General features: G+C 62.9%; 213 protein-coding genes and 7 tRNA genes (2 of these 220 running past the window's edge). 120 read left to right on the plus strand and 100 right to left on the minus strand.

Going from position 1 to position 228810, the window contains the following annotated elements:
* On the minus strand, window positions 1–995 hold the 5' portion of the coding sequence (locus tag AC1TPF_RS22130; RefSeq protein ID WP_482140788.1) for a 3-ketosteroid-9-alpha-monooxygenase, oxygenase component. It extends 190 nt beyond the left edge of the window; 995 of the gene's 1185 nt are visible here — the first part of the coding sequence; its start codon is at window positions 993–995; its stop codon lies beyond the left edge, outside the window.
* A gap of 229 nt (window positions 996–1224) precedes the next feature.
* On the opposite strand from AC1TPF_RS22130, the gene hsaA reads away from it, so the two are divergent.
* From hsaA to AC1TPF_RS22170, 8 genes are all read left to right on the plus strand, one after another.
* Window positions 1225–2406, plus strand: coding sequence for a 3-hydroxy-9,10-secoandrosta-1,3,5(10)-triene-9,17-dione monooxygenase oxygenase subunit (gene hsaA, locus AC1TPF_RS22135; RefSeq protein WP_482145323.1), 1182 nt, complete (start codon window positions 1225–1227; stop codon window positions 2404–2406).
* A 46-nt stretch (window positions 2407–2452) separates the two neighbouring features.
* Window positions 2453–3373 (plus strand): iron-dependent extradiol dioxygenase HsaC, encoded by a 921-nt coding sequence (gene hsaC / locus AC1TPF_RS22140; RefSeq protein ID WP_482145324.1) that lies wholly within the window; start codon window positions 2453–2455, stop codon window positions 3371–3373.
* A 1-nt stretch (window position 3374) separates the two neighbouring features.
* Entirely contained in the window at window positions 3375–4019 is a 645-nt protein-coding gene (gene hsaB, locus AC1TPF_RS22145; protein WP_482145325.1) for a 3-hydroxy-9,10-secoandrosta-1,3,5(10)-triene-9,17-dione monooxygenase reductase subunit, read from the plus strand.
* 27 nt (window positions 4020–4046) lie between these two features.
* Entirely contained in the window at window positions 4047–5234 is a 1188-nt protein-coding gene (locus tag AC1TPF_RS22150; RefSeq protein ID WP_482140781.1) for a hypothetical protein, read from the plus strand.
* A complete protein-coding gene (locus AC1TPF_RS22155) occupies window positions 5231–6040 on the plus strand; it encodes an SDR family oxidoreductase (protein WP_482145326.1) in 810 nt (269 codons plus the stop codon). Before AC1TPF_RS22150 ends, AC1TPF_RS22155 begins: the two co-directional genes overlap by 4 nt.
* A gap of 9 nt (window positions 6041–6049) precedes the next feature.
* Complete coding sequence (locus AC1TPF_RS22160) at window positions 6050–7183, plus strand: sulfotransferase family protein (RefSeq protein ID WP_482145327.1); 1134 nt, start codon at window positions 6050–6052, stop codon at window positions 7181–7183.
* A gap of 150 nt (window positions 7184–7333) precedes the next feature.
* A complete protein-coding gene (locus AC1TPF_RS22165) occupies window positions 7334–8809 on the plus strand; it encodes an MFS transporter (protein WP_482145328.1) in 1476 nt (491 codons plus the stop codon).
* Window positions 8810–8817: 8 nt separating this feature from the next.
* Window positions 8818–9459 carry a TetR/AcrR family transcriptional regulator gene (locus tag AC1TPF_RS22170; RefSeq protein ID WP_482140773.1) on the plus strand — a complete coding sequence of 214 codons (642 nt, stop codon included), beginning with the start codon at window positions 8818–8820 and terminating at the stop codon, window positions 9457–9459.
* Between the two features lie 55 nt (window positions 9460–9514).
* On the opposite strand, the gene AC1TPF_RS22175 is transcribed toward AC1TPF_RS22170, so the two are convergent.
* From AC1TPF_RS22175 to AC1TPF_RS22200, 6 genes are all read right to left on the minus strand, one after another.
* Window positions 9515–10612, minus strand: coding sequence for an acyl-CoA dehydrogenase family protein (locus AC1TPF_RS22175; RefSeq protein ID WP_482145329.1), 1098 nt, complete (start codon window positions 10610–10612; stop codon window positions 9515–9517).
* Window positions 10609–11583: an acyl-CoA dehydrogenase family protein gene (locus tag AC1TPF_RS22180; protein ID WP_482145330.1), complete on the minus strand. Its 975-nt coding sequence runs from the start codon at window positions 11581–11583 to the stop codon at window positions 10609–10611. Before AC1TPF_RS22180 ends, AC1TPF_RS22175 begins: the two co-directional genes overlap by 4 nt.
* Before the next feature lies 1 nt (window position 11584).
* Window positions 11585–12760 carry an acyl-CoA dehydrogenase family protein gene (locus AC1TPF_RS22185; RefSeq protein ID WP_482140769.1) on the minus strand — a complete coding sequence of 392 codons (1176 nt, stop codon included), beginning with the start codon at window positions 12758–12760 and terminating at the stop codon, window positions 11585–11587.
* Window positions 12760–13662, minus strand: coding sequence for an enoyl-CoA hydratase (locus AC1TPF_RS22190; RefSeq protein ID WP_482140767.1), 903 nt, complete (start codon window positions 13660–13662; stop codon window positions 12760–12762). Before AC1TPF_RS22190 ends, AC1TPF_RS22185 begins: the two co-directional genes overlap by 1 nt.
* Window positions 13663–13983: 321 nt before the next feature.
* A complete protein-coding gene (locus tag AC1TPF_RS22195) occupies window positions 13984–14601 on the minus strand; it encodes a response regulator (RefSeq protein WP_482140765.1) in 618 nt (205 codons plus the stop codon).
* The gene (locus tag AC1TPF_RS22200; protein WP_482145331.1) at window positions 14598–15767 is read right to left on the minus strand and encodes a sensor histidine kinase; all 1170 of its coding nucleotides are present in this window, start codon (window positions 15765–15767) and stop codon (window positions 14598–14600) included. The genes AC1TPF_RS22195 and AC1TPF_RS22200 overlap by 4 nt, the downstream gene beginning before the upstream one ends.
* Window positions 15768–15929: 162 nt before the next feature.
* Between AC1TPF_RS22200 and AC1TPF_RS22205 the strand changes: the two genes are divergently transcribed.
* Together AC1TPF_RS22205 and AC1TPF_RS22210 are read left to right on the plus strand one after the other, a co-directional pair.
* On the plus strand, window positions 15930–16979 hold the full coding sequence (locus AC1TPF_RS22205) for an ABC transporter permease (RefSeq protein WP_482145559.1): 1050 nt from the start codon (window positions 15930–15932) through the stop codon (window positions 16977–16979).
* Window positions 16976–17737, plus strand: coding sequence for an ABC transporter ATP-binding protein (locus AC1TPF_RS22210; protein WP_482140761.1), 762 nt, complete (start codon window positions 16976–16978; stop codon window positions 17735–17737). The genes AC1TPF_RS22205 and AC1TPF_RS22210 overlap by 4 nt, the downstream gene beginning before the upstream one ends.
* Here the strand turns inward: AC1TPF_RS22210 and AC1TPF_RS22215 are convergent.
* Window positions 17724–18620, minus strand: coding sequence for an IclR family transcriptional regulator (locus tag AC1TPF_RS22215; RefSeq protein ID WP_482140759.1), 897 nt, complete (start codon window positions 18618–18620; stop codon window positions 17724–17726). The two genes, AC1TPF_RS22210 and AC1TPF_RS22215, sit on opposite strands and share 14 nt — an antisense overlap.
* Before the next feature lie 70 nt (window positions 18621–18690).
* Between AC1TPF_RS22215 and cysD the strand changes: the two genes are divergently transcribed.
* The 3 genes from cysD to AC1TPF_RS22230 are packed head-to-tail and all read left to right on the plus strand — an operon-like array spanning window position 18691 to window position 22321.
* Entirely contained in the window at window positions 18691–19605 is a 915-nt protein-coding gene (cysD, locus tag AC1TPF_RS22220) for a sulfate adenylyltransferase subunit CysD (RefSeq protein WP_482145332.1), read from the plus strand.
* The gene (cysC, locus tag AC1TPF_RS22225) at window positions 19605–21488 is read left to right on the plus strand and encodes an adenylyl-sulfate kinase (protein ID WP_482145333.1); all 1884 of its coding nucleotides are present in this window, start codon (window positions 19605–19607) and stop codon (window positions 21486–21488) included. The genes cysD and cysC (AC1TPF_RS22225) overlap by 1 nt, the downstream gene beginning before the upstream one ends.
* Window positions 21485–22321, plus strand: a complete 837-nt coding sequence (locus tag AC1TPF_RS22230) for a 3'(2'),5'-bisphosphate nucleotidase CysQ (protein ID WP_482145334.1) — start codon at window positions 21485–21487, stop codon at window positions 22319–22321. Before cysC (AC1TPF_RS22225) ends, AC1TPF_RS22230 begins: the two co-directional genes overlap by 4 nt.
* Before the next feature lie 4 nt (window positions 22322–22325).
* Here the strand turns inward: AC1TPF_RS22230 and eccA are convergent, their stop codons facing one another.
* The gene (eccA, locus tag AC1TPF_RS22235) at window positions 22326–24143 is read right to left on the minus strand and encodes a type VII secretion AAA-ATPase EccA (protein WP_482145335.1); all 1818 of its coding nucleotides are present in this window, start codon (window positions 24141–24143) and stop codon (window positions 22326–22328) included.
* A 165-nt stretch (window positions 24144–24308) separates the two neighbouring features.
* Here eccA and purL point away from each other — a divergent pair, with 165 nt between their 5' ends.
* Together purL and AC1TPF_RS22245 are read left to right on the plus strand one after the other, a co-directional pair.
* The gene (purL, locus tag AC1TPF_RS22240) at window positions 24309–26588 is read left to right on the plus strand and encodes a phosphoribosylformylglycinamidine synthase subunit PurL (RefSeq protein ID WP_482140750.1); all 2280 of its coding nucleotides are present in this window, start codon (window positions 24309–24311) and stop codon (window positions 26586–26588) included.
* Window positions 26589–26708: 120 nt separating this feature from the next.
* Window positions 26709–27788, plus strand: coding sequence for an NAD(P)H-dependent amine dehydrogenase family protein (locus tag AC1TPF_RS22245; protein WP_482140748.1), 1080 nt, complete (start codon window positions 26709–26711; stop codon window positions 27786–27788).
* Window positions 27789–27876: 88 nt separating this feature from the next.
* On the opposite strand, the gene AC1TPF_RS22250 is transcribed toward AC1TPF_RS22245, so the two are convergent.
* Window positions 27877–28902 (minus strand): NAD-dependent epimerase/dehydratase family protein, encoded by a 1026-nt coding sequence (locus tag AC1TPF_RS22250; protein WP_482145336.1) that lies wholly within the window; start codon window positions 28900–28902, stop codon window positions 27877–27879.
* A gap of 109 nt (window positions 28903–29011) precedes the next feature.
* Between AC1TPF_RS22250 and AC1TPF_RS22255 the strand changes: the two genes are divergently transcribed.
* Together AC1TPF_RS22255 and AC1TPF_RS22260 are read left to right on the plus strand one after the other, a co-directional pair.
* Window positions 29012–29812: a nuclear transport factor 2 family protein gene (locus AC1TPF_RS22255; RefSeq protein ID WP_482145337.1), complete on the plus strand. Its 801-nt coding sequence runs from the start codon at window positions 29012–29014 to the stop codon at window positions 29810–29812.
* 51 nt (window positions 29813–29863) lie between these two features.
* A complete protein-coding gene (locus AC1TPF_RS22260; protein ID WP_482145338.1) occupies window positions 29864–30712 on the plus strand; it encodes a phytanoyl-CoA dioxygenase family protein in 849 nt (282 codons plus the stop codon).
* Window positions 30713–30728: 16 nt separating this feature from the next.
* On the opposite strand, the gene AC1TPF_RS22265 is transcribed toward AC1TPF_RS22260, so the two are convergent.
* Window positions 30729–32129: an FAD-binding oxidoreductase gene (locus tag AC1TPF_RS22265; RefSeq protein ID WP_482145339.1), complete on the minus strand. Its 1401-nt coding sequence runs from the start codon at window positions 32127–32129 to the stop codon at window positions 30729–30731.
* A 178-nt stretch (window positions 32130–32307) separates the two neighbouring features.
* Here AC1TPF_RS22265 and AC1TPF_RS22270 point away from each other — a divergent pair, with 178 nt between their 5' ends.
* Window positions 32308–33336, plus strand: a complete 1029-nt coding sequence (locus tag AC1TPF_RS22270) for an AraC family transcriptional regulator (protein ID WP_482140738.1) — start codon at window positions 32308–32310, stop codon at window positions 33334–33336.
* 558 nt (window positions 33337–33894) lie between these two features.
* The gene (locus tag AC1TPF_RS22275) at window positions 33895–35289 is read left to right on the plus strand and encodes an MFS transporter (RefSeq protein WP_482140737.1); all 1395 of its coding nucleotides are present in this window, start codon (window positions 33895–33897) and stop codon (window positions 35287–35289) included.
* Window positions 35290–35363: 74 nt separating this feature from the next.
* Here the strand turns inward: AC1TPF_RS22275 and AC1TPF_RS22280 are convergent, their stop codons facing one another.
* Genes AC1TPF_RS22280 through AC1TPF_RS22290 form a run of 3 tightly spaced genes read right to left on the minus strand, consistent with a single transcriptional unit; the run spans window position 35364 to window position 39109 of the window.
* The gene (locus tag AC1TPF_RS22280) at window positions 35364–36872 is read right to left on the minus strand and encodes a glutamate-cysteine ligase family protein (RefSeq protein ID WP_482145340.1); all 1509 of its coding nucleotides are present in this window, start codon (window positions 36870–36872) and stop codon (window positions 35364–35366) included.
* A 57-nt stretch (window positions 36873–36929) separates the two neighbouring features.
* A complete protein-coding gene (locus AC1TPF_RS22285) occupies window positions 36930–38000 on the minus strand; it encodes a phosphotransferase family protein (RefSeq protein ID WP_482145341.1) in 1071 nt (356 codons plus the stop codon).
* The gene (locus AC1TPF_RS22290) at window positions 37997–39109 is read right to left on the minus strand and encodes an Rv3169 family protein (RefSeq protein ID WP_482145342.1); all 1113 of its coding nucleotides are present in this window, start codon (window positions 39107–39109) and stop codon (window positions 37997–37999) included. The genes AC1TPF_RS22285 and AC1TPF_RS22290 overlap by 4 nt, the downstream gene beginning before the upstream one ends.
* A gap of 98 nt (window positions 39110–39207) precedes the next feature.
* On the opposite strand from AC1TPF_RS22290, the gene AC1TPF_RS22295 reads away from it, so the two are divergent.
* Window positions 39208–39834: a TetR/AcrR family transcriptional regulator gene (locus AC1TPF_RS22295; protein ID WP_482140729.1), complete on the plus strand. Its 627-nt coding sequence runs from the start codon at window positions 39208–39210 to the stop codon at window positions 39832–39834.
* Between the two features lie 22 nt (window positions 39835–39856).
* Here the strand turns inward: AC1TPF_RS22295 and AC1TPF_RS22300 are convergent, their stop codons facing one another.
* From AC1TPF_RS22300 to AC1TPF_RS22320, 5 genes are all read right to left on the minus strand, one after another.
* Complete coding sequence (locus AC1TPF_RS22300; RefSeq protein WP_482145560.1) at window positions 39857–41494, minus strand: ABC-F family ATP-binding cassette domain-containing protein; 1638 nt, start codon at window positions 41492–41494, stop codon at window positions 39857–39859.
* 163 nt (window positions 41495–41657) lie between these two features.
* Window positions 41658–42362 (minus strand): hypothetical protein, encoded by a 705-nt coding sequence (locus AC1TPF_RS22305; RefSeq protein ID WP_482140727.1) that lies wholly within the window; start codon window positions 42360–42362, stop codon window positions 41658–41660.
* A 25-nt stretch (window positions 42363–42387) separates the two neighbouring features.
* Window positions 42388–42984 carry a hypothetical protein gene (locus AC1TPF_RS22310; RefSeq protein ID WP_482140725.1) on the minus strand — a complete coding sequence of 199 codons (597 nt, stop codon included), beginning with the start codon at window positions 42982–42984 and terminating at the stop codon, window positions 42388–42390.
* Between the two features lie 86 nt (window positions 42985–43070).
* Window positions 43071–44741 carry a hypothetical protein gene (locus tag AC1TPF_RS22315; protein ID WP_482145343.1) on the minus strand — a complete coding sequence of 557 codons (1671 nt, stop codon included), beginning with the start codon at window positions 44739–44741 and terminating at the stop codon, window positions 43071–43073.
* Window positions 44738–45037 carry a hypothetical protein gene (locus tag AC1TPF_RS22320; RefSeq protein WP_482145344.1) on the minus strand — a complete coding sequence of 100 codons (300 nt, stop codon included), beginning with the start codon at window positions 45035–45037 and terminating at the stop codon, window positions 44738–44740. The genes AC1TPF_RS22315 and AC1TPF_RS22320 overlap by 4 nt, the downstream gene beginning before the upstream one ends.
* A 121-nt stretch (window positions 45038–45158) precedes the next feature.
* Between AC1TPF_RS22320 and AC1TPF_RS22325 the strand changes: the two genes are divergently transcribed.
* The 3 genes from AC1TPF_RS22325 to purM all read left to right on the plus strand — a co-directional run bounded on the left by AC1TPF_RS22325 (window position 45159) and on the right by purM (window position 48529).
* The gene (locus AC1TPF_RS22325) at window positions 45159–45545 is read left to right on the plus strand and encodes a sterol carrier family protein (RefSeq protein WP_482145345.1); all 387 of its coding nucleotides are present in this window, start codon (window positions 45159–45161) and stop codon (window positions 45543–45545) included.
* Window positions 45546–45658: 113 nt separating this feature from the next.
* Complete coding sequence (gene purF, locus AC1TPF_RS22330; protein WP_482140718.1) at window positions 45659–47212, plus strand: amidophosphoribosyltransferase; 1554 nt, start codon at window positions 45659–45661, stop codon at window positions 47210–47212.
* Between the two features lie 222 nt (window positions 47213–47434).
* Window positions 47435–48529 carry a phosphoribosylformylglycinamidine cyclo-ligase gene (gene purM, locus AC1TPF_RS22335; protein ID WP_482145346.1) on the plus strand — a complete coding sequence of 365 codons (1095 nt, stop codon included), beginning with the start codon at window positions 47435–47437 and terminating at the stop codon, window positions 48527–48529.
* Window positions 48530–48761: 232 nt separating this feature from the next.
* Here the strand turns inward: purM and AC1TPF_RS22340 are convergent, their stop codons facing one another.
* From AC1TPF_RS22340 to ygfZ, 3 genes are all read right to left on the minus strand, one after another.
* Complete coding sequence (locus AC1TPF_RS22340) at window positions 48762–48941, minus strand: DUF3073 domain-containing protein (RefSeq protein ID WP_331889125.1); 180 nt, start codon at window positions 48939–48941, stop codon at window positions 48762–48764.
* A gap of 193 nt (window positions 48942–49134) precedes the next feature.
* Window positions 49135–49773, minus strand: coding sequence for an MOSC domain-containing protein (locus AC1TPF_RS22345; protein WP_482141443.1), 639 nt, complete (start codon window positions 49771–49773; stop codon window positions 49135–49137).
* Between the two features lie 58 nt (window positions 49774–49831).
* Window positions 49832–50965 carry a CAF17-like 4Fe-4S cluster assembly/insertion protein YgfZ gene (ygfZ, locus tag AC1TPF_RS22350; protein WP_482141441.1) on the minus strand — a complete coding sequence of 378 codons (1134 nt, stop codon included), beginning with the start codon at window positions 50963–50965 and terminating at the stop codon, window positions 49832–49834.
* A gap of 30 nt (window positions 50966–50995) precedes the next feature.
* On the opposite strand from ygfZ, the gene AC1TPF_RS22355 reads away from it, so the two are divergent.
* The 5 genes from AC1TPF_RS22355 (at window position 50996) to cydC (ending at window position 58323) form a co-directional block, all read left to right on the plus strand.
* A complete protein-coding gene (locus AC1TPF_RS22355; RefSeq protein WP_482140714.1) occupies window positions 50996–51907 on the plus strand; it encodes an aminodeoxychorismate lyase in 912 nt (303 codons plus the stop codon).
* A 340-nt stretch (window positions 51908–52247) separates the two neighbouring features.
* Window positions 52248–53861, plus strand: coding sequence for a cytochrome ubiquinol oxidase subunit I (locus AC1TPF_RS22360; RefSeq protein ID WP_482145347.1), 1614 nt, complete (start codon window positions 52248–52250; stop codon window positions 53859–53861).
* 16 nt (window positions 53862–53877) lie between these two features.
* Entirely contained in the window at window positions 53878–54939 is a 1062-nt protein-coding gene (cydB, locus tag AC1TPF_RS22365) for a cytochrome d ubiquinol oxidase subunit II (protein ID WP_482140710.1), read from the plus strand.
* Window positions 54936–56627, plus strand: a complete 1692-nt coding sequence (gene cydD / locus AC1TPF_RS22370; protein ID WP_482140708.1) for a thiol reductant ABC exporter subunit CydD — start codon at window positions 54936–54938, stop codon at window positions 56625–56627. Before cydB ends, cydD begins: the two co-directional genes overlap by 4 nt.
* Window positions 56614–58323 carry a thiol reductant ABC exporter subunit CydC gene (cydC, locus tag AC1TPF_RS22375; RefSeq protein WP_482140706.1) on the plus strand — a complete coding sequence of 570 codons (1710 nt, stop codon included), beginning with the start codon at window positions 56614–56616 and terminating at the stop codon, window positions 58321–58323. Before cydD ends, cydC begins: the two co-directional genes overlap by 14 nt.
* A 244-nt stretch (window positions 58324–58567) precedes the next feature.
* Here the strand turns inward: cydC and AC1TPF_RS22380 are convergent, their stop codons facing one another.
* Window positions 58568–58885: a winged helix-turn-helix transcriptional regulator gene (locus AC1TPF_RS22380; protein WP_482145561.1), complete on the minus strand. Its 318-nt coding sequence runs from the start codon at window positions 58883–58885 to the stop codon at window positions 58568–58570.
* A 203-nt stretch (window positions 58886–59088) separates the two neighbouring features.
* Between AC1TPF_RS22380 and AC1TPF_RS22385 the strand changes: the two genes are divergently transcribed.
* Window positions 59089–59967, plus strand: coding sequence for an NAD(P)H-binding protein (locus tag AC1TPF_RS22385; protein ID WP_482145348.1), 879 nt, complete (start codon window positions 59089–59091; stop codon window positions 59965–59967).
* Here AC1TPF_RS22385 and AC1TPF_RS22390 read toward each other — a convergent pair.
* The 4 genes from AC1TPF_RS22390 to AC1TPF_RS22405 form a co-directional block, all read right to left on the minus strand.
* On the minus strand, window positions 59955–60569 hold the full coding sequence (locus AC1TPF_RS22390; protein ID WP_482145349.1) for a heme-binding beta-barrel domain-containing protein: 615 nt from the start codon (window positions 60567–60569) through the stop codon (window positions 59955–59957). The two genes, AC1TPF_RS22385 and AC1TPF_RS22390, sit on opposite strands and share 13 nt — an antisense overlap.
* Before the next feature lie 277 nt (window positions 60570–60846).
* Window positions 60847–61152, minus strand: a complete 306-nt coding sequence (locus tag AC1TPF_RS22395) for a DUF1416 domain-containing protein (protein ID WP_482140700.1) — start codon at window positions 61150–61152, stop codon at window positions 60847–60849.
* Window positions 61153–61154: 2 nt separating this feature from the next.
* The gene (locus AC1TPF_RS22400; RefSeq protein WP_482140698.1) at window positions 61155–61994 is read right to left on the minus strand and encodes a sulfurtransferase; all 840 of its coding nucleotides are present in this window, start codon (window positions 61992–61994) and stop codon (window positions 61155–61157) included.
* Between the two features lie 353 nt (window positions 61995–62347).
* The gene (locus AC1TPF_RS22405; protein WP_482145350.1) at window positions 62348–63160 is read right to left on the minus strand and encodes an LmeA family phospholipid-binding protein; all 813 of its coding nucleotides are present in this window, start codon (window positions 63158–63160) and stop codon (window positions 62348–62350) included.
* A gap of 180 nt (window positions 63161–63340) precedes the next feature.
* Between AC1TPF_RS22405 and AC1TPF_RS22410 the strand changes: the two genes are divergently transcribed.
* The 8 genes from AC1TPF_RS22410 to AC1TPF_RS22445 all read left to right on the plus strand — a co-directional run bounded on the left by AC1TPF_RS22410 (window position 63341) and on the right by AC1TPF_RS22445 (window position 71449).
* Window positions 63341–64132 (plus strand): winged helix-turn-helix transcriptional regulator, encoded by a 792-nt coding sequence (locus AC1TPF_RS22410; RefSeq protein ID WP_482145351.1) that lies wholly within the window; start codon window positions 63341–63343, stop codon window positions 64130–64132.
* The gene (gene mshD / locus AC1TPF_RS22415) at window positions 64122–64991 is read left to right on the plus strand and encodes a mycothiol synthase (RefSeq protein ID WP_482145352.1); all 870 of its coding nucleotides are present in this window, start codon (window positions 64122–64124) and stop codon (window positions 64989–64991) included. Before AC1TPF_RS22410 ends, mshD begins: the two co-directional genes overlap by 11 nt.
* A gap of 247 nt (window positions 64992–65238) precedes the next feature.
* Window positions 65239–66291, plus strand: a complete 1053-nt coding sequence (gene pstS / locus AC1TPF_RS22420) for a phosphate ABC transporter substrate-binding protein PstS (RefSeq protein WP_482140691.1) — start codon at window positions 65239–65241, stop codon at window positions 66289–66291.
* Window positions 66292–66374: 83 nt separating this feature from the next.
* Complete coding sequence (gene pstC / locus AC1TPF_RS22425) at window positions 66375–67391, plus strand: phosphate ABC transporter permease subunit PstC (RefSeq protein WP_482140689.1); 1017 nt, start codon at window positions 66375–66377, stop codon at window positions 67389–67391.
* A gap of 1 nt (window position 67392) precedes the next feature.
* Window positions 67393–68286, plus strand: a complete 894-nt coding sequence (pstA, locus tag AC1TPF_RS22430) for a phosphate ABC transporter permease PstA (RefSeq protein WP_482140687.1) — start codon at window positions 67393–67395, stop codon at window positions 68284–68286.
* A gap of 92 nt (window positions 68287–68378) precedes the next feature.
* Window positions 68379–69155: a phosphate ABC transporter ATP-binding protein PstB gene (pstB, locus tag AC1TPF_RS22435; protein ID WP_482140685.1), complete on the plus strand. Its 777-nt coding sequence runs from the start codon at window positions 68379–68381 to the stop codon at window positions 69153–69155.
* A gap of 46 nt (window positions 69156–69201) precedes the next feature.
* The gene (locus tag AC1TPF_RS22440) at window positions 69202–70605 is read left to right on the plus strand and encodes an FHA domain-containing protein (RefSeq protein ID WP_482145353.1); all 1404 of its coding nucleotides are present in this window, start codon (window positions 69202–69204) and stop codon (window positions 70603–70605) included.
* Entirely contained in the window at window positions 70595–71449 is an 855-nt protein-coding gene (locus tag AC1TPF_RS22445) for a serine/threonine protein kinase (protein WP_482140681.1), read from the plus strand. The genes AC1TPF_RS22440 and AC1TPF_RS22445 overlap by 11 nt, the downstream gene beginning before the upstream one ends.
* Window positions 71450–71459: 10 nt before the next feature.
* Here AC1TPF_RS22445 and phoU read toward each other — a convergent pair whose 3' ends face one another.
* The 6 genes from phoU to AC1TPF_RS22475 all read right to left on the minus strand — a co-directional run bounded on the left by phoU (window position 71460) and on the right by AC1TPF_RS22475 (window position 77890).
* Window positions 71460–72119 (minus strand): phosphate signaling complex protein PhoU, encoded by a 660-nt coding sequence (gene phoU, locus AC1TPF_RS22450; protein WP_482140680.1) that lies wholly within the window; start codon window positions 72117–72119, stop codon window positions 71460–71462.
* A 93-nt stretch (window positions 72120–72212) separates the two neighbouring features.
* Window positions 72213–74264: an LCP family protein gene (locus AC1TPF_RS22455; RefSeq protein ID WP_482145354.1), complete on the minus strand. Its 2052-nt coding sequence runs from the start codon at window positions 74262–74264 to the stop codon at window positions 72213–72215.
* Window positions 74265–74462: 198 nt separating this feature from the next.
* Window positions 74463–75596, minus strand: a complete 1134-nt coding sequence (dusB, locus tag AC1TPF_RS22460) for a tRNA dihydrouridine synthase DusB (RefSeq protein WP_482145562.1) — start codon at window positions 75594–75596, stop codon at window positions 74463–74465.
* 91 nt (window positions 75597–75687) lie between these two features.
* The gene (locus tag AC1TPF_RS22465) at window positions 75688–76680 is read right to left on the minus strand and encodes an acyl-ACP desaturase (protein WP_482140677.1); all 993 of its coding nucleotides are present in this window, start codon (window positions 76678–76680) and stop codon (window positions 75688–75690) included.
* A gap of 199 nt (window positions 76681–76879) precedes the next feature.
* Window positions 76880–77380, minus strand: a complete 501-nt coding sequence (locus AC1TPF_RS22470; protein WP_482140675.1) for a nuclear transport factor 2 family protein — start codon at window positions 77378–77380, stop codon at window positions 76880–76882.
* Between the two features lie 45 nt (window positions 77381–77425).
* Entirely contained in the window at window positions 77426–77890 is a 465-nt protein-coding gene (locus AC1TPF_RS22475; RefSeq protein WP_482140673.1) for a DUF8021 domain-containing protein, read from the minus strand.
* Window positions 77891–78047: 157 nt separating this feature from the next.
* Between AC1TPF_RS22475 and AC1TPF_RS22480 the strand changes: the two genes are divergently transcribed.
* The 4 genes from AC1TPF_RS22480 to AC1TPF_RS22495 all read left to right on the plus strand — a co-directional run bounded on the left by AC1TPF_RS22480 (window position 78048) and on the right by AC1TPF_RS22495 (window position 83187).
* On the plus strand, window positions 78048–80048 hold the full coding sequence (locus AC1TPF_RS22480; protein ID WP_482145355.1) for a serine/threonine-protein kinase: 2001 nt from the start codon (window positions 78048–78050) through the stop codon (window positions 80046–80048).
* Window positions 80045–80860: a hypothetical protein gene (locus tag AC1TPF_RS22485; RefSeq protein WP_482140669.1), complete on the plus strand. Its 816-nt coding sequence runs from the start codon at window positions 80045–80047 to the stop codon at window positions 80858–80860. Before AC1TPF_RS22480 ends, AC1TPF_RS22485 begins: the two co-directional genes overlap by 4 nt.
* A gap of 135 nt (window positions 80861–80995) precedes the next feature.
* On the plus strand, window positions 80996–82498 hold the full coding sequence (locus AC1TPF_RS22490; RefSeq protein WP_482141436.1) for an LVIVD repeat-containing protein: 1503 nt from the start codon (window positions 80996–80998) through the stop codon (window positions 82496–82498).
* Window positions 82495–83187 carry a DUF305 domain-containing protein gene (locus AC1TPF_RS22495; RefSeq protein ID WP_482145356.1) on the plus strand — a complete coding sequence of 231 codons (693 nt, stop codon included), beginning with the start codon at window positions 82495–82497 and terminating at the stop codon, window positions 83185–83187. The genes AC1TPF_RS22490 and AC1TPF_RS22495 overlap by 4 nt, the downstream gene beginning before the upstream one ends.
* 57 nt (window positions 83188–83244) lie before the next feature.
* On the opposite strand, the gene AC1TPF_RS22500 is transcribed toward AC1TPF_RS22495, so the two are convergent.
* The 4 genes from AC1TPF_RS22500 to AC1TPF_RS22515 all read right to left on the minus strand — a co-directional run bounded on the left by AC1TPF_RS22500 (window position 83245) and on the right by AC1TPF_RS22515 (window position 87318).
* On the minus strand, window positions 83245–83400 hold the full coding sequence (locus tag AC1TPF_RS22500; RefSeq protein ID WP_482140665.1) for a hypothetical protein: 156 nt from the start codon (window positions 83398–83400) through the stop codon (window positions 83245–83247).
* A gap of 80 nt (window positions 83401–83480) precedes the next feature.
* The gene (locus AC1TPF_RS22505) at window positions 83481–84401 is read right to left on the minus strand and encodes an alpha/beta fold hydrolase (RefSeq protein WP_482145357.1); all 921 of its coding nucleotides are present in this window, start codon (window positions 84399–84401) and stop codon (window positions 83481–83483) included.
* Window positions 84402–84467: 66 nt separating this feature from the next.
* Window positions 84468–85715: an MFS transporter gene (locus AC1TPF_RS22510; RefSeq protein WP_482145563.1), complete on the minus strand. Its 1248-nt coding sequence runs from the start codon at window positions 85713–85715 to the stop codon at window positions 84468–84470.
* Between the two features lie 130 nt (window positions 85716–85845).
* Window positions 85846–87318, minus strand: coding sequence for an NCS2 family permease (locus AC1TPF_RS22515; RefSeq protein ID WP_482145358.1), 1473 nt, complete (start codon window positions 87316–87318; stop codon window positions 85846–85848).
* A 243-nt stretch (window positions 87319–87561) separates the two neighbouring features.
* On the opposite strand from AC1TPF_RS22515, the gene AC1TPF_RS22520 reads away from it, so the two are divergent.
* Window positions 87562–88305 (plus strand): HemK2/MTQ2 family protein methyltransferase, encoded by a 744-nt coding sequence (locus tag AC1TPF_RS22520; protein WP_482145359.1) that lies wholly within the window; start codon window positions 87562–87564, stop codon window positions 88303–88305.
* Complete coding sequence (locus AC1TPF_RS22525; RefSeq protein ID WP_482145360.1) at window positions 88302–88511, plus strand: CDGSH iron-sulfur domain-containing protein; 210 nt, start codon at window positions 88302–88304, stop codon at window positions 88509–88511. Before AC1TPF_RS22520 ends, AC1TPF_RS22525 begins: the two co-directional genes overlap by 4 nt.
* 11 nt (window positions 88512–88522) lie before the next feature.
* Here the strand turns inward: AC1TPF_RS22525 and AC1TPF_RS22530 are convergent, their stop codons facing one another.
* Together AC1TPF_RS22530 and AC1TPF_RS22535 are read right to left on the minus strand one after the other, a co-directional pair.
* The gene (locus AC1TPF_RS22530) at window positions 88523–89533 is read right to left on the minus strand and encodes an iron-containing redox enzyme family protein (RefSeq protein WP_482145361.1); all 1011 of its coding nucleotides are present in this window, start codon (window positions 89531–89533) and stop codon (window positions 88523–88525) included.
* A gap of 71 nt (window positions 89534–89604) precedes the next feature.
* Window positions 89605–90258: an NUDIX hydrolase gene (locus AC1TPF_RS22535; protein WP_482140654.1), complete on the minus strand. Its 654-nt coding sequence runs from the start codon at window positions 90256–90258 to the stop codon at window positions 89605–89607.
* Window positions 90259–90359: 101 nt separating this feature from the next.
* On the opposite strand from AC1TPF_RS22535, the gene AC1TPF_RS22540 reads away from it, so the two are divergent.
* Both AC1TPF_RS22540 and AC1TPF_RS22545 read left to right on the plus strand, forming a co-directional pair.
* Window positions 90360–90827: an SRPBCC family protein gene (locus AC1TPF_RS22540; RefSeq protein ID WP_482145362.1), complete on the plus strand. Its 468-nt coding sequence runs from the start codon at window positions 90360–90362 to the stop codon at window positions 90825–90827.
* 253 nt (window positions 90828–91080) lie between these two features.
* Window positions 91081–91809, plus strand: coding sequence for a guanylate cyclase (locus AC1TPF_RS22545; RefSeq protein WP_482140650.1), 729 nt, complete (start codon window positions 91081–91083; stop codon window positions 91807–91809).
* A 339-nt stretch (window positions 91810–92148) separates the two neighbouring features.
* On the opposite strand, the gene AC1TPF_RS22550 is transcribed toward AC1TPF_RS22545, so the two are convergent.
* The 4 genes from AC1TPF_RS22550 to AC1TPF_RS22565 form a co-directional block, all read right to left on the minus strand.
* Window positions 92149–93204 (minus strand): PHP domain-containing protein, encoded by a 1056-nt coding sequence (locus AC1TPF_RS22550; RefSeq protein ID WP_482145363.1) that lies wholly within the window; start codon window positions 93202–93204, stop codon window positions 92149–92151.
* Window positions 93201–95420 (minus strand): MMPL family transporter, encoded by a 2220-nt coding sequence (locus AC1TPF_RS22555; protein ID WP_482145364.1) that lies wholly within the window; start codon window positions 95418–95420, stop codon window positions 93201–93203. The genes AC1TPF_RS22550 and AC1TPF_RS22555 overlap by 4 nt, the downstream gene beginning before the upstream one ends.
* Before the next feature lie 181 nt (window positions 95421–95601).
* On the minus strand, window positions 95602–96084 hold the full coding sequence (locus tag AC1TPF_RS22560) for a nuclear transport factor 2 family protein (protein ID WP_482140644.1): 483 nt from the start codon (window positions 96082–96084) through the stop codon (window positions 95602–95604).
* 89 nt (window positions 96085–96173) lie between these two features.
* Window positions 96174–96782, minus strand: coding sequence for a TetR/AcrR family transcriptional regulator (locus AC1TPF_RS22565; protein WP_482140643.1), 609 nt, complete (start codon window positions 96780–96782; stop codon window positions 96174–96176).
* Window positions 96783–96889: 107 nt separating this feature from the next.
* Here AC1TPF_RS22565 and AC1TPF_RS22570 point away from each other — a divergent pair, with 107 nt between their 5' ends.
* Entirely contained in the window at window positions 96890–97888 is a 999-nt protein-coding gene (locus tag AC1TPF_RS22570) for an oxygenase MpaB family protein (protein ID WP_482145365.1), read from the plus strand.
* 15 nt (window positions 97889–97903) lie between these two features.
* Here AC1TPF_RS22570 and AC1TPF_RS22575 read toward each other — a convergent pair whose 3' ends face one another.
* A complete protein-coding gene (locus tag AC1TPF_RS22575) occupies window positions 97904–98659 on the minus strand; it encodes a hypothetical protein (protein ID WP_482140639.1) in 756 nt (251 codons plus the stop codon).
* 271 nt (window positions 98660–98930) lie between these two features.
* On the opposite strand from AC1TPF_RS22575, the gene AC1TPF_RS22580 reads away from it, so the two are divergent.
* Window positions 98931–99006: transfer RNA gene (locus AC1TPF_RS22580), tRNA-Lys, on the plus strand.
* Window positions 99007–99009: 3 nt separating this feature from the next.
* On the opposite strand, the gene AC1TPF_RS22585 is transcribed toward AC1TPF_RS22580, so the two are convergent.
* The gene (locus AC1TPF_RS22585) at window positions 99010–99579 is read right to left on the minus strand and encodes a TetR/AcrR family transcriptional regulator (protein ID WP_482145366.1); all 570 of its coding nucleotides are present in this window, start codon (window positions 99577–99579) and stop codon (window positions 99010–99012) included.
* Window positions 99580–99683: 104 nt separating this feature from the next.
* Between AC1TPF_RS22585 and AC1TPF_RS22590 the strand changes: the two genes are divergently transcribed.
* A complete protein-coding gene (locus AC1TPF_RS22590) occupies window positions 99684–100160 on the plus strand; it encodes an NmrA family NAD(P)-binding protein (protein ID WP_482145367.1) in 477 nt (158 codons plus the stop codon).
* Window positions 100115–100600: an NmrA family NAD(P)-binding protein gene (locus AC1TPF_RS22595; protein WP_482145564.1), complete on the plus strand. Its 486-nt coding sequence runs from the start codon at window positions 100115–100117 to the stop codon at window positions 100598–100600. Before AC1TPF_RS22590 ends, AC1TPF_RS22595 begins: the two co-directional genes overlap by 46 nt.
* Window positions 100601–100650: 50 nt before the next feature.
* Here the strand turns inward: AC1TPF_RS22595 and AC1TPF_RS22600 are convergent, their stop codons facing one another.
* Both AC1TPF_RS22600 and AC1TPF_RS22605 read right to left on the minus strand, forming a co-directional pair.
* Window positions 100651–100872 (minus strand): hypothetical protein, encoded by a 222-nt coding sequence (locus AC1TPF_RS22600; RefSeq protein WP_482140633.1) that lies wholly within the window; start codon window positions 100870–100872, stop codon window positions 100651–100653.
* Window positions 100869–101297, minus strand: a complete 429-nt coding sequence (locus AC1TPF_RS22605) for a hypothetical protein (RefSeq protein ID WP_482145368.1) — start codon at window positions 101295–101297, stop codon at window positions 100869–100871. Before AC1TPF_RS22605 ends, AC1TPF_RS22600 begins: the two co-directional genes overlap by 4 nt.
* Before the next feature lie 198 nt (window positions 101298–101495).
* Between AC1TPF_RS22605 and AC1TPF_RS22610 the strand changes: the two genes are divergently transcribed.
* The 3 genes from AC1TPF_RS22610 to AC1TPF_RS22620 all read left to right on the plus strand — a co-directional run bounded on the left by AC1TPF_RS22610 (window position 101496) and on the right by AC1TPF_RS22620 (window position 101799).
* Window positions 101496–101568, plus strand: a tRNA-Glu gene (locus AC1TPF_RS22610).
* Between the two features lie 36 nt (window positions 101569–101604).
* A tRNA-Asp gene (locus AC1TPF_RS22615) sits at window positions 101605–101678 on the plus strand.
* Window positions 101679–101722: 44 nt separating this feature from the next.
* Window positions 101723–101799, plus strand: a tRNA-Phe gene (locus AC1TPF_RS22620).
* Between the two features lie 108 nt (window positions 101800–101907).
* On the opposite strand, the gene AC1TPF_RS22625 is transcribed toward AC1TPF_RS22620, so the two are convergent.
* Window positions 101908–102744: an SDR family NAD(P)-dependent oxidoreductase gene (locus tag AC1TPF_RS22625; protein ID WP_482145369.1), complete on the minus strand. Its 837-nt coding sequence runs from the start codon at window positions 102742–102744 to the stop codon at window positions 101908–101910.
* Between the two features lie 98 nt (window positions 102745–102842).
* Between AC1TPF_RS22625 and AC1TPF_RS22630 the strand changes: the two genes are divergently transcribed.
* Window positions 102843–103649 (plus strand): helix-turn-helix domain-containing protein, encoded by an 807-nt coding sequence (locus tag AC1TPF_RS22630; protein WP_482140627.1) that lies wholly within the window; start codon window positions 102843–102845, stop codon window positions 103647–103649.
* 65 nt (window positions 103650–103714) lie between these two features.
* Here AC1TPF_RS22630 and AC1TPF_RS22635 read toward each other — a convergent pair whose 3' ends face one another.
* The gene (locus AC1TPF_RS22635) at window positions 103715–104311 is read right to left on the minus strand and encodes a TetR/AcrR family transcriptional regulator (RefSeq protein WP_482140625.1); all 597 of its coding nucleotides are present in this window, start codon (window positions 104309–104311) and stop codon (window positions 103715–103717) included.
* A gap of 124 nt (window positions 104312–104435) precedes the next feature.
* Here AC1TPF_RS22635 and AC1TPF_RS22640 point away from each other — a divergent pair, with 124 nt between their 5' ends.
* The 3 genes from AC1TPF_RS22640 (at window position 104436) to AC1TPF_RS22650 (ending at window position 107346) form a co-directional block, all read left to right on the plus strand.
* On the plus strand, window positions 104436–105686 hold the full coding sequence (locus tag AC1TPF_RS22640) for an MFS transporter (protein ID WP_482140623.1): 1251 nt from the start codon (window positions 104436–104438) through the stop codon (window positions 105684–105686).
* Window positions 105683–106597, plus strand: coding sequence for an alpha/beta fold hydrolase (locus AC1TPF_RS22645; RefSeq protein ID WP_482145370.1), 915 nt, complete (start codon window positions 105683–105685; stop codon window positions 106595–106597). Before AC1TPF_RS22640 ends, AC1TPF_RS22645 begins: the two co-directional genes overlap by 4 nt.
* 164 nt (window positions 106598–106761) lie before the next feature.
* Window positions 106762–107346 carry a DUF1269 domain-containing protein gene (locus AC1TPF_RS22650; RefSeq protein WP_482140619.1) on the plus strand — a complete coding sequence of 195 codons (585 nt, stop codon included), beginning with the start codon at window positions 106762–106764 and terminating at the stop codon, window positions 107344–107346.
* A gap of 43 nt (window positions 107347–107389) precedes the next feature.
* Here the strand turns inward: AC1TPF_RS22650 and AC1TPF_RS22655 are convergent, their stop codons facing one another.
* Together AC1TPF_RS22655 and AC1TPF_RS22660 are read right to left on the minus strand one after the other, a co-directional pair.
* Window positions 107390–107899: a flavodoxin domain-containing protein gene (locus AC1TPF_RS22655; RefSeq protein WP_482140617.1), complete on the minus strand. Its 510-nt coding sequence runs from the start codon at window positions 107897–107899 to the stop codon at window positions 107390–107392.
* Between the two features lie 7 nt (window positions 107900–107906).
* Window positions 107907–108362 carry a nitroreductase/quinone reductase family protein gene (locus AC1TPF_RS22660; RefSeq protein WP_482145371.1) on the minus strand — a complete coding sequence of 152 codons (456 nt, stop codon included), beginning with the start codon at window positions 108360–108362 and terminating at the stop codon, window positions 107907–107909.
* Window positions 108363–108411: 49 nt separating this feature from the next.
* On the opposite strand from AC1TPF_RS22660, the gene AC1TPF_RS22665 reads away from it, so the two are divergent.
* Window positions 108412–109314, plus strand: a complete 903-nt coding sequence (locus AC1TPF_RS22665) for an alpha/beta fold hydrolase (RefSeq protein ID WP_482145372.1) — start codon at window positions 108412–108414, stop codon at window positions 109312–109314.
* Between the two features lie 22 nt (window positions 109315–109336).
* Here the strand turns inward: AC1TPF_RS22665 and AC1TPF_RS22670 are convergent, their stop codons facing one another.
* The 4 genes from AC1TPF_RS22670 to AC1TPF_RS22685 all read right to left on the minus strand — a co-directional run bounded on the left by AC1TPF_RS22670 (window position 109337) and on the right by AC1TPF_RS22685 (window position 114410).
* Window positions 109337–111439: an iron ABC transporter permease gene (locus AC1TPF_RS22670; protein WP_482145373.1), complete on the minus strand. Its 2103-nt coding sequence runs from the start codon at window positions 111437–111439 to the stop codon at window positions 109337–109339.
* Window positions 111436–112494, minus strand: coding sequence for an iron-siderophore ABC transporter substrate-binding protein (locus AC1TPF_RS22675; RefSeq protein WP_482145374.1), 1059 nt, complete (start codon window positions 112492–112494; stop codon window positions 111436–111438). The genes AC1TPF_RS22670 and AC1TPF_RS22675 overlap by 4 nt, the downstream gene beginning before the upstream one ends.
* Window positions 112491–113396, minus strand: a complete 906-nt coding sequence (locus AC1TPF_RS22680; RefSeq protein WP_482145375.1) for an ABC transporter ATP-binding protein — start codon at window positions 113394–113396, stop codon at window positions 112491–112493. The genes AC1TPF_RS22675 and AC1TPF_RS22680 overlap by 4 nt, the downstream gene beginning before the upstream one ends.
* Before the next feature lie 168 nt (window positions 113397–113564).
* A complete protein-coding gene (locus AC1TPF_RS22685; protein ID WP_482145376.1) occupies window positions 113565–114410 on the minus strand; it encodes a helix-turn-helix domain-containing protein in 846 nt (281 codons plus the stop codon).
* Window positions 114411–114575: 165 nt separating this feature from the next.
* Here AC1TPF_RS22685 and AC1TPF_RS22690 point away from each other — a divergent pair.
* The 3 genes from AC1TPF_RS22690 to AC1TPF_RS22700 all read left to right on the plus strand — a co-directional run bounded on the left by AC1TPF_RS22690 (window position 114576) and on the right by AC1TPF_RS22700 (window position 114905).
* A tRNA-Glu gene (locus tag AC1TPF_RS22690) sits at window positions 114576–114648 on the plus strand.
* Window positions 114649–114683: 35 nt separating this feature from the next.
* Window positions 114684–114757 (plus strand) — tRNA-Asp (locus tag AC1TPF_RS22695).
* 71 nt (window positions 114758–114828) lie between these two features.
* Window positions 114829–114905 (plus strand) — tRNA-Phe (locus AC1TPF_RS22700).
* A gap of 409 nt (window positions 114906–115314) precedes the next feature.
* Here the strand turns inward: AC1TPF_RS22700 and AC1TPF_RS22705 are convergent.
* The 6 genes from AC1TPF_RS22705 to AC1TPF_RS22730 all read right to left on the minus strand — a co-directional run bounded on the left by AC1TPF_RS22705 (window position 115315) and on the right by AC1TPF_RS22730 (window position 122818).
* On the minus strand, window positions 115315–116061 hold the full coding sequence (locus tag AC1TPF_RS22705; protein ID WP_482145377.1) for a M23 family metallopeptidase: 747 nt from the start codon (window positions 116059–116061) through the stop codon (window positions 115315–115317).
* A gap of 491 nt (window positions 116062–116552) precedes the next feature.
* Window positions 116553–118124: an ABC transporter substrate-binding protein gene (locus AC1TPF_RS22710; protein WP_482140602.1), complete on the minus strand. Its 1572-nt coding sequence runs from the start codon at window positions 118122–118124 to the stop codon at window positions 116553–116555.
* Between the two features lie 84 nt (window positions 118125–118208).
* Window positions 118209–118979 (minus strand): SDR family NAD(P)-dependent oxidoreductase, encoded by a 771-nt coding sequence (locus tag AC1TPF_RS22715; protein WP_482145378.1) that lies wholly within the window; start codon window positions 118977–118979, stop codon window positions 118209–118211.
* 108 nt (window positions 118980–119087) lie between these two features.
* Window positions 119088–119897 carry an SDR family NAD(P)-dependent oxidoreductase gene (locus AC1TPF_RS22720; protein WP_482140598.1) on the minus strand — a complete coding sequence of 270 codons (810 nt, stop codon included), beginning with the start codon at window positions 119895–119897 and terminating at the stop codon, window positions 119088–119090.
* 54 nt (window positions 119898–119951) lie between these two features.
* Window positions 119952–120776 (minus strand): SDR family NAD(P)-dependent oxidoreductase, encoded by an 825-nt coding sequence (locus AC1TPF_RS22725; protein WP_482140597.1) that lies wholly within the window; start codon window positions 120774–120776, stop codon window positions 119952–119954.
* Window positions 120777–120847: 71 nt separating this feature from the next.
* The gene (locus AC1TPF_RS22730) at window positions 120848–122818 is read right to left on the minus strand and encodes a flavin-containing monooxygenase (protein WP_482140595.1); all 1971 of its coding nucleotides are present in this window, start codon (window positions 122816–122818) and stop codon (window positions 120848–120850) included.
* A gap of 103 nt (window positions 122819–122921) precedes the next feature.
* On the opposite strand from AC1TPF_RS22730, the gene AC1TPF_RS22735 reads away from it, so the two are divergent.
* The 7 genes from AC1TPF_RS22735 to AC1TPF_RS22765 all read left to right on the plus strand — a co-directional run bounded on the left by AC1TPF_RS22735 (window position 122922) and on the right by AC1TPF_RS22765 (window position 130703).
* Window positions 122922–123818 carry an IclR family transcriptional regulator gene (locus AC1TPF_RS22735; RefSeq protein WP_482140593.1) on the plus strand — a complete coding sequence of 299 codons (897 nt, stop codon included), beginning with the start codon at window positions 122922–122924 and terminating at the stop codon, window positions 123816–123818.
* 10 nt (window positions 123819–123828) lie between these two features.
* Window positions 123829–124644 carry an alpha/beta hydrolase fold domain-containing protein gene (locus AC1TPF_RS22740; protein ID WP_482145379.1) on the plus strand — a complete coding sequence of 272 codons (816 nt, stop codon included), beginning with the start codon at window positions 123829–123831 and terminating at the stop codon, window positions 124642–124644.
* Between the two features lie 61 nt (window positions 124645–124705).
* Window positions 124706–126283: an AMP-binding protein gene (locus AC1TPF_RS22745; protein WP_482141432.1), complete on the plus strand. Its 1578-nt coding sequence runs from the start codon at window positions 124706–124708 to the stop codon at window positions 126281–126283.
* 437 nt (window positions 126284–126720) lie between these two features.
* Complete coding sequence (locus tag AC1TPF_RS22750) at window positions 126721–127677, plus strand: ABC transporter permease (RefSeq protein WP_482140589.1); 957 nt, start codon at window positions 126721–126723, stop codon at window positions 127675–127677.
* On the plus strand, window positions 127674–128576 hold the full coding sequence (locus AC1TPF_RS22755; RefSeq protein ID WP_482140587.1) for an ABC transporter permease: 903 nt from the start codon (window positions 127674–127676) through the stop codon (window positions 128574–128576). Before AC1TPF_RS22750 ends, AC1TPF_RS22755 begins: the two co-directional genes overlap by 4 nt.
* 28 nt (window positions 128577–128604) lie before the next feature.
* Window positions 128605–129669, plus strand: a complete 1065-nt coding sequence (locus AC1TPF_RS22760) for an ABC transporter ATP-binding protein (protein WP_482140585.1) — start codon at window positions 128605–128607, stop codon at window positions 129667–129669.
* Window positions 129670–129674: 5 nt separating this feature from the next.
* On the plus strand, window positions 129675–130703 hold the full coding sequence (locus AC1TPF_RS22765; RefSeq protein ID WP_482140583.1) for an ABC transporter ATP-binding protein: 1029 nt from the start codon (window positions 129675–129677) through the stop codon (window positions 130701–130703).
* A gap of 57 nt (window positions 130704–130760) precedes the next feature.
* Here AC1TPF_RS22765 and AC1TPF_RS22770 read toward each other — a convergent pair whose 3' ends face one another.
* A complete protein-coding gene (locus AC1TPF_RS22770) occupies window positions 130761–131876 on the minus strand; it encodes a glycosyltransferase (protein ID WP_482140581.1) in 1116 nt (371 codons plus the stop codon).
* Window positions 131877–132134: 258 nt separating this feature from the next.
* Here AC1TPF_RS22770 and AC1TPF_RS22775 point away from each other — a divergent pair, with 258 nt between their 5' ends.
* Both AC1TPF_RS22775 and AC1TPF_RS22780 read left to right on the plus strand, forming a co-directional pair.
* A complete protein-coding gene (locus AC1TPF_RS22775) occupies window positions 132135–133304 on the plus strand; it encodes a glycosyltransferase family 4 protein (protein ID WP_482140579.1) in 1170 nt (389 codons plus the stop codon).
* Complete coding sequence (locus tag AC1TPF_RS22780; RefSeq protein ID WP_482145380.1) at window positions 133297–134922, plus strand: glycosyl hydrolase family 28-related protein; 1626 nt, start codon at window positions 133297–133299, stop codon at window positions 134920–134922. Before AC1TPF_RS22775 ends, AC1TPF_RS22780 begins: the two co-directional genes overlap by 8 nt.
* A gap of 27 nt (window positions 134923–134949) precedes the next feature.
* On the opposite strand, the gene AC1TPF_RS22785 is transcribed toward AC1TPF_RS22780, so the two are convergent.
* Together AC1TPF_RS22785 and AC1TPF_RS22790 are read right to left on the minus strand one after the other, a co-directional pair.
* Window positions 134950–136467 carry a tyrosine-protein kinase domain-containing protein gene (locus tag AC1TPF_RS22785; RefSeq protein WP_482145381.1) on the minus strand — a complete coding sequence of 506 codons (1518 nt, stop codon included), beginning with the start codon at window positions 136465–136467 and terminating at the stop codon, window positions 134950–134952.
* Window positions 136460–137821, minus strand: coding sequence for a hypothetical protein (locus tag AC1TPF_RS22790; protein WP_482140574.1), 1362 nt, complete (start codon window positions 137819–137821; stop codon window positions 136460–136462). Before AC1TPF_RS22790 ends, AC1TPF_RS22785 begins: the two co-directional genes overlap by 8 nt.
* A 354-nt stretch (window positions 137822–138175) precedes the next feature.
* Between AC1TPF_RS22790 and AC1TPF_RS22795 the strand changes: the two genes are divergently transcribed.
* Window positions 138176–139354, plus strand: a complete 1179-nt coding sequence (locus tag AC1TPF_RS22795; RefSeq protein ID WP_482145382.1) for a polysaccharide biosynthesis protein — start codon at window positions 138176–138178, stop codon at window positions 139352–139354.
* Between the two features lie 16 nt (window positions 139355–139370).
* On the opposite strand, the gene AC1TPF_RS22800 is transcribed toward AC1TPF_RS22795, so the two are convergent.
* The 3 genes from AC1TPF_RS22800 to AC1TPF_RS22810 all read right to left on the minus strand — a co-directional run bounded on the left by AC1TPF_RS22800 (window position 139371) and on the right by AC1TPF_RS22810 (window position 144284).
* The gene (locus AC1TPF_RS22800) at window positions 139371–140867 is read right to left on the minus strand and encodes a sugar transferase (RefSeq protein WP_482140570.1); all 1497 of its coding nucleotides are present in this window, start codon (window positions 140865–140867) and stop codon (window positions 139371–139373) included.
* 140 nt (window positions 140868–141007) lie between these two features.
* Window positions 141008–141652, minus strand: coding sequence for a GAF domain-containing protein (locus AC1TPF_RS22805; protein ID WP_482140568.1), 645 nt, complete (start codon window positions 141650–141652; stop codon window positions 141008–141010).
* A 394-nt stretch (window positions 141653–142046) separates the two neighbouring features.
* Window positions 142047–144284, minus strand: a complete 2238-nt coding sequence (locus AC1TPF_RS22810; RefSeq protein WP_482140567.1) for an NADP-dependent isocitrate dehydrogenase — start codon at window positions 144282–144284, stop codon at window positions 142047–142049.
* Window positions 144285–144483: 199 nt separating this feature from the next.
* On the opposite strand from AC1TPF_RS22810, the gene AC1TPF_RS22815 reads away from it, so the two are divergent.
* Window positions 144484–145053 (plus strand): DinB family protein, encoded by a 570-nt coding sequence (locus AC1TPF_RS22815; RefSeq protein WP_482140565.1) that lies wholly within the window; start codon window positions 144484–144486, stop codon window positions 145051–145053.
* 7 nt (window positions 145054–145060) lie between these two features.
* Here AC1TPF_RS22815 and AC1TPF_RS22820 read toward each other — a convergent pair whose 3' ends face one another.
* On the minus strand, window positions 145061–145612 hold the full coding sequence (locus tag AC1TPF_RS22820; protein ID WP_482140563.1) for a flavin reductase family protein: 552 nt from the start codon (window positions 145610–145612) through the stop codon (window positions 145061–145063).
* Window positions 145613–145881: 269 nt separating this feature from the next.
* Window positions 145882–146673, minus strand: a complete 792-nt coding sequence (locus AC1TPF_RS22825) for a GntR family transcriptional regulator (protein WP_482140561.1) — start codon at window positions 146671–146673, stop codon at window positions 145882–145884.
* Between the two features lie 450 nt (window positions 146674–147123).
* Between AC1TPF_RS22825 and AC1TPF_RS22830 the strand changes: the two genes are divergently transcribed.
* Both AC1TPF_RS22830 and AC1TPF_RS22835 read left to right on the plus strand, forming a co-directional pair.
* Window positions 147124–147999, plus strand: coding sequence for an ABC transporter substrate-binding protein (locus tag AC1TPF_RS22830; RefSeq protein WP_482140559.1), 876 nt, complete (start codon window positions 147124–147126; stop codon window positions 147997–147999).
* A 277-nt stretch (window positions 148000–148276) separates the two neighbouring features.
* Window positions 148277–149512, plus strand: coding sequence for an MFS transporter (locus AC1TPF_RS22835; protein ID WP_482140557.1), 1236 nt, complete (start codon window positions 148277–148279; stop codon window positions 149510–149512).
* A 135-nt stretch (window positions 149513–149647) separates the two neighbouring features.
* Here the strand turns inward: AC1TPF_RS22835 and AC1TPF_RS22840 are convergent, their stop codons facing one another.
* Window positions 149648–150736: an acetamidase/formamidase family protein gene (locus AC1TPF_RS22840; protein WP_482140555.1), complete on the minus strand. Its 1089-nt coding sequence runs from the start codon at window positions 150734–150736 to the stop codon at window positions 149648–149650.
* A 252-nt stretch (window positions 150737–150988) separates the two neighbouring features.
* Here AC1TPF_RS22840 and AC1TPF_RS22845 point away from each other — a divergent pair, with 252 nt between their 5' ends.
* From AC1TPF_RS22845 to AC1TPF_RS22920, 16 genes are all read left to right on the plus strand, one after another.
* Complete coding sequence (locus AC1TPF_RS22845) at window positions 150989–151882, plus strand: VOC family protein (protein ID WP_482140553.1); 894 nt, start codon at window positions 150989–150991, stop codon at window positions 151880–151882.
* Window positions 151860–153149 carry a hypothetical protein gene (locus tag AC1TPF_RS22850; RefSeq protein WP_482145383.1) on the plus strand — a complete coding sequence of 430 codons (1290 nt, stop codon included), beginning with the start codon at window positions 151860–151862 and terminating at the stop codon, window positions 153147–153149. Before AC1TPF_RS22845 ends, AC1TPF_RS22850 begins: the two co-directional genes overlap by 23 nt.
* A 5-nt stretch (window positions 153150–153154) precedes the next feature.
* A complete protein-coding gene (locus AC1TPF_RS22855) occupies window positions 153155–153901 on the plus strand; it encodes an IclR family transcriptional regulator (protein WP_482140550.1) in 747 nt (248 codons plus the stop codon).
* A 221-nt stretch (window positions 153902–154122) separates the two neighbouring features.
* Window positions 154123–154962, plus strand: coding sequence for an IclR family transcriptional regulator (locus tag AC1TPF_RS22860; protein ID WP_482140549.1), 840 nt, complete (start codon window positions 154123–154125; stop codon window positions 154960–154962).
* 179 nt (window positions 154963–155141) lie between these two features.
* The gene (locus AC1TPF_RS22865; protein ID WP_482140547.1) at window positions 155142–155996 is read left to right on the plus strand and encodes an ABC transporter permease; all 855 of its coding nucleotides are present in this window, start codon (window positions 155142–155144) and stop codon (window positions 155994–155996) included.
* A 10-nt stretch (window positions 155997–156006) separates the two neighbouring features.
* Window positions 156007–156870 carry an ABC transporter permease gene (locus AC1TPF_RS22870; RefSeq protein ID WP_482140545.1) on the plus strand — a complete coding sequence of 288 codons (864 nt, stop codon included), beginning with the start codon at window positions 156007–156009 and terminating at the stop codon, window positions 156868–156870.
* Between the two features lie 29 nt (window positions 156871–156899).
* A complete protein-coding gene (locus AC1TPF_RS22875) occupies window positions 156900–157667 on the plus strand; it encodes an ABC transporter ATP-binding protein (RefSeq protein WP_482140544.1) in 768 nt (255 codons plus the stop codon).
* A gap of 152 nt (window positions 157668–157819) precedes the next feature.
* The gene (locus AC1TPF_RS22880; RefSeq protein ID WP_482145384.1) at window positions 157820–159505 is read left to right on the plus strand and encodes an asparaginase domain-containing protein; all 1686 of its coding nucleotides are present in this window, start codon (window positions 157820–157822) and stop codon (window positions 159503–159505) included.
* A gap of 31 nt (window positions 159506–159536) precedes the next feature.
* Window positions 159537–160634, plus strand: a complete 1098-nt coding sequence (locus tag AC1TPF_RS22885; RefSeq protein ID WP_482140540.1) for an LLM class flavin-dependent oxidoreductase — start codon at window positions 159537–159539, stop codon at window positions 160632–160634.
* Window positions 160635–160646: 12 nt separating this feature from the next.
* Window positions 160647–161993 (plus strand): NtaA/DmoA family FMN-dependent monooxygenase, encoded by a 1347-nt coding sequence (locus AC1TPF_RS22890; protein WP_482140538.1) that lies wholly within the window; start codon window positions 160647–160649, stop codon window positions 161991–161993.
* A gap of 85 nt (window positions 161994–162078) precedes the next feature.
* A complete protein-coding gene (locus AC1TPF_RS22895; RefSeq protein WP_482140536.1) occupies window positions 162079–162864 on the plus strand; it encodes a UTRA domain-containing protein in 786 nt (261 codons plus the stop codon).
* A gap of 180 nt (window positions 162865–163044) precedes the next feature.
* Window positions 163045–164055 carry an ABC transporter substrate-binding protein gene (locus AC1TPF_RS22900; protein WP_482140534.1) on the plus strand — a complete coding sequence of 337 codons (1011 nt, stop codon included), beginning with the start codon at window positions 163045–163047 and terminating at the stop codon, window positions 164053–164055.
* Between the two features lie 6 nt (window positions 164056–164061).
* Window positions 164062–164520: a (2Fe-2S)-binding protein gene (locus AC1TPF_RS22905; RefSeq protein WP_482145385.1), complete on the plus strand. Its 459-nt coding sequence runs from the start codon at window positions 164062–164064 to the stop codon at window positions 164518–164520.
* A complete protein-coding gene (locus AC1TPF_RS22910) occupies window positions 164517–167840 on the plus strand; it encodes a molybdopterin cofactor-binding domain-containing protein (protein ID WP_482145386.1) in 3324 nt (1107 codons plus the stop codon). Before AC1TPF_RS22905 ends, AC1TPF_RS22910 begins: the two co-directional genes overlap by 4 nt.
* Window positions 167837–168343 (plus strand): thiamine pyrophosphate-binding protein, encoded by a 507-nt coding sequence (locus AC1TPF_RS22915; protein ID WP_482145387.1) that lies wholly within the window; start codon window positions 167837–167839, stop codon window positions 168341–168343. The genes AC1TPF_RS22910 and AC1TPF_RS22915 overlap by 4 nt, the downstream gene beginning before the upstream one ends.
* A 3-nt stretch (window positions 168344–168346) precedes the next feature.
* On the plus strand, window positions 168347–168973 hold the full coding sequence (locus AC1TPF_RS22920; protein WP_482145388.1) for a thiamine pyrophosphate-dependent enzyme: 627 nt from the start codon (window positions 168347–168349) through the stop codon (window positions 168971–168973).
* Window positions 168974–169037: 64 nt separating this feature from the next.
* On the opposite strand, the gene AC1TPF_RS22925 is transcribed toward AC1TPF_RS22920, so the two are convergent.
* Window positions 169038–169886 carry a LysR family transcriptional regulator gene (locus tag AC1TPF_RS22925; RefSeq protein ID WP_482145389.1) on the minus strand — a complete coding sequence of 283 codons (849 nt, stop codon included), beginning with the start codon at window positions 169884–169886 and terminating at the stop codon, window positions 169038–169040.
* Window positions 169887–169990: 104 nt separating this feature from the next.
* Between AC1TPF_RS22925 and AC1TPF_RS22930 the strand changes: the two genes are divergently transcribed.
* Both AC1TPF_RS22930 and AC1TPF_RS22935 read left to right on the plus strand, forming a co-directional pair.
* The gene (locus AC1TPF_RS22930; RefSeq protein WP_482145390.1) at window positions 169991–170722 is read left to right on the plus strand and encodes an SDR family oxidoreductase; all 732 of its coding nucleotides are present in this window, start codon (window positions 169991–169993) and stop codon (window positions 170720–170722) included.
* 73 nt (window positions 170723–170795) lie between these two features.
* Window positions 170796–171395, plus strand: coding sequence for an NADPH-dependent F420 reductase (locus tag AC1TPF_RS22935; RefSeq protein WP_482145391.1), 600 nt, complete (start codon window positions 170796–170798; stop codon window positions 171393–171395).
* Between the two features lie 49 nt (window positions 171396–171444).
* On the opposite strand, the gene AC1TPF_RS22940 is transcribed toward AC1TPF_RS22935, so the two are convergent.
* Window positions 171445–172734, minus strand: a complete 1290-nt coding sequence (locus AC1TPF_RS22940) for a competence/damage-inducible protein A (RefSeq protein ID WP_482145392.1) — start codon at window positions 172732–172734, stop codon at window positions 171445–171447.
* A gap of 473 nt (window positions 172735–173207) precedes the next feature.
* On the opposite strand from AC1TPF_RS22940, the gene AC1TPF_RS22945 reads away from it, so the two are divergent.
* The 7 genes from AC1TPF_RS22945 (at window position 173208) to AC1TPF_RS22975 (ending at window position 181022) form a co-directional block, all read left to right on the plus strand.
* Window positions 173208–174521, plus strand: a complete 1314-nt coding sequence (locus tag AC1TPF_RS22945; RefSeq protein ID WP_482141431.1) for a lipase family protein — start codon at window positions 173208–173210, stop codon at window positions 174519–174521.
* 111 nt (window positions 174522–174632) lie between these two features.
* Window positions 174633–175454 carry an enoyl-CoA hydratase-related protein gene (locus tag AC1TPF_RS22950; protein WP_482145393.1) on the plus strand — a complete coding sequence of 274 codons (822 nt, stop codon included), beginning with the start codon at window positions 174633–174635 and terminating at the stop codon, window positions 175452–175454.
* A gap of 10 nt (window positions 175455–175464) precedes the next feature.
* Window positions 175465–176217, plus strand: coding sequence for an SDR family NAD(P)-dependent oxidoreductase (locus tag AC1TPF_RS22955; RefSeq protein ID WP_482145394.1), 753 nt, complete (start codon window positions 175465–175467; stop codon window positions 176215–176217).
* Between the two features lie 4 nt (window positions 176218–176221).
* Entirely contained in the window at window positions 176222–177910 is a 1689-nt protein-coding gene (locus AC1TPF_RS22960) for a class I adenylate-forming enzyme family protein (protein ID WP_482145395.1), read from the plus strand.
* Window positions 177907–179124: an acyl-CoA dehydrogenase family protein gene (locus tag AC1TPF_RS22965; protein WP_482145396.1), complete on the plus strand. Its 1218-nt coding sequence runs from the start codon at window positions 177907–177909 to the stop codon at window positions 179122–179124. Before AC1TPF_RS22960 ends, AC1TPF_RS22965 begins: the two co-directional genes overlap by 4 nt.
* A gap of 22 nt (window positions 179125–179146) precedes the next feature.
* Window positions 179147–180292 carry an acyl-CoA dehydrogenase family protein gene (locus AC1TPF_RS22970; protein ID WP_482145397.1) on the plus strand — a complete coding sequence of 382 codons (1146 nt, stop codon included), beginning with the start codon at window positions 179147–179149 and terminating at the stop codon, window positions 180290–180292.
* 52 nt (window positions 180293–180344) lie between these two features.
* Window positions 180345–181022 (plus strand): TetR/AcrR family transcriptional regulator, encoded by a 678-nt coding sequence (locus AC1TPF_RS22975; protein WP_482140509.1) that lies wholly within the window; start codon window positions 180345–180347, stop codon window positions 181020–181022.
* Window positions 181023–181052: 30 nt separating this feature from the next.
* Here AC1TPF_RS22975 and AC1TPF_RS22980 read toward each other — a convergent pair whose 3' ends face one another.
* The 3 genes from AC1TPF_RS22980 to AC1TPF_RS22990 all read right to left on the minus strand — a co-directional run bounded on the left by AC1TPF_RS22980 (window position 181053) and on the right by AC1TPF_RS22990 (window position 183158).
* The gene (locus AC1TPF_RS22980) at window positions 181053–181976 is read right to left on the minus strand and encodes a manganese catalase (protein WP_482140507.1); all 924 of its coding nucleotides are present in this window, start codon (window positions 181974–181976) and stop codon (window positions 181053–181055) included.
* A gap of 291 nt (window positions 181977–182267) precedes the next feature.
* Window positions 182268–182732 (minus strand): STAS domain-containing protein, encoded by a 465-nt coding sequence (locus AC1TPF_RS22985; protein ID WP_482140505.1) that lies wholly within the window; start codon window positions 182730–182732, stop codon window positions 182268–182270.
* A 297-nt stretch (window positions 182733–183029) separates the two neighbouring features.
* Window positions 183030–183158 carry a hypothetical protein gene (locus AC1TPF_RS22990; protein ID WP_482145398.1) on the minus strand — a complete coding sequence of 43 codons (129 nt, stop codon included), beginning with the start codon at window positions 183156–183158 and terminating at the stop codon, window positions 183030–183032.
* On the opposite strand from AC1TPF_RS22990, the gene AC1TPF_RS22995 reads away from it, so the two are divergent.
* On the plus strand, window positions 183159–184163 hold the full coding sequence (locus tag AC1TPF_RS22995; RefSeq protein ID WP_482145399.1) for an ANTAR domain-containing protein: 1005 nt from the start codon (window positions 183159–183161) through the stop codon (window positions 184161–184163).
* 26 nt (window positions 184164–184189) lie between these two features.
* Here AC1TPF_RS22995 and AC1TPF_RS23000 read toward each other — a convergent pair whose 3' ends face one another.
* Window positions 184190–185773, minus strand: coding sequence for a phytoene desaturase family protein (locus AC1TPF_RS23000; protein WP_482145400.1), 1584 nt, complete (start codon window positions 185771–185773; stop codon window positions 184190–184192).
* A gap of 194 nt (window positions 185774–185967) precedes the next feature.
* Window positions 185968–186210 carry a DUF6480 family protein gene (locus tag AC1TPF_RS23005; protein ID WP_482140498.1) on the minus strand — a complete coding sequence of 81 codons (243 nt, stop codon included), beginning with the start codon at window positions 186208–186210 and terminating at the stop codon, window positions 185968–185970.
* A gap of 370 nt (window positions 186211–186580) precedes the next feature.
* On the opposite strand from AC1TPF_RS23005, the gene AC1TPF_RS23010 reads away from it, so the two are divergent.
* The 5 genes from AC1TPF_RS23010 (at window position 186581) to sigJ (ending at window position 190241) form a co-directional block, all read left to right on the plus strand.
* A complete protein-coding gene (locus AC1TPF_RS23010; RefSeq protein ID WP_482140497.1) occupies window positions 186581–186832 on the plus strand; it encodes a hypothetical protein in 252 nt (83 codons plus the stop codon).
* Window positions 186833–187304: 472 nt separating this feature from the next.
* Entirely contained in the window at window positions 187305–187517 is a 213-nt protein-coding gene (locus AC1TPF_RS23015; RefSeq protein WP_482145401.1) for a hypothetical protein, read from the plus strand.
* A gap of 233 nt (window positions 187518–187750) precedes the next feature.
* Window positions 187751–188041, plus strand: coding sequence for a hypothetical protein (locus AC1TPF_RS23020; RefSeq protein WP_482145402.1), 291 nt, complete (start codon window positions 187751–187753; stop codon window positions 188039–188041).
* A gap of 107 nt (window positions 188042–188148) precedes the next feature.
* Window positions 188149–189321 (plus strand): NAD(P)/FAD-dependent oxidoreductase, encoded by a 1173-nt coding sequence (locus AC1TPF_RS23025; protein ID WP_482145403.1) that lies wholly within the window; start codon window positions 188149–188151, stop codon window positions 189319–189321.
* 8 nt (window positions 189322–189329) lie between these two features.
* Window positions 189330–190241 (plus strand): RNA polymerase sigma factor SigJ, encoded by a 912-nt coding sequence (sigJ, locus tag AC1TPF_RS23030; protein WP_482140492.1) that lies wholly within the window; start codon window positions 189330–189332, stop codon window positions 190239–190241.
* A gap of 69 nt (window positions 190242–190310) precedes the next feature.
* Here sigJ and AC1TPF_RS23035 read toward each other — a convergent pair whose 3' ends face one another.
* Window positions 190311–190946, minus strand: coding sequence for a TetR/AcrR family transcriptional regulator (locus AC1TPF_RS23035; protein ID WP_482145404.1), 636 nt, complete (start codon window positions 190944–190946; stop codon window positions 190311–190313).
* 188 nt (window positions 190947–191134) lie between these two features.
* Here AC1TPF_RS23035 and AC1TPF_RS23040 point away from each other — a divergent pair, with 188 nt between their 5' ends.
* The 7 genes from AC1TPF_RS23040 (at window position 191135) to AC1TPF_RS23070 (ending at window position 200561) form a co-directional block, all read left to right on the plus strand.
* Window positions 191135–191950, plus strand: coding sequence for a TauD/TfdA dioxygenase family protein (locus AC1TPF_RS23040; protein WP_482140488.1), 816 nt, complete (start codon window positions 191135–191137; stop codon window positions 191948–191950).
* Between the two features lie 72 nt (window positions 191951–192022).
* Complete coding sequence (locus AC1TPF_RS23045) at window positions 192023–193621, plus strand: ABC transporter substrate-binding protein (RefSeq protein ID WP_482145405.1); 1599 nt, start codon at window positions 192023–192025, stop codon at window positions 193619–193621.
* 15 nt (window positions 193622–193636) lie between these two features.
* Window positions 193637–194596, plus strand: a complete 960-nt coding sequence (locus tag AC1TPF_RS23050) for an ABC transporter permease (RefSeq protein WP_482140484.1) — start codon at window positions 193637–193639, stop codon at window positions 194594–194596.
* On the plus strand, window positions 194593–195474 hold the full coding sequence (locus AC1TPF_RS23055) for an ABC transporter permease (protein WP_482140482.1): 882 nt from the start codon (window positions 194593–194595) through the stop codon (window positions 195472–195474). Before AC1TPF_RS23050 ends, AC1TPF_RS23055 begins: the two co-directional genes overlap by 4 nt.
* A gap of 28 nt (window positions 195475–195502) precedes the next feature.
* Entirely contained in the window at window positions 195503–197182 is a 1680-nt protein-coding gene (locus tag AC1TPF_RS23060; protein WP_482145406.1) for a dipeptide ABC transporter ATP-binding protein, read from the plus strand.
* A 59-nt stretch (window positions 197183–197241) separates the two neighbouring features.
* Window positions 197242–198222 (plus strand): TauD/TfdA dioxygenase family protein, encoded by a 981-nt coding sequence (locus tag AC1TPF_RS23065; RefSeq protein ID WP_482140478.1) that lies wholly within the window; start codon window positions 197242–197244, stop codon window positions 198220–198222.
* A 209-nt stretch (window positions 198223–198431) separates the two neighbouring features.
* A complete protein-coding gene (locus tag AC1TPF_RS23070; RefSeq protein ID WP_482145407.1) occupies window positions 198432–200561 on the plus strand; it encodes a catalase in 2130 nt (709 codons plus the stop codon).
* Between the two features lie 11 nt (window positions 200562–200572).
* Here AC1TPF_RS23070 and AC1TPF_RS23075 read toward each other — a convergent pair whose 3' ends face one another.
* Complete coding sequence (locus tag AC1TPF_RS23075) at window positions 200573–200983, minus strand: ankyrin repeat domain-containing protein (RefSeq protein ID WP_482145408.1); 411 nt, start codon at window positions 200981–200983, stop codon at window positions 200573–200575.
* Window positions 200984–201050: 67 nt separating this feature from the next.
* Window positions 201051–201911: an LLM class F420-dependent oxidoreductase gene (locus AC1TPF_RS23080; protein WP_482145409.1), complete on the minus strand. Its 861-nt coding sequence runs from the start codon at window positions 201909–201911 to the stop codon at window positions 201051–201053.
* A gap of 129 nt (window positions 201912–202040) precedes the next feature.
* On the opposite strand from AC1TPF_RS23080, the gene AC1TPF_RS23085 reads away from it, so the two are divergent.
* Window positions 202041–202688 carry a hypothetical protein gene (locus AC1TPF_RS23085; RefSeq protein ID WP_482145410.1) on the plus strand — a complete coding sequence of 216 codons (648 nt, stop codon included), beginning with the start codon at window positions 202041–202043 and terminating at the stop codon, window positions 202686–202688.
* Between the two features lie 21 nt (window positions 202689–202709).
* Here the strand turns inward: AC1TPF_RS23085 and AC1TPF_RS23090 are convergent, their stop codons facing one another.
* Together AC1TPF_RS23090 and AC1TPF_RS23095 are read right to left on the minus strand one after the other, a co-directional pair.
* Window positions 202710–202988, minus strand: coding sequence for an SHOCT domain-containing protein (locus AC1TPF_RS23090; protein ID WP_482140468.1), 279 nt, complete (start codon window positions 202986–202988; stop codon window positions 202710–202712).
* Window positions 202989–203012: 24 nt separating this feature from the next.
* A complete protein-coding gene (locus AC1TPF_RS23095; protein ID WP_482145411.1) occupies window positions 203013–203456 on the minus strand; it encodes a DUF6325 family protein in 444 nt (147 codons plus the stop codon).
* 364 nt (window positions 203457–203820) lie between these two features.
* On the opposite strand from AC1TPF_RS23095, the gene AC1TPF_RS23100 reads away from it, so the two are divergent.
* From AC1TPF_RS23100 to AC1TPF_RS23110, 3 genes are all read left to right on the plus strand, one after another.
* Window positions 203821–204357, plus strand: a complete 537-nt coding sequence (locus tag AC1TPF_RS23100; RefSeq protein WP_482140464.1) for a hypothetical protein — start codon at window positions 203821–203823, stop codon at window positions 204355–204357.
* A 209-nt stretch (window positions 204358–204566) separates the two neighbouring features.
* Complete coding sequence (locus tag AC1TPF_RS23105; RefSeq protein WP_482145412.1) at window positions 204567–206279, plus strand: tyrosinase family protein; 1713 nt, start codon at window positions 204567–204569, stop codon at window positions 206277–206279.
* Window positions 206280–206295: 16 nt separating this feature from the next.
* Window positions 206296–207009: a copper chaperone gene (locus AC1TPF_RS23110; protein WP_482140460.1), complete on the plus strand. Its 714-nt coding sequence runs from the start codon at window positions 206296–206298 to the stop codon at window positions 207007–207009.
* Between the two features lie 16 nt (window positions 207010–207025).
* Here the strand turns inward: AC1TPF_RS23110 and AC1TPF_RS23115 are convergent, their stop codons facing one another.
* Window positions 207026–207610, minus strand: a complete 585-nt coding sequence (locus AC1TPF_RS23115) for a TetR/AcrR family transcriptional regulator (protein ID WP_482140459.1) — start codon at window positions 207608–207610, stop codon at window positions 207026–207028.
* Between the two features lie 487 nt (window positions 207611–208097).
* On the opposite strand from AC1TPF_RS23115, the gene AC1TPF_RS23120 reads away from it, so the two are divergent.
* The gene (locus AC1TPF_RS23120) at window positions 208098–208562 is read left to right on the plus strand and encodes a hypothetical protein (protein ID WP_482140458.1); all 465 of its coding nucleotides are present in this window, start codon (window positions 208098–208100) and stop codon (window positions 208560–208562) included.
* 225 nt (window positions 208563–208787) lie between these two features.
* Here AC1TPF_RS23120 and AC1TPF_RS23125 read toward each other — a convergent pair whose 3' ends face one another.
* The 5 genes from AC1TPF_RS23125 to AC1TPF_RS23145 all read right to left on the minus strand — a co-directional run bounded on the left by AC1TPF_RS23125 (window position 208788) and on the right by AC1TPF_RS23145 (window position 213604).
* Window positions 208788–210173, minus strand: coding sequence for an ABC transporter substrate-binding protein (locus AC1TPF_RS23125; protein WP_482145413.1), 1386 nt, complete (start codon window positions 210171–210173; stop codon window positions 208788–208790).
* Between the two features lie 39 nt (window positions 210174–210212).
* Window positions 210213–210416: a ferredoxin gene (locus tag AC1TPF_RS23130; protein ID WP_482141429.1), complete on the minus strand. Its 204-nt coding sequence runs from the start codon at window positions 210414–210416 to the stop codon at window positions 210213–210215.
* Window positions 210417–210427: 11 nt separating this feature from the next.
* Window positions 210428–211171, minus strand: coding sequence for an SDR family NAD(P)-dependent oxidoreductase (locus AC1TPF_RS23135; RefSeq protein WP_482140454.1), 744 nt, complete (start codon window positions 211169–211171; stop codon window positions 210428–210430).
* A 32-nt stretch (window positions 211172–211203) separates the two neighbouring features.
* The gene (locus tag AC1TPF_RS23140) at window positions 211204–212541 is read right to left on the minus strand and encodes a cytochrome P450 (protein WP_482140452.1); all 1338 of its coding nucleotides are present in this window, start codon (window positions 212539–212541) and stop codon (window positions 211204–211206) included.
* Between the two features lie 319 nt (window positions 212542–212860).
* A complete protein-coding gene (locus AC1TPF_RS23145; RefSeq protein WP_482145414.1) occupies window positions 212861–213604 on the minus strand; it encodes a TetR/AcrR family transcriptional regulator in 744 nt (247 codons plus the stop codon).
* Window positions 213605–213856: 252 nt separating this feature from the next.
* On the opposite strand from AC1TPF_RS23145, the gene AC1TPF_RS23150 reads away from it, so the two are divergent.
* Entirely contained in the window at window positions 213857–214462 is a 606-nt protein-coding gene (locus tag AC1TPF_RS23150) for a carboxymuconolactone decarboxylase family protein (RefSeq protein WP_482140448.1), read from the plus strand.
* A 164-nt stretch (window positions 214463–214626) separates the two neighbouring features.
* Here AC1TPF_RS23150 and AC1TPF_RS23155 read toward each other — a convergent pair whose 3' ends face one another.
* The 9 genes from AC1TPF_RS23155 to AC1TPF_RS23195 form a co-directional block, all read right to left on the minus strand.
* Window positions 214627–215046, minus strand: coding sequence for a hypothetical protein (locus AC1TPF_RS23155; RefSeq protein ID WP_482140446.1), 420 nt, complete (start codon window positions 215044–215046; stop codon window positions 214627–214629).
* 29 nt (window positions 215047–215075) lie between these two features.
* Window positions 215076–215795, minus strand: a complete 720-nt coding sequence (locus AC1TPF_RS23160; RefSeq protein WP_482140444.1) for a hypothetical protein — start codon at window positions 215793–215795, stop codon at window positions 215076–215078.
* 143 nt (window positions 215796–215938) lie between these two features.
* Window positions 215939–216745 carry an AAA family ATPase gene (locus AC1TPF_RS23165; protein ID WP_482140442.1) on the minus strand — a complete coding sequence of 269 codons (807 nt, stop codon included), beginning with the start codon at window positions 216743–216745 and terminating at the stop codon, window positions 215939–215941.
* Between the two features lie 20 nt (window positions 216746–216765).
* The gene (locus tag AC1TPF_RS23170; RefSeq protein WP_482140440.1) at window positions 216766–218298 is read right to left on the minus strand and encodes a nitric oxide reductase activation protein NorD; all 1533 of its coding nucleotides are present in this window, start codon (window positions 218296–218298) and stop codon (window positions 216766–216768) included.
* Window positions 218299–218635: 337 nt separating this feature from the next.
* Window positions 218636–220195, minus strand: coding sequence for an HNH endonuclease signature motif containing protein (locus tag AC1TPF_RS23175; RefSeq protein WP_482140438.1), 1560 nt, complete (start codon window positions 220193–220195; stop codon window positions 218636–218638).
* A 208-nt stretch (window positions 220196–220403) separates the two neighbouring features.
* Window positions 220404–221051 carry a TetR family transcriptional regulator gene (locus AC1TPF_RS23180; protein ID WP_482140436.1) on the minus strand — a complete coding sequence of 216 codons (648 nt, stop codon included), beginning with the start codon at window positions 221049–221051 and terminating at the stop codon, window positions 220404–220406.
* An 83-nt stretch (window positions 221052–221134) separates the two neighbouring features.
* Window positions 221135–221326, minus strand: a complete 192-nt coding sequence (locus AC1TPF_RS23185; protein ID WP_482140434.1) for a DivIVA domain-containing protein — start codon at window positions 221324–221326, stop codon at window positions 221135–221137.
* A 178-nt stretch (window positions 221327–221504) separates the two neighbouring features.
* Window positions 221505–222131 carry a vitamin K epoxide reductase family protein gene (locus AC1TPF_RS23190; RefSeq protein WP_482140432.1) on the minus strand — a complete coding sequence of 209 codons (627 nt, stop codon included), beginning with the start codon at window positions 222129–222131 and terminating at the stop codon, window positions 221505–221507.
* A 46-nt stretch (window positions 222132–222177) separates the two neighbouring features.
* Entirely contained in the window at window positions 222178–223011 is an 834-nt protein-coding gene (locus AC1TPF_RS23195; protein WP_482140430.1) for a TauD/TfdA dioxygenase family protein, read from the minus strand.
* A 93-nt stretch (window positions 223012–223104) separates the two neighbouring features.
* Between AC1TPF_RS23195 and AC1TPF_RS23200 the strand changes: the two genes are divergently transcribed.
* From AC1TPF_RS23200 to AC1TPF_RS23210, 3 genes are read left to right on the plus strand one after another with little or no spacing between them, the layout of a single operon-like run.
* Entirely contained in the window at window positions 223105–224025 is a 921-nt protein-coding gene (locus AC1TPF_RS23200) for a TIGR03564 family F420-dependent LLM class oxidoreductase (RefSeq protein WP_482140428.1), read from the plus strand.
* A gap of 48 nt (window positions 224026–224073) precedes the next feature.
* A complete protein-coding gene (locus tag AC1TPF_RS23205) occupies window positions 224074–224712 on the plus strand; it encodes a PaaI family thioesterase (RefSeq protein ID WP_482140426.1) in 639 nt (212 codons plus the stop codon).
* Complete coding sequence (locus tag AC1TPF_RS23210; protein ID WP_482140424.1) at window positions 224702–225271, plus strand: PaaI family thioesterase; 570 nt, start codon at window positions 224702–224704, stop codon at window positions 225269–225271. Before AC1TPF_RS23205 ends, AC1TPF_RS23210 begins: the two co-directional genes overlap by 11 nt.
* Here the strand turns inward: AC1TPF_RS23210 and AC1TPF_RS23215 are convergent.
* The 3 genes in view from AC1TPF_RS23215 to cysC (AC1TPF_RS23225) are tightly spaced (at most 19 nt apart) and all read right to left on the minus strand, a layout consistent with a single transcriptional unit that may run on beyond the window.
* A complete protein-coding gene (locus AC1TPF_RS23215) occupies window positions 225268–226233 on the minus strand; it encodes a LysR family transcriptional regulator (RefSeq protein ID WP_482140422.1) in 966 nt (321 codons plus the stop codon). The genes AC1TPF_RS23210 and AC1TPF_RS23215 overlap by 4 nt on opposite strands.
* 19 nt (window positions 226234–226252) lie before the next feature.
* Window positions 226253–227074 carry a 3'(2'),5'-bisphosphate nucleotidase CysQ gene (locus AC1TPF_RS23220; protein ID WP_482140420.1) on the minus strand — a complete coding sequence of 274 codons (822 nt, stop codon included), beginning with the start codon at window positions 227072–227074 and terminating at the stop codon, window positions 226253–226255.
* Window positions 227075–227077: 3 nt separating this feature from the next.
* On the minus strand, window positions 227078–228810 hold the 3' portion of the coding sequence (cysC, locus tag AC1TPF_RS23225; RefSeq protein WP_482145415.1) for an adenylyl-sulfate kinase. Its footprint extends 169 nt past the window's final position; 1733 of the gene's 1902 nt are visible here — the last part of the coding sequence; its start codon lies beyond the right edge, outside the window — the gene reads right to left on this strand; its stop codon occupies window positions 227078–227080.

The raw sequence follows: 228810 nt of genomic DNA on the forward strand, positions 1-228810 counted from the left end.
TGTTCGTACCAGCGGCGCAACTGGTAGACCGGACCGTCTTCTTCGACGAGCAAGGGATTGTCGATACGGCTCTTGTGTTTCCAGATCTCGACGTCCTGCAGAAAGCCGACCTCGATGCCCGCGGTGATCTTGGCAGCCATCTTGCTCGCCTGCTCGGAGGTGAGACCCTCGGGAATCTTGGCGATCACGCCGTACATCAGCACGAACGAATTGTTGTCGATCGGGTAGTGGCAGTTGGTCAGGATCGTCTCGATGGCGTAGCCGCCGTAGTACTGCACCATCGGATTCAACATGTAGGCCGGACCGTAGTACGCGGCAATGGATTCGAGCTTGGTGTCGCCGTACGCGGTCATGATGTCGACATCCGGACGGCCGTGCGAGTTCATGTACTGTGCTGCGGTCTCACCCTCGAAGACGTTCTTGAAGTAGTCCGGCAACGAGTAGTGCACGTAGAAGAAGTGCGCCATGTCGACGACGTTGTCGATGATCTCGCGGCAGTTCGAACCTTCGATGACCACCTTGTTCCAGGTCCAGCCGGTCCACTCGTCGCTGTTCAATTCGTCGAGTTCGGGAATGACGACGGCGTCTGGTGGCGGATTGCCCTCGGGGTCGTTGTAGACGAAAATCTGTCCGTTACGGATCATGCCCGGCCAGGAACGCGTCTTGGCGAGCTTGGGCGCGCGTTTTGCATAGGGCACGCCGGCGCAGCGGCCGTTGCCCTTCCATCGCCAGTCATGGAACGGGCAAGCGACATTGCCGTCCTTGATCGATCCCTGCGACAGGTCGCCGCCCATGTGCCTGCAGTATGCGTCGAGGATCTTCAGTTCACCCTCGGATACCCAGACCACCAGCTTGGTGCCGAAGACCTGAACCGAATGCGGGTTTCCGTCGTCGTAATCGGACAGCAGACCCAGGCAGTGCCAGCCCCTCGCAAAGCGGGTCGGTGGGGTTCCGGTGTCGATTTCGCGGATCGCGCCGCCATCGATGTCGGTCATCTGCTGCTCCCTCGTACTTTTGCTTGCCCACCCTGTCTGTACATCCACAGGCTTCTCGCGCTTAAGCGCAGGCGCTTAGTAGAACATGTTACAAAAAAGTGCGGTTCGATACCAGGGGAATTGGCGAAACGGTGCAGGAAAGCAAGGTAAACGCGCAGTACTCGACATAAATGAGAACGTGTTCTAGTCTCGTTTGAGTAGACGTGGAACGACAGCGAGGAGTTGCTCGATGAGTGACGGCAGGCAGGCAGGGGCAGAGGTACTGGAAAAGATCAGTGCCCTGCTACCCGAGATCGCGCAACGCGCACAAGAAGCAGAGGATCTGCGCCAGATCCCGGATGAGACGATCGCATCGCTGGTCGACATCGGCTTCTTCAAGCTGTTGCAGCCCGAACAGTGGGGTGGCTATCAGGCCGATCCTGTGACTTTCTACGAGGCTGTGCGCCGTCTCGGGTCCGCGTGTGGATCCACCGGATGGGTCGCGGGCATCATCGGAGTCCACAACTGGCATCTGGCTCTGTACCCGCAGCAGGCGCAAGAAGACGTCTGGGGTCAGGACCCTTCGGTCCGGATCTCGTCGTCGTATGCGCCGATGGGTATGGGCGAGGTCGTCGAGGGTGGCTACAAGGTCAACGGGTCCTGGGCGTGGTCGTCCGGATCGGGTCACGCCAGCTGGGTGGTGCTCGGTGGACCGGTGATCAAGAGTGGCAAGCCGGTCGACTTTGTCAGCTTCCTGATCCCGCGATCCGACTACGAGATCCGGGACGTCTGGAATGTGGTGGGACTCAAGGGCACCGGCTCGAACACGATCGACGTCAAGGATGTCTTCGTGCCGAACCACCGGATGCTCAGCTTCCGGGCGATGAGTACCGGAGCGGCCCCTGGCCTGGAGCAGAACACCGCGCCGGTCTACAAGATGCCTTGGGGAACAATCCATCCCAGTACCATTTCGGCCCCGATCGTCGGGATGGCCTACGGTGCCTATGAAGCGCACGTCGAACATCAGGGCAAGCGGGTCCGGGCCGCGTATGCAGGGGAGAAGGCCAAGGACGATCCGTTCGCCAAAGTCCGGATCGCCGAGGCGGCCAGTGATATCGACGCGGCGTGGACGCAGCTTTCGGGCAACCTTCAGGCCGAGTACAACCTACTGGTGGCCGGCGAAGATGTTCCGATGGAGTTGCGGCTGAAGGCCCGTCGCGATCAGGTGCGGGCCACCGGTCGGTCCATCGCCTCGATCGACAGGCTCTTCGAGAACTCGGGTGCGCACGCACTCGATCTCGGCACACCCATCCAGCGGTTCTGGCGCGATGCCCATGCCGGACGCGTGCACGCCGCCAACGATGCCGAAAGGGCCTATGTCGCGTTCGGAAACGGCGAGTTCGGCATCCCGATCGGCGACACGATGGTCTGATGAGCCACCCACATTCGGCAACTCTCGCACAAGGAGCAGATCGACGATGACGCAAGATTTCGGCCCCGTTCGTTCGCTGGGGTACATGCGTATCGAGGCCACGGACGTGGCCGCCTGGCGTGACTACGGACTCAAGGTCCTCGGCATGTCGGAGGGCAGCGGGCTCACCGAAGGTGCGGTGTACCTGCGGATGGACGACTTCCCGGCACGGCTGGTGATCGTACCGGGTGATCGCGACCACCTCGCCAGTTCCGGCTGGGAGTGCGCCAATGCTGCTGCATTGCAGGATGTTCGGGATCGGTTGTCGGCGGCGGGTGTGATATTCCGGGAGGCAAAGGACTTCGAACTCGCCGACCGTCAGGTGGTCGAGATGATCGTCTTCTCCGATCCGTCGGGCAACGTACTCGAAGCGTTTCATGGTGTGGCACTGCAACACCGCCGGATCGTGAGTCCGTACGGGCACAAGTTCGTCACCGGCGAACAGGGCCTGGGTCACGTGGTGCTCACCACCGACGACGACAACGCATCGCTCGAGTTCTATCGGGACGTACTCGGCTTCCGGCTGCGCGACTCGATGCGGTTGCCCGCAGAGATTGCAGGCCGTGAACCGGGTAGCCCGCCGGTGTGGCTGCGGTTCTTCGGCTGCAACCCGCGCCATCACAGCCTGGCGTTCTTGCCCTTCCCGAATGACACCGGGATCGTGCACCTGATGATCGAGGTGGAGAACACCGACGACGTGGGCTTGGCGCACGACCGGGCCCTTCGCAAGAAGGTGCCCATGTCGGCAACGCTCGGCCGTCATGTCAACGATCTGATGTACTCGTTCTACATGAAGACCCCGGGTGGTTTCGACATCGAATTCGGTTGTGAGGGGCGCCAGGTCGACGATCACGACTGGGTTGCCAGGGAGAGTACCGCCGTCAGTCTGTGGGGCCACGATTTCTCCATCGGATTCAAGAACGCCTGATATGGCTGGAGACGAAGCCGAAGGCGGAGCTCGACCTTTCGCTGGAGACGAAGCCGAAGGCGGAGCTCGATCCTTTTTGCGTCACCCGCGAGGTACCGACGATTTCGATGCGCGGCAGTTCCGGACCGCCATGGGGCAGTTCTGTACCGGCGTCACGGTGATCACCACGGTGACCGACGACGGCACACCGGTCGGTTTCGCGTGCCAGTCCTTTGCCGCGTTGTCGCTTGACCCGCCGCTGGTGCTGTTCTGTCCGATGAAGACGTCGCGCAGCTGGAAGGTCATCGAGCAGAGCAAGAAGTTCTGCGTCAATGTCCTCTCGAACAGTCAGCAGGCCGTCAGTGCCGCGTTCGGTGCGCCCGGCGACGACAAGTTCGCCGGCATCGAATGGGAGCCGTCGCCCCTGGGGCTACCGGTCATCAGGCATTCGTTGTCGTGGGTGGATTGCACACTCGACCGTGTCGACGACGGCGGCGACCACTACATCGCGATCGGGCGGGTGCAGACTTTGGGAGAAGTGCTGCAGGACAAGCCCTTGTTGTTCTACCGTGGCGGATACCTGTCCACGGAGCACCCGCGGGTCACGCCCGCGCAGGCCGAGCTGGAGAACTTCCTGACCTGGAACGGTGGCGACACCTGGTTGTAGGTGTCCGGGTTTTCTCAAAGGAGAGAGATGACACAACCTTTCGCCCCCGACGTGACGGGTCCCTTCAGGGAGGCGATCACCGAGGCCGAAAAGCTGATTGCCGGAGCCGAATTCATTCGGAATGAGCAGGATCTGGCCGAAGGGTTCGACTATCTGTCAGGCAGTATCAAGGCAAGCCTGCAGATGGCCTGGGCGCATGCGAAGAGTCATCCATTTCTGGTCACGTCCACCGGTCCCTACGCGAAGATGGGCCTCGACAATCCGGATACGCTGTACTACCACGCCAATGTGGTGCCTGATGCCGAGTATGTGATCACCGGAACGCGCGGTGACACAGTGGATCTGAGCTTCCAGGTCCTCAAGGGTGATTACACCTCGGCCAACGTTCCCGGCGGAGACGACGCTTTTGATGACCGGCGCCTGCAGATCGAGCCTGACGGTTCATTCGAATTGCGCTTCGGGCCACCGAAAGCCGATCCCGGCCCCAACTACTTTGTCCTCGGTGAGGGATCGTCGATGCTGGCGGTCCGTGAGGTGTACAACCGCTGGGATCAGCGCAAAGGGTCCATCCGGATCGAACGGGTCGACTCCGTCGGTACCGCACCGGACGAACCCGGACTGGCGCAGATCAAGCGCCGCTATGAGATCGCGGGCAAGATGTTGTTGTCGCGGATCAACACCTGGTTCAACTTTCCCAAGTGGTTTTACCTCGACCTCCCCGTCAACACGCTCACCGAGCCTCGGCTCACCCCTGGCGGACTGAGCACTCAGTTCTCATCGGTGGGACACTACGAACTCGCCGATGACGAGGCCATGCTCATCACCGTGCCGAAATCTGATGCGCCGTATCAAGGATTTCAGCTCGGCAGTATGTGGTACATCTCGCTCGACTATGTCAATCATCAGACCAGCCTGAATGCCGCGCAGGCGCAGGTCGACCCCGACGGCATGATCCGGCTTGTCGTGAGCGCGAAGAGTCCGGGTGTGGCGAATTGGATCGAGACGACCGGGCGGCAGCGGGGGATCGCGCAGTTCCGGTGGCAGCGGGTCAGCCGGACACTGACGGCTTCCGACGGTCCGTCGGTGGCGATCATCGACATCGCCGATGTGCCTGCGCATCTGCCGTATCACGAATCGAACGTCGTGACGGACGAGCAATGGCGAGAACGGATTGCAGAGCGCCAGCGAGGGTTTGGACAAAGGATGCTCGGATGACAATTTCTGGAATGGCCACTGCGGGAACCGGATTGCTGGACGGCAAGGTTGTTGTCGTGGGTGGTGTCGGACCGGGGTTGGGCCGATCGATCTGCCTGCAGGCGGCCGCGGCAGGCGCCAGGGTTGTCCTCGCAGCCCGCACGGCGTCGCGACTCGAGGAGATCGCGAACGAGATCACCGCGTCCGGTGGGGTCACCTTGCAGGTTCCGACGGACATCACCGATGATGACGCGGTCACCGGTCTCGTCGACGCGACCGTCTCCGAGTTCGGAAAAGTCGATGTGCTCGTCAACAACGCATTCGCGCTGCCATCGATGAAACCGTTGGCCCGCACCGACTTCGATCACATCCGGGCCAGCCTGGATCTGACGATCCTGGGCGGGCTGAGAATGACCAAGGCGTTCACCGACGAACTCGAGAAGACCTCGGGGTCGGTGGTGATGATCAACTCGATGGTCATCCGTCATTCCGAGCCCCGATACGGCAGCTACAAGCTGGCCAAATCGGCGCTGCTGGCGATGTCTCAGACGCTGGCCACGGAACTGGGTGACAAGGGCATCCGGGTCAACACCGTCGCACCGGGTTACATCTGGGACGACCAGCTGAAATGGTATTTCGGTGAGGTCGCGAAGAAGTACGGCATCACCCCGGAGCAGGTCTATGAGCAGACTGCGTCGAAGTCTGATCTCAAAAGGCTCCCTGAACCTGATGAGATCGCCCGGGCCGCAGTATTTTTGGCGTCCGATTGGGCCAGTGCGATCACCGGCCAGACGCTCGATGTCAATTGCGGCGAGTACCACGTGTAGGGAGTTGTTGTGACCACGAGAACTGATGTCGGAACTGTCGAAGATCTCAAGGCTTCGGCGACCAAGGCCTGTGGTCTCGATGACTTCGGTGAGGACGACTACACCGAGGCGCTCGGGGTGCTGCTCGAATCGTATGTCCGCGACGCCGGGCTGACCGAGCTCGGGAGCAAGATGAATCGGTTCTTCCTGCGCGGAGCACTGGTCGCCCGGCTGCTCAGTGAGGCATCGTGGAAGGCGAACCCGCAGTACAGCTCTGTCGTCGTGGACCGGCCGATCTTCGTGACCGGACTGCCGCGTACCGGCACCACCGCGCTGCATCGGATGCTGACCGCCGATCCGGGTCATCAGGGACTCGAGATGTGGCTCGCCGAGTTCCCGCAACCGCGACCCCCGCGCGAGGGCTGGGAGTCGAATCCGGTTTTCCAGCAGATCCAGTCGGGCCTCGAGCAGCACCACGTCGAGAATCCTGAGTTCATGGGCCTGCACTACATGAGCGCCTCCGACGTGGAGGAATGCTGGCAGTTGCTCCGGCAGACGATGAAGTCGATCTCGTATGAGTCGTTGGCATATCTGCCGACGTATTCACAATGGCTGCAGCAGCAGGACTGGATCAACGCCTACGCCAGGCACAAGAAGAACTTGCAGTTGGTCGGTGTGAACGAGCCCGAGCATCGATGGATCCTGAAGAATCCCAGCCACTTGTTCGCGCTCGACGAATTGATGGCGGTCTATCCCGACGCACTCATCATCCAGACGCACCGGCCGCCGGCGACGATCATCCCGTCGATGTGCAGTCTGGCCGACGCTGCCGGGGACGGCTGGTCGACCGTGTTCAAGGGCGAGTTGATCGGCAAGACCCAGTTGGAGTTGTGGTCGCGCGGGTTGCGCCAGTTCAACACTGCCCGCGCCAAATACGATCCGGCCCAATTCATCGATGTCGACTTCCGCGATTTCCGAACGGATCCGCTGGGAACGATGGAGAACATTTATCGGACATTCGGGCTGGACTTCAGCGATGAGGCGTCTGCAGCGATGCGAGCCCTTGACGAAGAAAGTCAGTCCGGTGACCGTCGGCCGGTGCACAAGTATTCGCTGGCGGACTACGGCCTGACCGAGGCCGAGGTCAACGCCGCTTTCGCCTGACCACACCCCTCGAACGGGCCCATTGATTCCTGAGGGTATCCATTTGTGATCCTTTGATTTGATGTTATGCGGAGCGACGTCTCCGCTTCGGGTGCTAGGTTCATTCCAGTATCCGGAGTGCCGTCTCCGCTTTTGTCTTCAGGAGAATGAATGGAAACCGCACCCGCCCGGGCGCATCATCAAGTGACTTTTGCCGTCCTCACCGTCGGAGTATCGGCTTTCGCCCTCCTGCAATCGCTGGTGATGCCGGTCCTGCCGACCGTCGAGGCGGCGTTGGGAACCAACCAGACCGATGTCACGTGGGTGCTGACGGCCTACCTGCTGTCGGCATCGATCTTCACACCGATCCTGGGTCGACTCGGTGACATGCACGGCAAGAAGCGCATGTTCGTGATCGCGATGGTCGCGTTGGCGCTCGGATCGCTCCTGGCCGCGATGGCCACTTCGTTGTCGATGATGATCCTTGCGCGGGCCATTCAGGGGATCGGCGGCGGAGTCCTGCCCCTGGCCTTCGGCATCATCCGTGACGAGTTCCCCAAAGAGAAGGTGCCCGGAGCGGTTGGTCTGATCGCTGCACTGGTGTCCGTCGGGGCCGGCATCGGTATCGTGCTGGCCGGTCCGATCGTCGACCTCCTCGGCTACCACTGGCTCTTCTGGATTCCACTGATCATCACCAGCCTCGCCGGTGTGGCGGCATTCTTCCTGATACCGGAATCGCCGATCCGGTCGGCCGGAAAGATCAACTGGTTCACCGCGTTTTTGTTGTCCGCATGGCTTGTTGCGCTTCTGCTCGCCGTGAGTCAGGCGCCCTCGTGGGGTTGGGGATCGGCGAAGGTGATCGGCATGCTGGTGGCCGCGGCCGCTGTGCTGGCCGGTTGGATCATCGCCGAATCCCGCTCATCGAATCCGCTGATCGACATGACGATGATGCGAATCCGCAGTGTGTGGGCTGCGAACCTGATTGCACTGCTGATGGGCATCGGGATGTACGCCGGACTCGGCTTCTTGCCGCAGTTCCTGCAGGCACCCAGCTCGGCAGGGTATGGATTCGGTGCGACCGTCACGGAATCGGGATTGATGTTGCTGCCCAACGCGGTTGGCATGTTTACCGTGGGGCTCTTCTCGGGCCGTCTGGCAGCTCGTTTCGGCTCCAAGAATCTTCTGATCGTCGGATCGCTGATCAGCGCGACGTCCTACTTCATGATCGCCTTTCTTCATTCGGCCGAAATCGACATCTACGTGGCGATGGCCGTCAACGGGATCGGGTTCGGGCTGGCCTTTGCGGCGATGTCGAATGTTGTTGTCGCCGCTGTGCCGCCGCACCAAACCGGCGTCGCCAGCGGAATGAATGCGAACATCCGCACCATCGGCGGATCGTTGGGCGCGGCATTCATGGCCAGCGTTGTCGCTGCGGGCGCATCGTCGGCGGGCGTCCCGACCGAATCCGGTTACACGAACGGATTTGTCATGCTGGGGATCGCAGGCGGTCTGGCGGCTGTTGCCGCGCTGTTCATCCCGGCGGTGAAGCGAAACAAGACGACCCATCTCGAAGACACTGCCGAACTCTCGCATCCCGAGCTTGCAATGGTTGCCGGCGGTACTCTGGCGGGCGACAAATCCGAGTGAGGTCCGATGTGAGTGTTCGTGAGGCATCCGGCGGTGACAAAGTGCTCAGGCGCGACGCTGCCGAGAACAGACAACGGTTGCTGGACGCGGCGGCAACCGTCTTCAGCGAACGCGGCCTCGACGCGAGCGTCGACGAGATCGCACGGGTTGCCGGAGTCGGAACCGGCACGCTATATCGCCGGTTTCCCACCAAGGATGCACTGATCAGCGAACTCGTTCGGCAGCTGTTGAGCGACCTGGTCGCGATCGCCACCAAGGCCCTCGACGTGACCGACGGCTCGGGTCTCGAACAGGTCATGTACGGGACCGGCGAGATCCAGGCATCGCACAGGGGTTGCATCTCGCGCATGTGGAACGACGACGAGACCACGGCGCTCAAGAACGAGTACCGGCGGATCGCATCGGAGCTCCTGGCATCGGCGAAAGAACACGGACGTATCCGCGAGGACGCCGCAGAGTCGGACGTGGACGTCATCTTCTGGGCGCTGCGTGGAGTCATCGAAACCACCAGGGGCGTCAGCGATACCGCGTGGCGGCGGCACCTTGCGCTTGCCATCGCCGGCCTACGTCCCGGCGCCGAGCAGATCGTCGAGCCGCCGATGGACGAGCAGCACGTTCAACGCGCCAAGGTGCGTCTACAGTCCCGCTGACCGGGCCCCTGACGACCGCTGGTCGCAAGAGCTCGGTCGGCGGTAACGGCAGAGTTCAGAGGCCGGCTGCGGTGGCCAAACGAGGTAGTGACTCATGCGGCAGACCGAAGAGTTGGGCACTGCCGTGTGCTCGCTTGAAGTAGAGATGTGCATCGTGTTCCCACGTGATGCCGATCCCGCCGTGTAGCTGGATGGTCTCGCCTGCGATGTGTGAGAACGCATCCGAGCAGTACACGCGCGCCGCGGCGGCCAGGTCGAGGGCTTCGTCGGAACCGGATGAGAGTGCATCGACAGCTGCGTATGAGATCGAATGTGCGATCTCGGTGAGCGCATACATGTCGGCCATCCGGTGCTTCAGCGCCTGGAACGATCCGATGACACGTCCGAACTGCTTGCGGGACTTGGTGTATTCCACCGTCAGATCGAGCGCTGCGCGTGAAGCACCGACCTGTTCGGCACTCAGTGCGACGTATGCGATCGCGCGCAGCCTGTCCACCAGATCAGCCGGTGTAGGAATGGCGGTCGAGTCGACGTCGTCAAAGGTGATGCTGGTCAACGGTCGAGTGGGATCCATCGTCGGGCGCGGCGAACGGCTGATGCCGTCCGCGGTGGCATCGACGACATGCAGGGTGACGACGCTGCCGCTGCGGGCCAAAACCACCAGTACGTCGGCTGTTTCACCGTCGAGTACATAGTGGGCAGTGCCGGACAAGATACCGGCGCTTGCCTCGACGCCCGGCCGATTCCATCCGTCGGCATCGGCCCAGCACAGTGCCGCGGTCTTCTCGCCGGACGCGAGGGCGGGGAGTGTGGCGGCGCAGGCGTCGGTGTCCGCACTGAGGAGCAGGGCCTGGGTGGCCAGAACCGCCGAGCCGAGCATCGGAACCGGAGACAGTGTGCGACCGAGTTCTTCGAGCACCACATGGGTCTCGGTCAGTGAGGCACCGATACCGTCGAACTCTTCGGGGATCGACAGTGCGGCGACGCCGATCTGCTCACAGAGTGTGGTCCACAGCGCCCGATCGGTTCGGCCTTCGGATTCCATCGCCGACCGTACCGCGGCGGAATCACCGCTTCGCCGGAGCAGGCTCGCTACCGAATCACGCAGTGCTGCCTGTTCTTCGGTGTCGACACCGGGGGAGTAGATGCTCATGCGGTGATCGCCTCCAGTACCCGCGCGCGATGAACGGCCGGAGTACCCCAGGCCGTGATCAGCGCTCGCGTTTTGGTGAGATACAACGACAGGTCGTGTTCCTGGGTGTAACCGATCGCGCCGAGGACCTGCAGTCCGATCCGCGAAGCGAGGTAGGCCGCTTGCCCGGCAGCAACTTTCGCCGCCGAGACATCCCGAGAGGCGAACTGCGGATCGGGAACCTGACCGTCCAGCGACAGCGCGGCACCGTGGATCAGCGGTCGGGCCATCTCCACTGCAACAGCGACATTGGCCAGGTGGTGTTTGACCGCCTGGAACGAGCCGATCTCCCGGCCGAACTGCTTGCGGGTCTTGGCATACTCGCCGGTGAGTTCGAGCATCGTATCGGCCAACCCGATCAGCTGGGCGGCAGTGGCCAGAGCGCCGAAGTCGAAGCCGCGACCGGGATCGACCGGACCGATTGCCGTATCGACGTCCACGGACGAGAGTGTGCGCGCGAGATCGACCGACGGCCTTGGGTTGCTGGCGACGCCGGTGCTGAGAATGCCGTCGCCGACCACGTAGACCTGCCCGGCGATCGCGGCATCGACCGCGTACGGCACCAGCGGAGGAAAGGCGACGGTGGCGAGTTCACCTTCGGCCAAGGCTGCCAATCGGTCGACGGCGCCGGCATCAGCCAGCAGAATCGGCACGGCAGCAATGGTTTCGGCAACGGGTCCGGGTACGGCATGGCGGCCGAGTTGCTGCGCCGCGACGACCATCTCGACGGCGCCTGCGCCGATACCACCGTGTTCGTCGCCGATGAGCAGGGCATTGACACCGGTCTCGGCCAGCTTGGACCACACGACCGCGCCGGGCTTGGTGTCGCCGTCATTCCACGAGCGGATGACGCCGGGAAGATCGGCCTTGGCCAGCATCGAGTCGATGGATGCGGCCAGGTCGTGGTGCTCTTCTTCGAGGAGGAACCTCATGTCAGCGATCTCCTCGTGGTAGTCCGAGTAAGCGTTCGGCGATCACATTGCGCTGGATCTCGTTGGTACCGGCGTAGATCGGTCCCGACAGTGAGAACAGGTATCCGTCCATCCAGGCCCCGGACGGCTGCCGCTGCGCGAGTTCGGCATCCGCGCCGAGCAGATCGAGTGCGGTCTCGTGCGTGGCGATGTCCCACTGCGACCAGAACACCTTGTTGATGGACGACTCGATCCCGAGCTGGCCACCTTCAGCGAGACGGCTCACCGTGGCGTACGTCGAGAGCTCATAGGCCCGGGCGCCGATCCAGGCATCGGCGACCTGATCGCCGTATCCGGTGCGGGCCTCGGCGTCGGTGTCGTTCCACAGAGCCAGGAGTCGGTCGGTGGTGGCAAGGAACCGGCCGGGGGAACGCAGCGACAGGCCGCGTTCGTTGGCGGCCGTGCTCATCGCCACTTTCCAGCCGTTGTTCACCGCTCCGATCACGCCGGACTCACCGGGTGATTCGGGATCATCGGGGACAAAGACGTTCTCCAGGAAGAGTTCTGCGAAACCGGGTTCACCGTCGAGCTGGTTGATCGGTCGTACCGTCACGCCCTCGGCCCGGAGGTCGAACATGAAATACGTGATCCCCTTGTGGCGCGACGAGTCCGGGTCGGACCGGAACAGCCCGAAGCCCCAGTCGGCAAAACTCGAGCGGGAACTCCAGGTCTTCTGACCGTTGAGAAGCCAGCCACCGTCGGTGCGGGTGGCAGTCGACCGTAGTGACGCGAGGTCGCTGCCGGCCTCGGGCTCACTCCAGGCCTGACCCCAGATGTCTTCGGATCGGGCCATCCGCGGCATGATCCGCGCCAGCTGATCGGGATGTGCATGCTCGAAAAGAGTTGGCGCAAGAAGGAATATGCCGTTCTGGCTGACCCGTCCGGGTGCGCCGCTGCGGTAATACTCCTCTTCGAAGATGATCCAGTGCAGCAGCGGTGCGTCGCGACCGCCGAACTCGACCGGCCAGCTCACGACTGACATCCGGGCGTCGGCCATCTGCCGTTCCCACTGCCGATGCTGCTCGAATCCTTCGGCACTGTCCATCGATGCGAGTGGTTCCGAAGGAACGTTGTCGTCGAGCCAGCCACGGACCTCGGCACGGAATTCGTCGGCTGCTGAATCGAAGAGTAGATCCATCAGGAGCTCTTCTTCTCGGCGCTGGACTTCATCGACTTGGCATCCATTCCGCCGAGCGAGTCGCCACCGGACCCTTCGGCATTGGCGCTGTGCGCGAAGTGGTGCCAGCCGAAGACCGAATCCATCGCATTGCGCAGACCCATCTGGTCTTCGCAGATGTTGACGGCCTTCTTGCTCAACGCGAGCCCGAGTTGAGGCATCTCCGAGATACGTCCGGCGATGTCGTCGACCTTGGCTTCGAGCTGATCGCGGGGGACCACGTGGTTGACCATGCCCCACTCGAGGGCTTCGGCTGCGCCGAATCGTTCCCCGGTGAACAGGATCTCCTTGGCGCGGCGCGGGCCGAGTACAAAGGCGTGGGCAAAGTACTCGACGCCGGGGATGCCCATCCGGGCCACCGGGTCGGAGAAGAAGGCGTCGTCGGAGGCGACGATGAAGTCGCAGATCCAGGCGAGCATCAACCCGCCTGCGATGCAGGCACCGTGGATCTGGGCGATCACCGGCTTGGGGATCTCCCGCCAGCGCCTGCACATCCCCATGTAGACCTCGGTCTCGCGGGCCAGTCGCTGGTCGCCACCGACGCGGTCGGTGTGGTCCCAGTAGAGGGATGCGGTGTTGGGGTATTTGACATGCACATCACGCTCGGGCGTACCGATGTCGTGGCCGGCGGAGAAGTGCTTGCCTGCTCCGCGTAGGACGATGACCTTGACGCTTGCGTCGTCGACCGCGCGCCCGAAGGCGGCGTCGAGTGAGTAGGTCATCACCGAGTTCTGGGAATTGCGGAACTCGGGTCGATTGAGGGTGATGTATGCCGTGGCGCCAACAACGTCGTAGGCCACCGGCGAGGTGTCGGGACCTAGTTCGGCGGCGCTCAGGGGGCTCGGGATCGTCACACCGGACACCCTACCTAGCAAGTGCTTGGTTGGTAAACCCCGGCTGGTGGTCATGGCCGGTTTTCACGTCCTGACCGGTGGTGATCGACGTATGCTTTGCCGACGCCTGAAGGGCTCGGGCGAGGGTCTTCGGTGGTGATGCGTTGGCAAGGTCGGAATCGTCGGACGTGAAGTGTGTTTGTGGCCATGACAAGGCTGCCCACGAGCACCTTCGATCGGGTACCGACTGTGCCCTCTGTGAGCCAGGAGGGTGTCACCGATTCAGGCGGCGCCGGTTCTGGCAGCGCAAAGAACGTCGCTGACCCGCTCCTTCGACGACTGCGCGTCGAGTCAGATGGCTCCCATTTCTCGGGCGCGCGCCACTGCTGAGGTCCGAGAATTGACGCCGAGTTTCGCGTAGATGTGGACCAGGTGCGTTTTGATGGTCGTCTCGCTGAGATACAGCGATTTGCCGATGGCCCGGTTCGACATCCCCGACTCGACGAGTCGGAGGACTTCGATCTCCCTTGGACTCAACGACGACTCGGGTTTGCGAACCCGCGTCATGAGTTTGGATGCGACGGCGGGCGACAAGACACTCTGGCCAACCGCAGCGGTCCGAACCGCAGCGAGTAGTTCAGCAGGCGGGGTGTCCTTGAGGAGATAGCCACAGGCGCCGGCTTCGATGGCGTTGAGGATGTCGCTGTCGGTGTCATAGTTGGTCACCACCAACACATGTGGCGCGTTCGGCAGCCCGCGCAGGGTTGCGGTGGCTTCGACGCCCGACGTGCCGGCACCGAATCTCAGATCCATCAGCACCAGATCGACGTCGGTGGTGGTGCAGTAGGCGATCGCGGCCTCTGCGGTGGCCACCTCACCCACGACGTCGATGTCTTCGCTGTCTTCGAGGATCGCGCGCAGACCTGCCCGCACGATCGCGTGGTCGTCGGCCAACAGCAATCGGATCATCGCGTCATCTTCACCGAGGCGATCGGAAACGAGACCGCCAGTGCGGTGTGCCCGGGCTCGGACTCCAGATCGAGTGAACCGTGAAGCTGTTCCACTCGACGCCGTATTGCATTGAGACCAAACGATTCTGACGGGTCCTGATCGAGTATCCGCACATCGAATCCGATCCCGTCGTCCACGACGTCGAGTGACACCACGTCGTCACTGTAGGTCAGCGTGACCTGGACGCGTGTCGCCTGCGCGTGCTGCACCACGTTTGCCATCGCGCTCTGAGTGATCCGCACCAGCGCCGCCTCGATCGGCATCGGTAATTGCACGGCCTCGCCTTCGACGAGGGTGTGCACGTCCAGGGTCTCCGACTGTGCTCCGGCGCAGATCCGCCGCACTGCCGACCCCAGTGACTGCCCCTCCAGCGCTGCCGGAGTGAGTTCGGCGATGAGCTGACGGGTTTCGGCGAGACTGTCGGCAGCGACCTCGCGAGCCATCTGGATTTTTTGAACCGCAGGGTGCTGCGGGTCGGCCCGTTCGGCGGCGTGTAGCAGCAATTGGATGCTGCTCAGCCCCTGCGCGACGGTGTCGTGGATGTCTTGGGCCAACCGCTCACGTTCTGCCAGCGTGCCGGAGGCGCGTTCCTGGGCGGCGAGAACTTCCCGAGTGGCGACGAGTTCGTCGATCAGTCGTTGCCGTTCCTTGGCCTCGCGATACAGCGTCCGGTAGGCCACTCCGATGACAACGGCGACGCAGGCCCCGATCACCGGACCGACCACACCGGCAACAGACCAGCCCCGATGCACCCCGGTGCTGACGATCGCGAGGGCAGTGGCCGCGGCGACCGCGAGCAGATTCCACCGCGGGGGCAGGACCCGCAGATACAGAAAGAACAGTCCGAACACGATGTAGGCGGCATCGGGTGTCAGCACGATCAGGACCAGCCACAACAGCGTCAGGATGGCGATCCACACCCCTCGTCCCCGTCGCTGCAACCGGACCACGACGCCGACGAGATACGTACCGAGGAACCCGAGCGTGAGGACGATCACCGCCACCGGATGCGGCTCGTCGAGGAGCAGCGCGCGCAGAACGACCACCATGCTCAGCGCGACGATCAGCGCATGCAGCGAGGTCTGCAGGCCCGCGAACACCGGGGTCAGGGACGAATGACGCACGTCTTCGAGCGTAAACAACCAGCACCCCTGCGCATCCATCAAAAGAAGTAGCCGCGGTCGATCGTTCGACCTGCGCGGACCGGCGCTTCCGTGCGATGGCGGCGGCGCCGACCACAGCCACGATGAGTTCAAGGCCGCAACAAGGTGGCGTCGATGAAAGGAATGCTCGTGTTCGTCGCTCTACGGGACCTGCGCGCCGCGCGCGGCAGGTTCGTGCTGATCACCCTCGTCGTCCTGATGGTGGCCGTGCTGACCAGTTTTCTCAGCGGCCTGACTGCCGGGCTACGCCATCAGAACGTATCGGCCATCGAGGCGATCACCGCTCAAACGGTGGTCTTCGCAGGCGGTGAAACGGACCCGTCTTTCGACGATTCCAGCGTGTCGACTGATCAGATCGCCGCCTGGGAACGGGCCGGTGGTGAGGTCGACCCGATCGGGATCAGTCGAGCCAAGGCAATATCTGACGGCGGATCGACGGCAACCGTGGCATTGATCGGGGCCGACGCCGGATTCACCGGCCGCACGCCGACCACACCCCACACTGTGGCTCTGAGCGAACCCGCAGCGTCAGACCTCGACGTCGGAGTCGGGGACACGGTCACGTTTGGCGGCGAGCACTTCGCCGTCGGCGCGGTCCGCGGCGACGACTGGTTCAGCCACAGCCCGGTGATCTGGATCGGTTTTGCCGAGTGGCAGGCGTTGAACCAAACCGCAGGCGCCACGGTTCTCGCGGTGTCGGGGATCTCGAACACCGACGCAGTGGACAGGGCCGCCGGAACGACATCGACAAGTGTGTCGGATTCGCTGCAGGCGATCGGTTCCTACAAATCCGAGAACATGTCCCTGACGTTGATGACCGTGATGCTTTTCGCGATCTCAGCGCTGGTGATCGGTGCGTTCTTCACGGTCTGGACCATTCAGCGGACCCCGGACATCGCGGTTCTCAAAGCCCTTGGGGCCGGCACCGGTTCACTCGTTCGCGATGCACTGGGCCAGGCGTTGATCGTCCTCGTCGTGGGGGTCGGCGCAGGACTGGCCATCACGGTGGCCGCCGGTCAGGTCATGGGCGACGCGGTCCCGTTTGTCGTCGACATGTCCACCACCGTCGTGCCGGCGGCGGCCCTCGTCGGACTCGGGTTGCTCGGCGCCGGGTTTGCGCTCCGTTTCGTGTCCACCACCGATCCACTCACTGCCCTTGGGAGTACCCGATGAACATCGCTCTCGACATCGAACATGTCACGCTCACCTTCGCTGACGGACAAAATCACCGCATCACCGCGCTCGACGACGTATCACTCCGTCTCGACCGCGGCGAGATAGCCGCCGTCACCGGTCCCTCGGGCTCAGGAAAATCGAGTCTGCTGGCTGTGGCCTCGACACTCATCCGCCCTGACCGTGGTCGCGTCTTCCTGTGCACCGACGAAAGCCGGACCGATATCACCGAGCTCTCCCCTCGAGATGCTGCGGTGGTGCGGCGCAACGAGATCGGATTCGTGTTCCAGCAGCCGAACCTGGTGTCGTCGCTGACCGCACTCGAACAGCTCGAGGTGACCGCTCATCTGGGACAGTCCCTGGTGGTACCGCGTGGTCGCCGACGGGAGACGCGGGATCGTGCGATGGAATTGCTGGACGCGGTCGGGCTGGCCGAACACCGAAACAAGAAGCCCGGGCAACTCTCCGGTGGCCAGCGTCAGCGCGTCAATCTCGCCCGAGCCCTGATGAACAACCCTGGGCTACTCGTGGTCGACGAACCCACCAGCGCCCTGGACCAAGAACGCGGCGCCGCCATCATCGACCTGATCGTGGGCGTGGTCCGCGACCACCAGGCGGCCACACTGCTGGTCACTCATGATCGAACCCACTTCGCGAAGATGGATTCGGTCTATCAGGTGGTCGACGGTGTGCTCACCGATGCATCGGTCGCGACGGATGCCGGTGCAAGTGGTGACACCCTGCTCAAGCCCTGTTGAGTCCGTGACGGATGTGCGCTTCCCCGACGTGGCCGGCGGCGCAGGTGACCGCTTTTCCGATCTGATGCAGTTCTTCGGCAGGCATCTCGCGGTCGGGCACGGCGACGATCGACGCGACCACGGCGCCGGACTCGTCGAAGATCGGGGCGCCGACGGTGACCACGGCAACCTGGCCGACCGTCTCATCTGCCAGGTAGTCGATGGTGGTCAGTTCGGTGAGAAGGCCGTCGACCCGTGACCGCAACGAGTCCGACACCGGCGAATTACGCAGAGATGCAAGGGTATCGACCATCTGTGCATGGTCGGGCGTCAATCGTTCGACCGCGTAGCCGCGATCGCGGATGGTGTCGAGGACGTCGCGTAGTCGGGCGCGGGCCTGTGCTGGTGCGGCGTCGAGCCAACGCTGGATCTCATCGGAGGGTGACCATGCGACGAACTCCCGGCAGACGGTGGGGCGCAGGGTGATGCGACGTCCGGGACGGATCCACTCAAGTCCGGGGGTGCCGACAACGTCGGTCACAGTGATCGATTCGCCGGTGCGCTCGGCCACGAAGGCCGGCATGTCGAGTGCGTCGGCCATGTCACGGGCCGCGGAGGCCGCGAGACGGCGCATCGGGAATCCGCGTTCGGCATGCCGGACAAGCGCGACGAATCCGGCACTGATGCTGAAGTTGCCGTCCTGGCGGGTCACCCAGCCGTCGTTGGTGAGCTGCGCGAGGACTGCATGGGAGGTGGCCCGCGAAAACCCCGTGCGCCGGACGATCTCGGCAAGCGGCAGGGGTGTGTCAATGCTGTCCGCCAGCACTTCGATGGTCCGCACCACACGCTGTGTCGGTGGAGAGGGTTGACCGGCGCCCTTGCCGTCACCTACCGTCAATGTCATATTGTCGGACGTTAGTGTCGAATATTCGACAAGTCAAGTTCTCGGAGCACCTTGACGAAGGGTCATCCTGATGGTGAGCACGAGGTACGAACTCTCACACCTGGCTGCGCTCGAAGCGGAGTCGGTCCACATCTTTCGCGAGGTCGCGGCCACCGCGCGGCGACCGGTGCTGCTGTTCTCCGCGGGCAAGGACTCGGTGGTGATGTTCCACCTCGCTCGCAAAGCCTTCTGGCCTGCACCGGTTCCGTTCCCGCTGATGCATGTCGACACCGGCCACAATTTCGACGAGGTGATCGACTACCGGGATCGGGTGGTCGAAGAAACCGGTGTCCGGCTGGTTGTTTCGCGCGTACAGGACGACATCGATTCCGGACGGGTGGTCGAAGCGACGGGCCCGGGCGCCAGTCGTAACCGGTTGCAGACCGCGGCGTTGCTGCGCGCCATCGGGGAGAACGCCTTCGACACGGTCTTCGGCGGGGCACGTCGTGACGAAGAGAAGGCCCGGGCCAAGGAACGGGTGTTCAGCTTCCGCGACGAATTCGGTGCCTGGGATCCGCGCGCCCAGCGGCCCGAGTTGTGGAACCTCTACAACGGTCGTCATCACAAAGGCGAGCACATCCGGATCTTTCCGCTGAGCAACTGGACCGAACTCGACATCTGGCAGTACATCGCCGCCGAGGAGATCGAGCTGCCGAGTATCTACTACTCGCATCGGCGCGACGTGGTGTCCCGAGATGGAATGCTCTTGGCCAGAACGCAATTCCTGGAATTGGGTCCGGGGGAACAAGTTCACACCGAGCAGGTGCGATTCCGGACCGTCGGCGATGCCACCTGTACCGGCTGCGTACTCAGCGATGCGGCAACGGTCCATCAGGTCATCGACGAGATCGCTGCGACCAGGCTGACCGAGCGCGGTGCGACCCGGGCCGATGACCGCATCTCTGAATCCGGCATGGAAGACCGCAAAAGGGAGGGTTATTTCTGATGACTGTCGACCATGAGGCACTCGCCGCCGGAACAGCAATCGGTGGTCGAAAGGCGTTGCTGCGCTTGGCTACCGCCGGTAGCGTCGATGACGGAAAGTCGACCCTCATCGGACGGTTGCTCTACGACTCCAAGAGCATTTTTACCGATCAGATGGAGTCCATCGAACGGACCAGCGCTGCGCGCGGTGACGAATACGCGGATCTGGCGCTACTCACCGACGGGCTGCGTGCCGAGCGTGAGCAGGGCATCACGATCGACGTCGCCTACCGCTACTTCGCAACGCCCAAGCGGAAATTCATCATCGCCGACACACCGGGACACGTGCAGTACACGCGGAACATGGTGACCGGGGCGTCCAACGCGGATGTGGCCTTGATCCTCATCGACGCTCGTAAGGGTGTTCTCGAACAGACCCGTCGCCACGCGTTCTTGTCATCGTTGCTCGGCGTTGCGCATGTGGTGCTGTGCGTGAACAAGATGGACCTGGTCGATTGGTCCGAAGACCGGTTCGCGACGATCCGCGATGAGTTCGCCGCGTTCGCCACCAAGCTCGACGTCAGCGATCTCAGTTTCATCCCGGTGTCGGCGCTCCGCGGTGACAACGTGGTCGATGCATCCACGAATATGCCCTGGTACCAGGGTGGTTCGTTGTTGTCGCACCTCGAGGACGTCCACGTCGCCTCTGACCACAACCTCATCGACGCGCGCTTTCCCGTGCAATATGTCATCCGGCCACAACTCGGCGACGGCACGGATCACCGCAGCTACGCGGGCACGATCGCCAGCGGTACTTTCAAACCCGGCGACGAGGTCGTGGCGCTGCCCGGTGGGTTCACCACCACGGTGTCGGAGATCTGGGGTCCGGGTGGTGCGAAGATCGATGAGGCATTTGCGCCGATGGCGGTCTCGATCTCGCTGGCCGACGACATCGACATCAGTCGAGGGGAGATGTTGGCCCGTCCGGGCAACCGGCCTCACGTCGGCCGCGACATCGACGCGATGGTCTGCTGGTTCTCCGAGGACACCACGTTGAAACCCGGTAACCGATACACGCTGCAGAGCGCCACACGTGAGACGAAAGCGGTCATCGGTGATCTCACGTACCGCCTCGATGTGAACTCGCTGCATCGAGACGGAAACGCGCAAGCGCTGCAGCTCAACGAGATAGGGCGGGTCTCGGTGCGCACGGCGCAACCGATGATGTTCGACGCCTATCGTCAGCATCGCGACACCGGTAGCTTCATCCTGGTGGATGAGGCGACGAACAAGACGGTCGGCGCCGGAATGATCAACGGTCCGGTGAGCCGTGATTCCCACGTGGTCTGGCACAGTTCGTCGGTCACGCGGCAGCAGCGGGCCCATCAGGGTGCCACGATCTGGCTGACGGGCCTCTCTGGTGCCGGAAAATCGTCCATAGCAGTGGAATTGGAGCGGTCCATGGTCGCCGAGGGCCGCCCTGCCTATCTGATGGATGGGGACAATCTGCGCCACGGCCTGAACTCCGACCTCGGTTTCGGTGACGATGATCGCCGGGAGAACATCCGCCGGACCGCGGAGGTCGCCGCGCTGTTCGCCGACTCCGGCGCGGTGGCCATCGTGTCGTTGATCAGTCCGTTTGCGGCCGAACGGCAGCGGGCCAAAGAGGTTCACGCGCAGCGCGGGATCCCGTTCTACGAGGTGTTCATCGATACACCCCTCGATCTGTGCGAGCAACGTGATCCCAAGGGTTTATATGCCAAGGCGCGGCGCGGTGAGGTGCCGCATTTCACCGGGATCAGCTCACCGTACGAGCGTCCGGCCGCTCCGGATGTTGTCATCACTCCTACCGACGGTGCGCCAAGGGACGTTGCCGAGTCGATTCGCCGTAACCTGGGCGTGTGACTGTGAACCCGAAGGACCTGGAGCTGGCGGGTCGGTTGGCCACGGCCGCCGGCGAGTTGTTGCTCGACCTGCGTGCCACATCGGGATTGACCGGCAAAGAGCTCGGCAACGCCGGCGATTTCCGTGCGAACGTGCTCTTGTTGAAACAGTTGGCACACGAGCGTCCCGGCGACGCGGTGCTGTCCGAGGAATCGTTCGATGATCTGGCCCGTCTCGAGGCCGACCGGGTGTGGATCATCGATCCGGTCGATGGCACCCGGGAGTACGGTACCGAGGGCCACAACGACTGGGCGGTGCATGTTGCGCTCTGGGAGGCTGGCGGAGATGAAGCCGGAGGCGGAACTCGACCATCTGGCGGAGATGAAGCCGGAGGCGGAACTCGACCATCTGGCGGCCTGACCGTGGGTGCGGTGGCGTTGCCTGCGCTCGGGGTGACGTACATCAACGACGGACTGCCCATCGCGCCCGCGGTCGGCCTGGCCAAGACGCCACGTGGGGATGTCCCGCGGGTGGTGGTCAGTGGATCGCGTCCGCCGGCTTTCTCGGAGGAGGTCGCAGCGGCCGTTGGTGGTGAGCTTCTGTCGATGGGTTCTGCCGGCGCCAAGGCTATGGCGGTGGTCCGGGGTGAGGCCGATGCGTACGTTCACGCCGGTGGCCAGTACGAGTGGGATTCGGCGGCTCCGGTGGCGGTGGCGAAGTCGCAGGGTCTGTGGTGCAGCCGGGCCGATGGGCTTGCCCTGCAATACAACCAGCGCGACGTCTACCTGCCCGACCTGGTCATCTGCCGGCCCGAGCTGGCAGAGACGATCCTCGAGGTCACCCGCCGGGGCTGAGCACTCAGCCGGGCCTGCGCTGCAGGGAGCGCAGCACGTTGTCCAGCGCCGCCTGGATGTCGGCGACCTCGATCCGCATGAGGGCATCGTCGTCGAGGTCGGTCAGATCGATCTCGCCGCTGGTCAGGCGATGCTCGCGTTCTTCCTCGGCGCTCTCCACCACGTTGCGCACAAACCGGCCGTTGCCCGCCAGGTCGATGGAGCGGCGCCCGGCTCCGGATTGGTCTGTTTGGATTTGGTGATAGAGCGGGCCGCAGGCGAACTCGAGTTCCTGCAGCGCCTCCGGGCTCAGCAGCGAATCCCGCTTCCGGGCAAGCAATTCGGCGATACCGGCCAGCTCGGTCGGAGTGTAGGAGTCGAATCGGATGCGTTTGGCGAAGCGGGACGACATGCCCTCGTTGGCGTTCAGTAGTCGATCGATCTCGGCGTCGTAGCCGGCGATGATGACCACGAGCCGGTCACGGTCGTCTTCCATTCGGGCGAGCATGGTGTCGACGGCTTCACGTCCGAACGCGTCACCGCCGGACAGGCCGCTCTGGATCATGGTGTAGGCCTCGTCGATGAACAGGACGCCGTCCATTGCCCGGTCGATCACCTCCGAGGTTTTGATCGCCGTGCTGCCGAGGTGTTCGCCGACCAGATCGCGTCGTGAAACCTGCACCACTGCATCAGTTTTGATCAATCCGAGTCCGCAGTAGATCTTCGCCACGATGCGGGCGATGGTGGTCTTGCCGGTTCCGGGTGGACCGGTGAATGCCAGGTGCAGGCTGCGAGGTCCGGTCGCGAGTCCTTTGTCGGAGCGGATCTTGGCCAGTTTTGCAGCGGACTCCAGTTTGGCGACTTGGGTTTTGACGGACTCCAGGCCGATCTGTTCGTCGAGTTCGGCCCGGGCGGTCGCCAGCAATCCCGGGTCGCCGCCGTCGGTGCCGGGGACCGGTGAGTCGGGCACAGATGTCGGATCCCACTTGTCGGTGCGCGCGTCGATCTCTTCGGCTGTGTTGATCACCAGCCGGAATCGTGGATCGGACAGGGCCTTGGCGTTGGCCGCGAACGACGGGTCGCGGGAGTAGACGGCTTCGAAGCGTTCGCGTGCCGCTGTTTCGGAGCCCTGCTCGCGCAGTGCCAGGCCGTGGGTGAACATCGCCGCGGTGGCCGCGGAGGGGATCGGGCCTTCCTGGGCGGCCTCGAGCCGCCGGACACCTTCGGCGAACAAACCCATCTGCACACACGCCGAACCGGCCATGAGATCGGCTCCGGCGTTCATGTAGGCGTCAGACCACGAGGCCGACTCGGACAGCGACGTCAGGACATCGGGCCATCGCTGGGTCTTGAAGTGCAGGCTGGCCCGCAGGTAATCGATGATGGGCGCCCGCCCGGCGACGGTGGCGGCGGCCTCGTCGAGCGCGTCTTCGGCGCCTTGATGGTCGGCGCCTGCGATGAGGGTGGCGGCGTAGGCGGTGATGGCCTCGGTCCGGTCGGCGAGTGGATAGTCGATGTACAAGCCGGTCGAGAAGCGTCCCGCCAGGGTGCGGGCGGGCAGGCCGAGTCGTCGCTGCTGCGCACCGAGAGTCGCGCGGGTCCGGTACAGCTGCAAGATCACGGCGGGGGAGTTGTCGCCGCAGGCGAGCCGTCCGAGCCAGGCGTCGGCGAGCGTCGGGTCCCATTCGGTGGCCCGGGTGAATGCGAGTGTGGCCTTGTCCCGGTCGGGTGGGTACTGCTCGGTGTCGACCGGGATGCCGAGGCTGAGCACCGCGAAGTCGAACAGCCGGCGTGCTTTGGCGACGGCCGAGCGAGAGCCCGGTGTAGTTGCCCTGTCATTCATGATGACCCCCGTGTCCCCCCTCACGCGCCACCCCCGGCGCGCGAGGCACAGACTACCCGGCACCTGGCCGGTTCGGGTCTCCGAGAGCACAGAGAACTGTGCAGTTGGCCGGCCCTCGGAGACGGCGTGGTCAGCGGGCGGCGCGGCACCACCTAGACTGTTCTCGTGAGTGCAGACCTAGATACCGTTTCTGTCGCCGCCGATACCCCTGATCAGTCGCAGCCATATCGTGAGCTGGGCCTGAAGGATGATGAGTATCAGCGGATCCGCGAGATCCTTGGTCGCCGTCCGACCGCCGCCGAATTGGCGATGTACTCGGTGATGTGGTCCGAGCATTGCTCGTACAAGTCATCCAAGGTGCACCTGCGCTACTTCGGCGAGACCACGACCGACGAGATGCGGTCATCGATGCTCGCCGGGATCGGTGAGAACGCCGGCGTTGTCGACATCGGTGATGGCTGGGCGGTCACGTTCAAGGTCGAATCGCATAACCATCCGTCGTACGTCGAGCCGTATCAGGGTGCCGCGACCGGTGTCGGTGGCATCGTCCGCGACATCATGGCGATGGGTGCCCGTCCGATCGCGGTCATGGATCAGCTTCGCTTCGGTGCGGCCGATGCCCCCGACACCCGCCGGGTGGTCGACGGTGTGGTCCGCGGCGTCGGCGGTTACGGCAACTCTCTCGGCCTGCCGAACATCGGCGGCGAGACGGTCTTCGATGCGTCGTACGCGGGCAATCCGTTGGTCAACGCGCTGTGTGCCGGTGTCATGCGGGTCGAAGACCTGCATCTGGCGTTCGCGTCGGGTGCAGGCAACCGGATCATCCTGTTCGGCGCCCGGACCGGTCTCGACGGTATCGGCGGTGTGTCCGTCCTTGCGTCGGAGACGTTCGACGACAGTGCCGGTGGCCGACCGAAGAAGCTGCCTGCGGTCCAGGTGGGCGATCCGTTCACCGAGAAGGTGCTGATCGAGTGCTGCCTTGATCTCTACAAGGCCGGCATCGTCATCGGTATCCAGGATCTCGGTGGTGCCGGACTGTCTTGTGCGACCTCGGAATTGGCTGCGGCCGGCGACGGTGGCATGCACATCGAACTCGAAAAGGTGCCCATGCGGGCCACCGGCATGACCCCGGCCGAGGTCCTCTCCAGCGAGTCGCAGGAGCGGATGTGCGCGGTGGTCGCCCCTGAGAACGTCGAGGCGTTCATGGAGGTCTGCCGCAAGTGGGACGTGCTGGCCACCGATATCGGTCAGGTCACCGACGGCGAACATCTCGAGATCACCTGGCACGGCGAAACCGTGGTCGACGTACCGCCGCGCACCGTGGCACACGACGGACCGGTCTACGAGCGTCCGGTCACCCGTCCGGATTGGCAAGACGATGTGATCGCTTCGAGCACAAAAGATCTCAAGCGTCCGGTGTCGCCGGATGAGTTGCGGGCCACCCTGCTGGAGATGATCTCGTCACCGGCTCTGTGTAGTCGTCGGTTCATCACCGAGCAGTACGACCGCTACGTCCGCGGCAACACCGTGCTGGCCGAGAATGCCGATTCCGGAATGATCCGCATCGACGAATCCTCCGGTCGCGGAATCGCTTTGGCAACCGACGCCTCCGGTCGTTACACCTATCTCGATCCGTACCGCGGCGCGCAGCTGGCACTGGCCGAGGCCTACCGCAACGTCGTGGTCAGTGGCGCCACCCCCAAGGCGGTCACCAACTGCCTCAACTTCGGTTCGCCCGAGGACCCGGCCGTGATGTGGCAGTTCCAGCAGGCCGTCCGCGGATTGGCCGACGGCTGTGCGCAACTGGGCATCCCGGTCTGCGGCGGCAACGTCAGCTTCTACAACCAGACCGGCGCCACGGCGATCCTGCCCACCCCTGTGGTCGGTGTCCTGGGAGTGATCGATGATGTCCGTCGGCGGATCCCGACCGGCTTCGGAACCGAGATCGGCGAAACGCTGATCCTGTTGGGTGACACGCACGACGAGTTCGACGGATCGATCTGGTCGCAGGTCGCGCACGATCATCTCGGTGGCACGCCGCCCGCCGTCGACCTCGAGCGTGAGCGTCTGTTGGGCGAAATCCTCACCGCCGCATCGCGTGACGGTCTGGTGTCGGCAGCGCATGACCTGTCCGAGGGTGGCCTCGCGCAGACCGTGATCGAGGCCGCGCTGGCGGGTGAGACCGGATGCCGGATCGTGTTGCCCGAGGGCGCCGATCCGTTTGTCTGGCTGTTCTCCGAGTCGTCCGGCCGGGTACTGGTCGCGGTGCCGCGCTCCGAAGAGGTGCGCTTCTGCGGGATGCTCGATGCCCGGCAGATGCCGTGGACTCGCATCGGTGTCGTTGATCAGGGCAGCGACTCCGTCGAGGTCCAGGATGCCTTCACCGTGCCGCTCACCGAGTTGCGCGAGGCCTTCGAGGGAACGCTTCCCAAACTCTTCTCCTGACCCCGATGATGTGCTCTTTTGGCGGTCCCCACCTGGGGTTTTGTTCGCCAAAAGGGCACATTTTCGGTTGTGGGCAGGCTAGGGTGAACGCGTTCTAGTTCCTGCGTTCGGAGGTCTGTGGTGTCGTTGCGTGTTGTGGTGTGGTCCACCGGAACCATCGGAAAACTGGCGATAGCGGGGGTTCTGGCCCGCCCCGAGCTCGAATTGGTCGGGGTATGGGTGTCGAACCCGGACAAGGTCGGCAAGGACGTCGGCGAACTGGCCGGACTCGGCCGAGACCTCGGTATCGCGGCCACCGATGACAAAGAAGCGCTGTTGGCGCTGCGGCCCGATTGCATCGTGCACGGCGCGATGACCGACGACCGCATCATGGAAGCGATCGACGACCTCATCGGGTTCCTCGAGGCCGGGATCAATGTGGTCTCCTCCGGTCCGGTCGCCCTGGTGTACCCCGACGGTGTGCTGCCGGCAGAGCTCAACGAGCGCATCCGCAGTGCGGCCCGCGGTGGCAATGCCACCCTGCACGTCAACGGTATCGATCCGGGCTTCGCCAATGATGTTCTGCCGCTGGCGATGACGTCGCTCTCGAAGCGGATCGACGAGCTGCGCGTCGCCGAGATCGCCGACTATTCGACGTACTACCAGCCGATGACCATGACCGAGTTGTTCGGCTTCGGCAAACCGATGGACACCCAGTCGATGCTGTGGATGCCGGGAGTTCTGTCGCTGGCCTGGGGGCCGGTGGTGCGACAACTCGCGGCCGGTCTCGACGTGACCCTCGATGAGCCGCTGGTGGAGAAGATCGACCGTCGTCCGGCGGAGAACGACTACGACATCGCCTCCTGTCACATCGCCAAAGACACTATGGCCGCGGTGCGTTTCGAGGTGATCGGGACCGTGAACGGAGTGCCGCGCATCGTCCTCGAACACGTCACCCGGACACAGCGCGATGCTCAGCCCGAATGGCCGAGCCCGGGCAACGGCGATGGCTGCTACCGCATCGAGATCAAAGGCGACCCGGTGATGACTGTCGACTTTGTACACCACGGCGAGAACGGTGACCACAACGATTCCGGAATGTTGGTCACCGCAATGCGTTTGGTGAACGCGGTGGAAGCCGTGGTGGACGCGCAGCCCGGACTGCTCACCGCGATCGACCTCCCGCAGATCACCGGTCGTGGACTGGTGACCAAGGACTGAGCCGATCGCATCGATCCTCACGCACTCGAATTCCCGCCGCCCACCGGCAAGTGCCGATGGGTGGTGGGAGTTCGGCTGCGATGGGCGGTCAGGCGAAAGCTCTCGCCCGTCGCGGCACCGTGATCGGCCGGCGCCGCTGGAGTTGCCCGGTGTCGACGAGGAAGTCGGCGTAGTCGCGCATCGTTGTGGCGACAGATCTTGGTGCATAACCCAATTCGGAGCGAGCCTTCGTTCCGTCGACCACGGGCTGGGCCTCCAACGAACCAAGTGCAGCCTTGGATACGAGGTCGGAACCGAACAACTTGCAGATCGGTTCGGCCACGGGCAGGATCGCCTGCACCCAGCCCATCGGGAAGGCGTGGGCCGGACCGCGGCGCCCGGCTTCGCGAGCCACCATCCGAAAGGCCTCGATCATCTCGACCATTTCGCCGGTGAGTAGGTAGTTTTCGCCGCAGACGCCGCGTTCGCCGGCCAGGATCAGCCCGGCCGCGACATCTCGGACGTCGACCAGATCGAAGCCGCCGGTGATGAGTGCGGGAACACGACCACGCGCAGAATCACGCAGCATTCCGTTGATTCGCGAATACGGTGCATGATCGGCGGGACCGTACACCGCGGTGGGATTGCAGATGACGGCGTCGAGACCGCGGGCGATGACCCGGTGCAGTTCCTGCTCGCCTGCCCACTTGGAGCGGTCATACACCGGGAGCGCCGGATTGTCGGATCGGACCGACACCTCGTTGATCTGTCCGCCGCACAGGTATTGGTCGAACGAATGGATCGAACTGCAGTGCACCATCCGCCGGACCCCGGCAGCGAGCGCGGCCTCGGCAACATTCCGGACGCCTTCGGTGTTGATGCGCCAGGCGTTCTCGTCGTTGTGGCGCAGGGTGATGACCGCGACCAGGTGGTACACGATATCGACTCCGTCGAAAGCGGTGGTCAGGGCCGCTGGGTCGAGGATGTCGGCGCTGACCCATTCGACGCCTGCGATGTCGGGAGCTGTGGCCGGCTGTTGTCGATCGATCGCCACCACGGTGTCGCCGCGGGTGACCAACTGGTCGAGGAGATTACGACCAACAAACCCGGCAGCGCCGGTCACAGCAACTTTCATCAGGATCACTTTCGGTTGAGTGGCAACAAGTCGCCGACTTCGACATCTAGAACGTGTTCTACTTTGAGAGTAGAACACGTTCTAGATTTGAGGAAGATGGTGTCAACCGATGGCGACATACGGCCGGGATCGGATGCTTTCACTTGTTGAACGTTCGCCGGCCGCCGCTGGTGCCCACGACCGCGACGAGTGGGTCGGATTGTTCGTCGACGGTGGCGTCGTCAACGATCCGGTGGGGTCACGGATTCACTCGGGCGGCTCCGAGATCCGGCGCTTCTATGACACCTTCATCGGTCCACGGAACATCACCTTTCATCGCGACGCCGACTTCGTGGTGGAGCGCACCGTCGTTCGTGACCTCGAACTGGAAGTCGAGATGTCGCCGAAGGTGACGCTGCGGGTACCCGTCTTCATTCGGTACGACCTGTCTGAGTGCGGAGACGATCTGCGCATCACGCGGCTTGCGGCCTATTGGGAACTGCCGGGGATGATCAGGCAGTTCGCGCGCTGTGGTGTGGCCGCGGTGCCGGTCGGCGCGAGGCTGACCGCAGCATTGCTTCGGAATCAAGGTGTCCGGGGCGCAATCGGATTTGCCGAGGGGTTTCGGCGGGTCGGTGCCACGGCGAAGGCGACCGTCGGGAAGTTCCTCGACGCCGCGGCACGGGGGGATCTGGCGACCGCTCGCCGGCATCTGGATCCCACCGCGCCAGTTGTGGTGCTCGGTGGTGACGCCGTCGGCGTTGATCACGTCATGGGATCGCTCCGGGGCGTCCGGTCGCACAAGCTGCTGGCGGCAGGCAACACGGTCGCCGTCGCTCTGGTCGTCGGCGATCGGAAGGGTGTCGGCCTCTTTGTGTTTGGGGCCGATCGCGCGCGGATATCGGCCGTCGAGCTGGTGTTCGATGAGTGATCGAGGGCACTTGCGCTGACGGATTGCCGTTGCGGGCCTAAAGTCTGGTCCATGGCTGCACCGCTTTCCACACCAGGCGTCTTCGGTCCCGACGATCTCGAGGGCCTGGTCTGGTTTTATGACATGTATGGATATGCCACCCTGCGGGGTGCGTTGAGTGCGTCCGACGTCGACGCCATCGAATCGGAATGTGTTGCTGCGCAACGTGGTGTGATCGCCGGGGAAATGGATGCCCGATACGGGTCGACCATATTCCTCGATGAGGCCGCCAAAGCCGAGAAGTTTGCCAACTATGTCGAATACGTCAGCGAGGTATCGCCCGCTGTTGATTCCGCGATCACCGGTCCGGTGATGCGGCACGTCATGAACCGACTGCTCGGCCCCGATTCCTGGTTACGCGAACATGAGCAATACGGCGTTGTCTATCAGGATGCCCGTCCCGGCAAGGAATCCGGATACACCCGGATCGGATGGCATTCGGATTGGCAGTCCAGCCCCAGTCTGGACGTCTGGCCCGGTACGGCATTCACCCTGCACGTCGACGGAACCAGTCCGGCCAACGGCTTCCTGCGGGTGGTGCCGGGCAGCCATCTGTGGGACACCCCGGCTCCGTACCGCAACGTCAACGGCGTACCCGTTCCGGATACTGCCCAGGCTTCCGGCGGACGGACCAGCCGTAAGCCACCTTTCGAGATGCCGCTGGGTTTCGAGAAGATCCGCGGTGAGGTCGGGATCTACGCCGAACGCGGCGACATCATCTTCCACGACGCCTATCTCTGGCACTCCGCGGCCAGGGCCACCGACGACAACACCCAACGTCGGCATGTCCGCGGCGGCTACTTCGGCGGCACCAAACCTGCTGCGGGAGTAGAAGAGTTCATCAAGAACGCGGCACGGTAGCCAGTCGCGTCGGGGATCAGGTCGGCACGATGTTCTGATTGATCCGAAAGAGGTTGTGCGGGTCGTACTTCCGCTTGATCTCGACGAGCCGATCGTAGTTGCCGCGGTAGGCGGCCTGAACGCGCTCGCGACCTTCGTCCATCATCATGTTCACATAGCCGCCGCCTGCAGAGGTCGGGTGCAGTTCCTCCCAGTAGTTCTTGGCCCACTCTGTGATGCGTCCCAGATTGGCGGGATCGGGATCGATGCCTGCGATGACTCCGTTCCATCCGCCGTTGCGGTAGGGGAAGGCGGTTGCGTCCGCGGCGACACGCTCGGCAGCGCCGCTGATCGGATACAGGTGCATTGTCGACAGAGACGACGGGAGGGCTTCGCCGTACCGGTGGTGAAGTGAGATCGCGGTATCGGTGATCTCCTCGAAGATGTCGGCCTTCCAGTACCACTGCAAGCCCGTGGGCAGCAGGCCGTCGAACGCGCTCTGAAGCACGGGAAACGGCATCGGTGCCAGGCCGAACAGAAGCGGTGAGCCGAAGTCCCGAACAGGCGCCAAGACCTGGTCTGCCTGCTGGTGCGGCCCCGAATAACACCACACGATCCCGCAGACCTTTCGGCCCCACAGCTCCTCGGGGAAGGGTGGCCCGCCGGGCACCTCCAGGACACCGATCCAGCCGTTCAGCTCGTCGGGCAGCGTCGGGATGAGGTCGCGGTACCACCTGAAGACCTCCTCGGCATCGGCAATGTCGTAGAGGACCGGCCCACCGATGACCTCGCCGGCGTCACCCACCGGGTGAGATTGAAATGTGAACGAGGTGACCACGCCGAAGTTGCCGCCACCGCCGCGCAGCGCCCAGAACAGATCGGGTTGGCTGTCGGCGCTTGCGGTCACAAAGGACCCATCGGCCAACACAACGTCGGCGGATAGTAGATTGTCGATGGTCAGCCCGAAATGCCTTGTGAGATAACCGGTACCACCACCTAGTGTCAGTCCTGCAACTCCGGTTGTGGAGACGAAACCGGACGGTGTGGCCCTCCCGAATGCCGCGTTGGCATGATCCACGTCGCCCCAGGTGCATCCGGCGTCCACGCGTATGGTGCCTGCCTTCGGGTCGACGGTGGTAGAGCGCTGCGTGCGGAAGTCGATCACCAGGGCGTCATCCCACACGCTGAACCCGGCACCGTGGTGACCGCCGCCGCGGACCGCGATGGGGATCTGATGGCGGCGCGCAAAGTTGACGCAGGCGATCACGTCGGCGACATCCGCGACGCAGGCAACAGCCGCCGGGTGGCGGTCGATGGCCCCGTTGTAAACCTTCCGCACCTCGTCGTATTCAGGGTCCCCGGGACCGATCAGCGGACCGCGAACGGTCTGGCGTAACTCGGAGATGACGGCATCCGGGGTGGCTTCGATAGCGGACATTTGGTGCGCTCCTTCTGTACGGACTCACATGGTGGGAGACTGGGTAGTTGAACGGTACGAAGCAGCGGTGACGTGCGGGAATGCCCAATACGCCGAAGGACTTGCCCGTACGTCCACGGAGCGACTCGGTCTTTGCCGCACGTCCGGGAGAGTTGTCCGATCGTCCGGGAGTCACGCCATGGACGTCCTATCCGACGTTTTGCTCGCTGTGCGGTTGACCGGTGCGGTGTACTTCGACATCGATGCCCGTTCGCCCTTCGTTCTCGAGAGTCCGCCCACCGATGTGATCGCTGCCAAGATCGCGACGGACGCCGAACATCTGATCGCCTTCCACGTCTTGACTCTTGGTTCTTGTTGGGTCGAGACGGTCGACGAGCCCGAACCCGCGCAGTTGCTGCGGGCCGGTGAGATGGTGATCGTCTCCAGCGGCGAGGCACACCTGCTCGCATCGGCTCAAGGCCTCCGCGGGCAGCCGGACCTGTCTCGGTACTACCGGCCGTTGACTGAAGCCCTGCCGTTCGTCATCGACATCAACGGCGACACCAACGCCGATCGCTGTCGGATCGTGTGTGGCTACTTCGCCTGTGACCGGCATCCGTTCAACCCGTTGCTCGAATCGTTGCCGAGAATGGTCCACGCCCCCGTGTCGAGTCGTAGCTGGGGTTGGATGTCGCGGCTGCTCGACGCGGCCATCGAGGCGAGTGACGGTCGCAACGCCGGGCAGGAGGCGATGCTGGCGAAATTGTCGGAATTGATGTTCGTGGAAGCGCTCCGTGCACACATCGACGGGTTGACTCCGGACGCTCGCAACTGGGCGGCCGGCATTCGCGACCCCGACGTCGGTTCGGCACTGCGGCTCATCCACGGTCGGTTCGCCGAGCCGTGGACGCTCGAAGGCCTGGCCCACGAGGTGGCGATGTCCCGATCGTCGTTTGCCGATCGGTTCACCGCCTACGTGGGGGTGCCGCCGATGACCTACCTTGCCCGATGGCGGTTCCAGCTCGCTGCGCGATTGCTGCAGAACGGTTCACTCAGTGTTGCGCAGGCCGCGAATGCTGTTGGATATCAATCCGAATCGGCCTTCAACCGGGCCTTCAAACGCTCTGTCGGGGAAGCTCCGGGCGCTTGGCGACGAAAGGGCGCGGGAGATGTGGCGCTGTGCGCGGATGACTGGTCGGGCCGCAGGTCGTGGACCTCGGTTGAGTGACCAGTTACTGGCGCCGAGATTTCGTTTTACCCCATCTTGCTGGACATTTTCAATGCCGCAATCGGGTGTCTGATTTTTGATGGACCGCGCGCCGCGATAAAAAGATCAAACCGAAATGGTGGGGTTACGCGGTGCATTGCGACGAGTCGATTAGACGTAACGCAAAAGAAACCACCTGACGGCAGATTGTATGCAAGACTCACTATCGGCAACCTGCACAGCATCGTTGGGACCCCAGAGCGGGTGAAAATTGGGACTCTGGAAAGGATTTGGCATGCAAGTACGGACGCAGTGCATGCAACGCGTGGACCTGGACTCCGGTCCACTCCTCGGTGGCAGAATCTGGTCGGGGTGCATTCGTGGCGGCCTGCAACTTTAGGTGGCATCTTTTTGCAGCCATGAATATGTCGTCTATTTCTAACTGAAGACACCCGGAAACTCTTTACTGATTCTTTACTTTCGTGAAGTTGTGGAGTGGCTGATGCATGTCTGGAACCGATCTATCCGGGTGAAATTCCCCTACCCCTCAAATGTCCGCTACTGGTTAAGGAAACGGAAATGGCAAACAAGCAGCAGGTCGGCGTGAAACCTGGGGGACAGGCCGACACTGAAATCGATGTACTCGGCGAGCGTGTGATGCGAAAAGTGTCGCGCCGTTTGATCCCGTTCATCGCGGTTCTGTTCTTCATCAACTACGTGGATCGAACGAATATTGCGTTCGCAAAGTTGGAAATGAGTGCGGACCTGGGTCTCAGCGAGGCTGCCTACGGCCTCGCCGCCGGTCTGTTCTTCATCGGGTATTTCTTGTTCGAGATCCCGAGCAACCTGGCCTTGCACAAGTTCGGTGCGCGCCGATGGGTTGCCCGGATCATGGTGACCTGGGGCATCGTTGCCATGGCAATGGCCTTTGTGAACAGTGAAGGTGCGCTGTACGTCGTGCGAATCCTCCTCGGGATTGCCGAGGCGGGCTTCTATCCAGGTGTCATCTTGTACTTGACATTTTGGTTCCCGCGACGCCAGCGGGCCAAGGCGATTGGACTGTTCGCGCTCGCGGTTCCGGTATCCGCGGTGGTCGGAGCTCCGGTGTCCACGGCCATCATGCAATACAGCCATGACTTCATGGGATTCTCGGGTTGGCGCATCATGTTCCTGGTCGAGGGCGTGCCCGCGGTGATCCTGGGAATCGTGTGCTGGTTCTATCTGACCGACCGGCCTGCGGACGCGAAGTGGCTCGACACAGAAGAGCGTGAGTGGCTGACAGCAACGATGGATGCGGATGCAAAGGAAACCGAAGCCGGAAATCCGTGGACTCTCCGACGCGTCCTGACCAGTCCACTCGTACTCGGACTCGCACTCGTGGAATTCGGTGTCGGCTACGGGATTTACGCACTCAGCTTCTTTCTGCCGTCGATCATCGCCGGATTCTCGGAGACGTTCGGGACCGATTTCAACCTGTTTCAGACCGGCCTCATCACGGCCATCCCGTTCTTCTTCGGAGCGCTGGCGATGGTGTATTGGACGCGACATTCGGATCGGAAGTATGAGAGGGCGTGGCACGTCGCGGCACCGGTATTCCTTGCCGGGCTCACTGTCCCCATCGCGCTCTATCTGGGATCGCCGATCGCTGTCATGGTCGTGATCTCTCTGACCGCAATCGGAGTGTTTGCTGCCTACCCGGTCTTTTGGACGATCCCTGGCGAGTTCCTGACCGGAGTCGGAGCGGCCGCCGGAATTGCGTTGATCAACTCGCTCGCGAACCTATCCGGATTTGCTGCGCCCTACATAACCGGAGGACTCACCGACGCCACTGGCTCGGAGAACAGCGGAATGTGGGTCGCCGGCGGCGTGCTGATCTTTGCCGGCCTGACGATGGTCGGGCTCAAGGTGAGTGGGTTGCTGGATCCGGCCAAGCATGCACAATCGTTCGAGCCGGAGCCGGTGGTCACCCGGTAGCGGACAGCGTGGCCCGGACGTGACAGAAGGTCGCGTGCAGGTTCACCGGGTGCGGCCGGGCAGACCGAGGGGTGTCACAGATCCCAGGTGTGCACGGCCGCACCATCGTGCATGCGTTCGATGTACTCACTGAGCATGCCGCTCAGTGCAACGTCGCGGCTGTCGCCGGCCTCTTCCCTGGCTGCCACACACGCACGTTGCCACACCGAACCGGTTTGCCCGGTGACCGCGCGGCCCTCGATGATGGCCAGGTATCGGTCGCGGACGTCGGCCGCGACACCGAATGCCTGCAAACCTTCTTCCGCGAGTGGCAGCAACCGGCGCAACACCAACTCATCGGGTTGTACCCATCCGACTGTCGGCCAATACAGTTGGCAATCCATACCGTCGCGCGCTGCGGTGTGGAGATTCTCTGCTGCTGCATTGAACGTCATCTGTGACCAGATCGGACGATCGGCGTCGACGAGTCCGCGCAGGGCCCCGTAGTAGAACGCTGTATTTGCCATGACGTCGAGTACGGTCGGTCCGGCAGGCAGGACACGATTTTCGATGCGCAGATGCGCCTGCCCGTCGACGACGTCGTAGACCGGTCGATTCCACCGGTACACGGTTCCGTTGTGCATTCGGAGTTCGGTCAGTTCAGGTATCTCACCGGCTTCCAACTGTGCCAGCGGGTCGTCGTCCGACACCACCGGTAGCAAGGCTGGAAAGTACCGGGTGTTCTCCTCGAAAAGGTCGAATATGGTTGTGATCCAACGTTCTCCGAACCAGACCCGCGGCCGGACTCCCTGGTTGATGAGCTCTTGTGGGCGGGTGTCGGTGGCCTGTTCGAAAACCGGGATGCGGCTCTCGTGCCACAGGGCCTTGCCGGCCAGGAACGGCGAGTTGCCTGCGAGTGCCACCTGCACCCCGGACAGCACCTGAGCGGCATTCCAATGGTCGGCGAAGCTCTCGGGGGCAACACGCAGATGCAATTGCAGCGACGTGCACGCGGCCTCGGGCAGGATCGAATCGATCGATGTCTGCAGACGGTCGGGACGGTCGCCGGGCACCAGTGGCACACCGGTGATGTCGAGTTCGATGTCCTCGCCGCGGGCAGCAAAGATCTGCTGGTTCAACAGGTCATAGCGTGGGTTCGCCGAAATCCACTGATGCGCAAAGTGCTCTTGCCGCAGGGTTGGCAGCATGCCGATCATCACCAGATGGTTATCGGTGGTCGCGGCCTTGGCCTCGGCCTGATTGAGCGAATCGCGCAGGCTTGATTCGAGCGAGACGGTGTCGGCGCCGACGAAGGGTCTCGGTGCCACATTGATCTCGATGTTGAACTGGCCCAACTCGGTCTGGTAGTCGGGATCGGCGATCGCTTCGAGCACCGTTGCGTTCGACATCGCCGGATTCATCGCACGGTCAACAAGATTGAGTTCGACTTCCATGCCGAGCAACGGTTCGGGCGGATTACCCTGGTCGGTGAACAGTCCGTCCGCGAGCATGCGGGCGACCGCCTCCGTACAGTTTCCGACCTGCTGACGAAACCGTCGTCTGTCCTCGCGGCTGAATTCGCGCTTGCCGACATCCGTGCCCATCGTCCCATCGTGCCACGGAATGCCGGGTGCACGTGGATGTCCGGTCGCGGGTGGACGTCAGCCGCCGAGTACTGTCTCGAGGCGCTGGGCACAGATGTCGGCGAGATCGATACCGTCGAGTTCGAGTTTCGTGTTGAGCCTGATCAGGGGAACGGCCAGAAGTAGCGCAGCGGTGACATCGTTGAACAGCATATTTGTCGGCCGCGTTCCGGTGAGTCGCTCGTATCGTTCGAATGTCGCTTCGCGTGACGGCGTTCCGCTCACCGAACTGTGGTTCTCCAGCGGACTGCTGACCCAATCGGTTAGAAACATCCATGCGAGGTCGGCACCCGGGTCTCCCAGGTAGGCGATCTCCCAATCGAGGGCAGCGACAGGATGGTGGTCGGTGTTGGCGTAGAGGACGTTCGACATCCGGGAATCGCCCCAGCACAACGTGACTCGAGAAGGTTCGTACAGATGGTTGTCGGCCCAATCGAGTGCCTGCGCCAAGCCTGGATGTAGGGGACCGCCGTCGCCTGCCCAATTGAGCGCGTATCTCAGGAAGTTGACCAAACGCTGCGGTGGCGTCGTGCCGAACTTGCTGAGATCCAGGAAACCCAGGCGCCTTTCGGTGGTGTCGATCTGGTGGACCCGGGCGATCAGGTCGACGCATCCGTTCCATAGCCGTGCCCGGCCCACATCGTCGGTGTCGGCAAAGATGCCCTGTTGGTGGTATGCGGGTACGTCACTGACGGTGACGACGTCATCGATGCGGTCCATGACGAAGTAGGGCGTGCCCAAATCGATTCCCTCTGCGTCGATCCACCGCATTCTCGGTACCGGGACCGCGGAATCGGCGAGTCGTTCCATCACCAGGTATTGCCGCCGGAGATCGAAGTCCGGCAGGACCGCGAAGTCGGGTGGTCGCCGGAACACCAGTCCCTGCGATTCCGGTTGTGCGGTCGCTGTCGGTTCAATGTCAACGTCAACCAGATCGAACAGGTACGTCTCGGTGGAAAAACCCTGTTCGGCGGCTCTCCAGTTGGCGATGGTCGCGCGATTGGCGGACGGAAACCTGTGTCGTAGTACGGCTTCGAGTGCAGCCGGGAGCTCATCGGCCGACAACCGTGACGGCAACACCGGCGTCACCAGCCCGTGTATCCGTAGCGCGGATAGGCGCCCATGAAGACCATCTCGACCAATCCGTGCCCGACCTTGCCATCCATCCGGACCTCGCACAAAGTCTCGCTGAGCATCCGAACGGGCGCCAACGCCTCTGCGTCGTTGGTGTTCACCGTGAAACCGTCGAGGAAGTCGTCACCGCGGTAGTAGCCGCTGGCGTAGCCGTTGTAGTGGTCGTAACCGGCCAGCCCGGGCCAGAAGTCGGTCATCGGGCGCACCTCGATGGTGCTGGTCGAACGGTCTCCACGGACGATCGTGAACGTTCCACCGGACACAACGCGCGCATCATCACGGAACTTGAGGTCGTGCTCGACATCGATGATCGCCTCGTGTGGGCGCCCGGAATCGATGGGGTAGAGCAGTTCACCCTCGAACTGCCATCTCGACCCGTCGCTGTTCTCGCGCTGCGCGAAATGCACCAGCTCGTCGTCGAATTGGAAGATCCCCATGTAGTAGAGGACACCTTCGGGCAGATCGGTGGGCTGGAGTTCGGTGCCATCGGGGAGGCCGCCGCCCCCGCCTCTGCGGATCCCCCACGAGTGGTCACGGCCGAACCACCAGCGCTGCGGATCGATTTCGATGCGCTCACCGTCGATGTCGATCCAGCCTTCGACCAGACCGTTCTGATAGAACCGGCGGGCGTCCTCCGAGACGCGCCCGCGGACCCGATGAAACGCGGCGGTCTGCTCGTAGGCGTCGAATTGTCCGGTCATGCTCAAATCCAGGCTCAATCCCTGGCTGTTAGGGGAGATCTGAGTTCGCACCCGGCGCAACGGTTCTTGGATTGTGTAGGTGTATGGGCCGATCGTGTATTCCCCGAGTCCGCCGGTCTGGGGATTGAGTGTGGTGGACATTCGGATCACCTTGGCCGGGCCGTTGCGTTTGGTGATCATCGCATAGGCATCGGTCACGTTGCGGTTGGGGTAGCGGGCCATTCCGGTCATCACATTGATGTCGCCGGATTTGTCGAATCCGTACATCACAACGCGTTCCACCCAGCGCAGATCACTCTGCGATACGTGGTCGAACGTGGTCGGCAATTGGTGAGCCAAGATCTCGTCGTTGGGTGTCAACACGGCGCAGTCTCCTTCTTCGGGGCGACCTCTGGGGGCGACGGACAATACGTTAGGGCATGGAACGTAATTGAATGGTCGTTTTGCGGTACTTTCATCGGGTGACCACTTCTGCCCAGCCGCAACCCGGTCGTCCACGTGATCCTCAGAAGGACGTCGATGTCCTTCAGGCCGCGCGGGATCTACTGGTCGAGGGCGGCTTTCAGGCGGCGACGATTACCGCGATCGCCCGGCGCTCGGGGGTGGGGGCGCCGACCATCTACCGCCGGTGGGCACGCCGGGAGGCGCTGATCGAGGACGCCGCATTCGGCACGGCCGAATCGGGTGTGGTCCCACAGGCCACCGGTGACCTGTGGGACGACCTGCGGACCTGGGCATTGCTGTTCTTGCAGCATTTCGCAAATCCCGTTGCGCGAGCGGCGATTCCGGGTCTCATGCTGGCCTACCAGCATGAGGAGGATCTCTACGAGCGTCTCGTCAACCGATCTGAGCGCGACGTCCGGATCATGATGCGGGATCTACTGCGCGGCGACCTACCCGAGATGCCCGCGAAGGCGCTGGAGAAGCGGGCCGACGCGGTCTTCGATCTCCTTGTTGCGACAACGGCCATCCGAGCGTTGACGGTTGGTCTGACCGGGCAGGAGGCGTTCTGTGACCGGACTGCGGACGCGCTCACGGCGTTGGCCTACTCGACCTGGAAGCCGCGGACCCGGCGTCGCCGAACCTAGGGCCCGGTACCTCGCCTTCGGCTCAGGCCAACGTCTCGGTCAACTTGCCGTCCGCCAGTTGCCAGCGCCGCGTGGCCCGGACGGTGGCCAGCATTCGCCGGTCGTGGGTCACCAACAGGACTGTGCCGGAAAAGGATTCAACCGCCTGCTCCAGCTGCTCGATGGCAGGTAGGTCCAGGTGGTTGGTGGGTTCGTCGAGCACGAGCAAGTTGACACCGCGTGCCTGCAGCAGGGCCAGCGCTGCGCGCGTCCGTTCACCTGGTGACAGCGAGTCGGCTGGGCGGGTGACGTGATGACCCTTCAATCCGAACTTGGCCAGCAAGGTTCGGATGTCCGCATCGGTCTGATCGGGGACCTGGGCGCCGAACGCCTCGGCAAGTGCGGTGTCGCCGGTGAACAATCCCCGAGCCTGATCGACCTCGCCGATCTGCACCCCCGAGCCCAGCGACGCCGAACCCGAGTCGGGTGCCTGCCCGCCGAGGAGCAACGACAGCAGCGTCGACTTTCCGGATCCGTTGGCGCCGGTGATGACAATCCGATCGCCGGCGTCGACCTGGGTGCTGATCGGACCCAGCGTGAACTCGCCACGGGTGAGCGTCGCTTCGTTGAGGGTGGCGACGACGGTGCCCGAACGAGGCGCGGCCGCGATTTCCATGCGGAGCTCCCACTCCTTGCGGGGCTCTGCGACCTCTTCGAGCCGTTCGATGCGACGTTGGGTCTGCCTGGCCTTCGACGCCTGCTTCTCGGTTGATTCCAGCCGCAGGCCCTTGCCGACCTTGTCGTTGTCCTTGGATTTGCGCCGCGCATTGCGGACACCGTGTTCCATCCAATTACGTTGCATCTGAGCGCGATCGGTCAGCGCGTCTTTGGTGTCGGAATACTGGTCGTATGCTTCGCGGGCGTGGCGACGGGCGACTTCACGTTCGACCAGAAAGGCTTCATAGCCACCGGAATACACCGACACCTGCTGCTGGGCGAGGTCGAGCTCGACGATGCCGGTGACCGTGCGTGCCAGGAACTCGCGATCATGACTGACGACGACCATCGGCGTCCGCGAGCTCGACACGAAGTCCTCGAGTTGCGCGAGGCCGTCGAGGTCGAGGTCGTTGGTCGGTTCATCGAGCAGGAGAATGTCGTAGCGCGACAGCAGAAGTGCGGCCAGCCCTGCCCGCGCCACCTGACCACCGGACAACGCCGACATCGGCAGATCGAGGTCGACGGTCAGACCCAGGTCTGCCGCGACCTGATCGGCCCGTTCGTCGAAGTCGGCCCCGCCCAGGTGCAGCCAGCGGTCCAGCGCAGGGGAGTAGAGGTCGTCGCCGCCCTCGCCCAAGGCTTCGGCCGCGGCGTCCATCGCCGACTGTGCCTGTGCGACGCCCGTCCGTCGAGCGAGGAACTGGCAGACTTTCTCGCCCGGCGTCGGTTCCGCTTCCTGCGCGAGGTAGCCGACCTCGGCGTCCGGCGGGCTCAACGTGATGGTGCCGTCGAAGTCGGCTGATCCGACTCCGGCGAGCAGCGTCAGCAGCGTTGATTTGCCGGCGCCATTCGCGCCGACCAGACCGAAGACGTCGCCGTCGGCCACCGTGAGGTCGAGATCGGAGAACAACGTTCGTTCGCCGTGACCGGCTGTGAGTCCGGTGGTGTGCAGGGTGGCGCTGATGGTGGTGACGCTCCTTCGAAATGCAGGTTCTCTTCACGAGGGTAGTCGGTGCGTCATTGCAGACCCGCAACGCCGTGGGCGGTCGGTCAACGGACTCGGCGGTGCTGGCAATTTCGACATCGAGCTCACCTTCCTAGGCCAGGACGTGCGCATGTGTATTGGCTCAGTTGGCTACGATCTCGCCGATGCCCGTGGTGCGAATGTTCTCGATGTTCTCTGGGGTGTAGTTTTTGGCGTTGAGGACCACGAAGTATTGGAAGACTTGAACACCGTTTTTGATGCTCGCGTTCAGATCGACGATGAGGCCGGTCGGACCGATTCCGGATCCGAGATTTTGCTTTTCTTTCTTATCTTCGCGAGCGTTGGCTGCTATTTCCGTCCAGGAGTCGACATTTGCGGGGAGTATTCCCCAGCGGGCGGAGATTTCGGCGAGTTCCTGTCGCGCATCTTCAGGACTACTGAACGATCTCCAGAAGGTTATGTAGTTGAACTGCCCGTCGCGAGAATTCGCTACCCAAATAGTTTGGGTGCGGACGGTTTCTTCGGCGTCGGGTCCGACCAGCGTCAGTTCGATGTCGGGTCTTCCTGCGCCGCCGATGATCACGTCTCGTTTGTGCTCGGCCGGAAGTCCTACCTCTGCATTGGTTATTGTGTGGTCTCGAAGGTCAAAGCGCGTGAGCCGGCTGTCTCGGATTTGCTTGACGCCGGCGGTCGAGAGGAGTGAAAATCCAGGCTGTCCCGGGAGTTTCGGCTCCAACGAAATTGCTTTCGCTTCCTGATCGACTTTCGTGATTGTGCAGGCGGACAGCAGGCAGATGAGGGCGGTCACCATTGCTATGGCACATCGTTGGCTGGTTTTGATCGGCATGTCGTTGGTCGTCTGTGTGTGCAGGTCAGCTCACGGGGCGAGTGCTGATGCCGGTGGTTCGGATGCTGTCGATGTTTTCCGGGTTGTAAGTGCGTGGGCTGAGGTTGACGTAGTACTGAAATACCTGGACGCCGTTTTTGATGCTGGCGTTCATGTCGATGATGAGTCCGGTGGGTCCGATTCCGGAGCCCAAGCTCCTTTTTTCTTTGTCTTCGCCGGCCTTGCTCGCGATGCTTGTCCACATCTCCACGTTTTCGGGGAGGATTCCCCAGCGTGCGGTGACTTGCGCGAGTTCTTGTTGTGCGGCTTCGGGGGTGTCGAAGGAGCGCCAGAAGATGAGGTCTTCGAACTGTTCGCCGCCGTAGTGGGTGATCCAGATGGTTTTGGTGGTGACGGTGTCTTGGGCGTCGGGGCCGAGGAAGGTGAGTTCGATGTCGGGTTTTCCTGCGCCGCCGATGATCACGTCTTTGTTGTAGTCGGCAGGGAGTCCGGCGTCTGTGTTGGTGAGGGTGAGGTCGCGGAAATCGAAACGCGCGCGCCGGCTGTCCTTGATCTGCTGTACGCCCTCGTCGGTAAGCAACGAGAACTCAAGGGGGCCAGGGGAGTCTGACGTGGATGTCACGGGGTTCTCCTTGTTGTCGGCGGTGGCTGTGCATGCGGCCAACAATCCGATGACTGTCACCAAAATTACTAGGACTTGCGCTGATTTCACCAATGGGGATCAAACTTCCAGTCCGTGAGCAACCTGCTGAGGATGCCGCCCATTTGGTTATCGAGTCGTTGCTCGTCGACTCGGGCATCAAAATCGGAGCCGACAATCCGGCGGGCTTCATTCGGATCTTCCGCGAGTAGACGCTGATATGCAGGCAGAGTGTCCTCCGTGATGAGTCGCCACCGTTGATTCTCGTCGGCAATATTTCCTTCTGGGAATGGCGTTTGCACAGTCACCGCACCGGGGATGTATCTCCTGTTTTCCAATTCAAAGTCGTGTGGATACAACTCAGGGTAGGCATGAGCCCCGGGTATGGATGGTGTGCCTACGGTGGTCAACATCCACGTCATTGCCTCGCCCGTCACGGGATGGTTCCGCATTTCCTCATAGTCGTCAGCGATGATGTCGAACTGTTCGCGATGAAGTAGCTGGGTATTTCCGCTGGCGATGAGCGCAGAATTGTCTTGTGTGACCCCGTCGTCTATCTGATGCCACGCACGACCTGTGTCAGGGTCGATGAGGGCTGCGCGCCGCATCCGGTCGATTTCTGCGGTCCCGCCGTGGAGGTATGCCTCGTGCATGGGGGCTTGATCCTCGAAGATCTCCTTCTGCATGCTCAGGAACTTCTGCTCGTAGTAGGCGATCTCCGGATCGCTCAGGGCCGCGAGAGCTTTGGTCATCGGTGCGATTTCTGATGGGAGTGCTGCGCCGGCGGGGCCTTGGATGCCTTTCGCGATGTCACGCATCGTTGCCAAATCGTAAAAGCCTCCGGCGAATGACGGGCCGATCATGTTGGCCATCCCCGCCCACTGCAGCTCGGGATGATCGAGGAAGAGCTGACCGTAGTACTCGTAGACCTTGGTGATCGTCTCGGTGTTGTATTCGGTGCCCTTCGACGGATCCCATTGCGATGGATCGATTCCAGCCTCTTCTAGTGACTCTCGCAGCCAATAGTTCTGGAGAAACTCTCCATAGCCCTCTTTTGGAACCAAGCCGGCATCAAACGCCGTGTCCAGGACCGGCTTTGCCGCATCCGGGTGGTTCTTCACCCATTCCTGGAACCGTGGGTCGTCCAAAACGGTCTTGGCCTGCTCGGGCGTCAAGCCCACCAAAGACGGTGGAGCGTAGTCGCGGCCCGCCGTCACATCGCCCTTCGTGGCGTCCACTTCATCGTTGGCGCCGTCGAGTGCAAAAGCCACCGCATCGTCTTCATCGGCGAGTTGTTGCAAGGCTGCATCGATGGCTTCTTGAAATGCCTTCCGATCCTCGTCCTGCTTGTCGAGCTCGTCGGCTGTATACGGCCCCGCGATGCCGTACGCGCCGACTTTCCAGTCGTCGCTGACCTCGAAGTTGCTCAGCACTGCGGCAGTGACGTTGGGGAGCGCATTGTCGCGGACCGATTGCAGCCGGGTCGCGCCGGATCGGAGTGCTTCGATCACCTTGTCTGTTGTATCGGCTACGCGAATACCGAGCCGATGGTCTTTTTCGGCTTTCTGCCACGCCGCTTCGGCGGTGTGCCCATCCGACGACTGGTATTGGTTCAGAGCTACCGAACGCGCGGAGTCCAGTTTGGACTCGAAGTCGATGTTGGACGTCTCAAGGCTTGTTGCAGCGTCGCTCAACAATGAGGGCTGCCATTTCCTGACGCCGCTGACGGTGTAGGTCACTGCAGCCGCAGCGCTTTGAACGTGGTTGCCGAGTTCACTTCAGTGTTGTCGAAGGTTTCAGTGGCCGCGACCGAGGCATCGGCATACGCGCACAATCGGGTCGCCACCGCGCTGTACGCGGTATCCACCGCAGATCCGCTACGCGCCGCGGTGACACCGGCTTTCGAACCGGGCAACGACTCCGCGATGCCTGTGGTGGAGGCTGAGGCGTCGATGGTGTTGATCTCGGCGCCGAGTGCGCGATAGCGGCCGGCATCAGTGCGGGTCGCCGCAGTATCTGTTTCGAACAATGGCATCGGATGTCCCCCCATACGAGCACCCCCCGGTGACCGCGTCTGCTCACCGTATATCCCGATTTGGACGGCGCGGGAGAGTCCGCGGTTCCGTGCGGCGGTGAGTGGGTGCCACGATGTGTTTGTGGCACCTCATAAGTCGGTAGACCCGGCCGCAATGCGAACAGCCGTCAAAACCGTGGCGCCGTGGCTGCGTGACCCCGAAGCCGTCGAGCCGACGAGGAAAGAGATCGCCGACGCTGTCCGGATGACCGCGCGAACCCTCGCCCAACTCGCGCCGGGTGGCTCGGTAGAGGTGCGGGTGCCGCCGTTCGTGGCGGTCCAGTGCATCGAAGGACTTCGCCACACGCGCGGCACCCCACCGAACGTTGTCGAGACCGATCCCCGCACCTGGTTGCTGCTGGCAACCGGTCAACTGGATCTCTCAGGCGCGCTTGCGGACGGCAGGGTTTCCGCGTCCGGAAGCCGCGCAACCGAGATCGTTCATTGGCTGCCATTGCTGCGCGTGTGACATCGACACCCGTCCCGTGCGGGCAACGACACGCCGTAGCGATTCGCAATGGTGAATCTCGTGCCCGTAGACTCGCTCGTACGCCCTCCACCAGCCCACCAACGGGAGTGCCAGTGACCGAGCTGTCGATAAACAGCAAGAATCTGCTCGATGCCGACCAGCCAGAGAACGAACCGCGTGAGGAATGCGGTGTTTTCGGTGTCTGGGCACCTGGTGAGGATGTGGCAAAACTCACTTATTACGGCCTATATGCCTTGCAGCACAGGGGACAAGAGGCCGCCGGCATCGCGACGGCCGACGGATCCCAAGTACTTGTCTTCAAAGACCTCGGTCTGGTGTCCCAGGTATTCGATGAGCAGACGCTCGGCGCCATGCAGGGCCACGTTGCAATCGGGCATTGCCGATACAGCACCACGGGGTCGACCACGTGGGAGAACTCGCAGCCGATTTTCCGGACCACCGCTGCCGGCACCGGTGTTGCGTTGGGACACAACGGAAACCTCGTCAACACCGCCGACCTGGCCAGTAAGGCACGCGATCTCGGCTTGATGGGTTCTCGTCGGGCCGGTGGCGCGACCTCGGATTCCGACGTGGTGGGCGCCTTGCTCGCCCACGGCGCTGCGGACGCAACCCTCGAGCAGGCCGCGATGGAATTGCTGCCGACGCTGCGCGGAGCCTTCTGTCTCACCTTCATGGATGAGCACACCCTGTACGCCGCGCGCGATCCGCACGGCGTGCGCCCGCTGTGTCTGGGACGCCTCGATCGCGGCTGGGTGGTGGCGTCCGAAACCGCCGCCCTCGACATCGTCGGTGCCTCCTACGTCCGCGAGATCGAACCCGGTGAACTCCTGGCCATCGACGCCGATGGCGTCCGGAGCAGTCGTTTCGCCGAGGCCACGCCCAAAGGCTGTGTCTTCGAGTTCGTGTACCTGGCCCGTCCCGACAGCGTGATCAGTGGCCGGTCGGTGCACACCACCCGGGTCGAAATCGGTCGTCGCCTCGCCCGTGAGTTCCCGGCCGATGGCGACCTGGTGATCCCGGTTCCGGAATCAGGTACCCCGGCGGCGGTTGGATACGCCCAGGAATCGGGTATCCCGTACGGCCAGGGTCTGATGAAGAACGCCTATGTCGGCCGGACATTCATCCAGCCCTCGCAGACCATTCGCCAGCTGGGTATCCGGCTGAAGCTCAATCCCCTCAAAGAGGTCATCCGCGGCAAGCGCCTGGTTGTGGTGGACGATTCGATCGTCCGCGGCAACACCCAGCGCGCGCTCGTCCGGATGCTCCGGGAGGCAGGAGCCGCCGAGGTTCACGTGCGGATCGCGTCGAGCCCGGTGCGCTGGCCTTGCTTCTATGGCATCGACTTCGCGTCTCCGGCCGAACTGATCGCCAACGGCACCGACTCCGAAGAGCATCTGGTCGAAGGTGTTCGCCAGGCGATCGGTGCGGACTCACTCGCGTACATCAGCACCGAAGAGATGATCGCGGCCACCGAGCAACCTGCCTCGAATCTGTGTGCCGCCTGCTTCGACGGCAAGTACCCGATCGAATTGCCGCGCGAGACATCGATGGGTAAGGCGGTCCTCGAGACCATGCTCAAGAAGACGGCAACCGATCAGGAAGTCATCGCAGACAACGACAACGCCAGCGCTGTCCGACGTCCGTGAGAGCTGGGCAACCAGCGCAAACTGTGCTGGTTGACCAGTTCGACATCGCGTGTCATCAGGATCGGCGAAGATCGGCTGCGGGTACATGCATGTCCGTACCCGCAGATTTCGAACCGCCCATCAGTAGTGGCTTGACGACGCTCGGGTAGCGTGAAGCCGGATTATTCACCGCCCCGGCAGGATTTTCCTGCCAACCTTTCGAGAACGGGAACCTGACGCAAGATGACCGACAACGAGCCCGGCGGCGCCTCTTACGCTGCGGCGGGAGTGGACATCGACGCCGGCGAGCGGGCAGTGCAGCTGTTCGCCCCGCATGCCAAGCGCACCCTGCGTCCCGAAGTCATGGGTGGCCTCGGCGGATTCGCCGGACTGTTCAAACTCAAGGACTACCGCGAACCGGTGCTGGCATCGTCCACCGACGGCGTTGGCACCAAGATCGCAGTCGCTCAGGCGATGGGCAAGCACGACACAGTGGGACGCGATCTGGTCGCCATGGTCGTCGACGACCTGGTGGTCTGTGGCGCCGAACCGCTGTTCCTGCAGGACTACATCGCGGTCGGCAAAGTCGTGCCAGAAGTGGTGGCAGAACTGGTGAAGGGCATCGCCGACGGCTGTGTCGAAGCCGGCTGCGCCCTGCTCGGTGGCGAGACGGCTGAGCATCCAGGCCTGATGGGCGAGTCGGACTACGATTTGTCTGCCACCGGCGTTGGCATCGTCGAGGCCGACTCCGTGCTGTCCCCGGACCGTGTTCGGCCCGGCGACGTTGTCATCGCGATGGGTAGCTCGGGTCTGCACTCCAACGGCTACTCGCTGGCCCGCAAGGTCTTGCTCGAGTGGGGCCACATGGATCTCGGCGGTCATGTCGAGGAGTTCGAACGGACCCTCGGTGAGGAACTGCTCGAGCCGACGCGCATCTACGCCAAGGACTGCCTCGCGCTTGCCGCCGAAACCGATGTACGTACGTTCTCGCACGTCACCGGTGGTGGCTTGGCAGAGAACCTCGCCCGCGTCATCCCCGGCGGTCTGGTGGCCGAACTGGACCGCGGTACGTGGTCACCGGCACCGATCTTCCAGATGATCGCCCAGCGTGGCCGCGTGGAACGCGCCGAGATGGAACGCACCTTCAACATGGGTGTCGGAATGGTCGCGGTCGTTGCACCCGAAGACACTGATCGGGCGCTGGCGGTACTGACCGCACGACACCTGGATTGCTGGGTGCTCGGCTCGATCAAGAAGTCTCATTCGACCAAGACAGAGCAGGTCAAGAGCGCAAAGAACGGGATCGCAGAACTGATGGGCGTACACCCGCGGTTCTGAATGCGCCTGAAAACGAAGAGGTTCGGTCGACGTTCGCGTCGACCGAACCTTTTTTGTATTCAGGCGGGAGTTCGTATCCGGACCTGATCGGGGATGTCGTCGGCGAGGGAGCAGTGTCGGCTCAAACGTCGCCTGGGTGGGGATATGCCAACAGCCCGCCTGAGGTCTAGCGCTTCAGGGGGCTGTCGAAAAAGGTATCGGGTCCCGATTCAAACCGGGCCCACGACGGCCATCAGGCCCGCCGCCACCCTTCTTCATCGGACCACCGATCATCAGTGATCCCATCGTTCGGATCAACTGATTCGCTGCCCGACAGCTCTCGCTGCAAGCTGTCGAAGTCGGTGTTCGGTGAGCTGTACTTCAGTTCACGAGCAACCTTGGTCTGCTTCGCCTTCGCCCGGCCGCGGCCCATTGGGGACCCCCTCGCGCAATGAAGGGGCGGCCAAACGTGTGGCGGCCCCATTCTGTGTTTACAAATATGGTCGTGGAAGTCAGTCTACCGTGCCCGAAGGGGTGATGCGGACCAGCTCGTCCGCCGGTCGCGAAAATTAACAAACAGGGCACCGGATTTCAGGTCGGGAATCGACTGACCGGCCGCGTCGCGGTCACCTCTTTGCCAGCCGGTGCCAGCGGTTCGCGTCCCGGACCACTTTCGGCGGAAGATCGTTGATCGCGAGCAGTTTCTTCAGCGAATCGGTATCGGGCCCGGTGATCAGATGGCGCACCAGCACGCCGTGGTCTGGCCGTGAGACGACAGTGACCCGATCCCCGGCCCGGACCTGGCCGCCCTCGACGACACGGAGATAACAACCCACATCTGCCCGTGCGTAGAAACGCTTGATCCAGTGGTCTTCCTGCGCCCAATCAGCGAATGTGCGGCACGGAGTGCGGGCAATGGTCACCTCGAGCAGCAGGCGCTCACCGACCTGCCACTGCTCGCCGATGGTGGCGTCGGTGGTCGCGATCCCGGAGATGCGCAGGTTCTCACCGAACCATCCGTAGGGGAGTTCACGCCCTAGTTCGCCGGCCCATCGCCGAGCTTCGTCGTCGCCGTATGCGTACACCGCCTGATCGATTCCGCCGTGGTATTTGGTGTCGCAGACATGGTCGATGGTGAGGCCGAACTCGTCGACGTCGACGGGGCCCTCGACTGCTCGCTTGTCGATCGCACTGTGTCCGACTTCACCGGCGAGGGCATGTTCTTCGTGCACGGCGCAGACAGCGAGCACCGTGCCCTTCGCCAGGCTCAACGGCCCTTCAACTTGTCTGCCCGGGGCCTGGCCAAGGTGCTGCGCACGCTGACTACCGGCCCTTCAACTTGTCGATGGCAGCACGTCCGGCTTGGACGCGGTCATCAGCCGACACCGACGACGGGTCGATTGCGGCACTGGCGCCGTTGATGTCGAGCTGGGTGTCGGCCGGTACGCCGCGTTTGATGAGGGCCAAGGCGATCGGGCCGTACTCGAAGTGGTCGACGACGGTGCCGACACGGCCAACGGCGCGGCCCCCGACAGTGACCGGATCACCAGTGGCCGGTCGGTGCTCGGCGCTGCCGTCGAGGTGCAGCAACACCATCTGTCGTGGCGGCTTGCCGAGGTTGTGCACCCGGGCGACCGTCTCCTGGCCCCGGTAGCAACCCTTGTTCAGGTGAACCGCACCCAACTCGTCTGGTGAGCCGATCCAATTGACCTCGTGCGGGATCGTGCGTTCGTCGCTGTCGATCCCCAGACGGGGACGCAATGCAGGCACGCGCAGCGCCTCGTACGTCCACATCCCGGCTGGACGCGCGCCGACCGCGGTCAGGCTCTTCCACCATGCGATGAGCTGGTCGGCGGGGATGACCAGATCGATCGATTCGACCGACGCGTGATCACCCAGGGCGGGCATCACCCGCCAGAAACCGCCGTCGGGCAACTTTCCGGCGTCATAAACCGTTGCCGCACTTGGAATCTGTAGTAGCTGCGCGATCGCCCCGGTGCGGGTGGCAGGTCCGAGCAGCGTCAGTACCGCCATATCGGGGCGGGGAGCAACCTCGACCTTCGCCCAGAAGACCATCTTCTGCAAGAAACCGGCCAGCGGCTCGGACCGCGATGGCTCGGTGTCGATCCAGGTCGTCCCATCGAGTTCGGTCAGTACGAAGTGGTCCTCAACCCTGCCGTTGCCGTCCAGACTCAGGTTTTCGGCACTGCGACCGTCCGCGAGATCGGTGACGAATTGGCTCGAGATCGTGTTGAGCCAACTCAGGCGCTCGTCCCCGGTCAGTGCGATCACACCGCGGTGGGAACGGTCGATGACGGCCGCGGAAGTGGTGGCGGCACGCTGCTCACCGAACGGGTCACCGAAATGCCAGGCCACGGCTTCATCCGGCGTATTTTCCAGGCCGCCGACGGCTCCTGAGGGGCGCAATGATTCCAACAGTTCAGTCACCTTCCCAATGGTACGAGTGTGGTCGCTACCCTTGCCGCTATGGCTCAACCAATTCTGGTGACTGTTGACGGTGCTGTTCTCGACCCGGACGTGCCGATCCTGCATGCCGACGACCTCGCCGCCGTGCGCGGCGACGGTGTTTTCGAGACGCTGCTGGTGCGTGACGGCACGGCCCGCTGCGTCGAACTACACCTGCAGCGGCTCTCGCGCAGTGCGAAGGCGCTCGATCTGCCCGCCCCGGACGAAGAGCAGTGGGCCGAAGCAGTCGCCACCGGCGCCCGCGTCTGGACCGAGGCGAACGACGCGGCAGAGGGGCTGATGCGGCTGGTCTACTCGCGTGGACGTGAATCGGCACCGGTGGATGCGGTGGCGGCCAAAACGGGCAGCCAGACCGGATTGACGCGTGATGGTGGTGGCGCCACCGAGTACCTGACCGTCGGGCCGGTGGCCGAGCGGGCGTCGAAGGTGCGTGAACACGGGGTCAAGGTGATCACCGCTTCCCGTGGCTACTCCGTTGACCTCGCAGCCGCGGCGCCCTGGCAGCTGTTGGGTGCCAAGACGTTGAGTTACGCCACCAACATGGCGGCCCTGCGCTACGCCGCCGATCAGGGCGCCGATGACGTCATCTACACCAGCAGCGAGGGACTCGTACTCGAAAGTCCCCGCTCGACCGTGATCGTGGTCAACGGCAAGACGTTGACCACTCCGCCGGCGGAATCCGGCATTTTGGAAGGCACCACCCAGCAGGCGTTGTTCGCACAGGCCGAAAAAGAGGGGTGGGAAACCAAGATCGCGCCATTGAGTCCGGCCGATCTTGTGTGCGCCGAGGCGGTCTGGTTGGTATCGAGCATCACGCTCGCCACCAGGGTCACAGAACTGAACGGCTACACGATGGTGACGCCGGATCACCCGGAAGACTTTTCCGCGCTGGTCGACCGCGCCGTCGAGTAAGGCCCGCCGAAGTGTCGCGGCGTCGCCTGTTCTGGGGGACGCCGCCTTTTCGCGTTTATTTCCCTTTTCGCGTTTATCTCATTGACGGCGCGCGGCGCCTGTCGGTGCTCTATTTTTTAGTTATGCATACCGTCGCCATGAACAGGCGATCGAGGTGTCGCGGTGTAGAGCAGCACGGCCCGGGTCGAGGGTCCCGGCCGGTGCGGGCCCTTGTGCCCCATTCTGTCGAAAGTGGCCATCAGCACAGCAAATATGCGCTAAACGCCTTGTTCGGCTTCGGTTCAGAGGCGTAATCTGCAGCTACTACCGACCGTAGTAGACCTCCGGCGATTGAGAAAACATGGACGCACTCGACGTCTCCCGATGGCAGTTCGGCATCACCACCGTTTACCACTTCATCCTGGTCCCGCTGACGATCGGGCTGGCGCCGATGGTGGCGATCATGCAGACCGTTTGGGTGGTGACAGGCAAGGAACAGTGGCTTCGGGCCACCAAATTCTTCGGCAAGATCCTGCTGATCAACTTTGCACTGGGCGTGGCCACCGGCATCGTTCAGGAGTTCCAGTTCGGGATGAACTGGAGCGAGTACAGCCGATTCGTCGGGGATGTTTTCGGCGGACCATTGGCGCTGGAAGGCCTCGTGGCGTTCTTCCTGGAGTCGACGTTCCTGGGCCTGTGGATCTTTGGCTGGGACCGGCTGCCGAAAAAAGTGCACCTCATGACGATCTGGATGGTCGCGATCGGTGTCAACGCGTCGGCCTGGTTCATCGTCGCGGCAAACTCGTGGATGCAACATCCGGTGGGTGCGCAGTGGAATGAGGAAAAGCAGCGTCCGGAGCTGAAGAGCTTGTGGGACGTGATGACCAACAGCACCACACTGGCTGCCTTCCCACACACGATCGCGGGATCGTTCCTCACTGCGGGCACGTTGGTCGCCGCCATCGGAATCTGGTGGATGGTCCGAAACATGCGACGGGCCAAGAAGCTTCGCGAGAGTGTGCCGGTCGGTGTGAGCTCCGGTGAGGGAACGGTTGCGGTCGCGGACGATCCTGAGCCGTCGATGCACGGCAAGACCGCTGACCAACTCGAGCACGATGCGCGAACCCTGTACCGCCCGGTGACGCGCCTGGCGTTGTGGATCATGATCGTCAGTGGTGTGGCCCTGGCCATCACCGGTGACCAGCAGGCAAAGCTGATGTTCGAGCAACAGCCCATGAAGATGGCATCGGCGGAATCGTTGTGTACCACCGAAACCGGGGCAGGTTTCTCGATTCTGGCAATCGGGACGCAGAACAACTGTGAATCGGTGACACACCTCATCGAGATTCCCAACATGCTCTCGTTCCTGGCCGACAACAACTTCAACTCGACGTTGCAGGGTGTGGAGGAACTGCAAGCCGAGCACGTTGCCAACTTCGGTCCCGGCAACTACAAGCCCAATCTGTTTGTCACATACTGGGCATTCCGGGCAATGATGGGCTGGGCGCTCGGGTCGGCGGCTCTGGCGGTGCTGGGGCTGTGGTTCATGCGCCGCGGCCGAATACCGGATTCGAAGAAGTTTGCCACCTTTGCCATCTGGATGATCCCGACTCCCTTCCTGGCCAACAGTTCGGGGTGGATCTTCACCGAAATGGGCAGGCAGCCTTGGATGGTGGTGCCCAACCCGGCAAATCAGGGTGACACCAACGGGCTCGAGAGCATCCATCTGACGGTTCAAGAAGGGGTGAGCCAACATTCGGGTTACCTGGTCCTGGCCAGCCTGCTCATCTTCACGTTGCTGTACGGCGCACTCGGTGTCATCTGGTTCGTGCTGATCCGCAAGTACACCAGGGAAGGGCCGACCCCTGCCGATGCCGGCCCGCCGATCAACGGTCCGGGTGATGGCCCGGAGGGGCCCGAGTCGGACGACCGGCCGGAATCCGATGAACCCAAGCAACTGTCGTTCGCGTACTGAGGACTGAGGTAGATCAATGAGTCTGGCAGAGTTCTGGTTTTGCTTGGTGGGCTTTCTGTTCCTCGGATACTTCGTACTCGAGGGGTTCGACTTCGGTGTCGGCATGCTGTTGCCCTTCCTCGGCCGCCCGAAGAACGGCATACCCGGCGATACCCGTCGCCGAGCGATGATCAACACGATCGGACCGGTGTGGGATGGCAATGAGGTCTGGCTGATCACCGGTGGCGGCGCGCTGTTCGCGGCCTTTCCGAACTGGTACGCAACGATGTTCACCACTTTTTACATACCGCTGTTCCTGATCTTGTTCGGTCTGATCGTCCGCGTCGTGGCCATCGAATGGCGCGGAAAGATCGACGACCCGCGCTGGCGTTGGTGGGCCGACTTCGGCATCGGTCTGGGGTCGTGGTTGCCTGCGATCCTGTGGGGCGTCGCATTTGCAAACCTGGTGCGCGGTTTGCCGATCGACGGTGACGAACAGTTCACCGGTAACTTCTTCGACCTGCTCTCCCCATACGCTCTGCTCGGTGGTGTGGCCACGGCAATGCTGTTCGCCACCCATGGTGCGGTGTTCCTGGCCCTCAAGACGGCTGGTGACCTGCAACGAGAATCGATGAAGACGGCGTTCGCGCTTGCCGTCCCCACCACGGCTGTTGCTGCTGTCTGGGGTCTGTGGACGCAGATCGCCTACGGCCAGGGCTGGACGTGGATCGCGCTGGGGGTGGCGGCAGTGGCGATCATCGCCGCGACCGGGTTGGCGTATCTGCGACGTGAGGGTTGGGCCTTTGTCGCCACCTGCTTTGCGATCGCCGGCGTCGTGGTCCTGATCCTCGGGTCGATGTTCCCCAACGTGATTCCGTCTACGCTCGATCCGGCCTTCGACATGACAGTCGAAGGCAGCGCGTCGAGCCATCACACGCTGGTGGTGATGACCTGGGCCGCGGCCATCTTCACCCCGTTGGTGCTGTGTTATCAGGGCTGGACGTATTGGGTGTTCCGCCAGCGCATTTCCACGAGTCAGATTCCGCCGTCGATCGGCCTGCCCTTGCGCCGACCGAAAGTGGTCGAGCAGTCGAAGTGACCTCGGCGACACCGGCGGCATCCGGCCCGCCGATTGATCCACGGCTGTGGCGCTATTCGCGGACCTCGCGCCGGTATTTGATCCTGACGGTGCTGATGACGATCACACAGGTGATTTGCGTGATCGTCACCGCCGCGATGGTTGCGTCGATCCTGTCCGAGCTGATCGTGTCGCCGGATCGGCGCAGTCTGGACGCCCAGGCCTGGCACCTGTGGACGTTGGGCGGGGCCATCGCGGTACGGGTGATGGCGGTGTACATCCACGACCGATACGCGCACCGGGCCAGTGCCGGGGTGATCGCGGACCTGCGCCGAGAAGCGCTTGCTGCGGTATCGGATCCGGCCCGGACCCCGCCCCGTGAACGCCTGGCGCGGCGCAATCGGCTCGCCACGATCCTCACGCAGGGACTCGAAGCTCTGGGCCCGTATCTGACGGGATACATTCCAGCGCTGCTGCTCTCGGTGGTGGCGATCCCGGTGCTGGTGGTCGTGATGGCGATGGCCGATCTGACCTCTGCCGTCATCGTCGTGATCACATTGCCTCTGATCCCGATCTTCATGATCTTGATCGGTCGCCTGACGCGGGATCGAACCGCTGATCGGCTTACGGCGATGAGCCGCTTGTCCTCTCAGCTTCTCGACCTGATCGCGGGGATACCGACCTTGCGTGCGTTGGGGCGCGAGCGGGAGCCGGCCGCCCGGGTCGGCGAACTCGGGCAGGCGCATCGACGCAGTACGATGCAGGCGTTGCGGGTGGCGTTCCTGTCGGGTGCGGTGCTGGAGTTCCTCGCGACGTTGTCGGTGGCGTTGGTGGCGGTCAGCATCGGCCTGCGTCTGGTGCACGGCGAGATGGGCCTCTACGGAGGTGTGCTCGCGTTGATCCTTGCGCCCGAGGTGTACCTGCCGCTGCGGACGGCCGGTGCACAGTTCCACAATTCGGAGGCCGGAACAGCCAGTGCACGTGAAGTATTCGAGATCATCGAGGGTGGGGCCACCCAACGTTCGGTGGGAAGCCGAACGGTGGCTGTCGCCGGAGCCAAGATCGTCGTGGCCGGTCTGGGTGTGCACGGCCGCGACGGCTGGGCGCCGCACGATCTTTCCGCGACCATCACGCCCGGTCACCTGACAGTGCTGACCGGCCCGAACGGGGCCGGGAAATCGACGGTACTGTCGGCCATCCTGGGCCTGCAGTCACCGCAGGAGGGTTCAGTCCTGATCGGCGATGTGCCGGTCACCGAACTCGATCAGCAGGCGTTGTGGGAGCAGGTGGCCTGGCTGCCCCAACATCCGGTCCTGGTGCCGGGCACAGTCGCGGAGAACTTCGCGATGACAGGTCCGGTAGGGGACAGCGAGCGCGATTTCGGTTGCCGGGCCAGCGGATTCGACTCCGTGCTGGCCGGTCTCCCTGACGGCTGGCAAACGATCCTGGGCAGTGGTGGAGTGGGACTGTCCGCCGGACAGCGACAACGTCTGGCACTGGCCCGGGTACTCGCCTCGCCTGCGCCGCTCTTGCTGCTCGACGAGCCCACCACCCACCTCGATGCCGATGCAGAGTTGGCGGTGGCGCGCGCGTTGCAGTCGCGGGCTGTGGCAGGCGATACCGTCATCGTGGTCGCCCATCGTCCGGCGATGCTGGCCGTTGCCGACGACATAGTCGAAGTCACCGGGGTGACCTATGCCGAACACTGACAACATATCTGCTCATCGAGGCCTTCGCGGCGATCCGCTCTGGCGGGCGCTGGGCCTACTGGGTCTGCGCGGCCGTCCGGTGGCCAGGTCGTTGCTTCTCGGAATCCTGGGAGCGGGCAGCGCCCTGGCCCTGGCCGCCCTGTCCGCGTGGTTGATCACCCGGGCCTGGCAGATGCCGCCGGTGCTGTACCTGTCGGTGGCTGTGACATCGGTTCGGGCACTGGGTATCTCCCGAGGCCTGTTCCGGTACCTCGAACGGCTCGCCACCCACGACCTGGCATTTGATGCGATGTCGACGGCGCGCAGTCGACTCTATCTGGCACTGGCCGGGGGCCCGGCCGGGTATTCGGTGGGGCTGCGGCGCGGAGAGTTGTTGTCGCGGACGGGGACTGACGTCGACGAGATCGGCAATGCGCTCATCCGCGCGATCATCCCGATCGGGGTGTCGGTCGTGGTGTCCGGTGCGGCGGTGGCGATCATGGCGATCGTGTCGCTGTGGGCGGCGCTGGTACTGGCGGTCGCATTGGTGGTCAGCGGTGTGATTGCGCCGTGGCTGGCGGTCCGCGGCGCCCAGAGCGCAGCGCGGGCCGAGGCCGCAGCCCAGACGCGCAACGCAGGCGCGATCATGACCCTGCTCGACCATGCCGCAGAACTGGCGGTTGCCGGGCGGCGTCAGGTGCTGCTCGACGAGGCCCGAACCGCCGAGACCGATGCTGCCGATGCCGGTGATCGTGGTGCCAGGCAAGGTGCCTGGGCCGGTGCCGCGGTTCCGCTGGCGGTCGGGGTGTCGGTACTGGCCGCGGCTCTGGTCGGGATCGGACTGGCTGATGGGGCATCCCCGATGGCGCTCGGTGTGCTGATCCTGCTGCCGCTGAGCGCATTCGAATCGACCGGGCCGATGACCGAGGCGGCGCTGCAGCTTCAGAAGAGCCGAAACTCTGCTCGCCGGATCATGTCGATGGTCGACCGGGCCGACGATTTCGAGCAGCCGGCGCCGACGGTGACTACGGGCACGGACCCGAACGCAGTGGTGGCCAGTGGTCTGCGCTGGGGTTGGCCGGGTGGCGAGGTCTTCGGTGGCGACAACGGGATCGACCTCGACATCGAACCGGGGTCACGGATCGCGATTGTCGGACCGAGCGGGTGTGGGAAGTCGTCGTTGCTCCTCACCCTGGCCGGCCTGTTGACGCCGGTGGCGGGTACGGTCACCCGGCCCGACGACAACGTCGTCCGCTACTTTGCCGAGGACGGTCACATCTTCACGACCAGCGTCCGCGAGAATCTGCTGGTCTCGCGCGGTGATGCCTCCGATGCCCTGATCATCGACACGATCAATCGGGTCGGGCTCGGTGATTGGGTGGCCGGACTCCCTGCGGGAGTCGACACTCCGCTGGATGCCGGTGCGGACTCGATCAGCGGAGGTCAGCGTCGGCGTTTGCTGCTCGCACGCGCGCTGATCAACGAAGCGCCGATACTTTTGCTCGATGAGCCGGGGGAGAACCTGGACCGCGCCGATTCTGATCGATTGCAGTCCGAACTGCTCGACGCATCCACGACAGCGTTGGTCGAGCCGGACCGGGCGGTCGTGGTGGTGACCCATCGCCTCCCGGCCCGTCACCATGCCGATCTGGTGTTGACCCTCCCCGAGGTTTCGCCGACAGAAAATACTGTTGCCGAGTCGCGGTACCGGGAGTAGCTTCGTCGGTACACGAGGAAGGAGGTGGTCTGAAATTGATTTCTAGGACACGTGAGGTGACCATCAGCTAGCCGGCCGATTGGTGGATTACCTTGTACCCCAATTGGTATGGAGAGAAATCCACGTTGGTCACCGGACCCCCGCACCCCCGGCCTCGTCCTGGTCGGATACCCGCTGCTCAGTGGGTGGTGCGGGGGTCTGCCCGTTTTTTCGCGGGTTGGGAGGCCGGGTCCACGCATCGCGATCAGGACTGGCGGTCGGCTGCCTCGCGGGCCGCGACGATGTGCCGGCTGTTCGTCTCTGACCACAGCCGAAGGGCGTCCACCGGGCCCATCAACGAGACGCCGAGTTCGGTCAATTCGTACTCCACCCGCGGTGGGATCTCTGGGTAGACCGTGCGCAGGACCAGTCCGTCGTGCTCCAGGCCGCGCAGGGTCTGCGTCAGCACTTTCGGGGTCACCACGCCGATCATCTCGCGGAGTGCGGTGAATCGAATCGGCCCGTTACGCAGGGCGATCAGGACGAGCAAGGTCCATCTTTCGCCGAGTCGCTCGACGACCATGCGGCTCGGACAGGATGGTTTGAGGACGTCACCGTGGAGGGGACGCAACGGAGCTCGGCGAACCTCGTCTGGCGGGAACTCAAGGGCGGCATGGCCGGTGGGCTGGATGCTTTCCATCAGGTAAGTATGGCACGTTGAAGTCACCGGTATCTGGCAGATAGTGTCCTGATCACAGGCCATTTATCCACTGTGAAAGGTGAGACATGACAATTCTGCTGACCGGGGCGACCGGCTATATCGGGGGAGCGGTTCTCGACGAGTTCATCGCACGGGGCACGGCAGTGACGGCGCTGGTGCGCTCGGAGGAGGCTGCCGAGACCGTGCGGGATCGAGGTGCCGACGCGCTGGTCGTCGACCTCTTCGATGTTGCTGCGGTGCGCCGTCTACTTGCCGACGCCGACGGAGCCGTCCACACGGCGAGCCCGGGTGACGCCACCAGCAGCGCACTCGACTCGGCGGTCATCGATGCCGTGACAACTGCGTTCGACGGGACGGGCAAACCGTATGTCCACACCAGTGGCATGTGGCTGTGGGGATCGAATACCGGGTTTGTGGACGATTCTCCGCTCGATCCGCCCGCCATCGTCGCGTGGCGGGTGGAGCAGGAAGACCGGCTGCTCGAGTCGTCGGTGGCGGCCACGATCGTTGCTCCGGGAATCGTGTACGGCGACGGTGGTGGAATCCCGAACCTCGTCGTCGATGCACCAGGTGTCGGGTCCGGGCAGGTATCACTCATCGGTGACGGTTCTGCACACTGGGGACTGGTTCACGTCCGTGATCTTGCGCAGCTGTATGTGCTTGCACTGCAGAGCAACCCGGGAGGGAGAGTGATCGGTGTCAGTAGTACGGCATCGGTGGTCGATCTTCACGAGGCCGCACACCCCGGAGCAGAATTGATCCCCGCGACCGTGGAAGACACGCGATCACGCCTGGGTGCCGCGTTCGCAGACGCGTTACTGATGGATCAGGTGGTTGGCGAGTCGTTGCGCGCCTACGCCCTGGGTTGGCAGCCGAACCGAGATGGGCTGCACGAGGAGTTGGCTGCGGGCTATCGCGCCGCCTCCGTCATTCACCCGACGTAGCGGCGCAGTTTCGCGGACGCCCGGGGAACCAGGTCACCGTCGCTGTCCATGCGTTCCTCGACGTACGCGAGGTCGCCGTCTTCTACGAGACCGTAGAGACGCTTGGCACCGCCGGCCTGGTGACCCGACGCGGACTTGATCACCACGTCGGTGGCCAGCTCCCAGCTCGTCTGGTTCAACGGGGTGCCGTAGAAGAGTTCGATCCATCCCTCGGCATGGGTGAGGAGAAGTTCGATGACATCGTCTGCGCCGATGCGCCAGAAGCCGGATTCGCGGAGGTCGGGTGTGACCTCATCGCTGTCCTCTGCGATGACCCATGAGCGGGACTCCCAGCTGAGGTAGTTCTGGCCGTCGTGGCTGATGATCACCTGCTGGCCGAAACGGTAGTCGCCGGTTTCGGGGTGATTACCTTCCCCTTCACCACGCCAGACCCCGACCAACGGCAACAACGCCAGCAAGCCCGGATGGAGATCCGGACCCTGGCGAAGGTTGGCGGTGTCGTCGGGCAGCGGCAGGTCAGGCAGCGACGGGATGTTCCTGCTGCCGGTTTCCTGAGCCTTGATGGCGGCCTGATTGACCGCCTCGTTGCCAGAACGGGTCACGATTCGTCTGTGACCAGCCGGTAGAGCACGTAAAGGCCGAACCAGACGATCAGAACGCTCGCCAGTACCAACAACGCTTCGAAGAAGATGACCACCTGAGTATTCTAGCGTCCGCCCGGATCGCGTTGCGTGTGGGGATTCCCTCACTTTTGCCGAGCCGTCATGGCGTCTGATCGAGGGAGGACCGGGAGAGCAGACAGGGGTGCTTCCTCTCTGGACGCACGAAGGCCCGGTCCACCTCGAAAGGTGAACCGGGCCTTCGTCAGAGCCGAGGCTCTTACTTGCTGACGGTCACGTTCTGCTCGTGCACGCCGGCACCTTCGGGCTTCACGATGACGTCGCCGTTACCGGTGGACGACAGCGCGCGCAGCGTCCAGGTTCCGGGGGCGGCGAAGAAGCGGAAGTCGCCGGTACCGCTGGCGACGACCTCGGCGGTGAACTCGCCGGTTCCATCAAGCAGACGCACGAATGCGCCGGCCACCGGGTTGCCGTCGGTGTCGAGCACCTGGCCGGTCAACACGGTCTCTTTTTCGGTATCGACACCGGCGGGCAGATTCTGTCCCTGTTTAGGCGCAGCACACATGATTACTTGTTCTCTCCCAGCTCGATCGGGGCGCCGACAAGTGAGCCGTATTCGACCCAGCTGCCGTCGTAGTTCTTGACATTCTTCTTACCGAGGATCTGATCGAGCACAAACCAGGTGTGGCTTGAGCGCTCGCCGATACGGCAGTAAGCGATGGTTTCCTTGCTCTCGTCGAATCCCTTGTCGGCGTACAGCTTTGCCAGGTCTTCGTCCGACTTGAAGGTGCCGTCCTCGTTGGCGGTGGTGCTCCACGGGATGTTGATGGCTCCGGGGATGTGGCCCTTCTGCTGAGCCTGCTCCTGCGGGAGGTGAGCCGGCGCGAGGATCTTGCCGGAGAACTCATCGGGGCTACGCACGTCGACGAGGTTCTTGCTGCCGATGGCGTTGATGACCTCGTCGCGGAAGGCGCGAATGCTGGTGTCGGGCTCTTCGGCCTTGTAGGTCGCGGCCGACAGGGTGACCTCGTCCTTCGACAGCTCGCGGCCGTCGAGTTCCCACTTCTTGCGGCCGCCGTCGATCAGCTTGACGTCCTTGTGGCCGTACAGCTTGAAGTACCAGTACGCGTACGCGGCGAACCAGTTGTTGTTGCCGCCGTAGAGGACAACGGTGTCGTCGTTCGAAACGCCCTTGGCCGACAGGAGTTCGGAGAACTGCTCCCGGTTCAGGAAGTCGCGACGGACGCCGTCCTGCAGGTCCTTGCGCCAGTCCAGGCGAATGGCGCCTTCGATGTGGCCGCCTTCGTAGGCCGAGGTGTCTTCGTCGACCTCGATGAAAACGGTCTTGTCGGCCTTCAGGTTCTGCTCAGCCCAATCAGCGCTGACCAGGACATCGGAGCGAGCCATGGTTTTCCTTTCGTAGAGGGGTATTGCGTTCAGGTGTTGTTCGGTGATCGAAAGAGATCGGGACGTGCGGGTGACGTGAGGTGATCGCCTTGGAACAGCGCAGAGCTGTCCAGGAGGCGCACCGGCATACGGGGCACAGAGAAATACTGTGAAAAGCCCGTCGACTACCGGCTCAGACAGCAACAGTTGGCGATACGACAGAAGTCGATCGCCCGGCGACGTGTGAGCATCAACTCACGGCCCAGTTGCATGAGCGCCAGACTACCGCAGGCATGCAACCCACTTTGGTCCAGCTCCGCTTCGCTCCGTGTCCAGTCAATGGCCCAGCTCCGCTTCGCTCCGTGTCCGGGTTTTCAAGACCCATGCCAGAAGTCATCTGCGGTCACCACCAGCGGTTTCGGATCGGCGGTGAGAACTACGTCACTGCCCTCGGTTGCCGCCGACGATGCAGGCAGCGACCACGGAAGCGGGAGAACGGGCAGTGTCCGAGAGAACTGTGACAACACGTCGGGCAGCTGCTGCGGCGAGACATCTGAGTCGACGTGGTCCGCGGAGCCCGAGTAGATACCGGTTGCGTCGATCCGCAAAGCGCCACCGCTGATCGACAGATCGGCGGAAACACTGACTTTCTGGTGGTCGGTACCCCGAATGTGACCGACATTACCCACTTTTGGCAAACTGATCGTCGCGGTCAGAATGATGCCCGAGTCGGCAGAAAGGATGCCGTCGCCGGGTCCGCCTCCGCCGGCCTTGTCCTCGGGTGCAGGTGTTGTGACGGTGAGGTCGTCGAGACCCAGGAAACGGCCAAGGTTCACCGAATCGATCTTCAGTGAGCCGCTCACCTTGTCGGCCCGCAGCTGTGTCTGTTTCCCGATCAGCCAGGCGCCGCCGACCCGTTCGACGCCGGACAGGTTGGAGCGGAGGTCCCCGCGCCGGCCATTTCCCAGGTCAGTGCCCCTGGCGGTGATACCGATCCGGTCGTAATCGTTGCTAGCGGCGGCTGCGATAAAGGGGAAACCGGTGATCGTGACCTCGGGGTCGAACTCCAATTCGGAGGCTGTTCGCAGAGCCTGGGAATAGTGGTGCTCCGCGTAGGCGGCGGTGGCGAAGTCGATGCCGACCGCAGCGAGGACGACGATGAGCACGCCGACCAGCAGTTTGCGCACCTAAACCCTTCTTTACGTGGACTTTGGGCCCTTGGTCACCGTGGCTGACCGTCGCTGTTCATTCGCCAACAAGGGACTTGTTAACGGGCTGAGACCGATATGGCGCTATTCTGACATCTGTCTCGCACACGTTGGTAAGGCAGCGTACATAAATACGTACCTTCGAGATCGGAGTGGTTTGTGGATCTCTTGTTACTGACAGCCGATCCCACCCCTGAGTCTGTACTGCCGTCGTTGTCACTGCTGGCTCATACCGTCCGCGTAGCGCCCACCGAGGTGTCGTCGCTGATGGAAGCTGGAAATGCAGACGTAGCCATCGTCGATGCGCGTTCTGATCTGGCAGCCGCGCGCGGTCTGTGCCGGCTACTGGGGAGTACGGGCTCATCGGTGCCCGTCGTTGCTGTATTGACCGAGGGCGGCCTGGTGGCCGTGAACTCGGAGTGGGGTCTTGACGACTTCCTGTTGCCGGCCACTGGTCCGGCCGAATTGGACGCGCGACTTCGTCTGCTTGTGGTTCGCAGTCGTGGCGTCACCGCAGAAGAAGCCAGTGGCAAGGTCACTCTCGGTGATCTGGTCATCGACGAGGGCACGTACACCGCGCGGTTGCGGGGACGCCCCCTCGATCTGACATACAAAGAGTTCGAGTTGCTGAAGTACCTCGCGCAGAACGCCGGCCGGGTGTTCACCCGTGCACAGTTGCTGCAGGAGGTGTGGGGCTACGACTTCTTCGGTGGCACCCGCACCGTCGACGTACATGTCCGACGACTCCGCGCAAAGCTCGGCGCCGAGTACGAGGCACTGATCGGAACCGTGCGCAACGTCGGATACAAGGCCGTGCGGCCAAGCCGTGGCGGACGAACATCGGATACGAACGGAACTGTCACGGACGGAACAGAATTGGATGGCCTTGTCGAAACCGATGAGGTCGAGTTCCCGGACGCGGAGTTCAGTTCCAGCACCAATGGGAGCTGAATCGGGCAGCCCGGAGTTCACCGGGCGAATCAAGGAGATTCTCGACGCCGCGACGGCCGTTGACGGCGTCGCGCCGTTGGGGGAGCAGGCCGTCAACGGTGTCGGCCGTCCCGGCGTCGTAGAGGTCACCGTCAGCGACGACGACCAGATCGTCGGGTACGCCAACGTGACTCCGGCGCGCGGTGACGAACTGGCGGTGATCGAATTGGTGGTCGATCCGGACCACCGACGCAAGGGTCACGGCAGGACACTGCTGGGCGAGACGCGTAAGCGCGTCACCGGTGATGTCCGGGTCTGGGCGCACGGCGATCTGCCTGCCGCGCGGGCCCTGGCCGCGGCTTCCGGGCTGACTGCGCGACGCCAATTACTGCAGTTGCGCCGGCCACTGCCGAATCCCGCCTTGCCGGAACTGGTCGTCCCCGATGATGTGGTGCTCCGAACATATGCCGGACCCTCCGACGATGCAGAGATCATTCGCGTCAACAATGTGGCGTTCGCCTGGCATCCGGAACAGGGCGGCTGGGGATCGCAGCAGATCGAAGAACGTACAAGCGCGGCATGGTTCGATCCGGCCGGGCTGTTCCTGGCCTTCGACGCGGCAGACCCGCACCGGTTACTCGGGTTCCACTGGACCAAGATTCACACCCCGTCGCTGGGCGAGGTCTACATCGTCGGCGTCGATGTCGCGGCGCAAGGCCGTGGTCTCGGCCGCCTCCTGACCCTCGCCGGTCTGCACTACCTTGCTGAGCAGGGAGTCGACGAAGTCGAGCTCTACGTCGAGGGCGACAACACCGCCGCTCTGAACACCTACAGCAAGCTCGGATTCGAGCAATACGCGATCGATGTGGCCTACGGCTGACCGACCATCAGGTGTCCGGCGGACATCAGATCGTCGTAGAGGTGGCATGTAGGTGAACATTGGGTGGACACCTCTGGTTTCCCCTGCGAGAGCGCCGTCTAGGGGGCGATGTTGTATTCATCTGCGGTTCACCACACGTAGGTAATCCAGACATGACGGACCTCTAGCTTTCAACAGGTGACGCATTGAGCGTCGGGTGACGGCTCGAATCGCGAGATGTCACGGAAAGTCCATGGAGGAGTCTTCGGTGAGAATGAAGTCAAGTGCTGCGCTCGTCAGTGCGGCTGCGGTTACTGCTCTGGTGCTGTCTGCGTGTAGCAGCGAAGAGAGCGGTGGCACCGTCAGCGGTGAAGGATCAACCGCGCAGCAGAAGGCGATGGAACACTTCCAGGTTGTGGTCGCCGACAATGGCGGCGTCGTGCTGAATTACACCGGTTCGGGTTCAGGTGACGGTGTTGCCAAGTTCTTGAGCAGCGACGTCGACTTCGCCGGTTCGGACTCGCCACTGAAGGGCGAGGAGATCGCCGAGGCGAAGACCCGCTGCGCCGGCAACGACGCATGGCACATCCCGATGGTGGCCGGTCCGGTCGCGATCGCTTACAACCTGCCCGGGGTCGATGGTCTTGTCCTCAACCCGGCCGTGCTGGCGGGCATCTTCGACTCGAAGATCACCACCTGGAACGCGCCCGAGATCGCAGCTCTGAACCCGGGCGTTGAACTGCCCGCCACCGCCATCGTGCCGGTGCACCGCAGCGACAGCTCGGGCACCACAGACAACTTCCAGCGTTTTCTGCAGAACTCGGCGCCGCAGGCCTGGCCGTACGAGCACGACAAGGCCTTCCAGGGTCAGGGTGGTTCGGGTGCGGCCAAGTCGACAGGTGTCGGTGACACCGTCAAGAAGACTCCCGGCTCGGTCACCTACGTCGAGTGGGGATTCGCCGAGGAGAACGGTCTGGGTATCGCGCAGGTCGACTTCGGTGTCGGTGCCACGGAGCTGAACGGTGATACCTCGGCCAAGGCGCTCGACGCGGTCGAGTTCAAGGACCCGGCGTCCAAGGACCTGATCGTCGACACCGACGCGTTGTACGGGCTGAAGGAGGAGGGCGCATACCCGCTGCTGCTGACGCCGTACTCGATCGTCTGCTCCGCAGGCTACGAAGGTGACGTCTCGAAGACCCTCAAAGATGCGTTCACCACCATTCTGAGCGATGGCCAAGAGGGACTGGCAGAGTTGGGCTACACCCCCCTGCCCGAAGAATACAAATCCAAGCTGCAGTCGACCATCGACGCACTGGCCTGATCGAGTAGGCGAGGGTGACCGTAAAGAAAAAGCGGTAGAAGGCGATGACAGAGACTGACGATACGACGAGGGCGAAAGGGCTTATGAGCTCCTCGACGACTCAACCCGGTACCACCACCGGTGGAGGCGGGACAACAGAACCGGCCGGGTCGCAGATCAAGTCCGGCGGTTCGGCGATTCGACTGGGAGACCGGATTTTCCGGACCCTTTCGGTCGGATCCGGCATCTTCATCTCGGTGATCATCGGATTGATCGCACTCTTCCTGGTGATCCAGGCGGTCCCCTCGATGCTCGACAACGAGGCGAACTTCTTCACCTACTCGGGCCCGTGGAGTACCGATCCCGGGAACATGAAGTTCGGCATCCTGGGCCTGCTCTACGCGACGTTGGTGGTGTCGATCATCGCGTTGCTGCTGGCGATGCCGATCGCACTGGGTATCTCGATATTCCTGACCGAGTACGCACCAAAGCGGCTGGTGAGTCCGATCGCCTACGTGATCGATCTGCTCGCCGCAGTGCCGTCGATCGTCTACGGCCTGTGGGGCATCTTGGTCCTGGGGCCCGCACTCGTGCCACTCAACGAATGGCTCGTGGGCAACCTCGGTTTCATGCCGCTCTTCCAGGAACCATCTCAGGTGACCAACATGTCGACCGGCGGAACGATGCTCACCGCAGGCATCGTCCTGGCTGTGATGATTTTGCCGATCATCACTTCGGTGACCCGAGAGGTGTTCGTGCAGACACCGGCTGGGCATCGTGAGGCGGCGCTGGCGCTGGGCGCGACCAAGTTCGAGGTCGTCCGGGTGGCGGTGATCCCGTTCGGATTCTCCGGGTACATCAGCGGATCGATGCTCGGCCTGGGACGTGCCCTCGGCGAAACAATGGCGCTCCTGCTCATCATCTCGACGGCGGGCCCGATCGACTTCAACCTCATGGAGAGCGGCGAAACGTTCGCGACGAAGATCGCCAACAATGCCGCCGAGTTCGATTCACCGTCGAAGACCGGTGCCTACATCGCCGCCGGCCTCGCGCTGTTCGTGCTGACGTTCATCGTGAACTCTGCGGCACGGGCCGTCATCAGCGGAAAGAAGGCCAAGTGACATGACAACTCTCGACACGAGCACTGCACCGGTCAAGCGCACACCCTCGGGCTTCACACCGGTCAAACGAAGTCGCAAGATCGGCGACAAGGGTGCCGCGATCATGGTCACGGCCGCCGTCGTCATCGCCATGATCCCGTTGGCATGGTTGGTCTGGACGCTGATCTCCCGCGGATTGTCGACCATTCTCGACGCCGAGTGGTGGCAGAAGTCGGAACTGCGGGGCGGAGCGCTCAACGCGATCATCGGCACGCTTCAACAGACTGCGCTGGCCGCGGTCATCGCGATCCCCATCGGCATCTTCGTGGCGATCTACCTGGTGGAGTACGGCAACAATTCGGTGCTCGCCCGGATCACCACCTTCATGGTCGACATCCTCTCGGGTGTGCCGTCCATCGTGGCCGCGCTGTTCATCTACGCGGTGTGGCGCACCACGTTCGGGCTGCCGCGTTCGGGATTTGTGGTCGCGCTGGCGTTGGTGTTGCTGATGGCACCGATCGTGGTCCGGGCGACCGAGGAAATGCTCAAGGTCGTCCCGCAGGATCTGCGGGAGGCGTCGTACGCCCTCGGCGTGCCCAAGTGGAAGACGATCGCGCTGATCGTACTTCCCACAGCACTGTCGGGCATCGTCACCGGCGTGATGCTGGCGATAGCGCGCGTGATGGGTGAATCGGCGCCGGTCCTGATCCTGGTCGGCTCGACAAAGGTGATCAACACCAACCCATTTGAAGGTAACCAGCAGTCGCTGCCTTTGATGATGGTGCAGCAATACAACAACGGTCCCGGCGCCTTCGACACGGTGTGGGGCGCGGCGTTGACCCTGGTGATCCTGGTGGCGATCGTGTACTTCGGCGCCAAGCTGGTCTCCAAGGTGTTCTCGCCCAAGAAGTTTTGATGTCACAGCAGTTCTGATGATCACAGAGATTCTGACGCGACGCCCACCCCCCGACGCCCGCCGGCTCCAGTAGCGAACGAAAGTACAGATTCATGGCAAAGCGCCTCGATATCAAAGACCTGAACATCTATTACAGCGCCTTCCACGCGGTAAAGGACGTGAGCCTGGAAGTGCCGCCACGCTGCATCACCGCCTTCATCGGTCCGTCCGGTTGTGGCAAATCGACGGTGCTTCGCACGCTCAACCGCATGCATGAGGTCACCCCGGGTGCCCGCGTCGAGGGCAAGGTGTTGCTCGACGGCGAGGACATCTACAGCAAAAACATCGACCCGGTGTCGGTGCGTTCCACCATCGGCATGGTGTTCCAGCGGCCGAACCCGTTCCCGACGATGTCCATCAAGGACAACGTGGTCGCCGGCCTTCGCCTGCAGGGCTTGCGGGACAAGAAGAAGCTCGACGAGGTCGCCGAGCGCAGCCTGCGCGGTGCGAACCTCTGGGAAGAGGTCAAGGACCGTCTCGACAAGCCCGGTGGCAGCCTCTCCGGCGGTCAGCAGCAGCGTCTGTGCATCGCCCGCGCCATCGCGGTCTCGCCTGAGGTGCTGTTGATGGACGAGCCCTGCTCAGCTCTCGACCCGATCTCGACGCTGGCCATCGAAGAGCTGATCAACGAGCTCAAGAAGGACTTCACCATCGTCATCGTCACCCACAACATGCAGCAGGCTGCCCGTGTCAGTGACCAGACGGCGTTCTTCAACCTGGCCGGTGTCGGTCAACCGGGACAACTGATCGAGGTCAGCGATACGGAGACGATGTTCTCCAACCCCGCGCAACGGGCCACGGAAGACTACATCTCCGGTCGATTCGGCTAGTCCGAACGATTGTCGCCTGGCCCCGAACGGGTGAAAATCCGGCGGCATGGGTGATGATGGGGGAGTGACGGTCAAACATCCGGTCAGCGTGCTGCCTGGTCGTGGCATCGCTCTCCGGCGCGGACCGTCGCTGCTGCTCATCGATGCCGATCCGATGAAAAGCAGTGCGACACTGACTGATCTTGCGCGGATCGCCACAGAACAGCCGTCCGAGTCCGGGACGCAGGAAAGTTCTCGACTGCGGTCACTGACCAAGTGGTTGCTGGCCAACGAAGACAACAGTCCCGACTTCGCGGTCATCTCGACCGATTCCCGCGGCGGGCTCGAGGTATTCGTCTACGGCGGCGCGACCGCGCGGATGTACGTCACCGAACTCGCGTCCCCAGAGGTGGTGCGCGGGGCCGACTCCGGGTTCCTGGTCCAGCGCAGTTATCCCAGCAGCCTCTATGCGGTCGCCGTCACCATCGACGAGACGGACCCGCTCTCCGGCGGTCCCATCGGAGCCTCCGGGATCGCGCCGTCGCACATCTTTTCCCTGGAGAAGGGTGCAGCCCCGGGAGCCGGGATGATCCTGTGGCCGTCCGCGTCGCCGTCCACCGACAGTGCGGTCTACATGATCCCGCAGACCTCGCCGGTGGCCGATGCACCGGAGTCCACGCCGCTCATGGTCGGTGCCACCGACAGCGACGCCGAAATACGTTTGGCACCACCGATGTTGTCCGTTCGGCTCGACGATCACGAAGAGGTGACGCAGAGCGCCCGGAGTCCGCTCCCCATCGTCGGCGGCCCGCGTAAACCCGCCGGGTTCCGTCAAGGTGTTGCCGAACCGACGCTGGTCCCACCCCAGGATGTGTTGGATTCGGCGCTGTCATCGGCGCCGACCGACGTGGCCAACCGCCCTGTCAAAGTCGCCAACTCGAGAGTGCCTGCACGCGAGCAGAAGCTGCAGATCCACGGATTGCTCTGTGTCAACGGGCATATCAACGATCCGCGCCTCCCGGTCTGCACGCGCTGCGGTATCAGGATCGACCGGCACACAGGCGCGTTGGTGCAAGGACCGCGACCGCCCTTGGGGCTGTTGGTGATCGACGACGGTTCCACCTACGTCGTGGCCGGAGATCTGTTGATCGGCCGTGACCCCGAACCGATGGTCGCCGGCCGCGGTGGGGTGGCCGCCGGCGGGATCGGGCCTTTGGACCCGATCCGGATAAACGACACCTCCGGTTCGATGTCGCGCGCGCATTGTGAACTGCGCCTTGTGGATTGGGAGGTTCGCGTGATCGATGCCGGTTCGGTCAACGGCACCCATGTGCGACATCCCCGAGCTCCCGGCTGGATCACGTTGCGACGTGGGCAAGAAGCTGTGCTCTACCCGGGATCGCAGTTGCGGGTGGGTAGCCGATCGCTGCTGTTCGAGTCTCCACATGGGAGGGTGAGCGATGTACGTTGATCCGCCGTCGGGATCCGGTGAACGTAGACCGCCCGCCGCGATTGCCGACTACCAGATCGTCCGGTCCCTCGGCGCGGGCAGTCACGGGATCTCGTACCTCGCGGTGACGCCGGAGCGGCTCTCACTTGGTATTGAACATGTTGTGCTGAAGGTCTTTTCGAACCCGGTGGGCGAAGATGCATTTCACCGCGGCGTCCGTGAACTCCGAACATTCTCCGAAGTCCGTTCGGCGTACCTGCTTCGGTTGTACGAGGCAGCATTGGGCGATCAGTTCATGTACTCCATGGACTACCTGGCGGGCGGATCGATGGCTGCGCCCGCCATGCCACTGCAACGCGAACAGGCGTTGGCGGTACTCGAAGGCGCCGCACGGGGGGCTCACGACTTGCACGAGGCGGGTCTGGTCCACGGTGACATCAAGCCCGCCAATGTGATGATCGGCGGCGATCAGGACAGGCCGGCAGGTGTGCTCAGTGCGCTGGGCCTGGCACGGGTGATCACAGCGGCGACCGCGGTCAGCGGCGTCGGATCATCGGCGACGCTCGAGTTCGCGGATCCCGATATGCTGGTCGGCCAAGCGCCCTCGCGGGCAACGGATCTGTGGGCGCTGGGAGCGACGATTCATCGGACGCTGACCGGTGAGGGGCTCTATGGCGAGCTGCCGGACATGCAACCGCTGGTGGCAATCCGGACAGTGCAGTCGACCAAGCCCGAACTCAGCGCTGCGCTCTCAGCTGCCGAACGGGATCTGGTGTCGGAATGCCTTGCACCGCATAGTGACCGATTCCGGACCGCGGCCGAACTCGGCGATCGTATCGCCGAGATCGCCGCGGACAGCCGATGAGTGCCGGGGGTCAGACCTCGGAGAACTGCTCCGGTGTCTGACCGGTTGCCTGGAAGACCACGCGACGGCCGATGAGGACTGCGTGATCTGAGAAGCGCTCGTAGTAACGGCCGAGCAGCGTGACATCGACGGCGGCGGCCACGCCGTACGGCCAGTCACGATCCATCAGAACGGTGAACAGATGCCGGTGCAGATCATCCATGGCATCGTCATCGTCCTGCAGTTTCAGTGCGTCTTCCGGGTTCTGGGTGTTGAGAACCTCTCGAGCACTCGATGCCATGGCGACGGCCAGGCGGCCCATCTCGGCGAAGTAGCCGTTGACTTCCTCCGGGAGAGCCTTGGCCGGATGACGTCGGCGGGCCACCTTCGCGACGTGCAACGCCAACGCGCCCATCCGCTCGATGTCGGCGACAATCTGAAATCCGCTGACGATCGCCCGCAGGTCGCCGGCCACCGGCGCCTGCAGTGCAAGGATGGCGAAGGCCCGTTCCTCGGCTGTGGTCGACAGGGTCGTCAGCCGTTCGTGGGCGCCGATGACCTCTTCGGCCACGGCCAGATCAGCCTGTAGCAAGGCTTGGGTGGACCGCTCCATCGCGATCCCCGCCAACTCACACATCTGTCCCAGAACTCCGTTGAGTTCTGCCATCTGCTCAATGTACGCACTACGCATATCCCCACCGTACTGCCACAAGCAGGGCAAATGGTTGTCAGGTGGTGAACTGCAAATGAACGGCAGCCGTGTACTGGGGCTCGGATCCGATCATCACGCGCAGGTGGTGTCACCCGCGTTGGTGACCGTGAGGTCGTTGGGGAGTTCGTCGGGATTGGACTCCCGTGGCAACTCTCGGACCCTGACCTGCGTACCTTCGGCCGGGGCGTCGTTCAAGGTGCCGGAGAAGTCGCTGCCCAGAATGACCTCGACGCCCGAGCTGACCGTTGAATCCGCCTGGATCGTGGCACCGGGGATCATCTGGGCGACCGTCGCCGCGGATCCCTGTTGACCCGGGCCGTACCGGACCACGGTGTCGGTGCGGTTTTCCGAGGCATCGGCGACGCCGTAGATCTCAAAGCCGTAGTTGGCCAAGTCGTTGGCGGTTTCGGCGGCGATCCCGCTGGTGCCGGTGCCGTTGAGTACGCGCAGTGAAACCGAGTACGGCGAGAGAGCGGTGACCGTCACCTCCGCAGGCTTGGGCGCAGTTGTCGTCGGGCCGGGCGTCGGTGTGCCGGATTCGGGGGTTTCGGTCTTCTCCCCGGGGAGCGGCAGGTCGTTGATGATCGCGTTGAAGATCGCGTCGATGTCGTCCAGTCGTGGGATCTCGTTGCCAGACCCGTCCTCTGCGGTACCCGAGGTCGGCACGGTCAGGAAGGTCACTCGGCCGGCATCGAGCCCCTGCATCGACTGTCCGAGCTCCACCAGGTTGTCGGTGTTGACCTGGTCGACATAGCTGTACTTGATGAAGGTGTCGATAATGCCGTTCAGCGTGCTCGGGTTCGTCAGGACCTGGCTGGACAGTGCTCCACGCAGCAGCGACGACATGAACAGCTGCTGCCGTTTGATCCGTCCGTAGTCGCCGTTGCCCTCGGTTTCGATGTTGCGGGCCCGTACGTAGTCCAGGGCTTTGGAGCCCTTCAGGGTCTTCGTGCCGGGCTTGGCGAGGATGGTGCCGAGTTCGTAGTCCTTCAGAGGTGTTGTCGAGCAGACCTCGACGCCGCCGATCTTGTTGACCACCTGCTCGAACCCGTAGAAGTCCATGGCGATGAAGTGGTTGATGTTCAGGCCGGTCATGGAGGTGAGGGTGTCGACCAGGCACTTCGGGCCGCCGTCGCCGTACACGCTGTTGAGTTTCACGCCGGTTGCCGATGGGATGTCGTCGTCGGTGTATTTGCCGTCGTCGTTGTTCCAGTCTGCACATTCGGGCCGGTCGACCTGCAGGTCGCGGGGAAACGACACTGCCACAACACGACTGCGGTCGGCCGGGATGTTCACCATGATCACGGTGTCCGAGCGGGCGCTGCCCTCGAAATCCTCGCTGTCCCCGGCGCCGACGGTGCCGTTCTGCCCGGCTCGCGTGTCGGTGCCGACGATCAGGTAGGTCTCGTCGCCGTTCTGCAGCTGTTTGTCGCGAATCTGGTCGTTGTCGGGATTCACCGCGTCGACGGTATTCCAGCCGCTGTCCTTGACCTTCTGATAGCCCCACACCGCGCCCGTACCGAGCAGCGCCAACACGCAGGCGAGTGCGATGAGGACACGGCCACCCACGGTGGCACGGTGCATGAGCTGTTTGTGGTCGCGGACTTCGGGTGGTGTGGCGCGCCGACGTGGGGCCGCCGCGGGACCGGAGCTCACTGCTCGCGGCGCCCTGGCCACGGTGTCTTCGGTGGACAGTTCCGGAATCTGCGCCGCAGCGCTGATCGGCGGGATGTATTTGTTGACCGTGGCGTCGGAAGTGGCGGGTATGACCTCGGTGTTAGCGTCGGCCTCGACGAACGTGGGTTCTCCGGCTCCGACGATTTGTTCGGTCGGCGCATCGGCCGGGCTCACGCGCCGGAGACGGCGAGGCGTGGAGGCAGAGCTGGGCGGCGCAGGGCTCTGCGGGGCATCGCCGGAATCCGTGCCGGAATCCGTGTCCTCGGACCTGGCCGCTGCATTCATCCGATTGAGCAGCTCGCGGACGGTCAACCGATTGCGGTCGCCCTCGATCAGCTCGCGGCTGGTCGGCTCCCGCAGCACCTCGTCAGAGGGTGCACCGAGCTGACGGCGAATCTCATCGCGGCGTTCCGCGGACGCACGTGCCCGGAGTTCGTCGTCGCTCACCCATGTTCCTTCAGCCATCTGGGCGCCGGGCTGTATCTCAGGCCCGTCTGAACGTTCAGCGGGCACGGCGCCGTTTCGATGATACTGACCAAAACGGGCGCATCCCTATGTGAGGGATGAGAATGTGCGGTGTGGAGCGCCAAGATGCGACAGCATGAATCTGAAGTTCGCGAACGGTACCGCGGCGGTGGGGCTGATTCAGCCGCCCGAATGCATGACCTCGGCCCCTGCCGGGACCGCTTCGTCGTCGGGATCGTCGAGCCAGCCCTCGGGGAGTGCCACCGCCGATGGTGACCCCTGGCGGCCACGCGGACCGTGTGCGTCGTCGGGGAACGGCACGTCAGCGGGCAATTGTCCGACGAGGTCGGCCAGCTGAGTGACGGTTTCGACCAACGCCATCTCGCGGCGGAGTTCCGAACCCACGGGGAACCCGCGGAGGTACCAGGCGACATGCTTGCGGATCTCACGCATGCCTTTGAACTCACCGTGATGGTCGGCGAGGAGTTGGCCGTGCCGGACAATGATCTGCGCCACTTCGCCGAGATTTGGGGCGGCTGGGGCTGGAGTGCCGTTCAATTCGGCACTCAATTCGGCGAACAACCACGGGCGGCCGAGGCAGCCGCGGCCGATGACCACGCCGTCACAGCCGGTTTCGTACATCATCCGGGTGGCGTCAGTGGGTTCGAAGATGTCGCCGTTGCCGAGTACGGGAACATCGGTGACGTGTTCCTTGAGGCGTGCGATCTGGTTCCAGTCGGCAGTGCCGGAGTAGCGCTGTGACGCGGTACGTGCGTGTAGCGCAACAGCTTTCGCGCCCTCGGCGGCCGCGATACGTCCGGCGTCCAGGTGGGTGTGGTGGTCTTCGTCGATGCCGACCCGGAACTTGACCGTGACCGGGACGTCGGTGCCCTCGGTGGCGCGGACCGCCGCGGCAACGATGTTCGCGAACAGTCGGCGCTTGTACGGAATCGCCGAACCGCCACCCTTGCGGGTGACCTTGGGGACCGGGCAGCCGAAGTTCATGTCGATGTGGTCGGCGAGATTCTCGTCGACAATCATCTTCGCGGCAGCGTATGTGTACTCGGGATCAACCGTGTACAACTGCATTGACCTGGGGTTTTCCTCCGGACCGAAGGTGGTCATGTGCATCGTGACCGGATGCCGTTCGACCAGCGCGCGGGCGGTCACCATCTCGCAGACGTAGAGTCCGGCGACGGTGCCCGTGCGCGCGAGTTCGAGTTCGCGGCACAAGGTCCGGAAGGCAACATTGGTCACCCCGGCCATCGGGGCCAGGACCACCGGGCTGGACAGCTCGATGGACCCGATCCGCAGGGCGGGAGACGGAGGCGTAGCCGGAGCTCGACCCGTGGTCGGGGTGGTGACGGTGTCTGGCAGTAGCGCGGTCAGTTCAGTGATTTTCTGTTTAGGAAGCGGCAGCGGCTTTTTCGCGCTTGGCGGCTTCGCGCGCCAGCGAACGATCACGCATTTCTTCGAACTTGAGGGTGTCGGCTTCGAGCTTCTCGAGGAAGGCCCCGAGATCCTCGCGGAGCTTCTGGCCCTCGGGTCCGAAGTCGTCGCGCTCGAAGATGTTCCACTTGCGCAGGACGGGCTGGACAACCTCTTCGAGGTGCTGACGCAGGTCATAGATGCCGTGCTTGGCCATCAGGACACCGTTGCGGCGGAAGTTGGGCATGCCGGCGCCGGGCATCTGGAAGTTGGACACGATCTCGTAGATCGCCTTCATCGCCTGATCCGGGACCAGATCGAGGGCTGCACCGCAGATGTTGCGGTAGAAGACCATGTGCAGGTTCTCGTCAGCGGCGATGCGCTGCAGCATCCGATCGGCGATGGGGTCGTTGCAGGCCTTGCCGGTGTTGCGGTGCGAGACGCGGGTGGCAAGTTCCTGGAAGGTCACGTATGCGACCGACCGGAGGATGCCTGCTGCCTCTTCGCCCAATTCGTCGGCGCGGTCGCCGGCGGCCTGTAGCGGCGAATAGCCGTTGGTCATGTGGATCATGCGGGCCTCTTCGAGGGCCACGGGATCGACACCGCGGGTGACCACGAGGTAGTCACGCATCACGATGCCGTGCCGGTTCTCTTCCGCGGTCCAACGGCCGACCCAGTGGCCCCACGCGTCGTCCATCGAGAAGTTCTCGGCGATCTCGCGGTGGTAGGACGGCAGGTTGTCCTCGGTCAGCAGGTTGGTGACCATGGCGGCCTTGGCAACCTCGTTGAGCTGCGACTGCTCGGGATCCCAGTCGACGCCACCGAGCGCGGCGAAGTTCTGGCCGTCGTCCCACGGCACGTAGTCGTGGGGATGCCAATCCCTGGTCGTGCGCAGGTGGCGGTTGACGTTTTCTTCGGCCGCCGGTGACAGTTCCTTCAGTAGCTCAAGTTGGGTCAACTCGCGTGCCATCAGATATTCCTCCAGGAAGGGCTAGGCTGTAAGGCTTCAGGGTACGGGATCGTGATGCCGTCACCCAAGTTGTTGCGCGGCGCGCTCGGCCAGTAAAAGCGGCGCCACACCAGCTGTTATCAGTACCTCAGGGGCGTCGTGCCCGCGCAAGTCAGTGTTACCTGACATTGTGGGATTGTGGTGCAGCTAACGCGGGGCTTCAGACATATTTACCGAACTTGATGAGCCATTCAGAAGCCTCTTCGGTGAGATTTCCCAGCTCCTGCGCCCTATTGCACCAGGCTTTGGCCGCCTGGGCAAACTCTGCGGGGTTGTATACGTCTTCTTCTTTTGCCCATAGGCCGTCGCCGCCGTACGTCAGGATCGTGATGTTCGTGGCCGTGATGACGCTGCCGTCGCCGGGGTCACGCATGGGGTTGTCGATCTCACAGATCACCCGGCCGGTGTCGGGATCGATCACGTGCCACAACGAGATGTATCCGACCATGTGATTCCCGGGGAAGCGTCCCATCGTCTTGTTGACCCACGCCCGGATCTCCTCGCGTCCTTTGAACGTGCCCAGCGCGTGTTCGACATAGTCGGCGTCCTCGGTGAACTGGTCGGCCCACCGATTCCAGTCGCCAGTGACCGCGACCGCGTCGTTGACCGCCTTGAACTTGCTGAACTCCGACTCGAGTTCAGCCTTGGTGAACTGCCCCATCTGCTCTGTCTCCCCTGGTCGTCAAAGGTGTCCGCCTGCTGCCGCTCAGGCGAGGTGGACGGTGATCGTCGCATCGATCCGTTTGATCCGGCACTGGTCGTCGAAGGCGAATGTTTCGTCGACGGTGGCTCCGGCGAGGTCGACACCGGCGAAGCCGTAGTCGAGGTCGTACACCGATCGCACCAGATTGCCGTGCTGGCGCCACGTCGCGTTCCTGATTCCGGTGATGCCGCCGTACTGCAGGTGGGCAGCAAGTTCGGCTTTCATGAACGACCCGGAGAAGCCGGTCTGCAGTCCGTTCTCGAATCGGATGACGTCCTCCGCCAGTGGTACGTCGTAGGCGAGTCGTGGATCGGCAAGCGCGGCAACGTACGTCTGTGCCCCGACGCGTTGCGCGTCGGCCGTGCAGGTTGTGCTCTGATCGCCGGCCATGGCGGGTGTCGGCGTCGTCAGCAGCGCAGCCCCGATCAATGCAGCGCCGACGAGGAACCGGGATCCGGCAGATTTCATGAGAGTAAGCGTATGTGCTCAATCCGCTGGGCGGGGAATTTCTTCGTGATCGATCAGACGGACTAATCGCTGTTCGAGTCCTGGTGTGCCATCGGCGGCTGTCGATAGTATCGACCGCATCTCGCCGCCGGCGGGTGACGAGAAAGGTCGAGTGGCTATGAGTGTGGCGATCGGGTCTCACATCGGTGGCTATCAGATCCTCGAGTTGATCGGCCGTGGCGGAATGGGTGAGGTCTACAAGGCCCAGCACCCGCGACTTCCGCGCGCCGACGCGATCAAACTTCTCAACAGCACCTACGGCGGCGACCCGGACACCCGTGCACGGTTCGAGCGCGAGGCAGACCTGGTCGCGCCGCTGAGTCATCCGAACCTGGTGAATGTGCTCGATCGTGGCACGCACGAGGGCCAGTTGTGGATCGCGATGGAGTTCGTGCCCGGCACGGATGCGGCCCAAATGCTGTCGGGCGGACCGCTTCACCCGCGTCTGGCGGTCACGATCATCGCGAAGGTCGCCGACGGTCTCGACTACGCGCATCGCAAAGGACTTCTCCATCGCGACGTCAAACCCGGCAACATCCTGATCACGCCCGGTTCCGATCCGATGAATCCGGACGCGGTGAAACTCACGGATTTCGGGATCGCGCGGATGGCGCAGGAAACCGACAGCAGCCTGACCTCGGTCGGTATGACGGTGGGAACGCTGCGGTACAGCGCGCCCGAGCAGGTAGGTGGGGAGGAGATCGATCACCGCGCCGATATCTACGCGCTGGGTTGCAGCCTCTACGAACTCCTCACGGCCACAGCGCCGTTCGATGCCCCGACGAGTCAGGGGCTGATGGCTGCGCACATGTTCAACCCGCCGCCCAATCCGGCGGCTGCCAATCCCGCGGTCCCGGCGGCCATGGCTGCGGTGATCGCCCGGGCGATGGCCAAAAAGCCCGCCGACCGATTCAACTCCGGACGAGAACTCGCCGAGGCTGCGCAAGAGGCATTGCAGGGCGGCGGGGCTCAACAGAGCACCCGGGCACAACATGCTTTTGCGCCGATCCCGGGGAATGTGGTTCTGCCGCAACCAGGTCCGTCCCATGCGGGTCATCATGGCCCGGCGCCCGCGACGGCCGCGATCACCTATCCACCGTCGGCGAATCTGGTTCGGCCCCAGTCGAATCCGTACCAATCAAATCCCGGTCATTCCGGTGGTGGCACGGGGTACCAGGGCGGCCCGCCGGTCGGCGGACATTCGTCGCCATCGAGTCCGCAGGTGCCGAGCGGGCAGTATCCGAATTACAGCCAGACCACACCGCCACCGGGAGGTCCGCCGGGTGTGGGCTTCGTCCCCTTTGGTGCGGCCTCCGGGGGGCCGGGGCACAAGCCGCCGTGGTTCAAGCGTGCTCCGGTGATGGCAGGCCCGATCGTGGCTCTCGCTGTGGTTGTCGGAGTTGTTGTGGGGCTGTTGATGTTCGGTGGTGGCGATGCGCTTGCCACGCCGGGACAACCCACCGCAGAAGTCGGTGAGACCGCGGTGGACATCAGCTGGCCTGCCGTCGACGGCGCTTCCGAATACGCGCTGCGCCAAGGAGAAACAGTCATCTACGTCGGTAGTGATCCCCGGTATTCGCAGCCGGTGCCACTACCGGGTGCATACACGTATTCGGTGTCGGCCCGTTCCGGCGACCGCGATGCCTCCCCATATGGTCCGGCCAGTGGGGAAGTCGTGGTGACGCAGCGCTGGCATGGGGTCGAGGAGCTGGCGGCGGCCTTCGGAGACATCGTGGGTCCGAGCCCGCTGTCGACCGACACCGTCACCGGGGAGGCGTGCTGGGGTGGTGTCGGATCGGTCGACGCCGATGTTCCCAAAACCGGCACCATCCTGTGTCATTCCACCGAAGGTGAGTACTCGGTGCGGTTGCGGGAGTTCGAATCCAAGCAGGCGCGGGATGATTACCTCAACAGCCTGGACCTTCAGACGGCCACGGTCACCACCGACAAGGGTGTACGCGGGTTGCTCTACCAGGGTGACGGACCGAAGAGCGACTGGGCGGGCACGTTGCTCTTCGCTTTCGACGACCCCGATCTCGAGAAGTACGACGTTTCGGTGGTCATGGACAACGGCAAGAATGCCGATGCCGCGGCCGTACTCGATGAGCTCCCGCTGTGAAGCGCTGGGCGTGGCCACTGGTGGTGGTCGGTGCGGTCGTGGCGCTGGTGGTCGCAATGGCGGTCACCTATTTTGTCCGGGGCGCAGGAGATGTCGCGGAGCCGTCCAGCATCAAGGCCGCCCAGGAAGGTGGCGTGGTGAAGGTGACATGGTCTGCGGATTCCGATGCCGAGTCGTTCTTGCTGAGTCGGGGCACCGAGGTTGTGTACACGGGTTCGGATCGTGAGTTCACCGACGCCTCCGCCGTCGCTCCGGAAGGTTCGACAACGGTCGAGTATTCGGTCCGAGCGGTCGACGACAAGGGCCGGCTGTCAGAACCCAGCGCCGGAGCCACCGTCGAGGTCGGAGCCGGGTGGGGTTTGCTTGCGCAACCTGCGGCGGAACTCGCCGAACTGCTTCCTGCCGCTCCGTCTGAGGAAGGCTGGAACGCGATGATGTGCGAGACCAGGTTCGATGCCCTTCCTCCCGAAGAGGGGACCGACCGTGACGGCTCGGGTGAACTGTTCATCAAGGGTGGCTTCCGATGTGCCCTGGAGGTCGACGGCACCGAGTACGACCTCTGGACGGACTTCTATGTCAGCCCGGAGCAGCTCGAGTCGCGGATGACGGAGATCCGTGGCTGGACCGATGTCCGCAGCACCACCTGGCAAGGGGGTCGAGCCGTGGTGGGTGACCCTGTCGGAGAGACCAAGTGGATCGGGTTGACGGTCGACTCTCATCCCGGCGTCTATATCGAACTCGGCGCGGTGGACACCGGGACCACGGTGGACGAACTCACTGCATTGGCCAACAGCCTGCCTGTCATCAACTGACGCCAGAATCGGCAAATCCCCCCTTCGCCGGACCTCTCGGCGGTACTGTCCGCGACAGCACAATGTGGTGCGTCCGGAGGGGGACACGTGTCGCGGGATGAAATCGTTCGCGCTTTGAGTCGGGTTGCGGTGACGATGACGATGGTGTTGGCCGGCTTGGCTGTGGCCGGTCCGGCCGTCGCGACAGCACCGCCTGGCTACAACGACCTCACCGATGTCTGGCCGACCGCGGTTGCGCCGGCCTCGTGTCGCGAGGGCGACCGGGTGGAGACGGGGATCCAGGGCGAAGTCCCGCTGGCCGACCGCAAGTCGGGGCGCAGCACCCAGGGCTACAACTGCAACCTCGATCTGATCGGGCAGTATCAGGGGCAGGGCGCCGGCATCGTCAGCGCCACCTACAAGAACTGTTCGTACACCGGGTCGACATTTCCGGCAAGCTTCCTCGGACCAAATCCGGGGGTGCAAGTCATTGACGCGTCAGATCCGCGAACCCCGAAACTCTCCGCGGTGCTCACCGAACCAGCCATGGTGGGTGGCACGTGGGAGTCGTTGAAGGTCAACCAGAAACGCGGTCTCCTGGTCGGGACCGGGGTCGGGATTCTCGAGGGCGGCGGCTACATCTCGGTCTACGACATTTCCGGCGATTGCGCCCACCCGCGACTGCTGAACACCGGCGCAGGCTCCCAATTGAGCATGCCGATGCCGATCACCACCCACGAGGGCGACTTCTCGCCGGACGGAAACACCTACTGGGCATCCGGTATCGCTCCGGGGTATCTCAGTGCCGTCGACCTCACCGATCCTCGTAACCCGATGATCGTCTGGTCGGGGATCACCGGAGTCGAAGCCCACGGCATGGGATTCTCGCCCGATGGCAACACCCTATATTTGGCGAACCTGTTCGGACTGACGGTCATCGACGTCACCGATGTTCAGAACCGCAAGCCCAGAACCATTGTGCCCCAGCTGATGCCGCATCTCGGAGAGAAGTACTGGGCCGATGGTCAGGTCACGCAGCACAACATCTACGCGACGTATGACGGCCGGCCATTTCTCTTCTCGGTCGACGAGGCCGGTTCGGGCGGCGTCAAATTGTTCGACGCGAGCAACTCGGCAAATCTCACGCAGCGCAACGCCATCAAGCTGGCGATCAACCTGCCCGAGAATGCGAACCGCTGGGCGCAGAGTACGGCCGGCAACGGGGTCTTCGGCTACGACGCGCACTACTGCGCCATCGATCGCCGGGTCGATCCGACTGCCATGGCCTGTGGCTGGATTCAGTCGGGCATCCGGGTCTTCGACATCAGAGATCCTGATCATTTCCGAGAGATCGCGTACTTCAACCCTCCGGCACAGCGTGGCAAGGTCGGGCAGCTCACCAATTCGAGTCATGCGTTGTTCGGTTCGGTCGAGTTGCCGGCAATTCTCGGCACGCTCGCGGTGGCCCGCGCAGTGCTGCAGGGGGAAGCGCGCGCAGATGGGATCATCAGCGATCAGAACCGGTTGGCAGGCGGCGACCTCTCGGCCGATTGGTGTCTGTCACCCCCGGAGTTCCACGGCGACCAACTGTGGGTGACGTGCATGGACAATGGGTTCATGACCTTGCAGCTGGATCCCTCGGTGTACCCGCCGCGGTGACCGAATCAACCCTTCGTCGCTGGTGGTGGCCCGCCTCGGCTCTGGTGATCACCTTGATCATCGGACTGGGTATCGGGCTGGCCATCAGCCCCGATAACGACACCGCGCAGCCACAGACGGAAGCTACCGCGGTGGATATCGGTTTTGCCCAGGACATGTCGGCGCATCACCAGCAGGCGATCATGATGACCGACATGATGTCGGTCGACAGTTCGCCGGATGTACGTGGCCTGGTGAATCAGCTCAAGGCCGCCCAGTGGCGCGAGATCGGCCAGATGACCGGATGGCTGCAGATGCTCGATGCGCCGTTGCAGAGTGATCAGACGATGAGCTGGATGAAGCCGGAAGACCATGGCCACATGGGGACGGCCCAGGCGGCGCCCGATGGAACGGCCCCGGCCGGGCATGACGATTCCACTGCGACAGCCATGCCGGGTACCGCCAATGGCGACGAGCTCACAGCGTTGCACGACGCCGCGGGCGTAGAGGCGGAGATCCTGTTCCTGCAGTTGATGATCCGTCATCATCAGGGCGGGATCGACATGGCGGCCCACGCCAGCCAGGAGGCCGGGGATCCCGCGATCCGGCGGGCTGCGACAGCCATGGTCAAAGAGCAGTCCGAAGAGATCGGCGTGATGACGGTGATGCTCAACCAGCGCGGCGGACAAGCGCTGCCGTACCCGTCCTGATCGTCGAGCGGGCCGAAAGTGCCGTCGAACGGGCCCATGTGTCGCTCAATCGAAGGTTCAGGCAGGCTCTTTCGGGTTCTCCTCGTCCTCTTCGTCGTGGTCGGGGTCAAGCGGATCGACTCCGTCGACACCTTCGAGGACGGTCAGTTCCTGCTCGGCGGACGCGACGAACTCCTTGGCTTCTTCTTTGATCTTGCGCACCCAGTCGGACATCGTTTGCCTCTCTGATCGGTCGAGGTATCTGATCGAGACCCGAGAACAGCGTACGTCCCGCATGTGTACGGCGAGCGGGGTCAGGGGATGAGGATCCCGGTCTGCTGATCCCACACGCTCATCAGCTCGGCGAGGATGTCGACGGCCATGCCGAGTCCGCCGAGGTGGCTTTCCCCGGTCATGGTGACGAGTTTCGCGTCGGCCAGCAATCCCACCACGTGCTCGCCATGTGCGTGCGGGATGATGTGGTCGCGATCGCCGTGCCACCATCGCACCGGTCCGGTTATATCGCTGACCAAGAAGCCCCAATCACGGCAGAACACAACAACATCGGCGAACGGTGCTTCCATTTGTTTGCGGCCGCCGTTGAGTAGGTCGTCGAGGAACATGGCCTTGAATTCGGGACGCTGCAGCAGTTCGCGGTCGGCGGCGGGGGAGAAGCGACCGTAGAGTCCGATGGCGGGTTCGGCCACCGGGCGGGCCACACGGAGAAATGAGCTCAGCACCCGACCGATCGGCATCCCCAGCGTCGGGAGCAGCGGCGCGAGCAGCTTGCCGAACTCCATCGCACCGCCGTCGATCGCCTCCGGACCCTGGGTCGGCGCGACCCCGCCGAGGATGCCGGTGACCACCACCCGCTCGGGTATCGCGTCGGCGACGGCCAGCGCGTACGGGCCACCGCCGGACAGTCCGATCACGGCAAAGCGTCCGATACCCAGGATGTCGGCAATCGTCGAGACGTCGTCGGCGAACGCATGGACGGACCCGTAACGGTGCGGGGTCGACGATCCGACGCCGGGACGGTCGAGGCCGATGATCCGGATGTTCTCGCTTTCGGCGTATCTCCGGGCTTCGATCGGGATCTGTCGCCGGGCACCGGGTGTGCCGTGCAACCAGAAGACGGCCCGGCCGGTGGCGGCACCGAACTCGGCGATACCGATGCGCCGACCTTCACCGACAGCGACGTTGCCCTCGAGCTTGGGCCGTTCGACATCGATCACGCACCCAGGATCGCACTCGATCCGTGCGGGTGGGGGCGAATTCTCGACCGTAGGTCGGGCAGTCCTTCAGCCGACGGTCTCTGTTGTGGACAGACTCAGCTTTCCGCGCTCCAATGTGGGGCGCTGATGAGTGACCTTCAGAAGGACGATGGCGCACACGGTGGCCGAGATCGCGCTGATGATGCCGCCGAGGATCAGCGGCATGCGCGGGTCTGTGATCTCTGCCAGCCAGCCGAGTAGCGGACTTCCGATGGGTGTTCCGCCGAGGAAGCAGAGCATGTAGATGCCCATCACGCGACCACGCATGTCCGAATCGACCGACAGTTGCATGATGTTCATCGCGGCCGTGCTGAAGGCGATGTTGGCAACGCCGACCGGGATCAACATCAAGGCCACCAACGTGAACGTGGGCATGAACCCGACGACGACTTCGAGGATCCCGAAGGCGATCGCTCCGGCAAAGAACTGTCGCAGACGGACGGGTTTGGTACGTCGTGCCGCGACCAGAGCGCCGGCCAGGGTGCCGACCGCGAGCATCGTCGCCAGCAATCCGTAGCCGCCCGCGTTGCCTTCGAAGGTGTTGGCGGTGAGCAGTGACAGGGACAGCGGGAAGTTCAGGCCGAACGTGGAAACCATGAAGATGGTCGCCAGTATCACCATGAGGTGGCGATGTCTGCGGACGTAACGAACGCCGCTGCGGATCGAGCGATCGGTGACCGAACGCGCACCGCGCACCAGTTCACTGCTGCGCATCGCCACGAGTGCGGCCAGAACTGCCACCGAACTGGCGGCGTTGATCAGGAACACCGGACCGGTGCCGAAGAGTGTGATCAACAGCCCGGCGAGCGCGGGGCCGGTGATGCGGGCCGTGTTGAACGTCAGCGAGCTCAGTGCGACCGCGTTGGGCAGCTGTTCGGGGCCGACCATCTCGATGGTGAACGACTGCCGGACCGGGGCATCCATCGCCGAGATGCATCCGAGCGCGAAAGCCAGCACGTAGACGATCGGCAGGGTTGCGGCCCCGCTGACATCGATCACACCCAGGATCAGCGCGCATAGTGCCATCGCGACCTGGGTGCCGATGAGAAGCTTGCGCTTGTCGAACCTGTCGGCGAGGGCACCGGCGGGAAGGGACAGTACGGCGGTGGGGCCGAACTGCAGGGCCATCACGATGCCCACCGCGACCCCGCTGCCGCCGGAGAGTTCGAGGACCAGCCAGTCCTGTGCGATGCGCTGCATCCAGGTGCCGGTCAGCGAGACGACCTGGCCACTTGCCCAGAGCCGATAGTTGCGGACCCCGAGTGACGAGAACATCGCAGGCAGCGTTCGCGAACGCGCCCGGGTCATCTCTCGTCTCTCATGCACCACACCACGTTAGTTGCACAGAACCAACTAAATAAAACTCTCGCCCGCTGCCAACCCCATCACGCCGGCGAACGGCAACTCAGCCGATCAGGTTCTCGATCGGTTCCTTCGCGAAGTAGAGGACGAAGATCGCGGCCACGAACCAGAGCAGCGGGTGGATGGTGCGCACCTTGCCGCGGGCGGTCGCGAGGACCACCCAGGAGATGAATCCGACGCCGATGCCGTTGGCGATCGAGTAGGTGAACGGCATGACCACGATCGTCAGGAAACACGGCAACGCGTATTCGAAGCGGGTCAGGTCGATGTCGCGCACCTGCGAGATCATCATCGCGCCGACCACCACGAGGGCCGGGGCCGCGGCTTCGAGCGGAACCATCGAGTACAGCGGCGTGAAGAACATGGCGATCAGGAACAGCACGCCGGTGACCACGTTGGCCAGTCCGGTGCGGGCACCCTCGGCAATACCGGAGGCGGATTCGACGAACACCGTGTTGGAAGATGCTGATCCGATACCACCGGCGATGGCACCGGTGCCCTCGACGACCAGCGCTTTACCGATGTTGGGCAGGTTTCCGTCCTCGTCGGCCAGGTCGGCTTCCTTGCCGAGCCCGGTCATCGTCCCCATGGCGTCGAAGAAGTTCGACAGAACCAACGCGAACACCAGGACGGAGGCGGACAGCACGCCGATGCGGGTGAAGGCGCCGAAAACGTCGACGTCACCGACCAGGCTCAGATTGGGCACATCGCCGATGGAACTGGGGATCTCCGGGATGTTGAGGCTCCATCCCTTGGGGTCGGTCATCGTCGAGTCGAGATCGGCGATCTGCTCGATGATCATCGCCAGGACGGTGGTGGCAACGATTCCGATGAGCAGGCCGCCGCGGACCTTGCGGACCACCAGAACCCCCATGAGCAGGATCCCGAATACGAACAGGAGGGCGGGCCAGGTGGCGACCGAGTTGTTGATGCCCAGGCTCACCGGCACGGTGGTGCCTGCGGCATCGGGGATACGTTGGACGAATCCGGCGTCGACGAAGCCGATGAAGGCGATGAACGCGCCGATACCGGCCGCGATCGCGGCCTTGAGCTCACTGGGGATCGCCCGGAAGACCGCACTCCGGAAACCGGTGACCGCCAGCAGGACGATGATGATGCCGTCGACCACCACCAGTCCCATGGCCTCGGGCCAGGTGACCTGCGGGGCAATGGACACCGCGAGCAGGCTGTTGATGCCGAGGCCGGCGGCAATCGCGAACGGATAGTTGGCGACAAGTCCGAAGACGATCGACATGATGCCGGCAACCAGTGCTGTGACAGCGGCCACTTGGGCCAGGGGGAGGACGTTGCCCAGGACGTCGGCATTCCTCGAGTTGCCGGGAACGCCGCCGATGATGATCGGGTTGAGCACCACGATGTATGCCATCGTGAAGAACGTCACCAAACCGCCACGGATCTCGCGGGAGAGGGTTGAATTGCGTTGGCTGATCTTGAAATACCGGTCGATCGCCGACACCGGTTCTTTCTGTTCGGTGTCGCTGCTCTCGATTGCCATCCCTCGTGCCCATCCCGGTTGACCGACAGTGGCCGAACCGATTCGTTCGAGATCGTACAAAGGATGCGTTGTATGACACAAACCGCTGGGCCTGGCGGTTTCCGTGCCAACTGGTGCGGCGATGCGCGGGGTCGACGCGTTGGTGTTTACAACGTGAGATGACAGGGAATCTCCACGTATACGACCCACCGCGCGAGCCTTGGTGGTGGTCGACCAACCGCAGATCGACGAGGAGCCCGAATAATGGTCGCAGCGCAGCCACTGCCGACAGTTCGTACCGACAACACCAACGATCCGGTGATCGACGTGGCAACGGTTTACGACTCCATCCGCGTACCGGCTGGTGTGTATGCACCTCAGGATGATTCGCGACTGCTGCTGACGGCGCTGGCCGAGCGGAACCTCGTCGCGGGGCGGCGGGTGCTGGATCTCTGTTCGGGCAGTGGCGTGCTTGCCATCGGAGCCGCCGTGCTGGGTGCCGGTCATGTCTCGGCCTTCGACATCTCCGCGCCCGCGGTCGCCTGTGCCCTCGACAACGCAACCGCGTTCGGTGTGGAGGTCGACGCGCGCCAGGGATCGCTACCGGAAGCGCTCGCGCACGGACCGTACGACGTGGTCTTGTCCAACCCGCCTTATGTACCGGACAGCAACGCGCTGCCCGGGAAAGTGGGGCTTACCCGCGCCTGGCATGGTGGCCGCGACGGTCGTTCGCTGCTCGACCCGTTGTGCATCGTCGCCCCGGATCTGTTGGCCGACGAGGGCACACTTCTGTTGGTGCAATCCGAGTTCGCCGATGTCGAACGTTCCGTGACGATGTTGCGTGCAGGCGGATTGAATGCGCGTGTTGTCGAACGTCTGCAGATTCCGTTCGGACCGGTGATGAACACGAATGCGCGGTGGCTCGAAACGGTGGGAATGCTGGAGCCGGGCCATCGTTTTGAAGAACTGTGTGTGATTCGCGCGGACAAGCCGGGCTCGGACGCATGACCTCACCGGTCGATCGGCGGGTGGTCCGGGTGGTGGCCGGAGGCCCGCTCATGGTGGAGGGACCGGTGAGTATCGAGATGCCCGATGGCCGGGTGGTCGAGTCGGACCGGTTCATGGTGGCCATCTGTGCATGCAAGCGCAGCAAGAACTTTCCGCTGTGCGACACCAGCCACCGACGGAAAAGCTCAGCGAATAAAGCGGATTGAAACCTCGGTCCTCAACCGGTTGGGTTGAGGAGCGAGGTCCGGCCGTCGGTCCAGCAAGCCATCAGATGATCGGCGAGTTTGTCTTCCAGGTACAGGAACGCCTTGACGCCGAACACGACGTCGGATTCAATGTCGGGTTCGCGGGCCAGTAGGTCGCCGATCACGTCGTGCCGGACGACTTGTTCGTGCATGGCGTCGGCCTCGACGTGTTCGCGATAGAAGTGCACGCAGGCATCGGGGGCATCAAGGCGTTCGAGCGCGTGTACCAGTCGCTGCGACCCTGGCGGCGAGGTGATTTCGGTGGCCGCGAAGTGTCCGACTGTTGCTCCCCGCCGGTTGCGGTGCAGTCCGAACATAGACATCACGTTCACCAGGGCCAGGGATTCACCAGGCACCTGTTCGATGTAGGCGAGGTAGTCGGAGTTCAGGTCGGCGGCTTCGAGCAGATCGGCGAACAGCTTCTGGTGCACGTGTTCTCCGCGACCACCGCCGTATTCGTCGAACTCGATGGCGACAAACGATGCTTTGGCCTGCCCGGTCAGGCGCGGGATCGCAAACGCGTGCGGGTCGGCTTCCTTCAGGTGATAGATCGAACGATGGATGAAGTACTCGCGCATCTGATCCCAGGTGCCCTGCTCCTTGAGGAACCACGACGGACCGCTGCCGTGTGCCGGTTCGGTCAGTAGTGCGCTGATTGCGTCACCGGCACTGCCGGTGAGATCGATGTCGGCGACCAGTGCGGCGGAGAAGCGGCGCTCGAGTTCGGCCCGGAGCCGCAGCAGGTCGGGATTCCATTCCCAGTCATCGTCGACGTCTGTGAACCCGCGGTAGTGCAGCTCGTAGCAGACGTACAGGGCCAGTTGCAGGTCCAGGCCGTAAGGGTCGCTGTCGCCGGTGTCGACCGACAAATTGGTGCCTGCCGACGACGAGGCCGGACAGGTCAGCGCAGCGATGACCGTCGACGACAACGGACCGCAGGCTCGGGGCAAGGTCCGCGCGATGGAACCCACAGATGTAGTCACTTGGTACTCCTACCCGAGGTCGGGATGTGGGAAACCTGATCGGAGCTGGTGAGACCATTGTCTCCCGCATCTCAGCGCCATGCGAACACCGGCTGCTCCAATTGGTCGACGCGGGTGTGGCGACCGCCGAGAACAACCTCGGCGAACTGGTACATCACCGCTCCGGTCGGGGCATGGATCAGCGATCCGAGCAACGGCATCTGGACCACCGGGCGGTCCGATTCCGGGATGGTGACGAACCGCGGTTCGACCTGCAGGTCGTTCATCGGGATGAAGAACAGGTGGGCGACTTCTCCGGGATTCGGCGTGGTCTCGCGGTCGGGTCCGGCCCAGCAGACGATGGGGGTGATGATGTATCCCGACCTGGTCACATAGTCGTCGAGCCGGCCGAGGACATCCGCGCGATCGACTTCGACGCCGAGTTCCTCATGTAGTTCACGTAGCGCGGCGGTGGCGTAGTCCTCACCCGGGTCGATGCGACCACCGGGCAGCGCGAACTGGCCTGGATGTTCCCGCATCTTCGACGGACGTTTGGTGAGCCAGATGCCGTATTCGCCGTCACGACTGGTCACCGCGAGCACCACGGCTGCTGCCCGGGTGCCGTCGAGTTCGGCGGAGTTGTGGTCGAAGTTCTCCAGCGTGGCGACGATGTTTGCGCGGATCGCTTCGGGATCGCCGGTCTCCCAGAATCTCGAACCCGGAGCCTTCGGTGTTTCGCCGTCCATGTTCCCTACTGTGCCGCATCGGCGACGGGCAGTGGGAGGGCGAGGTGGGAAAGCCCCTCGATGTCGCCTGACGTGCGGTCGGATCGGAGTAGGTTGGCGTCATGACTGATGCTGCTGTGTCGACAATTGATGTGGGCCCCCGCAAGGTCGCACGCCAGGTTGTGGTGAATGCGCCTGCGGCCGAGGTTTTTGCACTAGTGGCCAATCCACACCGGCATCCCGAACTCGACGGGTCGGGCACGGTGCGCGACATCCCGGTCAAGGGGCCGGACAGGCTCAGCGAGGGCGCCAGATTCAGCGTCGGGATGAAGCAGTACGGATTCCCGTACAAGATCACCTCGAGAGTGACCGCGTTCGAGGACGACAAGCTGGTCGAATGGCAGCATCCGCTCGGTCACCGCTGGCGCTGGGAACTGCAGCAGATATCGCCGACCACCACCAAGGTCACCGAGACCTTCGACTATTCGACCGCGAAATCGCCGAAGATGCTCGAGGTCATGGGGTTCGACAAGAAGAACGGTGACGGGATCAGCGCGACGCTACGGGCATTGGCTGCGCGGTTCGCCTGAGTCGAATCCCCGGACAAACGTCACGGGGACTCGTCGGACGCCCCGGCTTCTTCGTATCTTTTGTGGAGCCGAGCCCGAATGTCGTCGGGCGTATATGAGTTTCGCTGGCGGACATCTCGGCCGACCAACACCCCACCGGCGGCCACCCCGACAACGCCCGCGAGTCCGATCCATTTCCACGCACTGTGCACCCGTCGAACAATAGCCGTCGAACAATCGTTGCGCCGGTGATAACCGCTGCGTCGCGCCGGTGATGCCTGCGGCGTTTAGTCTTTCGGGTGTGCATCCGAACAGGACCGAGGCGATCACCCTCGACAAGGCGCTCGAGTCCACCCGTACCGGGGACGTATGGCTGTTTCGTGGCAGGTCTGGGCCCGACCGGGCGATCCAGGCTCTGACCAACAGCCCGGTCAACCATGTGGCGATGGCGGTTGTGCTCGACGACCTGCCGCCGTTGATGTGGCATGCCGAACTCGGCAACAAGCTGACCGACATGTGGACGGGGACGAATCATCGCGGTGTCCAGCTCAATGACGCGCGTGAGGCGGCGCTGCAGTGGATGGACAAATATGGCCAGCGCTGCTGGATTCGCCAGATCACGCCGTATGCGGGTCGGCAGCAGGAGGATCTGCTGCTCAAGGTGATTGCCCGCATGGACGGCACCGCGTTTCCGACGACCGCCAAACTCGCCGGCCGGTGGTTCAAGGGGCGGGTACCCACGGCCGCCGACCTCACCAGGGGTGTGCCGGTGCTGGACAAAACGGTGCGTAAGCGGATCAGCAAACGTAGAGAATCCGAAGACAAGACCGGCCTTGAGACCGCATATTGTGCCGAGGTCGTCGCGATGACCTACGAGGCGATGGGATTACTCGAGACCGACAAGCGCTCGAATTGGTTTGACCCTGGCCGGTTCTGGAGCGGCGATACGTTGCCGATGGCCCCGGGATATGAGCTCGGAGCAGAAATCGCCGTCGAAAAATAGTTGGCAGGCCTCAACGCCGTTGAGCGTGCTTCGTCGGACTCGAATGCTCCCCTGAAGGGCTCACCCGGTGGTGGACGAAGCACGCTCGGTGGCGTCAATCTGGCTGTTTCGCAACCAGGACTGTCGTCTGTGGGTCGGGGGCGAGGACGGCCAGAATCACTTTGGCGCAAACCCCCCACCCCGTCTGTGTCGGCATCGAACTTCCGCTCCCGCAGGGTTTTGATTCTGACACAGAAGATCAAAATTGACGTCATTTTTCGCAAAACGACAAACGAAATTCTCACTTCGAAGAAGTGGACTCGTCGACTTTGCCCCCGATGAATCAGGGCCGCGCGTGGATTATCGCCGCGAGCCGCCCGCCCATTCAAGAAGTCGCGGCAAAGGCCAAGTGGTGACTATGCGGTCGGGATCGATTCCGAGGCTTTCTGCGCGCTCGCAGCCGAGTGCCTTGAAGTCGAGCTGACCGGGCGCGTGGGCATCTGAATCGATGGCAAACAGGCAACCGAGGTCCATGGCAATCCGGATGAGATCGTCGGGTGGGTCGACACGCTCGGGTCGTGAGTTGATCTCGACTGCGGTTCCCGACTCGGCGCAGGCCTCGAATACTTTGTGGGCGTCGAACTTTGACTGCGCGCGTTTGCCGCGACCTCCGGTCACCAAGCGACCGGTGCAATGTCCCAGGACGTTCACGTATGGGTTGTGGGCGGCGGCCACCATCCGCCGTGTCATCGGCCCGGAATCCATGGCCAGCTTGGAATGCACTGAGGCCGTGACGATGTCGAGCTGGTCGAGCATGGTGTCGGTCTGATCCAGTGAACCTTCGTCGAGGATGTCGACCTCGATGCCGCGGAGCAGCCGAAACCGATCGCCCAGTGCGCTGTTCATCTTGTCGACGACACGGATCTGTTCGGTCAGGCGCTCGGCGGACAGTCCGTTGGCCACGGTGAGGCGAGGGGAGTGGTCGGTCAGGGCCAACCAGCTGTGCTCGAGTTCGATTGCGGCCAGGACCACTTCGTCGATGGGCGATCCGCCGTCGCTCCAGTCGGAATGGCAGTGCAGATCGCCACGAGCCGACGCGTAGAGATCGTCGCCACCGGATGCCAGGGATGCAACTGCATTCTCCTGCAAGGTCTTCAGATAGTCGGGTAGTTCTCCGTTGACTGCCTGGGTGATCACCGTGGCAGTGGATTTCCCGATGCCGGGAAGATCGGTCAATCGGCCGCCCGTCACCAGCGTGCGCAATTCGTCCGGCGCCAGTTTCTGGACGACTTTCAGCGCCTTGCGGAATGCCTCGACGCGGTAGGTCCCCTCGCGGGCTCGTTCGAGCAGGAATGCGATGCGGCGCAATGCCTCCGCGGCACCGATCGGTGCGCTCAATGGTTCGACTGATCTCACTGGGTGAGTTTATCGCCGACCTTAGGCGTCTGGTCGGGAGTTGGCTGGTCCTCGTCCTGATGCATCCCGTCGAGTCGTGGAATCCACTCGAGCCACGTCGGGAACCACCAATTGGCCTTGCCCAGGATCTCCATTGTCGAGGGCACCAACAACAGTCGGACAATACTGGCATCGATGAGAACGGCCACGGCCAGGCCGACGCCCAGGATCTTCAGACTGCGGTCGGGCAGGAATGCCAGCGACATGAACACGCAGATCATGATCAGCGCCGCGCAGGTGATCACCCGGGCTGTGCTCGCGAGACCTTCGGCGACCGACGTGGTGGGATTGCCGGTGTGTACGTAGCGTTCCTTGATTCGTGAGACCAGGAAGACCTCGTAGTCCATCGACAGTCCGATCGCGGTGACGAACAGCATCATCGGAACCCAGCTGTCGATCGGCCCAGGCCGGCCGACACCGAAGATCTCCGCACCCCAACCCCATTGGAAGATGGCAACGATCACGCCGTAGGCCGCGCCGAGCGACAGGACGTTGACGATCACGGCTTTGACCGGGACGACAATCGACCGGAACGCCAGCACGAGTAGAACGAATGCTGCTGCCAGCACCGCAGCGATGGTCCAGGGAAGCAGATCCAGGGTGATCTCGGCGTAGTCGATGGATCCGGCGCTCTGGCCGGTGATCTGGACATTGACGTCCGAATCGGATCCAAGCGCGTTGGGGATGGTTTTGTCACGCAGGCGCTCCACAAGCTCTGTGGTGGCCTCGTCCTGTGGGCCGCTGGCCGGGTTCACCGAAATGATCGAGATCTCCCGTCCGTCGGTTTGTCCCACCGGAAACGCTTGGTCCACACCATTTTCCGCAACATCGGGATCGGCGGCGATGGCGGTGCGCAAAGCCTCCAGTTCGGACTGCGGATTGCTGCCTGCCGGGTAGTCGGCGACCACGATCAGCGGCCCGTTGGCACCCACGCCGAAGCCTTCGGTGACGTAGTCGTAGGCGACGCGGGTGGTGGCACTGGTGTTTCGGTTACCGGCATCGGAAAATCCGAGCCGAAGCTGGAACGCCGGAATCGACAAGACGATGAGGATGAGCAACGCGACCGAGACGCCAACCCACGGCATCGCCTGAATACGGGCACTCCACCTCTTCGCCCACACGCCTTCCAGCGCTTTGTCGGGGTCTTTGCCCCTACGTTTACGGAGCCAATGCAACGAGAGCCGGTTGATGCGTGTGCCGATGACAGCGAGCAGTGCAGGTAGTAGGGACACCGAGGCGATGAGGGTGCCCAGCACGCCGGCAATGGCCGCGAAGGTCAGGGCTGGGCCGATGTCCCCTCCGGAGATGAGGATGCCGCACATTGCGATGATCACGGTGCCGCCTGCGAACAGCACGGATCGGCCGGCGCGGAGCATCGCGATGGTCACGGCGTCGTTGACATCGAGTCCGTCGTGGATTCCGGATCGGAAGCGGGTGACGATGAGCAACGCGTAGTCGATACCGACGCCGATACCGATGATCAAGGTCAATGAGATGGCGAAGTTCGGGACATCCATGAAGTTCTGCACCAGGATCAGAACGGATGCGCCGATGCCGACGCCGAACAGCGCCGACAGGATCGGAAGTCCCGCTGCGACAACGGATCCGAATGCGACAAGCAAAATGAGCAACGCGAGGAATACGCCGACTGCCTCGGCTGTACCGTTCGGGGGTGCGTCGTCGAAGCGTGGATCGCTGAATTCGACGTCGACACCGGCTATTTGGTTGTCTTCGGCGATTGTCTTGATGTCGTCGATCCGGTCTTGCACCTCGGCGTCGGTTCCGGTGCCGACGTCAAGTGGGGCCACTGCGATTCGGCCGTCGGCCGAGATCTGCGACTGGGGTCCATAGGGGTCGGTGACGCTGACCTCGGGGGAACTGGCGGTGATCTCCTCCACCAGCGTGGAGACCGCGGCCTCGACTTCTGGGTTTCGTACTCCGCCGTTGACGTCGGGTGCGGCAATCACTATCTGTGTCGCATTTGCCTGTTTCTCTTGGCCTGCTTGCTCCAGAAGCTCAGCGGCCCGGCCGGATTCGGTGCGGGTGTCCGAGGTGAAGGATGTGGTGGTTGGTCCGGCCCACATCGAGGCGGCGAAGATCGCGCCGATCAGGACAACCACCCAGCTTCCGATGATCAGCCAGCGGCGGCGAATGATGAATGCGGTATAACGGTCCATGGCGGCCTCCGGGGCTGCGGCAGATGGGACGGTTTACATCGACGTTCTCCATCTTGAACCAAAATGGAGCGTCGATCTATAAGGGATGACCCTGAGGTTCCAAGAAATTCATCGCCGACGCGCCACAGTGCCCCGGATTTCTCCGTATGTGCTCTCTTCAGAGCTGTAGAGGTCTGCTTTTTCAGCTGTCGCCGGGGATCGCGACGTGAAAGCCCCCGGGCAGCGGTGAGATGTGTAGGCGGGTCAACTTCGATCGGCTGATCTGCCAGCCGTCGCCGGTGCGGGTGTATTCCTCGTGGTAGTGACCGGACCCCGTAAGGCCCTTTTCCGGGTTGCCGCCTGCGTGTAGTTCGTCTGCCATCGCCCAGATCGCGTGTGCGGTGGTCGGGGAGTCGATGGTGATCTCCGGGGTGTGGCCGTGGTGCACCGTGGTGATGCCCTCGAGTGAGGCGGAGACCCGGTCTGCGATGGTGTCGGCGCCGGTGATCGTCCAAGCGCCGGAATCCAAGACGGCGTCGGGTGTGAACACCGCGGTGAACCCGGCCCAGTCTTTGGTATCGAGCATCCGGAAATAGCGAGCCTTCAACTGCCGAATCTCCTCCATGGCAAGGAGTTTGAACAGGGTGTCCTGATCGAGCGACGCTTCGGTTTCCGGAAATGACATGGACTCGACGCTATCGAATGCGCAGGGACTGCGTGGCCGATCGGGAAACTCGAAAGGAAGCGGCACTAAGGGGATTCGAACCCCTGCCCCTATGCGCGGATGGCGCGCAGCACGAGCCGGACGGCGTGGGCCACCACCGCGTCGAGATCGTCGCCGAGGTTTCCCACGAGCCAGTCCTGGGCGAGTTCGGCCATGGCGCCGGTGTACATCGAGGCGCCGACCCGAGCGGCGACCGGGCTGGAGTCGGGATGCGATTGCCCGCTTTCGGCGAGGACGACGTCGCGCAGCATGTCCTGGGTGAGCGCCCGCCGTGAGATGAGTACCGGATTGGCCCGGGCGTCGGTGAACAGGACCCGGCCCCGGCGGGGGTCGGCGGAGCTGAAACCGAGCACCGCCCGGATACCGGCAGCGGTCCGGTCGCGGACCGAGTCGGCGGCGTTCTCGATCGCATGCTCGACGGTTACGCCGAGACCTGCGGCCACGTGGTCGTACACCGCGCCGAGGAGGTCGTTGGTGTCGGTGAAGCTTTCGTAGAAGTAGCGGGTGTTCAGGCCGCATTCGCGGCAGACGGAACGGACCGAGAGAGCAGCTTCACCGCCCGCGCCGAACAGGGTGAATCCGGCTTCGACGAGGAGTGATCGCCGCTCGGTGCGGCGATCATTCAGCGGAACACCGGCCCAGCGGGTGGGGGTCGACATGACCGCAGCATACGTCCGGCGGGACCACTATTTCGAACTTCTGGTCACAGGTGTCACCAAACACTATTCTGGTCACATACGTATCCACACGTGGGAGGGGATGCTCGATGTTGCCACCGTTGCCTCATCAAATTGCTGGTCAGTGGATCAATCACCGTTTCGACCGCGATATTCGCAGTCACTATTTCCGGGGAATGGAGTTCGGCGGTCCGGAAGGCGATCCGGGATGGTTCGGGCCCGACAGCGCGGTGTGGCACGTCCACTCGCATACCCCGGCCCTGATCTTCGGGTTGCAGTGCGCGTCTTATCTCGAGCGCCTCGACCCGAGCATCTTCTGGATGGGAATGCATCATTCGCGGCTGGTCGGGAAGGACGAGTCGGGCCTGCCCACCGGGCAGCTCGACCCCGCCGGCCTCTCGGTGCGGTTGGGCCATTCGGTGGCGTTCTTCATCGGAACCGCCTATGGCTCCACGGAAACCGCCGAGCGGCTGGCGCGGACCGTCCGGTCGATGCACCACACCATCAAGGGAACCCGGCCCGACGGATTGCCCTATGACGCCGACGATCCAGAGTGGTTGCGCTGGAACTACGCAACCGTGGTCTGGGGTATCGCGACCGCGCACGAGATCTATCACCCGCGGCCGTTGCGCGGCAAAGCACTCGACCGGTACTACGGCGAGTTCGTGCGGGTGGGCCACGCCCTCGGTGGCGACGATCTGCCGACCACCAAGGCCGAGACGCTGGACCTTCTGAAGTCCTATGTGCCGAAACTTGGTCTGACCCACGGCAACGCGATGGCCACCGGGAACAACCTGACCGACCCGATGCAGGGCGCCGTCGACTGGGCCATCCGCGACACCATGCCGAGCTGGGCGGCTCAACTCGTCATGTACAAGCCGCCGAACGTTCTGGAGCGCACCGCGCGCCGGACCGCGGTATGGACGTCCCTCAACGGTTTGTACGCGGCAATGGGCTCGACGCCGGAGTTCGAGGAAGCCAAGGCCCGGGTGGCCGAGGGTACAACGGTTCCCCACACCGAATCGACCTACGTCCTCGGCACCGATCCGGCGCTGGATCGCACGACGGTGGAGGCCGAACTCGTCTGAGCGGTCAGCCGATCGTCAGTCGACGTCCTGGAGTCCGACGGTCGGCAGGAAGTAGCAGGTGCCGCTCGAATGGGTGACCGACCCGACGACAAGGGACAACACCATGCCCTGGCCGGTTTTGACCACTGCTGCCCTTGATCCCGCCTGGGGGAATCGGTTCAGGACGGTCTCCGCCGCAGCCACCGCGGCACGGGCCGCGACCTGTTGCGGTGCAGGGAGCTTGGCGACCTGGTTCTTGATCGGCGTCAGGATTGCGCCGGACAGGCTGCCCATCGGGACAAATCCACCCTGCATTGTATTGACGTTGAACCAACCCACATTCATGCCGGATTTGTTCGCACTGTCGTTGGCGATGCCTGCCGGGAAGAATCCGTAGAGAACTTCGCCCCTCTTGACGGCATTGAAGTCAAAAGGCCTTGTCGGATCGGCGGAATTCTGAAGGGCGAGATATCCGAGTCCAGGGGTGTATGGCCCCGACATCGCGCCGGCGACTGCCGGCACAACCCCGAGGGGTGTGCCGGGTGCCTGTGAGCAGTTGACGGCGGCGGTCGGCCACAAGAAGGGGGCGAAGCCGAGCCTGCTGAGCTGCCTGTTGGCTGATTCGAGCTGCGCGACGAGGTCATTGGACAGTGCCGCCGGGGTTGCCTCGATGGCCGCCAATGGGTTCGGTCCCGGTGCCGGGTCGGCCTGTGCCACCGGCGTCGCCGCGAGTGTGAAGGCCACTGCAACTGCGGTTCCGACTGTCATCAACCGCTTCAAACCCGTACGCATCAAGGAAACCCCGATCTGTTTGTAATTTGCGAGCCCAAAAGAGGAGACCATAAAACTATTTCAAGTACGTGAATTACCGCGAAGCGGTGAAACTGCATTCAATCAAATTCCGTGAAGGTTCTCGGATCGGGTACCCGGTTCGGCGGCACCTGCGCGCGTAGGGCAGACCTGCGTGGGGAGTCCCGACCCGCCGAGTCCATGCCCCGTTTTCGTCTCCGGCGGGTCCGTCTGTAAACTCCGTAGCGCACTGAAACCGGTGGTTCCAGAGCATGCCCCTTTAGCTCAGTTGGTAGAGCTACGGACTTTTAATCCGCAGGTCGACGGTTCGAGCCCGTCAGGGGGCACCACGTTCACCCGGGCAACCCTCGCGGGCTGATGCCCTCGAGGGTCAGGGTGAGCAGACGACGTGCTTCGGCACTGGGATCCGGATGATGCTCGGTGGCCAGCGCGAGGCCCGTGACGAGCGTGATCAGGTCTCCGAGAGTGATTTCGGGCCCCACGGTCCCTGCCTGTATTGCTCGTTGCAGCAGTGGGCCTGCTGAACCCGATAGTTTTGCGCCGCAGGCATCGACATGGTCTTGATCGTCTATGGCACCTCCCGCCAGCAGATCGGCCACCCCGCGCGCCGATGTCGCGTAATCGGTGAGCGCACCCAACCAGTCGAGTAGTGCCGCGCGCGCGTCGGGCGCATCGGTTAGTGCCGATGCCCGGGTGCACAAGGCCTCGGTCCGTTCGGCGAACACTGCCTCCAGCAACGCCTGCTTACTCGGGAAGTGGCGGCGTACGGTCGCCGAACCGACACCTGCAGTCCGGGCGATCTGTTCCATCGACGCGTCGGCACCATGCGCGGCAACCTCTTCTTCGGCGACAGCCAGGATCCGTGTGTAGTTGCGCCGCGCGTCGGCACGTTGAACGGTCATCGATCATCTCCGGGGTTGCTAAGTGGCGGGGGCCGCCGTTAGTCTATCGGAAGCTAATTGGCGGGCCCCGCCACTTATTCGTCAACTGACTCCTAGGGGAACCCATGACCACTGAAACCGCACCCGTACTGGTCGCCGGTGCCACCGGCCGCCAGGGCGGCGCAGCTGTCCGTGCTCTGCTCGCGGCAGGTACGCCGGTACGGGCCCTGGTTCGCGATCCCGGGACAGATCGCGCGAAAGTTGTTGCCGCACTGGGTGCCGAGCTCGCGATCGGCGACCTCGACGATCGTGAATCGCTGACTCGCGCCGCACAAGGGGCGCGCGCAGTCTTCTCGATTCAGATGCCGGACATCGCCGGGCGTGCATTCGAAGGCGAATTGGCGCAGGGGATCAATCTCATCGAAGCCGCGAAATCGGCAGGTGTGCAACAGTTCATCTATACCGCTGTCTCCGGGATCGTGAACTACACCGACAGCCCCGGCTGGCCGAAGGTCGCTGGGCGGTCCTGGAGCCTGTCCTGGGCACGAAATCGGCCATCCAGGAACACGTCCGGACAGCAGGGTTCGCGCACTGGACGCTGATCAATCCCAGCACCTTCATGGAGAACTTCCTGCCCTCCGAGGCGTACATGTTGCCCCGCGGAGTCGAGGGTGGCCTGGTGAGTCTGCTCAAGCCCAAGACTCAGGTGTCTCTGGTGGCGGTCGACGACATCGGTGCCGCGGTCGCCGCCATTGTCGCCGAGCCGGCGAGGTTTCACGAGGTCGAACTGGAGCTGGCGAGTGACTTCCTGTCGATGACGGAGATCGCCGAAACCCTCTCTCGTCACCTGGGATCCGAGTTCACTGCCCCCGACATGACCCTGGAGGAGGCCACGGCCGCCGGGATGCCGCCGATGGGCATCGGACTCGACTGGATGAATGTTGCCGTCCAGCCGGCCCGGCCACACTTTGCCCGCGCCCTCGGAATCTCCGTCACGCCATTCGACGACTGGGCCCGGGAACATCTGCGTGAAGCCGTCTGAGAAGCCCTCTGCTATAACATGACTCGACTCGAGTCGATGCCCTGTTGATGTCAGGCCGGGGTCGGGGTTTCGTGTCTGATCTCCTGTGCGGCCGCGCGTGATTCGCTGATGGTCAGGTCGTTTTCCAACGTCGTCACCGCTTCGACCACTTCACGCCGCAGGAACTGCAGCATTGACGTCACCTCCGGGCTCGCATCGAATTCGCGTTGAAACGCGGTGAGACTCGCGTTGAGCTTTCGTGCCGTCGGGGGGAGATCCAGGCGTTCGATCATGGCTGGTCCTGAGCTTCGTAGTGGTGCAGCAGGCCCGACAGCGTGGCGTTGTGGTCTACCAGGGTTTTCGTCCAGACCTCGTTGGCGCTTGCCATGGAGACGCCGGCCGCCAACAGGACGATGGGGTGCGAGTCCGGATCGGTGATCGTGGTTCGCGAGTGACGTGCCCGCCGAAGAGACCGGCAGGCAACGACGTCGCCGATGGCGAGGGCTGGAGCATTGGAGGTGCACGGGTAGAACAGGATGTCCCATTCGGACAGTAGGTCGCCTGGCACCAGGTCGGGGTCTTGTTCTCGGATGCCGGTGACCACTGGCAATGCCTCGGTCGTGTGCCCGGGACGACATAGCTGATAGGCATCCAGGTCGGGGAAAAGGCGATTGTGTGCGGCGTCGGTATCTGCTCGGACGGAAATCGTAGAGCTCATGGCGATCAGCCTGATTCGGCTACGAGTCGAAGATGACCAACGGGACTCCGCGAGCTACGAGGTTCGACTGACTCCAGCTTACGCGCGCGAAAGCACCCAGAGATGGGAATTGTGGTTGAAAATAGGGCTTGATCAGGTGATTTGGGAATTACTGCAACTGTGTCATATTCTGATTCAGCTCCCAAACGGAGAACACCGGCCCCCTTCGTCTAGCGGCCTAGGACGCCGCCCTTTCAAGGCGGTAGCGCGGGTTCGAATCCCGTAGGGGGTACGCAATGCCATCGTGCGCAGATGGCAAAGCATGCATGGCCCTGTAGCGCAGTTGGTTAGCGCGCCGCCCTGTCACGGCGGAGGTCGCGGGTTCGAGTCCCGTCAGGGTCGCAAGAAATTTCGACTAGGTATCCAGGTTCGCCCGGATATCGTTCGGCCAGGTAGCTCAGTTGGTACGAGCGTCCGCCTGAAAAGCGGAAGGTCGTCGGTTCGATCCCGACTCTGGCCACCACTAGTTTTCCCAGCTCACAGGCTTAGCGCCTTCAGTCCGGTCCTCCGCGAGGATCGGATTTCTTTGTTCCATGGGTCCGATCGGCCCGTGTGCAGCAACGTATTTCGGCTACTGCTGGGCGAGTTTGCTGATGTCCTCCCATTGCGACCATTCCGCCAGGCGACGTTCGTAGATGCCCTGGACGATGCCGAGGGCTTGGCCGCCGAAGACGACGCGTAGCGGGGGCTCTGGACTGTCCACGACTCGCAGAAGTGCGTCAGCGGCGCGCTCAGGGGATCCCGAGACCTGGCTTCCGCGTCGTGCGGCGGCGGCGGCGCGCAGCGGCTCGTACTGGGGCAGGGGAGCGGAATGACGAGACGATGCGCCTGCCCAGTCCGTTTCGTATCCACCCGGTTCGACGATGGTGACCTTGATGCCGAATGGTGCGACCTCCAGGGCAAGAGACTCGGAAATGGCCTCCAGCGCCCACTTCGACGCGTGGTACGCCCCGAGATTGGCGAACGCGCCGATCCCACCGAGACTGGAGATCTGGATGATGCGCCCGCGTCCCTGGTCCCGCATGATCGGGATCGCCGCCTGAGAGGTCCACAGGGCGCCGAAGAGGTTGGTCTCCAGCTGTGAGCGAAGATCGGATTCGGACAGCTCCTCGACGGTACCGAAGTGCCCATATCCGGCGTTGTTGACCAGAACGTCCAGTGTTCCAAGTTGTTCCGCAGCCTGAGCGACCACAGCCCGGGCCCGGTCGCGGTCCGTGACGTCGAGGGTGTCGATGTACAGCTGATCCGGATAGATGTCGCGCAGGTCGTCGAGATCGGATGCGTTCCGCACGGTGGCGGCGACGAGGTCGCCACGCTCGAGCGCTGCGGTTGCGTAGGCTCGTCCGAGGCCTCGGCTCGCGCCCGTGATGAGCCAACGGGTGGTGGATTGTTCGTGTGTTCTTGTCATGTGTTCCAGCGTCGCGCGACGGGCGGCGCTGTGGAACGCCGCTCCCTTCCTGGGTGCGCCGCACCCAGTGACGAACATGCGGCACTAGCATCGGCGGGATGCCATCGTCGCTGGGCGAATTCCTTGCCCTTCACCGTTCCCGAGTGCAGCCGACCGACGTCGGCCTGAACAGCAACGACCGGCGCAGGGTGCCCGGTCTTCGTCGCGAAGAGGTGGCGCTGCTCGCCGATGTCAGCGTCGACTACTACATGCGGCTCGAGCAAGGCCGTGAACTGTCGCCATCGGCTCAGGTTGCGCGCTCGATCGGTCGCGCACTGCTGCTGGACGAGCACGGCTTGACCCACCTGTACCGCCTGGCCGGGCTCACGCCTCCTCGCGCGACGCCCACTGCCGGAATCGTCGAACCCGAGTTGACCGCGCTCATCGACGAATGGCCGCAGCATCCGGCGATAATTCTTGGTCACGCGTTCGACGTCATCGCGACCAATGCGCTGGGGGAGAAGCTGTTCATGGGTTTTCCCGGCACGCGCAATCTTTTGGAATCGGTGTTCTGCGATCCCGTTGTTCGCGCGTTGTATGCGGATTGGGCTGCGGTGGCCGCGAGCACGGTTGCGGGGTTTCGATTGTTGGAGACGGCGCAGCCCGACGATCCGCGGGTCTGTGAGGTGCGGGACGGACTACTGGCCTCCGACACCGAGTTCGCCGCCATGTGGACGGATCACGAGGTGCGCGGACGTCGCCTGAAGACCAAGGGGTTTCGGCATCCGGTCGTCGGCGACCTCGAACTACACATCCAGACCTTCGATGTGCGCTCGGCACCCGGCCAAGAACTCGTGATCTATCGCGCGGAGCCGAATTCGCCGGCCGCGGCCGCGCTGGAGAAGCTCAAGGACCATGGTCACTGATCGTTGTCAGTGGTATCTGGCCACCCAATGGTCGACGCCACATTCACCGTCGGAAACCAGAATCTCTAACGCGTAGGGCTCGGGGGAGTCATCGTTTCGACAGTCTGTACGGCCATCCGCGCAATTGTTTCAAGCTCTTCGGCGGTTGACCCAGCACGATCCATGACTGCAAGTGCTTGGTTGGTGCTGACCACGAACAGGGCGACATTGTCGGCGATCAGCTCGTCGACGAAAGAACCAGAGATCGCCGCTCGGATGCGCCCACGCTGGCGCCCGAGCAGTTCCTTGACGTGATCACGGTTCGCTTCATCGAGAGTCGGTGCGGCCGCAGCGGATAGAGCGACCAAGCATCCGCCGGGCATCGTCGGTTCGGCGATGCGCGCCAAGATGACGTCGAAGAACGCGCTCACTGCGGCGGCCGGATTGTCGGGATGAGCGTTCAGGGCAGCGTCGTACTGCTCACCGAAGGTGTCAGCGTAACGGTCCAGGGACAGTCGGAACAGCTCTTGCTTACCTCCGAATGCTCCGTAGAGAGAGCCTTTGCCGAGGCCCGTTGCAGCACCGATGAGGTCGAGAGATGTCTCGGCGTACCCGCGTTCCCAGAACACGGTCATCACCTGGTCGAGTGCCTGGTCGACGTCGAACTGTTTTCGTCCCGCCATTTCGATTCCTTTCATTCACCTACGATCATACCGCCAAATTTGACCGATCGTTCCAACTATGTTGGACTGATTGGACCAAGATGGTGTTGCGGATTCGAATTCCGTGGCAGGAGAGGCTGATCCGGTGACTGTGCAGGATGACAAGCCGATCGTGTTGGGGATGACGCGGCGGCGGACGATCGGGTTCTGGCTCGTGGTGGCCATTTACGGTCTGGTGATGATGGGCGGCACCGTGCCGATTCCGCTCTATCAGTTCTGGGCGCCGGAGATGCATTTCGGATCGTTTGCGACAACGCTGATCTTCGCCGCCTACGCCTTCGGCGTGGTCATCGCACTACTTGTCCTGGCGTCGTTATCCGACCGGCTCGGCCGCCGCCCCGTGCTTGTGGCGGCGCTGGTTGTCCTGGGCGTGAGTACCGTGATCTTCCTCGCCGCAACAACTTTGACCCATCTCGTGGTGGCTCGATTCGTATTCGGCTTGGCCGCTGGGGTGATCACGGCAACCGCGACCGCTGCCCTCGGCGAGCTTGCCGGGCGGGACCGCGCACACCTCGCCGCCGCGATGGCCACCGTGGCGAACATGGGTGGGCTCGGATTGGGGGTCCTTGGATCGGGACTTCTCGCACAGCTGCTCAACGATCCCGTGCACCTGGTGTTCTGGCTATATCTCGGCGGGCTCGGGATCTCTGTCCTGGCCGCGTTCGCCATTCCCGAGACGGTCAACCGCCGCCCGGGTACTCGACTTCACCTCCGTAGTCCTGCTGTTCCCAGCGGACCGGAGCGTGGCACCTTTGTTCGCCTAGCGTTCCTGGTCTTCGCTGCCTTCGCGGTGAACGGCCTGTTCTCGTCCCTCGTTCCGTCGTTCTTGACGGGACAGCTGGGAATCGGCAATGGTGCTGTTGTCGCGGCGGTCGTCAGCATCGTGTTCTTTGCGGCACTGGTCGTGCAGTTCGTCCCGCATCCGCCATGGCTTGCGGATCGGTTCGCCGGACCGTCTGCTCTGGTTGTCGGCGTCAGTGTCTTCGAAGTCGGACTTCTGGGGAACTGGCTGGCCGTGTTTGTCGCCGGGACCGTCGTCGCGGGCGTGGGCGTGGGGCTGATCTTCGGGCGAGGTATCGAAATCACGCAGCGCCTCGCCGATCCCGACCGTCGTGCCGATCTGGTCGCGACCTATTTCCTGGCCGCCTATCTCGGGACAACGATTCCCACTCTCGCGCTCGGCAAGTTCGACCAGCTCTTCGGGGTCACAGTCTCGACTCTCCTCTTGGTCGTGGTGATTGTGACTGTCGTCGGCGCATCAACAATGTCGTTCCGGCGGGATGTCGAACCATCCCGCGCCGGCACGTCCAATTCGAAATCAGGAGTCCAATCATGAAGGCTGTCAATGTCACTCGCGCAGGGAGTGCATCCACCGTCCCGAACTTGCCTGCCGGCTTCGCGGAACGATTCTCCAGTTCCATCATCGACACCGGCCGAGTTGGGCTGCACGCGGTCACCGGCGGCAATGGGCCGGCGCTACTGCTTGTCGCAGGGTGGCCTCAAACCTGGTACGCCTGGCGTCATGTGATGCCGGCGTTGGCCGACAGGTTCAGCATCGTTGTTGCTGACCCGCGCGGGATCGGGCTGTCGGACAAACCCGAGGGCGGCTACGACACCGCAAGTCTGGCTCGCGACATGGTCGGCTTGATGGCAGCGCTCGGACACTCCAGGTTCTCCATGGTCGGCCACGACCTCGGCGTGTGGACGGGCTATGCGCTGGCTGCAGATCACCCGGGCGTGCTGGATCGGTTGGTCGTCGCGGAAGCGGCGATCCCCGGGCTGACTCCGTCGGCTCCGATCTTCAGCGACTCGTCTGTCAACGAAAAGCTGTGGCATTTCGCCTTCAACCGTCTACCGGCGTTGAACGAAATCCTCGTCCGGGGACATGAATACGACTTCTTTGCCGAGCAATTCCGCACCAAGGCCGCGACGCCGTCGGCGATCCCGGACTACGCAATCCGCGAGTACGTCGACGCGATAACCCGAGATCCAGTCGGCCTACATACCAGCTTCGAGTTTTACCGCGCTCTCGATACGACGATCACGCAGAACAGGATTCGCCAACAGCAGCGCCTCACCCTGCCCGTTCTCGCCATCGGTGGAGCCCTGGGGTGGGGTGAAGGCGTTGGCGTCACGATGCAAGTCGGGGCCGATGACGTCACCACCAGGGTCATCTCAGACGCCGGACACTATCTGTTCGAGGAGAACCCGTCGGCGGCGATTGAATTGCTTCTCGAGTTCCTCTGAACTGGGAAACCGTCACCGGGTACGCAGGGAGTGTCGGGCCGAGCATGCAGCGACGGGAAACAAAACCAATTTGCCTTCAGCGATTGCCATGTGCGGCGCTGAAACGAGAGACTGTTTTTGGAGTGTATTTCGGCGAGCTCGGTGCTCGACATCACTCTGTACGGGTGAGGACAGGCGTAGCCGGGCTGTGCAGTCTGGGTCTGTGGTCAACCGACTGCATCAACGCCGGAAGCGAGAACATGATGGGCAAGAACGACGAAACATTCATTTACATCGCTACATATTCGAGCGAGGCCGCGGCCCAAAGCGACTACGAGGCGGTCAAAGAGCTGCATGCGGGAGGTCTGGTCGGCTCGTATGACGCAGCTGTCGTCACGAAGGACGCCAACGGCAAAGTGCACGCAAACAAGGATGAAACAGCGACTCGCCACGGTGCATGGGGAGGGATTGCCGCCGGCGCGGTGCTGGGTGTGATCTTTCCGCCTTCTGTCCTCGCGACGGCGGCCCTCGGTGGCGTTGTCGGGGGTGTGAGTGGGCACCTTGCCAAAGGCATGTCACGGAAAGACGTGAAACATCTCGGCGATTTCATCGACCCCGGTCAGGCGGGACTCGTCGTAGTTGGTGAAAGCAAGGTCAAGGAAGCAATTCAAAAGGCCGTGAAGCAAGCCGAGAAGGATATTGCCGAAGAACTCGGCATCGACCCGAAAGACGTTGATCACGTCCTTCAGGACGCTCTGAAGGACTTGTAGGTCCCCGCGTTCCAGTAGGCGGGCGCGCCGGCAGGTTGTCGGGTTATGGGGAAGTGGTGGCTGCGAGTGATTCGCTGATCTTCTGCGCCCACTCGGCGATCTCGGCCGACGAGCGATTGTCGCCATCGGCAGCATGAACCATGGACGCAACGAACCGCTCGGCCCGAGTGAGGGTTGACCGGTCGAGTTTGCCGCCGAACGTGTGGTGGTCTTCGGCCCATTCGACGCGCTCCCATGGCGACTCGGGGACGGCTTTGTCGTCGGTGGCCACCGGCCCACTCGAGAACAACCACACCGGGATTGCCTGCAGGGTTTCAGCTTCGCGATCGACGAGTTTGCGTGCATTCTTGAGCCAACGACCCATGTAGACGGCGCTGCCGAGGACCAGGGCGTCGTACACCGCGAGGTCATCGACTTCGTCGACATCTCGCACCTCGACGTTGGCTTCGATGCCGAGCTCCTTCAGACTTGCGGAGATCTGGGCACCGAGCTGATTGCCGATTTCCCGGGTTGCTCCGTGCCGGCTTGCGGTTGCCACCAAGATCTCGAGCACGATGCCGTCAGTGCCGCGGGGTGAGGCGGATGATGGGGAGTTCGCGGTCGGTCTTCTCCTGATAACCCGCGAATTGTGGTGCGCTGGCGGTGATGTCGTTCCAGGCATTCTCTCGTTCGGCGCCGTGCAGTTGGTCTGCCTTGACTTCGATCGTACGGTTGTCGAGTTCGATACGAATCTTGTCCGGATGGGCCTTGATGTTGTAGTACCAGCCCGGATTCCCGGTCGCGCCTGCCGCCGACGCCACGATCAGCCAGCTGCCCTCGGGCCCAGGAAACCAGTTGACCGGGTTGGAGCGCTCCTGTCCGGTCTTGGCGCCGATCGTGTGCAGGACGAGTGCTTTATGTCCTCTGAAGTCGCCCCCGCGGCGGATCCGTTTGGCCATCACCTTGTTGACCAGCCGGAACAGGGGGCCGGATGGCTTGCTGCCACCACGAGTGCCTGCGCGTGTTTCAAAGCTCATGGGTCGCTTCCTTCATGTTGTTTGATTTATGAAACGTCATGGAGATTCGATGACATTGATTGTCGCGCTCCTGGCGACGCCGTGGTCAGGGTTCGGCAGATGGAGCGAAGTACTCTGTCTGTCGAGCAAACGGATCAATCGCATGCGCGCAGCGGCGGCCCGGGTCGAGGGATGGACAAAACAAGTGGCGTATCTCCGGATCAACGGAATGGACCTGTATTCGGAGGTCGACGGCCGGGGTAGTCCGGTACTGCTTCTGCACGGTGGCTACTGCTCGCTCGAGTCGCTACGGGCGCAGTCCGATGCCCTGGTACCGGACCATCAGGTGTTCGCCTACGAGCGTCCCGGTCACGGTCGATCGGCCGATATCGACGAGGACTACAACTACGCCCGCGGTGTCGCCGACACACTGGAGTACCTGGACGCTCAGGGCCTGGACTCGGTGGACGTGATCGGCTACAGCGACGGAGCGATCATCGGTCTGTTGCTTGCGATCGATCACCCGGAGCGGATCCGGTCGTTGGTCTCGATCAGCGCGAACCTGGACCCCTCCGCGTTCACGGATTCGGCCGAGACCGTCGGTGCTCCCGTCCTCGACTCGCCGGTAGAGGCTGCGGACAAGGGCGCTGACGAGCCCGATGTCGAGCGGATGCACTACGAGCGGCTGTCTCCAGACGGACCTGCGCACGCAGACATCGTGTTGGCCAAGCTGTTTCGCCTCTGGACCGCGGAGCCCAAGATCGCACCGGCCGACCTCGCCGGGGTCACCGCACGCACATTGGTGATGTCGGGGGACCGCGACACCATCCGCCCGGACCACAGCTTGTTGATTGCTTCATCGATTCCGGGCGCACAGCTGTGCATCGTGCCCGGAACAACCCACAATCTGGTTGCCGAACGCCCCGAACTGATCAGCTTCCTCATCAAAGGATTTCTGCAGCAAGAGAATTGATCAGCAGCAGCGGGGCACCAAGCTAGTCGCGTGAGCGGCTGAGCAGCCAAACGAAATAGGGTGCACCGACCAAGGCGATCATGAGTCCGGCCGGCACCTGGGCGGGCGCGATGAGTGTCCGGCCGAGGATGTCGGCGACACACACGAGCAGTGCGCCGAGCATCATCGAGACCGGGATGACACGTCCGTGCCGGGAGCCGACGATGCCGCGAGCGAGATGTGGTGCGACGAGGCCGACGAAGCCGACGACACCGACCGCGATGACGCTGAGGGCAGCCAGTAATGCCGCGATCGCGAGCAGGATCAGGCGGGTGCGTTCGAGCCGGATGCCGAGAACGCGGGGGGTGTCCTCATCGATGGCAATGATGTCGAGCTGGTGTCGCATCCCGTACAGCACCGGTACCGCGAGAACGAGGGCTATTGCGATCGGTATGACATCGGGGATCGTGCGCCCATAGGTCGTACCTGACAGCCAGGTGAAGATGCGGGGGGTGTCCCACGGATTGGCGCGCAGGAGAAGGAACGTGGTCACGGCGCTGATGCCGTAGCTGCAACCGATCCCGATCAGCACGAAGCGGTCGGGCAGGAGTCCACCGCGCCAGGCCAGCAGGGCGATGAACGCGAACGTCGCCATCCCAACGACGACTGCCATGACGATGATTGCCTGGCGCCCGCCACCACCGGCGGATGTCACCACGCTCACCGCGCCCAATCCGGCACCGGCCGTGATGCCAAGAATCCCGGGTTCGGCCAACGGATTGCGCACTGTGCCTTGCACAACGCAGCCCGCCAAAGCGAGCGCTGCGCCGGCGAGTACAGCGGCGGCCACGCGCGGGAACCGTTCGTCGAGGGCTCGTCCGACGAGGTCGGGTGCAGTGCCTTGAAGCCAGAGTGCGAGGTCGCCGGTACGGAGCCACAGGCTTCCGGCGAGTAGATCGACGATGATGGCCACGACCAGCAACACCGCCGCGATGATCACGGCGATGACAAACCGGCGACGGGAGCGGATACCGATCCGTTGCGCAGGCGGCTGCCTGGTCGATCCCGAATCCCGAAGTCGCAGTGCGAGGATCACGATCAGCACCGCGCCCAGCAGTGCGGTGGGAATGCCGGTGGGAATCGAGGTGGCGGCCTGGGCGCCCATCACCGCACGCAGCGAGGCGTCGGCGAGCAGGATCAGCAACGCCCCGAGCAATCCCGAGACCGGTACGAGGAAGATATGCCGGCGCAGCGTGTGCACGCGTCCGGCGATCAGGCGGGCCAGCACGGGGGCGGCGAGTCCGAGAAAGGCGATCGGTCCGGCCAAGGTCACCGAGATGGCGGTCAGCAGTACGGCGCAGATCACCGCGATGACGCGGGTGGACTGGATCGGTACGCCCACCGCTGATGCGGCGTCGTCACCCAGACCGAGTACATCGAGTCGGCGCGAGAGTAGTAGTGCCGCGCAGAACACCACGATGATGATCGGGGCCGCGCGAACGAATGCGTCGATGTTCAGCTGAGCGAGCGATCCACTGCCCCAAGCGAACAGGCCGGTGGTGTTCTCCTTGAACAGGATGAGCAGCATCGCGGTCAACGCGTCGAGTGCCATCGCAATCGCTGCGCCTGCGAGGATGAGCCGTGTGGTTCCGGTGCCCGCCGCGCGACCGGAAAGTCCCAGGACCACGGCCGCCGCGGCGATGCCCCCGAGGAATGCGACGCCACTCGAAGCCCACAGCGGCACGGAGAGGCCGAGCGCGGCGACCAGCGTGAGTGCGAAATACGATCCGGCGGTGACGGCGAGTGTGTCGGGGGAGGCCAGGACGTTGCGGGTGATCGACTGCAGCAGGGCTCCGGCCACGCCGAGGGCGAAACCTACTGCGACACCGGCAAATAGGCGAGGCAGCCGCGATCCGGTCAGTACGTCCCGGACCGGTACGCCGCCGACGTTGTCTTCTGCTCCGCCGAGAAGGCGCAACAGATCCCACATCCCGACACCGGATGTTCCCTGCGTGAGGTGCCACATCCCGACCAGGACAACCGCGCCGAGAAGCGTGGCCAGCACAGCCACTCCGCCGGCGCCGCGGCGAACGCCGACACCGGGTAGCGACTGCTGCCCGGTGTCGGCGTCACGCGTGGCGATCAAGCGGCGGTGAGGACGTCGACGTAGGCGTCTACTGCCTGCTGGCATGAGAGCGGGCCACCGGCGCCCCAGACTCCCGGCGGGAAGGGATACGCGCGTCCCTGCGCGGCGGCGGGCAGCGACGTCCAGATGGGGCTCTTCTCCAGCTCGGTGACATAGCTCTCGGCTTCGTCGTCGGTCGAGTAGAAGAGGTTGGCGTTGCCGACGGCGGTCAGGCCCTCGATGTCGGTCTGGGCGAGTCCGTATGCGGGATCCACTCCACCGCTGCCGTACACCTCGTTGATCTCGTTCGTCCAGGCCGAAGTCATTCCGAGCTGTTCGCCGAGCGCGGTGAACAGCGCCCCGTCACCGTAAGGGCGGATGATCACGTTTGCGCCTTCGATCCATCCATCGAAGAACAGGAAGTCCCGCGTGGGGAGGTCGACATTCGCGACCTTTGTCTTCGCTGCCGCGAGATGTTCATCGAACTGCTGCAGTACCTGGTCGGCCCGGTCGGTGCGGCCGGTGGCCTCGCCGATCATCGAGAACACGTTTTTCATGTTCCCGATCGGGTCTGCACCATTGGCCCCCAGTGTGGCGAGCACGGGTACGCCGCGTGCTTCCAGCTGGGCGATGATCTCGTCGTCGGCGCTGAATGCCTCGATGATGATGAGGTCGGGGTTCGTGGCGTACAGCGTGTCGAAGTCGGGCTCTTCCCGGGTGCCGATATCGGCGACGCCGGCGGGGAGCTCTTCGGCACTGACATATGTGCTGTAGCCCTCGGCGTCGGAGACCGCGACAGGCGTGACGCACAAGGTGAGTGCATCTTCGATCTGCTGCCACTCCAGCACCGCCACTCGCTTCGCGGGCTCGTCGAGTTCGACCGTGCGGCCGACACCGTCGGTCAACGAGACCGGGCCCGTGGACGTTGTCGTCGTGTCGTCATTGCAACTTTGCGAAGGCGGCGGCGCCACGGCGCTGCTGTCGGCCTTGTCTGCACTGGTGGTGCCACAGGCGCCGACGGCCAGCGCGGCGGCGAAAGCCAATGACGCGGTGGCGATTCGATTGAAGCGGGTCACGAAAGGTCCTCTCGAGTACGGATCGAACGGGAATGAGTGGCATCGACCGAGATCCGGGCGGGGTGCCGTCCGACGGGGTCGATGCGAAGTCGGTTCGTGCGGGGGTCGACGTCGACCTCGACATCGATCTCGTAGACATCGCTGATGTTTCGCGCGGTGAGAACCTCGAGCGGGGAACCTGTCGAGTGAATTCGTCCGGAGGACAACAGGATCAGGGTGTCCGCGACGCGCGACGCGTGGTCGAGGTCGTGGAGGACGATCCCGACGGCAGCGCCGTGCTCCTCGGCGAGATCGCGGACCAGGTCGAGAGTCTCGATTTGGTACCGCAGGTCAAGGTGATTCGTGGGTTCGTCGAGGAGGATGACCCCGGTGTCCTGGGCGACGCAGGCGGCCAGCCAAACACGTTGCACCTCACCACCGGACAGCTCTCCGGCGGCACGGTCGGCCATCTCACGCACTCCGGTGGCACTCATCGCGTGGTCGATGGCGCGGCGATCCTCGGCGGACAACCCCGCAAAGCCGCGGCGGTACGGGTGACGTCCGAACGCCACCACTTCGCTCACGGACAGGCCTTGCGGTGCGGGCCGTGATTGGGAGAACAGGGTGACTTCTCGGGCGAACTCCCGTGCGCTGAGTAGTGACGCAGCCCGCTCAGGCCGGCCGTCGACGCCGCCGAGTCGTACCTGCCCTTCGTCGATCCGATGCAGGCGAGCCAATGACCGCAGCAGAGTGGACTTGCCGCTCCCGTTGGGTCCCACGAGGGCGGTGATGCGGCCGGGTTGCAGGGCGATCGAGACGTCGTGGACCACTGCGGTCTTGCCGTACCTCAAGGTCAATGCGTCGCCGACCAGAGCGGGTGCGCTCGTTGTCGCGTCTGGACGCGCAGCATCTGTGGAGGTCATGGAGTCAGCTCTGAGTCGAAGTGGCGGAGCACGTCACTTTCGGGGGCGTCGATCAACCACCAGCAGGTCCGCACGTGTTCAGCAGAGGTTAGGCAACCCTTGCATAAGGGACTATAGGGGTGGATGGGCTTGTCTGCAATACAGACATTGAGACAACCGATACGGGATTCAGGACATCTGGCGAGGTTCCGGTAGCGTCCCGACGAAGGTGCCCGGGGTCGTTCCCATGACTCGCCGGAAGGCGTCGATGAAGGTGCTGGGCTGTGCGTAGCCCAGCAGTTCGGAGGTGGTCTGGACCGCGCAGCCTTCAGTCAGCAAGGTCAGCGCCTGGTGAACTCGCAGCACCTGTCGCCACTGTGCGAACGGCAGTCCCGTGGTGCTGCGAAACACTCGTGTGATCGTGCGCTCGCTGATGCCCAGGGTGCGCGCCCATTCGTCCAATGCGCGGTCGTCCGCAGGGTTTTCGAGTAGTGCCCTTGCGATCGCGTCGATCCTGGCATCGCCCGGCAGTTGTAGTGTGAGTTGATGTTTCGACGGCTCGAGTACGTCGAACACGACCGCCTCGGCCCTGGCCCTGGCGGTGCCATCGAGATCGGTGCGCCCCAGATGGGCGAGTAGGGACTCCAGCACCGGAGTCATTTCGATGGTGGTCGGTCCTTCGAACGCAACGGGTGTCTGATGGGGAGCGAAATACGCGTCAGAGAACTGCGCATTCGCTGTCAGCCTTCCCGCGTGGACCGTCCCGGCCGGTAGCCACAGCGCGTATCCATCCGAGACGGTGAACACGCGTTTGTCGATGATCGCCGTCAGCGTTCCCTTGCGCACCCACACCAGCTCGTGCGTGGGGTGCGAGTGCGGCTCGTACTCCAACGGCACACCGGCCGTTTCCGACTCGGCAAAGATGACGAACGACAGCGGTGTGCTGTCGGTCACCGCTGTGGACCGGCGGACCACAGTGCCCCGCTCGCGGCGCCACGACCCGACGCCCGCGTGATCACGAGTGGGCGAGGCCATGTCGATGACGATACTTCAGCCCCGGGCGCATCTGCCGACGGCGTCGAGTACCTCGGATGCCGTCCAGGAGCGCCGCTGACCCTGGAGTCTTCGCAGGTCGAGGGCTCGATTTCTCGCATTCGGCTGCGTGTCATATGCTGATTCAGCTCCCAAAGGAGAACACCGGCCCCCTTCGTCTAGCGGCCTAGGACGCCGCCCTTTCAAGGCGGTAGCGCGGGTTCGAATCCCGTAGGGGGTACGCATTGCCATCGTTCGCGATGGCAGAGCAAGCATGGCCCTGTAGCGCAGTTGGTTAGCGCGCCGCCCTGTCACGGCGGAGGTCGCGGGTTCGAGTCCCGTCAGGGTCGCTTAGATTTCCGGCTTGCCGGAGGGTCGCAAGCGATTGCGACTGACATTCAGGTTCGCCTGGGTGTCGTTCGGCCAGGTAGCTCAGTTGGTACGAGCGTCCGCCTGAAAAGCGGAAGGTCGTCGGTTCGATCCCGACTCTGGCCACCATCTATTTGTACAGTTCAGGGCGTATTGACGCCTATCTTGCCTACAGCGACCGGGCTCCCGACCTTCAGGCTGCTGACTATGTGGTCGTGCAAGTTCCCGCCAGAGGGTAGGGAGCGAAGGAGTGGGCCGCAGTTGTCGTCGCAGGCGGTGGCGGCTGAGTCTTCACGCCACGGGACCAGCTCGCGTGCAAGCCTTTCGGTGATCACCACACGGCGATCGATCGAATCGCGGCCCACCGGAAGGTGGAGTGGAAGATCCTGATCCGAGCAGTCCAGTGAGAGATAGGGCCCTGGCCTGCATTTCTGCAAGCCAGAGCCCTATCGGTGTCCTCGTTGGCAACGCCTGGCGCGGTTACGAACTCAACTGATCTTTCTGGTTGATCGTCTCGCGCCGGGCCTGCCCGACCGGATCAGTTGACGCTCACTCCGCGGTTGTTCAGCCACACCTCGGGGTCGATCTTGGAGCCGTCTTGCGCCCACACTTCGTAGTGCAGATGCGGGCCGGTGGATTGTCCGCGGTTGCCGACGGTGGCGATCTGTTCGCCGGCGCGTACCTGCTGACCGGGTGTCACAAAGCTTTCGTCGACGTGTCCGAAGACGCCGATGGTGCCGTCGTCTTGCTGGACCCGAACCCACTGTCCGAAACCGTCAGCGGGGCCGGACTCGAGAACTGTTCCGTCGGTGACCGCGTAGACCGGGGTGCCGATGTCGTTGGCGATGTCCAGGCCGTAGTGGGTGGTGCCCCATCGAGCGCCGTAGCCCGAGGTGACCGTGCCCGAGGCCGGCGATGCGGTGGCCCCTGCGCCCGGTTCGAACAGGTTCGGCGGTAGTAGGTCGCGAACGAGGTCGTCGAGTGGTGCAGGCAGCGTCACGTCCGAGGGCAGCGACGACAATGCGGGGTGCGCGGCCAGCGGTGAGATGGCCTCGAGGTTGATCGGGGTGGGCGCAGGCTGTGCGGCGGCCTGGGCGGCTCCGCCGACTGTCAGACCGATTGCGCCGGCCACGGCCACGAACGCGCCTGCTGTTGCCGTTGCCGGAATGACGCTACTTCTGGCGGTCCGGTGCTGACCCCCTCGGCTGGTGCGTGATGCGCAGTCCATGAGCGCCATGGTGGCGGGCAGGGACGGGGCCTGGGCATTCAGTCGGTGTCGAGCCACAAATATGTCCGTTTCGTAATAGGTAACTTTTTGGTATCAGCGAGGACACGGAAAGGTTACTACGCCTAGCTTTGTTTGTCGCAGGCGGGCGGCGTGAAGCGGAACACGTGCCCGGCGGTGTTCGGCGCCCAGGTACGTGGATCCTCCGCATAGAGGCTTGTGAAACCGAGTAGCGCAGTACTCGTGTGTGCAGTCGAACCAGGTGGAACCGTCGTCTCTACGACGCAGACGATTGGGGTTGGAGGTGATCAATATGGCGTCCACCACCGAAATCCGGGAACGCAACCGGAAGGTTCTCTCCCGCGGTGTTGCGACCTGCGCGGCGGTTGCCTGGGCGGCAGTCCTGATTGCGTACGGTGACGATGCGGCCACGCCGCCTCGAGACTCTCCGCCGCCCGCAGCAATCAGCTCGGGCGCAACAGGCAATGGGCAGGGCCCCGGCATGCATGCGTTGCAAGCCGGGGCCCTTCCTATCTTTTGATGCGAAGGAGTCAGTCGGTCAGCCACATTTCTTCGGGCAGTGGTGATCCGAGTCCGTACATGACGATGCCTTGCACGTTGGGTCCGGCGATCACCGAGGGTGTCGACCGGACAAAGAACACGCCGGGAACTACTTCGGCGATGCGCTCCTGCACGATGTCGTAGGCCGCTTTACGCTCCTCGACGGTGGTGCCGACCCGACCGGCGTCGAGCGCTGCATCGAGCTGGGGGTCACTGATTCCGCTCATGTTGCCCTTGGACTGGGAATGGAAGCTGGTCCACAGTTCGGTGTCGGGATCCAGGACATTTGCCGACGTGACCACCATCTGGAAGTCCCGCCCGGCAACGACGGCGCCGATCGCGCTGGAGTCGAGGGCATTGATCCCGACTTTGACGTTGTCGAAGGCGCTCAGCTGGGCCTGCACGGCCTCGCCGGTCTGTTTGTTCTCGGTGGTCGAGAACGAGGTGAAGTCGAACGAGACGGGCTTGCCTTCGGCGGCGAGTTCATCGAACAGGGCCTGTGCTTCGGTTTTGTTGTTCTCTGACAACTGGATATCGCTGTAGAACGGGGAAACCTCGGGGAACAGCGTCGTCGGCACCACGCCCGCGCCGTTGTAGACGACGGTGTTAATGGTGTTGAGATCCAAGGCCAAGGACACGGCCTTGCGAGCCCTCTCGTCGTCGAATGGTGCGCGCCGGGTGTTCATCGCCATGTAGTAGCCACCGCCGGCATCGACGAGTTCGTTCTTCAGCCCGGCACCCTCGGCCTTTTGCAGGTTCGCGGCGTTCGATTCCGAGGCGAGGTCGACAGCGTTGCTCATGACAGCGTTGTAGCGCTGAGCGGCGTCAGGAACGAACTGAATCGTGAGTGTGTCGAGGTACGGCTTGGGTGCGTCCCAATAGCCCGGGTTCTTCGTGAGTGCAATTTCGTCCTGACGGGTCCAACTGGTCAGAGTGAACGGGCCGGCTCCGATCGGTGCCTTGTCGAACTCCTGCTTTCCCTTCTGCAGAGCGGTCGGGGATGCGATCCAGTTCAGGGTGCTGGTGACGACCGCTTGGGCGAAGTGCGAATTCGGCGTGACCATCGAGACTTTCAACGTCGTCGGGTCGATCACCTCGGTTCCGGCGATCTGTGGGCTGACCTTGCTCGCTCCCGCCCCCAGCGCCGGGTCACGCATGCGCTCCCAGTTGAACTTGACCGCTTCCGCATCGAGCGGAGTCCCATCGGTGAACATCAGGCCCGGCCGAAGTTTCATCGTGTAGGTGCTGCCGCCGTCGGTGGTCGAGAAGTCCTCGGCCATCTTGTATTCGATGTCGAGCGAATCGGGGGTGTTGATCATCAAGGTCCCGTAGAGCGCATTGCCGAGCTCGGGCTGAGTGGCCCATACATTTCCCAGTGCCGCCGGATCCAGGGTGCGTGGCTCGCTGACCTGGATGATGCGCCCGGCACCGCCGGCCACCGGATCCCCGACGTCCGCAGACGACCCGCCGGGGGAGGAGGACGAACCGCAGGCGGTCAGTAGGAGGGTGGCAGAACACACCGCAGCGATTGCCGCGGTGAGTAGACGTCTTTGTCGAATCATCGTCGACCTTTCAGTGAATTGACTTGTGGGCGAACCGAAGTAGATAGCAAGGTGAGAGTGGACTTGCCGGTCATCGACTGATGATCACATCGGTTCCCGATGCGGGCCTGCGAGTTGACCGCCGTCGACAACGAGAGATGTGCCGGTGCAGTAGGAGCTCTCGTCGGAGGCGAAGAACAAGACGGCGTTGGCGACGTCTTCCGGTTTGCCGAACCGGGCGATCGGCTGCTTCTGCACCGCCGACTCGAGGCGAGCGCGCACCTTGCCGGTGTTCTTGAGGACCATCGGCGTCTCGATGAACCCGGGATGGACCGAATTGACCCGCACGCCAAGTGGACCGCCCTCGAACGCCACAGTTCGGGTGAGGCCCGTGACCGCAAACTTCGACGCGGCGTACGTCGTCATCCCCGCTACGCCAACGAGCCCGTCGATCGAGGAGATGTTGACGATCGACCCACCTCCGCTTTCGGCCATGATGGGCAGGGCAGCACGCGTGCCCATCCACACCGAGGAGACATTCAACTCGAGGATTGCTTGATGACCCTCGTACACTTCGTCGACGATGTTGCCGACGCCGCGACCGCCACCGGCGTTGTTCACGAGCACGTCCAGCGGCGCGAATTGCTCGCTAGTCACCCGCAGTAGCTGATCCCAATCGTCCTGCGAGGTGACATCGGCGTGCACGAAGAGTGCCTGCGGCCCCAGCTCATCAGTGACCGTCTTTCCCAGTTCGTCATTGACGTCAGCGATCACGACTCGTGCACCTTCACGCAGGAATCGACGTGCGGTCTGCGCTCCGATGCCGCTGGCACCGCCTGTCACCACTGCGACCTTGCCTTCAAGCCTTGCACCCATGAATCTGGTCCTCTTCTTCCGCTATCGCGGATCACTTTGTTCCGCAGGCATATTCGCTCCGCGGATGCGGGGTGCCTGTTGTCGATTTCGTCTTGTGGCCGATGGCAGCTACGCCATGAATGAACCACCGTTGATCCGCACCACTTGGCCGGTGATGAAAGAGCCCGCCCCAGAGGCGAGTTGCAGCGCAGACAGCGCGATGTCGCGGGTGGTGCCGACCACTCCGAGCGGCGACGCCGTGGTCATCATCGTGATGTATTTCTCTCGCTTGTCGTCATCGATGGAACCGTCGGCATCGGTCCAGTGCTGATTGGTCATACCCGTCTCGACCCATCCCGGAGCGATGGCGTTGACGCGGATGCCTGCCGATCCCAACTCCAGTGCGAAGGTGCGGGTCAATTGCGCAACGCCGCCTTTCGAGATCGCGTAGGTGATCCGTCCGGGGCTGGACCGGTCGAGGATGGCCGAGGTGAGATTGATGATGCTCCCACCGGCCGACATCACCCGACCCGCTGCCTGGCATGCGAAGAACGTGCCGCCGACATTGATGCGAAGTACTTTCTCGAGTTCCTCGGGTGTCACCTCGAGTGCGTTTCGCATGATCATGATGCCGGCCGCGTTGACCAGGATGTCCAGCCGACCATGCTGGGCGACAACATCATCGACCGTTCTGGACACCGCAACAGGATCGGAGACGTCCAGGTGACGAGTGTCGATAGACAGGCCTTCGTTCCCGGCCCGCGAACGCGTCTGCGCCAGACCGGATTCGTCAATGTCCGTGGCGATCACACGCGCACCTGCCGATGCCAGCACGATCGCCGTCTCCTGGCCGATGCCACTGCCCCCGCCGGTGATGAGCGCGACTTTGTCGGTCACGAGAAAAGCGTCGGTCACAGCCGGGATATGGCTGTCGGTCATATGTGCTCCGTTCTGGTTCCGCGGCCGGTGATCGCAGACGCTCTGGCGGTCGAGCTAGGACGACGCATTCGAGAACGCGGCATTGCGGCCGATCTGGTCCTCGGTCATGCGCCAGGGACTCTGGATCACTGCGCCACCGTCGACGACCAGTGTCTGACCGGTCATCTTCGCGGAGAGGCCGGAGGCGAGGAACAGGACGGTATCGGCGATGTCGCGGCCGCGGGGCGGTGCGAGTGCATTGACGACATCCTCACCGAATGGGATCTCCGGGAGATCCCAGTTGCCGCCGCCGACGTTGCCGGGTGCGATCGAGTTGACCCGTACGCCGTGCTTGCCGTATTCATCGGCGAACGTCTTCACGAGCGAGACGACGCCGGCCTTGGCCGCCCCATATCCGGCATGGAAGCGGGACGAACCGATTCCGTCGACCGAGGTGATGGCGATGAGTGAGCCGCCCTTCTCATTCAGGATCAAGTGCGGGATAGCAGCTTTGAACACATAGAAGACCTGCGTGAGATTGAGGAGGATCTGCGCGTCCCAGTCTTCATCCGGGATGTCGGCGGCCTTGCTCCACATTGCGCCACCGACGATGTCGACGCATACGTCCAGTCCGCCCATCTGTGCCGCCGCCTCGTCGACCGCGCGCCGAGCCTCCCCGGAGTCGAGCACGTCGGCAACGATCGCGAATGCCTTGCCGCCCTCGGCTGTTATCTCCCGGACGGTCTGTTCGGCGCGTTCGGCATCCTTGTCGACACAGGCGACGGTGGCACCGGCCCTGGCGAGTTGCAACGCGGAACCGCGCCCGTTCCCGGCGCGCATGGGAATGAAGCCTGCGCCGACGACGATGGCGCGGGCCCCATCCAGTCCTAGATCGATCATGTTGTGTTCTCGGCTTTCTCTCGGGTGGTCAGTGCAGGGGACGTCGGGGTTGTGATGCGTCGCGGGGAGCGTCAGGCCACGGTCTCGAGTTCGTCGGTTCCGTCAGCATCCGAAGAGCCCTGTGCCACAGTGGAAAACGTGAAATCTGCTCGATTGAGATGCAGAAGCCGCGTTGCGAGCTCGAGTCCGGACATCGGGGTGCTCGTACCCAACCGCCCGTGCTCGTTGACGTAGTAGTTCCGCTTCGGGTTCGCGGCAGGATCGAGCCAGATGAGTTTGCTCGCCTCGTCGTCGATCGCATTGTTGTACTCCCAGAAGGCCTCGTCGGTGACCTCGGCGCAAGTGTTCCCGTCTTCTACGACGGCGACGATCACCCTGGCGATGTAACCCACCCACGACTCCATCCACGCGGGGAGCCCGCCGACGCCGATGCCGCCACCGGTTGCCGGCTGCGCGTTGGGGCCATAGAGCACGAACAGGTTCGGGAACTCGGGGATCGCGAGGCCCAGGTATGCCCGCGGACCTCCCGGCAGATTCCATCGATCTTCGATACTGACGCCGCCGCGTCCGCGGAAGTCGATCGGCCACAGCCATTTCGTCACCTCGAAGCCAACCGCGCTGAGCGCCATGTCGATTCGTCTCTCGGTGCCGTCGACGGTGACGATCCCATGCTCGGTGAACTTTTCGATGCCGTCGGTCACCAGTTCCACGTTGTCCCGGGTGAGCGATCGGTACCAGCCGTTGTCCACCACCGGACGGCGCGCCGCGGGCGTGTAGTCGGGTATGAGCTTTTCGACGAGGTCGGCGCGGTCATCGACCTGGGATCGGATGTACTGGGTCAGATTTGTCCGGAGCCGATCGTTGCTCTTGCTGAAAATGCCACCGGCAGCGCGCCATTCGGGATCCGGCTGGATCGTGTCGCGGGGATTGTTGGGTTTGAGTGCCGTGGTGCGGGCCCAGTTCCAGTAGTGCGGAATGTTGTCGAGAATCCACCGCATTTCCGGGCTCACGGTTTCGCCGTATCCTTCGCGGGGCGCGATCCATTGGGGGGTTCGCTGGAACACGTGAACCTGCTCGGCGTCCTCGGCGATCCGGGACAGAATCTGGACGCCGGTGGAACCGTTGCCGATGATCGCGACCGATTTGCCCTTCGCGCTGTGCTCGTCGGTCCACTCCGTCGTATGGATGACTTCGCCGGTGAACTCCTCGATACCCTCGGTGTCGAGCCTCTTCGGAGTCGAGAACAGCCCCGTCGCAGTCACGACGAAATTGCTGGTCACGTTCTCGGCCAAGCCATTTCGGTCGGACACCCGTAGCGACCACATCGATGACGACTCATCGAATTCGGCTGCCTGCACCTCGTGCTCGAACCTGATGTTCTGGAATACGTTGTATGACTTCGCGACCATCTCGAGATAGCCGCGCACCTCGGGTTGCCGCGCGAATTGTTCGGTCCACGGATGGTTTTTCACGAAACTGTATTCGTACGTGGTGCTCGCCGTGTCGACGCGCGCATCCGGGTAGGTGTTGATGGCCCAGGTACCCCCGACATCTGGTCGCCGCTCGTAGAGCACGTACGAGATGCCGAGTTGCTCGAGTTGGACGGCCATCGCGATTCCACACAGGCCCGCGCCGACGATGACAACGGTGAAATCATCGGCGCGGTCTGGGCGCTGCTCGGTCCACTTGGTGAAAAGCGGGAACTTCTCGACCGCGGGCATGGTCCGCGCCACCGCGAACTCTGCGTCTGTGAGCTCGTGACCCAGAGCGAGTTCCATCATCGCGCGGAGTTCATCTTCGTCGAGTTCTCGCGGGATGTACGTGGCGGCGTTGTTGGACACGAACTCTTCCGCTTTGCGGAACAGGTCCGCCCGCGATTCCTCGGCAATCGTCATCTCGAACGCGGCGCCGCTGCGGATCGGCACCAGCTCGAGCTTCATTGCCGCGAGCTCTTGATCGCCGGTGGCGTGCAGCAGCGCCAATCGCAGGGCGTGCAGATTCGAACTTTCCAAAGCTTTTCGCATGAAGACTTCGTTCAGCATTTCCCACCTTTTTTCATCATTTCGAAAAGTGTTTCGGAACTTGGTGGATTACGCTAGCCTGAGGCGAACATCACGTCAACGATTTGGTCACAGAAGGAGTTGGATGTCCCTCTCGGCGCGGCGCGCACTGCAAGTACTGGATTTTCTGACGGTGAATGAGCGCGGCACCTTCACGCTGAGCGAGCTCTCGAAGGCATTGGACGTGAGTCCGGGCTCGATGTTTGCGGTGCTCAAGGCCATGGGCGATGGGGGCTACGTGTCGCGGCACCCTCGCCACAAGACGTACACACTCGGCCCCGCGGTGCTGGCTGCCGGGCACGCGGCAGCGGGCGCCAACCCGGTTATCGAACTGGCGCGCAAGGAGTTGGCAGCTTTGGCGGCGTCCACCGGCCACGAGTGCTCGGGCACCGTCATGGTCGGCAGGGACATCCTCTGCATGGCCGTCGAAGGCAAGCCGACGGGGCGAGCGCTCGAACTCGCTCCGGGACAGCGGATACCACTGCAGCCCCCGTTCGGGCAGCCCTTCATGGCATGGATGGCACCGGCCGAGTTGCGCGAGCGGATCTTGGAAATGCCTGGAGATCTGCACGAACGTGTGGCCGACTATCTCCAGTCGTACGGTCCAGCGGTACGGCAACGGGGCTACACGGTGGGGCTGGACGATCCGAACCCGGTACGGCGCTCACTGACCCATGACCTCGCCGAACGCCCGAACGATCTCGCTCTACGCGAGGCGCTGCTCGAACAGTTCTTTGACGACCAACCGAACTATGCGGTTTTGGAGGTCGATCCGGATGTCGAATACACCGTCGGGAACATCGCGGCGCCGGTCTTCGACCCCGATGGCCGGGTTGTCTTCTGTCTCACCCTGCTTCACATCGGCAAGCTCGTAGGCAAAGAGATCGCGACGGCAGCACAGCCCGTCATCGCTTCGGCGCAGCTGTTGACGAGGCAGATCGGCGGTCGCGCACCGACCCATGACTGGAATGAAGCTCTCTGAAAGGGAGGCGATGACCGAAACAGATTTTGCTGCAGCCGATCCGGACGTCACCGTCGAGATCGAACAACTCGACTTCGCGGGTGTACCGGTGCTGCGGATCCGGCCGCGCGGCGCGAGTACCGACACCGCGCTGCTTCATTTCCACGGAGGCGGCTACCGCAAAGGGTCCCCGCAGATGTTCTCCGAGAGCGTGTCCCGGATCGCGGTCGCCTGCAAGACCCAGGTGTTCTCCGTGGGCTATCGCCTCTCGACCGTGAGTGCTTTCCCCGCCGCGGTGGACGATGCACTGACCGCCTACCGGTCGATCATCGAGCAGATCGGGCCCGAACGTCTGGTGCTATGGGGGGATTCCGCGGGAGGTGGGTTGGCCGCGGCGCTGTTGCTACGGATACGGCAACTCGAGATCTCCGCTCCTGCCGGCGCATTCCTGTTCTCACCCTGGGCCGACCTGCGGAATACTGCCGCGAGTTTTGCCGAGAATGCCGCAACCGACGCCCGCTTCTCACACGATCAGGCGTCCGAAGCCGCAGCGAGCTACCTGGCCGGGACCCCGGCAACGGATCCGTTGGTCTCGCCGGTACTCGGAGATTGGGCGGGTCAACCGCGAATCATCGTGCAGGTCAGCGATTCCGAGGTGCTCCGAGACGACTCGTTGCTCCTGTGTCGCATCGCTGCCGAAGCCGGGGTCGATGTGCGTCTGAAGGTGCATGAAGGGGAACCGCACATCTGGAACCTCTCGTATCCGTCAACCCCCGGTTCAAACCTCGCGATCGGATACATGGTCGAGCAACTCGCAGAGCTGCTCGATCCGATCGCACACACCTGAGTCCAACTCGCCGCATCAAGCCAGAGACACACTTCAGATCGTGAAAGGAACTGTTAAGCAGATGGATTCGACGATCAGCGAAATTCCGGTTCGGCACCTCCCCGACCACCTGAGAGCGCATTACGAGGCGATGGGGTGGTGGACGGACGAGTCGCTCGGAGAAATTCTCGGGAAGGGTTTGAACGACTCTGCGGGGGTTCACTTCCGGATTCATTCGAAAGTGCGGCCGTACTCGGGAACATTGGCCGACGTCGAACTGGTTGCCCGTCGGCTGGCAGCAGGCCTGCGGTCCCGCGGCGTGCGAGCAGGGGATGTCATCGCCTTTCAACTCCCGAACTGGATGGAGGCCGCGGCCACGTTCTGGGCATCGTCGTTGCTCGGTGCAGTGGTCGTTCCGATCGTGCATTTCTATGGCCCAAAGGAATTGGGTTTCATACTCGAGCGCGCCAAGCCGCGCGTGTTCATCACTGCCGAGCGGTTCGGGCGTCTGACCTACGCTCCGGAAGTCAGTGCGGCAGTTCCGATTGTGGGTGTGGTCGGCCTGAACTTCGACGACCTGCTCGATGACCTTCCGATGGCGGGCGCACTCGACGTCGACCCGACCAACCCGGCATTGATTGCGTACACCTCGGGGACGACGCGTGATCCGAAGGGTGTCATCCACACTCATCAGACACTGGCATTCGAGACCCGGCAACTACTGGCGAACTATCAAGCGGACCGCGGCAGGCAACTCACCGCGCTCCCGGTCGGCCACTTCATCGGCATGTTGGGGGCTTTCCTGATCCCGGTGCTCGAGGGGACCCCTGTCGACCTCTGCGACGAGTGGGATCCGACCAGGGTGATCGCCCTGATGGACTCCGATGGTGTCGCGATCGGTGGCGGACCGACGTACTTCGTGACCAGCCTGCTGGATCACCCCGACTTCACCCCGGACCATCTGCATTACCTCAAATACATCGGACTCGGCGGATCGACGGTTCCTGCCGCGGTCACCCGGCGTCTTTCTGACCTGGGCATCATCGTCACCCGGTCATACGGGAGTACCGAACATCCCTCGATCACCGGGTCGGTCACGACGGCTCCCGAGGACAAGCGCCTGCTGACGGACGGCAATCCGAAGCTGGGCGTGGAGATCAGGTTGGGGCAGGACGGTGAAATCCTCAGTCGCGGACCGGATCTGTGTCTGGGCTATACGGACCAGGAACTGACGGCACAGGCGTTCGACGAGGATGGCTGGTACCGCACCGGTGATATCGGGGTGATCGACGACGATGGCTATCTGACGATCACAGATCGTAAGTCCGACATCATTATTCGCGGTGGCGAGAATGTGAGTGCTGCGCAGGTCGAGGACGTTTTGCTTGAAATGTCCGCGATTGCGGAAGCCGTGGTCGTCGCGGCGCCGGACGAGCGATTCGGGGAACGCACTGCCGCCGTTGTGCGGGTCAAACCCGGGCAGGTGATGCCGACGCTCTCCGAGGTTCAACAGCATTTCGCGGACGTCGGCACCGCCAGACAGAAATGGCCGGAAGAGCTCCATGAGGTGGAAGACTTTCCGCGGACGGCATCCGGCAAGGTCCAGAAACACCACGTGCGTCGACAGATCGCCGACCTCCGTATCGAGGGTGCCAGATGACATAAACAAGGCCCGAGCACCGCGGCCTGTCGGAGGTGACAGGCCGCGTCGCATACTGCGGCATTTGAATATGTTGTGGTAGCGCCTATTTGGCGCGCCAATTTTAGATGTCGGATCGGCATCATCCTTTCGGGATTGTGAATCTTCCACAATTCGCGTGCTGGTAAGCCGCGGCTGTTCATTTCTCGTGCGAATTTGTGTTTTGCTCTCGCCGGCAGTAGCTCCTGAGAAAAGTCCGATTTGGGTATTGCCATTGAGAGGACCGTTCTTCTATTGTGAGAACACAGTCGCTGTCAATGCGGCGTTTGTCACAAGAAACCAGTGAAAGCGCTCAGGGTCACACATGCCATGGTGCGCAGTCCGTTCCGCGTAATCAACATAAATCGGCATGTCACAAGCTCCTTCAGCCCCTCGCTCAGGACGAAAGTTGACTATTCATGCTTCGCACAATTGCGACGCGTCTCGCGCGCAGCATTGCTGTGGTCCTATTGGTGACCATTGCGGTGGTGAGTTTGCTGAGTTTGGCCCCCGGTTCTGCATCGCAGGTCATTCTTGGTGATAATGCGACCCCCGAAGCTGTTGCGGAAATGGATGCGCAGTTGGGGCTTGACAGGCCCGTTTGGTCGCAGTATTTGGACTGGCTGGGTAATGCGGTGACCGGGGACCTCGGTACCTCGCCGTTGACCAATCAGTCCGTCACCGAGGCGATCTTCGAGCGACTGCCGGTGACGTTGGAGCTGGCAGCGTTGGGCCTGTTGATCGCTTTGGTGGTCTCGATCGTGATGGGTGTGATCTCGGCGTCGCGGCCGGGGTCGGCCCTCGATCGCGGCATCAACGCGCTCTCGGCGGTCTTCTTGTCGGTGCCGGCGTTCATTGCCGGCCCGATCCTCATCTACTTCTTCGCGATCCAGCTGCAGATATTCCCGGTCCTTGGTTGGTCCGATATCAGTGACGGACTGGGTTTGAATCTGCAGAGCGCGCTGTTGCCTGCGATCGCGATCGCACTGACCGAGATCGCCTCCTTCCACCGGTTACTGCGCACCGACCTGATCGGCACTCTCGGCGAGGACTACATCGCCGCGGCTCGCGCGAAAGGGATGTCGGGCACCTACGTCATGTTCCGGCACGCCTTCCGGCCGTCGTCGTTTTCGTTGATCACTCTGGCCGGCATCAATCTGGGCCGTTTGATCGGTGGCACCGTGATCGTCGAAACCCTCTTCGGGCTACCAGGTTTGGGGCAATTGATCGCCGCATCCATCACCACGCGCGACTTGATCATGGTGCAGGGCATCGTGGTGTTCGTCGCCGTCGTCTACGTCTCCATCAACACCATCGTCGACCTCAGTTATGGACTGATCGACCCACGCGTCCGGAAGGTGGCGGCCACAGCATGACCGACATGATCACCAAAGAACCCCTCCCCACCGCCGGTCCGCACACCCCTACGACACCGGCACTGGTGGTCCCCGCGGTCCGCAAACCCCGCTCATTTCTGGTGTACCTGTCGGTGGGCTGGCTGGTCGCACTGATCCTGGCCGCGCTGTTCGCCAACCTGCTCCCCATCGCCCCTTACGACATCCCCGTTGGCGCACCCCGACTGAATCCGGCCTTCGGATCACTCGATCTGCTCCTGGGGACCGACAACTTCGGACGGTCCGAGCTGTCCCGAATCATCTACGGCGCCCGTGTCTCGCTGGTCGTGGGAACCGTTGCCGGACTGGTCGGATTCATCATCGGATCGCTGGTCGGATTGGTGGGTGGCTACTTCGGTCGCCACCTCGACAACGGCATCTCACTGCTGGCCGATGCCATGCTCGCCTTCCCGCCCCTGATCCTGCTGCTGGCACTGGCCTCGATCTTCGAACCCAGCGTCACGACCATGCTCGCCGGTCTGACCCTGGTCGTCATCCCCGCGTTCATCCGCCTGTCCCGCGCCAACACGATGGCCTGGTCATCGCGAGAGTTCGTCCGTGCCGCAAGGAATATGGGCGCCGGACACTCTCGGATCCTGTTCAAAGAGATCCTGCCCAACGTCATCGCGCCACTGGCCTCCTATCTGCCCATCGTGATGGCAGCCCTGATCGTGGCCGAAGGCTCCCTGAGCTTCCTCGGACTGGGCATCCCCCCACCCACGCCCAGTTGGGGCGGAATGATCAGTGACGGCAAAGACGCGCTCGCGACGTCGCCGCACCTGGTCTTCGTCCCGGCGCTGGCCATCTTCTTCACCGTCTTCGCCCTCAATCAGCTCGGCGACCACCTCCGCATGAAGTTCGACAAGACAATCCAGCACTGAGACATGATCGAGCCCAGGAAGAGTGACCATGAGCGTTGAGTCCGAGATGGAACGGCCCGGCAACCCTTCAGATCTCGCGAAAGGCAAGCGTGGCGGGCCGCTGCTCGAGGTGAACAATCTTCGGGCGTACATCGGTACCGCTCGCGGGACGGTTCGGGCTGTCGACGATGTGTCCCTCACGCTTGACACCGGTCAGGCACTTGGGGTCGTGGGGGAGTCCGGCTCGGGCAAGTCGGTGATGGCCCGGGCCATCATGGGGCTGATGCCGCCGCGCTCTGCACGCTCGGGTGAAGTGACCTTTCAGGGCCGGGATCTGCTGGCCCTGAACAAGAAAGAGACGCTGGAGATCTGGGGGAAGCAGATCGCCATGGTCTTCCAGGACCCGGGTCGTTCCCTCAATCCGGTGGTGCGGGTGGAGCGTCAACTCACCGAAGGGATGCGCAAGCACCTCGGGGTCAGTCGTTCCGAAGCGAGCAGCCGGGCACTGAAACTCCTTCAGGAAGTGGGGGTTCCCGATCCGGAACGGCGGCTGAAGAACTATCCGCATGAAATGTCGGGCGGGATGCGTCAGCGGGTGATGATCGCGATCGCGCTGGCGTGTGAGCCGGACCTGCTGATCGCCGACGAGCCGACGACCGCGCTTGATGTGACCATCCAGCGCCAGATCCTGGACCTGCTGCGGCGGGTGCAACGCGAACGCGACATGGGCATGATGCTGATCAGCCACGACCTCGCCGTCGTCGCCGGACGCACCGATCGGGTGTCGGTCATGTATGCAGGCCGCCTCGCCGAAGTCGGTTCCACCCGTGAGGTGTTCGAGGCGCCGATGCATCGCTACACCCACGCGCTGCTGGGTGCCACACCGACGATCGACCATGCCCGGCATGCGCCCTTGCGGGTGATCTCGGGCTCGTTGCCCGACCCCACCGTGCCACCGCCCGGATGCCGGTTCGCGCCGCGATGCGAACACGTCCAATCCGACTGCGTCACACCGGGCCCGACGCTGCAGTCAGCCGGCGGCGATCACCAGGTGGCGTGTCTGCACCCGGTGCTGCCGCAGCCCATCAAAACCCTCGAACTGTCCGGAAGGTAGAACTCATGGCTGGCAGCGGCACCGCGCATCTACGCGGCGATCAGGCACTCCTGCGCGTCGAAGACCTCGTCGTGGAATATCCCACCAGCGCCGGCACCGTGCAGGCGGTCTCCAAGATCAGCTTCGATGTGCTGCCCGGCGAAACCCTGGGCATCGTCGGGGAATCCGGTTGCGGCAAATCGACCACCGGCCGGGCGGTCCTGCGCCTGGACCGGGTCACCGCGGGCCGGATCCGGTTCGGGAATGATTGGATCGAAAAGGCCGACGAAAAGGCCATGCGGGTGCTGCGGCGTGACATGCAGATGATTTTTCAAGACCCGGTCAGTTCCCTGAATCCGCGCCGATCCGTCAAAGACATCGTCGTGGAAGGGATGGCCGTGGCGGGCGCTCCGAAAGCTGACCGCGCCACCACCTCGGCCAAGGTCCTCGATTCGGTGGGTCTTTCCCCGGAACGCTATTCGGACGTCCTCCCACGTGCGCTCTCCGGCGGCCAAGCCCAACGCGTGGCCATCGCCCGCGCTCTGGCGCTGAACCCGCGACTGTTGATCTGCGACGAACCCGTCTCCGCACTCGATGTATCGGTGCAAGCCCAAATCCTCAATCTCATCGAAGAACTCAAAGCGGAGTTCGACCTCACCGTGGTGTTCATCGCCCACGACCTCGGCGTCGTGCGCACCGTCAGCGACAACGTCATGGTGATGTATCTGGGCAAGGTCTGCGAGTTCGGCGACTCGGTCCAGGTGTACGACAACCCCGCTCACCCCTACACCCGCGCACTGCTGGACTCGGTGCCACTGACCGACCCCGACAAGGGATTCGCCGGACCGGCGCTCGAAGGCGACGTACCCTCACCCCTGGCCCCGCCGACCGGATGCCGTTTCCGCACTCGCTGCCCCAACGCCCAAGATCTCTGCGCCACAACGGAACCCGAAGTCAGGGAGATTCAATCCGGGCAGTTCGCCGCTTGTCACTTCCCGCTCGAACCAACGCCCGAGAGCAACGAAGAAAGGTCCGCCAAAAGACTTGTGGGTTAGTGCTACGCGGCAACGGGTCCCTGACAGTGCAGCAGAAGTTGCCGGACGTCGGTGTCGTCAGCGGGCTTTGAGTACGCCGTCGACAACACCGATCATGTTCTCACCAAACATTTTCCGCGAGAAACCCTCGGCCCACGTGCGGATCTTCTCTGAGTCGAAATCGGTCGGATCGAACGCCTGCATGGCGTGGGCGAGGCCGCTGACCACCTGTTCGTCGTCACCGGTGGGAACAAGAACCCCGGTCTCGCCCGGGATGACCGTGTCGAGCGCGCCCCCCTCGCCCAAAGCGATCACCGGCGTCCCGGTGGCCATCGCCTCGACCGGAACGATGCCGAAGTCCTCGACACCGGGCATTATCAGAGCTCGTGCGCGCCGGTAGAGTGCCAGCAGTTGATCGTGGGGGAGTCTCCCGGCAAAGATCGTGTCGGCGGCAGCCAGCTCTTTGCAGACGTCCATCCATCGGCCATCACCTACGACGACGAGTCGTTTACCGGCCCGCCGCGCGGCCATGATCGCGAGATCCGGCCGTTTGTAGGGGACCAGACGACCGGCGAGCAGGAAGAAGTCCTCCCGCTCGATCGAGTGATCAGGCGTGAAACCGTTTGTGTCCACGGGTGGATGCACCACCACTGCGTCCCGGCCCCACCAACGGTGAATTCTGTCGGCGACCTCGGTCGAGTTCGCGACGATCTGCGTGAGCCGGTCCACGGCTCTCAACTCGTCGCGCCGCGCCACCCGCGCCAGTCCTGCGAGCACGACCGCACCGGCGGCGCCCCCGGCTTCTTGCGCGCGAAAGGCAGGATCCCAAGCCCAGCGCGCCGGACTGTGTACGTATGCGATCACCGGGGCGTCGGTGGCGAAGGCGACCTGCGTGGCAAAGGCGTGATGGCTCACCACCACCGCATCTACCGGACCCAGTTTCATGCCGCGAAAGGCTCTTGGCAGCAACGGCATCAACGGGGCGTAAGAAGACTTCCCCAGCAGGCGGTAAGCGCCGTCAACCCAAGTCGTGACCGGAGGGGACGACAGGCCTGCCGGTATGCCCGCCGGACGGGCAAGTGGAACGTGGACGGCGGCGTGCGGCCACGTCACGGACATCTGCTCGACGACGTGTTCAGAACCGGCGATCTCCGTGAATCGCTCGTGGACTATTGCCAACCGGGGATCGGTCATGATTGTTTCGGGAGTCCGCGACAGGTGGCAATCACTCGGCATACGTCCATTTCATCCGGGGAACCGGCCAATTGAGAATTGCGGATATCCACGCAAAGTCGCCCTTCGCTTGCCGAGAAATGCTGCTGAAGAACTTCCGCTGCCCCAGCAGATAGTCAGTTCGTTCGTGCCCGAAGATATCATTTTATATTGGGGGTCGTCGTGTCACCACACGAACAAACGTTTCCGTCGAATTGTCAAACCTGCGACAATGAATTCGTGGACACTTCCCGCGCCGCTCAGGCGAGCAGCGACAGCGTGCTACCCGTTGACGTGTTGTTCGATGCCCGGCATATCCGTCAGAGCGGTATCGGCACTTACATCAGGACCCAGATCCCGTTTCTCGAACAGGTACTCAACGATCGTAGATTGAGTCTGGCCATACTCGCCGATCGAAACGCGATACCTGTGATCAGCGCAAACACGCGCGTGGTTCTCTCGGATCCTGCCGATGCCCGGATGTATTCGACGCAGGAACAACGTGCGTGGGGTCGCGCATTGTCATTGACGCGTCCCCAGGCACTATGGGTTCCGCACTATCCTTTTCCTCTTGCTCTTTTGTCTCCACGTCGTCGAAACGTCCGATTTTTTTCTACGGTGCACGACACCCTCCATATCGAAGACAACAAGTTGAGCGACCAGAATCTGGCCAAGAACGCGTACGCACGAACAATGCTGCGACTCAGCGCACGGCGGGCGGAAACAATTTTCACGCCGTCCCAGGCGACCGCGCGTTCCATGGCCGCGATCGCCCCTTCGGCCGAGATGCTCGTGACTCCCATCGCAGTCGACGATATTTGGTTTTCTCCGCCCGAACCTGCACCGTCACCGATTCAGCCGCCGTATGTGTTGTATGTCGGGAACATCAAGCGGCACAAGAACCTGCCGGTGCTTCTCGATGCGTTTGCGGCGATATCGGATTCGGTTCCGCACAAACTGGTGATAGCCGGTGGCGATGAGTCGCTCAGAACGCTCGACGAGCGAGTCAACCGGCTCGTGGACAGCCTGGGTGACCGGGTGCAGCTGACGGGCCGACTTCCCTTCGACCGGTTGCGCGCACTGGTGGCGCGCGCGGACTTGCTGGTGATGCCATCGCTGTACGAGGGTGCCGGCCTCCCGCCGCTGGAGGCAATGGCATCGAATACCGCTGTCCTGTCGTCGAACATCCCGGTCCTGGTGGAAACGTGTGGTCACGGCGCCGAGTATTTCGACCCGCATGACGCTGCGGCGTTGGCGCTGCTCATGAAGAAGTACTGCAATGACGACGCCGCCAGGGCATTGTTGAGTGATCGTGGGCAGCTGCATGTCAAGCAGCGCCAGTCGGAGATTTCGTCGCCGGTGACGGCCGAGACGATTTGTTCGGTATTGAAGAGGAGATCCATTGCCTGACAGGTCGCCGGCGCTATCGCGTCGTAGTTTTCTCGGTGTGCTCCCGGCAGCGTTGGTGCTCACCTCGTGTTCCGCCGCCTTGCCCGTATCCACCCACGGCGTTCGCCTCGTCGCCGACGACGGCGAGATCCGCGATGTCCGCGCTTTCGGCGCCGTGGGTGATGGCTTACACGATGATTCCGTTGCCATCCGCAATGCCGTCGCCGCGTTGAGGGCTGGAGACATCTTACGTTTCCCGGCTGGCCGGTATCGCTTCGCGGAGCGTAATCCGACAGGCGCCGCGGCGATCTCGATAGCCGGGATCTCCGACGTTTCCATCGACTTCGACGCAGGCGCCGAACTGCTGATGGACAATCTCGACGCCAACGGTGCCGGCACGAGCCACGGCATCGTGTTGCGCGGCCCGTTGGAGCGCGTAACCCTGCAGAACGTGACGGTGCGATGGGCAACGCAGCCGGCGCAGCGGTCCATGGGCGACGGTATCCGGGTCGTGGGCTACCCATCGGAAACGTCCGCCGTCCCCAGTGGTTGGACCGGCTCCAACGGTCCGGCGAGCGAGGTGAGCCTGCTGAACTGCAGAGTGGAGTCGAGCCCGCAGGCGGGTGTGATCATGATGGGCGTTTCCGACATCAGTGTCGACGGCCTCCACGTCGAGAACACGATGGCCGACGGACTTCACTTCAACGCTTGCCGCCGCGGAAGCATCGAACGCTTTTCAGCGACCAATACTGGTGACGACGGTCTGGCCCTGGTGACCTATCACACCGCGGAGAACCAGTTCGACAATGCTTCCGAGACCTTCTCGTTCCCCGCTCTGACCGGGTGGTCGAATGCCGACTTCAGCATCTCCGATGTGGTCGTGACGGGCGGTGCGGCGAACGGGATGCGTCTGGCCGGTGTCAACCGGTCGACGATCACCGGGGTAACGGTCAGTGGCAAGACGAATGGTGCAGGTGTCATGGTCGATTCGGCCGCGGCTGACTCAAATGCCGGGTGGCGCTACGTGGCATCGCGAGGAGTGAGCCTCACTGGGCTCTCCATTGAGAACTCGCAGATGGGGTTGCACGTACTCGCAAGACCGAACGGGTCAACCGGCGACGCGTTCAGCCGTTTCGACCTCGACATCTCGGGGGTCACCGTATCCGATTGCCGTAGTTGGTCCGTTCTCATGGAATCAGTCGCAGCACAACCGGTCACCGGTGTCCGACTGGCGGATTGTTCCGTGACCGACACAGAGATCGCCCAGGGCACCGGGGCCGTCGGGTTGCAGACCGCGCAGGGCATCTCATTGGGAACCGTCTCCGTAACGAGCACGAAGCCGGGGCTGGCGTTCTCTGCTCACAACTCACCGGACTTCGAGATCGACCAGCTCAGCGTGACGGTGACCGGCCCTCCGATCAGTTCCGAAGGTGGCGGACCATTCGTCCAGTTCCTCGGCTCGTCCGGGACGGTGTCGACCGCGGAATTGGTCTGGACGCAAGCGCCTTCGGGGTGGCTGCCGATCTTGATCTATAGCGACCGGTGCGTCGGTGGGTCACCCGGCAACACCGAGGTGACCATCGGCGCCGTGACCACCAACCCGCCGAAGGGAGAGCCGATCTTCGTGGCCTGCCGATGACGAACCCGATGTCCCACCGGCCCTTGGTCAGACGATTGTTTTGACGGGACGGGACGCAGGTGCCAGCAGATGAGTACCTGACAATCGTTTGCCTCGTTTGCGCACGCTGCGGACCAGTGGCCTCGGAAAGTCATTGAGCACAACGCCGCACATGCGGACTCCGGCCAATGACAAGCGCTCGAGGGCAGCACTCAGCTCTGCATACCTGGTGTGGTCGGACCGCGCCACCAGCAGGATGCCGTCGGCCCAACGTCCCAGCACGAGCGCATCGGATCGGGTACCCAGCGGTGCGGTGTCCACGATGATGTAGTCGGCGCGAGTGGCGAGATCTGCCAGTCCGGTGCGCATCCGACCGGTGCCGATCAGCTCGGACCAACCGGCCGCCGCGGGACCGCTTGAGATGAGCGAGAGTTTCGAATATCTACTCGCAGAGACATATCGGCCGATGTCACCATCACCCTGAAGGTAGGTGGACAACCCGGCCGGTGCGGCCTGGTCCCCGGAGCCCTCGGTGTCTGGTGGGGCCGCGTCGACGTATACGACCTCGTTTCCGCTCTCTGCGAGAGCGACTGCGAGGTTCACCGCGACCGCTGTCTTGCCGTCACCGCTGACCGCGCTTGAAACGACGATGGTTCGGCAATCGCCCCGGCCGGGTTCGTGGTCGGCGATCACGGCGCGAAGCCGGCGGAATGCTTCGGCCGCAGGACTGTTGCTTTGATAGTCGACGAGACCGGATTCCAGAGCCTTGTCGGCAGGAATGCCTGCCGACACCGGCCCGGACAGAAACTTGCCGAGTGCGCCCGCATCCTGAACTCTTCGGCTCACCTGTGTCCGCAGATACGCGTAGAGCAAGCCCACCAGCAGTCCCGCGACCACGCCGAGTGCGGTGTTGCGCACATACTTCGGGCCGCCCTCGGCGTCGTCGGACAGAGCCGGGCTGATCACGGACAACCGCACCGGGTCGGCGTCCACCGTCGCCGGCTGTTCGGGCGTAGAGGTGATCCCGTCCACCGTGGCCGGCTGTTCGGGCGTAGAGGTGATCCCGTCCACCGTCGCCGGCTGTTCGGGCGCAGAGGTGATCCCGTCCAGCGACGAGACGGTGCCCGGAAGCGCTTGTGCCAGGCCGTTGGCAAGCTCTGCGGACGTGTCCGCGTCGTCCGCACGGACCGTCACCGTCAGGATCGCGCTTCCGACGTTGGCGCTGGCCGTGGTCATTTCACGCACATCGGAGATCGACATCGCCAGTCCCGTGTTTTCAAGCGCGGTTTCGATGACCAGGTCAGAGGTCAGCAATTTCGTGTACGCCTCGGTCCGCTGACGACTCATACCATCGGTGTCACCGAAGTGGGGCGTCTGGTAGATCACCGCCGACGACTCGTAGCTCGGCGACTGCGCAGTGGTCAGGACCGCGCCCAGGAGCCCGCCGACCAACGCTCCCAGTAGTAAGACGATCCAGCGATTGCGGACCGCGGCAACCGCGGACCGTAGCCATTCGCTGCCCGCATTGCCCGGTCGATATGCAGTACCCGCAAAGTTGCTAGTCAAGTGACTTCACATTTCCTCTCGGAACCATGCGTTCCAGCTTTCCGATGGACGGTCCCCGTGCCGCCAAGAACACGCAAGCAAGCGTCAGCAGGACGAGGAAAAGGGTAATTCCCTGGGTCAACAATTGAATACGCCACACTTCGGCAAAGCAGTAGGCAATAACCCCGGCCGATCCGGCAACCACTGGTCCGTATGTCAGGAACCGCCCGAAGACGTAACCGGCCAGCGGAAACAGCAGAAGCGTGTAAAGCCATCCCCACGCTCCAAAATCTGCGTAGGTATCGGCGAATTCGGAGTTGGTCGTGAAGTTCGGCGCAAATGAGACAGTGAATTCGTACGAGTCGCCGCCCAGTGATTCCTTGGCCCTGACCTCGTGCGCCGGGACCAGGAAGCTGGGCAGCGCAGCCGCCGCCGAGTCGACCGGGGCCCCGGGGTTGTCGAAGGATCCGCGCATGACCGCATCTGCCACTCCAATGGACACCTGTGCAGGCACGGCAAGGTAGGCGCCGGACTGGTAGAGGTTCATCGCGATCGGATTCGACACACCCGCATCGCGGTAATAGTTGCCGTTCCGGATGAAGTTGAGTGCGGTGAGGAGCGTGAACATGATCGCAACCGCGACGAACAGCTGCCAAGGCCGTACCGATTTACGGTCGGCACCGGCAGGTTCGCGGGGAACCGCGGTCTGCAAGACGACGTACACCACGACCGCCATCAGCAGCGATAGGCGAGACGCAATCATCGAGTTCGCCACCAGGAGTAAGACTGCGAACAGCATGAATCCGGGGTGCAGCACCTTTTTTCGCCACAGGTAGACGCTGATGGGTGCCGCCAGGATGGTCGCATACCGAAGCGTCGCCATACCGGCCGAATCCGGTAGCGCCTCCGTGAACGTATTGCCGGTCTGGGTGGTCAAAGCGTCGCTGATCGATGTCGCGGCGGCGATTCGGGAGTACGCATACCCGACGCCGATCGCGGACACCGCGAGGATGAGGAAAAAGTACCGCCGCTCGAACGTCGGACCGGTGGTGCGCTCGACGAATTCCGGTGTCGGCGTTGTCCCGAGCCCCAGTCGCCAACCTACTGTCGCCAGGACAACGACAGCTCCGTACCAGACAGCCAGCAACGTCACGCCGGGAACGGTGAACGGGGCCGGTTGAAGAAATCCGCGCAGGTCCATCCATGAGCCCGCCGGGCATCCCCCGGCCGAACACCAGCCGATCAAGGACGCCCACGCAATGAACGACCCGAGGACCGGGATGAGGATTACAACGGCCGGCGCGAGCCACCATGTCGGTGCATTGCTACGCGGCAAACTCTCCGCGGCCGATTTCGGCAGAAAATCAAACTGCATGTTGATGGCGGGGTGTGATTGCGCAACAATTCTGCGGCCGGGCGGGACCGAAATATCGACCGGTGGAAAAGGATGTCGCACAACCCATCGCTGAGTCCTCTCCATCACAAACAAAAGTGGCTCGATCTCAGCGAGCACGGTAGCCAATCCGTGACATAGAGTACTACAGGTGGAGCGTACATTCCGGTGCAGAAGTGCAGTAGGGAACTGGCCACCCGGAATTGTATCGACCCGATTGAATGCCGAAGCGAAGAGTATTCGATCGCCGCGTCGCGGGGCGGTCATTGACATCCATTTCGAAGAATTCATGGACGTGACCGGCGAGGCCGACGTGTGGTGACACGAATACGGTCAGTGGTTGACGGGAAGCGCGTCGAGCCGCTGGTGCAAATCGCCGCCGGGCTGGCACTCAACGCTTTCCCGGCAATTTTCATCGCAGTATTCGCGCGCGTCGCGCCCATCGACCAACAGGGCCGCCTGGCTGTTTCGCTGGCGATCGGAACCTACGTGGCCCAGCTACTGTCGGCGTTCGTCGTCGAGTCCCGCCTTGCCACCCCAGAGGCAGACCACAAGATATCGATGCCCTGGTGGATGGTGTTGCTGAGCCTTGTGTCCGGGACCCTTCTCATCGTGAGTCCACCGGTACCGCCAACGGTCATCACGCTGATCGGTGTGCTGGGACTGTCGTCGGGATTGCTGATGGCCCGCACGATCGGAGTCGTGCGGGGCAGTTGGAAGCTCGAATCTGTTGCCGCCTCAGTCCTCATGGTTGGCTGTCTGAGCGCCTTGATCCTTGCCGTGCACGAGAACTCCAACTGTATAAGGGTTCTGGCCGCGGGTGCTCTGCTGGCCATCCTCATCAGGTGTTGGCCACTGCCGGACCGGCGGGAAACGGGTCTACCGCCTGACCTGACCAGAGCTGCGTGGGTTACCGGCGAAACCGCGACAGTTGGCATGGTGCAACCAGCATTGGCGTCGTTCATCCTGGCGATTCTCGGCCCGTCGGCAGCTGTTGGTTTCCGGGTTGTCTCAACCATTTCGGGAATTCTTGAACCGATCCTCGCCTATGGCCGCGTGCGCCAACTCGCCCATGGGCACAAGGGTGAGGTGGCAGGCGTCGCGTTGATCCTTGTTGCCGGCACGGCTGCGATCTTCGGCAGTGCGTACCTGGGACTGTGGAGCTTGATCTTCGGTCCCGCCTGGAGCAGCTCGCTGTATGTCGGTCTGGCAATCGCATGCATGTGGAAGGTGTGCATGCTGATCACGACCATTCCGTTTGCCGCGCTGCGACGGGCGGGGCAAACGAAGATGGTCTTCTGGCTCAGAGCTGCGAACACCGCTCTCTACGTTGTGCTGGGACTGGCCTTCTTGTTCGGTTTTCACTCCAGCACTGCGGTATTCGTGTCGTTTGTCATCACCGAGGTACTCATGTTCGTGCCGTATCACGTGGCCGCTTCAATGTTGGCGCCGGAGTACCAATCGGTCTTCGTGAACAGGAAGCGAGCTCACAGACTCGCATCCGAGAAGGCATGAAGACTGTGCGCCAGAATCATTCGGCCCGTTTGAGCACTGCGAGCACGGTCAGCAGCAGTATCTTGATGTCCAGCCACAGCGACCAGTTCTCGATGTAGTAGTTGTCCCATTCGGCGCGGTCCGCGATGGATGTCTGCCCGCGCAGGCCGTTGACCTGGGCCCACCCCGTGACGCCGGCCTTGACCCGGTGCCGCTCGCCGTAGCGGCGGATCTGCGCCTCGAAAAGGGTTACGAATTCGGGACGTTCGGGTCGAGGTCCGACCAGGCTCATGTCACCCCGAAGGACATTGAGCAGCTGGGGGAGTTCGTCCATCGACGTCGACCGCATGAGCTTTCCGATCCGTGTCCGTCGATCGACACCCTCGACTCCGCCCGGTGCGTTGCCGACTTTCGGAACATACGCAGGCGTGGCGGGATCGGGCAGCCGCATCGACCGGAACTTGAGGCAGCCGAAGACCTGCCCGTCACGCCCCACCCGTTGCTGAGCGAAGAAGATCGGCCCGGGAGAACTCAACCGCACCAACGCTACGAGCAACAGGAAGATGGGTGAGATCGCCAGCAGGATAAGCCCCGCGGTGACGCGGTCGCTGATGTGTTTGGCGCGAAATTGCCACCCGCGTGGATTGGTGTGGGGCACAGACAGCAGCGGCATACCGCCGATGTGGTCGACGACGCTCTTCGAGCCGATCACCTCGTACATGCGGGGCACCACCCACACCCGTAATCCGTGGCGGTGCGCGATGCGGACCGCTGCCGTCAGCATCTCCCAGCGAACGTTTGTGAATGCCACGACGAGACGTTCGGCCTGAGTGCTGGCAATGGCGTCTTCCAGCTGGTCAACAGTGCCCAGGTATGGCACTTGGTCGGTGTCGAGCCTTTGGTCACCGCGGGTGAGGGTTTCGGCCGACAGCACGCCGACGGGGTTCATCCCGTGTTCCGGAGCCGCGATCATTCGATCGATGACGTGCTGGGTGACCGGCCCGGACCCGATGACCAGCGTGGGGGACACCAGATGGGAGTGCCGTTGCAATCGGCGTTGGACCAACACACGAACAAGGCGCCCGACCGGTATGAGAATGCTGGCGCACACCCACAACTTCGTCACGGCTATCCCGGGCCGATCGGTGATCCCGAAAATGACCAGGTTGCACAGCAAGAGCATCGTCGCGATCGCGGCAGAGGAGAGGATTCCATAGAACTCGTCGAGGAATCGGCGGTTGAGTGAGCGGTGATATAACGATCGCAACCCCATCACGATCACGACGACAGGAACAAAAAGCGCGAGCCACCACAAAGGTGGGTGGGGTGAATCCGACGTGAGCACCCACCACCAGGCGAGTCCGACCGCGATCGACGCAGACAACACATCTATGGAAATTGTGGTGATGGTGCTCAACGGATCGGTCCGAATGAGTTCGCCGAATGTTCTTCGAGAAGTCGGAGAAATACGCGGGGGGCCACTGGGGCTGGTCGATGGTTCGACCTCCAGTAATTGTGGCAATTCCCACTCCATTCACGACGAGCCAGTTCACCGATAAAATTGGCGCACTCACAATTAATCACACTCTATCTGTGCCGTCGCAATCCGCGCTCGGTTCGAGCGCGGATCATTGGTCTCAGTCGACCTTCGAATTAATATCGGGTGCTGAGATTTTAATGATCGAAAATGACGTTTCGGACTACGTCGGCAAGGTCGCTCATTATCTGAATCTCGCCGCTCGACCAATGATGCGGATCGGTGTCCCAGGCGCAGAGCGTACCTACCGCCTGACCCGCGTCGTCGATGATCGGAATGCCGATGTATGCGCCGACCGCACCGCTTCGGGCGGACGAATGGTCCCCGAGTACCGGATGGTCGGCGATGTCGTCGATGATGAGTGGGGCTCCGCTGGCCACCGCGTACACGCAGAGCGAATCGGTGAGGGGATACGTCCGTCGGTCTCCGATGTCACCTGAGCGGGAGGCGATCGCGGCGTGTACCTGCTCGACGTCGGTGATGATGTTCAGCGCGGCATACGGGATCCCGATTGCCTCGATGGTCAGGCCGACAATCTGATCGACCGCCGGATGAGGTCCCGGCTCGAGTAGTCCGGTGTCGTGAGCCGCGCGCAGCCGTTCGCTGTCGCCGAGCACCGACCAGAGTGGGGATTGCGCACCCCCGTCGGGCGAACGTAGACCTTCGAGAACGGCAAGAAGAGCAGGATCGGCATATGCACCGGTGACGGCTGAGAAATGGTCGCGAGGGGCGCGTTCGGATCGGTCAGGGGAATCCGCGATCGTCTCTTGTCGTTCACCCACTCCGTGGTCGCTCGAATTGGCAGAACTTTTTGCGTCCGTCGAGCGCAGTGGATCCATTTCTCATCTTTCGTGAAGCGGTAGCACGCTTTTGTACTACCGCGATCGGCCTGTCGAGTACACATTTGGTGCCGCCACTGTGCCTGCCAGACCATCGATAACCCGGTCGGCCAGGGAGGGCTGACTCCGAGTATGCCGTGAGGATGCATTTCGCGACCATTGCGAGGATGACGTTTCGCGACGGCTATTTCAGATTTGACGATAATTGGCATGGATGCCACAACAGAAATCCACTCCACCTAAAGCGATCCGCTCCACCCATAGCGAACCGCTCCAGTTGCGTCGTGCTGCAACTGGAGCGGATTCGTGGAAGTGGAGCGGATCAGTGAACCGTGGTTCAGGCCTGCGCGGAACTCAGAGCCTCGTTGAAGGTTTTGCTCGGGCGCATCACAGCAGTTGCCGCCTCGGCGTCCGGCAGGTAGTAGCCGCCGATGTCGACGGGCTTGCCCTGGGCGTCATTGAGCTCTTTCACGATGGAGTCTTCGTTCTTCGCCAACGTATCTGCCAGCGCGGCAAAGTGTTTCCGCAGTTCCTCGTCCTCGGTCTGGTTGGCCAGCTCTTGCGCCCAGTACATGGCGAGATAGAACTGGCTGCCCCGGTTGTCGAGTTCACCGGTGGTGCGTGAAGGACCCTTGTTGGTCTCCAGCAACTTGCCGGTCGCCGCGTCCAGCGTCTTGGCCAGAATCACTGCCCTGGCGTCGCCGGTCTTTTTGCCGAGGTCTTCCAAACTGACGGCGAGAGCAAGGAATTCGCCGAGCGAATCCCAGCGCAGATGGTTCTCTTCCAGCAACTGCTTGACATGCTTGGGAGCCGAACCGCCTGCGCCTGTCTCGTACAAGCCGCCACCGGCCATCAACGGCACGATCGAGAGCATCTTGGCGCTGGTGCCGAGTTCGAGGATGGGGAACAGGTCCGTGAGGTAGTCACGAAGGATGTTGCCGGTCGCGGAGATGGTGTCCAGGCCGCGGACCACTCGCTCGAGGGTGTACCGCATGGCGCGGACCTGAGACATGATCTGGATGTCGAGGCCCTCTGTGTCGTGATCTTTGAGGTACGTCTTGACCTTCTTGATCAGCTCGTTCTCGTGCGGGCGGTACGGATCGAGCCAGAAGATGACCGGCATCCCGGAATCGCGGGTGCGCGACACGGCCAGCTTGACCCAGTCGCGGATCGGGGCGTCCTTGACGATGCACAGACGGAAGATGTCGCCGGCCTCTACGTTCTGCGACAGCAGGACCTCACCGGTGGCCAGGTCGGTGATGTTGGCGACGCCGTCCTCGGAGATCTCGAAGGTCTTGTCGTGTGAGCCGTACTCCTCGGCCTTCTGTGCCATCAGGCCGACGTTGGGGACAGTGCCCATGGTGGTCGGGTCGAATTGGCCGTTGGTCTTGCAGAAGTTGACCATCTCTTGGTAAATCCGGGAGAAGGTGGACTCCGGGTTGACGGCCTTGGTGTCCTTGGGGCGACCATCGGCGCCCCACATCTTGCCGCCTGCCCGGATCATCGCGGGCATGGACGCATCGACGATGACGTCGCTGGGCGAATGGAAGTTGGAGATACCCCGTGCCGAATCCACCATGGCGAGTTCCGGCCGGTGCTCGTGGCACTTGTGCAGATCCTCGATGATCTCGTCACGCTTCGAGGCGGGCAGCGACTCGATCTTGCTGTACAGATCCGACAGGCCGTTGTTTACGTTGACGCCCAGCTCGTCGAACAGGTCGCCGTGCTTGGCGAATGCGTCCTTGTAGAAGACCCGCACGGCGTGCCCGAAGACGATCGGGTGCGAGACCCGCATCATCGTCGCCTTCACGTGGAGCGAGAACATGACGCCCGTCTTGTAGGCGTCCTCCATCTGCTCCTCGTAGAACTCGATCAGGGCCTTCTTGCTCATGAACATGCTGTCGATGACGTCGCCGTCGGTCAGGGAGACCTTGGGCTTGAGGACGATCGTCTTGCCGCTCTTGGTCAGCAGTTCCATCTTCACGTCGCGGTCGCCGTCGACGGTCATCGACTTCTCGCCGTGGTAGAAATCGCCTTCGCGCATGTGCGCCACGTGGGTCCGCGAGGCCATCGACCACTCGGTCATGCTGTGCGGATGCTTGCGGGCGAATTCTTTGACGGCCTTCGGTGCGCGGCGGTCCGAGTTACCCTCGCGGAGAACCGGATTCACTGCGCTTCCGAGGCACTTGGTGTAGCGATCCCGAACCTTGGCTTCTTCTTCGGTCTTCGGGTTGCCCGGGTAGTCGGGGAGTTTGTAGCCCTTTGCCTGGAGTTCCTTGATGGCCTCGACCAGCTGCGGTACCGAGGCGCTGATGTTCGGCAGTTTGATGATGTTGGTCTCGGGCAGTTGTGTCAGACGGCCCAGTTCGGCGAGGTTGTCCGGCACCCGCTGATCGTCCGTCAGGTAATCGGGGAACTCGGCAAGGATGCGGCTCGCAACCGAGATGTCACTCGACTCGATGTTGATGTCGGCCGCATCGGCAAACGCACGTACAACCGGGAGGAATGCGTGTGTCGCAAGCATCGGCGCCTCGTCCGTCAGTGTGTAGATGATGGTCGGCTGCTTTGCGTTCATATTCGCCTTCGTCTCCAGTTTCGTCGCGTCATGCATCGGTCCGTCTACCCCCGTGTCCGTAATCTTAGGACCCGAGGCCCCTGTGAGCGCGGACACCTCGGAAGCACTCTATAGTTGCGGCCACAATTGCGGACCGTAACTGTCCTATATGGGTCATAACGTGGGCACTGTTCACATCAGTTCCCGAAAGGACTCGATCATGGCAGGCACCTACACCTCCGTCGCTCTCACTGTCCCCGTCACCGGCGAAAAAGCGGACATTTTGACGCTTCTCTCCGACCAGCGGGCCCTGCTGAAAGTCACGGCACGCAACCTCACCGACGCTCAGGCCCGCACACGGACGACTGTCAGCGAACTCACCATCGGCGGTCTGATCAAGCACCTCGCCATAGGCGAACGTGGACACGCGCAGACGATCCGGGAGCGCGACGAGAACGCTGAGTTCGACATGAGCCAGCTCGCCGACGTGTACACGCTCCGGGACGACGAAACGCTCGAGTACTGGATCAACGAATACGACAGCGCCGCCGCCGGCTACGACCGCGTCATCGCCGAGGTGGCGAGCCTCGACGAGTTGATCCCGCAACCGACGGCACCCTGGCAGCCCGAGCGGGAGTGGGCGTCCGTCCGCACAATGGTGCTGCATCTGCTTCGCGAGACGGCGCATCACTGCGGGCACGCCGACATCATCCGTGAGGCTCTCGACGGACAGAGCACCATGGCTGCCATCTCGGAGGGTTCGGACTGGGCCGGTCTTCCGGCCGAGTGAGCCGCCGTCACGGGGCGGTGCGTTGCAGCTTTCGGAAGGCGCTGCGGTGGAACACGATCGGTGCGACGTCGTCGAATACGGTGAGTCCGTTGACCGACAGCAGGACGATCGCGTGGTCACCGGCCGGAATCTCATCGACCACGCAGGTGTCGAGCCAGATGCTGGTGCCGTCGATGAAAACCGCTCCTGCTTCGCTGGTTTCGGTCACCAGACCGGCGAAACGATCACCGGTCTTGGCGGCCAACAGGCGCGCCGTCGCGTCGTGTGCCTCGCCGAGCACGCTGATACCCAGATGCGATGAGCCGCGCATCTTCGGCCAGGTGGTCGAGCTGTTCTGCACACAGAACGCCACCAGTGGTGGGTCGAGTGACACGGGCACAAAGGTGCTCGCCGCCAAACCTGTCCGCTCGCCGTCGACCATCGAGCAGATCGCGATCACGCCACTCGGGAAGTGTCCGAAGGCATCCCGCAGTACTCGTTCGTCGGTGTGGGTCGGTGTCACGGCCGATGCCGTTCGAGCGGAATCGGCCTTCGTGTCCGCCACGATGGTGACCTGCATGCGATATGCCTCTTTCTGTCAGTTACTTGATTCCGGATCGCCATCGGCCTTGAGATTCTGTGGATGGCATCGAGGTCGGACGAGGATGCGTTCTGGCGGCGACGGGAGGGGGACTGTTGCATCTAAGCAGCCGAGGGCCGGGTGGCGCAGGGCCTGGTTTGGGGCCGGTTGTACCCGCTCAGAAGCGCGAACGCCACGTCCTCACCTGGCGAAACGTGCCCAACACGGAATGCTCACATGGAGGCAACCTCGAAGCGCCTGCGTGCCTATCAGGTGTCGGGCAGGCTGCGTTCTCGCACGGCGTTGAACGTGACGGTGACACGGTCGTTGCGATGTCGGCCGTAGGTCACCAGGAGCACGCGACCGTCGTCGTCGAACAGGGTTGATTCGAGAAAGAGCAGCGGTGTGCTCTCCGGCACGCCCAGGATGGTCGCGACACCGGCATCGGCGGCGACGGCCGAGACCGCGCGAGCCGCCGATGCGATGGACCTCTGTTGTCCCATCTCGATGTACGCGTACACGTCGCCGGCCGCGATTGTCTCGTCGATGACATCTGCGGCCACCAGGGGGAGCAGGTAGGTGCGCAGTTCCACGGGTGTGCCATCAGCAGACTCGACGCGCTCGAAGACGGCCAGACGCGTTGCATCAGCAGGCAGGTCCAGACTCGTTCTCAGGGTGTCCGGGATCGACTCGAGAACGCTCAGTCCCAGGAGAGCGGAATCGAGGCGTGCGTAGCGCCCCGCGATCTCCGAGCCGTCCAACAACCTGTCGAATCTGTACCGACTCGGGATCATGCCGGGGAAACTGCCGGTTCCGACTTGACGCCGAATGCGTCCCTCGTCGGCCAGTAGGTGCAAGGCTTCGCGGACGGTGTTTCGCGATGCGCCATGACCTTTCGAGAGGGCGGACTCGTCAGGTAGTCGTGTCACTTGATCGGGTTGGTGCTCGAGTGTGCCGCTGAGGATGTCCCGTAGGCGACGTGCTTCCTCACGCCGACGCTCACCGGTGCGAACCCGGAGGGCATGGCTGGTGACGCTCCGAGGGAACTTTCCGTACTCCACACCTGTACATCTACGGAACTGGTGTTGCTGCAACGAAACGGTGAGGTTACCAACACGGACCGCCGGGTGTGGCAAGGACTTACCAACCCGTGTCGGGGTGGCGAAGCCGGATTGGTCGACTGTGGTTGCGGCCGCGTGAGCTGCGCGAAGACGTCGGGTTTGATGCCGGATGCCCGGCGAAACGCGAGTGTTACGGCCCCGCGACCGACGGGCAATCTGATGAGAACACCATCTCCCATAGCAAGATCGCATCGCGTGTCCAGAGATGTGTTCACCGACTATGCATGTGCGGCTCTGTCCGCTCAGGAGGAATGCCCCGTGATTTGTACGCGTCCAACAGTCAGGACTTTTGGAGTCACTGCAGCCGTCGCAGCCACGTTGATGGTGGCCGCCTGTGGCGGGAGTTCATCGGATTCGGGAAGCTCGGCCGATCCCAACGCGCCGATTTCCGTGAAGGTCAGCAGCCTCAATCTCTGCGATGAGCGCTACCTCTACTGGGGCGTCGAGAAGGGAGTCTTTGCCGAACACGGGCTCGACGTCACCGTTGTGCCGGGAGTCGGTGGGGCGCCGGGGATCGCGGCGTTGCAGCCCGGTGAGGTGAATCTCGCGTTCACCGACCCGTTCAGCATCTTCCGTGCCGAGGCGCAGGGAATCGATCTGACTGTTGTCAGTGCCGCGTATACAAGCGCTCAGCCACCCGCGCCGCAGGCCGGTGGTGTCGCGGTGAAGAAGGGGTCGGACATCAAGGGCGCCGCCGATCTCGAGGGCAAGAAGGTTGCCGTCAACGAACTCGCAGGCATCAATCAGATCATGATCGAGAACTGGGTGCGTGAGGCCGATGGCGATCCGTCGAAGGTCGAGTTCGTCGCACTGCCCTTTCCCGAGCTCGGGCCGGCAGTCGTGTCGGGTCGAGTCGATGCAGGTCAGCTTCCGGCCTCGGCTCTCGCCATGAATTCCGGCACCCTGGACTCCATCGGCAACGCGTTCACGTCCGCGAATGGTGGCTACGCGATCTATGCGACGTATACGGGCATGACCGACTGGATCAAGGATCATCCGGGCGTGGAGGACAAGTGGCTTGCGGCGATGAACGAGTCGATTGAGCAGATTCACGACCCGGCGAACGAGGCGGAGTCCTTCGAGATCGCCAGTGCCGTCTGCAAGACGCCCGCCGCCACATTGTTGGAACTGCCCGGGAACACCATCACCTCGTCCGTCGACATGGCGGTCCTCGAGGACATGGCCCAGATGGCACTGAAGTCCGATCAGCTCGAGAGCATGCCCGACCTCGAATCCCTGGTGGCTCCAGGTGTCCAGGTCGGCTGAGTTCGGCTGACTCCGACTCCCGAAGACAGAGATGGCCCCCGGAGGAATCCGGGGGCCATCGCTGTTTGCCGCCTGATCACCCGGCCCCGCCGGTGGTCGTGGCCCCAGAGGTGTTGGTAGGGGCAGGCATTCGACGGTCTCTCATCGTGGTCGTGGTGGTGGGCAATTTGATCCGGGCCGACCGCGGCGAAAGCACATCGGGAACGGTTATCTTGGTTGACACGACGGTATCGCGCATTACAAGATGAACTATGTGGTGGGCGGAGAGTGGCGCGGCATGACGCAGATGAAAGAAGAAGCGTTGGTCGTGGTGCCCGCGGCCGCCCGCAAACCCCGATACCGATGGGTTGTGCTGGCCGCAGGTGTTTTTGCCCAGGCTTCGGCAGCGTCGGTGCTGCAGGGCATGCCCAGCCTGTCGCCCGTGTTGCGATCGCAGTTCTCCCTGTCGCTCACCGCGCTGGGATTCGTGTTGGCCGCGAGCACGATCGGGCTGATGTTGTTTCTCGTGCCGTGGGGCTTTCTCGCCGATCGGATCGGTGAACGATGGGTCATGACGGTCGGTCTCGTGCTCGGCGCCTGCGGCCTGATCGGCGCCGCCCTCTCGACATCGATGTGGGCGCTGATGGTGTCGATGGCGCTGGCCGGGGCCTCATGTGCAAGCGTGAACGCCGCCAGTGGGCGTGCGGTCATCCTGTGGTTCCCGCGCTCCGAACGCGGACTTGCGATGGGTGTGCGGCAGACCGCGATCCCCCTCGGCGCGGCCGTGGCGGCAGTGACGCTGCCTGCGGCGGCCAGGGCATGGGGACTCAGTGGTGCGCTATTCCTCGCGTCGGCTGTCTGTGGCGTCGGTGCGGTCGTGGTGCTCGTGTTCATCCGCGAACCCGACGGGCCGGTGGAAGCGGAGGGGCGGACGCGCGAGTCCGATGTTCACGCGGGCAGCACCCGCGTCCTCGTGCAACTCTGCGTCGTTTCGTTTCTTCTTGTCGTGCCGCAACTGACGGTCGTGGGATTTCTGGTGGTCTATCTGGTTGATGGGCACGCGATGTCGGCGATCGCGGCCGCCGGAGTGCTCGCACTCGTCCAACTCGGTGGGGGCGCGGCACGTATCGGACTTGGTGCGTGGTCGGATCGCAAGGGGGTGCGTCTGGCCCCGTTGCAGCACGTAGCGGTGGTGACCAGCGTGCTGTTTGCGCTCGCCGTCGTCGGGGAGATGATCGGCGGGGCCGTCGCGGTCATCGTGCTGGTATGCGCCGGTCTGTCGTCGATCAGCTGGAACGGCCTCGCGTTCACGGCGATCGGGGAGTTGGCCGGACCCACGAGGATCGGGCTGTTGCTGGGGGTGCAGAACACCGCCGTCGCGGCGGGGATGGCGATCACCCCGCCGCTGATGGGGGTGATCGTCGAGACGACGTCGTGGCCATTCGCCTTCGCGTGCGTCGCCTGCGTCGCGGCGGTCGCCGCCGCGGTGTTGAAACGGATCAGAATTGCCACCCGGTCGACGCCGACGGGTTGAACCTCGCTGCTGCGATTCGTCGTGGGATCAACGGGCGGCGTGATGAACAGCGTGCTCGAACACCCCGGATGGACAGATCCGCCCCTGCAGGCAGCCCGCGAAAGGTTACCGGCAGGGGCGGATCTGCTTCCTGTTCTAGATCCAGGCGGGGAAGTCGGCCTTGCGGATCAGGCAATGCACGCCCTTGACGTCGTCCACGACCTGGCTGACCACGAAATCGCCTGCGGCACTGAGGTACAGATAGGCGATGGACTCCGGGACGGAGGCGACCTGGCTGAGCAGCCGGATCGCCTCGCGGATGCACTTTTTCATGGCTTCGTTGAGGTCTTGATCCAACCCCATGGTGATCCAGTGGGTGGGGCTCTCGCCGAACGGGCCGTCGATGGCCCCGGTGGCGGGATAGGCCTGCGCCGCAGAGAGAACCGTCAGCCGAACGGTCGTACGCAGCGACGCCTCGAGCGCGGTCAACGAGACCTCGCCGTTGCCCTGCGCGAAGTGCGGGTCGCCCATGTAATAACCGGCGCCGTCCACCTGGACCGGTAGGTACATCGTCGACCCCAGTCCCAGGTCGCGGACGTCCAGATTGCCGCCGTGTGCCCCGGGTGGGATGGTGTTCAGGGCGACATCGGTGTTGGCGGTGAGTCCGGACAGGCCCATGAATGGGCTGAGCGGGAACGTGATTCGTCGTTTGTCACCCCACCTCATCGTTGCGGTGAACTCGTCGATGTCCGCAGTGCAAAACTGGCTGATGATCGGTACGGGCTCACCGGTCTCATCGCTGACCGGCCGTTCGCCGGCCAATGCGCCCAGTCCGTGACGGCTCGAGACGACGCCGTAGGGCACACGGGGTGTGAGGTCGAGGTACTCGACCTTGAGGATGTCGCCGGGCTTTGCGCCGTCGATGTGAATCGGTCCGGTGACAACGTGTGGGCCGTCCGGCCCCCTGGTGTGCACCACGTCGGATGCGGCCAGTTCGACGAGGTCTTCGAGGACATCTCCCGCCGATACACCGTGGGAGCCGAAGTATGACAGTGGATCTCGTCCCTGATCTTCCATCAGGCCCTCGTGGGAGATGGTGTCGATGGTGACGGTCTCGCCGGAGGCGATGGTGAGAACGGGTTCACGATCCGGAGTCGGCAGCCGTCCCCACGACACCGTCTTGGGGGACGCGGCCACGTAGTGATCGCCGAGACGTTCCCCGGAGTGTGGTTGCAAGATGGGCATGGAGGATGAACCTTTCGAGCGGGGAGATGAGGGTGAGGGTCGGGTGTCTGGGGGTGGGGCACGAGCTTCTCGCCCCAACATGGACGTTAGTGACCGATCACTGCCCTTAGGTTACGTACGTGTTGCATTACGAGACGTTGTCCCACATCGCTTGACGGTCAGTCTTAGGGCTCTTACCCTTTTCGTATCCGCTGGCGAACGGTGGTCACACGTGGGCGCCAACGGCTTCCACGCATACGAAAGGCAAGGTCCGTGTCCGAACCAGGCATCAACCGCCGTCGGGGGCCCGCAGGCGCAGCATTTGTGCGCCTCGCGGTCCCCGACATGGCCGCCACCATCGAGTTCCTCGAATACCATGTCGGCCTTGCCGTCGAAGGCCATGACGACACCCATGCCTACCTTCGGGTCGGCCTGGAGCACCACAGTATCGAATTGATCTCCGATCCGTCGCTGACCGAGTTCCGTTACGACGGTGTGGGTTTCCACGTCGCCGATGAAGATCTCGCGGATCTTCGGCGCCGGGTTGCCGATTCGGGGCATGAGGTCTTGCCATTGACCGATGGGACAAAAGGGCTGTGCCAGGAAGGTTTTGCGGTTCGTGACCCCAACGGCACTCTGGTGGAGTTGTTCACGGGCCTCCTCGAATATGCGGAGGAGCCGTGGCCGGACCTGCGGCCGCAGCGGCTGGTCCATCCGTTCATCGTGACCGACAAGTACGAGCAGACCCTGGCCTTCTACCTCGATGTCCTCGGGTTCATGCCGTCTGACTATGTCGAGGACTTCACGGCGTTTCTGCGGTGTGAAGACCGCTATCACCACAGCCTGGCCATACGTCGCAGTACGAAGTTCGCACTGGAGCACCTGTGCTTCATCATGGGCGACATGGACGGTGTGATGCGGCGCCGTGCGCGAGCCCAGTACAAAGGCGTGAAGATTCTCGGCGACGTGGTGAACCACTCGGCGTCGACCTCGATCGCGTTCTATCTGTTCGACGAAAAGCACGGGCCCCGTTACGAACTCTGTGACGGACACCGCATCTTCTCCGCGGAGGAACATGAGACGCACCGTCCGCGTCGTCTCAAACGAGATCCGCGAAATATCGACATCTGGCGTGCGGAGGCCGATGACCGGACCTGGGCACACTGACCCTGACGACACCGACCCGACAGGCATCGACAGCCTGCTCGGGGCGATCGGTGTTCTCACCGGAGCGCCGACACCGCGGGGTGATGAGCGGCAAACCGCGTATGCGCTCGCCCGGTGGGCCTGCCGACGCTGGCCGGCCTTGGCGTTCACGGTGGACGAGATCGGTAGTGGCGGCGCAAACCTGGTGTGCTGCACGAGAGTTGCGTCGCGCGACGATCTGCTTGTCTACTCCCACCTCGACACGTCCCTGACGGGGATCGGCTCAGCCGATCACGACGTCACCGGGTCCTGGGCAGACGCACAGGTGGGCTTCACCCGGCGAGGAGATGCCGTGTCGGCGTTCGGTCTCGGGGTGGCGCGCGGTCCGGCGGCAGCGGCGCTGGTCGGATTCGCCAGTGCTGCAACATTGTTGTCGACGTCCGCACCCCGCTCCCTTCGACTGGTGCTTGCCGGTGGCGGAACACATGAGAACACGCTTGGTGAGCGTCCCGGTCCTGCCGATGCGGTCTACAGCGGTCTGAAGGACCATCTCGAGGCCTACCCACCACCTGGCGCCGCGATTGTCGCGAAATGTGGTCCGCCGGGAGTGCTGTGGGAGGAACCCGGCGCGGGATATCTGCGTATCCGGGTTTCGGGTCAGCGGGGGGCGGTGCTGAGCCGGGACCGTGCACATCCACCCGGTGGCCTCCCCGTTCACATCGGCGCGATATGCGCCACATTCGAGGACTGGCGCCACCGGCTGACGCGCAGTGGCCACCGCGATGGTCAGATCGGGCGTGAGGCGGGGATCGGCGCGATCAGGGCGGGGTCGGTTCGCAAACCCGATCTGCTGCCGTCCCATGTCGACCTCTACGTGTACCTGGTCACCCTGTCCGGCGATGTCGTCGCCGACCTGGCCGCCGATCTCTGTTCGGCAATGGACCGGGCCTTCGCGGGCAGTCCCCTCGAGGGCTGCACTGTCGCAGTGGAGCTGACGACGCCGCAGGATGCCGGTGTCACGCCACAAGATTCTGTGTTCGTGAACACTGCCCGCGCAGTATGGCAGAGTCACCACGGAAGACGTGCCCCTGACGTGACCGGTTGGACCGGATCCACAGACGGTGCGTTGCTCCGCGAGGCCGGTGTCGAAACCGTCCGGACAGGGCCGGTTAGTGTGGCGGACGACAACGATGCCGATCGCGACGTGCTGCGAGTCAGCGAACTGATGCGCTTTGCGCATATTTACGCCGACATCGGTGGCAGATGGGCGGCTGGAGAGAAGAGGTGACGGTGGTGGCCAAGACACCGGAAGAAAAGGGTGCGCCAGTCATCCAGGCGGTCGAACGTGCTGCTGTCATCCTGTCTGCCTTCACCCCGGCTCGTCCGCGGTTGTCGCTGAACGAGATAACCGCGGCGCTGGGCACCAGTAAGGCGACGGCGCACCGCTACACCAAGGCGCTGCGCGAGGTGAACCTACTCCGTTACGACCCCAACGAAACGGTGTATTCGCTTGGCCCCCAGGTGCTCACGTTGGCGGCCGCGGCCCGATCCGGGCTACCGGTGATCAAGCTTGCAGAACCGCTGATGGAGCAGCTCCTCCGGGAGGTCCAGGAGACGGTTGTGCTCAGTGTGTGGGACGGCGAAAGCCCTATCGTGGTCGCCTCCAACGACAACACCGATCATGTGGCGCGCGTCGCCGTGCGCCTCGGTGCCAGGCTGTCGCCGACCGCGTCCGCGCAAGGGCGGGTGTTCTGCGCCTACCTCCCCGACGAGGAGGTCCCGATGCTGCGCCGCGAAATCCAGTCCGATCCCGAGTTCGCCGCCGAACTGGTACGCATTCGTGAGAGTGGCGTCTCGGTCAAATCTCCTGTTGTCAACGGACTTCGCACGTTGGCCGCCCCGGTGTTCCAGGCCGATCACGTTGTTGCGGCACTCGCGGTGGTGGCGACGTCGGTCGCAACCGATGAACAGGTTCAGCGAAATATCGACGCGCTTCGCAGCAGCGCCGAGCGTCTGTCGGCGGCCCTCGGCAACGGATGACATGCGTCGGGCACACCTACTGTCCGGGGTGTTGTGTGTCCGCTGACCGACGCAGATTGTTACGACGGCGATACGAACTGTCTGTCATATTGCGAGATGGTATCCCGCATTGACGTAGACGTGGTTCGCGACTTAGCCTCCCAGTAGCGCCATGCTCCGGCCCGCATTCGGGCAGCAGCCGTGGTCACGCCGGTCGACATCGGCATCCAGGGAGAGGAATCATGTGCGGTATCGAATCGCGGAATCCGCCGGCGATCCAGTGGGAGCGGACGTGGGCGGTCATGGCGGATGAACCCGCGGTGACGGTGCCGATCCCGGTGCCGGAACCGGAAGCCAAGGCCCTACCGGCCATTCAGGCAGTCGAGCGAGCCGCAACGATCCTCGCGGCGTTCACCCCCCAGCGTCCGCGGATGAGCCTGGGTGAGATCACCGTGGTGCTCAATACCAGCAAGGCGACCGCGCATCGCTACACCAAGGCGCTGCGGGACGCGAACCTCATTCGATTCGATGACGGTGAATCCATGTACTCATTGGGGCCACATGTCATGACGCTCGCGGCAGCGGCCCGCGCGGGTCTGCCAGTCATCAAGAGTGCCGAAGTCCATATGGAAAAACTCCTCGCCGAGGTCCGGGAGACGGTGGTCCTGAGCGTCTGGGATGGGGAGAGTCCAATTGTGGTGGCCACCAACGACAATACCGAGCAGGTGGCACGGGTGACGGTCCGCGTCGGTGCACGGCTTTCCCCGACGGCCTCGGCGCAGGGAAGGGTTTTCTGTGCGTTTCTTCCCGAATCCGACGCTGCGATGGCGCGCACGGAACTTCGCACCAATCCGGAATTCGCTGACGAGCTCCAACGCATCCGTTCCACCTACGTCTCGGTGAAATCGCCAGTGGTCAACGGTTTTCGGACGTTGTCGGCCCCGGTGTTCGCCGGTGACCGGATCGTGGCGGCCCTGGCAGTGGTTGCCACGTCTGTGTCGGTCAGCGGAGACATCGACCGGCATATCACCGCCCTCAAGAGCGCCGCGGAGGCTCTGTCCTCCGAGCTCGGACCGGGCTGACTGCGGTGGACGCGTGTATTTCTGGTCGGATCGGCAGGTTACGGGTGTGAAACACGCTGGTAAATCTTGGGATTGGGAACCTCGGCGAATTGACAGCGCAGTCACGCCTTGGTCGAATTGTCGCGTAGTGCGAGACAACGTCTCGCACTGAACTCACATACAAATCGAGAGTGCAGCCCATGATCACGACGACGTCGCAACAAGAGCTTGCGTCGCACGCGAAGCCCTCCACGGGTATCCGAGCTGTCGCAAGCGTGCGCAAGGTGATGATGAATCCGGATCGGGCTCGTGCCGTCGGCCTGGGTGCCCTTGGAATCGTCACGTTGTTGCTGGCGTGGACGGTGGCCGTTGCACTGGAACTCGTGCCGTCGAGTTCCCTGCCGTATCCCTGGGCGGTAGCCGCCGCTCTGCCCGACCTGTTGACCGACAGCGAGTTCCTGTCGAGCCTGGGCGACACGATGTGGGCGTGGCTTGCCGGGTTGGTGCTCAGCTCGGTCACCGCCATTGCGGTCGGACTGCTCATCAGCACGATTCCGTGGCTCACGCTCCCCGCTACATTGGCGGTCAACGTGTTTCGCTCGATACCGGCGACGGCTCTGATCCCGGTGGTGATCCTGATCTTCGGACTCGGCCTGGACATGAAGGTGTCCGTCGCGGTGTATGCGACGTTCTGGATCGTCCTGATCAACACGATGTATGGGGTTGCATCCACGGAACCGATGCGAAAAGATGCCGCCCGATCCATGCAGTGGGGCTGGCTCCGGACACACACCTACGTCACCTTGCCCAGCGCGCTCCCGTCCATCGTCATCGGGCTGCGTATCGCCTCCGGTGTTGCGCTGGTCGTGGTCATCAGCGCCGAATTACTCGGCGCGAAGTCCGGTTTGGGGACCTTGATGGTCCAGTATCAGCAAGCGCTGAGGATTGACGTGGTGTACGCGATGCTGCTGGTGATCGGTGTCATCGGAATGACCGTCTACACAGTTCTCGTGCGAATCGAGAAGACTTCGATGAAGTGGGTGCACATTGTCTAGCGTCACCGAGTTGCGGCCTGAAGTTGTTGCGGCGCAGCCCCCGGTCGTCCAGCGGAAGTCCCGGACCACCTTCGCCGCTGCTCGTCGGATCCTGACGCCGATCGGGGCGCTGTGGTTGCTCGTGGCACTGCTCATCGCCTGGGAAGTATTCGCTCAGACCTCGCCGACGGTGTTCTTTCCGCCGTTGAGTGATGTTCTTGTGCAGTTCCGCAAGGACTGGCTGTCGAGCGATCCGTCGATGTTGTTCCTCTCCAGCGACTTCTACGACACCGTTCCGGTCAGTCTCGGACGGCTCGCTGCGGGATGGGGACTGGCCGCGGTTGTCGGAGTCGTGTTCGGCATGGCACTGGGTCGCAGCCCGATCCTGGCCGGGATGTACAACCCGATCGTGCGCTTCTTCATGTCGTTGCCGAACGCCGCGTTATTGCCGATCGTGTTCCAGATCTTCGGTCCCAACAGCTCGATGAACATCTTCCTGATCTTCTTCGGCACGGTGTGGCTGATCGTGGTCAACACCGCAGACGGAGTCGCGGGCGTTGATCCGCAATGGATTCGAAGTGCTCGTAGCATGCAGCTCGGGAAACTGGACCTCTATCGCCGCGTGCTGCTCCCGGCGGCGATGCCCCAGATCATGGCCGGGCTACGGGTGAGTATCGGCATCGGGCTCATCTTGATGATCATCTCGGAACTGTATGCGACGACCGCGGGTCTGGGCTACAACGTCATGGTCTATCAGCAGACCTTTCAGTACCGGCAGATGTGGTCCGCATTCTTACTGATCGCGGTGCTGGGTGTCGCGCTGAACGCCATCATGACCACCGTCGAGAAGCGAGTCCTGCGGTGGCAGCGCCGAAGCTCGCTACGCGATCTGTAGACCAACCCACAACGCACGCAGGGAGAGCCATGAAGCTTCGTATCGAAGGGGTCACCAAGACCTATGGTGAGCGTTTGGCGCTTGCCTCCACCACGGTCGCGATCGGCGAACAGGAGTTCGTCTCGATCGTCGGACCGTCGGGATGTGGCAAGTCGACGCTGCTGATGATGATGGCCGGCTTGCTGTCACCGACCAGCGGGCAGGTGATGCTCGGCGACCAACAGGTCGACGGTCCTCCCTTCGGTCTGTCGGTCGTGTTCCAGGACTACAGCCGGTCGCTGTTCCCCTGGATGACCGTTCGAAAGAACCTGGTCATGGCCGCGGCCGCGTACAAGCTGCCGAAATCGGAAGTGGCCCAACGGGTCGAACATGCGTTGACCTCGGTGGGGCTGCCAGGACAAGGCGACATGTACCCCTGGCAGATGTCGGGCGGTATGCAGCAACGCGTTGCGATCGCACGGGCGCTGGTCGTCGAACCCAAGGTGATGTTGATGGACGAACCCTTCGCCGCCGTCGACGCGCAGACCAGAGCGGACCTCGAAGACCTGGTGCTGAAGGTCCGCGACGAGTACAAGGTGACCATCGCCTTTGTCACCCATGACATCGATGAGGCGGTCTACCTCGGGGATCGGGTGCTGGTTCTGGCGGCACACCCGGGTCATCTGGTCGCAGACATCCCGGTGGATCTCGGGCATGTCCGAGATCAGGTGACCACCAAGCTGAAACCGCGATTCGCCGAATTGCGTACCGAGGTCTTCCAGCTCGTGATGCGGCCGACCGAAGCGGTCGTGGCCTGACGTTGTCCGCAAGGCAACCGATGAGTGGCGCAAGTACTCGGGTCTGACCGCAAATGCCTGGACACAGGCCCATTGGTAGCCCGCAGGATGGCGTAACCACTTGCGTTGCAGCGCTTTACACCATGGCAACACCGCTGGTCTTTACTTTGGGTATGAGTTCAGGAGACCAGTCGAGTGCGAACGGGAAGCCGCGGATCGCGGTGTTCTCGGGCCCGCGAGCAACCATTCAGAACAGCGGCGTGCTGAGGACAAGCGATTCCGTGCGCCGTGACCGTGGCCTGCCGGGTCAGGGCGTCGGCTTCGACACGATTCGCTCGCAGCGGCTCGCGGCCGCCGCGACGGTATATGTCGAAGCCCTCTCGGCCCATCCGTTGGAACGTGATGCTGCCGAATCCCACGTATCTCCGGACGGTTTCGTCGATCCGGTGACCGGTGACTTCAGCACAACTTCGGGCGTCGACGGGATCCCCGTGTACCGGGTCACCGTCCGGCCTTCCGATGGCCCGTATCTGCTGCCCTATGCCGGACGCCAATCCGACGGCCGCCCGTGGGACACGGGGTTCACCTCGACAGGGGAGCCTCGCCAACAGTTCTATCCCGATGCGTCGCAGATCTTCTCCGAGATCGACCGCTTCGGGATCGACGAGTTCGGGTACAACAACCTGCTCAGCGATGTCGCGGACTTCGACTTCGTGCGCGCTGCTCCTTCGGGCGGCTACACCAAGGGGCTACCCGCGGCGGCACGTACCGACATCGGTGACGGCGACATCTCACCCGAGGTGCTGGGCGAAGACTATTTTCCTTACAAGCCGACTCGGCACGAACCCGCTCTGCCCACGCTGGCGCGGCTGACCAATTCGGTCGCCCAGACGCTCGGCGCGGGCGGCTACGACGGCGCCATCTGGCTGGAGGGAAGTCCCACGGCGGAGGAGACGCTGTATTGGTTGAACCTGCTGATCGATACCGGGAATCCGATCGTGGGCAACGCCTCTCAGTATCCACACGGGGTCATCGGTAACGACGGTGACCACAACCTGATCCAGTCGACGAAGTACATCGCCTCACGCGTGTGGGCCGATGAGGCCGGTTCGGACCGAGTGGGTGTCGTCATGGTGCAGAACGGCCAGATCTTCACCTCGCGTGAGGTGCAGAAGGCCGATGCACGTCCAGGCGGCTATATCGCCACCGGTGGGCATGGAGGCATCGTGGGCAATACCGTCTGGGATCCCGTGCTGTCCTTCATTCCGGTTGCGCGGCACACGCACACATCCGCGGTGCGCCTGACCCAGCTTCCCGATTCCGTCCAAGGCGTTGCTTCTGTCGATGGATCCACTGTCCTGGTCGATGTTTCGATCAAGGACGGTGAAGGAAACCTACTCGAGTCGGCCCTACCCAAGGTCACCATCAACCGATATGCCAACTTCGGCGCCGACGATTTCTCGGACTCCGTCGACGGTGAGGTCGAGGTACTGGCCCGGATCGAGGCGAATCTCGCGCGGTACCCGCTGTCCGGGATCATCGCCGAAGGATCGTCGCCGTACGGGGGACTGTACGAATCACTGCTTGCGGCGATGAAACTCGCAGTCTATTCGGGCATCCCGGTTGTCGCGGTGGGTCGTGGCGGTGGAGGTTACGTCTCGCGGTACGGCGGGCAGGGCGGATTGTTCGTCACTGCAGGCAATCTCACCGCGACCAAGGCGCGCATGCTGTTGATGGCATGTCTGCTGAAGTTCGGATGCGTGCCCCCGGCAGTCGATCCGCAGGCGCCGACCGACGAGGAGATCGACGCGATCCGGGTGAAAGTGCGCGCGTACCAAGCTGTCTTCGACACACATTGAACCAACGGAAATCGCACGGAAGAAGCTGACAATGAAGTATGGAGTTTTCCTCCCCGTGGGCAACAACGGCTGGGTGCTGTCGCGAGACGCACCGCAGTACATGCCCACCTATGACCTGAATCGCCGCATCGTCGCCAAGGCAGAAGAACTTGATTTCGCCTTCGCTTTGTCGATGCTGAAATACCGCGGGTTCGGTGGTGCAACATCTCACTGGGACAACACAGTTGATCCGTTGGCGCTGACGGCGGCGCTGTGCGCCGTCACCTCGACCATCAAGCTCTACGCAACGGTGTCGCCGTTGACCATCAATCCACTCGTGGCCGCCAAGACCGCGGCGACGCTCGACGATGTGTCCGGCGGCCGTTTCGGACTCAATCTGGTCGCCGGCTGGAACCAGACGGAGTACCAGCAGATGGGTGCGTGGCCGGGCGACGACTACTACAACGTGCGCTACGACTGGCTCTCCGAGTTCACCCACATCGCGAAGACGCTGTGGGCCGAGGGTGCGGCAACGTATCGCGGCGAATACTTCCAGGTCGATGACGCCCAGTGCCTACCGAAACCCGCAGGCCATATCGACCTCGTCTCGGCCGGTTCTTCGCCCCGCGGAAGACGTTTCGTCGCCGAGTATGCCGACTATCACTTCGGTGCCGGGTCGACGCCGGAAGCGGTGCTGCGATCGAACACAGCGTTGGCGCAGGCGTGCCGCGACTCCGGAAGGAACCCCACCGCGATCGCCAACGCAACGCTGGTCATTGCCGACACGGACGCCGAGGCCGACCGGATCGTGAGTCGCTACGTGGCGGGAGCCGATCACGAAGCATTGGCCGCGATGGTGGCCGAGTATTCCAGGGATACCGCCACCACCGGGTCGAGCGCAGCAGTCGCGCAGCGTCACCGGACCGACATCAGCCCCTTCTACGGCGCCGCTCCGCTGACCGGATCGGCGCAAACCATCGCCGATCGGCTCAACGAACTTGCCGCAGTCCCCGGCACTTCGGGAATCATGCTCACCTTTGACGATTTTCTTGAAGGTATGGAGCGCTTCGGTCGCGACGTCGTCCCGTTGCTCGACCACCCGGTGACACCTTCGGAGACATCCGTCCCTTCGACTTTTCCCGCCGCCTGAGGTCGGCTTCCCATGTCCTACGAAATGAGCCTGGCGCTCGACATGTCCTTTGCACATCACCAAGGCCGCTGGCGGCTGCCGGGATCGTGGGCAGGTGCCACATTCCCGGATCTGAAGATGTACCAGGAAGTCGCGATGATGGCCGAACGCGGTTGTCTGGACATGATCTTCTTCGGCGACGGCACCGGCATTCCGTCGACCTACGGCGGGTCGATCGACGCAGCGGTGCACTGGGGGGTCGGCTGGCCCAGGCAGGACATGAGTCCCTTCATCGCCGCACTCGCGCAGGGTACGACGGGTCTGGGGTTCGGTCTGACATATTCCTCGACCTTCATGCACCCGTTCTACGTCGCGCGGTTGCTGAACTCGCTCGATCACATCACCTCCGGCCGAATAGCTTTCAATGTGGTGACCTCTTCGCGGGGCGCAGATGCCGCCAACTACGGCTTCAAAGAGTTGGCTGACCACGACGCGCGGTACCGCCGGATGGAAGAGTTCATCGACGTCTGCCAGGCGTTGTGGCGCAGTGTCGGCCCCGACGCGTTCGTCTGGGACGAGGTCACCGGGCAGGTGGCCGATGCCTCGATGGTGGCGCCCATCGATCATGTGGGCGAGTTCTTCGACGTCGTGGGACCGTTGAACACCGTCCCGAGCCCACAGGGTGCACCGGTGCTGATTCAGGCCGGCGGCTCACCCCGGGGTATCGACGCGTCCTCGAAGTTCGCCGATGTCGTCTTCGGTGGGGCCTGGGACCCGGGTCAGCGCATCAACCACCGGACCGAACTCGACGCCGCTCTGGTCCGTAGTGGCCGCGACCCGAAGAAGGTCGGAATCCTCTGGGACATCCAGGTGATCGTCGCCCGGGACCGGTCCGAGGCGCTGGCGCGGCGCGAGATGCTGCGGGATGTCCTGCCCCGCGACGGGGCTGCGGCGTTCATGTCTCATCAGACCGGTCTCGACCTCGCGGCGCTGCCCGAGACCTTCACCCTCGGTGATCTGCAGGCGGAGGCCAAGGCCCGCAATGCAAGTCCGATGGCCTTCCGGGACCTCTTCGCGAAGTACGACGAAAATCACGAGATGACCCGGACCGAACTCATCGACAACGGCTGGCGCGAGGCCACCGGTTACGACCACACGGTGGTCGGGACCCCGAGCGAGGTCGCCGATTATCTGGAGGAGAGCTTCGAAGCCACGGGCAGTCGTGGCGGCTTCATGATCTCGCACCCACAATCGACCCCCGGGGACGTCGTCGACGTCGTGGGCCTCCTGGTTCCGGAGCTACAGAGGCGCGGCCGATTCCGCAAGTCGTACGCAGGCGCGACTCTGCGGGAGAACCTGGGGCTGGAGGCATTCGGCTAGCATTGAGCGCAGCCGTCGGTGGCCACATTCGCACCGACAACATGCGACCTGGGAGGGATGCGGTGACGGATCACGGTATCGGAGAATGAGTTCGCCTCCGTCTTTCCGGCCGCCGCGCTTTCGTCAGGACCGCGTCAACAGCAATCTGCTGCGGCTCGAGGGCAATCGGCGCCAAGATGAGGTGCGTCGTCTCCGCGATCTGATCTCGGCAATCGTTGTCACCCGGCTCGGTTCGGCCGCTCGATTGCCCGCCGACGAGGACATCGCGCGTGCCTTTCATTCCTCGCGCAACTGTGTCCGCCTGGCGTTGCAGACACTCGTTGCGGAGAAACGCCTGCACCGTTCGGTGGGAGCCGGTACGTACACCACAAACGTCCATCGGCGCAGTCGGTTCGACCTTCTGATCGATTCGGCTGCCGGGGGTGTGAACGACGATCGAAACGGGATTCGGATCATCGGCTGGAAGGTCTCTTCCGACATACCGGGACCGTTGGCCGAGGTCTTTCCACCCGATGCCACATCGGTGGCGATTTTCGAACGGCTGAGTATCGGCGATGGTGTGCCCAGGCAGCTGCGGACCTACTATCTGGCGCTGCGCCCGAATGACGAATTCACTCGCGACGATGCAATCGACGATCTGTACCAGATTCTCGAAAATCGGTTCGGCTACGGAACTTTGACCGCTGATCGCCGCATTTCGGCCGTCGCGGCAGGTGAGTCCGCCGCAGCGCTGCTCGAGGTCGACACCACAACCCCGATCCTGTACATGGACACCACGGTCTTCGATGAACGAGGACACACCGTGCTGGTTTCCCATGCGCGCTATCGAAGCGACATGGTGACTGTTGCCCTCGATCCTCCACGAGGCTGAACGGCGTAACACGGCATCGGGTGTCGTCACACGCTGCTCGAGGCGGTCGGATACAGCGGCCAAGGGGCGAAACATCGTGGACATAGCCGGGACTCACAACCGAAACGCGTCATTGATGGCATTGCATCAACGACCGCGCACTCGCCGTGGTCGGATCTCCCACATCGCGTAAGGATCCTCATGAACGACGCTTCCTCCCGCCACTACGGCAGACAGATCGGTGCCGGTTTCGCCGCATCCCTGATGGCCGCTGTGCTCGTCGCCTGCGGGTCGGACTCATCGCCGGCCCCTGCTGCCGAATCGGCGGACGGAGTTCGCTCGGTGTCCGTGACGACACTTGGACTGTGCAACGAGATGCCGGTGTACTGGGCGCAGGAGAAGGGCATCTTCACCGAACACGGACTCGACGTGGAATTGGTTCGGGCCCAGGGTGGCGCGGCAGGTTTGTCCGCGTTGCAGAGCGGTGAGGTGGACCTTGCGTTCACGAACCCGTTCTCGACGATGCGTGCGCTCGACCAGGGGATCGACCTGGCCTGGATCGCAACCGCCTACGAGACGCCGACCGATTCGGCGAACAAGGCCAATGCCGTTGCTGTGAAGAAAGACTCGAAGTACACCGACGCCAAGTCGCTGGAAGGGACCAAGATCGGAGTCAACGAGGTCGCCGGGATCAATCAGATCATCACCAGCGAATGGATGCGGGCGGGCGGCGCCGATCCGTCCACGGTGGATTTTGTCGCGCTGCCCTTCGCGGACCTGGGGCCCGCGGTGGCGACCGGCCGAATCGATGCTGCCCAGATCACCGAACAGAACATGCTCCCCGAGTTGAAATCACTCGGTAACCCCTATGTCGTGGCGGGTGCGGGCCAGCCGCTTGTCTTTGCCGGGTATGTGGCCAAAGGTGATGCCGCCCAGAGTGATCCCGAGAGTTTCAAAGAATTCCAGGCAGCGCTTATCGAGGCTTCGGAACAGATCGAGCTCCCGGCAAACCAGGACGAGCGCTACGCGATCCAGGCGCAGGCATGCAAGCAGGACGCCACTGTGCTCAAGTCTCTGACAGAGCCGCCCTATGCGGCCGCGGTGAACATTGCGGCACTCGACCGGATGGCCGAGATGATGAAAGACGAGAACATCTTGGACGATCCGGCCGATGCATCGAGCTACGTGCCCGACTTCGTGGTCACCTCGTAAGTCGCAGTGAAGAAGACACTCACCGTCGACGGTGCCGAGTTGGTCGTGGACATCGCCCCCGCGGATACGCTGCTGCGTGTCCTCCGCGCGCACGGCCACACCGCACCCAAGGCTGCGTGTGGCCGGGGGGAGTGCGGGGCCTGCACCGTCTTCGTCGGTTCGAAAGCCGTGCTGTCCTGCGTCAGCCTCGCCGCCGTGGTCACCGAGCCGGTGACCACGGCGGCAGGCCTCGGCGAAGGTGATCGCGACCTCCGTGAAGCATTCGCGGACCATGCGGGATTCCAATGTGGCTTCTGTACGCCGGGGCAGGTTGTCGCAGCGGCGGCTCTGCTGCGTGAGCTGGCCGAACCCGGGCGCAAAGACATCGTCACGGCCATGGCCGGGAACATCTGCCGTTGCACCGGATACGTTCAGATCATCGATGCAGTCGAGTCAGTCGCGCAGCGGAGAGGGGCGCAGCGGTGACTTCCGTGGGACGGCGTGTCCGCGCGCTTGATTGGGATGAGAAGACCTCCGGCACAGCGCTATATGCAGGAGATATGCATCCCGAGGGGATGCTGTACGCCAAGATTCTGCGGTCGACGACGGCCAGTGCGCGGATCGAGCATGTCGACCTCAGTGGCGCGTTGGCGTCGCCCGACGTGGTTGCAGTTGTCGACTCCCGAGATCTACCACCGAATGCACGCTATCTGCACAGCGGTGGCACGTTCTCCGACCGCACACCGTTTGCGGTGGGGGAGATCCGATTTCACGGCCAGGAAATCGCCGCAGTCGCAGCGAAGACGCCGGAAGCCGCCGAGAAGGCCCTGCGCCAGATCGTGGTGCGGTACCGGAGACGACCGGCAGCGCTGACTGTCGCCGCCGCACTGGCAAAATCTGCCCATCGCATCCACCGACGATCGTCGGGCTCGAACGTGGCTGTCGAATCGGAAGGAGCCTGGGGCGACCCGGGTCTCGGTAGGCGCAACAGTGCACATCGCGCGGGCGGAGTCTTCGTCTATCCCCGTGTGTCACATGCCTGTATGGAACCGAATACGACACTGGCCTGGTGGCACGACGACCGACTGGAACTGTGGACCTCGACCCAGGCGGCGCACTTCGTGATCCATGAACTCGCACAACTGCTCGAGCTCCGCCCCGATCAGATCGTCTGTCGGGACGTCGCAGTCGGTGGAAGCTTCGGTTCCAAATCCAAGGTCAGTGAGCACGAGGTCATCGCGGCACTGCTGTCGATACGCACCGGAGCGCCGGTGATGGTGGAGTTCTCACGGGTCGAGGAGTTGGCTTACACCAAACCGCGCCATGGTTTCCGGAACGAGATGACCGTCCACGCAGATGCCGATGGTCGAATCTGCCTGCTGGAAGCAGATATCGACGTCGACAATGGCGCGTACAACCACTACGGGCCATCTGTGATGAGTGCCGGCATCAAGGTGCTCGGGTCGATGTACCGGCCTGATGCTGCGATCTGGCGTGCGCGACTCGTCGACACCAATCTCACTCCCGGTGGTCAGTTCCGGGGATATGGGCAACCGCAGACCGCACTGGCCGTCGAGTCGTTGGTCGACGAGTTGGCCCAGAAGTGCCGGATCGACCCGATCGAGTTCCGTCGGCTCAACGCGGGCCTGCCGAATACGCGCGCTCTGGCCGGTGCGCGCATCGGATCGAATCGACTCGTCGAATGCCTCGACGCGGTGCGCGATGGGATCGGCTGGGCAGAGAAGAAGTCTGCGAAGGTGCCCTACCGTGGAGTGGGCGTTGCGGCCGGAATGCACGGTAGTGGCTCGTACGCCTACCCCGGCGGCAATGTCAGTGCGGCGGCGGTGGAGGCTTCTGAAACCGGGCGCATCACAGTCAAATTCGGTGGCAGTGATGCCGGAACCGGGCAGCGCACGATCCTCGGACAGCTCGCCGCGGACATTCTTGGCGTACCTCTCGACCTGGTTGATGTCGTGATGACCGACTGGGATGAGGCGCCTCCGGAGATGGGCGCCTGGAGTTCACGCGGAACGCACATGGGTGGGCACGCGGTGGTCAAGGCCGCGAGGGCATTGCGTGATCGCCTCGAAGAGCTGGGTCGCACCGGGTCAGGAGATTTCGCAGACCTGATCGTGCATGCACCGGAGAGTAGTGCCGGGGTGTTGCGCGTCGAGGCGGAATATCTCGAAGAGAAGATGGAGCCCTACTGGACCGGTCTGGACCGGCCGAACATCTCGGCGAGTTACGCGTTCGCGGCGCACGCGGTGGAGATCGAGATCGACCCCGACTCAGGTGAATTGAAGATCATCGAGTATGTTGCCGCGCACGACGTGGGACGCGCGATCAATCCGGCGCTCGTCGATGGCCAGATCATCGGCGGTGTCGTTCAGGGGCTCGGAGCCGTGGTGGGGGAGCATCTCATCTACGAGGGTGGGCGAACGGTCAATACGAGCTACCTCAACTACCCCGTCCCGCGATCGACCACCGCCCCCGAGATCCGTTCGATCCTGATCGAAGGGCCAGAGCCGGCGGGTCCGTTCGATGCAAAGAGCGTGGCCGAGATGGCAATCGTGCCAGTGGCACCCGCGGTCCTCAACGCTGTGTACGACGCCATCGGGATCCGGTTCCGGTCCCTTCCGTTGACACCTGACGTCCTGCTCGCCGCGCTGCGCGACAGCGGCGCCGTTGCGGTCCCGGCCACCCGGCACTTTCACCTGGCCCGCAGGCCGTCCCGGTGGCAGATCGAGGCCTTTCGGCGACTGTATCCCCTTGGTCTGCATCATCTTCTCGACCGATACGGAACGCGCTGGGCACGCCGACCCGGGACCAGGGAGGTCGAGGTGGTGGCTTCTCCGACCCGTGTCGACGAAGCGGTGACGATGCTCGCCGACGAACCTGCCGGAGCCGCCGTGCTCGTCGGTGGGGCAACGGATGTCCTTGTTCAGCAGCAACAGTTGTTGATCGCCCCACGGGTGTTGATCAGTACCGCGAACGTGACCGCGATGCGCCGGATAGTCCACGACGTGGACGGGGCGTACACGATCGGCGGCGCCGTCACCCTGATCGAACTCGCCGACTGGGCCCGAGGACCGATGCCGGTGATCGCCGAAGCCGTCGACTCCATCGCGTCCGCCCAGATCCGCGCCGTTGCCACAGTGGGTGGGAACCTCTCACAGGCCAAGAGATGCTGGTACTTCCGCAACGGGTTCGATTGTTACAAGCGCGGCGGCGTCACGTGTCCGTGTTATGCCGTCGACGGCGATCATCGGTTCCACCACGCGGCACTCGGTGGGCACCGCTGTCAGGCCGTGACACCGTCGGATCTTGCGACCGTGTTCTCCGGTTTGGGCGCTCGGATCCAGGTCACCGGCCCCGGTCGGTCCCGGACGGTCAGCATCGGCGAACTCTATTCCGGGCCTGGCGAACTCAGTCTCCTGCCGGACGAGATGATCGAATCGGTCACCGTGCCGTCACAGGCGGGTGTGGCCAGGTCCGTCTTCGAGAAGATCCGGCTCTACGACGGCGACTTTGCGATGTTGTCGCTGATCTTGTCCGCCCACGTCGGTGATGGTGGCCAGTGGTCGGGGCTCAGACTGTGTTTCGGTGCACTGGCACCCACTCCATGGCATCCCACTGCGGTCGAATCCGCGTTCCGGGACGTACGACCGACCGAAGGAGAACTGGTGAAGGCGCTCGACTTCGAACTGGCGCATCGCGCACATCCGTTACCGGGTAACGAGTGGAAGATGCAGGCCGCGATAGGCCTGACCCGCAAGGCATACCGCCGATGGAGTGAAACCCGTTGAGCACCTCAACGCAGACCGGACCGATCACGCGGAGTCTGGTACGGGCCGGGGTGACGGTCTCGGCCGCACTGCCCGACAGTTGGCTCGGCCCCCTGATCGCCGAGGTCGAGGAAGAAGAGAGCATTCGCCACGTGTCCGTCGTCAGAGAGGACGATGGTGTGGGTATCTGCGCGGGTGCCTCGTTGATGGGCGCGCGGTCGGTCCTGTTGTGCCAGAACGCCGGATTACTTCTGGCCACCAATGCCCTTGCGGGCTACGGCCTCCACCATCAGATTCCGTTCGTGGTCATCGCCGCCGACCGTGGCGCCGCCGGTGACAACTTCTACTATCAGGCCTACAAGCATTCGGTCACCTACGGTGTCATGTCCGCGGTGGGCCTGCGCGTTCACCAGGTGCAGTCCTCGTCGGACAGCGAGATCTTCGAGACTGCCTTCGACGAAGCAGAAATGACGCAGCGTCCCGTGGTCTTGCTGTGCACAAAACGAGTGCTGGCGGGGTTCTGAAGAATGAAGCGATCATCGGTGGCACGTGCGCTCGACCACGCGCTCCACAAAGACGCCGTGGTCTTCGCGAGCCTCGGAACGGCAGGCCGGGCCTGGCGTGATCAGGGCGCGAGTCAGCTCACGTACTACGCGTCCGACCCGATGGGAACCGCGCCTGCCCTGGCACTCGGGGCTGCCGTGAGTCGGCCGCACCTACATTTCGTCTTGTTGGAAGGCGATGGTGACCTGGCGATGAACCTCGGGGTTTTGCTCACCATCGCAAACACGGCTCCGCCGAACCTCCACATCGTCGTCTTCAACAACGGACGGTACGAAACGGGTGGTGGCCAACCGCTCGGCACGCACGCAACGGCGGATTTTGCTGCGATCGGACGCGGCGCCGGACTGCGCAGCGTCCAACTGATCGCTGCGGAGACAACCGAGGAACAGCTGAGAATCTTCTTTGCCGAGTTCTTGTCCTGTCCCGGTCCGGGCCTTGCCGTTGTCGAGGTGGCCCCGGAGCCGTCGCCCTATGGCGGACCGGGACAACACTCAGGAGTCCAGTGCCGCACGCTGTTTCAAGAAGCCCTGGCTGCTCGCGACGCCGACGAGAATCCTACGGGTGCCCCGGGTGCGATCCTCGACAGCTGATGGCACGTTCAGTGGCCTGAATCCAGGTGAGCGCTTCACCTGGACGGCCGAACGAACCTCGGATTCAGAGTCGAAGTGCAGTTTGAACGAGTTCGGCGACAGCTCGCGACCGGCTGTGTGGTGGCCAGGCGATGACCGTGGTGATTTTCGGCGCGTCCACAATCGGTACGGCGACGAGGTCATCGTGTAGTTGCGTCCTACAGGAGTCAGGCGCCACCATCAGAGTTCGGCCAAGGGCTATGAGCTGCAGAACTTGGGCGTGGCTGTGGACTTGGGGGCCCGGGCCCTCTGCATAGGTGCCGTCTGATCTGGGCCAGCGAGGCATGGGTAGCTCGGGTACGTCGGCCAGATCACGGAGGTGCAGGTCGGATCGAGTGGTGAGGCGATGGCCGGCCGGAAGCACCGCGATCTGATCTTCGGTGACAAGTTCCTCGGTATCGAAACCTGTTGTGTCGTCGAAAGGTTGGTGCAGTATGGCGACGTCGGCGCGACCGTTGCGTAGTAGTTGTGCTTGCTCGCCGGGCGCGCACAGAACCACATCGACGCGAATCGATCCGGGTTCAGCGGCGTAGGCGTGCAGTAGCTTCGTCAGCAGTTCGCTCGATGCTCCTGCTTTGGAAGCCAGGATCACTTCGGCTTGGCCGGCGCCTACCAGGGCTGCGCGACGAGCGCGGTGTTCGGCGGCCTCCATCGCATCCAGCGCCACCCGACCTTCGCGCAGCAATACGGTGCCGGCGTCGGTCAGGGACACCTCTCGGCTGTTGCGCCGCAACAACTCTGCGCCCAGTCGCCGCTCGAGTAGGCTGATCGCTCTGGACAGGGGTGGCTGAGCCATACCCAAGCGCTGCGCCGCCCGGCCGAAATGTAGTTCTTCGGCGACAGCGACGAAGTACCGCAGCTCTCGTGATTCCACGGCAACAGCGTACTCACAGCGGCCAGTTCCGATACCTTGCGGGTATCGCTTGTGACCTGAACAGTCTTGGACGGATCTGATCGACCGGACGCATGATCGATGGCATGAGCGAAACGAAGATCGTCCTGGTGACGGGCGCAAACAAGGGCATCGGTTACGAGATCGCGGCGGGTATGGGTGCGCTGGGTTGGAGTGTCGGTGTGGGAGCCCGGGACCAGACACGACGGGAGCAGTCGGTGGCCCGACTTCGAGAAGCGGGCATCGACGCCTTCGGTGTCCCATTGGACGTCACCGACGACCGCAGTGTTGCTGCGGCCGCTGGTCTGATAGGTGAGCGAGCAGGCCGTCTGGACGCTTTGGTGAACAACGCGGGCATCACCGGCGTCGGTCCGCAACAGCCGACCACTGTCGATCCGGCTCTCGTCCGTGCGGTCGTCGAGACCAACGTCATCGGCGTCATTCGGGTCACCAACGCCATGCTGCCGTTGCTGCGTCGATCACCGTCGCCACGAATCGTGAACATGTCCAGCAGCGTGGGCTCGTTGACCCGGCAATCTGGTCCCGGCAGCGAAACAACAACCGGTCCGGTTGCGGTGGCCTATGCACCCTCGAAAACCTTCCTGAATGCGGTGACCCTGCAATACGCCCAGGAACTGGCAGACACCAACATCCTGATCAACTGTGCTTGCCCAGGGTTTGTCGCCACCGACCTCAATGGCTTCCGCGGCGTCCGCAGTCCGACAGAAGGCGCCAAGACCGCGATCGCCCTGGCCACTCTTGCGGACGACGGTCCGACAGGGGGCTTCTTCGAGGACGCCGGGGTCGTTCCCTGGTGATCGTCGCAGATCTCATTCTCAGTTCGAGCCCGCGTCACCGTGGGTACTTGCGTCCACGAAACAGGAAGAGTTCATGAACATCGCAATACTGGGCACTGGCAAAGTCGGATCCGCACTCGGCGCACGACTGGCTTCCGCCGGCCACCACGTCGTCTACGGGTCACGGACACCTTCGGGGCAAGCCGGAACCGTCAGCCAACAGAACGCTGTTGCCCCAGCTGATGTGGTGATCACCGCGATCCCCGGCACCGCCGTACTCGCCACGTTGCAGGACATCGGGGCGGATGTCTTGCGCGACAAGATCGTGCTGGACCCGTCAGCCGCTTTCACCTCGCAGATGACGATGGCGTATCCAGGCGACAGCGTGGCCCGACAGGTACAGGCCCGGTTCCCGCAGCTCCGCGTCGTGAAAACCCTCAACACGATGAACTCCACCATCATGGTCGATCCACTGGCCTCCCTACCCCGGGCGTCCGTCTTCGTCAGCGGCGATGACAGCACCGCCAAGACTGTGGTCGCCGGTTTGCTGGCCGACCTGGGATGGCCCGACGAGAGCATTCTCGATCTGGGCGGTGTCGACACTGCGTTGGCGACCGAGCACCTTGCCCCGATGTTCTTCGCGCTCGCCGGTGCCTTGCAGACCGCCACATTCAACATCACCGTCTCGCGGTGACATGATCTGCCAGGCCACGGTTCCCGTCCGGCGCCACAGTCTGGACTTGCTAAATCATTTGGGCTGCCGACGTGTCCAGGACCTCAGCGAGTAAGTGCATCGCCGAGGTGACGGCGAGTGCTCGAACATTTGCGCGGTCACCCGGGAGTTGTTGTGTCCGTGTCACCGTCGGCTTACCCGCGACCGCGATGGCGAAGCAGACGGTACCCACCGGTTTGAGATCGGTTCCGCCGCCGGGGCCTGCGATCCCGCTCGTGGACACCGCGACATCGGCTCTGAACCGGCCCAATGCGCCCTCGGCCATCTGTGCGGCAACCTGTTCGCTGACGGCTCCGTGCTGGGTGATCAATTCCGATGGCACATCGAGCAGACCGGTCTTGATCGCGTTGTCGTAGGCCACCACTGCGCCGACGACGTATGCCGACGATCCGGGTCGGTCGGTCAGCCGCGCGGCGACCAAGCCGCCTGTGCATGATTCGGCGGTGGCGATCCGATGCCCGGCAAGTCTTTCCGCGATCTGGTCGTCGATGGTCGAACCGTCCGTCGAAAAAATCCGTGCGCCATGATGTTCCGTGACGATCGATGACAACTCGGCGTAGGCGGCAGTCGACGAATCAGGGTAGCGGGTCACCATTTCGAGCTCTCCGAGTCGCAGGCAAGTGGTGATCTCGAGGGTTTCGAATCCGGCCAGATCTTGTTCTGCGGCGCGCAATGTCGCGGCAAGATCGGCTTCGGAGAGGCCATAAGCCCGAATGATGGACTCCTGCAACACTGATCGGTCGGCGATTGCCTCCACAACCGCAGACGTTTTCAGCGCCGCAGGCCACATCGCCTGCAGTTCAAGCGGTGGGCCGGGGAGCACCAGGATGGCAGGTGACCCGGTTGCCCCGATCGCCATGCCCGGCGCGGTGCCGGTCGGCGGAATCGACTGTGCACCTTGCGGAACCATCGCCTGTTTACGGATACCTGCTTGCAACGGCGCAGGATCGGGATCGGAGGACAGGCGTCCGCGCCACCGCTTGATGATTCCGCCGATGTGTTCCTCGAGGTCGGTATCGAGAAGCAGTTCACGACCGCAGAACGCCGCGACCGTCGCGACGGTCAGGTCGTCGGCGGTCGGTCCGAGACCTCCGGTTGTGATGATGAGATCGACGTGTTGATCGGCCAGGAACTGCAGTTGAGCCGTCAGGTCGTCGGGTCGGTCGCCGCATACCGTGATGTGCGCGATGTCGACGCCGAGCTCGAGGAGCTGTTGAGCCACCCAGGGGCCGTTCTGATCGGTGATCCGACCGGTGAGAACTTCGGTTCCGGTCACGATCACGCCTGCCCGCACTGTCATGTACCCGAGCTTAGTGGGCCAGTGGGCATCCTTCTGGTCGCGGACCTGAAACCGTCGAATAGGAGGGTGTCCAGGGAGATCTACCCTTGCAGGACTCGTGTTTGCCCGCTTCAGGTTGGCAGGTCAGGGAATGAGGCGTAGATCGACATATTGTCCCAGTTGTCGCAATAGCCCGAATATCAATAGGTGAGACCGTCGGCGAACTCACTTCGCGGCGGCGTGGTGGTTCAAGAATGGTGGAAAGTCTACCGCAGCAACTATTTTGGGCCTCCAACTATCCATCGATGACGGGTATCTCCGAGTCTGGAATATACCGATTGTCGTACGCCAAGGGGAACTACGTTCGGCAATTCGGGAATAAATGGAGTAAATGCTGCCTGAATGTGACAAAATTGGCACATTCTTCCGGGCGGTCTGGATTTTGCTGGCGGTCTGGATTTCGGCAATGGCGACAAGGAGTTCCCATGAGCCCGATGAATTGGATTCATGGTCGGTGGTACACCAGCTCACGCTCGGCTTTCTTCGGTGTCGTTGCGTTCGTGGCATTGCTGGTCGCAGCACTCGTGGTGCCGGTGACCATCGAATCATCCACCGGGACAGCGACCGCGGCGCCACTGCCCGCGGAGGATCCGTTCTACGCGTACACCGGACCGTTGGATGCGGTGGCGCCGGGGACCGTGCTCCGCACCCGCGACATCACCTTCGCGGCAGGCGAACTCAGGACGCCGATCGCGGGTACGCAGGCGCTGTACCGGACCACCGATCAGCAAGGTGCCCCGGTGACGACCGTGACCACGGTATTCCGGCCGATCACACCAACCGCAGATACCCGGATCGTCTCCTTCCACACCGCATACGACGCCCTCGGCTCGCAGTGCGACCCGTCGTACACCCTGCAGGGCAACAACCCCAGTCAACTGTCGCTGGCCGGACAGTCGGTGATCGCGGGCTATCTGACTGCCGGTTACCACGTCAGCGTCCCCGATTACGAAGGTCAACGGTTGGAATGGACCGTGGGGCGTCAATCCGGATACGCCGCACTCGATGGCGTCCGGGCGGCCGAAGCCGTCCTGCGCCTGCCCTCGTCCACGCCGGTCGGACTTGTCGGATACTCGGGCGGGTCGGTCCCGACCGAGTGGGGCGCCGAGGTTGCACCCACCTACGCGCCCGACCTGAACATCGTGGCTGCGGCGGGCGGCGGTCTGCCCGTCGACCTGGCGCACAATTTGCCCTACGTGAGTGGGAGCCAGAACTGGTCGGGCGTCATCCCGGCGTTGGTGGTGGCGTACAACCGGACTTACGATCTCAACCCCTCGTCGTTTCTGTCTTCCTACGGCGCCGAGATCGTCAAGCGTGTCCAGGACCAGTGCATCGACCAGTTCGTCGCGGCCTATCCCGGACTCACCGACGCCCAGATGGTCGCCCCGCCCCTTACTTCGCTGCTGCAGGTACCCCAGGTGGTCCGTGCCATCAACGACAACATCATGGGCACCGCCGGAACCCCTGATGTGCCCCTGTTCCTGGCCGTCGGCCAAATCGATGAAACCGGTGACCAGGTCATGATCACCCGAGACGTCCAGGCTCTGGCCCACACGTATTGCGGTCGGGGAGTGCCGGTCAACTACACGCGGTACGCCGGACTGAGCCACGGCCAGGCGTACGTCCCGTTCCAGGCGGAAGCGGCCCGCTTCCTCGATCAGCATTTCGCCGGGGCAGCCCCTCCGGACAACTGCTCCTCGATCCCCCCTGGCAACTCTCTGGCACCGCTGCCCATTCCTGCAGGCTAGGTATTCACGCCCTCACCTTGCGGCGTGATGCGTGTGCAAAACAGCACGTGAACTGCTGATTCTTTCTGTGACCGTTGACACACAAGTGTAGTGAATGTACATTCATTCACTATGAACACTCAATCACTCAATGGGGATTCTCCGACGTACGAGGACATCATTTACGAGGTCGACGGCCGCACCGCCGTCATCACGATCAACCGTCCGAGCCGCTACAACGCCTTCCGTGGCAAGACTGTCGAGGAGTTGATCGGCGCGTTCCGCAAGGCGTGGGCTGACAACGGCATCGCGGCGATCATCTTGACCGGGACCGGGGAGAAGGCCTTCTGCACCGGCGGTGACGTCAAGCAACGTGCGGAAACCGGGGACTACGGCCCCACCGAGAGCGGCATGTTCGAGATCGGCAACCTTCACAAGCTGATCCGGGACGTCCCCAAGCCGGTGATCGCGGCTGTCAACGGTGTGGCGATCGGCGGTGGCCACGTGCTCCACGTGCTCTGCGATCTGTCGATCGCCTCCGAGACCGCGAAGTTCGGGCAGGCCGGACCCAGGGTCGGGTCCTTCGATGCGGGTTTCGGCTCGGCATTCCTGGCCCGGGTCGTCGGCGAGAAACGCGCACGGGAGATGTGGTACCTGTGCCGGCAGTACGACGCCGCGACGGCCGAACGCTGGGGTCTGGTGAACTTCGTTGTCCCCGCCGACCAGCTGCTCGACGAGGCGAAGGCCATCGCCGCCGAGATCGGTGAGAAGAGCCCGACTGCGCTGCGATTCCTCAAGCAGAGCTTCAACGCCGACACCGATCATCAAGCCGGTCTGAGCAACCTCGCGATGTCTGCCCTCGATCTGTTCACCCATTCACCCGAGGGGCTCGAAGGCGCCCACGCCTTCGCCGAGAAACGGACCCCCGACTTCGGCAAGTACGTCGGAAGCTGAGAGGACAACCATGAGTACCAAGACAATCGCCGTGGTCACCGGCGCAGGGTCGGGCATCGGCAAGGCCATCACGCTCGCGATGGCCGACCAGGGTATCGCCGTCGCCGCCGCCGATCTGGATCTCGAAGCCGCCAAGCGGACCGCCGAGCACAGCGATCTGATCACCCCGATGGGTGTGGACATCGCAGATCGGTCGCAGGTGGATGCCCTCCGCGCCCAGGTCAACGCCGAGCTGGGGATTCCCACGATCCTGGTGAACGCGGCAGGCTGGGATCGCACGGATCAATTCCTCAACGCCTCAACGGAATTCGCTGAGAAGGTGGTCGCCATCAACTATCTCGGACCCGTGCACATGTGCAGTGCCTTCCTGCCCGGAATGGTTCAGGTGGCAACCGACAATCCCGATCACCCGGGCGGCCGGGTCATCAACCTGGCGTCCGATGCCGGTCGTGTCGGTAGCTCAGGCGAGGCCATCTATGCCGGAGCCAAAGGCGGTGTCATCGCATTGAGCAAATCGCTGGCCCGGGAGATGGCCCGGCATCGCATCACCGTCAACTGTGTCTGCCCGGGGCCGACCGACACCCCGTTGTTCCAGGCGCAAGCAGAGAAGCTCAAAGATGCTCTGGTCCGGGCGATTCCGTTCCGACGGTTGGCCCGGCCCGACGAGGTCGCCGCGCCAGTCCTGTTCTTCTCCTCGTCCGCCGCGTCATTCATCACCGGACAGGTGATCAGTGTCAGCGGCGGCCTGACCATGGCGGGATAGCACCATGAGTGATGCCGGCACACCCGTAGAGTACGACGCCCACGCCTATAGGGCGTATTTCGAAACCGAGTTCACCTATCTCAACGGTTTTCGACGCAACGTCCATCGTTACGCTGACCGCGTCGCGATGATCGACCCGGTCACCGGGGCGCAGTGGACCTACGCCGAGTTGGGCGACCGGGTGGACCGCATCGCGACCGCGCTGGTTGCGGCCGGGGTGCGCCCCGGTGATGTTGTTGCCTACCAACTGTTCAACGGCCCGGAGTTCGCGCAGCTCTATCTCGCCACCCAAGCCGCCGGGGCGGTCGGGTCGCCGCTGAACTATCGTCTGGCGGCCGGTGAAACGGCCACGATCATCGACATCAGCAGGCCCCGTGTCTTCATTTACGACGTGGACCTGTCGGCCATGGTGGCCGACGCACTCCAGCGCGCCGCCCACGTGCCCGAACTGCTGGTGGCAGTCGGTGCGGGAGAGCCGGTCGTCGGGCGTACCTCGATCAGGTTCGATGACTTCACCACAGGTCCCGCCGATCCGCCGACCGTCACCCGCGGCGTCTTCGATGAGACCTCCCGTCTCTACACGTCCGGTACCACCGGCATGCCGAAAGCCGTGCCGCTCAACAGTGCCATCGAGATCTTCAGCGCACACGACGTCATCATGCATTTTCCGCTGGCGCCAGAAGATCGCACCCTCAACATGACACCCTGGTTCCATCGCGGCGGATTGTATTGTGCGGGACCGAATCCGACGTTCTATCTCGGTTCATCGCTGGTGCCGCAACGCACATTCGATGCCGATCTCACTCTCGATTACGTCGAGGAGTTCGGATTGACCTTCCTCATCGGGGCACCAACCAACCTCGGAATGCTCGCGAAGGCACAGCAGGACCGACCCCGAGACCTGTCGTCCCTGCGTGGCATCGTCACGATGGGCGCGCCACTCGAACGAGACGCGGCACTGCTCTACCAGCGGGTGCTCACGCCCCGGATCTTCAACGGATACGGCAGCACCGAAGGCTTCTGGAACACCTTCCTGCGTCCGGCTGACCTGCCGGCCATGGCGGGCACGGCCGGTCGGGCATGTATCGACGACGACGTCGCCGTGGTGAAGATCCTCGATGACGGCTCACTCGCCGGACCGGATCAGACGGTCGCACGCGATGGCTCCGAGGTCGGGGAGATCATCGTGCGGTCGCCGAAAAGTGCGATGGCCTATTACAAATCACCCGAGCAGGAAGCGGCGAAGTATTCGGGCAGTTGGCTGCACATCGGTGACCTGGCGACCTGGGACAAAAATGAGTTCGTCACCATCGTCGGGCGCAAAGACGACATGCTGATCTCCGGCGGCGAGAACGTCCACCCCGTGCAGATCGAAGAGGCGCTGAACGGCCACCCCGGCGTCACGGATTGCCTTGTGGTCGGGGTACCGGATGACCGTTGGGGCCAGGTCGTGGTCGCCTACGTGGTCACATCCGATCCGGCACTCGGCGTCGACGAACTCGACCGATACTGTCGCGATCACCCCATGTTGTCGACCTTCAAACGTCCCCGCGCTTACCGCCTCGTCGAATCCTTGCCACTGTCGGCGACCGGTAAGAAGCTTCACTACAAAGCGGCTGAGGCCGCACGCACCGATATGGCCGACGGCCACTTTCACCGCCCGACGCCCGAAACACAAGGAGCCGGATCTTGAATACCAGAACTGCACCGACTTTCGACCGCACCGACCTCTTGGGTCTGGATCTGTCGTACTCCGACGACGAACTCGCTGTTCGGGACAGCGTCCGAGGATTTTTGAACGAGCACGTCGCACCGAACATCGCCGAATGGTTTGAGCAGGGCGGCATTCCACATGCGCGTGAACTCTTCAAAGAGTTCGGATCACTCGGTGTCCTCGGAATGCATCTCGAGGGTTATGGCTGTGGCGGATCGACCTCGGTCCACTATGGCCTGGCGAGTCTCGAACTGGAAGCCTGCGACTCCGGTATCCGATCGATGGTGTCGGTGCAGGGATCTCTCGCGATGTTCTCGATCTGGAACAACGGAAGCGAAGAGCAGAAGCAGCAATGGTTGCCGCAGATGGCCGAAGGCAACATCATCGGCTGCTTCGGACTCACCGAACCGGATGCCGGATCGGATCCGTCTGCGATGAAGACCCGGGCACGTAAGGACGGCTCGGACTGGATCCTGGACGGCAGCAAGATGTGGATCACCAACTCGCCGATCGCCGATGTGGCGGTGGTGTGGGCTCAGACCGACGACGGGCAGGGGGAGAGCGGGATTCGTGGTTTCATCGTGCCGACCGACACTCCGGGGGTGAGTACCCCGGAGATCAAACACAAACTGTCACTTCGTGCCTCGGCCACCGGAGAGATCGTTCTCGACAACGTCCGTCTACCCGAATCTGCGTTGATGCCCAGCACGGATCTGCGTGGCGGCGGGGGTGTCAAGGCCCCGCTCAGCAGCCTCACCGAGGCCCGCTTCGGGATCATCTGGGGATCGATGGGCGCAGCACGGTCAGCTTTTGAGGCCGCACTGGACTATTCGACGCAGCGCACGCAGTTCGGCAGACCGATCGCCGGATTCCAGATGACGCAGGGCAAGCTCGCCGACATGGCCGTCGAACTGCACAAAGGCCAGCTCCTGGCCCTACACCTGGGCCGGCTCAAGGACAGTGTCGGCCTGCGTCCCGATCAGGTCAGCTTCGGCAAACTCAACAACACCCGCGAAGCGATCAAGATCTGCCGCACGGCACGAACGATACTGGGCGGCAATGGCATATCCCTCGAATATCCGGTCATCAGACACATGGTGAACCTTGAATCGGTGCTCACATATGAAGGCACCCCCGAGATGCACCAGCTGGTCCTCGGGCAGGCCCTCACCGGTCAGAACGCATTCCGTTGACACGCGGCGAAGGAGTACCGACATGAGCGCACTGACACACGACGTCGAACACCTGGACTTCCGTGATGCCGTCGCCGGTTTCGTGGCCGAACGCATCGTCCCCGCCCATGAGAAGTGGGAAGAGGACAAGATGCTTGATCGTTCCCTGTTCACGGACGCGGGTCAACAAGGGCTCCTAGGGTTTACGGTCGCCGAAGAGTACGGCGGTCCCGGCGTTGATGACTTCCGGTACAACGCGATTGTCATCGATGAGACGGCCCGCACCGGAGCGGCCTCCGAAGCGATCGCGTTCTCCTTGCAGAACGACGTGGTGCTGCCGTACCTCACCGATATGACCACCGCCGAGCAGAAAGCACGGTGGCTGCCCGGGGTCGTCACCGGCGACACCGTACTGGGCATCGCCATGACCGAGCCGGGTACCGGCAGTGATCTGACCGGTATCAGCACCTCGGCTGTGCGAGACGGCGACCACTACGTCGTGAACGGTGCGAAGACATTCATCTCGAACGGACAGAACGGAAATCTGTTCGTCGTCGCCGTGCGAACATCTCCGGATCGTCACAAGGGGTTGTCGTTGCTCGTCGTCGACGCCGAGACCCCGGGATTCACACGTGGCCGCAATCTCGACAAGATCGGATTACACGCCCAGGACACCTCCGAACTCGCCTTCACGGATATGCGGGTGCCGGCGACGAACCTGCTCGGTGAAGAAGGGCAGGGTTTCTACCAACTGGTGCACAACCTTCCGCAGGAGCGGCTGTCACTCGCGGTGGGTGCGGTCGCGGCGGCGGAGGGTGTGTTCGCCCGGACTCTCGAGTACGTGCGCGAGCGGTCCGCGTTCGGCCGGCCCGTCTCGGGATTTCAGAACACACAGTTCGTCATGGCCGAACTGTCGACCGAGATCGACATCGCCCGAACCTATCTCGACGACTGCATCGCCGCACACGTGAAGGGGGAGCTCAGCGCCACCCGCGCGGCGAAACTCAAGTGGTGGACCACCGAATTGCAGGTGCGTACCGCGGACCGCTGCCTGCAACTGCACGGCGGTTACGGTTACATGCGGGAATACCCGGTGGCACGGGCTTTTGTCGATGCCCGGATACAGACCATCTACGGCGGCACCACCGAGATCATGAAGACGATCATCGCCAAAGATCTGCAGATGTGACAATCCGCTACGGTGATGAATCAATTCGCATCAGGTGGAAGAGGAGGACCGCATGGCCAAGTCAGACGCGCAGTTGACTGTCGACGAGGCAGTCCGTGCGGTACGGGTCTCGTCCCGGCGGCGCCAGGTGCTCGATGCGGCGGTGACCGTGATGCAGCGCACCGGCTTTCACCAGATGTCGATGCAGGCACTGGCCGACGAGGCCGAGGTGAGCGTGGGCCTGATCTACAAGTACTTCGGCAACAAAGAAGACATCCTGCTGGCCACGATCGTCGACATTCTGGAGACCTTCCGCGACCAGCTCAAGCCCGCGATGGACAGTGCCGGTGACGACCCGGTTGACCGGTTGGTAGCCGGATTCGCTCGGTACACCACCATCGTCGACGAGAATCGCGATGCCGTGATCCTCACATACCGCGAGAGCCGAACCCTGGATGCGGCCGGCCGCGAACAGATCAAGGACCTGGAGGTCGAGACCTCCGCACCGATGCGCGGTGCCATCGAGACCGGCATCGAACTCGGTTTGATGAAGCCCGTCGATGTCGACCTGGTGGTCTTCGATCTGATGATGCTGGCGCATGGCTGGGCTCTGAAGCACTGGCATTTCGCACCGAAGTTCACGGTTGACAGCTACATCCGGGCTCAGCTGCAACATGAGCTGTCCGCACTGATCGTCCCTGCGGTGCTCGACGCCTATCTGGAGAAACTCGCCGGCTCTGATCGTGACTGACGTGCCTGAGTGCACACGGGTGGTCCGCTTTTAGGCCTTGTCGCGTGACGAGTCGGGATCAAGGGCATCTTTCACCTTGCCCATGAGACCCTTTTCGGTACCGAGTGCAGCCTCACGTGGTGTCCCGAGCGAGCCATCGTAAGTGGCGTAGAGCTTGGGATCTGGTGCCGGCGCTTGGCCTTTGCCGCCCAGTGGCTGCGGATCCGTGAGAATCCCCATGTTGCGCCTACCGTCCGGGGCCACTCCGTTCGCCCAGCCACCTTCGGCCGAGTGCACACCGTCGGAGAGATGCCAGAGGTTCTCGGCGTGTTCGGAGTATTCCTCGTCCAGCAACGCGTTCGGTGCGATGGTCTCCTCGAGACCGTCGGCCTTGAGCTCTTCGATCCCGGCGAGCCAGAGGTTTTGATGGTGGGTGTCTCGGGCGAGGTTGAACTTCAACATGTTCTTCACGCCGGGGTCGTCGGTCATGTGGTACAGGCGAGCTGTCTGCAAACGGCCCTGGGCCTCCGCAGTGACGTTCGCACGGAAGTCTGCGAGGAGATTGCCGCTGGCGATGATGTAACGGCCGTTCCACGGGACCCCGTTGCTGTCGGCGAGGAGGGCACCTCCGCCGGCAACGATGGCCTGCTGCGGATCCATTCCACCGAGCACAGCTGCGGTCACCGGATCTCCCCCGGCGGCCTTGCTCGACTCGGTTGCCGGGGCGCCCTCCAGAAGTCGGGCCACCATCGTTGCGATCATCTCGACGTGACCGATCTCTTCGGTCGCGATGTCCATGATCATGTCTTTGTACTTGCCGGGCATCCGGCAGTTCCATCCTTGGAACAGATACTGCATGGTGACGGTCATTTCACCGAACGCGCCGCCGAGTAGCTCCTGTAGCTTTCGGGCGTAGACGGGGTCGGGAGTCTCCGGCTTGACATCGAATTGCAGGTAGTCGGTGTGACGAAACATATTGGAATCCAGTCGTTTATGGAAATCGCAGGTGTTCGACCTTCCGTGGCAGGGCATGCCGTGAGGTGGCAACCGCCGAGGCAAACGGGTCCAATGGAGTGAAAAGGTTGCAACCCAAGTTGTTTCGGCAACTGATGCCGCGGCGACATACATCGGTATCTGCCTGCGGAGAGTGCTTGTCATCCCAGATCACCGGCACCGCATTCGAGCCGTGAATCTGCCGTATATCTGGCAATCAGAAAAGGTGAATGAATCGCGCCAAGTCCGGTGTCTTGGGATGGCGTAGCCGGTTCATGCAGGCCGGGTGAGGCCATGCACTCCGATTGCGTCGGTTACGAGACGGCGGCTCGCCGGGCCACCTCGGCCGCAAGCAGCCATCGCGTCGTTGACGCTGCGGTGCATGTTCAGCGTCTTGTCGAGTCCGAGTGCCGTGATGGGGCGGGCTGTCGCGCGGCCGGCGGCCACCACGGCAAATCGTCCGCCCGCGGTCTCGGTTCGTCGGCGTCCGTAGTCGAGCGCGGTGAGGCCGGCGGCGCCGAGGAAGTCGGTCATCGTCATGTCGATGACCAGGCTTTTTGCACCCGAGGCGAGGGCCTCGTCGATGGTCTGACTCAGCTGATCGCCCGTCAACAAGTCGAGGTCGCCGCGCACACTCAGGACAAAAAGGTCGTGGCAAGCGATCGTGGAAATAGAGAATTGGCCACACGCGGATGTAGCCGCACTGGAATATTCGGCGAATTCGAATTCTGACTTCACAATCGCTCCCTGAACACGATATGGGAAGCGCAGGCATGAGGGTACCGCCGGCGCAGAGCACGGCTAGTCATTTAACCTGGACCAATAGTTGCAGTCATCGACCGGCTTTGCAACCCCTCAGGTCGTCCCGCCGCCGGCCGAGATTCGGTGTGGGCTGAAAGAATGTGGGGTGCAGGGTAATTCGTCACCAGGGACGTCAGTCCAGGACGGAAAGGTCCGCGCGTCGTTTGCGGCCACCAGCGGACGGCCTTGCCGACATCGAGGCGCCGATACCGGTCGAGTGAGAGCAGGCCCCGGTCAGCTTCGGTGGGTCGACGGATCGTCGCCGCGGGTCAGCGGGGTCATGTGTTCGATTCGGCCGGCCAGTCCGGCGATGGTCCGGCTACCCGCCGCCGCTGTTGACGCGAGGGCCGAGTCGCTGCGCACGTGTCCGTCGAGGCGATCGCGCGCACGATCGAGAATCGTCAATGGAAGTGCCGCAACGGCGTTGCCCGGAGGTCGGCGGGCGACCACCGGGTGGGGGCGGGTCGGCGCGATACGGCGGCGGATGTATGGCCACAAGATTGCTTCCTCCGCGAACGCATGAGGGAAAACCAGGCGGCACAACGAGTTCGGCAATTCTCCCCGTTGGCGTCCCCGTGTGTCCCGCGGAGCATCGGCACGTTGGCCACCCGTATCGTGCGTATACTGATCCGCGAGTCGGTGGAAGAAGCCCGCCGTGAGCGTTGGACAGAAACGGTGAGTTGGATGGACGCCGAAGTGCACACGACCATTGCCGAACTGGTGCGAGACATGCACAAACTGTCGTCGGCGCAGGACGATGTCGATGCCTTGATCGGCTCGATCTCCTCGGGCGCGGTGACTCATGTGCCGGGGGCGCAATTCGCAGGCGTGCTGTTGGTCCGGAAGAAGAAAGAGTTCGAATCGCTCGGGGTCACGGATCCGGTGGTGGAACAACTCGATCAGATTCAGAAGCAGGTGGGAGAAGGTCCCTGCCTCGAAGCTGCGTGGGAGCAGCCGACGGTTTGGATGAACAACTTCTATGACGAGCAGCGGTTTCCTGCGTTCGCCGCGCGAGCAATAAGCGAAACTGCCGCCAGGTCAAGTCTGTCATTTCAACTGTTCACCCATGAAGGTGCCATGGGCGCGCTGAATCTGTTCTCCGAGGAGGTGAACGCGTTCACCCGGGAGTCTGAAGAAGTGGGTTTCGTCTACGCCACCCACACCGCGCTGGCCATGTTCAGGGCGCGCCAACAGGTGCAGTTCAACAGTGCGCTCGCGAGTCGTGACCTCATCGGGCAGGCCAAAGGCATGATCATGGAGCGGTTTTCCGTCGATGCGGTGCAGGCATTCGAACTGTTACGCAAGCTGTCTCAGGACAGCAACGTGCCACTTGCAGAGGTGGCGCGGAAACTGGTGGAGACCGGATAGTCGCCTCGAGCGAGCCTCGCCTTCTTCTATCTGGTGAACAGATCGATGGTCTTGCGCGCCAGGAAGCGACGCGGGAGCCCTTTGACGCCGTCGGCAGAGAGTGCGGCCCGCCCCGCGTTACGTCCGCACGCACCGTGCACTCCACCGCCTGGATGGGCCGAGGCGCTTCCGAGATACAAGCGCTCCACAGGCGTCTCCGCCCGTCCCAGCCCTGGTGTCGGCCGGAAGATCAGCTGTTGATGCAGCTGGGACGTACCGCCGTTGACGGCGCCGGCGTGAAGGTTGGCGTCGGCGGCCGTCAAGTCGGCCGGGGTCTGTACGTGTCGGCCGACGAGCAGGTCCCCGAATCCCGGAGCATGAGCCTCCATCACCGCGTCCATCCGCGTGGCGAGTTGCAGCGCGGCGGAATCATCGTCAATGCCTCTCGGTAGATGCGAATAGGCCCAGGCACTTTCGGTCCCGGCTGGTGATCGTGTCGGGTCGGCGGTCGTCATCTGCCCGACGAGCAAGAACGGATGTGCGGGGACCACCCCGGTGTTGATGTCGGTCATCCAACGCATCAAACCGTGCCTGTCTGCTCCGACGTGGACGGTTCCGGCCCGGCCCAGGTTCTTCGAGTTCCACGGAATGGGCTCGCGCACCGCGTAATTCACCTTGACGACCGGTGCATCCCATTCGAAGTTCTCGAGGTCGTCGAGGACCCGCACGGGGACATCGTCCTTAGGCAGAAGATTCTTGTAGAGGTTGGGCGCGGAGGTGTTCGCGATGATGGCCCGTTTGGCCTTCCATGACGTCCCGTCCGCTGTTCGCACTGCGCGAGCTCGGCCCGAGTTGGTCTCGATGCTGGTGACCGGAGAATTGCAGACGATCTGCACTCCTACCGATTCGCACCGACGCACCAGTGCCTCCGTCAGCGCACCCGCCCCGCCGACCGGGACCGGAAAGCCGGTGTCCTGGGCGAGCATGGTCAGCAGGTAACCCATGACTCCGCTGCCCGGCGCGTCGAGCGGCACGTCGGCGTGCATCGCGTTACCGAGCATCGGCAAACGCGCATGTTCACTGTGAAACAACTCGGTGACCATTCGATTGGCCGGCAGCAGCAGAAACCGCGCGAGCCGAGTCGAATCACCGATACCCAGCCTGCGGAGAATGGACAGGGGGCCGCGCAGGGGCGGAAACGGGCCGAACAAGGTCTCGAGCAGTGCCGGTTTCAGCAATTGCCATTGCTCGGTCAGCGCCAGCCATGTGCGGCCGTCCCGTTCGTCGTACCGGGCGAACTGGGCAGCGTTCTCGGCGGGGTCCCGGTGGATGATCACCGCGTTGTCATCGTCGGGGTGACTGGGATGCCCGTACGGATCCGGCGCGTGACTCCATCGGAGACCGTGCGAGTCGAGATCGAGTCCGCGAAACGCCGGTGACACTGCCGCCAGAGGGTGAAACGCGCTGAACAGGTCGCTCTCGTAGCCAGAGGTCAGCTCTGCGCTCCGTACCGCCCCTCCCGGTTCGGGCTGGGCCTCGAGCACGGTGACATCCCATCCGGCGTCGGCGAGCGTGGCAGCGGCGACAAGACCGTTGTGGCCACCACCGATGACAACCGCGTCAGAGACCATCAGATGCCTCGGGACAGCGGCCGACAGCAGGGCGTTGTGTTCTGCATGTCTATGGGTAGCCCTCCACCGAGCGCCTGAAACCTGCGACCGGCGGATCCGACGTGGCGACCGCGGTGGACGTGGCGGACGCCCGAGCAGTGCTCGCGGAGACCGACGTGCATGTGGCCGTGCGTCCAGGGCCGTCCTGGACGCGGTCAGGAGACCATCTGAACGATGATTCCGATCGCAGCGGCAAGAAAGAGGATCGCTATCAGGACCACAACGATGATCGTGGCCACTCCGGTCGGCGGGAAATGCCGCGAGGTGCGGGGCTCGGAAGCGGACAGCCCGGACGTCTGCGCGGCATCCGGTGGTGTGGCGCCGGGCTCGACCCCGTGGGCGCCCTCCAATCCAGGCAAGTTCTCCGGATCCGTCCCGCGGTCGTGCGCGTTACTCATGTGAATACTTCGGTGAGGCGCTGGTCTTCTTGGTCATGATTGGTGCTCCTGTCGTTGTACGGGTAAATCGGCGCCATTCGCTGCTCTCCGGCGGGGTACCCAGAACGGACGCATCGGAACCCGCGTGCTGATCGGCGCCGTGTTGCTTTTACGAGATGCTGCGGATTATCCTTGTTGGACGGTTCACCACCCAGCCGCACAATCGACATTGGTCGTCATCCGGGCTTTCGAAATGTCGTGGTCATTCTTTCCCCGGTCGTTCGAAAATCGGTTACCCCGCATGCCCAAATAATTGCTTTGTTCGTCGACGGCAGATCATTTATCTGCGCAACGACGAGCGAGTACGGGTGCTGCGGTCAGAGGAGTGGAAATGTTCTCTCGCAGAATCTTTGACAATGACAACGCTGGAGCCGCGGTTCCGGACGTGAGGATTTCGGACCCGGAGATCTGGGACGATCTCGGTGCGAAGCGCGGGTCGACGCTCGCGCTGGTGGCGGCGTTCGCGCTCGCGCTGGGTGGCGTGGTCTTGGTGGTCGGATTGGTTGTCAGTGCGACACTGACCGCGGTGTTGTGCGCGGTCATGGCCATTTGTGTCGTTGGACTGGCCGTGGTGATGGTGTGAGTATGCCCCGCCTGCACGTGCAGTTGATCCCGCGATTCCGGTGGATGGCGCGGCGGTGCAACCCCTGACTGTCGCCGCTCGCGGCGTTTACCCGATTCGGTAATGGGTACTTTTCGCGGCAGATGAGTTGTTCAAGAGAACTTCGCGCCAGGGTGATGCACTAGGAGGAGCGATTGATGCCTAGAAATACACCGATTCAGCGTGAAGTCGGCAAGATGCATGCCGCGGGCTGGGCGGGCTTTCTATGCGTCCTGGCCACCGTCGCGTCTATTTGTGTGGCCCTGGTTTTTTGGGCCAATGGATCGGCGATCGGAGCGATTATCGCCGCGGTTGCCGCGGTTCTATTCGCCGGCGCCGTTTTTACATTGTTCTCATCGAGCAGAAAAAAGGGCCGGAATTCCGTGTTACAAAGTCGGATGGCCAGACTTCGCCGCGCTCGCTATCGAAGTGCCTACCGGTCGTCAGACGACGAATGACAAGTTCGGCCCGGCTCAGCGGTGGATTCGATCGTGCCGATGGCTGGGACGGGGCATTCCCCACGCCCGAGAGCGTGGGGAATGCCCATGGGGCTCAGCCCACCACGCTGCTGCTGTCATCCAGCGATGGCGCCATCAGTGCTGTGGCGCAGGCGGGGCACATGGCCATGTCTGCGGTGATTGCCCATCCGCTGGTGTACCCGGCGTGAACTTCGGCGAGGTGGTCGGTGATGTACGGCATCTTCAGATTCCGTCCACAGGTGTCGCAACTCCAGCTCATGAGTGCCCTTCTTCGGCGTCGGGATCCGGCGCGTCGGTACTCGAGGCAATGACGCCACGAGTGTTGGTGTGGCGGGCTGGGACTTCAACCGGACCGTATAGGGGTGTATCCAGTCCCGGAGTTCTTCAAACATAGCTCTGATGAGGGGCACCATCGAGGGAGATGCACTTCTTCTCGCGGGCGCAGTCGTCACCGGATATTCGGCGCACTACTCGGCAGCAACTGAACCAGGGCACCGTCAAGCGGCAGTGGCCACTCCTGCTCGAACACATTCAAAATGGGTTGCTCAATCCGAATGGGATTGTCACCCAACGCATCCCACTCGAACGCAGCGGCGAGACCTATCACGTCTTCTCGTTGAAGCTGGATGATTGCATCAAACCGGTCATCACCGTCGGAGAAGGCTGGAGCGTCGCACGCGGCATTGCTCGGACAGTATCTCGACGCCCATAAAAGGTACCGGCTTGTGCGGTGGCCGGTCCGAGCCGGCGGGCGCCGATGTCACGTTTTGGACCGTGGGTTGCGTCTCATGGATACAGACGAGAGAAAGGACGCCAGTCATGTCAGAGATAGTGATACTCGGTGCCGGTTACGCAGGAATGGCCACGGCCATCGGAGTCGCCCGGCGTGCCCGAGGAGGTTCGTGGGCATCCGGTCCGACCCATGTCACCTTGGTGAACCCACGCACGAGATTCACCGAGCGGTTGCGCATGCATCAGGTGGCAGCCGGTGAGGAGCTGGAGTTCTACGACATCGAAGAGATGCTGGACGGAACCGGTATCGACTTCCGGTGTGGGTGGGTCGACGAGATCGATCCGGAAGGCCAGTCGGTTCGGCTCGGTGACACGTCCCGCATTCGTTACGACATCCTGGTCTGCGCGCTCGGTAGTGTCGCAGCCCCAGCGATTCCGGGCGTGGCGCAACATGCGTACACCTTGGACGATGTCCAAAGCGCCGCGCGGCTTGCCGACCGAATCGAGGGCATCGTGGATGGTGGTGCAGTGGTGGTTGCAGGCGGCGGTTTGACCGGTGTCGAGGCCGCGGCCGAACTGGCCGAACAGCATCCCCACCTCGATGTGACGCTGCTGAGCCGCCGGCCGCCGGCATCGCAGATGGGGTCCAGGGGCCAGGAATACGTGGCGGATTCCCTGGCTCGCCTCGGCGTGACCGTGCGCGATGGCGTCGATATCGCCAAAGTGTTGCCTGACGGCGTCGATCTCGTCGGCGGTGAGCAGGTAGCTGCCGATGCGGTGTTGTGGACCGCGGGCGTCAAAGCTCCGGACGTGGTGGCCACGGCGGGATTCGCCGTCGATGACGCAGGCCGGATCGTGACCGACACGACGTTACGATCGCTGTCCCACCCGAACGTGTACGCGGTGGGCGACGTGGCGGCCATCCGTCAGAACTACGGCATCATCCACGGCACCTGTCAGAGCGGGATCCCGTCGGGAACACACGCCGCAGCGTCGATTGTCCGCGAGCTCAAAGGTGAAGAGCCCAAGCCATTTCGGTTCGCGTACATGCATCAACCACTCAGCCTCGGCAGGTCCGATGCTGTTGTCCAGTTCACCCGACCCGACGATTCGCCGAATCGGTATGTGCTCACAGGTAGATCGGCCACCATGTACAAGGAGACGGTGAGTAGCAGTCCCTGGAAGGCATTCGGCGTGATGAAGAATTTTCCAGGCGCGATTCCGTGGCGACACGGGGGCAGCGCGACGACGGCGAGATGACGTGAGTAGTGGATGCGCAACAGATCTTTGACGACAACCGCGGTCTGCTGTTCTCAGCCGCCTACCGGGTCCTCGGCACCGCAGTAGATGCCGAGGACGCGGTGCAGGACACCTGGTTCAAGTGGTCGCGGGTCGACATGGAACAGGTGGCCGAACCCAAGTCCTATCTTGTCCGGATGGTCTGTAATGTCGCGTTGGACCGGCTCCGCTCCTCTCAACGTCGACGCGAGGTTTATGTCGGCCCGTGGTTGCCCGAGCCGATCCTGACCGACCTTGATCAACCCGGTGATCAAGGTTCGCAGGCTGAATCGGTGTCGGTCGCGATGCTGGTGGTCCTGGAGAGCCTCAGCCCGTTGGAGCGGGCGATCTTTGTGCTCAAAGAGGTATTCGGCTTCAGCTATACCGAAATCGCCACCACGCTCGAGCGAACGGAAAGTGCTGTGCGCCAGACAGGTCGGCGTGCCAGAGCGCACGTGCAGGCCCGACGCCCACGGTTCGACGTGGGGCCACGCCACAGCCGCGAAGTGGTCGATCGGTTTCTCGCCGCGGCAGGCGGCGGCGACATCAACGCATTGATGGAGCTCCTCGCTCCAGAGGTGACCTTGTGGACCGACGGTGGAGGCAAGGTTCGACAGGCGCGGCGGCCCATCTTTGGCGCCACTGCGGTATCGGCCTGGCTGGCCGGGGTGTCGCAGCGACCCTACGAGGGCGTCGACATTGCCGACATGGCTTTCACCGTGACCGAAATCAATGGTGCCCTGGGGGTTTTGATCACCGGGGCCGCGCGGGTGATCGGCACCTTCACGTTCACGATGAACTCCGATGGTCAGATAGCGGAGATCCACAATGTTGCCAATCCCGCGAAACTGGGAGCTGTGCGGGGTGGTCGGCGACAGTCACTCGGAACTGATCTGCACTGACACAGACGTAACGAGTTCATAAGACCCGACGCGTGGTCTGTTTGTGAACGCACCGAGGTCCGGGTGTCGTCAGATCCCTGGAGTGGAGACGGGGGCCAGGAGTAGTCCCTCCCAGGCGTCGATCGCATCGGTCAGGTCCTCGGTAGTGGGGACAGTCCCGCTTCGCCCGAGGTTCGCGAGGTGCCGAACCATGCTCGTGAAGACGAGCTCCAGACGCAGGTCGACGACCGCGGGAGGCAGGTGATCGACGGACGCCCGCAGTGACTCGGCAACGACGCGACCGCTTTCGTTGAGCGATGCGTCGATTGCCATGAAGTGTTCTCCGATCAGCCCGGCAGTCGTCAGCTGGTCAAGGACGCCGACATATCTGTTGCCCTCACCAAGTGTGTTGGCAAGAGGCTTCACGGTCGCCCACAGCACTGCCCGGGTCGAGGGTGCCTCCTCGTCGCGGTACAACGTCGCCACGACGGCGTTGCGGTCGGCATTGATCGACGGCAGCCGGTACTCGAAGATGGCCTGCAGGAGATCGGCCTTGGATCCGAAGTGGTAACTGATCGCCGAGGCATTGTGTTGCCCGGCCGCCTGGCGAATATCGTTGAGGGACACTGCGGCATAGCCTCGTTCGGCGAACAACCGTTCGGCGCTCTCGATCAAACGCGTTCTGGTTGCCTCTCCCGAGGCATACCGCCCTTTGTTGGTTGCCACAGGGTCAAACCTAGCCTTGCGCCGGTCTGATTCGAAACCACATGCCCGCCCCATAGCAACTCTGAACCGGCAAATCAAGAGATGGACGCAAGCAAAATCTATACGGCGTCAATTTAATGACCCCGCATTAGATTCACATTCAGATGGCATCGGCCATCGACGAACATCGGCGCGATTCAAGGAGATCCATGACGACTCTCGAGACCAAACCATCACTGTCGGTGCACCCGATAGCGGGAATGATCGGTGCCGAGATCCACGGCGCGGCAGTCGGAAACCTTGATGACGCGCAGGTGGAGTGGATCAAGAAGGAGCTGTACCGGCACGGTGTTCTGTTCTTTCCCGCGCAAGGTCTCGATCCCGATGTCCACACCGCATTTGCGAAACACTTCGGACCGATCGAATACCCCCACGTGCATCTGGAGAACCTCGGCGAAGAAGGTCATCCCGAGATCTCGGTGATCTCCACCGAGAACGAAAATGCGTACCAGGCGAATCAGTGGCATACCGATGTGTCGTGGAAACCGAAGCCATCACGGTTCAGCGTCCTGCATATGCAGCAGCTGCCTGCGTTCGGCGGCGACACCATGTGGTCGAGTCAGATCGCCGCCTACGAGGCGCTGTCGGAACCCATCCGGCAGCTGCTTCTCGGCCTGAGCGCCTCGCACCGCTTTCCGAGCACGCCTGCTCAGCCGACGGATACTCGGCATCCAGTGGTCATCCGGCACCCGCAGACCGGCAAACTGTCGCTGTTCGTGAACAACCTGTTCACCCCGGACATCAACGGTCTGTCGAAGTCCGAGAGCGACGCGCTCGTCAATCTCCTCAGGGCAGAGTCGATACGGCCCGAGTTCACGTGCCGCCGACGCTGGCAGGTCGGCGATATCGCGATCTGGGACAACCATTTTGTCCAGCACAACGCCATCTACGACTACGGCGACGGCGACCGCCGCATCCACCGCATCGAGGTGGCGCCGGAGGTGCCGATTCCCGCCGCCGGCTGAGTTGTCACCCCCTGCAGTTGCCCATTCAGACCAATCATTCTGTCCCTCTCAGCTCCTGAAAGACGTAAACCCATGCGCTCGTCTATTTCAACGACTGCCGTCAATCGACGCGGCTTCTTACGTGGAGCCGGACTCACAGCCTTTGCAGTCCTGGGCGCCGGGTCTTTGGCCGCTTGTTCCTCTGCGGTCGGTGAGCAGCGCGGAGCCGGGGATGCCTCGGCCGAGCCGGTACGTGGCGGCAGCCTGAAAGTCGGCGTGTCCGACGACATCAATCCACCGTTGCTGTTGACGGGCGGAAGCCTGGCCGGAACTCTCATGCTGGGCCTGGTCTTCGAGACGTTGACCCGGTATCCCGTCGATTCCATCGAACCTCAACCGCTGCTGGCGAGGTCCTGGGAGCAATCGCCGGACGGTTTGACGTACACGGTGCACCTGCGAGATGACGTCTACTTCCACAGCGGCAGACAGTTCACCGCGAAAGACGCCGAGTTCTCGTTGCGTACCTACACCGACCCCAAATTCTCGGCACAGCTCCGCAGCACCGCCGCGACGATCACCGGATACGACACCAGTGATCCCCAGACTTTGGTTCTGACGCTGGCACACCCGGTCGGGAACCTGTTCGATGTCTTCGACCTCGCTCCGATCTTCGACAGCGAAACATTCGCTGCGCTGCAGAACGGTGAAACATTCATCGGTACCGGGCCATTCGTGCTCAGCTCGCGAACCCCCAACAGCCAGATCACGTTCGAGCGCAACGCGAAGTATCGCGTACCGGATCGACCGTACCTCGACCGGGTCGAAGCACTGATCATTCCCGACGCGCAGGGCCGGCTCAGTGCACTCAAGTCGGGGCGGGTCGACTACACCGGTGAGCTGGGCGGCCGGGATGCACAAACGCTCCGTGACACCGACGGTTTCGACGTCACCAGTTTGGAAGGTGCAGAAACACAGACGTATCTCGGGGTCAATGTCACCGCGCCTGCGCTCGCTGATGTCCGGGTTCGGCAAGCCCTGGCATACGCGATTGATCGTGATCGCATCGTCACCGAGGTGCTCCGCGACTCGGGCTATGCCGTCAACCTTCCGTGGCCGAAACACTCGGTGGCCTACGACGAGGCGAAAAATTCCACGTACACAAGGGATGTCGCCAAGGCCAAGTCGCTGATCGCAGAGGTGGGTGAGCTGCCGACGATTCCGCTGACGTATCGTGGCGGCGGCGGCGACTTCGAGGCCATCGCACAGATCGTGCAGGCCAATCTCGCCGACGTGGGAATCACCGTGGAACTCGATCCGGTCGAACAATCAGTTTTCCTCAAGACGCTGATCGCCGCCGAGTTCGAGGGTCTGTGGCTCTATGCCCACACCTTTGCCCAGTTTGTGCCGTCCACACTCACGGTCAGTGCGTACCCGTTCAACGCTGCCCACAACGCATCTCGGTACTCGTCACCCGAGTACACCGAAGCCGCTGCCGCCGCGTGGGAAACCCGCGACGGGGTCGACGGAACGGCGGTCGAACACTACGCGCAGATCAGTGATCTGCTGCTGCGCGACGTGTTCCTCGTCGAAATCGCCGTGCAGGTCCCGCAACCCGCCGCTGCCACGCGGGTGCACGACCTCGCCTGGACCAAATCCAGGCAGACCCTGCTGACCGACGCGTACGTTGCCTGAGAGATCGGACGACACATGATCCGCTATCTGATCGGACGCCTGCCCTCCGCGCTGGTGGTCCTGTTCCTGGCGTCCTTGCTGATCTTCTTCACCATGCGACTGGTGCCGGGTGACCCGGCCGTGGTGTTGGCCGGACCAGACGCCACCCCGGAGTCGATCGACTCGATTCGGCATTCACTCGGACTCGACAAATCCATTTTCGCGCAATACTTTTCATGGATCGGTGATGTCCTGACCTTCGATCTGGGACGGTCGTATGTGCTGGGTGGTGAGATCGCTGATCTGGTCCTCGCCGGCCTCGGGAACACAGCGGTCCTGGCCGGAACCGCGCTTCTCCTCGCCGTCATCATGAGTCTGGCGTTGAGCATCGCGGTGGTCGCCTGGCCGAATCGATGGCTGACCGCGACGGTGAACACCATCAACACCGTCTCCGTTGCCCTCCCGAACTTCGTCACGGGTGTGTTGTTCGTGTTGGTCTTTGCGGTGATCTTTCCGGTATTGCCATCGGGTGGTGTTCCACCGGAGGGATTTTGGGCGCAACCGGATATCACGGTTCAGTACCTGCTGATGCCAGCGGTATGTCTGGCACTGCCGGTGGCCGCATCGCTGACCAGATTTCTGAGCGAGTCGCTGCGTACCGAGATGGGCCAGCAGTATGTGATCACCGCGCGCGCCGCCGGTGTGTCGCGGTGGAATCTGGTGACCCGCACAGCGCTACGCAACGCCGTACCGACCATGCTCACCGTGGTCGGCATCCAGACCGGTCACCTGCTGGGCGGTGCGGTGCTGGTTGAGGCGATCTTCGCCTGGCCGGGCATCGGTCAGCTCATCGAGCAGGGCATCGGGCGGCGTGACTATCCGGTGGTGCAGGTGCTGCTGTTGCTATCGGTCACGATCTTCGTGCTCATCCAGTTGTTCACCGACATCCTGCACGCCTATCTCGACCCACGGATCCGTATCGGAGGACAGGCATGAGCGTCATCGAGACAGAACCCGGGCTCGATGGCCACACCGCCGATTCCGCCAACGGCGTTCGGCGTCGCAATCCGATGCTCGGAGCGCTGCTGTCCGGTCAAGGACTCGTCGGAGTCATCATCCTGAGCGTGATCGTTGCTGCCGGTGTGCTGGCGCCGTGGCTCACCTCGTTCTCGCCGAACGAACAGATCGAAGGCGCGAACCTGTTGGGGCCGAGTGCCGATCACTGGTTCGGCACCGACGAGGTGAATCGTGACGTGTTCACCCGAACTCTGTACGGCATCCGCACCAACGTGCTGATCATCATGGTCGCGGTTCCACTCGGCGCTGTTCTGGGCGCACTGTTCGGACTGTTGTCGAGTCTGAACACGGTGGCCGACGTGGTGACGCAGCGGGTGTTCGATGTGATCCTTGCTTTCCCGCTGTTGATCCTGGCCATCACACTCGTCGCGATCACCGGACCCGGTGTGTGGCCGGTGGTGGCGGTGATCGTGGCAGCTGAGATCCCTATCTTCGGGCGGCTTCTGCGAACGACGCTGTTGAAGGTGCGTGAGCTGCCATATGTGGAGGCGGCCGAGGTGATCGGGGCCGGCCGTTGGTGGGTGCTGCGCAAACATGTTCTTCCCAATGCCGCAGAGCCGTTGGGTGTGCAACTGGCACTGTCGATGTCGGCCGCTGTGTTCGCCGAAAGCGCCATGAGCTTTCTCGGTATCGGAGTGCGGCCGCCGAACCCTTCTCTGGGATCGATCATCGCCGCATCGGTGCCGAACCTCGACACCAACCCGGCCTACGCCGTTGGTCCCCTGATCGTCGTGTCGGCGATGGTCCTGAGCTTCCTCCTCATCGCCCAGGGATTGAACCATGCCCGCCGAATCTGAGCGCCAGTCGCGGACCGAAGGATTGATCATGACCACCTCACACACGCCCACCCTGTTGTCGATCCACGACCTCGTCATCAGGTTCGGCGACGCCGACAGCGGGGTGACCCCCGTGGTCGATCACGTCAGTCTGAGTGTGGAACGCGGCGAAATCGTGGCGTTGGTCGGCGAATCCGGTTCGGGCAAGTCGATGACCGCCCGTGCCGCACTCGGCTTGCTCCCGCAGGGCGCACAGGCGCACGGTTCCATCGTCTTGGCCGGCGACCAGGTGATCGGCGCAACGGAACGCTCTCTCAACCAGTGGCGGGGAACCCGCGCCGCGATGGTCTTCCAGGAACCACAGACCGCGCTCAATCCGGTCCGCAAAGTGGGATGGCAAATTGCGCAGGCCCTTCGGGCACACGGCAAGGTGCCCCGAAGCGCGGCCCGGGCCCGAGCGGTGGAACTGCTGCGGATGGTCGAGATCCCCGAGCCCGAGGTTCGGGTGGACTGGTATCCGCACCAACTGTCGGGCGGTCAGAAGCAGCGGGTTGTCATCGCCTTGGCGCTCTCTGGCGAACCGGCACTGTTGATCGCGGACGAACCGACCACCGCGCTCGATGTGACCGTGCAGGAAGAAATACTGGCACTGCTGCGACGGCTGCGCGATCGGTCCGGGACCGCCATTCTCCTGATCACACACAATATGGGCGTCGTGGCAGACATCGCGGACCGCGTTGTGGTCCTCAAACGCGGTCAGATCGTTGAAGAAAGTTCTGTGACAAACCTTTTCGCGACGCCTCGTCACGAGTACACCAAGGCGCTGCTGGCCGCGGTCCCCAGGCTCCCCGAAGCCGGTGAGGTTGCCGAATCCATCACACCGATCGCCGACACTGACGCCGTGTTGTCACTGCGCACAGTGTCCGTGGTCTTCCCGGCCAGGCACGGCAACCCCGAGTTCCGGGCAGTGGACGATGTCTCCCTCGATCTGCACCCCGGAGAGGTTCTGGGCCTGGTCGGTGAATCCGGCTCAGGCAAAACGACTTTGGGACGGGCTGCACTCGGCATCACTTCCGTCACGGCCGGTGAGGTGCTACTCGATGGCCGGGACCTGGCAAAGTTGTCCGGTTCGGAGCTGCGCAGGAGTCGCCGGGGTATGGCGCTGGTACATCAAGACCCCGCCGCATCACTGGATCCGCGTCGCTCGGTGGGTGCCAGTATCGGCGAACCACTCGAGGTTCATCGCGTGGCCTCGGGTCCGAAATTGACTGCACGGGTGGGTGACCTGCTCGACTCTGTGAAGCTGCCGAGATCCTATGCGCAACGCAGGCCCGGTGAGCTCTCCGGTGGTCAGCGCCAACGCGTTGCCCTCGCGCGGGCGTTGGCACTGGCACCCCGGTTGCTCGTGGCCGACGAACCCACGAGCGCGCTCGACGTGTCCGTCCAAGCCGAGATACTCGAGTTGTTCGCCGAACTCCGCGCAGAGCACGGATTCGCGTGCTTGTTCATCAGCCACGATCTCGCCGTTGTCCATCAGGTGTCTGATCGGGTGGCGGTGATGCGGGGAGGTGAAATCGTGGAACTGGGCAGGGCCGAGCAGGTTTTCGGCAACCCCACGCACGGATACACGCGTCAGTTGGTTGCTGCTGTCCCAATTCCTGACCCTGTCCGGCAACGCGAACGTCGTGCCGAGATCATCGTTTCCACGCCCCTCGCAGCCGCGATCTGAGAGATGTCCGACCAGCCCTATCTTTCGAAACCTTCTGTCCAGCAAGGAAAGGAATAGTCATGACCGCAGTAGCCGAGTTCGATCGGACCACCGCAGGTATCAGTGCCGAGGAGATCTATGCAGCCGGTGGGATCACCGTCCACAAGGTGGGTGAACACATCGGTGCCCGGATCGAGGGCGTTCACCTCTCAGGCGATCTCTCCGCAGAGACCGCGTTGGCGATCCGGTATGCACTCGCGACCAACAGTGTCGTGTTCTTCCGGGGGCAGGATCATCTCGATGACGCCTTGCAGTACGAGTTCGCGGGCACCCTGGGCCTCCAGACCACCACGCATCCCACTCTGACCTCGGCCGAGAACAAGATGTTGATCATCGATGGCGCGGCCAGCAGCTGGCACACCGACGTCACGTTCATCGACCGGATCCCGAAGGCGTCGATCCTTCGCGCCACCACCATTCCCGAATACGGCGGTGCGACCACTTGGGCGTCGACCACAGCGGCCTACAACCAGCTCCCGGAATCGCTGGTGCATCTGGTCGAGAACCTGCGTGCCGTCCACACCAATGCGTACGACTACGCCGAGGCCTCCCAGAACATCAAAGTGCCCGCCGACGGTGCCGCCAACTACGGCAACTTCACCCGTGAGATCTACGAAACCGAGCATCCGGTGGTCCGCGTGCATCCCGAAACAGGGGAGAAGACGCTGCTGCTCGGACATTTCGTCAAGGAGTTCGTCGGCCTCAAGCCATCAGAGACCACCGCGCTCTTCCAGTTGCTGCAGGCTCGGATCACCAAGCTCGAGAACACCGTTCGTTGGGCATGGGAGCCGGGCGACCTGGCGATCTGGGACAACCGTTCCACGCAGCACTACGGGATCTCCGATTACGGCAACCAGGCCCGCAGTGTGCACCGGGTAACCCTTGCCGGCGATCTCCCCGTCGATGTCCACGGCAACACCAGCCGCGTCATCAAGGGCGACGCATCGCACTTCTCGGTCATCGAGGACACGCAGCGCTTGCCGGGGTTTGCCGTCCGCTGACGCCGACGTCGGGTGGATGGTCTCGGTGACCGGTGGTCCAGGTCCCTCCAAAGGGCGCCCGGGGTGTGATTGGGAATCGGGTGGGTGGGTATACGCGCTCTGCACGGTTCAGAAGCGGTAGCCGGCGGTTGTTGTCGCGCAGGTGCGTGCACCCAGCGCGTCAACGACTTCTCCGATACAACCCAGACTTCGAAGAAAGCAGAGTGGACATGCCTCCTTCACCCCGTCCGGATCAATCATCACCCGCGCCGGTCGGCCCGACCGGTGCCTCGGACACCCGCGCACAGCAGGGCGAATTTCTCACCACCGCCCAGGGGCTGCGGTTACCCGATACGCATCATTCGCTCAAGGCCGGAGAGCGCGGGCCCACCCTCCTCGAAGACTTCCATCTGCGCGAGAAGATCACGCATTTCGACCATGAGCGCATCCCAGAGCGGGTCGTACACGCCCGGGGCGCGGCCGCGCACGGAACTTTTCAGTCTTACGGCACTGCCAAATCGGTGACGAAGGCGGGCTTCCTCGCTGAAAAGAATCGTAAAACGGACGTCTTCGTACGCTTCTCGACAGTGTTGGGATCGCGTGGCTCGGCGGACACCGTACGCGACACCCGTGGATTCGCCACCAAGTTCTACACCGAAGAAGGCACCTTCGACCTCGTCGCGAACAACATCCCCGTCTTCTTCATCCAGGACGGCATCAAGTTCCCGGACGTCATCCACGCCGGTAAGCCCCAACCCGACATCGAGTTGCCGCAGGCGCAGTCGGCCCATGATGGGTTCTGGGACTTCGTGTCCCTGCACACCGAGGCCACCCACCACGTCATGTGGAACATGAGTGACCGCGGTATTCCGCGCTCGTACCGGACCATGGAGGGTTTCGGCGTCCATACCTTCCGGCTGGTTGCCGCGGATGGCACCACCAGCCTGGTGAAGTTCCACTGGAAGCCCGTGGCCGGTGTGCATTCGCTGGTGTGGGAAGAAGCGCAGATCGCAGCAGGCGTCGACCCCGACTTCCATCGGCGCGACATGGCCGACGGCATCAAGGCCGGGGCGCCCCTCGAATACGAGCTCGGCATCCAGGTGATGCCCGACGACGGCACCGAGACGTTCGAGGGTATCGATCTGCTCGACCCCACCAAACTGGTGCCGGAAGAGCTCGCACCGGTGCAGTTGATCGGAAAACTGACACTCGACGCGAATCCGACCAACTTCTTCGCCGAAACCGAACAGGTCGCCTTCCACACCGGCCACCTCGTTCCGGGTATCGAGGTCACCAACGATCCGTTGATGCAGGCGCGACTGTTCTCATACCTCGACACTCAGCTCACCCGGCTCGGAGGACCAAACTTCGCGCAGCTGCCGATCAACCGTCCGCACGCTCCGGTCAACGACATGCACCGAGACGGTTTCCATCAAACCGCCGTCCACACCGGACTCGCGCCATACCGCGACAACAGCATCGACGACGATGAACCGGTGTTTGCCGGGGATGAAGATCGTGGCTATGTCCAGACCGAGCGGGTCATCGAAGGCCGGGCCGTACGTGCCAATCCGGTGTCGTTCGACGACCATTTCACGCAACCGGCGATGTTCTATCGCAGTCTGACCCCGATCGAACAGGACCATATCGTCGAGGCCTTCACGTTTGAACTGGGCAAGGTGTTCGAGCAGTCCATCAAGGAACGTGAGCTGCAGGTGCTGGCGAACGTCGACACCGACCTCTGCGAACGTGTCGCTGCCGGGCTGGGTCTGCCTGCGCCCAAGGGCGAACCGGTCCCCGACGTCATCACCTCCCCGGCCCTGTCGCAGGTGATCGTCGAGCCCGGTCCGATCGCGGGACGCAAGATCGGTGTCATCGCAGATCAGAACTCTGACCTGAGCGGAATCGACAAACTGCGCAGCGCGGCCGAAGGCAAAGGCGCGACCGTGCACGTCATCGCGCCGGTCGGCGGCGTGCTCGGCAAGGCGGCGCGAAAGCAGATCGTCGAGCGGACATTCCTGACGGTCCGGTCCATCGAGTTCGACGCGCTGGTCGTTGCTGCAGGCACTACGCCTTCTGACAACATCAAGCTGGTCCTCCTGCTGCAGGAGGCGTTCCGACACTGCAAGGCGATCGGAGCCTGGGGTGACGGCGCCGCGATACTCGAGGCTGCAGGCATCGCGCTGGATGATCCTGGTGTGGTGGTGGGTGATTCGGCAGTCAAGGCGTTCAACGAGTCACTCTTGGCCGCGCTGGGTCTGCACCGTGCATGGGATCGTGCCCCTGCTGTCATGAATTCTGCAGTGCCGCCCTCTGTTCCGGATCGACCGGAAAAGAAGCGGCAAGCGAAGAAGAAGTAGTCCCGGAGGCGTCAGGGCTCGATCAGCATTGCGGCCATATCGTCGAGTTGAAAGTACTCGGCCACGGCCGTGGCTGATCGAGCCCCTCCGTGTGGGTCGGCCCCCGCAGCGAGCAGTGCCCGCACCACGACTTCACTCCGGCGAAAGACCGCTGATCCCAACGCAGTTTGGCCATTGTCGTTGACGCGTTCGACGTCTGCGTCGGCTGCGAGCAGAACTCGGACAGCCTCGATGTGGCCGTAGTAGGACGCCAAAATCAACAACGTGTCGCCGCGGTCGTTGGTCAGATTCACCGGACCGCCGATGTCGAGAAATGACTGCAGCGCCGCGTGGTCACCCTGTCGTGCCCAATCGAAGGCGCTCTGGAAGAGTTCGAGTTCTTGCTCCGTGAGATTCACACTGACCTCCTGGTTGTTGGGCATGCCGCGAGTACCCAACGGCGCGGCAATCGACACCAGATGTCCGGATCGGCCACGACCTGACGGTCTGTCAGTTCAGGGCGGCAGCCAGTCGACGCCACTGCTCGCGGGGATAGGCGGCCGGATCGGCGTCGAGGACCTGCACGCATACGTGGTCGGCGCCGGCGGCGTGGTGTTCCCGGACTCTTCCGAGGATTGCGTTCTCGTCACCCCAGACAATGATCGAGTCGAACACCCGGTCGCTGACGGTGTCGAGGTCTTCTTGGGTGAATCCCGACCGCAGGAGGTTGTTGGCGTAGTTCGGGAGTTTCAGGTAGTTGCCTAGCCATTCGGTGCCGATGATCCGGGCCTGATCGCGATCTGTGGTCAGGATGGCGGTCTGCTCGGGAAGGAGCAGTGGTCCGGCGCCGAGTGCTTCTCGGGCCTGCGCGGTGAACTCCGGTGTGACCAGGTACGGGTGGGATCCGCTGGCGCGAGTCGCGGAGAGGTGCAGCATCTTCGGTCCCAGGGCCGCGAGTACTCGCCGGTCGACGGGCACGGGCTGTTCGGTGGCATCGATGGCATCGAGATATGCCTTGGTCGCAGCCAGTGGCTTCTTGTAACGTCCGGGTTCGCCGGCGTCGACGAGCGGTGCGTGACTGACACCGATACCGAGCAGGAGACGATCGCCGTACTCGGTGACCAGACGGTGGTAGTTGGCGGCCACATCCGCCGGCTCGTGCATCCAGAGGTTGAGGATGCCGGTGGCCACCACGGCTGACTTGGTTGCCTGTAAGAGGTTGCCGACCGAGTCGAATACCGGGCCGCCGACGTCGGGGAACCAGAGCGCGGTGTATCCCAGCTCTTCCAGTTCAGACGCGGCCTCTGCTGATTCGGCGGGATCGCCGTAACGCAACTGTGAACTCCATATGCCTACCCCGGTGAGCTGCATGACTGTCTCCTCGTCCGACACCCCAGGCGCCGTCGGTGTTATTGGTGGCTGTTGTTCACGCTATCCGAACGCGCGGGTGATGCGGCGCGGGGTCCTGAAGTCGTCCGTCGCCGGCGGATACTGGGGCGCGTGCGCAACAAGAAGGCAAAACGCCCGCGAACCTCTGTGCGAGCCTGCTTCACCAGGCGTTTCGGTGACCTCCGCGGGCACCTCGACGCAGGTTCGCTGCGAGATGTCTTCACAACCAGGAAGCGAGCGCTGACGATCGGTGAGATCGACTATGCGCGTGATGTTTTCGCGGACAGCGTCGATTATGCGGTGGTTCGCATCACGCGCGGCAGCATATTTGCGATCGGTTCGCCGGTCACCCTGGGTGCGACGATTCACCTCAAGGCGGCGTGGGGACTTTTTGACGGAGACGGGTTGGAACTGACCAGGCGAGGCAGGCACACACTCATCCACGAGATGGCACACGTCTGGCAATACCAGAACGGCGGATTGGCTTACATTCCGCGGAGTTTGACCGCCCAGTTGCGTGCGGCGCTGCGTGGCGGTGGCCGTGGGGACGCATACAACTGGCGCGCCGCGCACAACGAGCAACGCCCGTGGTCGAAGTGGAATCCGGAACAGCAGGCAGCAGCAGTGGAGGACTACAACAAGCTGCTGCGCAAGACGAACGGACAGACGGCGACGCCCACTGAGGTCGCGGACCTCGCCGTACTGACCGGTTACCTCCATTACGTGTGGAGGCGCGAGGGCGCGCCGAGCTTGCGGTGAAGGGGCACACGCGCGATGTGATCAGTTATTGAGGATCTTCGCCTTTTCGGCCTCGAACTCGGCCTCGGTGAGGACTCCCTGGGCCTTGAGTTCGCCGAGTTGCTGGAGGGCGCCGATCCGGTCGACAGGAGGTGCAGCGGGCGGAGCCGGCGGCGGCGCATATTGCTGTTGTTGCGGCGCCTGCGGTTGGGCCTGTTCGGCCCAGCGCTGACCTTGGCGTCGGGAGACCCGGTTGGACACCGAGGTTGCGGTACCGGCGATGACGGCAGTGCGGGCGACCCCGCGAAGTAGTCCGGGCATGCGTGGCTCCTTGGGCTTTCGTTTTCAGAGTTCCAGTGCGTCGAGGGACGCGAGGATGGCTTGAGTCGGGACCCGTCCGGAGGCAACCAATTGTGCTCCGTTGTGTCGCAACTTGGAGGCGAAGGGTGCGGCCCAATGGTTTTCGTAGATCAGTACGGCGCCTGAACATCCCGGTTGTAAGACCGAGGCAGCCTCGTCGAGGTCGGTGCGGTCGATGAGTCCGGATGTCGCCTCGGCAAACAGGGTCACGTCGAAGTCTCCGATCAGCCCGAAGTCCTCGATGGCCACGCCGCTCACCGACCCGTCGAGTTCTTTGCGGACGAACGTCAGATCCAGCACCCGGATCACATCGCGTTCCACTAGGTCGACGAGCAGCGGAAGCGCTGAGCCGTCGGGATTGCGGTCGGCAGGGAACTCGATCACCAGATAGTCAACTGGGCCGAGGTCGTCGAAATCGAGTTCGGTCATGGTCGGGTCTCCGTTCGGAGTTCGTCAGTGCGCAGGGGAGTTGTGCAGAGACGATTTTGCGCGGGCGCAGACGGTAAGTCCTCACCCGTTCCGGATGAAATTGCCGGGAGGCGAAGGTCCACACCGGCGCCGGTGTACCGGTTTGTGCCGATGGGTTTCTTACGCGCAAGTCTGCGGGATCGGTGGAGGACGGTGCTTCTGGTGAAAGAGGATGTACTGCACTGAGTTTCCGCCTTCAGCCGAGAAATCTACGCGCCAGGAGGTGCTGTCGAACTTCTGCCGCTGCCGGTACTGGCGCGGATCGTCTTCCGACAGTCGTGTCTGCCGGGCCTGACCTTCGCAATCTATGCCATGCTTTCTCGCTATGCAGGAAAGATTCCTTCGCCTGGTCAACCGCACGCCGTTCGGTGGTGGCAATTCCTTGACGCGCGAGCAGATGGCGAGCCGGATCAGCGCCTATATCTACGGCAACATCCTGGTGCTGGCGGCGCTGATACCGGTCACGGAGTCGCACGACAAGTTCGGCATCGCGGTCATCGTCGGTGCGGCCGTCACGACCTTCATTGCACACTATTTCGCCGAACTCGTCGGCCGGTCTGTTCGCGAACATACCGTTGCCACCCGCGAGGCGCGGATGGCGGAGCTGCGCGACAGCCTGCCGATTCTGGTCGCCGCGGTGATTCCGAGTCTGATCCTCGCGCTCGCAGTGGTGGGTCTGTTCGAACCCAGGACCGCACAACTGATCGCTGAGCTGTTCATGGTTCTGCGCATCGCGACGATGAGTTACGTGATCGTGCGGATTCGTAAGGAGAAGGTGACCTCGAAAACACACTGGACCGCGATTGGTCTCGGGACGTTGGCCACGGTGATTGTTGCGTTGAAGCTCGTATTCGGGCACTGACCCAAGCCCTGTTCGTGTTGGTGGCGACCCAACTCGCGAAGCACACGCACGACTCCCCGGTGAGGACAGGTAGCGGACTACTCGTGCCAAGGCGGGCCACGAACTGGTGCGATCAACTATGGTCGCTACCAGTGGGTGTTGCGGTTCGGGTCAGAGCTGCTGAGCCCACGGTATCGGCCGATCTGTTCATCTGAACCGGAGGTCTCTCGATGCTTGTCTCCAGCCTTTTCGGTGGCGATCCGTTGTTGGAGGCGATTGCCGCCGACGGACCTCAGCGCATCTCGACCACCACGAACCGGACTGATCCAGCTGTTGCGAGGGTGCAACTGGCGCTGCTGGATTGGGATCAGGGTGCATTGCCCCGATCCGGCTCGGATGGTGTTTACGGGAGTGAGACGTCGGCCGCTATCCACCGGTTCAAACGTGACGAATTGCTGGTGCCCGATGGGCAGATCATCGACGATGTCGGGCCGCGAACGGTCCGCAGACTCGACGAGATCAGGTCGCTGGCCGAGAGTCTGATACCTCCGCCGCCGGCTCCATCGGTCCGTCTGGATGCCTGGAACCTGTCGGCGACCAACGTCTGCCATCCGATACTCGCCGCCTACGCAAGGGCGGTGGGGGTACTCAAGCTCAACAACGGTCCCGACCCTCGAAAATGGTGGTCACACCACACGCAGGTGCACGGCATGACGCCGGACCCGGGCGACGGATTGCGCAATCAGTGTCAGCACTTCTCATGGTTCTTCTTGCCATGGCACCGCATCTACCTCGATCGGTTCGAAGCGATCTGTCAAGAGATCATCGCAACGGATCTGCTGACCCCTATCGATGTCCGGCAGTCATGGGCACTGCCGTACTGGGACTACGACCGGACTGACAGCAACGCGTTGCCGCCGATCTTCCGGATGTCGCAGTTGGCCGGGCAGCCCAACCCATTGTTCGAACCAGAACGCGCACCGCGGATCAACGACCTGGTCAACCCGAAGGTGTTGCTGCCGACAGAGACCACGGCCCGCGGTTGGTTTGCGCAGAGGCGATTCGCGGCACCGTCGCCTCAACCGAGTTTCGGTGGGCCGGTGACGGGCTTCCACCATCTCAATGAATCGGGTGCTGCTGTCGCAGGCAGTGTGGAGGGCACGCCACACGGCACGGTGCACGTCGCCGTGGGTGGAGCTGCCGGAAAGATGAGCGACTTCGACCAGGCTGCGGGAGACCCGATCTTCTGGCTGCACCATGCCAACATCGACCGATTGTGGGAGGTGTGGCGGGCGAGTTCAGGCTCAGGAGCGGATGAATCCGCGTCGGCCTTCCTGGATCAAGAGTTCGCCTTCGCCGATGTTGGGGGTGGTGCGCAGAACGTTGCCGTCAGCAATGTGGTCGATCCGAGTCCGCGCCCGCACACCTATGAAGACCTGTCGATTCCGGCTTCGGCCGGTGTGTCACCCCGCGAGGAGGAGTTGGTTGTGTCTGAACACGTTCCACCGCAACGTATCGGCGCCGTCGACCAGCCGCTGGTCCTCTCCAACGGGGTGTCGCAGGCGGTCGACGTGGCCATCCCTGATCTCGACGTTGCCCGGGTGAGCGGGACCGGTCGGGTGCTGCTGTCGGTCGAACACTTCGTTGCCGAGCATCCGCCCACCACGACGTTTGGCGTCTACATAGCTTCGGGGCCTGACCCGGAGGACATCTGGGTCGGCAATCTACCGTTGTTCGGTCTCACCGAATCCATGCGGGCCGACGGTGAACACGGACTGAGCTTCACCTTCGACATCACCGACACCGTTCAGTCGTTGGTGGCGACCGGAGGGTGGGATCCGTCCAGTTTGGCGTTGCGCTTTGCGCCGGTCGGTGAAATCGACGAAGACAGTGTCGGCGTCGGTGAGGTCGAGGTCGGTTCGGTCAGCATCCTGTTCGGATGACCCGATGGTGCACATGGTGAGCACCCGTGATGTCGCGGTCCTCCGGGCTCGGCCGGAGTGGTCGGTGGTCGCCATTGCCCTGGCCGCATGGGCTGCGTGGTGCTTTCTCATGTGGCCGTCCTCAGGGGCGCAGGGCCACGCTGAACATGCAGGAGCCCAGGCGTTTTCGATCGGTCTGGCGATCAGTTCCGGGTGTATGTGGTTGCTGATGGCCGCAGCCATGATGTTGCCGTCGACCATCCCGTCCGCGCGTTACGTGGCGTTTGCCAGCCGGAATCGACACCGGCAGCGTGCAATCGGGATGTTTGTTGTGGGTTATCTTGCCGTCTGGTCGGCCTTCGGATTGCTCGTCCTTCCGGTGACGTTGCCGGCCGTGGAGTATCGATGGGTTGGGGTCGTTGCTCTGACCCTCGCCGGACTCTACGAACTCACACCACTCAAACGCATCGCGCTGCAGAGGTGTCACCGGACCCGGCCGATTCGGTTCGCAGGCCCGGCAGTGGACCGTTCGTGCCTGAGATTCGGTGTGTACCAAGGTAAGACATGTATCGAGTCTTGTGGCCCGGCGATGATCGCCGTGGTGTTGCTCGGTCATCCGTTGGTGATCAGCCTGGTTGTGGGTACGTTCCTCTTTCTCGAACGTATTGTCGCGCGCCCTGATCACCTGCGATGTTTTGCGGGATATGTGGCCATCTTCTTCCCGACCGCGATACTGCTGACTTTGGGGTAGCGGCGGAGGTGCGGTCTCAGCGTTGTGGTGCGAGGCCTCGCAGGAGCGAATCGATGACATCGATGATCAGCTGATCATCTAGGGGATCGATGGTCTTGTTGTTGGCCATTACTGCGATGCCCTGCAGCGTCGCAAAGAACAGGGTTCCGACGGTCTGTGCTCCGTCGACCAGTTCACCCTGTGCTTGACCGCGATCGATCATGGCCGCCACCGGCGCAAAACTGGCTGCGCGCGCGTGCCGCAGCTCGTCTGAAACCTCGCCCCTCCGATAGCTCGACATCAAGTCGACCAAAGCGGGGCTGTCGGTGGCAAACCGGACAAACGCCACCGCAACGTCATGCATCGTGGACACGAATGTCCGGTTGTCGGGTGCGGCCGCGGAATCGAGCGCGGTCCCGAGCCGGTGAAAACCCTCGAGCGCAAGGGATTCCAGCAATGCCGCCTTGTCGTCGAAGTGGCGTCGGGGTGCGCCGTGGCTCACCCCGACCGCCCGCGCGAGTTCGCGTAACGACAGCGCTTCGATTCCTGAAGTTCGAAGTATCTCTTCGGCTTCAACAATGAGAGCTGAACGCAGATCGCCGTGATGGTAGGCCTTATCCATGTTGCAGACCTTACCAATCCGAACCAATGTTGTCATTGGCAACATTGGTTGGCTCGGTCCTAGTGCTCCCCGCAATCAGCAAGGAAGGGCATCCCCTTGGTGGGCTACCGGACTATCCGGAAGTTTCTCCTATCACCCTGGATCCCGCGACGAGCAGGTTGGCCGAGCTACGCCGGAGTTCCCGCAGGAAAGGCGCCGATCTTGACCGTCGGCGGCTACGACATACCGGCGCACATGTTTGAGTCGTTGGAGGTTGAGATCGACAGTGACATAAAGGATCTTCTGAAGATAACGGGCACTGACCAAACATCGCCACGGACATCTCTCGACGGGGCAAACATCTGGGTAACGGTCCGAAAACTGCTACGCCGTCCTACAATACAGTCGTATGCTGTACATCTGTACAGGCACGGATCGGGAGGACGATTCCCTCCCGAATCCCGGTCGATCACGCGAAATTGGAAGGTGGCGTAAGGCTTTGGAGAACGTGGAAGATATCATCGGAAACTACACCGGGCTCTCCCGAAAGGTGCTCGACTACGGCTTGATCGTGAAGGGCATCGTTGACAATACGCAGGGGACCGAGGTCTCGGAAGAGAGCCTTGCGCCCCTGGCCGAACTGCTTGCGGTCGATGATTTTGAACGGGTCGGCAACTTCAAAGAGGTGATGACCTGGCCCGAGTACCGAACGTTCTTCAGCAACTGGGCGCCAACCGCGAACTGGGAATGTTCATTCAAGAGGATCACGGAGAAGGGAAATATCGTCTTCCTCGAACTTGAAGAGCGGGCAATTTTTGACGACTTCACCAATGTGGTCAATTCACTGTCGGTGTATGAGTTCAATGACGAAGGCAAGATCTGGCATGTGGACATCTACCTTCAGATGGCGATGCCCGACCCCGAGAAGCTCAATCTGGCAGCGAGTTACGAAGGATTTGAGGTCTCAGAGTGATGGCCCGAGTTCGGATCTGACCCCAGATCGACGCCGAGGTGTAGGACCGTTCGGGTCCTGCACCTCGGCATTTTTGTGTTGTGTCCGTGAACTGATCGGCCCCGCCGAGCGATGATTGTGGGCCTCTGGGGAACCGGACAAACAATGACGCTGCACCTCGAACTCGAGATGCAGCGTCATCGTCTTGGTGGGGAGGGCTCCGGAGAATTGCCGCCAGCGGGTGGTCTAGTTGACGTCGTCCATCGACTTGCCGACATCGGCCAGAGTCATCGGTGTACCGAAGTCGGTTGTGTTCTCGAAAACCGGTATGTTGCAGCGGTATAGGCCTTGGTCCGGCTGGAAATCGGCAGCGACCCATCCCTGTGTTGTTGATTTCTGAACATTGAAACACGGTGAGGGGGGCGTAGTTTGGGCGAGATTTTGTGAGGTGTGCAGACCGCCACCTGTCCATGCGGTCTGCTGCGTCGCAGCTTCCAGAACGCAGGTACGGGTGAGTTCGGCACCGCAGCTCGCGGCCGATTTCGCGAACAGCAGCCACGAGGAGAACGCACGGATCGAAGGGAGGGTGATCTGAGCGTCGGGCGCGTATTTCTCGTACAGTGCGGTGAGATCTGCGACTGCCTGAACTGTGTCACCGCTGTCGACCGGGGCATTTCCGCCGAGGTCCAAGAAGTTGTTCTGGGACTCTGCTGATTCTCCCGCGAGTTCGATGAACTCACTGCCGTACGCGCTGTTGTTGGTGTCGATCCAGTCCAGCTTGTAGTCCATGTCTGTCAGTGCTGCTTCCAGCTTCGGCAACTGCCGGAACTCGCCGTAGAAGATCAGACCGCGGACACCTTTGCTCTTGATCGACTGGGCGTAGGGGGTCCAATCGGCAACTCCCATTGCGGGATATACGTCGTTGTAGATGAAGGTGGCACCGGCCGCTTCGGTGGACTCGACGGCCTGTTGCCCAAGGAGTTTGGTGACCGGCGAATCGCCGTTGATGATGCCGACGGCATTGGCCGATTCCGGGTAGGTCCCCAGGAGCCAGGACCGGAACTGGAAGTAGGGGTCATACCCCGTGGTCTGACTGGGGTCGGCGCTGATCTCGAGATCTGCGCCCAGCGCGTTGAGTTGAGCTACTTGTGCAACAAAGCTCGGGAGGGCGCATTTGAGTCGTTCTTCGACCCCGAGGCCGTCGAGTCCTGATCCGCCGCCCACCAGAGCGAAGTCGTCTCGGCAGGCGGTGACCATTTGTTTGCGTACGTCCATGAGATTTGTATCCCTGGTATTGGCAACGAGTTTCCGGCCGTTGATGCCTCCGAGACCGTTGCACCAGGACGTGAACACCTTCGCGGTATCGACGAATTCTGGGTTCTTCGTGAACCCGACGTCCGTGAACACGCCGAGCTGGATCTCGTCGGCTGTCACACCCTGGGAGCTGGAACCGGCTTCGCCTGAGCCGGATTGGCAGATTCTGTCGAGATCGCCGAAGGAGTCGAGCTTGGTGTCGGCACTTGCGCTGCCGCCGGTTGTCGCTGAATCCTCGCTACCGCTACCGCGGTCGCTGCAACCTGCTATCAACAACGTTGTTGTCAGTGCCAATATGAGCACGTGAACGGATTTCATCGGGCATCCTAGGGGGTATCTGGCTGTTCGGAGTGTGGGCTAGGTATTGGACTGCAATGACATGGCAATCGCTTGGCGGGGACACGCGGCCACAGCTTTTCGAAGGGATTCCCGGTGTTCGAGGCCCGGCGTCTCATCGAGGACGGTCACGATGTCATCGTCGTCGAGTTCGAAAAGCTCGGGCGCGAGGTCGATGCACAACGAGTGCCCCTCGCACGCCTGCACATCGACGCGAACCCGCAATCGTTGGTCGGTCACATATACCAGCCTCCGTTGACGTTGATCTGTTGGCCGGTGATGTAGCCGGCATCTTCTGAGCACAAGAACTGGCACGCTGCGGCGATGTCATTGCCGGTGCCGGCTCTCTTGACCAGTGTCATGGCGGCCAGGTCTTCGACCGGGGGCAGTTTGCCCGCGGCTTCGGCGTTTCGGGCGAGTGGAGTGTCTACCAGCGACGGTGGAATTGTGTTGACCGTGATGCCGTTTCCTGCATACTCGTAAGCCAGCGCCTTTGTCAGTGCGATGACTCCGCCTTTGGAGGCCACGTAGTCGGCGCGACTTGGCGCTCCGGTCTGCGCGGCAGTTGAAGAAATCGTCACGATTCGACCCCATCCGGTTTCGACCATGTCGGCAATCACGGCCTGAATGCTGTGGAACGTCCCGTTGAGGTTGACGTCGAGGGTGTGCTTCCACTGTTCCACGCTGATCTCGGTGAACGGTTCGAAGGATGTGATGCCGGCGCTGGTGACCATGACCTGGATCGCGCCGAATTCCGTTCGGACCGCGGCGATCGCGGAGTCGACGGCCTGGCGGTCGCAGACGTCGACGTGATGCCCGCTGACCTGGAGTCCATCGGCCTGCATGGCGGTGACATGGGTGTCGAGCGCCACTTTCTGGACGTCCAGTGCTGCGACTTTGTACCCATTGCGAGCCAGCCGTTCAGTGATGGCCAGACCGATGCCCGAGGCTCCTCCGGTGACTACGGCAACTTTGTTCATAGGAGTCTTCTTTCCGAGTGGTGGTGGTCGTTTCAGGAGAAGGTGAGATGAAGGTTGCTCAGGCCGCGAATGATGTACGTGGGGTCGTACTCGTAGCGGCGGTCGCCGGCGGGCCCATGATGGGAGTCGGAAAGCGAAATATCTGTGGTGCGTTCGAGGAGTCGCTCAATGGTGACCCGCCCCTCGGCGCGAGCGAGCGGACCGCCCGGACAAGAATGTGCTCCACGACCAAAAGCGATGTGTTCCTTGACGTTATAGCGATCGATCTGGCATTCGCCGGGTTCGTCGAACTGACGCTCATCGCGATTGGCCGCGCCCGGATGGATCATGATCGTCGTCCCCGCCGGGATGTCGACACCACCGATGGTGGTCGAATGGCGGGCGAGTCGAAAGTCACTCATGGTCGGGCTCTCCAGGCGGAGTGTTTCTTCGATGAACGCGGGTATGTCACCGCGTTCGGCTCGAAGATGATTCTGAATCGCTCTGTCCTGTGCGAGGATTCGTAACGCGGAGCTGATCATCCGTGCCGAGGTGTCCTGACCTGCCCCGAAGAGGAAGGTCGCCATGCGAACGATCGCGTTCACCGGGGGAATTGAACCGTCGGGGTACGTCGCTTGCGCGAGTTGCGTCAAAACGTCCTCGTGTGGTCGGGCGCGCCGGTCTTCAACGTACGCTGTGAACTTCTTGAACATGTACTCGAGAGGGTTTTCCGTCAAAGCAGAATCATCGCCGACCGTGCCAATGGTGCTACCCGCCAGCGCATTACGGAAATCTTCACGATCGTCTTCGGGGACTCCGAGAAGGTCGGCGATGACCAGGGTGGTGAAGGGCTTGCCGTAGTCGGCGATGAACTCGCACGCACCGCGGTCGATGAAGGAATCGATGCAGGCGTCGGCGATCTCGGCCATCGCCGACTCGTTCTCTCGTAGCCTGGTCGGGGTCATGAGGCGTTTGAGCAGGGTGCGTTCGGATTGGTGGGTTTCACCATCCATGGTGACGAGGAATTCTGCCATCGGCCACTGATTTCGGTTCTGTTCGATCGCCTCGGTGATGTCATCGACATCAGGGGATACATGTAGGGGTGGGAAAGGGCCACCGACTGCGTTGCACGAGGAGAAGGTCGCTTGATCCCGATAAACTTCCACTGCCTCGGCATACCCCGTCACAGCCATGACCCCGGGGTGCGGCACCGATTGCACCGGGCACTTCGCCCGCATTGCGTCAAAGTACTCGTACGGGTCGACCGCCAACGTCTGGTCGGTGAAGAAGTCGGCACTCGAGACGTCGACCGCGGCGGCAGACGGTACTCCAAGGCCTTTCGCCGAACCCACCGTGGAGTCTGGAAAAGGCTGTTGTTCAACGTTGTTCATGATTCCTCTTTCGTCGCGCGGTTGCCGTGCCGGCGAATTCGGGGCGGCAGCCCCGGGGTCGTATCGGGTTGCCTCAGTTCACGAAGACCCGGATGATTGGAGTCGCAATACAGTCGTACAGCGGGAACCATACACTTGTATAGTCGTCGCTGACGGGTCTTTGTGAAGAACTGGCGAAATTTCGGATCACCGACGAGTGTGCCGACGGGTGTCGTGGATTTGCCGCGCTATGCGCTATCGGGCTTCATGGCGCAGCACAGAACCGCTACCTTTACGCTGAGCGGTTCTTCGCGGCCGATACCAGGCGCCGCGGACGCACTCATTCCTTGCGGGCGGTCGCTTTCCGCAACGCATGCTTCTCCAGCTCGGCTTCGGCGAGTAGGAGCTTGAGTGATCTGTTTTCGGCGCGAAGTTGCTCGATTTCCGGATCGGCACTGTCAGCTGGGGCTACGGAGGTGCGCGGCTGGTCGCCATCGGGCGGTTCGAGAGCGTTGACGTATGCCTCGAACGTCTCGATGAGTTCGTCGTGCGAGGTCGCGATTCCGACGCCCTTCTCGAGATTCAGCATCTTCGGGATGTTGGACATCAGCAGCACAAGCGCACCGGTGGAGAGTTCTTGGTTCATCGCCGAGCTGGAGATCAGCCGATCCGCCAGGGCGTCGAGTTGGATGCTGCGAAGTCTCTCTGACACGACAGCGAGCTCAGCACCGACGGACTCGCGGTGGTTTCCAAGAGCCATGAACTCGGTCATGAGCGGCCCGCTGGCCTCTTCCCAGCTGTAGTCCCAGATGGCGCGAAGTGGTTGGTTGGGGTGTGCCTCGAGTGCTTTCGTCAAACGATCGAGATTCTGTTCGGTACGTCGCTGTATCGCGGCGACGAAGACGGAATCAATTGTTGGAAAGTAATATTGGACAAGGCCGGGGGTTGCGTTCGCTTTGGCGGCCAGTGCGCGATACGTGACTCGCGGATAACCCTCTTCCAGCATCAGGCGTTCGACGCAGTCGAGCAGAGCGTCTCGAGTCTTCGACATCTCGACGCCGGTGCGCCGGGACGCTGCAGACATGTGAAACCCCCTGTTGTGCTGCAGGATCCCATTCGGATTTCGGGCCTTGCTGTGCAAGTATGCCGCATCAGTGACCCAACTGTCAGTACCGCGTCGATGCCGGCCTGGCCGCCCGGGTTGGTGTCGCCGAGCCGGAATTTTCAATTGTTCTTGATTTGAACCCCGCGAGCCCTGTACGACTGTATTGTTCGACCGACCACGTCGGTGCGATCTCGGTATCCCGATAGGACGCTGGTGGAAGGAAACCTACCGATGGCACGTATTGAACCCCTGCCGCCCAAAGAGTGGTCGACCGAGATGCGCGATGCGTTGAAAGCGATGACTCCACCGTCGGCGCGTTATGTGGTCCAGACCCGATCTGACCGGCCCAAAGGAAAGAACACGATGGGCACGCTCGCGCATCATCCCGCGCTCGCCCGGGCCTGGTTCACCTTCAACGGACACATCCTGATGTCGACAACTCTGACAGCCCGGCAACGTGAACTGTTGGTGATGAGGGTTGCAGTTCTTCGCAATTCGGCCTATCAGTGGGCGCAACACGTCTACATGGCGCATGACGCCGGTATCGACGACGAGGAGATCTCCCGGATTGGCTGGGGGCCATCCGCGCCGTTCTGGTCTGACTCGGACGCGACTCTGTTACGCGCCGTCGACGAACTGGTCCTCGATGGCAAGATCGGCCCGGAAACCTGGGAGGCACTCGCCGGCGACCTTGATACCCAGCAGATTCTCGATGTCATCTTCACGGTTGGGGCTTATGAGGTGACTTCCTGGATGTTCAATTCAGTGGGGGTGGAACTCGACGACGACATAGTGGAGATGCGAGCGAAGACCGGGAACCGGCAACCCGTCGAGTAGCGCCGTCTCGCGGAGACCGATTGAGTGCCAACCACTCTTCTCTCCGTCACGCCACAGGTTTTCTGATGGTGATCACATGCCGGTGATGTTGCGGCGGTTCCCGAGCGGCATCTGGGATTCCAGTCGACCCGACATCAATCCGTGTTGGCTGGCAACGGCGGCCACTAGTTTCCGGCGGACTCGCGCGCTTCGCGCTCTTCGTGGTTTCGGACGAGTTCGCGGAAGCCTATCGGGTCCCAGCCGGGCTTCGGCTGCACGCCCCATTCGTCTTCGGCGGTCTGTTGGCCGGCGCCTTCGGGTGGTCCGAACAGCGGGTATGGATATTCACACTCGAGGGTGTCGTCGGAGTACCGGACCTTCAGCATCTCGCTGCAGATCTCTTGGAACGACAGCGTGGGGTAGCCGTACCAGATCGCCAGTGCCGGAACGGTGAACGCACCTTCGATGACGAGGGCGAAGAGGCAGACGAACACCCCGCGCTTGATGAACCTGTGCATGCGGGCATACGGGGGTGTTGTACCCAGTGGCAGTTCGTCGTCGGGTGACTCGTCCACCGATGGAGATTTAGGTGACTCTGCGGACATGATGTCCTCCTTTGCCGGTTGGACGGCGATCAGTCGGTGAAGATCTCTCGATTCACCGTGTGTAGGTAGGGGATCGCCAGAAATGGGGTGATGTAGAAGATGTCGTACAACCACCAGCCGATCACCGGGAGCACCACGCCCGAGTAACGCACATCGGCGTACATCGTCATGTTGAACGTGTAACCGATCCAGATGACCACGCCGAACCAGCAGGTGACGATCATCCACTGGTGGCCCCAGCGCTTCATCTGCAGGAAGGCGATGCCGGCCGCGATGCGCATCGGGAAGACGGTGAGCATCAGGGCCACCTCCCAACCCTTTTCGCCCGGACCGCCCGCGCCGCCGATCCACAGTTCGTTGTAGTGCCAGAAGTAGCCCGCGTCGAACATGTTTCCCCAGGCGGTGAGGATCACGCGGTTGATCAGGGTGTGGTTCGCGATGAGGTCCAGCGCCCAGCCGAGGCTGTTGAGCGCGGCGTCGAGGATCACCAGGTAGCCGATGAGTGTGACGAGGATGGGCCGGACCGACAGGCCTTCGAGTCCCGCCCGGCGCTGGAGCCACACGCCGCGCAGGAAGATGGGCAGGCCGACGATTCCGAGGACCAACGTTCCCATCAGCAGCGTCCCGATGGTGAGCCACCAGTCGGCTTCGCGTTGTGCGCGGCGCGAGTCGTCCTGGTGTTCGTCGTAGGAGGCGGAGGTGTTGCCGGCGCTCTTGTCACGCCGTAGGTTGATCGAAGGGAGATTCATGGCCTGCCTACCAATCCCGAGCGGTGTACATGTAGAGCTGGATCAAGAATTGCGACAGCAGGAAGCCGTACGCGAAGATCTGGAAGACGATCAGCGCCCGTTTGCGCCGCCTGTCCTGTTCGTTCACGAGCCGCTCCCTTCGATCAATGTGTCTGTGAGTCTTGGTATTCGGTGGCCTGCAGACTTGCTGCGGCGACTTCTCTCAAGCCGCTGCTGATGGCACCGTCGGTACTCAGTGGTGCCAGGATCGAAGCTTCGGCGGCCTGCATCTCGGACGCGCCCGCGGCGATGAGTCTCGCGGCGGTCACCAGCACACGCGTCGACGGTGGTTCGAAGTGGTACACCTCGTCTGCCTCGCGGATACTGATGGCGCAGTGGACAAGTCGGTTGGCCACGGCAATGTCTATGCCGGCTTCGGCGACCAGGACGGCGGCTTCGCGGTCGGGCGGGAGATAGTGCATCGGCAGGGTCACAAACCGTTGCCGGAAAGAGGGTTTGAGCTCCTTGAGCGAGCTACGGTATGCCGGATTGTAGGAACAGACGACCATGAACGACTGCGGTGCTCGGACGACTTCATTGGCGCGATCGAGATACAGGGCCCGGCGGTGGTCGGTCAGCGAATGCAGGATCGCGAGCGAATCGTGGCGGGCTTCCACCACTTCGTCGAGGTAGCAGATCGCACCCTCCTTCACCGCGCGGGTGAGGGGGCCGTCGGTCCACCGGACGTCTCCGCCGGTGACCATGAACCGCCCGACGAGGTCAGAGCTGGTGAGATCATCGTGGCAGCTGATGGTGACGACGGCAGTGCCCAACAGTTCGCCCATGTGCTCTACGAACCGGGTCTTCCCGCAACCGGTGGGGCCGGTCAGCATCACCGGAAGCTGCTGGTTGAAAGCCCGCTCGAACATCTCGATTTCGTTGCCGGTGGGGAGGTAGAGGTCGGTGGTCAAGGTCTTTGTGCTCCAATTGTTCAGACGCTGAGGAGTTCTCGGTGGACATGAGCCAGCACGCGGGGTAGTTGTTCGACCTGCCGGATTCGCTGAGACCGTCGGGATCCGAAGACCTCGGGTAGCGGGTCGACACGGGCCGGACCGACGCCGATGTAGTAGACCGATATCCCGGCGTCGTCGGCCTCTTCGAGTGCGTGGGCGACGTCGGCCCAGGCGTATCGCCCCTCGTAGCCCTCGTCGGATATCAGTCCGTCGCCGATGACGATGAGCAGTCGCCGTTCACAGGGCTGGGCCAGCAGGCGGCTTGTCAGGTGCCGAATAGGGGCGCCGAGCCGGGTGTACCCACCGGTTGCCAGGCCGGAACCACTCGGAACGACCAGATGTGTGTCGTCGAAGTCCTTGAGGCAGTTCACCTCCACCCGGTGGCGGGTGTTGCCGCTGAAGACAAACACTCCGTGACGTTCTCGGGTGAGCATCATCGCGCGTGAAAGTGCGTCAGCGCAGGCCAGTTCCAGCTCGAAGACTTCGCCGCGGCGGATGCCGAGTGAGGAGCTGCCATCGAGGAGCAGGGCAGTGGTCACGTCCCGCGACATGGGTAACAGCTCCCGGAACACCCGGGGTTCAGCGGCTTCTCCGGTGATCAGGTCGATGTGGTGGTTGACGTACGAGTCGACGTCGAGATCGGATCCGTCCTCCAGACGGCTCTTGATCGATCGGTGTGTGTGTTCGGCGAACCACTGCCGCAGATCTGTCGACACAGGTGGACCCGGCCTGCCGGTGCCCCGATGCTTTCGTTCCAACACCGCAACATGGTCGATGAGGAAGCTCTCACGCCATGCGTTCCACTCGGGGTAGGGGATGCCCGCCCGCTGGTCCGGCCGGATCTCGATGTCTTCGTCCTCGGGCCGGCTCGGTGGCGGGAGGTTCGAATTACGTATTCCGCCTTCACCTCCGACCGGGATGGACAACAGGCGCTGGGCGTCGCTGCGGGGAGAAGTCCACGGCATCCGGCTGTACGCCCGCTTGATCGCGGTAGCCAGGCCGCGGCCTGGCGGGGCCTGCAGTGTTAGTTGTCCGAGAAGCGGGTGCGGGTCGATTCTCTCGCGGGAACTGGCCATCATGTCCGCATGCCGGAGCATGTCGGGGGCGTCGAAGCCGCTGTCCGCAACCGGAAGCCCGGTCAGAATGCGATCGAGTTCCGGTATCAGGCCGGGCCAGTGATCGGCGATCCAGCGCAGTGCGACCCCCGCCTCGACGATGGTCAGAGCCGCCAGCCCACGAGGCGAGAGTTCGTGCAGTGGGTAGCGTCCGATGTCGTCTTTGGATGGCGAACACTGCAGTGCAACACCGCAGGTCAATGTTCGTGTTGTCCAATCCGTCGAGATCGGCGGATAGGGCACCTGGACGATGTTCTGGAGGCGGTTGAGTCCGAACGTTCGATGCTCGCCCGTCATCAGTCGAGCACCGCTCCGGCGTCGCTCCGAGAAGGCGGCGGCAGTCAGGCCGCAGCTGCGCTCGAGGGTGAGCGCAGTCGGGATCGGTGTCCCGTTCATCGTGAAACACTCACGTTGCCAGCGATGTTCGCCCTGCCGGCGCCGGTCATCAGAACGTACCGATGTTCTTCATGACCCAATACCAGAACGCGATCACGGCACCCATCGCGCTCCAAGCGACCACCAGTCGCAGAATGTCCAGCCACATATCCAGGACCCCATCTCGATCTCGGCGGATATGTCAGTTCTAGACCCATTCACTGACTGATGTCAATGAAATCTGTCAATGACTTCAGTCGGCAAAATTAGACACAGTGCGCATCCCTCATCGCGGGCGCCGCAGTTTTTGCACCGTGATCGACCGCCCTGTCGGCGCGAAACATTTACTTCCTGAGCATTATTCGACTTGCTCGGGATTGTCGATATCCGGCTCGTCGGGGTGCTCAAGCCCGCTTCTGGTCAGTTCCGACCGGGTCTTGACCAACGCTGTTTGGCGGTCGGCAAGGACTTTCTCCCAGGCCGCTGCGAAGGTTTCGTTGACGTGCTGGGCACGGTTGACCCGCGGTTTTCGTTCCGGATCCACCGACGATGGTGGTATCCACCCGACCCTGCCCTTGTCGGGCCCCTCGGTGATCATGATCGTCTGCCACTGACCCGGGCCGTCTCCGACGAGTTTGTGGTGTGGCGGGCACGCCGATCCCATCAGATCGATGTCGGTCAGACCACCGTTGATCCAGGCAATCAGGTGATGGATCTCCACCCACGCCGCCGGATTGGTGCACCCGGGGTGCGAGCAACCGCGGTCGCGGGCGAACAACGCCAACCGCTGACCCTTCTGCGCGGTGCGTTTGGCCCGGGCGAAATACAGCACCTCGGCGCTGTGGTTGGCGAACACCGCCAAGTATTTGTCGGAACGCGCTGCCAGGTGCAGTGCCTCTTTGACCGGAATGTCCACGCCGGAGGCAGTTTTTGCGATGCCGGCACAATTCTCGAGTTGTTGTTTGGTCATCGTGATGATCAGCTGCGCCGGCAAACCCCGATGGGACTTGCCGAGCAGGTTGCACTCCAAAATCGTTTTCAAAATCGCTTTGAGCGCGTCGTGGCGTTGTTGGCCCATCGAGCGGGTGTCACGCTCGGCGGCAGCCTTGATCAGCTCTGCATCTTGTTTCGGGTCATCGCTGGCCCCGGTCGGCGAGTTCGGGTCGGCCGGGTTGTTCATGCCCGGGGCGGCCCAGACATCCATCACCGTCGTGAACAACGCCAACGTTTCCGGATCCAGGGTGCCGGAGATCTTGGCCATCAAGTCCACACCCTGATTACCCAAACTCACCGAACGTTTACGGGCCCGATCCGAATCATCGGTCAGCCGGCCATCGGGATCGACCCGGGCCAGCACCTGACGGCCCGACGCCGCCAACTGAGTCGAATCCTGGCCGACGGCCTCTTCGGTCATCCAATGATCAACCACGTCATACACCGCCGAATCCGACGCTGACGGGATGTGTTTACGAACATCTAGCATCACATCCATATGTGCTGCGCCGATCAACCCTTGGGACCAGGCCTGTTCGGCGGCAGGACATTTCGGTGCCAGCTCTTCACCCTGCATCGTATGGAATCGGCCGACTGCATCCAGACCGCGGATCCTGGACATGGTTTGGCCTTTGGTCAACCGCAACTCGCCGCGGACAAAGCCAAAGAACGACGAATATCCGGCCTTCGAATACGACGAGCGGTCCGAGGCCACCAATAGGTGCCGTAGCCCGGTGAACTCGAGCTTACGAACGATCCGTTCATGCACCCGCACAAGCTCATTGACCTCGGCATCCGACATATCCGACGACGAACAATCATTGATATCGGCAAGCAGCAACTCCAGCTCGAGGTACTTTCGCACCAACACCGGAACCGAAGAAGTACCAACCGGAACCTCATCAAACGGATCGTCAGTCATCATGCCCCCCAGCACATCTGATCGAAATCTTTCAACCAACATACCCCGGGATACACAATGTGTCGAATGTTTGTTCGAGTAATGGTTTTCGGATCTGTTCGAAGTAAAACCCTTGTGGGGCAACGTGTTGCGTACGCCTCGGATACGCAGGGCACCCCACTTCAGGGTCACTGGTGTCTTCGCCGAGTGCGTCGGGTAATCCTGCTGACGGTCAGCGGGGTTCGAGGCCTCGCATGACGCTGGCCACGTATTGATCGAGAACATGTGGATCTTGAGGACCTTCGTGGCTGACGGTCAGGTAGGCATAGAGGCCGAGGAAGAAGAAGAGCGCACTGTGCGCGGGGTCGACGTCGGCGTAGATCTCACCGCGATCGCGGGCCTGTTCGATCTGGGTGATGACGAGTTCGATGACGGACAGGCCTTTGGCGGGGGCGGGATCGGGCTGGGGGCGGGTGGGGGAGAAATACAGGGCCAGGACATCCCGGAACAGGTTCTTTCCGAGCCTGCGCTTTGCTGATTTTGTCAGGCGGACGGTCTCCGAGAGCACCTCGGCCAAATCGGGCGACTTGGCGATGAATCGCTCGAGATCCCTTGCAGCTCTGGCTACCTCGGCGTTCTCGATCTCGATGAGGACGTGCTCTTTGCTGGGGAAATGGAAGTAGAACGTGCCGCGTGCGACACCTACTGCGGTCACGATGGCACCGACATCGGCGTCGGCCACGCCAGTTCGTTTGAATTCGGCCACCGCGGCATCGAAGATCCGTCGACGTGTCTCGAGGCGCTGTGCCGCACGCCCATTCGGCTTGGCTGGAATCCGCGGTCCGAGTTCCTTCTCCGCAGCGTTGCCGTGACCCGTCATCTGTCCGAGTCTAGGTTGCGATCACGCGGTTGCGGTTGTTCTCCACCGTGAACGCGATCGTGGTGGTGGCCTGATCGGTGCTCTCAGCGGGTGGGGTCTTCGTAGCGGGCGAGACGGTTGTGTAGTTGGCGGAGTGTTTCTTCTACCTCGTCTAGGAAGCTGTCGACGTCGTCTTCGTTGTAGCCGCGTTTGCCCAGCGGGGGCTTGCGGAATGCGACCTTGTGGACGTCCGACGCGGTGACCAATGGGTGAGGTGAATTATCCGTGGTGTGCATTTCGCCGTCCTCCTGGGCTTGCCCGGCACAGATTGATATCGAGCATAACGGCTTTGCCATCGCGAACATAGGGTGCTGTTCTACGCCGCGGGCCTCAGACCCGGGTTCTTCAGACTGATTGCCATGGGTGGCTCTTCGGGAAAAGTGCGCCGTTCATGGGTCAACCGACCGCTCGGTGTCAGATGAGCGTCGACCAGTACCACCAGAAATGCTGTCCGATCAGGCCGGCGATCACGAGAATCCACACCACCGGAATCAGGGAATGGATGCTCAATGCCCCGTTGAGGATCTTCCGGGCAACACCGCCCGCGATGTAGTCGTCGGCATTGCGCAGGCTCACGTAGCAGAACGCGACAATGGTCACGACCCAGACAACCATGCAATACGGGCACAACGCGTCGATGCGGTAGAGGCTCTGGAATATCAACCAATGTATGAAGACGATGCCGGCGGTCAGTCCGACCTGCATGCCGAGCATGATCAGCGCAGAAGGTTTGCGTCCCATCATGACGGCGATCGCCAGCAGTGCCGAGAACCCGACGAGTCCGATCAGCGAGTTCGGAAAGCCGAAGAGCGCCGCCTGGGACGTGTCCATGATCGAGCCGCAGTTCAATACCGGGCTGATATCGCAACTGGTCACATAGTCCGGGTTCGCCGCCAGTTCGAACTTCTCGACGGTCAAGGTGAACGATGCCGCCAGACCGATGGCGCCGCAGATGCCCAGGATCCAGGGGAGCAGTCGAGGAAAGAGGACCGGTGGTGCGTCGTCGGTGCTGTCCTGGGTGGAAGTGTCTGTCGCCGTCACTGCCACATCGCCTTGCCGTTCATGCCACGAATCTACCCGCGAGGGTTCAGGCGACTGCTTCCTCGCCGATCAGCGTGGTCCGATGCATGAGCCGGCGTGAAGTGGCGGTGTAAGGGATCGCCCGATGGAGCATGCCGGTGTTGTCCCATAAGACCAGATCGCCGCGATGCCAGTGATGGCGCAAAGAGAAACGCGGCTGCGTGGACCATTCGAGCAGACGGCTGATCAGTGCTCGACCTTCCTCGGGTGGCAGGCCGACGACCTCACCCGCGGTGGCGCCGATCAGCAGGGACTTGCGTCCGGTCTGGCGTGTCCACACCAACGGGTGGACTCGGGTGGGAACCCGGGCCCACGCAGCCCGCTGCTTGTCTGTGGGGTCCGGATTGGCCAGCAGTTGCGCCGTGCTGAAGCTGTGGACCACCCGCAGGTCGGCGACCAGGGCCTTGTCCTCATCGGACAGGGCGTCATAGGCGGCGTAGGTGTTGGCGAACTCCGTGTCTCCGCCTTCGGCAGAGACCTCGAGTGCCGTCAGCAGGGTGCCCAATTGTGGGATGGCATCGGTGGCGCCGTCGATATGCCAGTGGAATGTGCCGGTGTTGTACGAGGCCAGGACTGTCTCCGCGGGATCGAGGCTGATCGCTGAAACCTCTGGATGGGTTTCTTGACCGCCCAGCCCGGGGATCACCACCTCGCCGAGTAGGCGGCTCAGTGCCACCAGGTCGTCGTCACTGATGTGACACTCCCGGAACAGCACCATTCCGTGCCGCTCCAGTGCCGACCGGCACCACTGGGCTGCGTCGGCACTGGCAAGCCGGGGGCCGGGTACGCCGCTGACCTCGATACCGATCGAGGGTGTGATCGGGGTGGCGGTGTCGAACATGGGCGCTCCTCAAAGTATCCGGATGGCAGATGCAATACAGTCGTATAGTCTCTTCAAGATCACCATACATTCGAAAGACAGGTTGGCAACGCGATGCGAATTGGATTGACCGGCGGCGCTTCTTCGACCGACAAGATCGTCCAGCAGGCCGAGCGTGCGGAGGCCGACGGATTCACCTCGCTCTGGTACGCCAGTACGGTCGCGGGTGATCCACTCGCCGCACTTGCGGTGGCGGGTAGGGCCACCTCATCGATCGAGCTGGGAACTGCCGTCTTGCAGACCTATCCGGTGCACCCATTGCTCCAGGCCAACCGTGTTGCCGCGGTTGCCGAGGCGATGGGACGGCCCGGCTTCACGCTCGGTTTGGGTCCTTCCCACGGGCCCCTCATCGAAGATGTATATGGGCTGTCGTACGAGCGGCCCGGCCGCAACACCGAGGAATACATCCAGATCATCACCGCGCTGCTGCACGGCGAGGACGTCGATTTCCACGGACAGGACTGGACCACCAAGAGTGCCGGCCGGATGACAGCGGTCAAACATCAGGTGCCAGTGCTTCTTTCCGCCATGTCGCCCCGGATGCTGCGGGTGGCAGGACAATTCGCTGACGGCACCGTCCTGTGGATGGCTTCGGCGAAGGTCATCGAATCACAGATCACCCCTGCCATTCACGCCGCGGCCGCGCAGGCGGGCCGTCCGACTCCCCGGATCGTGGCGGGATTGCCGGTGGCAGTGCATGACGACGTCGACGAGGCGCGCGCCGCGGTTGCCGCGACGTCGGGCATGTATGCCGGAATGCCCAACTACCAGCGCGTCATCAGCGCCGGGGGCGCAACCGATGCAGCTGATATCGCCATCGTCGGCAACGAAGAATCGGTGCGCCTACAGCTGCAGAACCTCATCGATGCGGGCGCAACCGATGTCTGGGCGGCGATCACCCCGGTGGGTTCCGATCCTCGTGGGTCGATGCGGCGCAGCCGTGACCTGCTCCGCGACCTGGCCGCTGCCGGGTAGCGTTTCACTTCAACGGCCCGCAGACGTGTGTCGAGGAGGAGATGAAACGTGACTTACACCGCCGATGCGGAACGCCACCTCGACCACAGTGATCACGAGGGCGACGGCGATCAGACTGCGCAAGCGGTTGCGGCCGTGCGACGGGCCACGGTGGCACTGACGGGCGCTGATCGCGGTGCGGCGGATCTCTCGGAGATCGCCCGCCGGATCCACGCCCTCGCCGATGACCTCGAGACCCGCGCGCCGTCGCCACACGATCGGATACAGGCGATGGAGCGCGAGGGTAGGGGGTCGCTCTACAGCCCGGTGGTGGGTGCGCACAACGCGATCGCTGCACCCACCGACTTGGGGGCGACCGACGATGGCGCCAACGGAGTGGTGACGTTTTCGGTCGCCTACGAGCGCGCGCCCGGTGTGGTCCACGAGGGCGCCCTAGCGATGATTCTCGATGTGGCACTGGCCAACGCAAACGCGGTGGCCGGAGCCGCGGGGATGACGGCGCAACTCAACATTCGGTTCCACCGGCCGGTTCCGTCCGGGCGGGAGCTGACGATCAGATCGCGACATGAACGCGTCGACGGCCGGAAGGCCTACTCGAGCGCAGAGATCTGGCTGAATGACGAACTGTGCGTGAACGCCGATGGGTTGTTCATCGCCTCGAGAAAGCGGATGCCACATGCGAACTGACGGTGTAGAACAGTCCGATGGCATCGGGGTAGAACAGTCCGATGGCATCGAGTCGGCGGCCGCGGGGTTGCGACGACTCACCGATCTGCTCCTTCGGGTCGACGCCGAGGACCCGGGGCTGCAGGCGGTGACCGAAGAACTCGACCGGATCTCGCGGCTGATCGACGACTGCGCCGGGGTGACCGGCGATCGGGATCCGGTGTCGGGTAGGGGGAATGCGCTCGCGCCGCCACTTGACATGGACGTCGACGACGACGGAAACGTCTCGGCGACTGGTCTTCTCGGGCTGCAATATCAGGGACCGAAAGCGTTGGTGCACGGTGGCATGTCAGCGCTGATGCTCAGTCATGTCCTGGCAGCGGCCGGCATGGTGGAGGGAGAACCGGCGGTGGTGCAGGAGTTGTCGGTGCGTTATCACCGGCCGACCCCATTGCTCACGGAGCTGCACATCTCGGCGGAGCGAACCGATCCGTCCGGGCGGCAGGTGCAAGGGACAATCGTTTCCGATGGCGTCACCACCGTGTCGGCCGAAGCGCGGCTCGCGCCGTCGCCGCACTAGACGCCCGACCGGCCTTTGGACTCATGCGTGTGGCGCGAGTGGAGGATCTGCGCCGGCCAGCTACCGGAGTTGATCAGCTGGGCAATCTCATCATGGATGATGTTGCCGATTCGGATGGCCAATCCGCGGGGCAACTCGAGCCGGCCGGTGGACGCCATGATGAGCTTTTGACTGACGGTGGGCTCTGTCAATGGAGCCCAACGAATCCGTCCTGATTCGATCTCTGCGGTGCACGCGGACATCGGCAGGATGCCGTAGGCAGTTCCGGCCCGGATGAGACTTTTCGCGACTTGCAGTGAGTCGGTGGCAAACCGGGACTGCAATTGGATCTGGAGTCGCAGTGCTGCGTTCTCGATGGTGCTGGCGAGGCCGGTTGGGGTACTGGGCATCACCAGCGGAAGCTCGGCTATGTCGATGAAACGCATTGGCCGATCTGGAGTGAGATCGCTTGTCGCCCCGCCCATGACGACAAGGTCTTCGATCAGTAAGTCGCTGGCGAACAAGCGATCATCAGGTATCGGGTTGATGATGGCGGTGTCGAGTGTTCCCTTCAGCAGGCTCTCGATGAGAAGGTCGGTATTCGCGGCTGTGATATCAAAAGTCATTTTCGGGAACGCCGACGCGAGGCTGCCGAGTAGTGGTTTGGCCAACAGGTCCACGGTCGTCTCCAGGAGGCCGAGACGAAATCCCCGTTCGAGTCGTGCAAGTGGCGAGCCGGCATACTGGACGGCGAGCTCGAGCTGGCGCAGTGGCGCGGCCGTACTTGCTCGGAGCTGTTCGCCTTCCTCCGTCAACTCCATGCCGCGTGACGTGCGGCGAAACAGCGTTACACCGAGTTCTTCCTCCAGACGGTGGATTTGACGACTCAGGGCAGGCTGGGCGATCCCAAGGACACTTGCCGCACGCGTCATCGACCCCTCGTCGGCGATGCGCAGGAAGTACTTGAGGCGATGGGTATCCATAACGATCCCAGTCTGCCACCTAGGTCGAAACCGGATGGCTCTTCGGTTGCCGGGGAACCCCGTCGGCGTCGCGGATGGCATCCAGGATTGTCGGAGCGAGCTCGAGCCGGCAGATCACGAGGTCCGGCAGATACACATCACTCTGGTTGTAGCGCAGTGGCTCACCGTCGATCCTGCTGCACCACAATCCCTGTGATCTGGCCACGGCGACCGGGGCGGCCGAATCCCACTCGTACTGACCGCCGGCGTGCACATATGCATCCGCCTCGCCACGGACGACCGCCATCGCCTTCGCCCCGGCCGAACCCATCGGCAACAATTCGCCGCTCAGCGCCGAGGTCACTGCCTCCGCGAATGCCGGTGGCCGCGAACCACTGACGACGATGCGTGGAATCGATCCGCGTGGTGTTGCCGCCAGTCCGGTTGCAGGTTCGACCGCGGCACCGTCATTGACGTAGGTGACCGACAGTGCGGGCAATGCAACGGCACCGCTGGTCAGACCGCCCCCGTCACCTCGTCCATTGCGCTCCCACAGCGCCACATGAACCGCCCAATCGCTGCGGCCGAGTCCGTATTCCTTGGTCCCGTCCACCGGGTCGATGATCCAGACCCGAGAGGCGTCGAGTCGGCCCAGATCGTCGGATGATTCCTCCGACAGGACCGCATCGTCGGGCCGCAGCCGCGCGAGTTCCTTCAGGAGGAACTCATTCGACCGGAAATCGCCGGCCCTGCCGAGATCCTTGCCGGCGAGGCCGGATGTGGCCCGTAGTTCCAGCAAGAGGTCACCGGCGGCAGCGGCCAACTCGCCGGCGAGCGCGGTGTCCGCATCATCGAAGCTCACGGCTCACATTCCCAGGTCGCGGCGGATTGCTTCGGCGACGCGCGGCAGGGGACTGTCGCTGGGCGTGATGACGATATCGGCCGCGGTTGGAGGCTCGTACGGTGAGCTGATCCCGGTGAACTGGGGAATCTCACCTGTGCGGGCCTTGGCATAGAGGCCCTTGGGGTCACGCTCCTCGCAGACCTCGAGTGGCGTGTCGACAAAGATCTCGTAGAACGGGATCCCGCGCTGCGCGTGGATCTCTCTGGCCCGCTGTCGTTCTGCTGCAAAGGGACTGATCAACGAGACGATCGCCACCGAACCGGAATCGGCGAAAAGCGCGGCAATCTCTGCGGTGCGGCGAATGTTCTCGCGGCGGTCGTCGTCGCTGAAGCCCAGGTCGGAGTTGAGACCGTGCCGGAGATTGTCGCCGTCCATCAGATAGGCGGGACGTCCCTCAGCGACCAGGGACCGCTCGAGTTCTGCTGCAATAGAGGACTTTCCGGAACCGGAAAGTCCCGTCATCCAGATGGTGGCACCCGTGGTGGCGCGCTGCTCGCGTGTGACCGATGAGCTGTGCCAGACAACGTGCGAGTCTTTGCTGGCCGGGCCGTTGATCATCCCGGCGCCCACTGTTTTGTTGGTGGCCTCGTCGATCAGGATGAAGCTGCCGGTGTGACGGTGCTGCTGATAGGCATCGAACATCAGCGGTTGCTGTGTGCGGAGTGTGATTCGGCCGATCTCATTGAGCTGTAATGCTTCCGGGGCCTCGTCGCGGTGCAGGGAGTTCACGTCGAGCCGGTAGGTCAGTGTGCTGATGACAGCTTTCGACTCACGGGTCGAGCTCTGGATCGTATAGCGGTTCCCGGGTGCCAGGGTGGTGTCGTCGGAGAACCAGCAGACCATGGCGTCGATGTCGCGGCCGACGTGTGGGCGGTTGCCCGGCCGGGCCAGCATCTCACCGCGAGTGATGTCGATTTCGTCGGCCAATGAGATCGAGACGGCCATCGATGTGAACGCCTCGTCGACCTTGGCCCCGCCAGGACCCCAGATTTCCGACACCGTGGTGGTGAAACCGCTTGGCAGCACAACAACTTCGTCACCGGGCTTGAAGGTTCCACTGGCGATGGTCCCGGCGTAACTGCGGTGGTCGGAGCCATCGGAGACCTGCGGGCGGATGACGTACTGCACGGGCATGCGCGCGTCGATCAGGTTTTTGTCCGACGAGATGTGGACGTCTTCGAGGTGACCGAGGAGCGAGGTGCCGGTGTACCAGGGCATGTGCTGCGAGGCATCGACAACGTTGTCGCCGAGGAGAGCTGACACCGGTATGAAGCTGAGGTCGTGGACGTTGAGCTTGCCGGCGAAAGCGCTGAACTCGTCGCGGATCTCGATGAAACGTTGTTCGGACCAGTCGACCAAGTCCATCTTGTTCACACAGAGCACCAGATGGGCGATGCCCAACAGGGATGACAGAAACGCGTGCCGTCGAGTCTGCTCGAGGACGCCCTTGCGGGCGTCGATGAGGATCAGGGCGACATCCGCAGTGGAGGCGCCGGTCACCATGTTTCGGGTGTATTGAACGTGCCCCGGTGTGTCGGCGATGATGAACTTGCGTCGGGGCGTGGCGAAGTAGCGGTAGGCGACGTCGATCGTGATGCCCTGTTCGCGCTCGGCACGCAGTCCGTCGGTGAGCAGAGCGAGGTTGGCGTACTCGTCTCCGCGCTCGGCGCTGGTCCGTTCGATGGACTCCATCT

It is taken from the genome of Williamsia sp. Y853, from assembly GCF_056786495.1.

What these genes read in the sequence shown, in the direction of transcription:
- hsaC (WP_482145324.1), top strand. Translation starts at nt 2,453, where the DNA reads ATGACGCAAGATTTCGGCCCCGTTCGTTCGCTGGGGTACATGCGTATC.
- AC1TPF_RS22515 (WP_482145358.1), bottom strand. Translation starts at nt 87,318, where the DNA reads ATGGCAATCGAGAGCAGCGACACCGAACAGAAAGAACCGGTGTCGGCG.
- AC1TPF_RS23080 (WP_482145409.1), bottom strand. Translation starts at nt 201,911, where the DNA reads ATGCAGCTCACCGGGGTAGGCATATGGAGTTCACAGTTGCGTTACGGC.
- AC1TPF_RS22945 (WP_482141431.1), top strand. Translation starts at nt 173,208, where the DNA reads ATGAATTGGATTCATGGTCGGTGGTACACCAGCTCACGCTCGGCTTTC.
- mshD (WP_482145352.1), top strand. Translation starts at nt 64,122, where the DNA reads ATGGGAGCTGAATCGGGCAGCCCGGAGTTCACCGGGCGAATCAAGGAG.
- AC1TPF_RS22875 (WP_482140544.1), top strand. Translation starts at nt 156,900, where the DNA reads ATGAAGCTTCGTATCGAAGGGGTCACCAAGACCTATGGTGAGCGTTTG.
- AC1TPF_RS22570 (WP_482145365.1), top strand. Translation starts at nt 96,890, where the DNA reads ATGTTGCCACCGTTGCCTCATCAAATTGCTGGTCAGTGGATCAATCAC.
- AC1TPF_RS22565 (WP_482140643.1), bottom strand. Translation starts at nt 96,782, where the DNA reads ATGTCGACCCCCACCCGCTGGGCCGGTGTTCCGCTGAATGATCGCCGC.
- purM (WP_482145346.1), top strand. Translation starts at nt 47,435, where the DNA reads ATGACCGACAACGAGCCCGGCGGCGCCTCTTACGCTGCGGCGGGAGTG.
- AC1TPF_RS23070 (WP_482145407.1), top strand. Translation starts at nt 198,432, where the DNA reads ATGCCTCCTTCACCCCGTCCGGATCAATCATCACCCGCGCCGGTCGGC.
- AC1TPF_RS22835 (WP_482140557.1), top strand. Translation starts at nt 148,277, where the DNA reads ATGACGCAGATGAAAGAAGAAGCGTTGGTCGTGGTGCCCGCGGCCGCC.
- AC1TPF_RS22755 (WP_482140587.1), top strand. Translation starts at nt 127,674, where the DNA reads ATGACCGACATGATCACCAAAGAACCCCTCCCCACCGCCGGTCCGCAC.
- AC1TPF_RS23140 (WP_482140452.1), bottom strand. Translation starts at nt 212,541, where the DNA reads ATGAACAACGTTGAACAACAGCCTTTTCCAGACTCCACGGTGGGTTCG.
- AC1TPF_RS22950 (WP_482145393.1), top strand. Translation starts at nt 174,633, where the DNA reads ATGAACACTCAATCACTCAATGGGGATTCTCCGACGTACGAGGACATC.
- AC1TPF_RS23015 (WP_482145401.1), top strand. Translation starts at nt 187,305, where the DNA reads ATGACAAGTTCGGCCCGGCTCAGCGGTGGATTCGATCGTGCCGATGGC.
- AC1TPF_RS23065 (WP_482140478.1), top strand. Translation starts at nt 197,242, where the DNA reads ATGACCGCAGTAGCCGAGTTCGATCGGACCACCGCAGGTATCAGTGCC.
- AC1TPF_RS22860 (WP_482140549.1), top strand. Translation starts at nt 154,123, where the DNA reads ATGTGCGGTATCGAATCGCGGAATCCGCCGGCGATCCAGTGGGAGCGG.
- AC1TPF_RS22920 (WP_482145388.1), top strand. Translation starts at nt 168,347, where the DNA reads ATGAAGCGATCATCGGTGGCACGTGCGCTCGACCACGCGCTCCACAAA.
- AC1TPF_RS23000 (WP_482145400.1), bottom strand. Translation starts at nt 185,773, where the DNA reads ATGGTCTCTGACGCGGTTGTCATCGGTGGTGGCCACAACGGTCTTGTC.
- cydB (WP_482140710.1), top strand. Translation starts at nt 53,878, where the DNA reads ATGAGTCTGGCAGAGTTCTGGTTTTGCTTGGTGGGCTTTCTGTTCCTC.
- AC1TPF_RS23200 (WP_482140428.1), top strand. Translation starts at nt 223,105, where the DNA reads ATGCGAATTGGATTGACCGGCGGCGCTTCTTCGACCGACAAGATCGTC.
- AC1TPF_RS22975 (WP_482140509.1), top strand. Translation starts at nt 180,345, where the DNA reads ATGGCCAAGTCAGACGCGCAGTTGACTGTCGACGAGGCAGTCCGTGCG.
- AC1TPF_RS23115 (WP_482140459.1), bottom strand. Translation starts at nt 207,610, where the DNA reads ATGGATAAGGCCTACCATCACGGCGATCTGCGTTCAGCTCTCATTGTT.
- AC1TPF_RS22900 (WP_482140534.1), top strand. Translation starts at nt 163,045, where the DNA reads ATGAACGACGCTTCCTCCCGCCACTACGGCAGACAGATCGGTGCCGGT.
- AC1TPF_RS23055 (WP_482140482.1), top strand. Translation starts at nt 194,593, where the DNA reads ATGAGCGTCATCGAGACAGAACCCGGGCTCGATGGCCACACCGCCGAT.
- AC1TPF_RS22475 (WP_482140673.1), bottom strand. Translation starts at nt 77,890, where the DNA reads ATGAAATCTGCCGGATCCCGGTTCCTCGTCGGCGCTGCATTGATCGGG.
- AC1TPF_RS23010 (WP_482140497.1), top strand. Translation starts at nt 186,581, where the DNA reads ATGTTCTCTCGCAGAATCTTTGACAATGACAACGCTGGAGCCGCGGTT.
- pstC (WP_482140689.1), top strand. Translation starts at nt 66,375, where the DNA reads ATGAGCTCCTCGACGACTCAACCCGGTACCACCACCGGTGGAGGCGGG.
- cydC (WP_482140706.1), top strand. Translation starts at nt 56,614, where the DNA reads ATGCCGAACACTGACAACATATCTGCTCATCGAGGCCTTCGCGGCGAT.
- AC1TPF_RS23060 (WP_482145406.1), top strand. Translation starts at nt 195,503, where the DNA reads ATGACCACCTCACACACGCCCACCCTGTTGTCGATCCACGACCTCGTC.
- AC1TPF_RS22155 (WP_482145326.1), top strand. Translation starts at nt 5,231, where the DNA reads ATGACAATTTCTGGAATGGCCACTGCGGGAACCGGATTGCTGGACGGC.
- AC1TPF_RS22745 (WP_482141432.1), top strand. Translation starts at nt 124,706, where the DNA reads ATGGATTCGACGATCAGCGAAATTCCGGTTCGGCACCTCCCCGACCAC.
- AC1TPF_RS23155 (WP_482140446.1), bottom strand. Translation starts at nt 215,046, where the DNA reads ATGTCCGCAGAGTCACCTAAATCTCCATCGGTGGACGAGTCACCCGAC.
- AC1TPF_RS23135 (WP_482140454.1), bottom strand. Translation starts at nt 211,171, where the DNA reads ATGAACAAAGTTGCCGTAGTCACCGGAGGAGCCTCGGGCATCGGTCTG.
- AC1TPF_RS23025 (WP_482145403.1), top strand. Translation starts at nt 188,149, where the DNA reads ATGTCAGAGATAGTGATACTCGGTGCCGGTTACGCAGGAATGGCCACG.
- AC1TPF_RS22535 (WP_482140654.1), bottom strand. Translation starts at nt 90,258, where the DNA reads ATGGACGGCGAAACACCGAAGGCTCCGGGTTCGAGATTCTGGGAGACC.
- AC1TPF_RS22735 (WP_482140593.1), top strand. Translation starts at nt 122,922, where the DNA reads ATGTCCCTCTCGGCGCGGCGCGCACTGCAAGTACTGGATTTTCTGACG.
- AC1TPF_RS22255 (WP_482145337.1), top strand. Translation starts at nt 29,012, where the DNA reads ATGGCGACATACGGCCGGGATCGGATGCTTTCACTTGTTGAACGTTCG.
- AC1TPF_RS23100 (WP_482140464.1), top strand. Translation starts at nt 203,821, where the DNA reads ATGCAGGAAAGATTCCTTCGCCTGGTCAACCGCACGCCGTTCGGTGGT.
- AC1TPF_RS22360 (WP_482145347.1), top strand. Translation starts at nt 52,248, where the DNA reads ATGGACGCACTCGACGTCTCCCGATGGCAGTTCGGCATCACCACCGTT.
- AC1TPF_RS22960 (WP_482145395.1), top strand. Translation starts at nt 176,222, where the DNA reads ATGAGTGATGCCGGCACACCCGTAGAGTACGACGCCCACGCCTATAGG.
- AC1TPF_RS23095 (WP_482145411.1), bottom strand. Translation starts at nt 203,456, where the DNA reads ATGACCGAACTCGATTTCGACGACCTCGGCCCAGTTGACTATCTGGTG.
- AC1TPF_RS22175 (WP_482145329.1), bottom strand. Translation starts at nt 10,612, where the DNA reads ATGAGCATCTACTCCCCCGGTGTCGACACCGAAGAACAGGCAGCACTG.
- pstA (WP_482140687.1), top strand. Translation starts at nt 67,393, where the DNA reads ATGACAACTCTCGACACGAGCACTGCACCGGTCAAGCGCACACCCTCG.
- AC1TPF_RS23160 (WP_482140444.1), bottom strand. Translation starts at nt 215,795, where the DNA reads ATGAATCTCCCTTCGATCAACCTACGGCGTGACAAGAGCGCCGGCAAC.
- AC1TPF_RS22260 (WP_482145338.1), top strand. Translation starts at nt 29,864, where the DNA reads ATGGCTGCACCGCTTTCCACACCAGGCGTCTTCGGTCCCGACGATCTC.
- AC1TPF_RS22685 (WP_482145376.1), bottom strand. Translation starts at nt 114,410, where the DNA reads ATGGCCTCGCCCACTCGTGATCACGCGGGCGTCGGGTCGTGGCGCCGC.
- AC1TPF_RS23125 (WP_482145413.1), bottom strand. Translation starts at nt 210,173, where the DNA reads ATGAAATCCGTTCACGTGCTCATATTGGCACTGACAACAACGTTGTTG.
- cysD (WP_482145332.1), top strand. Translation starts at nt 18,691, where the DNA reads ATGGTGAGCACGAGGTACGAACTCTCACACCTGGCTGCGCTCGAAGCG.
- AC1TPF_RS22560 (WP_482140644.1), bottom strand. Translation starts at nt 96,084, where the DNA reads ATGTCATTTCCGGAAACCGAAGCGTCGCTCGATCAGGACACCCTGTTC.
- AC1TPF_RS22470 (WP_482140675.1), bottom strand. Translation starts at nt 77,380, where the DNA reads ATGGGGCAGTTCACCAAGGCTGAACTCGAGTCGGAGTTCAGCAAGTTC.
- AC1TPF_RS22760 (WP_482140585.1), top strand. Translation starts at nt 128,605, where the DNA reads ATGAGCGTTGAGTCCGAGATGGAACGGCCCGGCAACCCTTCAGATCTC.
- AC1TPF_RS23185 (WP_482140434.1), bottom strand. Translation starts at nt 221,326, where the DNA reads ATGCACACCACGGATAATTCACCTCACCCATTGGTCACCGCGTCGGAC.
- AC1TPF_RS22955 (WP_482145394.1), top strand. Translation starts at nt 175,465, where the DNA reads ATGAGTACCAAGACAATCGCCGTGGTCACCGGCGCAGGGTCGGGCATC.
- AC1TPF_RS22865 (WP_482140547.1), top strand. Translation starts at nt 155,142, where the DNA reads ATGATCACGACGACGTCGCAACAAGAGCTTGCGTCGCACGCGAAGCCC.
- AC1TPF_RS22355 (WP_482140714.1), top strand. Translation starts at nt 50,996, where the DNA reads ATGGCTCAACCAATTCTGGTGACTGTTGACGGTGCTGTTCTCGACCCG.
- cysC (WP_482145333.1), top strand. Translation starts at nt 19,605, where the DNA reads ATGACTGTCGACCATGAGGCACTCGCCGCCGGAACAGCAATCGGTGGT.
- AC1TPF_RS23215 (WP_482140422.1), bottom strand. Translation starts at nt 226,233, where the DNA reads ATGGATACCCATCGCCTCAAGTACTTCCTGCGCATCGCCGACGAGGGG.
- AC1TPF_RS22215 (WP_482140759.1), bottom strand. Translation starts at nt 18,620, where the DNA reads ATGACATTGACGGTAGGTGACGGCAAGGGCGCCGGTCAACCCTCTCCA.
- AC1TPF_RS22180 (WP_482145330.1), bottom strand. Translation starts at nt 11,583, where the DNA reads ATGAGGTTCCTCCTCGAAGAAGAGCACCACGACCTGGCCGCATCCATC.
- AC1TPF_RS22525 (WP_482145360.1), top strand. Translation starts at nt 88,302, where the DNA reads ATGACCTCACCGGTCGATCGGCGGGTGGTCCGGGTGGTGGCCGGAGGC.
- AC1TPF_RS22465 (WP_482140677.1), bottom strand. Translation starts at nt 76,680, where the DNA reads ATGGCACGCGAGTTGACCCAACTTGAGCTACTGAAGGAACTGTCACCG.
- AC1TPF_RS22660 (WP_482145371.1), bottom strand. Translation starts at nt 108,362, where the DNA reads ATGAGCTTTGAAACACGCGCAGGCACTCGTGGTGGCAGCAAGCCATCC.
- AC1TPF_RS22210 (WP_482140761.1), top strand. Translation starts at nt 16,976, where the DNA reads ATGAACATCGCTCTCGACATCGAACATGTCACGCTCACCTTCGCTGAC.
- AC1TPF_RS22770 (WP_482140581.1), bottom strand. Translation starts at nt 131,876, where the DNA reads ATGACCGATCCCCGGTTGGCAATAGTCCACGAGCGATTCACGGAGATC.
- AC1TPF_RS22445 (WP_482140681.1), top strand. Translation starts at nt 70,595, where the DNA reads ATGTACGTTGATCCGCCGTCGGGATCCGGTGAACGTAGACCGCCCGCC.
- AC1TPF_RS22720 (WP_482140598.1), bottom strand. Translation starts at nt 119,897, where the DNA reads ATGACCGACAGCCATATCCCGGCTGTGACCGACGCTTTTCTCGTGACC.
- AC1TPF_RS22165 (WP_482145328.1), top strand. Translation starts at nt 7,334, where the DNA reads ATGGAAACCGCACCCGCCCGGGCGCATCATCAAGTGACTTTTGCCGTC.
- AC1TPF_RS22725 (WP_482140597.1), bottom strand. Translation starts at nt 120,776, where the DNA reads ATGATCGATCTAGGACTGGATGGGGCCCGCGCCATCGTCGTCGGCGCA.
- AC1TPF_RS22205 (WP_482145559.1), top strand. Translation starts at nt 15,930, where the DNA reads ATGCTCGTGTTCGTCGCTCTACGGGACCTGCGCGCCGCGCGCGGCAGG.
- AC1TPF_RS23075 (WP_482145408.1), bottom strand. Translation starts at nt 200,983, where the DNA reads ATGCCCAACAACCAGGAGGTCAGTGTGAATCTCACGGAGCAAGAACTC.
- AC1TPF_RS22305 (WP_482140727.1), bottom strand. Translation starts at nt 42,362, where the DNA reads ATGCCGATCAAAACCAGCCAACGATGTGCCATAGCAATGGTGACCGCC.
- AC1TPF_RS22265 (WP_482145339.1), bottom strand. Translation starts at nt 32,129, where the DNA reads ATGTCCGCTATCGAAGCCACCCCGGATGCCGTCATCTCCGAGTTACGC.
- hsaB (WP_482145325.1), top strand. Translation starts at nt 3,375, where the DNA reads ATGGCTGGAGACGAAGCCGAAGGCGGAGCTCGACCTTTCGCTGGAGAC.
- AC1TPF_RS22810 (WP_482140567.1), bottom strand. Translation starts at nt 144,284, where the DNA reads ATGAACGCAAAGCAGCCGACCATCATCTACACACTGACGGACGAGGCG.
- AC1TPF_RS22585 (WP_482145366.1), bottom strand. Translation starts at nt 99,579, where the DNA reads ATGACCGTTCAACGTGCCGACGCGCGGCGCAACTACACACGGATCCTG.
- phoU (WP_482140680.1), bottom strand. Translation starts at nt 72,119, where the DNA reads ATGCGTAGTGCGTACATTGAGCAGATGGCAGAACTCAACGGAGTTCTG.
- AC1TPF_RS22605 (WP_482145368.1), bottom strand. Translation starts at nt 101,297, where the DNA reads ATGAGCTCTACGATTTCCGTCCGAGCAGATACCGACGCCGCACACAAT.
- AC1TPF_RS22600 (WP_482140633.1), bottom strand. Translation starts at nt 100,872, where the DNA reads ATGATCGAACGCCTGGATCTCCCCCCGACGGCACGAAAGCTCAACGCG.
- AC1TPF_RS22630 (WP_482140627.1), top strand. Translation starts at nt 102,843, where the DNA reads ATGCCATCGTCGCTGGGCGAATTCCTTGCCCTTCACCGTTCCCGAGTG.
- AC1TPF_RS22480 (WP_482145355.1), top strand. Translation starts at nt 78,048, where the DNA reads ATGAGTGTGGCGATCGGGTCTCACATCGGTGGCTATCAGATCCTCGAG.
- AC1TPF_RS23040 (WP_482140488.1), top strand. Translation starts at nt 191,135, where the DNA reads ATGACGACTCTCGAGACCAAACCATCACTGTCGGTGCACCCGATAGCG.
- eccA (WP_482145335.1), bottom strand. Translation starts at nt 24,143, where the DNA reads ATGAATGACAGGGCAACTACACCGGGCTCTCGCTCGGCCGTCGCCAAA.
- AC1TPF_RS22890 (WP_482140538.1), top strand. Translation starts at nt 160,647, where the DNA reads ATGTCCTACGAAATGAGCCTGGCGCTCGACATGTCCTTTGCACATCAC.
- AC1TPF_RS23195 (WP_482140430.1), bottom strand. Translation starts at nt 223,011, where the DNA reads ATGTTCGACACCGCCACCCCGATCACACCCTCGATCGGTATCGAGGTC.
- AC1TPF_RS22540 (WP_482145362.1), top strand. Translation starts at nt 90,360, where the DNA reads ATGACTGATGCTGCTGTGTCGACAATTGATGTGGGCCCCCGCAAGGTC.
- AC1TPF_RS22880 (WP_482145384.1), top strand. Translation starts at nt 157,820, where the DNA reads ATGAGTTCAGGAGACCAGTCGAGTGCGAACGGGAAGCCGCGGATCGCG.
- AC1TPF_RS22340 (WP_331889125.1), bottom strand. Translation starts at nt 48,941, where the DNA reads ATGGGCCGCGGCCGGGCGAAGGCGAAGCAGACCAAGGTTGCTCGTGAA.
- AC1TPF_RS22930 (WP_482145390.1), top strand. Translation starts at nt 169,991, where the DNA reads ATGAGCGAAACGAAGATCGTCCTGGTGACGGGCGCAAACAAGGGCATC.
- AC1TPF_RS22385 (WP_482145348.1), top strand. Translation starts at nt 59,089, where the DNA reads ATGACAATTCTGCTGACCGGGGCGACCGGCTATATCGGGGGAGCGGTT.
- AC1TPF_RS23050 (WP_482140484.1), top strand. Translation starts at nt 193,637, where the DNA reads ATGATCCGCTATCTGATCGGACGCCTGCCCTCCGCGCTGGTGGTCCTG.
- AC1TPF_RS23180 (WP_482140436.1), bottom strand. Translation starts at nt 221,051, where the DNA reads ATGACGGGTCACGGCAACGCTGCGGAGAAGGAACTCGGACCGCGGATT.
- AC1TPF_RS23090 (WP_482140468.1), bottom strand. Translation starts at nt 202,988, where the DNA reads ATGCCCGGACTACTTCGCGGGGTCGCCCGCACTGCCGTCATCGCCGGT.
- AC1TPF_RS22710 (WP_482140602.1), bottom strand. Translation starts at nt 118,124, where the DNA reads ATGATTCGACAAAGACGTCTACTCACCGCGGCAATCGCTGCGGTGTGT.
- AC1TPF_RS22440 (WP_482145353.1), top strand. Translation starts at nt 69,202, where the DNA reads ATGGGTGATGATGGGGGAGTGACGGTCAAACATCCGGTCAGCGTGCTG.
- AC1TPF_RS22885 (WP_482140540.1), top strand. Translation starts at nt 159,537, where the DNA reads ATGAAGTATGGAGTTTTCCTCCCCGTGGGCAACAACGGCTGGGTGCTG.
- AC1TPF_RS22750 (WP_482140589.1), top strand. Translation starts at nt 126,721, where the DNA reads ATGCTTCGCACAATTGCGACGCGTCTCGCGCGCAGCATTGCTGTGGTC.
- AC1TPF_RS22820 (WP_482140563.1), bottom strand. Translation starts at nt 145,612, where the DNA reads ATGCAGGTCACCATCGTGGCGGACACGAAGGCCGATTCCGCTCGAACG.
- AC1TPF_RS22250 (WP_482145336.1), bottom strand. Translation starts at nt 28,902, where the DNA reads ATGAAAGTTGCTGTGACCGGCGCTGCCGGGTTTGTTGGTCGTAATCTC.
- AC1TPF_RS22510 (WP_482145563.1), bottom strand. Translation starts at nt 85,715, where the DNA reads ATGTTCTCGTCACTCGGGGTCCGCAACTATCGGCTCTGGGCAAGTGGC.
- AC1TPF_RS23045 (WP_482145405.1), top strand. Translation starts at nt 192,023, where the DNA reads ATGCGCTCGTCTATTTCAACGACTGCCGTCAATCGACGCGGCTTCTTA.
- AC1TPF_RS22970 (WP_482145397.1), top strand. Translation starts at nt 179,147, where the DNA reads ATGAGCGCACTGACACACGACGTCGAACACCTGGACTTCCGTGATGCC.
- AC1TPF_RS22665 (WP_482145372.1), top strand. Translation starts at nt 108,412, where the DNA reads ATGACATTGATTGTCGCGCTCCTGGCGACGCCGTGGTCAGGGTTCGGC.
- hsaA (WP_482145323.1), top strand. Translation starts at nt 1,225, where the DNA reads ATGAGTGACGGCAGGCAGGCAGGGGCAGAGGTACTGGAAAAGATCAGT.
- AC1TPF_RS22545 (WP_482140650.1), top strand. Translation starts at nt 91,081, where the DNA reads ATGCCTGCGGCGTTTAGTCTTTCGGGTGTGCATCCGAACAGGACCGAG.
- AC1TPF_RS22740 (WP_482145379.1), top strand. Translation starts at nt 123,829, where the DNA reads ATGACCGAAACAGATTTTGCTGCAGCCGATCCGGACGTCACCGTCGAG.
- AC1TPF_RS23105 (WP_482145412.1), top strand. Translation starts at nt 204,567, where the DNA reads ATGCTTGTCTCCAGCCTTTTCGGTGGCGATCCGTTGTTGGAGGCGATT.
- AC1TPF_RS22395 (WP_482140700.1), bottom strand. Translation starts at nt 61,152, where the DNA reads ATGTGTGCTGCGCCTAAACAGGGACAGAATCTGCCCGCCGGTGTCGAT.
- AC1TPF_RS22940 (WP_482145392.1), bottom strand. Translation starts at nt 172,734, where the DNA reads ATGACAGTGCGGGCAGGCGTGATCGTGACCGGAACCGAAGTTCTCACC.
- AC1TPF_RS22680 (WP_482145375.1), bottom strand. Translation starts at nt 113,396, where the DNA reads ATGACCTCCACAGATGCTGCGCGTCCAGACGCGACAACGAGCGCACCC.
- AC1TPF_RS22935 (WP_482145391.1), top strand. Translation starts at nt 170,796, where the DNA reads ATGAACATCGCAATACTGGGCACTGGCAAAGTCGGATCCGCACTCGGC.
- AC1TPF_RS22715 (WP_482145378.1), bottom strand. Translation starts at nt 118,979, where the DNA reads ATGGGTGCAAGGCTTGAAGGCAAGGTCGCAGTGGTGACAGGCGGTGCC.
- AC1TPF_RS22500 (WP_482140665.1), bottom strand. Translation starts at nt 83,400, where the DNA reads ATGTCCGACTGGGTGCGCAAGATCAAAGAAGAAGCCAAGGAGTTCGTC.
- AC1TPF_RS22400 (WP_482140698.1), bottom strand. Translation starts at nt 61,994, where the DNA reads ATGGCTCGCTCCGATGTCCTGGTCAGCGCTGATTGGGCTGAGCAGAAC.
- AC1TPF_RS23175 (WP_482140438.1), bottom strand. Translation starts at nt 220,195, where the DNA reads ATGATGACTGACGATCCGTTTGATGAGGTTCCGGTTGGTACTTCTTCG.
- AC1TPF_RS23020 (WP_482145402.1), top strand. Translation starts at nt 187,751, where the DNA reads ATGCACTTCTTCTCGCGGGCGCAGTCGTCACCGGATATTCGGCGCACT.
- AC1TPF_RS22850 (WP_482145383.1), top strand. Translation starts at nt 151,860, where the DNA reads ATGACCGGACCTGGGCACACTGACCCTGACGACACCGACCCGACAGGC.
- AC1TPF_RS22280 (WP_482145340.1), bottom strand. Translation starts at nt 36,872, where the DNA reads ATGGGCACGGATGTCGGCAAGCGCGAATTCAGCCGCGAGGACAGACGA.
- AC1TPF_RS22635 (WP_482140625.1), bottom strand. Translation starts at nt 104,311, where the DNA reads ATGGCGGGACGAAAACAGTTCGACGTCGACCAGGCACTCGACCAGGTG.
- AC1TPF_RS23170 (WP_482140440.1), bottom strand. Translation starts at nt 218,298, where the DNA reads ATGAACGGGACACCGATCCCGACTGCGCTCACCCTCGAGCGCAGCTGC.
- AC1TPF_RS22980 (WP_482140507.1), bottom strand. Translation starts at nt 181,976, where the DNA reads ATGTTTCGTCACACCGACTACCTGCAATTCGATGTCAAGCCGGAGACT.
- AC1TPF_RS22730 (WP_482140595.1), bottom strand. Translation starts at nt 122,818, where the DNA reads ATGCTGAACGAAGTCTTCATGCGAAAAGCTTTGGAAAGTTCGAATCTG.
- AC1TPF_RS22645 (WP_482145370.1), top strand. Translation starts at nt 105,683, where the DNA reads ATGAAGGCTGTCAATGTCACTCGCGCAGGGAGTGCATCCACCGTCCCG.
- AC1TPF_RS22790 (WP_482140574.1), bottom strand. Translation starts at nt 137,821, where the DNA reads ATGCAGTTTGATTTTCTGCCGAAATCGGCCGCGGAGAGTTTGCCGCGT.
- AC1TPF_RS22270 (WP_482140738.1), top strand. Translation starts at nt 32,308, where the DNA reads ATGGACGTCCTATCCGACGTTTTGCTCGCTGTGCGGTTGACCGGTGCG.
- AC1TPF_RS22815 (WP_482140565.1), top strand. Translation starts at nt 144,484, where the DNA reads ATGGCAGGCACCTACACCTCCGTCGCTCTCACTGTCCCCGTCACCGGC.
- AC1TPF_RS22840 (WP_482140555.1), bottom strand. Translation starts at nt 150,736, where the DNA reads ATGCCCATCTTGCAACCACACTCCGGGGAACGTCTCGGCGATCACTAC.
- AC1TPF_RS22895 (WP_482140536.1), top strand. Translation starts at nt 162,079, where the DNA reads ATGAGTTCGCCTCCGTCTTTCCGGCCGCCGCGCTTTCGTCAGGACCGC.
- pstB (WP_482140685.1), top strand. Translation starts at nt 68,379, where the DNA reads ATGGCAAAGCGCCTCGATATCAAAGACCTGAACATCTATTACAGCGCC.
- AC1TPF_RS22380 (WP_482145561.1), bottom strand. Translation starts at nt 58,885, where the DNA reads ATGGTCGTCGAGCGACTCGGCGAAAGATGGACCTTGCTCGTCCTGATC.
- AC1TPF_RS22195 (WP_482140765.1), bottom strand. Translation starts at nt 14,601, where the DNA reads ATGATCCGATTGCTGTTGGCCGACGACCACGCGATCGTGCGGGCAGGT.
- AC1TPF_RS22520 (WP_482145359.1), top strand. Translation starts at nt 87,562, where the DNA reads ATGGTCGCAGCGCAGCCACTGCCGACAGTTCGTACCGACAACACCAAC.
- AC1TPF_RS22150 (WP_482140781.1), top strand. Translation starts at nt 4,047, where the DNA reads ATGACACAACCTTTCGCCCCCGACGTGACGGGTCCCTTCAGGGAGGCG.
- AC1TPF_RS22765 (WP_482140583.1), top strand. Translation starts at nt 129,675, where the DNA reads ATGGCTGGCAGCGGCACCGCGCATCTACGCGGCGATCAGGCACTCCTG.
- AC1TPF_RS23145 (WP_482145414.1), bottom strand. Translation starts at nt 213,604, where the DNA reads ATGTCTGCAGCGTCCCGGCGCACCGGCGTCGAGATGTCGAAGACTCGA.
- AC1TPF_RS23210 (WP_482140424.1), top strand. Translation starts at nt 224,702, where the DNA reads ATGCGAACTGACGGTGTAGAACAGTCCGATGGCATCGGGGTAGAACAG.
- AC1TPF_RS22625 (WP_482145369.1), bottom strand. Translation starts at nt 102,744, where the DNA reads ATGACAAGAACACACGAACAATCCACCACCCGTTGGCTCATCACGGGC.
- AC1TPF_RS22185 (WP_482140769.1), bottom strand. Translation starts at nt 12,760, where the DNA reads ATGGATCTACTCTTCGATTCAGCAGCCGACGAATTCCGTGCCGAGGTC.
- AC1TPF_RS22320 (WP_482145344.1), bottom strand. Translation starts at nt 45,037, where the DNA reads ATGCCATTGTTCGAAACAGATACTGCGGCGACCCGCACTGATGCCGGC.
- AC1TPF_RS22590 (WP_482145367.1), top strand. Translation starts at nt 99,684, where the DNA reads ATGACCACTGAAACCGCACCCGTACTGGTCGCCGGTGCCACCGGCCGC.
- AC1TPF_RS23005 (WP_482140498.1), bottom strand. Translation starts at nt 186,210, where the DNA reads ATGAGTAACGCGCACGACCGCGGGACGGATCCGGAGAACTTGCCTGGA.
- AC1TPF_RS22575 (WP_482140639.1), bottom strand. Translation starts at nt 98,659, where the DNA reads ATGCGTACGGGTTTGAAGCGGTTGATGACAGTCGGAACCGCAGTTGCA.
- AC1TPF_RS22555 (WP_482145364.1), bottom strand. Translation starts at nt 95,420, where the DNA reads ATGGACCGTTATACCGCATTCATCATTCGCCGCCGCTGGCTGATCATC.
- AC1TPF_RS23150 (WP_482140448.1), top strand. Translation starts at nt 213,857, where the DNA reads ATGGCACGTATTGAACCCCTGCCGCCCAAAGAGTGGTCGACCGAGATG.
- AC1TPF_RS22800 (WP_482140570.1), bottom strand. Translation starts at nt 140,867, where the DNA reads ATGGAGTGGGAATTGCCACAATTACTGGAGGTCGAACCATCGACCAGC.
- AC1TPF_RS22275 (WP_482140737.1), top strand. Translation starts at nt 33,895, where the DNA reads ATGGCAAACAAGCAGCAGGTCGGCGTGAAACCTGGGGGACAGGCCGAC.
- AC1TPF_RS22490 (WP_482141436.1), top strand. Translation starts at nt 80,996, where the DNA reads ATGACGATGGTGTTGGCCGGCTTGGCTGTGGCCGGTCCGGCCGTCGCG.